Here is a 176491-nt window from a genome sequence, read left to right on the forward strand (position 1 = left end):
GTCACGCTGGCGAAGGGACGCAGCGCTGCGGCGCGCTGCGGTATCCATGGCGAGTGCTCGTAGATGCCGTGCAGGCGCTCGGCGAAAGTGGGGACGTCGCAGCTATTCAGTTCGGAGAGTGTAGTCATCGTTATATCCATCCTTGGAGCGTCGATGATATATCTGCCGGTATAGGCGGGCTATATGCCGCCGCCTATGACCCTTATCATTTCAGCAGAGCTTTCGCGGCCTCGCTGACCTGGTCGCGCAGCCATTTGTGCTCGGGCGCGGCGTGCACCCGCTCGTGCCACAGCTGGTAGAAGCGCATCGGCGGGAACTTGATCGGCACCGTGTAGGTTTTCAGCGGCAGCGTCTTTTCATGGAAGCGGATGAACTGGCGCCCGGTGGTCAGCACCAGGTCGGTCTGCGTCAGCATATAGGGGATCAGGCCGAAATAGGCCGATTCCACCACCACGTTGCGGCGCATGTTCTGGCGCTCCAGGAAGGCGTCGATCACGCCGTGGTAGCCGGGCAGCAGCTGCGAGGGCGCCACGTGCGGCAGCGACAGATAGTCCTCGGCCGTCATGGCCTCGCTGGGTGTGCGCTTGGCGTAGGGCGCGCCGGCGTGCATGGCGCAGATGATGGGGTCCTCGAACAGCTTGGACATGTGCAGGTGCTCGGGCGGTTCGTCCCAGTTGGCGATCACCAGGTCCAGGTCGCCGTCCGACAGCAGGCGCACGTAGTCCACTCCCGGCCCCAGGCCATGGATCACGATGCGGCTGAGCGGCGAGCCGCGCCGCAGCGCCGACACCACGTTGGGCAGGAACTGCGTGTCCAGGTAGTCCGGCGCGGCGATGTGGAAGGTGCGCGCTTCCTCCTGCGGCACGAAGGGCGTCTTCTTGATGAACAGGTTCTCCGTTTCATCGAGGATGCGCTTGGCGGGCTTGAGCAGGCTTTCGCCATGCTGGGTCGGCACCATGCCGCGCGCGCCGCGCACCAGCAGCGGGTCGCCGGTCAGTTCGCGCAGCTTGCGCAGGGAGGCGGAGATCGAGGGCTGCGGCTGATTCAGCTTGAGCGCAACGCGCGATACATTCTTCTCCACCAGTAGCAGGTAGAGGATGCGGATCAGGTGCAGATCGAGATTTTTGGGCAGGCTGGACATAGGCTGGCTTTATATCAGATCGGATATGAGAAATATACGATATATTTCATGGCGCTGGGACGAAAACCGTTTATCTTCTGTAAATTGCCGCTACTTCATTCTTGAGGAATCCATGGAAGTTTTCGCCTATCTGATCCCGTATGGCCTTGAGTGGCTGAACCTGATCGTGCGCTGGCTGCACATCATTACCGGCATCGCCTGGATAGGCGCTTCGTTCTACTTCGTCTGGCTGGACAATTCGATCCGCCCACCAGCCGCCGGTTCGGAGCTGGCGAAGAAGGGCGTCTCGGGCGAGTTGTGGGCGGTGCACGGCGGCGGATTCTACAACCCGCAAAAGTACCTGGTGGCGCCGGCTGAACTGCCCAAGGAACTGCACTGGTTCAAATGGGAAGCTTACACCACATGGCTGTCCGGCTTCGCGCTGCTGACCATCGCCTACTATTTCAACGCGCAGGCCATGATGGTGGACAAAGCCGTGGCGGACCTGGGCAGCCTGCAGGCCGTGGGCCTGGGCATTGCCTCGCTGGTGGTTGGCTGGACCGTGTACGACCTGCTGTGCCGTTCGCCGCTGGGCAAGCATGACTTCTGGTTCGGCGTGGTGGTGTTCGCGCTGCTGGTGGCGGCGTCGTACGTGCTGACGCATTTCCTCAGCGGCCGCGCGGCCTACATCCACGTGGGCGCCATGATAGGCACCATCATGGTGGCCAATGTGCTGATGCTGATTATTCCTGGCCAGCGCAAGATGGTGTCGGCCATGGCGGCCGGCGGCCTGCCGGATCCGGTGCACGGCCAGCGCGCCAAGCAGCGCAGCGTGCATAACAACTACTTCACCTTGCCGGTGCTGTTCATCATGATCAGCAATCACTACGCCATGACCTACCGCCACGAGCATGCATGGCTGGTGCTGGCGGCCATCATGGTAGCCGGCGTGTTCATCCGCCACTTCTTCAACCTGCGCCACAAGGGCCGATTGGAGTGGCGCTACCCGGCCATCGGCGTGGCCATCCTGCTTGCCGTGGCGGTGGCGATTGCACCGCCGCCGCCGGCAGCGCGGGCTGCCGCCGCGGCGGGCCCCGCGCCGGCATCGCAGTTCGCCAAGGTGCAAGCCATCATGGCGCAGCGCTGCGTGTCCTGCCACGCGGCCGCGCCCACGCAGCCCGGCTTTGCTGCCGCGCCGGCCGGCGTGATGCTGGAGAACGAAGCCGAGATCCGCCAGAACGCGGAGAAAATCTACAAACAGGCGGTGCAGCTGAAAGCCATGCCGCTGGCGAACCTGACCAATATGACCGACGACGAACGCGCCCAGCTGGCCGCATGGTTCGAGTCCGGCGCAAAATAAAGGACCAACATGAGCAAGCAAGAGCAACTGATCCAGTGGATCGACGCCCACTTCGACGAAGAGGTGGCCTTCCTGCAGCAAGTGCTGCGCGTGCCCACCGATACTCCGCCCGGCAACAACGCGCCGCACGCGGACATGATCGCCGAGGCGGTGCGGGCCCACGGCTGGGAGGCCGAGAAGCACGCCGTGCCCGAGCAGGTGGTGCGCGACTACGGCATGGAGACCATCACCAACCTGATCGTGCGACGCCCTTACGCCGACGGCGGCCCCACGGTTGCGCTGAACGCCCACGGCGACGTGGTGCCGCCCGGCGAGGGCTGGACCTATCCGCCCTACGGCGGCGTAATCGACAATGGCTACATCTACGGCCGTGCGGCCGCCGTGTCGAAATGCGACTTCGCCACCTATATCTTCGCCGCGCGCGCGCTGGAAGCGCTGGGCGTGCCGCTGAAGGGCAAGCTGGAACTGCACTTCACCTACGACGAGGAGTTCGGCGGCCTGCTGGGGCCGGGCTGGCTGCTGGAGCAAAAGCTCACCCGGCCGGACTTCGTCATCGCAGCGGGCTTCAGCTACAACATCGTCACCGCGCACAACGCCTGCCTGCAATTTGAGATCACCGTGCACGGCAAGTCCGGCCACGGCGCCATGCCGGAAACCGGCCACGATGCACTGCAGGCCGCGACGAAGATCCTGAACGCGCTGTACGGCCAGGTGGCCGAGCTGAAGAAGGTCAAATCCAGGGTGCCCGGCATCGACAGCCCCACCATGCTGGTGGGCCGCATCGACGGCGGCACCAACACCAACGTGGTGCCCGGCAAGGTGGTGATGAAGATGGACCGCCGCATGATACCGGAAGAAGACCCGGTGGCCGTGGAGGCGCAGGTGCGCGCGCTGATCGAAGATGCGGTGCGCGGCGAGCCCGGCATCCGCATCGAGATCAAGCGCCTGCTGCTGTCGCACGCCTTGCGCCCGCAGCCTGGTTCCGAACAGCTGGTGGCCAACATCCAGAAGAACGCCAAGGCCATCCTCGGCGAGGACATCCCCGCCGTCGGCACTCCCCTGTATGCGGACGCGCGCCTGTACGGCGAGCAGGGCATCCCGGCGGTGCTGTACGGCGCCGGTCCGCGCACCGTGCCGGAATCGAACGCCAAGAAGGCCGACGAACGGCTTGCATTGGATGATTTGCGCAAAGCGACTAAAATCGTCGCATTGACGCTGGCCGACTTCCTGGCCTGAACAAGGAGCTGCAATGTTTGAAAAGAAGATGATGGCGGGCTGGGGGGACATGGACTTCAACAGCCACATGCGCAATACCGCCTTCCTGGACAAGGCGGGCGACGTGCGCATGCTGTTCCTGTCGGAGCACGGCTTCAGCATGAGCGAATTCAAACGCCAGAACATCGGCCCGGTGGTGATGAAGGACGATATCGCCTACTTCAAGGAAGTGATGCTGCTGGAATCGATCACCGTCACGCTTGCCCTGGCCGGCATGTCACAGGACGGCAGCCGCTGGCTGCTGCGCAGCGACGTCTATCGCGGCGACGGCAAGCTGGCCGCGCGCATCACCAGCGCCGGCGGCTGGCTGGACCTGGTGGCGCGCAAGCTGATCGTGCCGCCGCCGGCGCTGCTGGCCACCTGGCAGATCCTTGAGAAAACCGAGGACTTCACCGAGCTGCCCAGCAGCGTGGCGCGCTGACCTGCCCTGAATACTAGCGGAACACCGGCCGGAAGAACGAGCGCTCGTAGCTGATGAAGCACTTGGTCTGCTTGTAGTAGTTCACCGCCGCGATGCATTCCTCGTCGCGTGCGGCGGCGATGCGGTACTGCTCGTAGGCTGCCAGCGATGCGAACGAGAACGATGCCAGCGCCACGTCGCTGGCGCCTTCGCTGGGCATCAGGTAGCCGTGGTGCGTTCCGCCGAGCTTCTCCACCAGCGGGATCCACAAGCGGGCATAGTGTTCAAATTCCGGGAGCTTGTCTGCGTCGATGATGTAGCGCAGGTGGCAGGTGATCATTGTTAGTTCCTGAATAATATTGTGGACCACCAATGTATATCAATTTCGTGCGCCGCAGTCCGCAATGGTTGGCGTTATGGCTGATCCGGTTGTATCAACGCCACCTTTCTCCGCGCAAGGGCTTCGTCTGCGCGTTCCGGGTGCACACTGGGCGCGACGGCTGTTCAGCCTACGGCCTGCGCGTGATCGCGCGCTTCGGGTTGCGGCGCGGCCTGGCACTGCTGGATAGACGCCTGAGCGATTGCGGCCAACAGCACCGTTTGCACGCGCCGCCGCGCGCCCCCGCGCGTTCCGCCCTGCGGCGTCAGGCGGGCTTCTGCGACCTGCCGTCCTGTGACCTGCCGTCTTGCGACGTCCCTTCGGGCGGCGGGGCAGTGTGCCGTGTGTTCGATCCGGTGCTGGAGGCGCTCAATACATTTTTCAGCTGTGCCGATGTTTGCAATGGTTGCGACTGCCGCCGCGATCCTTACCGGGTGAGCCAGTCGGTCAAGGACAAATACAAGCGCAATCGGCCCGTGCCGCCCGACAGCTAGCGCGGGGCGAGCTGAATTTTGCTATTGTTTCGCCATCGAGAACGCTGCAGCGAAAGGAAACATGAAGACGAAGATTTTGCGTGCCGTGCTGGCGGCGGGCGCTGCCCTTGCGGCGGGCGCCGCTCCTGCATCTGCGGCTGCCGCGCCATCCGGCGCGTGTGATTTTGCCGAGCTGCTGCGGCTCCCGCTGGTATCGAACCGGCAGACGCCCTTGCTGGGCGTTGGCGGCGCGGTCAATGGCCAGCCGGTGCAGTTCCTGCTCGATACCGGCGCGGCCCAGACCTTCCTGCTGGACGCGCAAACCAGGCAACTGGACCTGCCCAAGCTGCAGGTGGGCGACGTGGTGTTCGGCGTAGGTGGCCGGACGTCGAAATTCACGGTGGAGGCCAGGGAGGTGGCGATAGGGCCGGTGCGCATGCGCAAGGTGGCGGTGCCGGTGATCGAGGGACTGGAGAAGCTGCCGTTCCAGGCCATCGCCGGCGCCAACTTCCTGCTGCGCGGAGAATTCGAACTGGCCGTGCGCGACGGTTACGTCAAATTCTTCAGCGCCAAGGACTGCGGCGATACCCATATCGCCTACTGGGACAGCGAAGCCATGAGCGTGCCGCTGGTGGCCATGGCGCGCGGCGGGCGGCCCTTGGTAGAGGTTGAGCTGAACGGCAAGAAGACGCTGGCGCTGATCGATACCGGCGCAGGCGGCTCGACGGTGAGCAGGGGTTTCGCTGAAAGCCTCGGTGTCGGCCGCAACGGCGCGGACGGATTCAAGGTGACCGGCATCGGCAGCGCCGCCCGGGATGCCTGGAGCGCGACGTTCGAGTCCTTCCGCATCGGCGACGAGACGGTGCAAAAGCCGGTGCTGGCAATCGTCGACGGAGCTGAAACCGGCGAGTCGCAGCACGGGATGATACTGGGACTGGATTTCCTGCGCGCGCACCGCCTGCTGTTTTCGCCTACACAGAAGCGCGTGTACTTCTCCTATCTGGGCCTGCCCGTGTTCTACAACAAGTAAGCGCCTCTTCCCTCGCCTGGAATCTGCAGGCTGCTTGCACTTCCTCAAGGCGACCGCACGCGGCCGGACCGTAGACTGGGCGCATGCCGAACACTGCGCCGCCCGCCCGCTACGATCTGCCCTGGAAGCTGGCGATGACCCATGCCTTTCAGGCTTTCATGGCCTTCTTTTTTGCTGACTTGTGCTCCCGGATCGACTGGTCCAGGCGGCCGCGTTTCCGCGACAAGGAATTGGCCGGAATCGGTTTCGGCGACGCGCCGGACGGCATGGTGGCCGACAACCTGGTTGAGGTGTGCCTGTGCGACGGCAGCGTGCAGTGGGTGCTGATCCATGTCGAGGTTCAGGCGCAACGCGACGCATCGCTGGCGCGGCGCGTACTGGACTACAACTACCGTATCTTCAAGGAGTACGGGCGGCCCGTGGCCAGCCTGGTGCTGCTTGCCGACGATGATCCGGGCTGGCAACCGCACGCCTTTCATAATCACGTACTGGGTACGGTAATGGGCATCTCCTTCAGCACCGCCAAGCTGCTGGACTATGCTGCTCAGACTGATGCATTGCTGGCCTCGCATAATCCCTTTGCCTGGGTCACGCTGGCGCATTTGCGCACGCAGCAGAGCCGCCACGACCCGGAACAGCTTTACGCTGCCAAATGGCAGCTGACCAAGCTCCTGTACCAGCATGGCTGGCGCAAACGGCGCATAATTGTTTTGTTCAGAGTGATCAATTGGATGATGGCCTTGCCGGCGCCTCATCAGGAGCGGTACTGGCAGGCTGTCCTTGAGCTGGAGAAGGAGCGCAACATGGAATGGATCACGCCGCTGGAGCAGTCGTTCGTGGACAAGGGGTGGAAGAAGGGCCTGGAGCAAGGCCTGGAGCAAGGCCTGGAGCAAGGCTTGGAGCAAGGCTTGGAGAAAGGCATGGAGCGCGGTCTGGAGAAAGGCCTGGAAGAAGGCCTTCAACAGGGCCGCAAGGAGGGTGCGGCAGCGTTGCTGGAACGGCAGCTGGCGCGGCGTTTCGGGCCGTTGCCGCAGGCCGTCCGGAGCAAGCTTGCCCAGGCCGGCGCCGAGCAACTGGCAAGCTGGAGCGACGCGCTGCTGGAGGCGCGTACGCTGCAGGAGGTGTTCGAACAAGATCCGGGCGCTGCCGGCGCGCCCTGAGGCCTGCGGATAGCAAAAGGCCGGGACATGGTCCCGGCCTTTTGCTTTACTGCTTCAGTGTGCGTTCAAACAGCTGGTAGATGCGGCGGTACTGGTCGTACCAGCTTTCCGGCTGCACGTAGGCGTGGCGCTCCAGCGGGTAGCTGGCCAGTTCCCAGTTGTCCTTCTTCAGTTCGATGAAGCGCTGCGCCATGCGCACCGAGTCCTGGTAGAACACGTTATCGTCCACCATGCCGTGCGCGATCAGCAGGTTGCCCTTCAGCTTGTCCGCATATTCGATCGGCGACGACACCTTGTACGCTTCCGGGTCCAGCTCCGGCGTGTTCAGGATGTTGGCGGTGTACTCGTGGTTGTAGGTGGTCCAGTCGGTGACCGGGCGCAGCGCGGCACCGGACTTGAATTTCCCGGGCTCGCGCAGCAGCGCCATGAAGGTCATGAAGCCGCCGTAGCTGCCGCCGTAGATGCCAACGTTGGCCGCGTCGCCCTGGTGGTTGGCCACCATCCAGTTCAAGCCGTCCACGTAGTCATCCAGTTCCGGGTGGCCCATCTGGCGGTAGATGGCGGTGCGCCAGTCGCGGCCATAGCCTTTCGAGGCGCGGTAATCCATGTCCAGCACGATGTAGCCTTTTTCCACCAGCAGGTTGTGGAACATCTGCTCGCGGAAATAGACCGGGAAGCGCTTGGTGGTGTTCTGCAGATAACCGGCGCCGTGCACGAACATCACCACCGGATATTTTTTGCCCGCTTCCAGCCTGGCTGGGCGGTACAGCTTGGACCAGATCGGGCCGGCGCCGTGCGTGGACGGTACGGCCACCAGTTCCGGCTGCACCCAGTTGCGCGCCTTGTAGTCCGGCGTGCGCGTATCGGTCAGCCTGGCTGTGGCGCCAACGCCGTTCGCGGCGAGTGCGACCGTGGCAATCTGCGCCGGCATATAGGCTGACGAGTAGTGCACCAGCAGCTTGCGCTGGTCCGGCGACACGGCATACTGCTCCACGCCGCCATCGAGCGCGGTCACTTCGCGCACCGCCGCGTCCTTGGCGTTGACGGAGCACACCTCGTACTCGCCCGGCGTCTTTCGGTTGCACAGCACGAAGGCGGTGCCGCCGTCGGCCGACCAGGTCACGCGCGTGGCTTCCCACTTGCCCTGCGTGAGCGCGCGCTGCTTGCCGTCCGCGCCCAAGGTGTACAGGTGCGAGTAGCCGCTTTCCTCGGACAGGAACCACAGCGTGGCATTGTCCGGCAGCCAGCCGAATTCGTTGTAGCTGCCGTTCACCCAGGCCGTGTCGCTGATGCGGTGCAGCGGCTTGAGCGCGGCGGCCGGCAGGTCGATGGCGGCGATCCAGCGGTCCTTGTTGTCCACCGCGCGCAGCATCACGGCCACTTTGGCGCCGTTGTCGGTCCAGCTGATGCCGCCGTCGGTCTCGTCGTCCAGGCGCAGTGCCCGGTTGCCTTTCTGCGCGGGCAGCTTCTGCGCTTCGCGCATGGCGGCCAGCGGGTCGGCGGCTATGCCGGGCAGGGCGTCGAATGTGATGTCCCGCACTTCGCGCGTCTTCAGGTCCACCAGCTTGAGCGACTGCGCCTTGGGCATGTCGCGGCCGACGCGGGTGCGCTGGTCGTCCGCTTCCTCGTATCCCGATTCGGTCACGTAGCGCGGCATCTTGCCGATGCGGCCCTTCTCGCCCTTGGGCGAGGTGGCGATCACCAGGTAGCGGCCGTCCGGCGACAGCGAAGTGGCGTCGATCACCACCTTGTCGCCCAGGTAGATCGGCTGCGGGCCGCGCGTGGCGTCGGCCGCGCGCTCGGCGTCGCCGCGCTCGCGCAGCGCGTCCTTGTCGTCCTTCTGGCGCTTCAGGGTGGCGATCAGCCGCAGCTGCATGTCGCGCAAGGAATCGGCATCGGGCGCGGCGGCCGGGTCTTTCGCGGTGCGCGGCAGCGCCACCGGCGACACCAGCCGCTCGGCGCGGTTCCAGCTGAACCAGTCGTGGCCCACGCGGTACTGCACGCTGCGGCCGTCGGCCGAGTATTGCGCGGCCACCGGCGCCGGCGTGGCGCCTTTGCTGATCTGTGTCAGCGCGCCGGATTTCAGGTCGCGCTCGAACAGGTCGCCGTTGCGCAGCATCAGCGCGCGGCTGCGCTCGCGGTTGTACTGCACGCTGGCGCTGTCCAGGTTGGCCAGCTCGCTGTCGGTGACTTTGCGCGGCGGCTGGTCGGCGCGCAAGGCGGCCTGGGCACCCGCCTGGAAGGTGTCGCGCAGCGGCGAACCGGTGCGCTTCTGTTTGTAGTACACCTGCTTGGCGTCCCAGCTCCACCAGGCCGTTTCCACCGGGGTGCCCAGCCAGTCCGGGTGGGACATGGCCTGGTCCAGCGTGATGGGGGACGGCGTCGGGGACTGGGCCGCGGCCGGGATCGCCGGCGCTGCGCACAGGGCCGCGCCAAGCGCGGTAAGGGCTAAAATTCGCATCGTTTCTTGTGGGAATGGGCAAAGTCGAGCGGGCATTCTAGCGCAACTGCCTGGGGCCTAATGTATAAGCATGTATCAGCATGCTAGCCAGCGGAGGCCTTAACTAAAGGCTAACGGCGAAAATGTTACGCTGCCGCAGCAATTGTGTAAGCTGGTCCGGTTAGCTTCGTTTCCACGGAGATACAACATGACCAAGCAAACGGTGCAGCGCGCGGCGGCAGCCCTGGTGTTGCTCGCAGGATTGGGCCTGGCCGCATGGTGGTGGCAGGGAGGCGGCCCGTCCGGCAGGGCCGTGCCGCTGGAACCGCTGATTCTGGCCACCAACACCAGCTATGTTGCCATGTGCCCCATCCTGGCGGCGCAGCAGCAGGGCTATTTTGCGCGCCATGGCATTGCTGCCCGGATCCAGCCGCATACCAGCGGCAAGGCGGCGCTGCAGGCCGCGCTTGACGGCCAGGCCAACCTTGGCACTGTGGCCGATATCCCCATCATGTTTGCCGTCATGGAGCACGTGCCGGTGGCGGTGGTGGCGACCTTTTTCCGCGCCGAGCGCGACCACGGCATCGTCGGCCGCAAGGACCTGGGCGTGACCTCGCCCCCCAGCCTGAAAGGCAAGCGCGTCGGCGTCACGCTGGGCACTTCCAACCACTTCGTACTCAATGCCTTCCTCAACCGCCAGCACCTGGCTGCCGGCGAAGTCACCATGGTCAATATGAAGCCGGAGGAATTCGGCGCCGCCCTGCTGCGCGGCGACGTGGACGCGGTGTCGGGCTGGGAACCGTACCTGGACGCGGTGCTCAAGCAGCTCGGCCCGAACGGCGTGATGTTCGACGCCGAGGACCTGTACGAGATCCCCTACAACATCGCCGGCACCCGCGACTATGTGCGCAGCCATCCGGACACCATCAAGAAGCTGCTGCGCGCGCTGATCGAAGGCAACCGCTACTGCGCCGAGCATCCGCAGGCGGCGCAGGAGATGACCGGCGCCGTGCTCAAGGGCGGCAGCGAAAAATGGCGCGAGCTGTGGCCCACCTACCACTTCTCGGTCGGCCTGGACCAGGCGCTGCTGGTGGCGCTGGAAGACCAGTCCCGCTGGGCCATGGCAAACCGCCTGGCGGCCCGGGGCGCGGTGCCCAACTTCCTTACCGCCCTGGACTACCAGCCCCTCAAGGCAGTGGCGCCGGCTGCCGTGACGGTCATTCACTAAGGGGACGACGTGAAACTGGCGACGCGTTTTCAGCTGATGGGCTGGTTCTCGGCGGCCATCGTGGCCACCATCGTGGTGGTGCTGCTGGCCACTGCGCAGCGCGTGCAGCAGGAGCTGGACAAGAACGAGGCGGCCGGCGAGATGCTGCACGCGGTGACGGCGCTGCGCTACCTGACGCTGGAGTTCGTATTGCGTCACGAGCAGCGCGCCGAGGCGCAGTGGCAGCTGCGCAGCGATTCGCTGGCCAAGCTGATGACGCAGGCCGACGAATTCGACGGCCGCGAGGAGGCCGCGCTGCTGGCCGGCCTGCAGCGCACCCACGCCAGCCTGGAACGCCTGTTCGGCACCCTGTCGGCGCAGCCGAACAAGCCGCCGCTGGGCACGCCCGAGCGCGCGGTGGCGGACGAATTCGAATCGCGCCTGGCGGGCCAGATCGGCAACAAGATGCAGACCATGATCGCCGACGTGCTGCGCCTGTCGGCGCTGAGCCGGCAGGCCCTGCTCGCCGCGCAGCACCGCGCCAACCTGGCGGTGGGCATCTTCGGGGGACTGGCGCTGCTGGCGGTGGCCGGCACCACCTTTGTCGGCTACCGCAGCGTGGCGCGGCCGCTGGCGCGGCTGCGCGAAGGCACGGCGCAGGTGGGCGCCGGCGACCTGGACTTCAAGCTCAACGTGGCCACCCGCGACGAGATCGGCGACCTGGCGCGCGCCTTCGACGGCATGACCGACCGGCTGCAGCAGACCACGGTGTCGCGCGACGCGCTGGCCGGCCTGAACGCCGCGCTGCAGGCAGAAATCGGCGTGCGCCAGCAGGCCGAGCAGCGCACCACGGCGCAACTGCAGCGCCTCAACCTGCTGCACCAGATCACGCGCTCGATCGGCGAGCGGCAGGACTTGCGCAGCATCTTCCAGGTGGTGGTGCGCTCGCTGGAGGACCAGCTGCCGATCGACTTCGGCTGCATCTGCCTGGTGGACCATGCCAGCGACCGGCTGCTGGTCAGCTGCGTCGGCCTGCAGGGCGCGGCGCTGGCCATGGCCATGCCGGTGACCGAGCGCAGCCACATCGACATCGACGAGAATGGCCTGTCGCGCTGCGTGCGCGGCGCCCTGGTGTACGAGGCCGACATCGCCGACGTCGATTTCCCCTTCCCGCAGCGCCTGGCCGGCGGCGGCCTGCGCGCACTGGTGCTGGCGCCGCTGCTGGTGGAGAGCCACGTGTTCGGTGTGCTGGTGGCGGCGCGCCGCACACCGCACAGCTTCTCCAGCGGCGAATGCGAGTTCCTGCGCCAGCTCAGCGAGCACGTGGCGCTGGCTTCCAAGCAGAGCGAACTGTACGCGGCGCTGCAGGCGGCCTACGACGAGATGCGCATGACGCAGCAGGCGTCGCTGCAGCAAGAACGCTTGCGCGCGCTGGGCCAGATGGCCAGCGGCATCGCGCACGACATCAACAACGCCATCTCGCCGGTGGTGCTGTACACCGAATCGCTGCTGGAGACTGAAGCAGGGCTGAGCGCGCACGCGCGCTCCTGCCTGGAAGTGATCAAGCGCGCCATCGACGACGTGGCGGCCACGGTGGCGCGCATGCGCGAGTTCTACCGCCTGCGCGAGCCGCAGGCCAGCCTGGCACCGCTGGACCCCAACCTGCTGCTCAAGCAGGTGGCCGACCTGACGCGCGCGCGCTGGAACGACATGCCGCAGCAGCGCGGCATCACGATACGGCTGGCGCTGGAGCCGGCCCCCGGGCTGCCCTCCATCCTGGGCGTGGAAGGCGAGATCCGCGAAGCGCTGACCAACCTGGTGTTCAACGCGGTGGATGCCATGCCGGAAGGCGGGCAGCTGACCCTGCGCACCCGGCTGGAAGGCGGGCGCGTCTGCATCGAAGTGGGCGACAGCGGCGTGGGCATGGACGAGGACACGCGGCGCCGCTGCCTGGAGCCCTTCTTCACCACCAAGGGCGAGCGCGGCACCGGCCTGGGACTGGCCATGGTGTACGGCATGGTGGAACGCCACGGCGCCCAGATCGACATCCTCACCGCGCCCGGGCAGGGCAGCACCATGCGCCTGAGCTTCCCGCTGCCGGAAACGTCGTCGAAGGCGGCGCCCGCGCTGCCGGCCGCGCCGCTGCGGCACAGCATACGCATCCTGGCGGTGGACGACGATCCGCTGGTGCTCAAGTCCATGCGCGACATCCTGCAGCGCGACGGCCACGTGGTGACCGGGGCCGACGGCGGCCAGGCCGGCATCGACTCCTTCCGCGCGGCGCTGGGGCGCGGCGAACCCTATGCGCTGGTGGTGACGGACTTGGGCATGCCATACGTGGACGGGCGCAAGGTGGCGCAGGCCATCAAGGAAATGTCGCCGGCCACGCCGGTGATCCTGTTGACGGGCTGGGGCCAGCGCATCGTGGCCGAGGGCGACCTGCCGGTACACGTGGACCGCGTGCTGGGCAAGCCGCCCAAGCTGAGCGAGCTGCGCGAAGCGCTGGTGGCCTGCTGCGGCGCGGAGGCCTGAGATGATGCCGGCCATGGTGCGCATCCTGGTGGTAGACGACGAGCTGGCGCAAATGCGCGCGCTGTGCGATACGCTGGGCCAGCGCGGCTACCAGACCGTGGGCTGCGGCTCCGGCGAGGAAGCCTTGCGGCTGATGCAGGCGGCCGAGCTGCGGGCGGCGCAGGCGGCCCTGGCGCGCGATGAGGGCGCGGCGCACAACGATGGGGACAACGGAGAGGGCTATGGCGACGACGAGGCGGACGACGGCGTGCGCTTCCACCTGCTGCTGTCGGACCTGATGATGCCCGGCCTGGACGGCATCGCTCTGGTGCAGGCGGCGCGCGCGGTCGACCCCGACCTGGCCTGCATCATCATGACCGGCGAGGGCAGCATAGGCTCGGCGGTGCAGGCCATGCAGGTGGGCGCGCTGGACTACATCCTCAAGCCGTTTCGCGTGTCGGCCGTGCTGCCGGTGATTGCGCGGGCGCTGGAGACGCGCAAGCTGCGCATCATGAACGCCAGCCTGGAACGGCGCCTGCGCGAGCACGCGGTGCAGCTGGTGCGCATCAATGAGGAGCTGCAGGTGGCGCGCCTGCAGGCCGACCGCGCCAACCAGGCCAAGTCCGCCTTCCTCTCGAACATGAGCCACGAGCTGCGCACGCCGCTCAACGCCATCCTGGGATTCTCGCAGATCCTGGCGTCCGACCACTTGCCCTCGTCCGCGGCGCAGAAGAAGCAGTTCGCCGGCAACATCCTGCAGGCCTCGCGCCACCTGCTGCGGCTGATCAACGACATTCTCGACCTGGCCAAGGTGGAGTCCGGCGCGCTGACCCTGGACGCCGAGCCGGTGGCGCTGTCGCAGGTGCTGCAGGAATGCCGCACCCTGGTGGACCCGCTGGCGCGGGTGCGCGGCGTGGAGCTGCGCCTGGCGGTGGCCGACAACGCCAGCGTGACGGCCGACCGCGTGCGCCTCAAGCAGGTGCTGATCAACCTCCTGTCGAACGCCATCAAGTACAACCGCGACCACGGCACCGTCAGCGTGCACTGTGCGGAGATGGACCAGGAGCGCCTGCGCGTGTCGGTGCAGGACACCGGCGCCGGCCTGGACGAAGCGCAGCTGGCCGCCATGTTCCAGCCCTTCAACCGGCTGGGGCAGGAGGGCGGCACACAGGAGGGCACCGGACTGGGGCTGGTGATGACGCGCCACCTGGTGGAGAAGATGGGCGGCGAAATCGGCGTGGTCAGCACGCCCGGCATGGGCAGCACCTTCTGGGTGGCGCTGCCGGGCTGCCTGGTGTAGCCGGCCTAGAAATATTCCGGGTAGTTTTTCGCCAGCGAGGCTTCGAAATCGTTCACGGAGCGGAAATTCACAAAACCCGGTGCCAGCTGGCGCCCGATGTCCCAGCAGCGCCACGCTTGCGGCGTGTCGTAGCTGAGCAGCAGCGCGTCGCCGAGATCCTTGTAGACACTAGCCATGTGCGGATTGGCCTGCAGCGCTTCGATGAACAGGCCGATGGCGGTCTTGCGGTCGCCCAGCGCAAGGTGGTGGTTGGCTTCGAACACCTTGAGCACGTACGGCCGTTCGGTCTTTGTGCGCAGCTCGCGCAGCGTGGCGATGGCGGCCTGCAGCTTGGCCTTCTCGCGGACCTGGACGGCGCCGCCCAGGAGGCGGTAATCGGGATCGTTCTGGATGATGGCGAGCTGTTCCGGCGTGGCGCGACCGGGGAACTCGCCGTTCACGAAGGTCTGTTCACTGGTGATCAGCATCGCCTCCATGCCGCGCTTGTCGGCGAAGGCCTGCAATCGGTCGGCGGCGAGCTTGCGCTGCTTGGCTTGCGCACCGAACTGGCCGCCGCCGGCCTGGTCCAGCAGCTGCTCCAGCGCTGGCTGCGCCGCCATGCGTTTGCTGTAGCCGCTCAAGTCATAGGCCGCCGCTTGCGCGGGCGCTTCGGCTACGCCGCTGATGGCCAGGGTGCGTTCGCTGTCGCCCCAGATGGTGCGGTGATGGAACGCCAGCCTGGCCGGAATGCTGGCCTGCTGCTCCAGCTGCCGCAGCACCAGCGGATGGCCGCCGAACTGGTAGCGCAGGAATTGCGCGAAGCGCGCGGCGTCCGCCGCGCCGACGGCGGTGCCCTGCGTGGAGGCGCGCAGCAGTTCCGCGCCGGCCACGCTGTAGCGCGCGGCGCCGTCGCTCTCGGCGCGTTCCAGCCTGGGCTCGGCCGGCGCGGCTGCTGCCGTCCCTTGCTCCGCAAGTGCCGCTGGTGCCGGCAGCACGGACAGCGCGTGCTGGTCGTCCACCGGCGTGCCCACCTGCGCGGCGGTTTTCGCGGCGGCCAGCATCTGGCTGATGAAGGCGCGGTTGCGCAACTCCGCGGTGCGGAAGCCCACCGTGTCGTAGAGTGAATAGTCGGTGTAGCTGCGCGCGGCGCGGTCGATTTCAATGCGGCGGCGCTTGGCGAAGTCGTAGATCTGGATCTGCTTCTCGGTCTGCACGCTGAGGTAGCTGTCGCCCAGCACTACCTGCATGTCGCTGCTGGAGGAGGACGGCGTATTCTGACTGTTGGCGCCTGGCGTGTTCACGGTGTCCGCGTGCACGCGGAAGGTGAGCGCCGCGTGGGCGGCGCTGTGCAGCAGCAGGAGCGAGGCGAGGCAAAAAGCGCGGCATGTCATGGGCGGCAATCCGGAGTGGAGTTGCCACTATTGTAACGTTAAATCCGGGCCGGTAGCGGTTAGGAATTTGGCCTGCAGCTCAGGCCTGCAACCACAGCGCGATCTCCTTGTTGCGGCGGTTGACCAGGCCCGGCACCACGCGGTCGTGGTCGCGGTTCCAGCGCGCCAGCTGGGCCGGCACCTCGTCCAGCCGGCCGGCGTTCAGGCGCTTGAGCAGGGTGCTGTTGAGGAAGGCCTCGTTGCCGACGTTGAAGGCGAAGGACACCAGCGCGTCAAACTGGTTCTGCGTCAGCGGCACCGTCACGGCGCCGTTCACGCAGCGCTGCACCGGTTCCAGGTCCTGCTCCAGCAGGGCTTCGCAGTCGGCGGCGCTGATGCCGTCGCGGTAGGCGAGCGGCTGGCCGCGCAGCCACAGCTTGCCGGAACTGCGCTCGGACGGCGTGAGCAGGTGGCCGATGCCGATGGTGGGCGCGCCGCCCGAATCGAGGTAGACGCGCGGGATGACGCCTTCCCATTCCCTGAACAGAATCTTGCCTTGGTCTCCGATTTCCATGATGGCCTCCTTTACTTTCTTGGACAAGGAATAGCCGGCTTAGTTCAACAGTCCGTGGCTGGGTTTATATACAGTATAATTCCGGCATCGCATTAAGATACCGCACCGTGGCTCCGACTTCCCAGCAAGGCTTCATCCTGACCCGCCATTGGCGCGACACCCGCGACGGCACCGAGATCGAGTTCTGGCTGGCGACGGACGACGGGCCGCGCAAGGTGAGGCTGGACGCGCAAACCTCGGTCGCCTTCGCCGAGGCCGGCCAGCGGCCGGCCATCGAAGCCCAGCTGGCGCTGGAAGGCAGGTCAGGCCAGCGCGCGGACGTGCGCGAGCTGCCGCTCAAGACCTTCAGCCGGCAGCCCGTGGTGGGCGTCTACACCAGCCACTACAAGCAGTTGACGGCGCTGGAGCGCACGCTGCGCGAGCGCGGCATCAAGCTGTACGAAGCCGACATCCGCCCGCCCGAGCGCTACCTGATGGAGCGCTTCATCACCGCCTCCGTACAGGTCGAGGGCGGCGAGCAGCACGGCCACACCATCACCGGCTGCAAGCTCAAGCCCGCGCCGGATTACCGCCCCGCGCTGAAGATGGTGTCGCTCGACATCGAGACCAGCGCCTATGAAGACCTGTATTCGATCGCCCTGGAAGGCTGCGGCCAGCGTCAGGTCTACATGCTGGGCGCGGCGCCCGCCGATGCGCCGGCCATGAACTTCAGTCTCGAATACTGCGCCACGCCGCGCCAGCTCATTGAGAAGCTGAATGCCTGGTTTCAGCGCCACGACCCCGACGTGATCATCGGCTGGAGCCTGGTGCAGTTCGACTTGCGCGTGCTGCAAAAGAACGCCGACAAGCACAAGGTGCCGCTGCTGCTGGGCCGCGAGGGCAAGCAGATCGATTGGCGCAAGCACCAGGCCAAGCAGGAATACGTATTTGCCTCGCTGGCCGGCCGCATCGCGCTGGACGGCATCGAAGCCTTGCGCGCTGCCTCGTGGAGTTTTCCGTCCTTCAGCCTGGAAAACGTGGCGCAAACCATGCTGGGCGAAGGCAAGGACATCGGCGACGCTTACGACAAGATGGCCGAAATCGAGCGCCGCTTCCGCGAGGACAAGCCAGCCCTGGCCCTGTACAACCTGAAGGACTGCGAGCTGGTGACGCGCATTTTCGACAAGGCGCGCCTGATGGCCTTCATCCTGGAGCGCTCGCACGTGACCGGACTGCAGGCCGACCACTTCGGCGGCTCCATTGCCGCCTTCAGCCACCACTACCTGCCACGCATGCACCGCGAAGGCTATGTGGCACCCAGCGTGGGCGACATCGAAGTAGGCCCCTCGCCTGGGGGCTTCGTGATGGACTCCAAGCCCGGCCTGTACGACTCGGTGGTGGTGCTCGACTACAAGAGCCTGTACCCGTCCATCATCCGCACCTTCATGGTTGATCCGGTGGGCCTGATCGAAGGCGCGGCTGCTGCGCCCGAAGAGGGCATACCCGGCTTCCGCGGCGCCGTGTTCTCGCGCACCCAGCACTGCCTGCCAGCCATCGTCAACACCCTGTCGGCCGGTCGCGACGAAGCCAAGCGGCAGAAGAACGAAGCGCTGTCGCAGGCGCTCAAGCTGCTGATGAACTCCTTCTGCGGCGTGCTCGGTTCGCCCGACTGCCGCTTCTTCAATCCCAAGCTGGTGTCCTCGGTCACGCTGCGCGGGCACGAGATGATGAAGCTCACGCGCGAACTGGTGGAGCAGGCCGGCTATGACGTGATCTACGGCGACACGGACTCCATCTTCATCTGGCTCAAGAAGGAATATGCGGACGCCGAAGCCATCGCCATCGGCCAGGGGCTGGTGGACCGGATCAACGCCTGGTGGAAGGAAAAGCTCAAGCGCGAGCTGGGGCTGGACAGCCAGCTGGAAATCGAATTCGACACGCACTATCGCAAGTTCTTCATGCCCACCATACGCGGCACCGAGATGGGCAGCAAGAAGCGCTACGCGGGCCTGAGCGCCAACGGCAAGGGCGAAGAGGAAGTGATCTACCGCGGCCTGGAAGTGGCGCGCAGCGACTGGACGCCGCTGGCGCACGAATTCCAGAAGGGCCTGTTCAACCGCATCTTCCGCAACCAGCCGTACCAGGACTACGTGCGCGAGTACGTGCGCAAGACCGTCTCGGGCGAGTTCGACGAACTGCTGGTGTACCGCAAGCGCCTGCGGCACCGGCTGGACGAATACCAGGTGAACGTGCCGCCGCAGGTACGCGCCGCGCGCCTGGCGGACGACTACAACAAGTCCCTGCAGCGGCCGCTGCGCTACCAGAACGGCGGCTGGATCAGCTACCTGATGACCACCAGCGGCGCCGAGCCGCTGGAAGCGGTCAAGTCCAGCATCGATTACGAGCACTACCTGAGCAAGCAGCTGCAACCCATCGCCGACGCTATACTGCTGCCCATGAACGATAGTTTCGCCGGCCTCACCACCTCGCAGGGCAATCTGTTTTAGCGGCTTATTTTTTAGCTGCGTATTTTAGGGAGCTTCATGATCACGCTTTACCATTGCATGAGCGCGCGTTCCTTCCGTCCCCTGTGGATGCTGGAAGAGCTGGGTTTGCCGTACCAGCTGAAGATGCTGTCGTTTCCGCCGCGCGTGTTCGACAAGGGCTACCTGGACATCAATCCCCTGGGCACCGTGCCGGCGCTGTTCGACGGCGCCATCCGCATGACCGAGTCGGCCGCCATCTGCCAGTACCTGGCCACACGGGCAGGCGCGCGGGCAAGTGACGCGGCACTCGACGTGGCGCCGGACGACGCGGCTTACGCGGCCTACCTGAACTACCTGCACTTCGGCGAAGCCACGCTGACCTTCCCGCAGACGCTGCTGCTGCGCTACGCGCATTTCGAGCCGCCCGAGCGGCGCAGCGCGCAGGTGGTGGAGGATTACACCAAGTGGTTCCTGGCCCGCCTGCGCACGCTGGAGCCGTTGCTGGAACAGCAGGACTACCTGGCGGCCCAGCGCTTCACGGCGGCCGACGTATCCGTGGGCTATGCCCTGCTGCTGGCGCAGCACCTCGGACTGGCGGCCCGCTTCACGCCCGCCGTGCAGGCCTATTGGCAGCGCCTCCAGGCGCGTGTAGGGTATCAGCGCGCCATGGTTGCGCAGGAGGCGGCGGCGCTTGCCCAGGGCGTGCCGACGGTCGCCGCGCCGGACCTGCGCGCCTGAGCCGGCGCCCCGCCGTCATCGCTCCTCGACGATGGCCACGCCCCACGGTTCCAGCTTGAGCGTATCGCCCTCGCGCGCAAGCGCCTGGGCCGGGGCCAGCAGCGACACGCCATCCTTCCACCGGTACGTGACCTCGGCCGGGCTGGCGGAGTAGTTCAGGTAGTAGTGCACCCGCTTGCCCAGCTGGTTGGTGCCGCTCTTGCTGATCAAGGGGAATCTCAGATCGCTGTCCGGCGCCACGCCGGCCTTGGCCACACGGTCGGCCAGGATGGCGGCGATCATGGCGCTGGACGGCATGAAGCCCACGTAGCTGACCAGGCCCTTGCCGTAATCGTTCTCGGTGAGCGCGGCGTACTTGCCCCAGGCCGCGTGGTCGTAACGCGCCAGCACGCGCGCGCTGCCGGGTGTCAGCATTTCCATCCAGCTGTTCGCCTCATTGTCCTTGCCGCTCACCGCATAGCCGTGCCCGGCCAGCGGCACGCCGTGCGGGATGGTGAACTGGTCGTAGCGGATGCCGGCCGCCTCGGCGATCAGGCCGGGCTGGCTGCCGTGCCGCACTTTCACGTTCTGGTCCGAAAAGCCGCTGCGGAAGGTGTACAGCACGTGGCCGCCGTTGCGCGCGTAGGCGTTGAGTTTCTCCAGCAGGCTGTCGGGGGCCGCGTACAGCGCCGGCACGATGATGAGCTTGTAACGCTCGAAGGGGCCGCTGCCGGGATCGAGCAGGTCCACGCCCACGTTCATGTTGTACAGGCCGTCGTAGAACGGCCGCAGGATGTCGTTGTACTTCAAGCCGTGCGGGAAATGGTTGAGGGCAGTCTGGGCTTCGTTGCTGAACAGGATGGCCACCTCGTTGTCCTTGCGCAGATTCACCAGGTGCCGGCCGATACGGGCGAACTCGGCGCCGATGGTCTTGGCTTCCAGGTAGGGCGCGTTCGGCTCGAAGTCGTGGCTGAGCAAGCCTTTCCAGTAAGTCTCGAAGGAATTGTGGATCGAGTGCCAGTGCCAGTAGGACACCATGTTGGCGCCGGAAGCCAGGTGGCTGTAGGCCTGCAGCCGCAGCTGGCCCTGGTAGGGCGTCCAGTCCGGGAAGCCCTGGGCCTGGGTCTCCATCACGTAGTAGTTTTTGCCCCCTTTCATGGAGCGCGTGAGGTCGCCGCCGAAGGAGATTTCCAGGCCGGTCAGCTTGTCCTGCGTGGGGTGGTAGATGTCCACCCCGGCCACGTCCAGCGCGGCGGCGGCGGCGAAGTGGTCCACCTCGGTCTGGATGCCGTAGCTATGGCCCTTCCAGTCCAGGTCGAAATTGTGGGTGATGAACTGGCCGGGGCGCTTGTACTCGCGCACGATGCGCGCCTGCCAGGCCAGGTAGTCGGTCACCAGCTTGCGCTGGAACTTCGCGAACTCCGCGGACAGGCTGGCGTTGATGCTGCCGTCGGTGGACGGGAAGTCCTCCCAGCGGTTGATGCGGTTGCTCCAGTAGTCCAGACCGAAGGCCTGGTTCAGCGCCGCCAGCGTGCCGAACTTCTGCTTGCAGTATGCAACGAACAGCTTTTGCACGTTCGGACCGGAGGTGTTGTAGGGCTTGGTTTCATTGTCCACCTGGTAGCCGATCACGGCGGGGTGGTCCTTCACGTGCGCCAGCATCTTGCGCATGGCGCGCTCGGCGGCCTGCCTGAAGTGGACGTTGGTGATGTCCATGTTCTGGCGCGGGCCGTACCTGGCGCGCCCGGCCGGCGTGGTGACCAGGATGTCCGGGTGTTGCCTGGCCAGCCAGGTCGGGATGGCGTAAGTGGGCGTCCCGATGATGACGCCGATGCCCGCTGCGTGCATGGCCGCCAGCACCCGGTCCAGGTGCGTAAAGTCGAACACGCCCGGGCTGGTTTCCATGGTGCCCCAGGTGGACTCGCCGATGCGCACCGTGTTGATGCCGGCCGCCTGCATCATGGCCACGTCCTGGGCCAGGCGCTCCTGCGGCATGTATTCATCGTAGTAGGCCACGCCGTACATGAGTTTCGTGTCCGGCGTGGTGTGCGCCTGCGCGGGGAGGGCAGCGGCCAGGCACAGCAGGAGAGCGGGGAGTTTCATGGCGTCTTCATGGTTGTCATTGTGAAGCCATTATCCCGGCCTGCAAACCGGCAGACCAATAGCGTTTTTCGCTGGAGTGATATCGATAACGATATAGCTGGGCAAACGCGCCGTGTGCCATTTGCAGCAGGATCAAGTACCATGGGATTATTCTTACCCCACCACAGCGTAGACGAGGCCCATCATGAGTCCAGAGCACGACCGACGAGAGCAAGCCAAGGCAACTTCCGAAACCGCAGGGTGGCATTCACTGGAATACGTGGTGCGCCAGGCGCTGGAGGTACAGCGCGACATCGGCACCCCCGCCGCGGAAGACTTCCTGAAGAGCATAGGCATCAACCATGGCGTGATCGCGCGCGTGCTCGGTCCGGAGGGCAAGGTGCGTGCTTCCGACCAGCTGGGCCTGGCGCCCACGCTGGACGTGGCGGACCTGCCGGTATCGAAACCGCGCTCTTATTTCCGGCGCGGCCTGATCTGAGGCCTGAGCTGAGCCCTGATCTGAGCCCTGAGCTGGCCGTTACTGCACGCGCACGAAGCGTGCCGCCGAGGGCACGCCCCTCTCGCTGATGAGGAACAGCATGTAGTAGCCGGGCGGCAGCAGGGCTTTTGACGCGGGCACCGTAATTCTGACCTCGCGCCCCTTCTGCACATGCGCGAGCCGCACCAGGCGCTGGTGCATATCGTTGGCATGGGTAACCGCGCCCGGCGCCACCAGCGTGGCCCCGACAATCTTCTTGCCGTCGTCGATGAAGAAGGCATAGCTGCCGCCGGCAGCCACCGTCGACGGCCCGTCCTGAATCTTCGGCCTGGCCCCGCGGAACAGATAGGGGGGCGAATAGACCTGCGCGCGGTGCAGGCTGGCCTGGGCCGGGTCGCGGTCGTCTTCCGACAGCAGTACCGTCGCGTCCGGCAGCAGGATGGCGCTGGAGTGGTAGGCGGCCGGGATGCTGTTGGGCGCCATGCTCACCCACAGCCCGGTCGTATCCTCGGCAGATTTGTTGTACAGCTCGCTTTCCAGCAGCGGACTGCCATAGGTGCCGCCGCTGCTGTTGCCGCCCACCGTGAACAGCGTGCCGTCCGGCAGGATAACGGTGTTGGCATTGTGGCGCGCCTGCAGCCAGCGAGGATACGGCTTCCATCCCGCGCCTGGATTCATGCCGTCCAGCCATTCGTTATTGGTTCCGACCACGCTATTGTTGGCGCCGCCGGCCACCATCACCAGCTGCTTCGCCGGCGTGCGCGCGGCATCGGTCACGCTGATGCCGTTGCCAAAGTTGTAGTGCGATGCCAGCATGGGCGGCACCGCGCTCACCGGCCACGTTCCACTGGCTTGCGGCGTGAACAGCACCGTGTTGTTCCAGGGCGGGCCGGCTTGCAGCACCTGTCCCGACGGCATCAGGAACTGCAAGGGATAGAGGCCGGAGGCATTGTGGATGGCAACCGTACTCATGGTGCCGGTGCCGTCCGGATCGGCGGCGGGCGTGAAGATTTCGATGGCCTGGTTGATGGCTTCGGACCCGGTCTCGTCATAGCCGCTGGCGATAGCCACGCGGTTGTCCGCCAGCTTGGTGACGGTGGGATACCAGCGGCCGTTGGCCATGTCCGGCTGCCGCGTCCAGGTCTGGGACAGGGGATGGAAGGTGTAGCTCGATAGCGCGCCTTGAAAGCCGGTCTGTCCGGCCGGCGCGCTGGGGTCCGGATAGCGCAGGTTGCCGCCGGCTACAAACACCCTGCCGTCGGCCAGGATGGTCTGGCCGCCGCACCAGATATTTTCCGGCGGCGTGACAGCGGTGCCCGCGCGCGTGACCGGGTCCCACACCATGGCCACGCCGGTATTGCTGGAGCCGGCCGTGCTGGAGTTCGCCGGATCGTAGGACCAGAACAGCACCTTCCCGGTGTGCAGCAGCACCGACGTGATGCCCGCGACGGGAATGCCAAACGGCGCACTCCAGCTGCCGACGTCGGCGGGCGCACCGCTCACGGCGGCTGCCGGCGTTGCATCGGCCAACTGCGCGCCGGGTCCGGCCTGGAGCGCCTGGCATCGATAGCCGCGCGCATCGGCGTGGTCGTTCGCATGCATGGCGCCGAGCAAAGCGGTTTCCCGCTGCCTGAGCGCGGCTTCGGCAGCCTCGCCCAGGCAGCCTGCATTCCCCTGCACCGGCGCGGCCGCCGCTGCGGTATGGAGCGCCGCGCCGAACAGCGCCATGGCCCATGCTGCCAGGCACGGCAGCATCCGCTTCCACATCGTTAACTTTTTCATATCCCGGCCCTCCTTCCAAACAAGGTAGGCGATGCCGGACGCATTTCAAGCGGCGTACCGTAACATCGAAGATGGGCAACGCGTCGGCCGCTTCTTTCCGCCGCGGGCTGATCTGAACTACAATCGGCGTGATGGTCAGCCCAGACCCAGCCTTCACGCCACGAGTTCCGATTGATCGAGCAAGCCGCCGCAAAAAAATCCAGAAAAGCGCCGACAGCCGATGCCTTGCTGGATGCCGCCTGCCGCATCGTTCTCAGCGAAGGCCTGGCCGGCCTGACGCTGCGCCCGCTGGCTGACACGCTGGGTGTATCGGTAACGGTGCTCACCACACACTACGGCGCGCGCGCCGACATCATCGCCGCCATCTGCAGCGCCGCCTGCGCGCAGGACGCGCTGCAGGCAGAGCGCTGGCGCACCACGCTGGCAGCCCTGCGCAGCATGCCGCCAGCCATGGCCGCCGACCTGGCGGAAGCCATCCTGGAAGAGCAGGCCACGCAGCAGCGCGCGGTGTCCCTGCTGTACCTGGAACTCCTGCACGCATGCACGTGGGACCCGTCCCTGCAGCCCGCGTTTGCCGCGTGGCGCGCGCAGCAGCGCGCGTTCTGGGACGAGTTTGCGCACCGGGCTGGATTGGCGCCTGCCTTGCTGGCATGCGGATGGTGGCATGGCTACGTGGTCGCCGAACTGGCCTACAGCATGGCGCTGGACGCGCAGCCGGCCTACCGCATGCTGCGCCGCCTGTGCCTGCAGCGCCTGTTCCACGGCGGCGCCGCATCGTCTCCGGACGCGGCGGACGCCACTCTGTTCGCCTTGCTGTTCGAGCAGATGCAGCCCGGTGCGGAAGGCAGTGCGGCCCGGCCGGGTTCCGCGCGCACACCCGAATGGGCTGCGCGGGCCGCGCGGGCTTGCGGCATACGGCTGGCGGCGCAGGGCGTCGGCGGGCTGACGCACCGGGCCATCGCGGCCGAGATCGGGGTGCCGCATACCACGCTGAGCTACCGCTTTCCCACACAGCACGAGCTGGTAATGGCGGGCCTGGAATCTATCGCCGCGCACATCCTGACGGCGGTGAATGCGGACAGCCTGGCGGATTTGCAGCGGCTGCGTACGGAAGGCGATGGCCAGAAGCTCGACCTGGCGCGCGCGAATTTCGCCATGGCCATCGCGGCGGCACGCATGCCCGGGCTGGCTGCCTACACGGCGGGCATGCGCAGCCGGCGCGGCAACAACCTGGTAAAAGTCTTCGGGAAATACATGCCTGCGGCAGGCGGCATCGATGCGCTGTGCGCGCAGGTGGTGTCGATGGGACTGACCGGCTTGACCAACACCGAGCCACCCGGCGAGGCGTCCGAGCTATCGGTCGCCTCGGCCTTCGCGGCAGCTGCGGACTGGCTGCGCGAGTCGGGACAGCCTTACTCCGGATAAGCCCACAGATCGACCGGCGCGGCGGCGCCGGAAGCGAGCAGGCGGAATCCCGCTGGCGCGTAGTCGCTGTCGACCACCAGGAAGCCGTCCGACTGCGCCGGCAGGTCGCCGCAGCCGGAAGCCGTCAACGACAGCTTGAGCGCATACGGCAGCGAGCTCGCCGTCAGTTTGCCGGACAGCTTGCAGCTGCTGTTGCCGGCCACGATATCGCCGTTCGCGTTCACGGAAAACGCCGCCACGCCGCCCGCCGCCAGGCGCACCGCGTAACTCCTGGCGATGGCCGCCACATTGATCACGTTCGAAGGAATGGCGCTGCTGTTGAGCAGCTCCAGCGACGCGTCCTTGGTGGCGGCAGGCATGGCCTGCCACGTGCCGTTGCCTTCGCGGCTGTACACGGCCGTGGCCTGCTGCGCGCTATTGCTGAGAACCAGCAGGCGGCTGCCGTCCGCTGCGGCGTAGTATTTGCCTGCGCTCGGGTTTGTGGCATCGCCGGCGCTGACGGCATAGGTTCCGGCAGCCAGCTCGGTCACTTTCACGGTGGGCGGCAGCACCGCTTCCGGCGTGTCGCTGCTGCAGGCGCTGAGCAGCAGTGGCGAGACCAGTGCCAGGGCCGCGCGGCGCGGGATAGGGAAAAAAGGCTTCATGGCGCGGCTCACTGGGCAAAGAGGTCGCGCAGACGCAGGCGCAGCCACTGCTGGGCGGCAGGGCGCTGTTCGTAGCCCACCTGCATGGCGGTCACCGCCACTTTGGTCTTGTACACCAGCGCTTCATCCTCGGCCTGCTCGGCAGTGGGCGTACCCGGCGCCGAACCGGACAAGCCCCACGGCGCCGCGCTGCTGAACTTCAGGTTGTAGGTGTCGTAGCTGCCCTGGCGCGTAAAGGCCCAACTGGCGTTCGCTGCGGGCGTGTCCGGGAAGTTCACGTTGAGCGCCACGCCGGCAGGCAGCAGCGGGCCGGTGCCGGCCTTGGCTTGCAGGGTGGTAAGCAGCCTGGTGGTCAGTTGCGCGACAGTGCGCGAGACCGGGCTGGCCAGCGTGTTGTTGTCGGTACTGTTGGTGCCCGCGCTCAGCGCGATGGCGGGAAGGCCACGGCCTGCGGCGAACTGCGCATTGCCGATGGTGCCGGAGTTGATCACCAGCTTGCCCACGTTCTGGCCTTCGTTGGGACCGGACAGCACCAGGTCCGGTGCCTTGCCCCAGCGCGCAGGGGCCAGCACGTCCAGGCCGTACATCAGGGACATCACCGGGGTGCCGTGCACGTAGTTGAAATCGCCGCCGGTGTAGCCTGTCTTGGTGAACGGTCCCACTGCTGGCGCGCCGACCGGTGCGGCGCCGTTGTGGCAGCCTTTTTCCGCTTCGATCTGGGTCTTGTCGTTGTCGGGCACGATGGTGGTGGTGCTGTACATGACGATGGCGGAGCTGCGGCCGCTTTGCGGCGAGCAGGGCACCGACACGATGACCGAATGGCCGGCGGACTTCAGTTCGTCGTACAGCGCCTTCAGGTTGCTGGTGAGGCCGTCATCGTTGGTCAGCACGATGTTCAGCGCGAAGGCGGGACTGGCGCACAAGGCCAGTCCGGCGCTCATGATCAAGCGGTGGTTCATGGATTTATCTCAGCCTGGGAGTGAATGGAGGCTGTGATCTTATCGGCCGTTTATGACATGGTAATGACGGATGTACGATCAGCAAGGCGCAATTTAAGCTATAAAAACACGAATGTACGAATTTCAGAACGTGCCGCGATCATCCATGCGGCACCGCTTGCGAGGCAATGCTATGCTCGTCCTGCACAAAGAGTCCGCGCCGCGAGCGCCACCCTGACACAGGCATCATGGAGCCGCATTTGCATCTGTCGACCGCTGCCATTCCCGATTATCGAGCGCTGTTCGAGGCCACGCCGTCGCCATACCTCGTCCTGGCCACGGACTTCAAGATCGTTTCCGCGAATAAAGCCTATCTGCGGGCGACCGGAACGGTGCACGACGACATCATCGGCCGCGACGTGTTTGACGTGTTTCCGGACAATCCGGACGACCCCGCCGCCAGCGGCGTGGCCGCCTTGCGCGCCTCGCTGTTGCGGGTGCTGCACTCCGGGCAGCCCGACGCGATGGCAATGCAAAAATACGACATTCCCGTCACCAGCCGGGACGGCATGCGTTTCGAAGAGCGCCACTGGAGCCCCGTCAACACGCCGGTGTTCGACGCGGAAGGCGAGCTGAGCCACATCATCCACTGCGTGGAAGACGTGACCGAGTTCGTCAAGGCCCGGGAGCGCAGCGCCCGCATGGCAGCGGAAATGGACGAGCAGGCGCAGCAGATCTCGATCGCCAACCGGCGCCTGCGGCAGGTCAACGAAACGCTGGAAGAGCGGGTTGCCGTGCGTACCGAAGAGCGGCGCCTGACTGAACAGAAACTGCGCGCCAGCGAGCAGCGCTACCGCTCGCTGTTCGAGTCGATCGACGAAGGCTTTTGCATTGTTGAAGTGCTGTGGGACGGGGACGGCCGTCCATGCGACTACCGCTTTTGCGAACTCAACCCCAGCTTCCAGCACCAGACCGGCCTGGTCGACGCGGTGGGCAAGCGCATGCGCGAGCTGGCGCCGGACCACGAAGCCCACTGGTTCGAGGTCTACGGACGGGTTGCCGCCACCGGCGTGCCGGTGCGTTTCGAGAACGAGGCCAAGGCGCTGGACCGCTGGTACGACGTGTTTGCGTTCCGGATCGAAGAGGAAGACGGCGCCAGGGTGGCCATCCTGTTCAAGGACATCACCGCGCAAAAGCGCATGACGGAGAGCCTGCGCCGCAGCGAGCAGTCCGCCATCGAAGCGGCTTCCCTGGCGGACTCCGAACGCAACAAGCTGAGCGCACTGCTGCAGGCCGCCCCGGTGGGCATCGTGGTGAGCGATGCGGCGGGCGGCATGCTGCTGGCTAACGCGGCCCATCGCCAGCTGTGGGGCGAACAGCAGCCGCACCCTAGCAGCGTCGACACCTTCGGCGCCTGGAAAGGCTGGTGGGCCGACCACTCGGCGCGGCACGGCAGGCGTTTGGAGCCCGGGGAATGGACCACCGCGCGCATCCTGGCGGGCGAAGAGCATCCGCGCGACATCGTCACCATTGAATCGTTCGATGTGCCGCCGGTGCAGCGCACCGTCCTGATCACCGGCGCGCCGGTGCGGGACGGCCAGGGCAGGATCGTGGGCGCCGTGGTGGCGCAGATGGACATCAGCGACCGCATCCGTGCGGAGGACGCGTTGCGCCAGGCGGACCGCCGGAAAGACGAATTCCTCGCCATGCTGGCGCACGAATTGCGCAACCCGCTGGCACCCATCTCGGCGGCGGCCGACTTGCTGGCGCTGGGCAAGGCCGGGGAGGACCGCATCCGGCAGACCAGCGGCATCATCGCGCGCCAGGTCAAGCACATGACCGGGCTGGTCGACGACCTGCTGGATGTGTCGCGCGTGACGCGCGGCCTGGTCACGCTCGACAAGACCCGGCTGGATGCGCGGCGCATCCTGGCCGATGCGGTTGAGCAAGTGCGGCCGCTGATCGAAACGCGCCGCCACCGCCTGGCCGTGCACACGCCGCCGGAAGACGCTTTCCTGGACGGCGATGCCAAGCGGCTGGTGCAGGTGGTCACCAACCTGCTCAACAATGCGGCCAAGTACACGCCCGAAGGCGGCGACATCGCGCTTGGCATGGCGGTGGAGGGCGGCAGCATCCGCATCAGCGTGGCGGACAACGGCATCGGCATGGCGCCCGAACTGCAGCCCACCGTGTTTGAGCTGTTCACCCAGGCCACGCGCACGTCGGACCGGGCGCAGGGCGGGCTGGGCATCGGGCTGGCGCTGGTGAAACGGCTGGTGGAGCTGCACGGCGGCAGCATTGCCGTCCACAGCGACGGCATCGGCAAGGGCAGCGTGTTCGAGGTGTGGCTGCCCCGCCGCGCGGACCAGGAAGCGCCGCCACTGCTCCAGCCGCACGCGCTACCGGCGGGTGCTCCCGCCGAAGCGCTCAAGGTGCTGGTGGTCGACGACAATGCCGACGCGGCGAAAATGCTGGGCATCCTGATCGAGGAGCTGGGGCACCAGGCCTTTGTCGAGCTGCACCCGCGCGCCGCCATCGAGCGCGCGCACAAGGAGGCGCCGGATTTCTGCCTGCTCGACATCGGCCTGCCGGACATGGATGGCTTCGCGCTGGCGCGGCTGTTGAGAAGCCGGCCGGAGACCGCGAACGCGGTGCTGATCGCCGTGAGCGGCTACGGCCAGCCGGAAGACCGCGAGGCCGCCTTCAGCGCGGGCTTCGACCACTATTTCGCCAAGCCGATCGAATGCGCGCGGCTGGCCGGCCTGCTGCATCACTGAGCGCGCGGGGCTTTGATGCCGCGTTTCTCGAACACTTCGCGCGCGGCGCTGATGCCATTCAGTGCGCTGGGAAAACCGGCATAGACCGCCATCTGCGTGATGATCTCGATGATCTCTTCCGGCTTGCAGCCCACGTTGAGCGCGCCCTCGATGTGGACCTTGAGCTGCGGCTGCGCATTGCCCAGCGCGGTGAGCGCAGAGACGGTGGCCAGCTCCCTGGTGCACAGCGATACGCCGGGCCGGGAAAACACATCGCCATAGGCAAAGTCCACGATCCAGTTGCCCAGTTCGGGGGACATGTCGCGCAGGGAATCGACCACCCGCCTGCCTTCGTTGCCGGTGATCTTGGCGATGGTCGCCATGCCGCGCGCACGGCGCTCGGTATTGTCCGCCGGCGCGGCGGGTGCCGCTGAAACCGTTCCCGCAAACAGGCATGCCGTTGAAATCAGTAGGCGTTTTAGTGTCATCGTTTCGCTCCTTTAGCGTTGTCGTGTGAGATGAAACAGTCATCCCGCAGACAGGCTAAAGCTTCGAGTGCGCTCTAAGTCAAGCGGAAACGCTCCCGGCACTAATCAGCCCTTGCTGGACGATCAGCCGGCGACCCTGATGACGACTTTGCCGAAGGGGCCGCGCGCGAGGTGCTCGAATGCCTGGACCGCCTCGCTGAAGGCATATACTTTGTCAATGACCGGCTTGATGCCATGCTGTTCGAGGAAGGGATTCATGCGGTCGAACGAGGTCCTTGGCGCTACCGCGATGCCGCGTATCGTGGTCTGCCGGAAGATCAGCGGCATCAGTTGCAGCTGCGCCGTCTGGCCGGTCAGGAAGCCGACTTGCGCAATGACGCCGGCGGCCTTGGTCGCCAGCACTGATTTGTTCAGCCCGTCGCCGCCGGCGACGTCGATCGTCACGTCCACGCCCTTGCCGGCGGTGAGCCTCAGCACTTCCTGTTCCCAGTCCGGATGCGTGCGGTAGTTGACGCCGTCGCTCACTCCCAGCGCCTTCACCTTGGCCAGGTTGGCATCGCTGCTCGACGTGGCGATCACGCGGGCGCCATGGGCCGCGGCGATCTGGGCTGCGAAGATCGAGACGCCGCCGGTGCCCTGCACCAGCACAGTCTGGCCAGGCTGCAGGTGGCCGACGTCCATGAGCGCGTACCAGGCGGTGAGTGCGGCGATCGGCAGGGTTGATGCCTCTTCGTCGCTCATTCCGCCCGGGGCACGGACAGCGCTGTCCTCATGGATGATCATGAATTCCGCGAGGCCGCCGGGCAGCGGCATGCCGAAGCAGTACGCCGGCTCGTCCGGGCCCGGTTCGCCGTCGATCCAGCGGGAATAGAGGTGCGAGTTGACGCGGTCGCCGACCTGAAAGCGGGTCACGCCGGCGCCAACTGCGACGACCGTACCGGCAGCATCGGATACCGGAATCAGGTTCTTCGGCACCAGGTGTGGCTCGTATATCCCGTCGACGATCGCCTTGTCGCGGAAGTTCAGGGACACGGCCCCCACCTTGATCAGCAACTCGCCGGCCAGGGGTATCGGCGTAGGCACTTCGCCCGGTACCAGGTTAGCCAGGCCAAAGTCTTTCAGCATCCATGCTTTCATTATGTTCTCCAGTGGGTGATGTGTGGAGCAAGGCGCCCCGACTGGTATCCAGTGTAATTCGGTCCGTTGAGTGGAGTAAGTAGTTATAATTCCAGGCATTCAATCCTCATATTCCAGAATCGAGCGCGGATGGAAGACCGTTTTTCAGGCATCAGGGAGTTTGTTGCCGCTGTCGACGCTGGCAGCCTGACGGCGGCAGCCAGCCTGCTGGGGGTCACCGGTTCGGCCGTGGGGAAGAGCATTTCGCGTCTGGAGGCGCGCCTCGGCGTGCAGCTGCTGCACCGCACGACCAGGCGCATTGACCTGACCACCGAGGGCGAGGCTTACTTGGCCAGCTGCCGGCGCGTGCTGGAAGAACTGGTGCAGACCGAGTCCTTCCTGAGCACCGGCCACCAGCATCCAATCGGCCGGCTGCGCGTCGACCTGCCGACCACCTTTGGCCGACGGCATGTGATGCCGGCCTTGCTCGCGCTGTGCGCGCGCCACGAGAAACTGGATATGTCGGTGACCCTGCGCGACCGCGCGGTCGACATGGTGGGAGAGGGCATCGACCTGGCTGTGCGGATCGGCGCTTTAGGCGACTATCCGGATCTTGTCGCGCGCCGCCTGGGAGAGCAGACCCTGGTGATCTGCGCGGCGCCGGATTACCTGGCGCGCCGCGGCACGCCGCTGACCCATGCGGACTTGTACCGCCACGACTGCCTGGTCGGCTGGCGGCGCGGCAACCGGCCGACGTGGCTGCTGAAAAACGCCCAAGGCGAGAGCGCAGCGCACGAGGTGCCGATGCGCCATGAATTCTTCGACGGCGACGCATTGGAAAGCGCCTGCCTCGCCGGTTGCGGACTGGCGCAGCTGCCGACGTGGCTCGCCGGCGACGCGCTGCGCCGCGGCGCGCTGGTCGAGGTGCTTGCCGATCTGACGGGCGGCGCGATGCCGATCCACGTGGTGTGGCAGAAGACCTGGCACCTGCAGCCGAAAGTGCGCGTGACGGTCGATGAACTGGTGCGCCTGGCGGCGGGCGCGCCGCATGCCTTCAATCGGGGCGGGATGTGATCGCGGAGCTTGAGGCACCAGCGCGCCGGCCACTCATTAGAGCGAAAAATTAAAGCTGAGGAAATCGGTCTCCAGTTCCCAGCCGTTCGACTTGTACAGCTGCTGCGCGCTCTCGTTGGTGACCGCCGTCGACAGCGCCAGCCCCACCGCGCCGTACTCCCTGGCCACCAGCTTGGCCTGCTCCAGCAGTGCCGCGCCCACGCCCTTGCCGCGCGCCTGCGGCGACACGAACAAATCGTTGAGGATGAATTTCTTGCGCATCGATACGGAGGAGTAGGTCGGGTAGAGCTGCGTGAACCCGACGCTGGCGCCGGACTCGTCCCTGGCCAGCAGGATCACCGACTGCTGGTGCACCAGCCGTTCGGACAGGAAGCGTCGCGCGGCTTCGGGATCGGACTGCTTGCCGTAGAAAACGCGGTACTGGTCAAACAGTGCCGCCGCTTCGTGGACGTTGAAGATATTTGCTATTTCAATATTCATTACTCGCTCCGTGTTGTCATCGAACGTTTGCGCCCAGTCTTTGGGATAGGCGATCTGCAATCAGGCGAATGGCATTCCCGGCCGCCAGCTCCGACTCCGGGGTGATTTCCTGGGACAGCATGCTGACTGCCACCCCCGCCACCGCACGCGCCCCGGTCGAATCGAAGACCGGCGCGCCAAAGCAATGCATGCCCTCACGCACTTCGCCATCGTCGACGGAGAAGCCACGGATACGCACTTCGCGCATTTCATCGAGGAATGCAGCGAGATCCGGAGTTCCCGCCGGCGTTAGCGGCGCCGGCCAGCCGTCCGAATACAGCGCCCTGATTTCCTGTTCAGGCACAGTGCTCAGCATGGCCTTGCCGGTCGCGGTGTAGGGCGCGGGCAAGCGCATGCCGATGCGGAACGTAACACCGAGCGGCCGATTTCCGTTACGGCACGCGACATAGATCACGCTGCCGCCATCGAGCACGGACAGCGTGATGGTCTCTTGCGGCAGCACATTGACTTCATTCCAGACCGAGAAAAATTCTTGCGTCACGTCGCTACGGGACAGGAACGCGTTCGCCCAAGTCATCACGTGCGGCCCGAATGACATCTGGCCTGTGTCGAGGCGGTTCAGCAGGCGTAGATGAACCAGCGTATTGCACAGCGTGTGCAGCGTGCTCTTTGGCAGATCAACGGTACGCGCCAGCTCCGCCAGCGAAATCGGCGCTGTGCTCTGGGCGAATACATCAAGGATTTGCGCCGCTTTCATCACTGCGGGCGCCAGATTCTTGGCCGCCTGTGGCGTATCGAGGGCCTCGGACGAACTGGTGAAGTTTGACGCCCCGGGAACCGGACTGGAAGACATATGAGATCACTTTGCTGAACAAAGACGCCAGGCGCGGGAACGCTGGCAGTTGAAAATACGTGCGATTTTCGCACGACCGCACGAAAAATAGTGATTGACCGCCCGGAAAACGTCTTCTATGATTCAGTCATCCTGAATACAGAACAACATCCCGCATACGGGACAACGGAGACGAAATGAAACTGAAGGATTCAAGCTTGTTCCGCGAGCGAGCCTATCTCGGCGGTCAATGGATCGACGCCGACGATGGCAAAACGCTGGCGGTGTGCAACCCTGCAACAGGGGAGTTGCTGGCCGATGTGGCAGCGGTAGGCGCGGCGGAGGCGCAGCGCGCTGTCGCGCATGCCGTAACGGCGCAGAAGCAATGGCAGTGCCTGAGTGGCAAGGAGCGGGCGGAATTGCTGCGGGCCTGGTTCAACGCCATCCTGGCCAATATTGACGATCTAGCGCTCATCATGACGCTTGAGCAGGGCAAGCCGCTGAGCGAGGCCAGGGGCGAGATCCAGTACGCGGCGTCGTTCGTTGAATGGTATGCGGAAGAGGCCAAGCGCATCGCCGGTGAAATCCTGCCCCATCCGGAGAGAAACCACCAGATTTCCGTACTGAAGCAGCCGGTGGGAGTCTGTGCAGCAATCACCCCCTGGAACTTCCCGGCGGCGATGATCACCCGTAAAGTCGCGCCTGCCCTGGCAGCGGGCTGTGCAATGATTGTCAAGCCCGCTGAGTTGACGCCGCTGTCGGCGCTCGCGCTGGCCGCGCTGGCCGAACGGGCCGGCATTCCGGGCAGCGTGCTGCAAGTGCTGGTGGGCGACTCGCGGGCCATCGGTGGCGTGATGACCGCCAGCCCCGACGTGCGCAAGCTCTCGTTTACCGGCTCCACCGAGGTCGGCCGCGTGCTGATGGCCCAGTCGGCGCCGACCATCAAGCGCCTGTCGCTTGAACTTGGCGGCAATGCGCCGTTTATTGTGTTTGACGATGCGGACATTGAACGGGCCGTGGACGGCGCCATCAAGGCGAAGTTCCGCAACAGTGGCCAGACCTGCGTGTGCGTCAACCGTTTCCTGGTGCAGGACGCCGTCTACGACCAATTCACGATGGCGCTTGCCAGCCGGGTGCGCATGCTCAAGGTGGGCAATGGCCTGGAAGCGGACGTGGCGCAGGGGCCGCTGATTGACAGCCGGGCGCTGGCCAAGGTGGAAGCGCTGATCGGCGACGCCCTGGAAGGTGGCGCCACGGTGCTGGCGGGCGGCGCGCGGCATGCCGCCGGCGGCACCTTCTTCCAGCCGACAGTGCTGGCGGACGTTACGCCGGCAATGCGGCTCGCGAGGGAAGAGATATTCGGACCGGTCGCTGCGGTATTCCGCTTTAGTACCGAAGCCGAAGCCATCCGGATGGCCAACGACACCGAGTTCGGTCTGGCCGCTTACTTCTACACCAACGACCTCGGCCGTCGCCGCCGCGTTGCCGAAGCGCTGGAATGCGGCATGGTAGGGATTAACACCGGCGTCATTTCCAATGAGGTCGCGCCGTTTGGCGGAGTCAAGCAATCGGGCCTGGGACGTGAAGGTTCCCATTTCGGCATCGACGAATACCTCGAGATCAAATACCTGTGCGAACAGGTCTAGTGCTGACTGGAAGAGACATGACAAGCTTCGAATTTCAAACTGTCCCGCGCTTTATTATTGAGTTTGGCGGCGCCCGCCGGCTCGGCGCCATCTTGCGGGAACGCTATCCGCTGCGCCGTCTGTGCCTGGTCACCGATGCTTTCCTTCACAACAGCGGCCTGCTCACCCCGGCACTGGCCAGCTTGCGGGAGCAAGGCTGGGAAGTCTGCGTGATCGACGACGTGGTGGCCGACCCGCCGGAAGCGGTGGTGGCGGCGGCGGCCGCCCGCGCCCGTGCGGCCGGCGCGGAGATCATTGTGGGCCTGGGCGGCGGATCATCATTGGACGTGGCAAAACTCATTGCGGTCCTGGCGGCATCCGGCCAGCCGCTTGACGATATGTACGGCGTGGGCAAGGTGACAGGGCCGCGGCTGCCGCTGGTGCAAATTCCTACCACCGCCGGCACCGGCTCCGAAGTGACGCCGATTTCCATCGTCACTACCGGCGAAACCACCAAGGCCGGCATCGTGTCGCCGCATCTGTACGCCGACCTTGCCATTCTCGACGCCGAGCTCACCGTCGGTCTGCCGGCCAGGATCACGGCAGCCACCGGCATGGATGCGATGGTGCATGCGATCGAGGCGTACACCAGCCGGGTCCGTAAAAATCCGATGTCGGACATGCTGGCAATGCAGGCAATCAAAATCATGGCGGACAATTTGCTGCCTGCATGCCGGGATGGCAACAACCATCGTGCGCGTGAAGGCATGCTGCTGGGCGCCATGCTGGCAGGCCAGGCCTTCGCCAATGCGCCGGTCGCTGCCGTGCATGCGCTGGCTTATCCGCTGGGCGGGATATTCCATGTTCCACACGGTGCCTCCAACGTGCTGGTCCTGCCGCATGTGCTGCGTTTCAACCTGCCGGCTGCGCACGCGCTCTATGCCGAGCTTGCTGATGTGGCGGTGCCGGGTTGCAAGGGCAGCACCGAAGCGCGCGCGCTGGCGCTCGTCCAGTACCTGGAGGGGCTTGCCGAGGCAACCCAGATGGTGACCACCCTGCGCCAGGTTGGCGTCAAGGTAACCGATCTGCCCCGGCTGGCGAACAGCGCCATGCTGCAAACCCGCCTGCTCGCCAACAATCCGCGTGAGGTGACGGAAAGCGCCGCCCTGGCCATTTATCAAGCGGCTTTCTGACCGCCCAATACGCCCTCGCGGGCATCCATCGACACTACTGGAGGAGCGATGACAGACGTCATCTTGGAGACGCGCAACCTGACGAAACAGTTCAGGGGATTCACGGCCGTCAATGCAGTCAACCTGAAGGTCCAGCGTGGCCATATCCATGCCTTGATCGGCCCGAACGGCGCCGGCAAGACCACCTGTTTTAATTTGCTGACGAAATTCCTGACGCCGACTTCCGGCGCCATCCTGTACAACGGCCAGGACATCACGGGCTTGAGGCCGGAGCGCATCGCCGATCGCGGCGTGATCCGGTCCTTCCAGATTTCTGCCGTCTTCCCGCATCTGACCGTGCTGGAAAACGTGCGTATCGGATTGCAGCGCGCGCTGGGGACGTCCTTCCATTTCTGGAAGAGCGAGGCCACGCTCTACAAGCTCAACGAGCGTGCCCGCGAGCTGCTGGCAACGGTCGACCTGGAGCGCTTCGCCGATACGGTCACGGTGGATCTGCCCTATGGCCGCAAGCGCGCGCTGGAAATTGCCACCACCCTGGCCATGGAACCGGAGCTGATGCTGCTGGACGAGCCGACGCAGGGCATGGGCCACGAAGACGTGCACCGCGTGACCGAATTGATCAAGAGGGTTTCCGCCAACCGCACCATTTTAATGGTGGAGCACAACATGAGCGTGGTGTCTGGCATCTGCGACAAGATCTCGGTCTTGCAGCGCGGAGCCCTGCTGGCCGAGGGAAGCTATGACGAAGTGTCGAACAACCCCCAGGTGATGGAAGCCTATATGGGCACCAGCGCGGTGGCATTGGAAGGAGCGCATTGATGGGCACGCCTGCATTGGAAATCCGAAAGCTGCAAGCGTGGTACGGCGAATCCCACATTTTGCATAACGTCAATCTGGTGGTGCAGCCGGGCGAAGTGGTGACACTGCTGGGCCGCAACGGCGCCGGGCGCACCACCACGCTACGGGCCATCATGGGACTGACCGGTGAGCGCACGGGCTCGATCAAGGTGAACGGCGTCGAGTCGATCGGCCTGCCCACACACAAGGTGGCGCATCTCGGCATCGGCTACTGCCCGGAGGAGCGCGGCATTTTCGCTTCGCTCTCGACGGAAGAGAACCTGCTGCTGCCGCCCGCTGTTTCCAGGACGGAGCGCGGCATGCCGATCGAAGAAATCTACGCCATGTTCCCCAACTTGCAGGAGCGCCGCCATAGCCAGGGCACGCGCTTGTCCGGCGGTGAGCAGCAGATGCTGGCGGTGGGGCGCATTCTTCGCACGGGCGCCAAGCTGCTGTTGCTGGACGAGATTTCCGAAGGGCTCGCGCCGGTGATTGTGCAGGCGCTGGCGCGCATGATCATCGCGCTCAAGGCCAAGGGCTACACCATCGTGATGGTGGAGCAGAACTTCCGCTTTGCCGCGCCGCTGGCGGACCGGTTCTATGTGATGGAGCACGGCGAGATCGTCGAGTCCTTTGCCTCGTCAGAACTGCAATCGAAGATGCCGATTCTTAACGAACTGCTGGGCGTATAAGCCGCAGAGCAGCACACAACAATAAACAGGAGATGATATGAAACGCAATGTGAAAGTGATGTCGCTGGCGGTCAGCGCGGCCTTGGCAGCGATGGTTGGCATCGCCCAGGCGCAAATCTCGCAGGACGTCATCAAGATCGGGCTGATTACCGATATGTCCGGTGTCTATGCCGACATCGACGGCGCCGGCGGCGTGGAGGCCGTAAAAATGGCCATCGCCGACTTCGGCGGCGCGCTGGCCGGCAAGAAAATTGAGTTTGTGGTGGCGGACCACCAGAACAAGGCCGATATCGCAGCCTCCAAAGCGCGCGAGTGGTTTGACAAGGATGGCGTGGACATGCTGATCGGCGGCACCAACTCCGGCACCAACCTCGCCATGGCCAAGGTCGCCGCTGAAAAGAAGAAGGTCTACATCGCCATTGGCGGCGCCACGGCCCGCCTGACCAATGAAGAGTGCACGCCTTATACCGTGCATTACGCCTACGATACGGTTGCCTTGGCAAAGGGGACCGGTTCAGCCATCGTCAAGCAAGGCGGCAAGGAATGGTTCTTCCTTACCGCGGACTATGCCTTCGGCGCGTCGCTGGAGAAGAGTACTTCCGATGTCGTCAACGCCAACGGCGGCAAGATACTCGGTAGCGTCAAGCATCCGCTATCGGCATCGGATTTTTCATCCTTCCTGCTGCAGGCACAGTCGTCGAAGGCCAAGATCCTGGGGCTGGCCAATGCCGGCGGCGACACCATTAATTCGATCAAGGCCGCCAACGAATTCGGCATCAACAAGTCCATGAAGCTGGCCGGCCTGCTGATGTTTATCAACGATGTGCACTCGCTCGGCCTGGACCTGACGCAAGGCATGTACCTGACCGATGGCTGGTACTGGGATCTGAACGACGGCACCCGCAAGTGGTCCAAGCGCTACTTCGACAAAATGAAGAAGATGCCGTCGCTGCTGCAGGCGGCGGATTACTCGGCCACCGCGCATTACCTCAACGCGGTCAAGGCGGCCGGCACCGATAACCCGGACAAGGTCATGGCGCAGATGAAGAAGACGCCGATCAGCGACTTCTTTACCAGCAACGGCGTCATCCGCGGCGATGGCCGGATGGTGCATGACATGTACCTGATGGAAGTCAAGAAGAAGTCCGAGTCGAAATATCCATGGGATTACTACAAGGTGGTGCAAACCATTCCGGGGGAGCAGGCCTTCGGCACCAAAGCTGAAAGCAAGTGCGCTCTGTGGAAGTGATGCGCAATTGATGGGCTTGCCCCTGCCTGCTGCCTGCCTGCCGGGAGTCAACGTCGTGCTGTCCCTCCCTTATCGAAACCGTTATTGAAACCGTTTATGGAAATCTTTGGTATTCCCCTGCAAGCGATGTTGAGCCAGCTGCTGCTGGGCCTGGTCAACGGCTCGTTCTACGCCATGCTGTCGCTGGGTCTGGCGGTCATTTTCGGCCTGCTCAACGTGATCAATTTTGCCCATGGCGCGCTGTACATGATGGGTGCCTTCCTCGCATGGATGGGCCTGACTCACTTCGGCCTGAGCTACTGGGCGATGCTGGTCGTCGCACCGCTGCTGGTCGGTGCTTTCGGCATCGCCGTAGAAAAAACCATGCTGCGCTGGCTGTACAAGCTGGACCATCTGTACGGTCTGTTGCTGACCTTTGGCATCACGCTGCTGCTGGAGGGCTTGTTCCGCTCGTTCTACGGCGTGTCCGGCCAGCCGTTCTCCGTACCGGCGGCGCTGGCCGGGGCCACCGATCTGGGTTTTATGCGCTTGCCGAATTACCGTGCCTGGGTAGTGGTTGCGTCGCTGCTTGTATGCGTGAGCACCTGGTTCGTGATTGAACGAACCAAGCTCGGCGCCTACCTGCGCGCCGGCACGGAAAACCCCAAGCTGGTGGAAGCGTTTGGCGTCAACGTGCCCCTGATGGTGACCTTGACCTACGGCTTTGGCGTGGCGCTGGCTGCGCTGGCCGGCGTGCTGGCCGCGCCGGTGATCCAGGTCTCGCCCCTGATGGGATCGAACCTGATCATTACCGTGTTCGCGGTGGTGGTGATCGGCGGCATGGGGTCGATCATGGGATCGATTGTCACCGGACTCGGGCTAGGTGTGCTGGAGGGCCTGACCCGGGTGTTCTATCCGGAACTGTCGGCAACCGTGGTCTTCATTGTGATGGCTGTCGTCCTGGTCATCCGTCCAGCCGGCCTGTTCGGTAAAGAAAAGTAAGAGGAAATGAAATGAACCAGAGAATTGGATATATGGCGGCGCTTGCCGCAGCCTTGGCGCTGCCGTTCTTCGTCTACCCGGTGTTCCTGATGAAGTTGCTGTGCTTTGCCTTGTTCGCCTGCGCGTTCAACCTGCTGATCGGCTTTACCGGCTTGCTGTCCTTTGGCCACGCGGCGTTCTTTGGCGGTGCCGGCTACGTTGCTGGGCACATGCTGAAGGTCTGGGGCCTGCCGTTCGAGCTCAGCATCCTCGCCGGCATGGCCGTGGCCGCCGCGCTTGGCCTGCTGATGGGCAGCCTGGCGATCCGGCGCCAGGGCATCTACTTCACCATGATTACGCTGGCCCTGGCGCAGATGCTGTTCTTCCTGTTCGTGCAGATGCCCTTCACCGGCGGCGAGGACGGCTTGCAGGGCGTACCGCGCGGCAGGCTGCTGGGGATGCTGGACCTGGGCAACGACATGACGATGTACTACGTGGTCCTGGCGATTTTCGTCGCGGGTTTTGCCCTCATTTTGCGCACTGTGCATTCGCCTTTCGGCCAGGTGCTCAAGGCGGTCAAGGAAAACGAACCACGCGCGGTCTCGCTCGGTTACGACGTCGACAAGTACAAGTTGATGGCGTTTGTCTTGTCGGCGGCGCTGGCCGGCTTGGCCGGCGCCACCAAGACAGTGGTGCTGGGCTTCGGGACGCTGACGGATGTGCACTGGTCGATGTCGGGCCTGGTAGTGCTGATGACGCTGGTCGGAGGCCTGGGCACGCTGACCGGTCCCGTGGTGGGCGCCTTGGTGATCATTTTGCTGGAGAACAAGCTGGCTGACGTCGGCAGCGTGCTGGCGTCCTTGACCGGGATTGAATGGTTCAACACCCTCGGCGAGTCGGTCACCATCGTCACGGGACTCATCTTCATCACCTGTGTGCTGGCTTTCCGGCGCGGCATCGTCGGCGAACTGCTGGCCTTGCCCCGCAAGCGTACCGGCGCCAAGGTGTCGCCGGCGATCGCAATCGCTGATACCTAAGGAGACTACTATGTACTGGATTAATACCGCCATCAGCACCTCCGCGCTTGCGCTGTTCATGGCCGCATCCGCGCATGCCTACGACGGGCTGGTGGAAAAAAAGGTTTTCTCGCTGCCTGCTTACACCACCGTCGGGGGCAAGGTGATCAGGAACGTGCGCGTCGGCTGGGAGAGCTACGGCGCGCTGAACGCCGCGCGCGACAACGTTATCCTGGTGCCGCATTTTTATTCGGCCAACTCCCACGTGGCGGGAAAATATAAAGCGGAAGACAAGCTGCCGGGCTATTGGGACAGCATTATCGGCGCCGGCAAGCCGATCGATACCGATAAATATTTCGTCGTCAGTGTGGACTCGCTGGTCAACCTGAATTCCAAGGATGGCATCACGGTCACGACCGGCCCCGCCAGCATCAATCCCGACACGGGCAAGCCCTACGGCTTGTCGTTTCCGGTGGTGACCATTCCCGACTTCGTGCGGGTGCAAAAGGCGCTGCTCGATACGCTCGGCGTGCGCAAGGTGCAGGCGTCGATTGGCGTTTCCATGGGCGGTCTGCAGTCGTACGAGTGGGCAGCCAGGTTTCCCGAGATGGTGGAACGCGTCATTGCCGTCGATGCCACCACCAGCCAGAGCGGCTACGCCATTGCCGCCCTTGAGAACTGGAGCGGACCGATACGGGTAGACCAGCATTGGAACAATGGCGACTACTACGGCGGTCCTGAACCGTTGAATGGCGTTGCCCAGGCCTTTTTCAATGTCGTGGTCGGCGCGCGCCACCCGGAGTATATGGCCGCCGCATTCGGCCACAAGTGGGCGGTGGAAGGGAAAGATCCGCTGGACGATTACCGTAATACCTTCCTGAGCGAGAAGGCCTTGAAAGATGCCGGCATGGCGCGCGCCAGGGGCACTACCGACGCCAATCATATGCTGTACATGACCAAGGCAAATCAGCTCTTCATTGCCGGCACTCCCGGCAGTGCAGTCGATCCCGGGCTGAAGAAAATTCGCGCCAGGACGCTGATCGTGCAAGCGCGCACGGATCTGCTGTTTCCGCCTGCCGGCGCTAAAGCGGAAGCGGCGAAGCTGAAGGCCAACGGCACGCCGGCAGACTATGTGGAAATCGATGCACCGGGCGGCCACCTGGCCGGCATTACCGATATCACCCAGGCCGGAGAGGCGATCCGCGCCTTTCTGGCGAACTAGCGAAAGGAGGCCGAGCCACACATCGCTCCCTGTCACGGCTGCAAAAATCGCAAATTGAGAGACATTGTATTGGAGAGTCCCATGTTGAAGTTGTTGAAAAACCTGGCGTTGGGTGGCCTTGTTGGCTTGTGCGCTACGACAGCATTTGCCGCTCCGGAAAAGGCAACGGCGGCGGAAGCAGTCGCGCTCGTAAAAAGAGCAGTCGCGTTCTACAAGGCGAATGGAAAGGAAAAGGCGATCGCGGTTTTTAACGATCCGAAAGGTGAATTTGTCCAGAAAGAACTGTACGTGTTCGTGTACAGCATGACGAACGAGGGCATGCAGATAGCGCACGGCGCCAACCCTAAAATCGTCAACAAGTACCTGTTCGAGCTCCGCGACGGCGACGGCAAGGAATTTATCAAGGAAATGTATGCGATCGCAAAGACCAAAGGGTCCGGCTGGGTCGACTACAAGTGGCCCAATCCCATCACCAAGGATCTGGACGCAAAAACCACCTACATCGAACGGGTCGATGACGTGTTTATCGCCGCCGGCATCTACAAGAAATAAAGCAGCCTCACGCCCTGGACGCATCCAGGATGCATGTCGACTGATCTGCACAGGGCCGTAGACAAGAGCCCGGATCGGTGCACGAAGCCGTATGTCCTTACGCTTCTGAACGACCAACAACTCACGGAGACAAACAATGAAGACCAGGATTTTCCACGCCCTGCGCGTGGCTGGCGCCTTGTGCGCGTCGGTTTTATGCGGTGCGGTGACGGCCCAGAGCAATTTCACCGCAAGCTACACCGGTGCCGGCTATGGCGCCAGCACCTGTAACAGCAGCTACAACATTTCAGGCATGGAGCCTGGCGCAGCGGGCAAGTATCCCGTGTTTGTGTATATGGTTGGCACGTACGAAACCTACAACAATGCGTCGGCGACCGAAGCGGTCAAGCGCATGGCCGCGAAGGGCTATGTTGCGGCAACCATCGAATATGCGAGCAGCACGTTTGGAACGTGTTCAAACATCGGCGCCAAAGCCAGTTGCGCCTTCAATCCCGATAGCGCGGCAAGCGCAATAAGCCAGCTTTGCACGCGCGGCAAGGCAGACTGTTCCAAGGGTATCGTGGTGGGCGGCTTCAGCCAGGGCGCTATTATGGCTATCCTGGCGAAAAACTACGATTCCCGGGTCCAGGCAGCGTATGCCATCGGCGCGGGAGTGCAATACACAAACTACGATCTCCGTGCATGCGTTGCCAACGGCAATCGCAGCCTGCCGAGCGACCGCCTGCTCGCTGTCAATGGCGAGAAGGACAGCTTCAACGGAGGCAACGCAGCGGCGGCGCGCAGCCAATTGCAGGAAGTGACCGGCATGAATTGCGGTTCGACCGCGTATGGCTGCCAGGCAGCGAACAATAGCGGCTGGCTGATCGTGAAGAATTCACAAGTCTCAGATCTCTCTGCCGACCATTGCTATATGCGCCTTTCGGGCGATTGCTACGGCAGTGGACTTTCGCTCGACGCTGGCTGGAAAAGCGGAACCCAAAACTGGCAGCTCGAAAACAATTTGAACTGGCTCACCGGGTTCACCACGAAGTAACGGTTCGACTGCCGGCGTGCCAGCCGCACCTGCACAGTGCGGGACGCCTCTCATGTGTGTTCAAAACTCCCGGCTTGCGGGCCAGGCCTGGGTGACGCGCCGGCTTACTGCACAACTCTGCTGACCACAGTGCCGCGTTCAATAGCTGATTGACGCGGATGCCGCTCGCCCGTTTTTTAATTTTTGCCGACCACGTCGGCAGGACGGTGCACGTCTGTAGGGATAGAAAACAAGAAATCGCTGTATTCAATGTGTCAAAAAAGGAGATGAAAAATGAAGAAATCAGTTATGTTGCCGGTCTTGTTGGGCGTAAGCGGGCTTGCATCCGCCCAGTCGGCATTGACAGTGTATGGATCCATCGATGGCGGCGTCCGGTACGCGACAAATGCCGACGCTGAGGGCAATGGCAAACTCACGATGACGTCGAACGGAACGTCGATGTCGAACCGCCTCGGCTTCAAGGGGGTGGAAGATCTCGGCGGCGGCTATAACGCGCACTTCGCGCTGGAAAGCGGCTTCATCAACGGCACCGGCGCACTTGATGTACCGAACACGCTTTTCAACCGCACGGCGACCGTGGGTATTGGCGGTGCCTTTGGCAGTATCGATGTGGGACGCCAATACACTGTCGCGTCCAGGACCATCGCAGTCTACGAACCGTTTGCATTCCGCTTCCCGCTGAGTACCTATGCCGTGGCGGCCTCCGCCGGTTTTCGATTCAACAATGATATTCAGTACAGTGGCACGCTCGGGCCGGTAACGGTAAGGGCCGAGTATGCGCCTGGCGAGCAGGCGGGAAGCGTAAATAACGGCACAGCGAAAGCCATCGGCGCCAGCTACAGCCTGGGCAGCGTCGCGTTTGGCGGCGCATATACCAGGCGCACGCTCCCGGTTGCTGCCGCGTATCGGGAAAACAGCCACTTCACCTTAGGTGCGGCATACAACGGGGGGCCGTTGCGCCTTGCCGTGGGGTACGCAGATGAAAAGCAGGAGACGGGGGCGTTGGACAATACCTCCAGGTATTCATGGCTTGGCGGTGAATACCTCATCACGCCGTTTGTGAAGGTAGGCAGCGCGTACTACTGGAACAAGACCGAAACGGCTGGCACGGCCGGCAAGCGGGATACGCTGATCTTGACGTCCTATTACACGCTGTCAAAACGCTCCAGCCTGTATGCCGAAATCGACCGTACGAATTTTGATGGGAAGCTGGCCATGTCTGCTGCGCAAACGCGGCAAACCGGGGTTTCCATCGGTGTGAACCATTTGTTCTAAAAGCGGACGAGCCTGGCTGCGGAACGCTCGCCGTTCCGCGCGAGGGCGGATCTGGCAGCACTGGTCGGGGTGAGAGGATTCGAACCTCCGGCCTCTACGTCCCGAACGTAGCGCTCTACCGGGCTAAGCTACACCCCGACGGTGTAGGCTTAAATTACACCAGAAAATGACGCAATTGGCAACTATGCCGCTTCGTCATTGCTGGTCACTTCTTTCGTGCAAGCGTGGTTTTTTCGTCCAAGCGCATCGATCTTTCAAATCGCAAATATGTTTTTGATAGAATGATCCGGCAGTGTGCTTGCCTGGCTTGAGGTTCCCCAACCCTGAGAAAGAACCATTGAACGCTCTCTTAGACAACACCGGCGGCCGTAACTATCCGGCCGCCATCGCTATCGCCGCCGCCGTGATGGCGCTGTTCTGGCCGAACGGCGGCTGGTACGGCATCCTCGGCGCGCTGGCTTTCCTTGCCGCCGGCGCCTACGCCTGGCTCCAGCTTGGCAGCGGAGGCGGTGCCGATGCCCGCGCCGATGTGCAGGACTACCTGGACGGCCGCCAGCACTTCGCCGAGGAAGTCACCCCGGTCTGGTGCCGCCACATCGAATCCTCGCGCAGCCAGATGGAAGAGGCTGTCGCTGAACTGGCTACCCGTTTCTCCACCATCGTCGACAAGCTGGACGACACGCTGCGCCTGTCCAGCGCCGCAGCCGACAGCCAGGACGGCGCCTCCCTGAGCCAGGTGTTCGCCAACAGCGAGCGCCAGCTGGGCGACGTGGTGGCCACCATGAAGTCGGCGCTGGCGTCCAAGCACGCCATGCTGACCCGCATCCGCGAGCTGGAACAATTCACGCGCGAGCTGCGCGACATGGCCGAGGGCGTAGCCAGCATCGCCGCGCAGACCAATCTGCTGGCGCTGAACGCGGCCATCGAGGCGGCGCGCGCCGGACCGGCCGGGCGCGGCTTCGCGGTGGTGGCGCAGGAGGTGCGCAACCTGTCCAACCGCTCGGCCGAAACCGGGCGCAGCATCAGCGACCGCGTCGGCAAGATCAGCGTGGCCATCGTCACCGCCTGCAAGGCCGCCACCGAGTCCAGCGCGGCCGAGGACCAGGCCATGCAGTCGTCCGAAGGCACCATCGATGCCGTGCTGCGCGAGTTCCGCAACCTGACCGACGCCATGGCGCAGTCGTCCGAACTGCTCAAGCAGGAGAGCGTCAGTATCAAGGGGGAAGTGGGCGAGGCGCTGGTGCAGCTGCAGTTCCAGGACCGCGTCAGCCAGGTGCTGGGCCACGTGAGTCACAATATCGGGCTACTGCCGAGTTTGCTTGACGAGAACCGCCAGCACTATCAGCATGGGTCTGCGCTGGAGGCGCCGCAAGCCTCCGCGCTGCTGGGCGAGCTGGAAAAAACCTACGCCATGGCGGAGGAGCATGCGGTGCACCGGGGCGAGCAGAAGGTGATTGCCGCGCCGTCGGACGAAGTGACATTTTTCTAGGGAAGCACTATGGCAAAAACCATCATGGTCATCGACGATTCGGCCTCCTTGCGGCAAGTGGTCGGCATCGCGCTCAAGGGCGCAGGCTACGACGTGATCGAGGCGCGCGACGGCATGGACGCGCTGTCCAAGCTCACCGGGCAAAAGGTCAACCTCGTGGTGTGCGACGTCAACATGCCCAATATGGACGGGATTACCTTCGTCAAGGAAATCAAGCAGCTGCCCAACTATAAGTTCACGCCGGTGATCATGCTGACCACGGAATCGCAGGAAGCCAAGAAACGCGAAGGCCAGGCGGCCGGCGCCAAGGCCTGGGTGGTCAAGCCCTTCAAGCCGGAAGTGCTGCTGGGCGCGGTGCAGAAGCTGGTGCTGCCGTGAGCACCGGCCGGGTCGCCATTGACGGCGAGCTGAACATCTACCGGGCTGCCGACATGAAGACCCTGCTGCTGGGCGAGCTGCAGCGCAGCACCAGCCTGGAAGTGGACCTGGCCGGCGTGACCGAGATGGACAGCGCGGGACTGCAGGTGCTGATGCTGGCCAAGCAGGTGGCGCGCGCCGAGCAGCGCGAGCTGCGCCTCACCGGCCACAGCCCGGCCGTGCTGGAGGTGTTCGAGCTGCTGGACCTCGGTGCCTGGTTCGGGGACGCCCTGCTGATCGAACCGCGCAAGGGTCATTAGAAGATCACCAAGCACTACCCTCAGTGGAGGCAACACGATGGACCTGGACCTGGCGCTGCAAACCTTCATCCTGGAAAGCCGGGAGCTGCTGGAAGACATGGAAAACGCGCTGCTCAACGCCGGCCAGTCCGGCGGCAGCGACGAGGCCGTGCACGCCATCTTCCGCGCCGCCCACACCATCAAGGGCTCGGCCGGGCTGTTCAGCCTGGACCACATCGTGGCCTTCACCCACGTGGTGGAAAGCCTGCTGGACGAGGTGCGGGACGGCAAGCTGTCGCTCACCGACGAGCTGATCGTGCTGCTGCTGTCGTGCTGCGACCACTTGTCCGGCATGATCACCGCACTCGAAGCGGGCCAGACCGAGGCCGACGCGGCCATGCTGGCCGAGGGCAAGCCCCTGCTCGCGCAGCTGCGCGTGCAGATGGGCCAGCCCGCCGAGGGCGACAGCCATGCGGAGGGCGGGGCGCTGGTGGCAGGCGAGCATCCCGGCGTGGAGCGCATGGGCGAGCCGGGCGGCGCCAGCGACGCCTGGCACCTGTCGCTGCGCTTCGGCCCCGACGTGCTGCGCGACGGCATGGACCCGCTGTCCTTCATCCGCTACCTGGGCCAGATCGGCCGCATCGTCGGCATCGTGACCATGGCCGACGCGATTCCCGCCGCCGAGCAGATGGACCCGGAAACCTGCTACCTCGGCTTTGAGATCTCCCTGGAAACCGAGGCCGACAAGACCGCCATCGAAGGCGTGTTCGAGTTCGTGCAGGATTCCTGCACCCTGCAGATCCTGCCGCCGCGCAGCCGGGTGGAAGAGTACGTGCGCCTGATCCGCGAACTGCCCGAGCAGAAGGCCTTGCTGGGCGAGATCCTGGTGCGCTGCGGCTGCATCACCCAGCGCGAGCTGGACGCGGCGCTGCAGGTGCAGGCCGCCGCCGGCCAGTCGCCGGCCGCCGCGCCGCCGCTGGGCGCCATCCTGGTGGGGCAGGGCACCGCCGAGCCCGTGATGGTGGAGGCCGCGCTGACCAAGCAGAAGCAGGCGGCCGAGCCCAAGCCCACCGAGAGCCGCTCGATCCGCGTGGACGCCGACAAGCTGGACCTGCTGATCAACCTGGTGGGCGAACTCATCATCGTGGGCGCGTCGGCCAACCTGATTGCGCGCCAGGTGCGCAACAGCGAACTGCTGGAGTGCACCTCCATGCTGAGCGACCTGGTGGAGCAGGTGCGCGACTCGGCGCTGCAGCTGCGCATGGTGAAGATCGGCGCCACCTTCAACCGCTTCCAGCGCGTGGTGCACGACGTGGCGCGCGAGATCGGCAAGGACATCGGCCTGGCCGTGAGCGGCGAGGACACCGAACTGGACAAAACCGTGGTGGAGAAGATCGGCGACCCGCTGACCCACCTGGTGCGCAACGCCATCGACCACGGCATCGAGCCGGCCGAGGTGCGCGCCGAGCGCGGCAAGCCCCTGCGCGGCACGGTGCGCCTGAACGCCTTCCACGACTCGGGCAGCATCGTCATCGAGGTGTCCGACGACGGCGGCGGGCTGGACCGGGAACGCATCCTGGCCAAGGCCATCGAGCGCGGCCTGATCGAGCCGGACCGCAAGCTGAGCGACCAGGAAATCTACGGCCTGATCTTCGAGCCCGGCTTCTCCACGGCGGCCGCCATCACCAACCTGTCCGGGCGCGGCGTGGGCATGGACGTGGTGAAGAAAAACATCACCGCCCTGCGCGGCACGGTCACGGTGGACAGCGCGCCCGGCCTGGGCACCACCGTCACCGTGCGTTTGCCGCTCACCCTGGCGATTATCGACGGCTTCCTGGTGGGCCTGGGCACGGCCACCTTCGTGGTGCCGCTGGACATGATAGACGAGTGCATCGAGTTCGCCGCCGAGCCCGGGCACGACTACACCAATCTGCGCGGCCAGGTGCTGCCCTTTATCCGGCTGCGCTCGCTGTTCGGCGTCACCACGCCGCCGCCGCGGCGCGAAAGCATCGTCGTGGTCAAGCACGCCGGCCAGCGCATCGGCCTGGTGGTGGACGCGCTGCACGGCGAATTCCAGACCGTGATCAAGCCGCTGGGCCGCATGTTCAGCCAGCTGCGCTGCATCAGCGGCTCCACCATACTGGGCAGCGGGGAAGTGGCGCTGATCCTGGACGTGCCGGCCATCGTCGGCCGTGGCGGGGGCGGCGGCGGCGCCGACCTGCCGCAGCTGGCTGCCTGACCAATTTCACAAGGAGTTTCCCATGACAGCAATGGTGCAAGCGGGCCGCAGTGCGGCGCCGGCCCTGGCGCAGGAGTCGGCCCAGTTCCTCACCTTCATGCTGGGCGGCGAAGTGTTCGCCATCGGCATCCTGGCCATCAAGGAAATCATCGAATACGACGGCCTGACCACCGTGCCGCTGATGCCCGAGTGTGTGCGCGGCGTGATCAACCTGCGCGGCGCCGTGGTGCCGGTGATGGACCTGGCGGCGCGCTTCGGCCGCCCGCCCACCCAGATCGGCAAGCGCACCGCCATCGTCATTGTCGAGATCGACGCGGACGGCGAGCAGCAGGTGGTGGGCGTGATGGTGGACGCGGTCAACGCCGTGATCGACATTCCGCCGTCCGACATCGAGCCGGCGCCGCAGTTCGGCGCCCGCATCCGCGCCGAGTTCATTGCCGGCATGGGCAAGGTCAACGGCAAGTTCGTGATCCTGCTCAACACCGACCAGGTGCTGTCGGTAACGGAGCTGGAAGCGATGGCGCACATGGGCGGCGCGCCCGCCGCAGCCTGACCCGAGGGGCACGCGATAGCCGCCCAGGGCGGCGCATGGAGGAGACCTTATGCTCAATACGATGACGGTGCGGGCCAAGCTGATCACCCTGATCGGCGTCAGCCTGCTGGCGCTGCTGATCGTGATGCTGATCGGCATACGCGGCATGCAGCACGGCGGCGAGATGCTGGACGACGTGGGCCGCAACAAGCTGCCCTCGGTGCTCAACCTGCAAATCGTCAACGAAGGCCAGACCGCGTTGCGCTCGTCCAGCCGGGCGATCGACGCGCTGGCCGGCTACCCCGAGCAGTTCGGCGAAATCGAACGCAACCTGCGCAGCAAGCAGGAATACTGGGGCCGGGTCGACAAGGCCTGGAAGACCTACGAACGCCTGCCGCAGGACGCCGAGGAAGCGGCCTTGTGGCAGCAGTTCGTCAAGGAATGGGACCTGTGGAAGGCCGCCGAGCAGCGCTTCGACCAGGTGGCGGGCGACCTGGTGCGGGCCACCGGCGCCGAGCAGCGCAAGGCCGGCTTCGCCACGCTGCACCAGGACTTGATTGCACTGCGGCCGCTCTACGCCAATGCGGAAAACGCGCTGGCCAAGGTGATCGAGCTGAACGAGCGCGCCGCCACGGCAGCGGTGGCGGCCGCCGAAATGTCCTCCAGCCGCGCCCTGTACCTGATGTACGGCACCGCGGCCGTGGCGCTGCTGGTGCTTTCGGCGCTGGGCTGGATCATCTTGCGCGGCATCCTGCGCCAGCTGGGCGGCGAACCGGCTTACGCGGCCGGCATCGTGCATGAAGTGGCGCAGGGCAATTTCGCGGTGGACGTGCGGCTGGCGCCGGGCGACAACAGCAGCCTGCTGCATTCAATGAAGCAGATGGTGGACAAGCTGCTGGAGCAAATCGGCGGCGAGCCGGCGTACGCGGCACGCATTGTCAACGAAGTGGCGCGCGGCGATTTGACGGTGCAGGTCGAGCTGCGTCCCGGCGACAAGGCCAGCCTGCTGTACGCCATGAAAACCATGGTCGACAAGCTGGCCTCGGTGCTTACCGAAGTGAGCAGCGGCGCCCAGGCGCTGGCCAGCGCCTCCGAAGAGATCAGCGCCACCGCCCAGTCGCTGTCGCAGGCCGCCAGCGAGCAGGCCGCCGGCGTGGAGGAAACCAGCGCCTCGGTGGAGGAAATGACTGCCTCGATCGCGCAGAACACCGAGAACGCCAAGGTCACCGACAGCATGGCCGGGCAGGCCTCCACCCAGGCTGCCGAAGGCGGCTCGGCCGTGAAATCCACGGTGGAAGCGATGACGCAGATCGCCAAGAAAATCGGCATCATCGACGACATCGCCTACCAGACCAACCTGCTGGCGCTGAACGCCGCCATCGAAGCGGCGCGCGCCGGCGAGCACGGCAAAGGTTTCGCGGTGGTGGCCGCCGAAGTGCGCAAGCTGGCCGAGCGTTCGCAGGTGGCGGCGCAGGAAATCAGCGAAGTGGCCGGCAGCAGCGTGGAGCTGGCGCAAAAGGCCGGCAAGCTCCTCGACGAGATGGTGCCCAGCATCAAGAAGACTTCCGACCTGGTGCAAGAGATCACGGCTGCGTCCGAAGAGCAATCGAGCGGCGTGGCGCAGATCAACTCCGCCATCGGCCAGCTCAGCCAGACCACCCAGCAGAACGCCTCCAGTTCCGAGGAACTGGCCGCCACTGCCGAGGAGATGAGCGGGCAGGCCGAACAGCTGCAGCAGGCGGTCGCGTTCTTCCGCGTGGAAGGGAGCGAGCGGCGGCCGCCCGCGCGGCGCGCCAGCGCCCCCGTGCGCGGCCGCGTGCCTGCCGCGGGCGCCCGGCCGCTGGCGATGGAAACCGAGCCGGAAGAAAGCAACTTCGTCCGTTATTAAGGAAGGCGGCAGCGCTTGCGCGCCGGCGCCGTATCGCCTAGCATGGCCGCCTCACCGACACGGAGGAAGCGGCCATGGCCATCACCATCTACCACAACAACGCCTGCAGCAACTCGCGCGGCGCGCTGGCGCTGATACGCGAAAGCGGCATCGAGCCCGAGATCATCGACTACCTGAACGCGCCGCCCACGCGCGAGCGCCTGCAAGAGCTGATTACCCGGGCCGGACTGACCGTGCGCGGCGCCATGCGCGACAAGGGCGAGCTGTACGACCAGCTCGGCCTGGCCGACGCCAGCCTGAGCGACGCCGCCCTGCTGGACGCCATGATGGCCCACCCCGCGCTGATCAACCGCCCCTTCGTGGTCACCCCCAAGGGCGTGCGCCTGTGCCGCCCCCCGGCCCTGGTCCACGAAATCCTGTAAACCAAAATGGGGTCAGGGTTAATTATTCGGGAAACATTTCCCGAATAATTAACCCTGACTCCATTTTTTGTTGCTTTAGCTTAGCTGAGCTTAGTGGGTGCGGTCGACGGCGAAGCGGGCCAGTTGCAGCAGGGCGTCTTTGTAGACGCTGGCGGGCAGGCCGGCGACGGCGGCGGCGGCGCGCTCGGCGGCCACTTCGGCGGCGCGGCGGGTGTAGTCCAGCGCGCCGCTGCCGGTGATGGCGGCCAGGATGGTGTCGAAGTGCTGTTCGTCGCCGTTTTCAATGCAGGAACGGACCAGCTGGCGCTGCGCTTCGGTGCCGTGGCTCATCAGCCAGATCAGCGGCAGGGTGGGCTTGCCTTCGCGCAGGTCGTCGCCGACGTTCTTGCCGATTTCGGCAGCGTCGCCGGCGTAGTCGAGCACGTCGTCGATCAGCTGGAAGGCGGTGCCCAGCGAGCGGCCGTATTCGCCGGCTGCGGCGATCTGCTCGTCATTGGCGCCGGAAATCAGGGCGCCCAGCTCGGCGGCCGCTTCGAACAGTTTGGCGGTCTTGGAGCGGATCACTTGCAGGTAGCGCTCTTCGCTCACGTCGGGGTCGTGCATGTTGAGCAGCTGCAGCACTTCACCTTCGGCGATCACGTTGGTGGCGTCCGACAGGATCTGCATCACGCGCATGCTGTCCAGCGACACCATCATCTGGAAGGCGCGCGAGTACAGGAAGTCGCCCACCAGCACCGAGGCGGCGTTGCCGAACAGGGCGTTGGCGGTGGCGCGCCCGCGCCGCAGCGACGATTCGTCCACCACGTCGTCGTGCAGCAGGGTGGCGGTGTGGATGAACTCGACCACCGCCGCCAATTCGTGGTGCGCCACGCCTTTGTAGGCGTAGGCGTTGGCCACCAGCAGCACGAGTACGGGACGGATGCGCTTGCCGCCGGCGCTGATGATATATTCCGCAATCTGGTTAACCAGCGGCACTTCCGAGTGCAGGCGCTGGCGGATCACCGTGTTCACCGCGTCCATATCGGCGGCGATGGTCTGGGTGATGGTGTTGGAGTTGGCGTGTTGGGTAGCGGCAGACAAGGCAAACCTGCAAGGGTGAGTGAAGTGCCGCGATTATACGACATGCCCCGGCTGTGGTGTCGATTGCCACAGGGGATGTCGGCTTGGCAATCTTGCCGCGCGCCCCGTCCGGCAATATTGCCGACATACCATGCTGGCCGGGAATTTGGAATACTCTTTGACGCAAATTTTCAGTTTGTGTATAATCGCAGGTTCTCCCCGTTCCACACTGTTGTTCTGCGGTACGCAGCGGAGGATTCTTTTAACATTTGATGAGGTTTCAAATCATGTACGCGGTCATAAAAACCGGTGGCAAACAGTATAAAGTTGTCGCTGGCGAAAAACTCAAAGTAGAACAGATACCTGCTGACATTGGTTCCGAACTCACCATCGATCAAGTACTCGCAGTAGGCGAAGGCGAAGCCATCAAGTTTGGCACGCCACTCGTCGCGGGTGCAACGGTTCAGGTGAAAGTAGTTTCCCAAGGTCGTCACGACAAGGTCAAGATCTTCAAGATGCGTCGTCGTAAGCACTACCAGAAGCATCAGGGCCATCGCCAGAACTACACCGAAATCCAGATCGTTTCGATCAACGGCTAATCGTCGTCTTCAATACAGCTAATTTAGGAGCTAATAAATGGCACACAAAAAAGGCGGCGGCACTACCCGCAACGGCCGTGACTCAGAATCAAAGCGCCTCGGCGTTAAAGTGTACGGCGGCCAATCGATCAATGCTGGCGGCATCATCATTCGTCAACGCGGCACCCCAGTGCGCGCCGGCGAAGGCGTTGGCACCGGCAAGGACCACACCCTGTTCGCCCTGGTGGACGGCAAGGTGAAGTTCGTTGTCAAAGGCCCGAACTCGCACCAGTTCGTGACCGTAGTAGCAGCGTAATTCCGCGCTACAACGCAAAGTAAGGCGCAAGCCTTCAATCGAAAGGCTCTGCCAACGGTAGAGCCTTTTTAGTTTTATGGCGGCACATTATGAAGTTTATCGACGAAGCACGAATTGAAGTCATCGCCGGCAACGGCGGCAACGGCTGCGCCTCTTTCTGCCGGGAGAAGTTCCGCCCATTCGGCGGCCCTGACGGCGGCGACGGCGGCAAAGGCGGTTCCATCTGGGCCGTGGCCGACCGCAACGTCAACACCCTGGTCGACTACCGCTATTCGAAAATGCACCGCGCCAAGGATGGCGAATCGGGCCGCGGTTCGGATTGCTACGGCAAGGGCGCCGATGACATCTACCTGCGCATGCCGGTGGGCACCCTGATCATCGACGAAGTCAACGGCGACATCATCGCCGACATGACCGAACACGGCCAGACCGAACTGCTGGCGCTGGGCGGCGAAGGCGGCTGGGGCAACATCCACTTCAAGACGTCGACCAACCGTGCGCCGCGCCAGAAGACCGAAGGCAAGGAAGGTGCGCGCCGCGAGCTGCGCCTGGAATTGAAAGTGCTGGCCGACGTCGGCCTGCTGGGCATGCCGAACGCCGGCAAGTCCACCTTCATCACGGCCGTGTCCAACGCCAAGCCGAAAATCGCCGATTACCCGTTCACGACGCTGCACCCCAACCTGGGCGTGGTGCGCGTGTCGCATGAAAAATCCTTCGTCATCGCCGACATTCCCGGCCTGATCGAAGGCGCCGCCGAAGGCGCCGGCCTGGGCCACCAGTTCCTGCGCCACCTGTCGCGCACCGGCCTGCTGCTGCACATCGTGGACCTGGCCCCGTTCGAGGACACCGTCGACCCGGTCAAGGAAGCCAAGGCCCTGGTCAAGGAGCTCAAGAAGTACGACGAGGCGCTGGTGGACAAGCCGCGCTGGCTGGTGCTGAACAAGGTGGACGTGATCCCGGAAGCCGAACGCGCCAAGAAGGTCAAGGACTTCGTCAAGAAGTTCGGCTTCAAGGGCCCGGTGTTCGAGATTTCCGCGCTGAGCCACGAGGGCACGCAGGAACTGGTGAACGCCATCTACAAGCACCTGGAACAAGTGAAGCACAGCGAACAGCGTGCCGAGGAAACCCAGATGACGGAAGAGGCGCGCGGCATTTCCTCGATCGATCCGGACGATCCCCGTTTCAAGATCCTTGATTAAGTTTCAGTAACTCGCAATAACTCTGCAACAACGGCATAATCAGCTATTCGCTGATTTGCATTCCCTACAACAGTGCCGGCCCGCCACCATGGGCTGGCGCTGTCTGCGGCAAGGCAGGGCAACCCGCCCTTCGAAAATCAAGCAAGCAAGGCACGGCTTGGCAGCGCAGCGCAGCGCAGCGCGCGCCGGGACTATCGAGTTGATTGAAATGAGAACCGCCGCACCATGAATTCCGTCATACAGAAATCCACCCGCATCATCATCAAGGTTGGCTCGTCGCTGGTCACCAACGACGGCCGCGGCCTGGACCACGCCGCCATCGCGCGCTGGGCTGCGCAGATCGCCGCCTTGCGGGCGCTGGGCAAGGAAGTGGTGCTGGTGAGCTCGGGCGCCATCGCCGAGGGCATGCTGCGCCTGGGCTTCGAGGCCCGCCCCACCGACATCCACGAACTGCAGGCCTGCGCCGCCGTGGGCCAGATGGGCCTGGCGCAGATCTATGAAACCAGCTTCCGCGCCCACCAGCTGGGCACGGCGCAGGTGCTGCTCACGCACGCCGACCTGGCCGACCGCGAACGCTACCTGAATGCGCGCTCCACCCTGACCACCTTGCTGCGGCTGGGCATCGTGCCCATCATCAACGAGAACGACACGGTGGTGACAGACGAGATCAAGTTCGGCGACAACGACACGCTGGGCGCGCTGGTGGCCAACCTGATCGAGGCCGACGCGCTGATCATCCTGACCGACCAGCGCGGCCTGTTCAGCGCCGACCCGCGCAAGGACCCGGCGGCCTACCTGATCGCACAGGGCCGCGCGGGCGATCCGGCGCTGGAGGCAATGGCGGGTGGCGCCGGCTCGTCGCTGGGACGCGGCGGCATGCTGACCAAGATCCTGGCGGCCAAGCGCGCAGCGAAGTCGGGCGCGCACACGGTGATCGCGTTCGGGCGCGAGGAGAGCGTGCTGACGCGGCTGGCGGGCGGCGAGGCGATCGGCACCGAGCTGTCGGCGCAGACCGGGCACCTGACGGCGCGCAAGCAGTGGATGGCGGACCACTTGCACACTGCCGGCCAGGTGGTGCTGGACGCGGGCGCGGTGCAGAAACTGAGCAAGGAAGGCAAGTCGCTGCTGCCGATCGGCGTGATCGAGGTGAAGGGCGAGTTCGGACGCGGCGCGGTGATTACCTGCGTGGCCGAGGATGGCAGCGCGGTGGCGCGCGGCTTGTCGAACTACAGCAGCGCGGAGGCGCGCAAGATCAAGCGCAAGCCGTCGGCCGAGATCGAGTCCGTGCTGGGCTACCTCGAAGGCCATGAGCTGATTCACCGGGATAATATGGTCTTGCTGTGAAACGGCGGGTTACGCGCTGCGCGCTAACCCGCCCTACGGCGCCACAATTTCACGGTGCCACGGTTCGTCGTGGTTCGTCACGGCTCGTAGGGCGGGTTAGGCGGAACGCCGTAACCCGCCAAAGCGCCGCCGCTATACCCCGTCCGGAATCGGCGTCTTGGCCTTGTATTCGCACAGGTCGGCGATGATGCAGTTCCAGCACTGGGGCTTGCGCGCCACGCAGGTGTAGCGCCCGTGCAGGATCAGCCAGTGGTGCGCGTCCAGCAGAAATTCCTTCGGCACGAACTTCATCAGTTTTTCTTCGACCACATCCACGTTCTTGCCCGGCGCGATGCCGGTGCGGTTGGAGACGCGGAAGATGTGCGTGTCCACCGCCATGGCGATCTCGCCGAACGCCGTGTTGAGCACCACGTTGGCGGTCTTGCGCCCCACGCCGGGCAGCTCCACCAGTTCTTCGCGCGTGCGCGGCACTTCGCCGCCGTGCTTGTCCAGCAAGATCCGGCAGGTGGCCAGCACGTTCTTGGCCTTGGTCTTGTACAGGCCGATGGTCTTGATGTAGTCGGTCAACTCGTCCAGGCCCAGGTCCAGCATGGCTTGCGGCGTGTTGGCCACCGGGTACAGCCGCCGCGTGGCCTTGTTCACGCCCACGTCGGTGGCTTGCGCCGACAGCAGCACGGCAATCAGCAGCTCGAACGGCGTGCTGTATTCCAGCTCGGTCTTGGGGGAGGGATTGGCCGCGCGCAGGCGGCTGAAGATTTCGTGGCGCTTAGTAGCGTTCATTCGCTGCGTTCATTCGTTGCGTTCATTCGCTGGATTTACTCTGGTTTTTCGTTCTTCGCCGCCTCGGCCTTCAGGCGCGCGCGTTCCATGGCCGCTGCGATGATGGCGCGCTTGCGCTCCTTTTCCGCCTCGCCGGCCGCCGTGGCCGGGTCCAGCGCGTCCACCGCCTTCATCTTCTCCACCGCCTTGGCCGCCAGGCGCGCGTCGTTTTCCTCGCGCTCGCGGCGCAGGCGCAGGGTGCGGAAGTCGTGCCGCTCGCGCGCGGCGTCGGCGTCGGCCTGCGACCAGGCCTGCCAGCCGGTCGCTTCCGTGACGGGAAACATGACGATGCAGTCCACCGGGCAGGGATTCACGCACAGGTCGCAGCCGGTGCACAGGTCAGGCACCACGGTGTGCATCTGCTTGGCCGCGCCGACGATGGCGTCCACCGGGCAGGCCTGGATGCACAAGGTGCAGCCTATGCAGAGCGATTCGTCGATGTAGGCCACGGCGCGCGGGCGCTCCAGGCCGTTGACCGGGTTGAGCGGGATGACGGGGTAGCCGGTCACGGCGGACAGGCGCGCGATGCCTTCGGCGCCGCCGGGCGGGCACTGGTTGATGCCGGCCGCGCCGGCGGCGATCGCTTCGGCGTAGGGGCGGCAGCCGTGGTAGCCGCACTTGGTGCACTGCGTTTGCGGCAGGGCGTCTTCGATGCGGTCGGCGAGGGAGGGGGGCGCAGCGTCTGGCACGGCAATGTCGGTGGCGATGAATATGCCATTATATCTGCGCGCGGCGCGGAATAAAAAATCCCCGGGCTGGCCGGGGATCGCTGTGCTGCGCTTTATCCGTGCTTGCGGATGAATTCGCTGATCTTGGGACAGACCACCTCGCGCCAGCGGCGGCCGGAGAAGATGCCGTAGTGGCCGGCGCCCGGCGCCACGAAGTCCTGCTGCATGTCGGCCGGGATGTTGGCGCACAGCTCGTGCGCGGCCTGGGTCTGGCCGGCGCCGGAGATGTCATCCAGCTCGCCCTCCACGGTAAACAGCGCCACCGTGGTGATGTCCTGCGGACGCACCAGCTGGCCGCCCACTTTCCACGTGCCCTGCGGCAGCGAGAAGTCCTGGAACACGGTCTTGATGGTGTCCAGGTAGTATTCGGCCGGCATGTCCAGCACGGCGTTGTACTCGTCGTAGAACTTGCGGTGGCTTTCCGCCGGCTCGTCGTCGCCCGTCACCAGGTGCATATAGAACTCGCGGTGGCTCTGCGCGTGGCGGCCCGGGTTCATGGCGATGAAGCCGGCGTGCTGCAGGAAGCCGGGGTAGACCTTGCGGCCGAAGCCGGGGTAGTTCGGCGGCACCGAGTAGATCACGGTGTTTTCAAACCACGAGAATTTTTTCTCGGTGGCCAGGTTGTTCACTGCCGTGGGCGACTTGCGCGGGTCGATCGGGCCGCCCATCATGGTCATGGTCTTCGGCAGTTTCGGATCCTTGGCGGTGGCCATCAGCGAAATGGCGGCCAGCACCGGCACGGTCGGCTGGCAGACGGAAATCACGTGCAGGTCCGGGCCCAGGTGGCGGATGAATTCCTGCACGTAGAAGATGTAGTCGTCCAGGTGGAACGGGCCGGCCGACAGCGGCACCATGCGCGCGTCGGTCCAGTCGGTGATGTAGACGTCCTGCTCGTGCAGCAGGGCCGACACGGTGTCGCGCAGCAGCGTGGAATGGTGGCCGGACAGCGGCGCCACCAGCAGCACGGTGGGGTGCTTGAGGGCGCGGGTTTCCTTGTCGCTCAGGTCTTTCTTGAAGTGGATCAGGCGGCAGAAGGGTTTGTTGATCACCACGTGTTCGACGATGCGGGTTTCCTTGCCGTTGACGGTAACGCTATCAATGCCAAACGCCGGTTTTTCGTATTCTTTGCCCAAACGGTACATCAGCTCGTATCCCGCTGCGATCCGCTGGGAAAACGGCGTGTGCGCCAGCGGAGAGACCGGGTTGCTGAACAGTTTCGATGACGCGTCAGCCCATTGCATCAAAGGGGTCAGGAACGTGCGTTGCATTTCGTGCAGTTGGTAAAGCATAAATATTCCTGGTAACGATGGGAAATCATGAACCCATTATAGGATATTTGAACATGACGTAAAGCATTTCGCCGTAACTGGGGGCAAGGCGGACAGTGAACGGCGCCGCTCATGTCCATCACAATAATACGGCACCGGAAACAAAAAAAGCAGCGTTTCCGCTGCTTTTCTGTAGGACAGGTCTGAGTCTCAGCGCACCAGCAGGTGCAGCTTGTCCTGAACGTCCTTGAACTGCTCGGCCTCAGGCAACGCGGCCTTGGTCTTGGTGATGGATGGCCAGTGCGTCAGTTCGGCGTTAATTTTGATGAACTGTACCTGGTCGGCCGGCACGTCTTCCTCGGCGAAAATGGCGTTCACTGGGCATTCGGCAACGCAGACTGCGCAATCGATGCACTCGTCCGGATCGATAACCAGGAAGTTCGGGCCTTCGCGGAAGCAATCTACCGGGCAAACATCGACGCAGTCGGTGTAACGGCAGCTGATGCAAGATTCGGTAACTACGTGGGTCATGACAGTCCTATCTATGTTGGTCGGCTACAGCAAAGCACTGTATTTTAAGGTAATTCGCGCGCCGCCACAATTCGCGGCGGGTTTTAAGCTTAGATACTATGCGCATAAGCAAATGCGCTTCCCGCACGCCGGCACGCTGCCAGAGCGGGGAAGGCACCTCGGCCACTCAGCCATCGCAGCCAACTCAACCACCACTGCGCGCGGCGTAGCCCTGGCACCAGCGGGCCAGCTCGGCGCGCTCCTGCTCCAGCGCGTCCTCCAGCTCGAAATACTGGGCATGGTTCATGGTACCGCAGCAGGCGCGCCGGTCCTGCGGCGCGCCGGGCCGGTCTTCCACATCGGGCGCCAGTTCGGCCGGCCCGCCGTCCGCGCCGGCCTGCGGCTGCGCCACCACGACTTCGCGCAGCGAGAAGCGGTTGCGGATGAAGTTCAGGTACGCGGCGGGCTTGCCGTCCGCGGCGGCGATGCGCAGCATCTGGTTGACCACGTGGGCATAGTTGGCCGCATGGTCGGGCGCGGCCATGAGCGCGCGCAGCACCAGGCCGCACAGGTAGTCGCCCACCCGGTGCAGCAGCGCGGCGTCGTCTTCCAGTCCCGGGTGGCGCTCGTGGGCGAACATGTCGGCCAGGATGTCGTAGACAGCGCCGGTGAAGACCTGGGAGATGGCGTGCACCTCGTTGCCGGCCTCGGACAGCTTGAGGTCGTTGTCGGCATTGCGCAGGCCGTTGGGGCGGCCCAGCGCCATGCCGAACTGTTCGGCCATGTCGGCCAGGAAGGTCTTGTCGTGCAGGTCGGCCTTGGTCTGGGCGATCACGGCCTCGGTCTGGTCCAGCTGCGACAGGGTGAGAAAGATGGCGGTGAGGTCGCCGAACGATTCGTGCAGCCCCCCGGTTTGCGGCGGGTTGTTGTTCAGCAGCCAGCGCGGCTTCAGGCCGTCCAGCACGGCGTGCCCGGTTTCGTGCGCCACGATGTCGAAGGAGCGGCAGGTGTACATGCGCTCGTCCGTGCCGCTGGGCACGAAGTCGCCGAACTTCAGGGCGCGCTCGTCGCGGCTGTAGTAGGCGTTCATCACGTCCGGCAGGCCGTGCGGGAAGATCTGCAGCGGCTTGGTGTCGCTGGCGCTGTTCCATTGCCAGGGCAGCGGCGCCGATTCGCCGCCGGCGGCCAGCGCGCGCTGGTACATGGTCAGCGTCTGGCGCACCACGGCGAAGGTGTGCACGGCGTCGAACTGGTCGGTGTTGGGCTGCATGATGAAGTCGCCGAAGGCGTTCGGGCTGACCGGCTGGATCCCCGGCGCGCCGCTGACGATGCGCGCGTCGCGCGGGCCTTCCAGGATCACCCCCGGCAGGAAGGTCTTGCGGGTGCCCATTTCCGTCACGGACGGGTCTTGTTTCCAGATCAGCACGCGCGAGCCGGCGGGGTAGGCGGACGCCGCCCGGCCGTTCACGCTGCGGCAGGGGCGCCCGGGCTGCATGGTGGCCTGGGCCGCCTTGCGGTGCACGCGGTAGGGCGCGGACGGGGTGGGTACGTAGCTGACCGGCAGCCTGTTGGGCGGGGTCAGCAGGGTTTCGATGACGTCGGATTCCATATTCCCTCCAGTTCGAGCCGGCGGCGGCCGGATGCCGCGCCGATTCCAGAGTGTGGGCCCGGGCGCGCCGCCGGCATTTGCGATTGCGCAAAGCCGCTGCGGCTGGCGCCACCACTGCCGCGCTGACGTACAATGCCCGCTGGCATCGGCAATTGCACCAGCGATTGCACCAGCGATTGCACCAGCGATCGCACCAGAGATCGCACCAGCAACCGCACCACTGAGGAGACAGCGTGGCACCCGGCATTATCGAAATCATCGGCGCGGCCCTGTTCGGCATCGCCATCGTGCATACTTTTTCCACCAAGCTGTTCGAGCGGCTGGCGCACGCGCGCCCGGCGCACGCCGGCCTGTGGCATTTGCTGGGCGAGGTGGAAGTGGTGTTCGGTTTCTGGGCGCTGGTGCTGATGCTGTGCATCTCGGTATTGCTGGGCAAGGACGGTGCCACCGGTTACCTGGATGGGCGCGATTTCACTGAACCGCTGTTCGTGTTCGTCATCATGGTGATCGCGGCCACCCGTCCCATCCTGCAGACCACGGCCGCCGCGGCCGGCCTGCTGGCGCGCGCGCTGCCGCTGCCGGGCAGCATGGGGGCCTACATTGTGATCCTGGCGGTGGTGCCGCTGCTGGGCTCTTTCATCACCGAGCCGGCCGCCATGACCCTGGGCGCGCTGATCCTGGCGCGCCGCATTTTTGCGGCCGGCATCTCGCCGCGCCTGCAGTACGCCACCCTGGGCGTGCTGTTCGTGAACGTGTCCATCGGCGGCACGCTGACGCCGTTTGCCGCGCCGCCGGTGCTGATGGTGGCGGCCAAGTGGAACTGGGACATGGCCTTCATGCTCAGCCACATCGGCTGGAAGGCTGCCGTGGCGGTGGCCTTCAACGCGGTGGCGGCGGCGCTGCTGTTCTCGCGCGAGCTGGCCCGCCTGGACGATCCCAGCGATGGCATCGGTCCCGGCGAGGTGAAGGAAACCCCGGTGCCGCTGCCGCTGGTGCTGATCCACGTGCTGTTCCTGGCCGGCGTGGTGGTGTTTTCGCACCACAGCGCGGTATTCATGGGCCTGTTCCTGTTCTTCCTGGGCGTGGCCCACGCCTACGAGCGCCACCAGGACCGCCTGATGCTGCGCGAGGGCCTGATGGTGGCCTTCTTCCTGGCCGGGCTGGTGGTGCTGGGCGGGCAGCAGCAGTGGTGGCTGCAGAGCGCGCTGATGAGCATGAGCAGCGACGCCGTGTATTACGGCGCCACCGCGCTCACGGCCGTCACCGACAATGCCGCGCTCACTTACCTGGGCTCGCTGGTGGAAGGCCTGAGCGATGACTTCAAGTACGCGCTGGTGACCGGGGCCGTGACCGGCGGCGGGCTGACGGTGATCGCCAACGCGCCCAATCCGGCCGGCATGGCGCTGCTCAAGCGCTACTTCGCCGACGGCTGCGTCAGCCCGCTGGGCCTGTTCCTGGGCGCCTTGCCGCCCACCATTACCGCCATCGCCGCCTTCCGGCTGCTGTAAAATAGCGCCCGCCCCAGATCAAGGAGAGGACATTCGTGGCAGACATCAATATCGTTCAGGAGCACAGCCTGACCCCCAAGAAGGCCCGCGACGCGGCGCAAAAGGTTGCTGAGAAGCTGGCCGAGGAATTCGACCTGGCCTATGAATGGGACGGCGACGTGCTGCGCTTCGAGCGCAGCGGCGTCAACGGCACGCTGACCCTGAGCAAGCACAAGGCGGAGATGTTCATCAAGCTGGGTTTCCTGTTCGGCGCCTTCGCCCCCGTCATCCAGAGCAAAGCGGCCGAGAAGATGGCCAAGATCTTCGGCGCCGGCAAGGCCGCCTGAGTTAAAAAGCCCGCTGCGAGCGGGCTTTTTACTGGGCGGTTGGCGGTATGCCAGGCGTGCCTTACGCGTCCTTCAGTTCTTCGATCAGGTCGATGTACTGCTGCCGGGCGTCGTCCTGCGAGGTGCCCTTCAGCGCGGCCCAGGCGTCGTACTTGGCGCGGCCCACCATGTCGGTGAAGCCAGGACGCGTACCTTCCACGTCGCCGGCCGAGCCCTGCTTGAACAGCGCGTAGATCTTCAGCAGGGTCATATTGTCCGGACGCTCCGGAAGGTTTTTGGAATCGGCCATCGCTTGGTCGAATTGTTCTTGCAGACTCATAAACTCTCCTAGAGTAATATCACTAAAGTAACTTTGCGCACGTCCGTGCCGGAAGCCACATAATACAAAAATTATGCTGCGCCGGTGCGCCTGGCCCAAAACTATAGAGGAGAAACTCAAATATGCTGTCTCAAGCCTTGTCGGCGCTGGGCCGGAGAAAAATGTCCACGGTCGATACCGCCTGGCTGCGCATGGACTCCGAGGGCAACCAGATGATGATCGTCGGCGTGGCCATGATGGCCGAGCCGATCGGCGTGGCCGGCCTGAAGGAGGCGCTGCAGACGCGCTTCCTGGCCTACCGCCGCTTCCGCAGCCGCGTGGTGACCGACCTGGCCGGCTCCTGGTGGGAAGAGGACGACGTGGACCTGGACGACCACGTGGTGCACACCCGCCTGGACGACGAGCATGGCGCCAGCAACAAGCCCGCGCTGCAGCGCATGGTGGGCCTGCTGTCGCAGCAGCCGCTGGACCCGGCGCGCCCGCTGTGGCAGATGCACCTGGTGGAGAACTGCATCGGCGAGGACGGCAAGGTGCGCCAGGCGCTGGTGGTGCGCATCCACCACTGCATCGCCGACGGCATTGCGCTGGTGGGCGTGTTCATGTCCATGTTCGGCCAGCACCCGGACCAGCAGCCGGTGCAGCCGCCGCCGGCCGCCGTGGCCGAAGCCGAGGCCAATCCCTGGGAGCAGATCCTCAACCCCATCACCGCCGCCGGCGTGAAGACCATCGGCCTGTCGTCGTCGGTACTGCTGAAGTCCATGGGCATGTGGGCCGACCTGGACAAGCTTGCCGGCCGGCTGGCGGCAGTCGGCCAGACCGCCGCCCAGCTGACCACGGACGCCGTCAAGCTCACCACCATGGCTGACGACAGCAGCACCCGCCTGAAGGGCAAGCCGAACGGCAAGAAGCACGTGTCCTGGAGCGAGCCGCTGCCGCTGGACGAGATCAAGGCGGTCAGCAAGGTCCACGGCTGCTCGGTGAACGACGTGCTGATGGCCAGCGTGGCCGGCGCCATCCGCGCCTACCTGAAGGACTGCGGCGACGCCGTGGCGGACGACTGCGAGGTGCGGGTGATGGTGCCGGTGAACCTGCGCAAGGCCAGCCGCCAGCAGCGCCTGGGCAATGCCTTCGGCCTGGTGCCGCTGGTGCTGCCGGTGGGGATGGCCGATCCGGTGGCGCGCCTGGCGGAGGTGCAGCGCCGCATGACGGAGCTCAAGGGCAGCTATACGGCGCTGGTGGCCATGTCGGTGCTGGGCGTGCTGGGCGCCTCGCCCAGGCAGGTGCAGAACGAGATCCAGAACTACTTCGCGCGCAAGGCCACCGCCGTGATGAGCAATGTGCCGGGGCCGCAGGCGCCGCTCTACCTGGCCGGCAGCCGGCTGGACCAGATCATGTTCTGGGTGCCGCAGTCGGGCGACATCGGGGTGGGGGTGTCGATCTTGTCCTACAACGGCGGGGTGCAGTTCGGCATCGTGACCGACGACGCGCTGGTGCAAGACCCGGACAACATCATCCGCCGTTTCGCTCCCGAGTTCGAGAAGCTGGTGCTGCTGGCGCTGATGGATGGCTGCGCCTAAAAAAAATGGCCGGGCTTAGCCCGGCCGGTAACCCAATCACCGATGTGATTACTTCTTCTTGGTTGGGTTCACTGCCGCTTTCAGGGTCGCGCCAGCGGAGAATTTCGGGGTCTTGGACGCAGCGATCTTGATCGCTTCGCCGGTGGCAGGATTGCGGCCTTTGCGTGCTGCGCGCTTGGCGACGGAGAAGGTGCCGAAGCCGGTGATGCCGACCGTGTCGCCCTTTTTCAGACGCTCGGTAACGATGGCAATCAGAGTGTTCACTGCATCGTTGGCCGCTGCGCCCGACATTTCGGTACGCTTAGCAAATTCAGCAATCAGTTCGCCTTTTTTCATTACTACCTCCTTGGTTAATAGAGCGCGCAGATTAGCACAGAATTATTGCCTGGGGTAAGAATCTGCTGACAGAATTTTTAAAGTAAGCCTTACTGGCGTTGGCTTGCGCCGATTTCGCGCCAGGCCGGCTACCCCTGCCTCGCCTCTGGGGGTATGATCGGAAGCTAGCGAGGAACCGTAATATGAGCTTTTCCGACGACATCCTGATGGCTTACGCCAATGGCGAACTGGACCAGGCAACCCGGCGTGCCGTGGAGGCGGCCGTGCTGCGCGACGCCGCCCTGGCGCAGCGCCTGGCGCACTGCCAGGCGGCCCGGCAGCGCCTGGCCGGCCCGCGCCGCGGCGCCACCGTGGTGCAGCTGGCGGCCGTGCGCGCCACCCGCGCCGCCACCCAGCAGGCCGCGCGCAAGGCGCGCCGCGGCTGGCGCTGGTCGTGGCTGGAATGGGGCGCGGTGGCGGGCGTGCTGGCGCTGGGCGTGGTGATCGGCAAGTTCGCCCTGGGCGGCTGGCAGCCGGATCCGCAAGCCTTGCCCAGCGTGGCCTGGCGCGACGGCGCGCTGGTGGCGCAGGGCCGGCTGGCGCTGGCGCTGGAGCAGGCGCCGTCGGGCGCGGGCGGGGTGTATGGCGGCAGCGTGCGCATCGTGGCCAGCTTCGTGGCGGCGGACGGGGCGTATTGCCGCGGCTTTACCACCGGCGGCGTGCCGGGTGTGCAGGAACTGGCCGGACTGGCCTGCAAAAGCGGGGGAGTGTGGAAATTGCCGGCGCTGGTGCAGAACCAGGCGGCGGGCGCCAGGCCGGCGCGCGCGGAATTGCCGGCGGCGGTACAGGCGGTGGCAGAGCAGCGCAGCAACGGGGCCTTGCTGGACGCGGCGGCCGAGCAGGAGGCCATGCAGCGCGCGTGGCTGCGGTGAGGGGCGCGCCGTGGCGGCGCCGGCGGATTACGGCGCGTTGCGCCTAATCCGCCCTACGGGACCCGAGCAGGATCGGGGCGGGTACGGCGGGTGGGCGGGTAGGGCGGGTAGGGCGGGTTAGCGCGCAGCGCGTAACCCGCCGCTGCAGCGCGTAACCCGCCGCTGCAGCGCATCAGCCGCCGAGGAACATCAAACGCCCAGCAGTTCCACTTCAAAGATCAAGGTGGCGTTCGGCGGGATCACGCCGCCGGCGCCGCGTGCGCCGTAGCCCAGGTCGGCCGGGATGGTCAGCACGCGGGTGCCGCCGATCTTCATGCCTTGCACGCCTTCGTCCCAGCCGCGGATCACCATGCCGGCGCCCAGCGCGAACTCGAACGGATCGTTGCGGTCCTTGCTCGAATCGAACTTGGCACCCTTGCTGCCGTCGTCGTTGCGCAGCCAGCCGGTGTAGTGCACGGTAACGTTCTGGCCGGCTTTTGCCTCGGCGCCTTCGCCGACGACCGTATCGTCGTATTGCAGGCCGGATGGAGTGGTAATAGTGGACATAATGTTCCTTTTGTTTGTTAGGTTAGCCATTTATTGTAGTCTGTGCCGCGCATCGGCGCTATTCCCCAGCATAATTGTCGCCAATTACCCTTACACGGCTGCGGTTTGCACTTAGAATAGTGTTTTGCTCTTCAGAAGCGATTCACGTCATGTTCCGCAGTCTCCGCCGCATCGTCCTTTCCAGTGTCTGCCTGGTTGCCGCCCTCAGTTCGGCGCACGCGAACGTGGTAGTCGTGCTCAATTCGCGCGACGCCACGGTCCAATTGCTGGACCAGTCCAGCTACAAGACCCTGTCCACTTTCCCTGTCGGCAAAGAGCCGCACCACCTGATGGCCACGCCGGACAACAAGTCCCTGATCGTGGCCAGCTCGGTGGGCAATGAGCTGGTGTTCCTGGACCCGAAAACCGGCCAGGTGCAGCGCACCATCAAGGACATCCTCGACCCGTACCAGATCGGCTTCTCGCCGGACCAGAAATGGTTCGTGGTGACCTCGCTGCGCCTGGACCGCGTCGACATCTACAAGTTCGACGGCAAGACGTTTACGCTGTCCAAGCGCCTGCCGCTGCCCAAGCTGCCCAGCCACATCGCCTTCGACGCGGCCAGCAGCGTGGCCTTCATCACGCAGCAGGGCAGTGACCAGATCAGCTGCATCGACCTGAAGACCCAGCAGATCAAGTGGACCATACCGGTCGGTAAGCTGCCGGCCGGGATCGCCATGACGCCGGACGACAAGCACCTCCTGGTCGGCATCATGGGCAGCGACTACGTGGAAGTGATCGACTGGAAGACCCAGAAGACGGTCAAGAAGATCAAGGCCGGCAACGGCACCCACAACTTCCGCGCGCTGGGCGACAACCGCATGACCTACGTGTCGAACCGCGTGTCGAACACCATCAACATCATCGACCAGAAGACGCTGGAGAACGTCGGCACCATCAACGTGCCGGGCGGCCCGGACTGCATGGAAATCACCGACGATAAGAAAACCATGTGGGTGACGCTGCGCTGGATCAAGAAGGTGGCGGTGGTGGACCTGGCCACGCGCAAGGTGGTCAAGCTGATCCCGGTCGGCCGCTCGCCGCACGGCGTATTCTTTGCCAATTCCTCGCCGCGCGTTTGAGTACGCCATGAGCAGCCCGCTGCTGACGGGCGGCGCTGCCGCCTTTGCTGTCCTGGCCGCGCTGGCTGCCCCGGCGCTCGCCGCCGCACCGGCAAGCCCGGCATCCCCGGCCTGCCAGGGCACCATCTACCTCACCTTCGACACCGGCAGCCAGTCGCAGGCCGAGCTGATCGCGCAGACCCTGAACAAACACCAGGTCAAGGCCACCTTCTTCCTTGCCAACGAGAAAACCGTGCGCGGCGACTATTCGCTGGACCCGTCCTGGGCGCCGTTCTGGCGCGCGCGCGCGGCCGAGGGCCACGCCTTCGGCTCGCACACCTTCGACCATGTGTACTGGCAAAAGGACGCGCCGGACGGCCGCCTGCAGGTCAAGCCGCAGTTCGGCGCGGCCGCAGGCAAGGTGCAGAACTGGACCCCGGCCCAGTACTGCGAAGAGATCAGGCGCGTCGACAGCCGCTTCCACGAACTGACCGGCAAGCACCTGGACCCGATCTGGCGCGCCCCCGGCGGCAAGACCTCGCCGCGCAGCCTGGCGGCAGGCGCCGCCTGCGGCTACGCCCACGTGGGCTGGGCCAAGGCCGGCTTCTCGGGCGACGAGCTCTCCAGCAGCGCCTGGCCGAATGCGGTATTGTTGGAGAAATCCCTGCGCGAGCTGCGCGGGGGCGACATCTTCATGGCCCACATGGGTATCTGGTCGCGCAAGGATCCCTGGGCGCCGGCCAACCTGGAACCGCTGATCGCGGGCCTGAAGCAGAAGGGCTATTGCTTCGCCACGCTGCGCGAGCACCCGGACTATTCACCTCGATTCAAGCATTGAAAAGTACCATCCAAGCATGATCCAACTGTTAAGCGACTGGCTAGGCGCCGCCCAGGGCTGGCTGTTCGAAACCGTGATCCAGCCCATCCTGTTTTACGGCGGCCTGGGCGACATTACCGAGGAAGCCTTCGAAGGCACCGAGTGGCTGCTGATCGGCCTGGCCGAGCTTGTGCTGCTGTTCCTGGTGCTGCGGCCCATGGAGGCGCTGATCCCGGTGCACAAATTCACCGACCCGCGCGCGCGCTGGAACGACTTTATTTACACCGTGCTGCACCGCCTCGGCCTGTTCACGGTGGTGATCTTCTTCACGCTGGACCCGCTGCTGGACCAGCTGAACGCGCTGCTGCGCCTGGAGGACGTGCGTCCCTTCAACCTGGAAAACCTGTTCCCGGACATCAGCCCGCTGTGGAGCTTTGTACTGTATCTGCTGGTGCTGGACTTCGTCGATTACTGGTATCACCGCGCCTCGCACCACTTCAACTGGTGGTGGGGCCTGCACAGCCTGCACCACAGCCAGATGAATATGAACCTGTGGAGCGACGACCGCAACCACCTGCTGGACGACCTGCTGCGCGACGTGGTCATGGGCCTGGTGGCCATCGCCATCGGCGTGCCGCCGGCGCAGTACGTGCTGCTGGTGTCGCTGTCACGCATCATCCAGAGCCTGCAGCACGCCAATGTGCGCGTGCATTTCGGCGCCATCGGCGAGCGCCTGCTGGTGTCGCCGCGCTACCACCGCATGCACCACGCCATCGGCGTGGGCCACGAGTCGAAAGGCAAGGGCACCCTGGGCGGCTGCAATTTCGCCGTGCTGTTCCCGGTCTGGGACATGCTGTTCCGCACCGCGAACTTCACCCCCGAATTCGTCCAGACCGGCATCCGCGACCAGCTGCCGCAGACCGCGCCGGACGGCAGCGTGGCGCCCGGCCGCGAGTATGGGCGCGGCTTCTGGCAGCAGCAGTGGCTGGGCCTGAAGCGCATGGTGCACAATTTTGGCAAGGAGCCGACGCAATGAGGAGTGTACTCAACGCCTACGGGCGCGCGCTGCTGTCCCAGCTGCACGGCAAGATGCTGGTGCTGAGCATCGTGCCCTTCCTGCTGTCGGTGGCGCTGTGGGCGGTGCTGCTGTATTTCTGCCTGCAGCCCATGGTCGATTATGTGCACGCCGCCTTCATCGAGCACGACCTGTTCGGCAGCAGCACCCACTGGCTCAACAACCTGGGCCTGGGCGTGCTGAAGACGGTGGTGCCGCCGCTGATCGCCATGCTGACCCTGCTGCCGCTGATGATACTGACCGCGCTGATCTTCATCGGCGTGGCCGCCATGCCCTTCGTGGTGCGCCACGTGGGCGGGCGCCATTACCCGCAGCTGGAGAAAAAGCGCGGCGGCAGCATCGCCGGCAGCGTGGCGGCCGCGCTGGGCGGCTTCGCCATCTTCGTGCTGGCCTGGTTCGTGGCGCTGCCGCTGTACCTGTTCCCGCCGGCCGCGCTGGTGGTGCAGGTGCTGCTGTGGGGCTGGCTGACGCAGCGCGTGATGACCTACGACGCGCTGGCCGACTACGCCAGCGCCGAGGAGCGTGCCGTGCTGCGGCGCGCGCACCGCTGGCAGCTGATGGCCATCGGCGTGGTGTCCGGCGTGGCCGGCGCCATCCCGGGCGTGGTGTGGGTGGGCGGCGCCACCATCGCGGTGGTGTTCTTCCCCTTCCTGGCGGCTGCGTCGATCTGGCTGTACATACTGATATTTATCTTCACCGGCTTGTGGTTTGAGTATTATTGTCTGGAGGCGCTGCAGCAGCAGCGCGCGGTGACTTTGCAATCCGACCAAACTGAATAGGGCAGGGCTATGGCTATTGGACTTATCATCATCGGCGACGAAATCCTGTCGGGCAAACGCGTCGACCAGCATTTCCCCAAAGTGGTGCAGCTGCTGGCTGCGCGCGGCTTGCAGCTGGGCTGGGCCGAATACCTGGGCGACGATCCGGCGCGCATCACGGCCGCGCTCAAGCGCAGCTTCGCCAGCGGCGACATCGTGTTCTCCTGCGGCGGCATCGGCGCCACGCCGGACGACCACACGCGCCAGGCCGCGGCCGATGCGCTGGGCCTGCCGCTGGTGCTGCACGAGCAGGGCAAGCAGAACATCCAGCAGCGCATCCTGCAGATGGGGCGCGAGGCGGGCCAGGCGGTGGACCTCGATTCGGAGGAGAACCTGCACCGCCTGAAGATGGCTGAATTCCCGGACGGCGCGGCGCTGGTGCCCAACCCCTACAACAACGTGGCCGGCTTCGCCATCCGCAACCATTACTTCGTGCCGGGCTTCCCGGTGATGGCCTGGCCCATGATCGAATGGGTGCTCGACACCCATTACGCGGACCTGTTCAACCGCGAGCCGCGCGCCGAGCACGGCACGCTGGTGTATGAGGCGGCCGAGTCGGCCCTCACGCCGCTGATGGTGGCGCTGGAGGCGCAATACCCGCGCATCAAGGTGTTCAGCCTGCCCAGCGTGGGCGATGCCAACACGCGCCGGCACATCGAGCTGGGCGTGAAGGGCGAGCCCGGCCAGGCGGCCGAAGCATACGCGCAAATGTGCGCCGAGCTGGACCGCCTGAAGGTGGAATACGTGCGCTTGTAAGACGCAGGATGACAGCGCTGTGACTGCCGTGTTACAGCTCAGCCGCAGCTCAGCTGTATACGTTGTTTTTTTGCGAAAAAGCCTGATCGCAGATCAAATAATCAGCGTACCGGCCTGTGCGTGCGTTGCCGATGTGGTGCAATGGATAGCAAGAGCAGGTACCACTGAATCACCACGGCAAAGCAAGATTAAGCAATATCATGGCAAGCAACCCAGGCAATCGACGTTTCCGCAGGCCCCTCATCGTTGCGCGCGCAGTGCGCAAATTGCGTGCAGGCGCAACAGTCTTCGGACTGAGCCGCCGCAGCCGCCTGCGGGTGGTGCCGCCGCCGCAGACCGCCGTGCTGCTGCACGCGCAGGCTGCCGGCCCGGACCCGGCCGAACCGGCCAAGCCCCGCAGCAAGCGCCCGCGCAACGCCTTGATCCTGTTGCTGCTGGCGCTGCTGTCGCTGGCAGTGTGGTGGGCGCTGCAGGAAATGCGCACCTCCTCGCTGCAGGCCAGGTTCTTCTCCGAGCTGGCCGGCAAGGTCAGCTACAAGGTCGAGCCCGGCCCCAGCAAGGCCATCCGTTTCCCGCACGACAGCCCCTACGACGAGCGGCTGGGCTACGCCAACCTGCCCGACTACCTGGGCAAGCTGAAAACGCGCGACTATGAAGTGGCCGCGCAGGCGCGCTTCTCGCCCAAGATGATCGAGCTGTCCGACATGGGCATCTTCGCCACCTACCGCGAGAAGACCCGCACCGGCCTGCACATCGTGGACTGCCGCGCCGAGCCGCTGTTTACCGCCAGCTACCCGGAGCGCATCTACCCCGGCTTCAAGGAAACCCCCACCGCGCTGGTGCAAAGCCTGCTGTTCATCGAGAACCGCGAGCTGCTCGACAACACCTACCCGAAGCGCAACCCGGCCGTGGAATGGGACCGCCTGAGCAAGGCGGTGCTGGAGAAGTCCGTCAGCGCCGTGGCGGGCGGCCACCGCGCCGCCGGCGGCAGCACGCTGGCCACCCAGATTGAAAAATACCGCCACTCGCCAGAAGGCCGCACCGGCTCGATGAAGGACAAGCTGCAGCAGATGATCTCGGCCACCCTGCGCGCCTACCAGCACGGCCCGGACACCACCGCCGTGCGGCGCCAGATCGTGGTGGACTATCTGAACACGGTGCCGCTGTCGGCCAAGCCGGGCTACGGCGAGGTGAACGGCATCGGCGACGGCATGTGGGTCTGGTACGGCCGCGACTTCAATGAAATCAACCGCCTGCTGAGCGGCAAGATGGACCAGCCGGGCAGCGCGCTGGCCTTCAAGGAAGCCCTCAGCCTGCTGATCGCGCAGCGCCGCCCGAGCTACTACCTGGGCGCTGGCGACGCCGACCTGGAAACCCTGGCCAACAGCCATCTGCGCGTGCTGGCGCAGGCCGGCATCATCACGCCGGAACTGCGCGACGCGGCGCTCAAGGTGCGCCTGCATCCGGCCGCCGGCAATGGCCTGGCGGCGGCGCCGGACATGTCCTTCGTCGAGCGCAAGGCCTCCAACTCGGTGCGCAACCACCTGGCCAACCTGCTGGGCGACAACCGCATGTACAACCTGGACCGGCTGGACCTGAACGTGGTCAGCACGCTGGACGCGCAGGCGCAGCGCGCCGTGACGCAGGTGCTGCGCGACCTGCGCGACCCGGAGATGGCCAAGGCCGCCGGCCTGACCGGCAAGGGCATGCTGGGCAACGGCGACCCGGCCAACGTGGTGTACAGCTTCACCCTGCTGGAAAAAGGCGAGGGCAGCAACTACCTGCGCCTGCAGACCGACAACTTCGACCAGCCGCTGGACATCAACGAAGGCGCCAAGCTGGACCTGGGCTCCACCGCCAAGCTGCGCACCCTGGTGACCTACCTGGACATCATCGACCAGCTGCACAAGCGCTACAAGGACATGAGCCCGGATGCACTGCGCAAGGTCACGCTGGCGCCGCAGGACCGCCTGAGCCAGTGGGCGGTGGCCTACTTCCTGGAACACCCTGCGGACAAGCGCGACCTGCCGTCCATGCTGGCCGAAGCCATGGAGCGCAAATACTCCGGCAACCCGGGCGAGGGCTTCTTCACCGGCGGCGGCGTACACACTTTCGGCAACTTCTCGAAAGAGGACGACAGCCGCATCCTGACCGTGCGCGAAGCGCTGCGCCGCTCCACCAACCTGGTGTTCGTGCGCCTGATGCGCGACGTGGTGAAGTACTACATGTTCCAGGCGCCCGGCTCCTCGGCCTCGCTGCTGGCCGACGCCGACGACCCGCGCCGCGCCGAATACCTGGCCCGCTTCGCCGACAAGGAAGGCAAGGAATTCCTGTACCGCTTCTATTCCAAGTACCGCGGCAAGCCGAAGGCGGAACTGGACAAGATCCTGGTGGCCAGCATCCGCCCGACCCCGGTGCGGCTGGCCAATATCCACCGCACCCTGTTCCCGAACGCCACGGTGGAGCAGTTCAGCGCCTACCTGAACGACAACCTGCCGTCGCAGAACGAGATCCAGGACGACCGCGCGGCCAAGATGTACGAGCAGTACGCGATGGACAAGTGGTCGCTGGCCGACCGCGGCTACCTGGCCAATGTGCACCCGCTGGAGCTGTGGCTGGTGGCCTACCTGCGCAACAACGAGGGCGCCACCATGGCGCAGGCAGTGGCGGCCAGCGAGAAGGAGCGCCAGGAGGTGTACCAGTGGCTGTTCAAGACGCACCGCAAGCACGCGCAGGACAAGCGCATCGCCGGCCTGGTGGAGATGGAGAGCTTCATGGCCATCCACCGCCAGTGGAAGAAGATGGGCTATCCCTTCGAGTCGCTGGTGCCGTCCTACGCCACCACGCTGGGCGCCTCGGCCGACCGGCCTTCCGCGCTGGCCGAGATGATGGGCATTATCATCAACGGCGGCGTGCGCCAGAGCAGCCAGCGCATCACCTCGCTGCACTTCGCCTCCGGCACGCCGTACGAGACCCTGGTCAAGCGCGGCAAGCCGACCAGCAATGAACAGGTGCTCTCGCCCGAAGTGGCGCGCGCGGCGGCGGACGCGATCCGCGAAGTGGTGTCGGACGGCACCGCCAAGCGCGTCAAGGCTGCTTTCGTGAAGGCCGACGGCTCCATCATCCCGGTGGGCGGCAAGACCGGCACCGGCGACCAGCGCTTCGAAGTGTACGGCGGCGGCGGGCGGCTGATTGAATCGCGCTTCGTGAACCGCTCGGCCACCTTCGTGTTCAACATCGGCGAGCGCTTCTTCGGCAGCATGACGGCGTATGTGCACGGGCCGGAATCGAAGAACTACGATTTCACCAGCGCGCTGCCGGTGCAGCTGCTGGTGGTGCTGGCGCCCAGCCTGATGCCGCTGATCGAACCGAACGCGCCGCCCAGGGCCGGCGTGCTGGCGGCGGTGCACAGTCCGGATGCCGCAGGCGCCAAGCCCGCGCTGGCGCCTGCCGCAGCGGCTCCGGCCGCCAGGCCGCCGCTGCGCGCCTGCGGAGGCTGATGGCCGGGCCGGCGGAATCGGCGGGTTACAGCGTTCCGCCTAACCCGCCCTACGGTATCCCGGCACTTCGTAGGGCGGGTTAGGCGCGCAGCGCCGTAACCCGCCGAAGCGCCGAAGCCGCCGAACCCGCCACCCCGCGCGGCGCTTGCATGTTTGGCCATTTGTTGGCATGGTGTCACCCCATGAAACCCATGCGCCACCACATGACCAAAGTGACCAAGATCCTCAACTTCTCGCGCTTCTCCCTGCGCGACCTGATCGTCGCATCCGGTCCCACCATCCTCGCCATCGCCGCCGTCTGCGTGCTGGCCTACGTGCTGGTCGATCCCGCGCCGCCGCGCGTGGTCACCCTCTCCACCGGCCAGGAAAACGGCGCCTATGAGGCTTTCGGCAAGAAATACGCCGAACTGCTGGGCAAGCACGGCATCAAGGTGGTGCTGAAGCCGTCCATGGGCTCCTACGAGAACCTGCAGCGCCTGGCCGCCGGCGAGGCCGACATCGCCTTCCTGCAAAGCGGCACCACCAGCCAGGACGAAGCCGAGCGGCGCAACCTGGTGTCGCTGGGCAGCCTGTTCACCGAGCCGCTGTGGCTGTTCCTGCGCGACGACGTCAAGGCCAAGGACCTCACGCAATTGAAGGGCTTGCGCATCAACTTCGGTCCGGAAGGCAGCGGCGCGCCGCGCCTGTTCAAGCAGGTGCTGGAGGCGAACGGCCTGGAGGCGACCGACCTGAAGGTCAGCTCGCTGGCCAACACGCCCGCCACCGTGGAGCTGCTGGAAAAGCGCATCGACGGCCTGGTGTTCAGCTCCGCGCCGGACGCGCCCCTGATCCAGATGCTGCTCATCACCCCCGGCATCAAGCTGTTCGACTTCACCCAGGCCGAGGCCTACACGCGGCGCCTGCCTTTCCTGACCCACGTGGTGCTGCCGCGCGGGATCGTGGACCTGGGGCGCGACCTGCCCGCCAAGGACTACCACCTGATCGCCCCGACCGCCACCCTGGTGGCGCGCGACGACCTGCACCCGGCGCTGGTGGACCTGCTGGTGCAGGCGGCCAGCACCATCCACGGCGGCGCCGGCTGGTTCCAGCAGCAGGGCCAGTTCCCGTCGCCCAAGTACAGCGAGATCCCGGTGGCGCACGAGGCGGCCAAGTTCTACAAGGACGGGCCGCCCTTCCTGCAGCGCTACATGAGCTTCTGGCTGGCCAACTTCTTCGACCGCATGTGGGTGGTGGTGGTGGCGCTGGGCGCGCTGATCCTGCCGCTGTCGAAAGTGATCCCGCCGCTGTACGTATGGCGCATCCGATCGCGCGTGTTCCGCTGGTACGGCCAGCTGCGCAGCGTGGAGCAGGCGCTGGCCGCCGCGCCCGAGGACAAGCGCGACCAGGTCTGCGCCGAGCAGATGGCGCAGCTCAACGACATCGAGGAGAAGGTCAACCAGATCTCCATCCCGCTGTCGTTTGCCGACGACCTGTACGGCCTGCGCAGCCATATCAACCTGGTGCGGCAGCGCATCCTGGCCAGCCACGATGGCGCATGATCGCTAAGTAATATTACTTAATTGTTACAGCGGCGCGACAGAGCGCTTGCATTTGCTTTGACTTTCCATTTTTGGCCCGGTGATACTAAGGAGGCATAAGAAAAATTCAACTACACCAGGAGTAGCAATGCAGAGAAATCACGTCCTCGCAGTAGCCATCGCCTCGCTGTTCGCCTCCGGCCACGCCGCCGCGCAAACTGCCCCAGCTTCCTCCGACAACGCCGCCACCGTGGTCGTCACCGGCACCCGGGTTGCCAACCGCACCGCGCTCGATACCGCCTCCCCGGTCGACATCATCGGCGCCGACGCCATCAAGAACACCGGCGTGCCCGAGATCGCGCAAGCGCTGTCGGTGGCCCTGCCTTCGCTGAACTTCCCGCGTCCCGGCCTGGCCGACGGCACCGACACCGTGCGCCCCGCCACCCTGCGCGGCCTGGCGCCGGACCAGACCCTGGTGCTGGTGAACTCCAAGCGCCGCCACACCTCCTCGCTGGTGAACCTGAACGGCACCATCGGCCGCGGCTCGTCCTCGGTGGACATGAACACCATCCCGGTGGCGATGCTGAAAAATATCGAAGTGCTGCGCGACGGCGCCTCGGCCCAATACGGCTCGGACGCCATCGCCGGCGTGGTCAACCTGCGCCTGCGCACCGACAAGACCGGCGGCGAATTCACCGCCACCTATGGCCAGCGCCGCACCGAATACGACTTCGTCGCCGGCGCGCTGCCCGCCGGCGCCACCTGGGGTACCGAGACCTCGCGCAAGCGCAACGACGGCGGCACCGCCACCGTCAGCGGCTGGAAGGGCCTGGCGCTGGGCGACAGCGGCTACCTCACCATCGCGGCCGAATACAAGGACCAGGAGCACACCGAGCGCAGCGGCTACGACGTGCGCCAGCAATACCCGCTGGTGAACGGCGCCTTCGACCCGCGCGAAAAGACCATCAACCGCTTCAACGCCTGGTACGGCGAGCCTGAGCTGAAGCAGTCCACCGTGTTCGCCAACGCCGGCTACGCGCTGGAGGGCGGCGCCAAGCTGTACGGCTGGACCAGCTACCAGAAGCGCGAAGCGCGTTCGGCCGGCTTCTTCCGCCGCGCCCTGCAGGACCAGAACATCATCGCGGTCTACCCGGACGGCTTCCTGCCCATCATCGCGCCGGACGTGGACGACTACAGCGCCACGGGCGGCGTGACCTGGCAAGCCGGCGCGTGGGACATGGACGCCTCGATTGGCTACGGCAAGAACAAGATGCAGTACACCATCGAGAACACGCTGAACCGCTCCATCGGCCCCTCCAGCAAGACCCAGTTCGACGCGGGCGGCTTCTGGTACGACCAGCTGACCTTGAACCTGTCCGGCGTGCGCCAGGTCGAGGTGGGCCTGGCTTCGCCGCTGAACGTGGCGGTGGGCGCCGAAGCGCGCCGCGAAGGGTATAAACTGTTTGCCGGCGAGCCGGACTCGTGGCGCTACGGCGGCCAGGTGCTGGCCAACGGCACGCCTGCCGCGCCGGGCGCCCAGGTGTTCCCTGGCTTCCGTCCGGCCGACGCCTCGGACAATTCGCGCAAGGCCTACAGCGCCTACGTGGACCTGGAGGCCAACCTGACCAAGCAGTTCCTCGGTTCGGTGGCCATCCGCGGCGAACACTTCTCCGACTTCGGTAACAGCGTGTCGGGCAAGCTGGCCGGCCGCTACGACTTCGTGCCCGAGTTCGCGCTGCGCGGCTCGGTGCAGAACGGCTTCCGCGCGCCGTCGCCGCAGCAGCAGTTCTTCACGTCGACCTCGACCAACTTCATCAACGGCGTGCCGTTCGAGATCACCACCTTCAAGCCTAGCCACCCGGCCGCCATCGCGCTGGGCGCCAAGCCGCTGGACGCCGAGAAATCGGTCAACTTCTCGCTCGGTTCGGTGATGCGCTTCGGCGCGGTGAGCGTGACGGCGGACGCCTTCCACATCAAGATCAAGGACCGCATCGTGCTGTCCGAGAACCTGACCGCGGCCAATGTGCGCGACTTCCTCACCAAGCAAGGCTTCATCGGCGTGGGCGGCGGACGCTTCTTCATCAACGGCGTGGACACCACCACCAAGGGCATCGACGTGGTCACCAGCTGGCCGGTGCAGACCAACGGCTACGGCAAGCTCGACTTCACCGTGGCCGGCAACTACACCAAGACCGACGTCACCAAGGTGCCGGTCACGGCGCAGCTGGCCGCGCTGTCGCCGGCGCCGGTGCTGTTCGACCGCGTCAACGTGCTGACCTTCACGGACGGCACGCCGAAGACCAAGTTCATCGGCAGCAGCACCTGGTCCCACGGACCGTTCGGCCTGACCGCGCGCGCCACGCGCTACGGCAAGATCCTGGCGCCGGGCACAGCGGCCAACCTGGACTTCTGGCTGAGCGCCAAGACGCTGGTGGACCTGGAAGGGCGCTATGCCATCACCAAGAAGCTGCAACTGGCGGTGGGCGCGGACAACTTGTTCGACCAGTACCCTGACGCCTACCCGGCCAATCTGAACACGACCGGCAACGCCCCGTACTCGAACTACTCCCCGTTCGGCCGCTCGGGACGCTACGTGTACGCCCGCCTGAACTACACGCTGTAGTGTAGTTGCGGCTCGGCGGCTCGGCGGGTTACGCACTGCGTGCTAACCCGCCCTACGTGCCGCGCCCCCTCGAAAATGGGGTCAGGGTTAATTTTCGAGGAAATGTTTCCTCGAAAATTAACCCTGACCCCATTTTTGGTATATCGGCATGTCCGTAGGGCGGGTTAGGCGTGCAACGCCGTAACCCGCCGTAACCGCAGCCGCCGCAGCCGCCTACGCGCCCAGCCAGGGCAGGCCGGCCTTGCACCAGCCGCCCACCTGCTTGCGGTGGCCTTCTGCGTCCTTGTCTCCCTCAAACCCTTCCAGGATGTCGTAGCACTGCGTGTAGCCGTGCTCGGTGGCCAGCTTGGCCGCGTGGCGCGAGCGCACGCCGGAACGGCACAGGAACAGCAGTACTTCGTCCTTGTTCGCCACCGCGGCCAGTTGCTCGATGAATTGGGGGTTGGGCACGCCGCCAGGATACGTGCTCCATTGCACTGCACCATGCTGGGACGCCGGAATGGCCACCCGGCCCACCCAGTCGCGCTCGGCATTGGTGCGCACATCGATCAGTTTGACCCCGCTGTCCGCACTCAGCAGCGTGTGCGCTTCGGCCGGCGTCACGGCGCCGGCATAGGGCAGGGCGGCGTCGCGGCTGCGCGCCCGGGCGAGGATCTCGGTAATAGTGCTCATGGCGATTTTTTCCCAATCGGCTGTCAATATTGCGTTTATTATAGTGCCCGATCGTCCACGGAAGTTTTTTGCACCAAGCTGATGCATTTTTTCGAATCGTCAATATTTCGCACCGAAAGCGTGCAAAATTTACGGTTTGCACCAACAAGGTGCGTGTTTGATTATGCGCAAAAGTAGTGCAAGAGGGTAAATCTTCTGGCACGCTTCCTGCTTAATAGATTGACGAGTTTCAAGCTGCACGCAACAGCGTGGGCTGCCCCACTTTTTCACTAGGAGAGACGCATGGCACTGACCGCCGCAGAAGTATTGAAAATGGTACAAGATAACGAAGTGAAATTCGTTGATTTCCGCTTTGCTGACACCCGCGGCAAAGAACAGCACGTCACCGTGCCTGTATCGCACTTCGATATCGACAAGTTCGAATCCGGTCACGCCTTCGACGGCTCCTCGATCGCCGGCTGGAAGGGCATCGAAGCATCCGACATGATCCTGCTGCCTGATCCGGCTACCGCGAACATCGACCCGTTCATGGAAGAGACCACCCTGTTCATGCAGTGCGACGTGATCGAACCGTCGGACGGCAAAGGTTACGACCGCGACCCACGCTCCATCGCCAAGCGCGCTGAAGCCTACCTGAAATCGTCCGGCCTGGGCGACACCGCCTACTTCGGTCCCGAGCCAGAGTTCTTCATCTTCGATTCCGTCAAATGGAAAATCGACATGTCGGGCGCCAAGGTGCAGATCGACTCCGACGAAGCTTCCTGGTCGACCGACAAGGACATCGAAGGCGGCAACAGCGGCCACCGTCCTACCGTCAAGGGCGGCTACTTCCCAGTGCCACCAGTGGACTCCTTCCAGGACATGCGTTCGGAAATGTGCCTGATCCTGGAATCGCTGGGCATCCCGGTTGAAGTGCACCACCACGAAGTGGCCGGCGCCGGCCAGAACGAAATCGGCACCAAGTTCTCGACCCTGGTCGAGCGCGCCGACTGGACCCAGAACCTGAAATACGTGGTCTGGAACGTGGCCCACAGCTATGGCAAAACCGCCACCTTCATGCCGAAGCCTATCGTTGGCGACAACGGTTCGGGCATGCACGTGCACCAGTCGATCTGGAAAGACGGCAAGAACCTGTTCGCCGGCGACGGCTATGCCGGCCTGTCCGACTTCGCGCTGTACTACATCGGCGGCATCATCAAGCACGCCAAGGCGCTGAACGCCATCACCAACCCAGGCACCAACTCGTACAAGCGCCTGGTGCCAGGCTACGAGGCGCCAGTGAAACTGGCTTACTCGGCACGCAACCGTTCGGCTTCGATCCGTATCCCGCACGTGGCCAATCCTAAGGGCCGCCGCATCGAAACCCGCTTCCCTGACCCACTGGCAAACCCATACCTGTGCTTCGCAGCACTGATGATGGCCGGCCTGGACGGCGTGCAGAACAAGATCCATCCGGGCGAAGCCGCATCGAAAGACCTGTACCATCTGCCACCGGAAGAAGACGCGCTGATCCCGACCGTCTGCGCTTCGCTGGAAGAGGCTCTGGATCACCTGAACAAGGACCGCGAGTTCCTGACCCGCGGCGGCGTGTTCACCGATTCGATGATCGATGCCTACATCGAACTGAAGATGACCGAAGTGACCCGCATGCGCATGACCACGCACCCGGTCGAATTCGACATGTACTACTCGCTGTAATCAGCGGCAGTGCCGGCCCCCGGGCCGGCCTGCAACCAGACGCGAGGACAGCAGCTGCTCTCCTCGCGTTTTTTTTACCGGATGTTGTATAGTCGGGGCATGACTACCTGGAATTTCGCACCTTTCGTTTTGTTGTTCGCCACCAGCGCAGCCTTGGCCCAGGGACAGATTTTCCTGTGCGTGGACGCCAGCGGCCACAAGGAACTGACCGACAGCCGCAAGCACGCCTCCTGCAGGGCGCTGGACATCCCGGGCGCGATCCCGGCGCCGGCGCGGCGCGCGGAGAGCGCGCGGCCGAGGGCGCCGGCGGCCAGCCCGGCCGCCACGCCGGACAGCTTCCCGCGCGTCGACAGCAGCGAGCAGAAGGCGCGCGACGCCGACCGCCGCGCGATCCTGATGGAGGAGCTCAACGGCGAGCAGGCCAAGCTCAATGAACTGCGCAAGGAGTTCAACAACGGCGAGCCGGAGCGGCGCGGGGACGAGCGCAATTACGCGAAATACCAGGAGCGCGTGGCCAGCCTGAAGGACAGCATCAGCCGGTCCGAAAAGAACGTGGAAGCGCTCAAGCGCGAGATCCAGAACATCCGCTGAGATCCTGCCGCAGGGCGCATCCGCAAGCATCCCAAGGGGAGGCACATGAGCATAGTCACCAATATCGCCCGCGCGGCGGCCGCCATGGCGCGCCCGCAATCGCTGGCCGGGCTGGAGCTGCTGGCCTCGGCCGTGATCCTGCTGGACGCGGACGGCCTGATCACCTACGTCAACGCGGCCGCCGAGAATCTGCTGGAGAGCTCGGTCAAGGCCTTGTCGCGCCAGAAGTTCGCGGGCCTGTTTACCAATCCCGACGAGCTGGTGAACATCATCGCGCAGGCGCGCGAGCACACGTTTTCCGACCTGCGCCAGGACCTGACGCTGGAGCGCGCCGGCAAGGAGCCGCTGCAGGTGCACAGCATCGTCTCGGCGCTGGAAGACCCGCAAGGCGCCATCCTGATCGAGCTGCGCGAGAACGTGCAGCAGCTTAAGCTGGACCGCGAGGAGCGCATCCTGGACCAGAGCCAGGTCAACAAGGAGCTGATCCGCAACCTGGCGCACGAAATCAAGAACCCGCTGGGCGGCATCCGCGGCGCGGCGCAGCTGCTGGAGATGGAGCTGCCGCCGCTGCACCTGGCCGAGCTGCGCGAGTACACCCAGGTCATCATCAAGGAGGCCGACCGCCTGCAGACCCTGGTGGACCGCCTGCTGGCGCCGCACCGCCGCCCGCACATCGTGGGCGACGTCAACATCCACGAAGTGTGCGAGCGCGTGCGCAGCCTGATCCTGGCCGAGTTCCCGTCCGGCCTGGCGATCCGGCGCGACTATGACGCCTCCATCCCCGAGTTCCGGGGCGACAAGGAACAGCTGATCCAGACCGTGCTCAACATTGCGCACAACGCCGCGCAGGCGCTCTCGCAGCGCATCGAGCAGGGCGACGCGGAGCTGGTGCTGAAGACGCGGGTGGCGCGCCAGGTGACCCTGGCCAAGGTCCGCTACAACCTGGCATTAGACTTGCATATCATTGACAATGGACCGGGTATCGCACCCCAGATCCGCGACCGCATTTTCTACCCGCTGGTGTCGGGACGGGAAGGCGGCAGCGGTTTGGGGCTGACCTTGGCGCAGACCTTTGTGCAGCAGCACATGGGCGTGATCGAGTGCGAGAGCCGGCCTGGATATACGGACTTCAGGATCTTGCTGCCCCTGCCATAAGCGGGCGCGGCCCGATGCCGGGTCCGGGTCCCTTGATTGACGATCCATCCGCGGGATACAAAGAACACATGAAGCCAATCTGGATAGTTGACGACGACGAATCGATCCGCTGGGTACTGGAAAAAGCCTTGGCCAGGGAAAGCCTGGCCACCAAGAGTTTTGCCAACGCGCGCGACGCAATCGCCGCGCTGGAGCATGAAACGCCGCAGGTGCTGGTGTCCGACATCCGCATGCCGGGCGACTCCGGCCTGGACTTGCTGCAGCTGGTCAAGTCGCGCCATCCCGGCCTGCCGGTCATCATCATCACCGCCTTCTCCGACCTGGATTCGGCGGTGGCGGCCTTCCAGGGCGGCGCCTTCGAATACCTGGCCAAGCCTTTCGACATCGACAAGGCCGTCGAGCTGATCCGGCGCGCGCTGGACGAGAGCCTGCGCGAGACCAGCGTGGAATCGGGGCCGGCCGAAACGCCCGAGATCCTGGGCCAGGCGCCCGCCATGCAGGAAGTGTTCCGCGCCATCGGCCGCCTGTCGCAGTCCAATGTCACGGTGCTCATCACCGGCGAGTCCGGCACCGGCAAGGAACTGGTGGCGCGCGCGCTGCACAAGCACAGCCCGCGCGCGGCCCAGCCTTTCATTGCGCTCAACACGGCCGCCATTCCCAAGGACTTGCTGGAATCGGAACTGTTCGGCCATGAGCGCGGCGCCTTCACCGGCGCCCAGACCACGCGGCGCGGCCGCTTCGAGCAGGCCGAGAACGGCACCCTGTTCCTGGACGAGATCGGCGACATGCCCTTCGATCTGCAGACGCGCTTGCTGCGCGTGCTGTCGGACGGCCATTTCTACCGCGTCGGCGGGCACCAGCCCATGAAGGCCAATGTGCGCGTGATTACTGCAACGCACCAGAACCTGGAGCAGCGCGTGCGCGACGGCCTGTTCCGCGAAGACTTGTACCACCGCCTGAACGTGATCCGCCTGCGCTTGCCCAGTTTGAGGGAGCGGCGCGAGGATATCCCCATTTTGGTGCGGCACTTCCTGGTGCAGAGCGCCAAGCAGCTGGGGGTGGAAGCCAAGCGCATGAGCGACGCGGCGCTGGTTTTCCTGTGCAGCCTGGACTTGCCGGGCAATGTGCGCCAGCTGGAAAACCTGTGCAACTGGATCACCGTGATGGCGCCCGGCCAGACCGTGGAGGTGAAGGACTTGCCGCTGGAGCTGACCCAGGAGCAGGGCGGGCGGCCGTATGAGGGCGGGGGCGGGGCGGCCGCGTCCGCGATCCTGGCGCCGGCCGGCGGCCACGAGCAGGGCGGGCCGCAGCACGGCGCGGCGCAGCAGGGCGGCTTGCAGCACCATGGCACGGTGCTGCCGGTGGCCGAGGCTGGCGCGCTGAACGGCGCGCATGCGGCGGGCGGCGCCGACAGCTGGCTCAGCCTGCTGGAACTGCAGGCGGCGGGCATGCTGGCCAGCGGCCAGCAGGAAGTGATGGACGTGCTGGGGCGCCAGTTCGAGTCGGCGCTGATACGCACCGCGCTCAAGTACACGCATGGCCGCAAGAACGACGCGGCGGTGCGCCTGGGCATAGGCCGCAACACCATCACGCGCAAGATCGCCGAACTGGGGATAGACGGCGCCAAGGACGATTAGCGGCGCTCACGTGGCCATGCCGAAGGCGGCCATGCTAAGCTTCCGGCTTTATAGCGGAAGCGGTTCACCATGCTGATCAATTGTGTTGCCTACCAGGACGGCCGCAAGCTGGCCGACGTCGCCGTGGAAGACATCAGCGACTACGTCGCGCGCGGCGACTGCTTCGTCTGGGTGGCGCTGCGCGAAGGCGACGCGGCCGAGCTGGCCGTGATGCAGGAGGAGTTCGGCCTGCACGAGCTGGCAGTGGAAGACGCCAGCCGCGGCCACCAGCGCCCCAAGATCGAAGAATACGGCGACTCGCTGTTCGTGGTGGTCAAGACCATCGAGGCGAGCCCGGACGGCAACGAGCTGGTGGTGGGCGAGGTGGACGTGTTCGTCGGCCCCAACTACGTGCTGTCGAACCGCCAGAACGCCAGCCAGGACCTGCTGGGCGTGCGCGCCCGCGCCGAGCGCGAGCCGCACCTGCTCAAGCAGGGCCCGGCCTTCGTGCTGTACGCCGTGATGGACGCGGTGGTGGACCGCTATTTCCCCATTGCCGACGCCATGGAAACCGAACTGGAACAGATCGAGGAGCGCATCTTCGTGCAGAGCGCCCAGCGCGACAACATCGAGCGCCTGTACGCGCTCAAGCGCAAGGCGCTGACCCTGCGCCACGCCGTGGCGCCGCTGCTGGACGCGGTGGGCAAACTGCACGGCGGCCGCGTGCCGGCCGTGTGCGCCGACACCCAGGAATACTTCCGCGACGTGCACGACCACCTGCTGCGCATCAGCGGCACCCTCGATTCCATCCGCGACACCATCAGCACGGCGATCCAGGTGCACTTGTCGATGGTGGCCATCGACGAGGGCGAGGTGAACAAGAAGTTGGCCGCCTACGCCGCCATTTTCGCGGTGATGACGGCGTTCGCCGGCATCTGGGGCATGAATTTCAAGTACATGCCCGAGCTCGATTCGCCCTACGGCTACCCGGCCGCGCTGCTGCTCATGGTCAGCGTTTGTTGTTATTTGTACAGAAGATTCCGCAAAGCGGGCTGGCTGTAACGAAACTGATTGTCACTACGCAGCCGAGCCATTAGTATCTTTTCGGTAGTAACCCGATAGTCTAAAATTTCCTAACGGTAACGTTCGGCTGGTGCTGTACGCCTTGAGAAAAGGTGCGGCAGATAAAGTTCCTTTGCCTTATTGTTAATCAGAATATCCTTATTCATTTAATTGACGCTGACCGTACAAAATACGGTTTTGGCCTAATTGAAGAAACGCCGGTGAATTACGCTTTTAGCGAAACGATATTCGCATAAGCTAATGCGAAGTTTGTCCGGTGCTGCGCCGCAGCGATTATCTCCCCAGTTCACAATTCCCCTGCTGCGGCGTCCCCGATTTTACGCTTCCCCCTATGAGAAATGCGCCACGCGGGTGCGGCAATGCACCATGCGGGTGCGCTCCAGCGAGCGTGAAATATATATCGTCCGATAACGATGTCGCAAAAATACATCAATACAATTCGATAGTTGACACTCCAAATCGCGCCGTGTTTTGATTGCTGCTTGCTAAAAACATCAAAACTGAATTTGGCAAATTTTCGCAACAGCGAAAGATTGAGTGGTACCGCCGCAAACAGCCGACCGGGAATCGGCTGCTATAAATCGAACGGCCGCCTTACCGGGCGGCTTTTAATTGGGAAAAACCACATGTTAAGAAAAACTGTATTGGTAAGAGCGCTGACAATCGCTTTCGGTGCTGCCGCCATGGGCGCAATAGTGGTACCGGCAGCAATGGCGCAGTCGAACGCGGCCGGTAATATTTTCGGCCGCGTCGATGCGCCAGCCGGCGCCTCTATCGTCATGCTGAACACCGACAATGGCGCCAAGCGCACGATTACGCCGGATGCCAGCGGGCGCTACAACGCGACTGCCATGTCGCCGGGTCACTACAAAGTCGAACTGGTTCGCGACGGCAAAGCCGTCGAGACCCGAGAAGTCGACGTGATCGTCGGCCAGGGTGTCGATGCTTCCTTCCTGGGCGCCATACAAGCCGTGCAAGTGACCGGCGCGCGTACCCGGATCGACGTATCGAACTCGAACAACGGCGCCACCTTCACCGCCAAGGAGCTGGCGCGCCTGCCGATTCCGCAGACCGTGGACGCCATCATCCAGCTGGCGCCGAACACCACCCGCGCCGACTCGCGCTACGCTGCAGGCGCCTCGTTCGGCGGCGGCGGCGCTTCGGAGAATGCTTACTACATCAACGGTTTCCCCGTCACCAACCCGCTGACCCAGCTGGGCGGCTCGGAACTGCCCTTCGGCGCGATCGCGCAGGCGCAGATTCTGACCGGCGGCTTCGGTGCGGAATTCGGCCGTTCCGTGGGCGGCGTGGTCAACATCACCACCAAGAGCGGCAAGAACACCTGGGAAGCCGGCGCAACGGCCCAGTTCGAGCCGAATTCGCTGCGCTCGGAAAACAAGGACATTTATTATCCGGTCAACGGCGCCGCCACCGACGGCCAGATCTACCGCCGCCTGTCGGAAAACACCGTGACCCGCCGCACTGTGGGCGGCTACGTTGGCGGTCCCATCATCAAGGACACCCTGTTCATGTTTGCTGCCGTCGAGCGCAAAAAGGACACCCTGGGCGGCATCAACCGCCAAGCCGCCTCGACCGGCCTGCCAAGCAGCCCTTCGCTGGGCACCACCGGCTGGGAAGACCGCCAGGACACCATGGACCGCTACCTGGGCAAATTCGACTGGAACATCAGCGACAACCATCGCCTGGAATTGACCTTGCTGGGTGATAACAACAAGGAAGACCGCCAGCTGTCCGGCTACAACTACACCAACGGCCGCCTCTACAACCAGGTGTCGTCCGAGCATTACCGCAACAACTCGAACTTCACGCCGGTTGGCGCCGATTCGCAGATCTTGCGCTACACCGGCACCTTGACGGACAACCTGACCGTCACCGCGCTGTTTGGCAAGAGCAAGACCAAGGTTGAAAACCGCTATGACGGCGACCTGAGCGGCCAGTTCCAGATCAACGCCGCCGCCCGCGCCCAGGTGCCTGGCCTGAACTACAAGACCAGCCAGATCCTGACCGGCACCATTTTCCCCGACGGCGCCAAGAACGAAACCCAGTCCGGCCGCATGGACCTGGAATACAAGCTGGACGCCCACACCATCCGCGCCGGCTTCGACAACAACAAGCTGAAGTCCATCAACGCGGGCGACGTCAATGCCGGCGGCGGTATCTGGTTCTACGACCGCACCACCACGCCGAACTCGCCGATCAGCCTGAGCGGCCAGCGCGTGACCGTGGCGAACTTCGGCGGCTTCGGCAAGGACGGCTACTTCGTCAGCCGCCGCCTGTTCGATACCGCCACCAATGCTTATTCCGACCAGGATGCGCAATACCTGGAAGACCGCTGGCAGGTGAACAAGGACGTGCTGGTGACCGTGGGCCTGCGCAACGAAGGCTTCAAGAACAAGAACGGCGACGGCGAAACCTTCCTGGAAGTGAAGAACATGGTGTCGCCACGTTTGGCTGCGGCTTGGGACGTGAACGGCGACTCGTCGTTCAAGGTGTTCGGCAGCGCCGGCCGCTACGCGCTGCAGATCCCGACCCACCTGGCAGTGCGCGGCGCCAGCCGCTCGCTCAACACCCGCGAGTACTTCACCTACACCGGCACCGACGCCAACGGCAATCCAACCGGCCTGAAGCAGATGACCAAGCCGCTCTCGACCAACAACGAGTACGGTCAGGCGAAGGACGTCAACACCCTGACGGCCGTCGACATCAAGCCGACTTACCAGGATGAGCTGACCGTGGGCTTCGAGAAGGCCCTGACGGCTTCGCTGAACGTGGGCGCGAAAGCGACCTTCCGCAAGCTGAAGCAAACCATTGACGATTACTGCGACGACCGTGCCGTGCTGACCTGGGCTGAACGCAACAAGGTCAATACCGACAATTTCGCCGGCCTGGGCTGCGTGACCTTCAATCCGGGTAGCGACAACACCTTCCGCGTCGACTTCAACGGCGACAAGAAGTACACCGACGTGCACCTGACCGCCGCCGAGCTGGGCTTTGAGAAGGCCAAGCGCAACTACGTCGCGCTGGACCTGTTCGCCGAGCATCCGCTGCGCAACGGCTGGTATGGCCGCGTGAATTACACCTGGTCGCGCAGCAAGGGCAACACCGAAGGCCAGACCCGCTCGGACAATGCACAGACCGACGTGGCAGCCACCTCCACCTGGGATACCCAGGAGTTGATGTACGGCGCGAACGGCCTGCTGCCGAACGACCGCAAGCATCAGGTCAAGGCGTTCGGCTTCTATGAAGTCAGCCCTGAATGGAGCGTGGGCGGCAACTTCCTGGCCGCTTCGGGCCGTCCGCGCAGCTGCTTCGGCAACTACCCGGACCTGCCGGGCGACGCGCCTGACTACGGTTCGGTGTACTTCTGGTGCGGCAAAACCGCTGCTCCGCGCGGCACCTTCGGCAATCTGCCTTGGGACATCCGCCTGGACGCCAACCTGTCTTACCGTCCGGCCGTCTTCCCTGGCCTGATGTTCAAGGTGGACGTGTTCAACGTGGCCAACAAGCAGATCGCCCAGAACGTGGACGAGACCTACAACCTGACCGGCACCGACATCAGCCCGACCTACCAGCGCGTGATCAGCTACACCGCGCCGCGTTCGGCCAGGCTGACCGTGGAATACAACTACAAGTTCTAATCCCGGTTTGTTGCTGCAAGCTGAAACCGCCGGCTTTGCCGGCGGTTTTTTTATGTCCGGCCGTGAAGACTCGATGTACAATCAATAATAACCAGAGCCCACGCGAGGCCGCCATGATCGACGACGAAATGGAGTTTGACGACGATGCGCCGGCGGCGTCGGCTGCGCCCGCGCCGTGGCAGGTGCTGATCGTCGACGACGACGAGTCGGTGCACCAGGTGACCCAGCTGGTCATGGGCGACTTCGTGTTCGACGGCCGCCCGCTGCGCTTTACCCACTGCTATTCCGCCGCCGAGGCGCGGGCCGTACTGGGCGGCGCCACGCCATCCCCTGCGCAGTTCGCGCTGATCCTGCTGGACGTGGTGATGGAAACCGACCACGCCGGCCTGGACCTGGTGCGCCACATTCGCGAGGAACTGGGCGACAGCCAGGTGCGCATCGTGCTGCGCACCGGCCAGCCGGGCCAGGCGCCGCAGGCCTATGTGCTGAAAACCTACGACATCAACGATTACCGCGAAAAAACCGACCTCACGCACGCCAAACTGAGCACGGTGTTCTATTCGGCCCTGCGCGGCTACCGCGACCTGATGCGCCTGGAGCGCGCACGGTGTGGCCTGCGGCGCTCGATCGACGCCATTGCCCACGTGGGCGATTCGGACAATCTGCGCACGTTCTGCTCGGCGGTGCTGGAGCAGGCCAGCGCGCTGCTGGGGCATGACGGCGAGGGCGTGTGCGCCAGCCGGCGCCTGGAGGACGCGCGCGCGGCCCCTGGCGCCATCGATGCCTACGCAGCCGCGCCGCAGGGCGATCGGCTGCGGGTGCTGGCGGTCACGCCGGCCTACGCCGGCCTGCCGTCCGACGAAACGCTGGCCCACTTGCCGGCGCCGGTGGCGGCGGCCTTCGCGCGCTGCATGCGCGAGCGGCGCGACCACCACGGCGACCATTACTACGCCTGCTACCACCGCACGGTCGAAGGCAACGAAAGCCTGCTGTACATGGCTTTCTCCGACCCGGTGGGCGAGGCCGAGCGCGAATTGCTGGCGCTGTTCTCGGCCAATGTCGCCATCACCTACGAGAAGCTGCTGCAGCGCGAGGAGAGCGCCGCCACGCAGCAGGCCACGGTGGCCATCCTGGGCGGCGCGCTGGAGCGGCGCGCGCCGGACAGCGGCGAGCACGTGGAGCGCGTGGGCCTGATTGCCGCCATGCTGGCCGAGGCGGCGCAGCTGGCGCCGGCGGCCGTGCGCCAGTTGCGCCAGGCCGCCCCGCTGCACGACGTGGGCCACAGCGGGGTGCCGGACGCGGTGCTGAACCAGCCCGGCCCGCTGGACGGCGCGCAGTGGGCGCAGATGCGGCAGCACAGCGAGGTCGGTCGCGCCATGCTGCAGCGCTCGGCCCAGCCGGTGCTGCAGCTGGCGGCGGCTATCGCCTACGAGCACCATGAGCGCTGGGACGGCAGCGGCTACCCGCGCGGCCTGGCCGGCGAGCAGATCAGCCTGGCGGGGCGCATCACCGCGCTGGCCGATTTCGTCGACGCCATGGTCAGTCCGCGCTGCTACCGGCCGGCCTGGCCGCTGGCGCACGCACTGGAGCAGGTGCGCGCCGAAAGCGGCAAGCGTTTCGATCCGGCGCTGGCCGCGCTGCTGCTGCAGCGCAGCGCCGACCTGCAGCAGCTGTACCAGCGCAGTCCGCCTTCCTAGCGGTCCCCTTATGAATGCCTTGCCCGGAGTGTTGCCATGACCGCCAGTTCCCCCGCGCTGTTCGACGAGCACGATGGCCGCCTGCTGGCCGAGGCCGCGCTGCGCTCGATCACCGCGTCCACCTCGCGCCTGCGCGGCGAGGAATTCCTCCGCACGCTGGTGCGGGACCTGGCCCGGGCGCTGGACGTCACCTATGTGATCGCCGGCCGCGTGGTGCAGCTGGCGGACGGGGAGGGCATCCGCACCCTGGCGGTGTGGGGCGGGACGGACTTCCTGCCCAATATGGAATACAGCCTGCGGCACACGCCCTGCCAGGACGTGACCGACCAGACCATGTGCTTCCACGCCTGCGGCATCCAGGCCGACTACCCCAGGGACACGCTGCTGGTGGACATGCGCGCCGAAAGCTACGTCGGCATGCCCATGATCGACACCGAGGGCAAAACCCTGGGCATCCTGTCGGCCATTGACACCAAGCCCATCGACGAGAACAAGCGCCTGCTGGCGCTGTCGCTGCTGTCCATTTTCGCTGCGCGCTGCGCGGCCGAGCTGCAGCACCAGGACCGCGAGGAGCTGCTCGAACACAAGGTGCAGAAGCGCACCGAGGCGCTGCGCGCGGCCCAGGCCAGCATGGTGGAGCAGGAGAAGATGGCGGCGCTGGGCGCGCTGGTGGCGGGCGTGGCGCACGAGGTGAACACGCCGATCGGGGTGGCGGTGACGGCCGCTTCCGGCATGAGCGCCTATGCCGCGGAGATGGTGGACGCGCTGAGCGCGCCCAAGGTGAGCCGCTCGGACATGGTGGCGCTGGCCGAAAGGCTGAGGGGCGCAGCCGGCCTGATCGAGCAGAACCTGGCGCGCGCGGCGGAATTGATCGGCAATTTCAAGCAGCTGGCGGTGGACCAGGGCACCGAGCACGTCACCGAACTGTGCCTGCGCGACCATGTGCTGGGCGTGGTGTCGGCGCACAGCCCTGAGCTGCGCAAGGGCACCATCGAGGTGAAAGTGGACATCGACCCGGCGCTGCAGGCGCGCCTGCCGGCGGGCAAGCTGTCGCAGGTGCTGTCGAACCTGCTGATGAATTCAGCCAAGCATGGCTACCCGGACGGCGGGCCGGGGGAGGTGGTGATTGCCGCCCGCGTGGAGCGGACCGAGGGGCGCGACTGGGTGCTGATCGACTTCTGCGACGATGGCGTGGGCATGCCGGCAGCCGTGCGCGAACGGGTGTTCGAGCCCTTCTTCACCACCAAGCGCGGGCAGGGCGGCTCCGGCCTGGGCATGCACATTGTCTACACCATCGTGCACCAGATGGGCGGGCAGGTCAGCGTGGACGCGGAAGTGCAGCGCGGCTGCCGCTTCCACGTTCGGCTGCCCTTGGCGGGTTACGGCTCCGCCTGACCCGCCCTACGTTACTGCCGTGCCGACGGACTGCGTGCCGACGGACTGCGTGCCGACGGACTGCGTGCCGTAGGGCGGGTTAGGCGCGCAGCGCCGTAACCCGCCAAGCATGCGCAACCTGCTCAGTCCTTGGCCGCCATCGACAGCGCCACCGCCTCGGCCACCTTGATGCCGTCCACGCCAGCCGACAGGATGCCGCCGGCGTAGCCCGCGCCTTCGCCGGCTGGGAACAGGCCGCGCGTGTTCAGGCTTTGCAGGTCGTCGTCGCGGCGCTTGATGCGGATCGGCGAGGAGGTGCGCGTTTCCAGGCCGGTCAGCACCGCGTCGTGCTTGAAGTAGCCCTTGACCTGCTTGTCGAAAGCCGGGAAGGCTTCGCGCAGCGCCGTCACGGCGTACTCCGGCAGGATCGTGGCCAGGTCGGTGAGGTGCACCTGCGGTTTATAGGACGGCACCACGGCGCCGAACTCGGTGGACGGGCGGCCGGCCACGAAATCGCCCATCAGCTGGCCCGGCGCGCTGTAGTTGCTGCCGCCCAGTTCATAGGCTTTCTCTTCCAGGCGGCGCTGGAACTCGATACCGGCCAGCGGGTGGCCCGGATAGTCTTCCGGCGAAATGCTCACCACGATGGCGCTGTTGGCGTTGCGCTCGGCGCGCGAATACTGGCTCATGCCGTTGGTAACCACGCGGCCCGGCTCGGACGCGGCGGCCACCACGGTGCCGCCCGGGCACATGCAGAAGCTGTACACGGCGCGGCCGTTGGAGGCATGGTGCACCAGCTTGTAGTCGGCCGCGCCCAGGATGGGGTGGCCGGCGTTGGGGCCGAAGCGGCAGGCGTCGATCATGGACTGCGGATGCTCGACGCGGAAGCCGATCGAGAACGGCTTGGCTTCGATGAACACGCCGCGCTCATACAGCATTTCAAAGGTGTCGCGCGCGCTGTGGCCGATGGCCAGCACCACGTGTTCGGTCGGCAGGCGCTCGCCCGTGCTCAGCACCAGGCCGCGCACCTGGCGCTGGCCGTCGGCTTCGTCGATCTCGATGTCGGTCACTTTCGCCTCGAAGCGGATCTCGCCGCCCAGCGCCACGATTTCCTGGCGCATCGCTTCCACCATCTTGACCAGGCGGAAGGTGCCGATGTGCGGCTTGCTGACGTAGATGATTTCCTCCGGCGCGCCGGCCTTGACGAATTCGGTGAGCACCTTGCGGCCGTAGTGCTTGGGGTCCTTGATCTGGCTGTACAGCTTGCCGTCCGAGAAGGTGCCCGCGCCGCCCTCGCCGAACTGCACGTTCGATTCCGGGTTCAGCTCGCGCTTGCGCCAGAAGCCGAAGGTGTCCTTGGTGCGCTCGCGCACGGTCTTGCCGCGTTCCAGGATGATGGGTTTCAGGCCCATCTGGGCCAGGATCAGCGCGGCGAACAGCCCACACGGGCCCATGCCGATGACCACCGGGCGCGGCTGGGCACCGCTGGCGTTCACATTCTGCGCCACATACTTGTAGCGGGTGTCGGGCGAGGGCATCAGGTGGCTGTCGCGCGCGTTGGCTTTCAGGACGGCGTCGTCGTCGGTGGTTTCCACGTCCAGCGAATAGATCAGCACGATGGCGGACTTCTTGCGCGCGTCGTAGCTGCGCTTGTACACGGTATAGCCGGTGAGCTGGGCCGGCGCGATGCCGAGGCGGGTCAGGACGGCGGCGGTCAGTTGTTCAGGGGTATGGTCGAGCGGGAGCTTTACTTCATTCAGTCTGAGCATGGCGGTTCCTGTGCTTGTAGTTATCAAGCAGGTCGATTGGAAAAAAACGCGCGCGCGGCGCGCGCAACCGGCGATGATAGCACGCGCTCCCGCAGCGGTCCAGCACTAGTGCTCGCACCACTATGGTGCTGTTGTAAATCGACAATATTATTTAGTATATATCCGAATGTTACAATCTTTACGAATTGCTATCGCTATACTCCGAGACGGACCCTGCTGTCGGAGTGCAGCCGGGCCGATCAAATGGCTGGGGAAGCGCCTCATGAGGGCGCCGCCAGCCTTTCCTCGACTGGAGAAAACGTGAAGAAAAAGTTGATAGTGCAGGCAATAGCACTGATGGGCACCGTGGGCTGGAGCGACATCGCCCTGGCGCAACTGCAAACCGGCGCAGCGGCCGACGCGCCGATCGAACGCGTGATTGTGACCGGCTCCAACCTGAAGCGCACTTCCACGGAAAACCCGTCCGTGGTGCAGGTTATTTCGAAGAAGGAAATCGAGCAGTCCGGCGCGGTGAGCGTGGCTGACCTGATGGCCAAGGTACCGGCACTGGGCTCGTCCAACCAGGTCGACTCGCGCGATGGCGGCTTCTCCAAGGGCCTGGCTACTGCATCGCTGCGCAACCTGGGCTCGGCTTCCACCCTGGTGCTGATCAACGGCCGCCGCATGTCGCCGGCCGCCTATGCCGATCCGAACGCCGGCCAGTCCACCCAGTACGACCTGAACTCCATCCCGCTGTCGGCGCTGGAACGCGTCGAGATCCTGAAAGACGGCGGTTCGGCCGTGTACGGCTCCGACGCGATTGCCGGCGTGATCAACTTCATCACCAAGAGCAACTTCAAGGGCGGCGACATCACCGCCCAGCATAGCCAGGATGGCCACGGCAACTTCGGCCGGAACGGCATCAGCGGCGCCTATGGCTTCGGCGACCTGGAAGCGGACCGCTTCAACGCCTTCGTTGCCTTCGACTTCTCCAAGCGCGACCGCACCCCGATTGCCGAGGCGCGCGCCGTGCACGCCGACCAGTCCATGGCCATGGACGGCCGCTTGAGCAATTACTACAGCAGCGTCAGCCAGTATCCCGTGTTCTTCAAGGAGGCGCGCCTGGGGAGCGGTTCCTTCAACCGCTATGTGTCGGCCGACCTGAGCTGCAACCCGGCCGACATCCGCACCGGCTCCACCGCGCTGGTGCCGATGCTGGCATCGGACGTCATGATCGGCAACAAGTTCTGCAACTACGACGGCTGGCAGTATGAAGACGCGCAAGGCAAGAGCGAGAGCTCGAACGTGCTGGCACGCGGCGAATTCAAGATCAACGAGAGCACCCGCGCCTTCGCCGAAGCGTCGTACAGCAAGTCGGAACTGGAATACGCGGGCGTGTCTCGCACGCTGTCGCGCAACAAGACCACCGTGTTTCCGAAAGACGGTCCTGGCATCAGCTTCCAGCCTATCCTGGGCGTGAACCATCCGGACAACCCGACCCGCGGCACCGCCGGCGCTGTACCGGTGGCGGTGAACTACCGCTTCACCGACGCCAAAGGCGGCAGCTCGAACGAAAACACCTCGACCCGCCTGCTGGCCGGCCTGAAGGGCAGCAACTTCAACTGGGACTGGGATACCGGCCTGTTGTACAACGAGTCCAAGCGCCACCAGGTGTCGAACGGCTTCTTGTACCTGCCTATCGTGCAGCGCCTGGTGACCGATAACGTGCCGTTGAAAACCATCGCCAGCACTCCCGGCGTGACGGTGGACTCGCCGCTGGACGGCAAGGCCAGCATCACGCAGTGGGACATCAAGGGTAGCACCGAGCTGGGCCAGCTGGCCGGCGGCGCCATCGGCTTGGCCGTGGGCGCCGAGGTCAAGCAGGAAAAAATGAGCATCGTGCCAGACGCGCGTACCGTCAACGGCCAGATCATCGGCCTGGCCAACCAGTATTCGCAAGCCAAGCGCGACGTGCGCTCGGTGTTCTCCGAGGTGCGCCTGCCGGTGCTCAAATCGGTCGACGTGGAACTGGCCGGCCGGTACGACAAATATGACGGCTTCTCCGGCAGCTTCACGCCGAAAGCGGGCGTCAAGTGGACCGTGAGCCCGACCCTGGCGGTGCGCGGCACCTACTCGGAAGGCTTCCGCGCACCATCGCTGACCCAGATGGTGGACGGTGGCACCCAGTACTTCCTGAACAACTTCGAGGACAAGCTGCGCTGCGGCAAGCAAGGCGCCGACGCGACCGATTGCCTGAAGAGCCTGTCGGGCGTGGCGGCATCGAACAAGGACCTGGTGCCGGAAGAATCGAAGAGCTTCACGGCTGGCGTGATCTTCTCGCCAGCTAGCAACTTCGACATCCTGTTCGACTACTACAACATCCGCAAGGAAAAGGAAACCGACCTGATGTCGGCGGTGGCCGTGATCCAGGATCCTAGCCTGGCTTACCGCGTCAAGCGCGACCAGAACCAGGGCACCTGGCTGACCGATCCAGCGACCGGCAAGCTGATTCCGAACTCCGGCCCGTTGATCAGCATCGAAACGCCGTACATCAATGCTGGCGGTACCCGTACCAGCGGCATCGACCTCGAACTGGCGCTGCGCAACAACCTGGGCGCCTACGGCAAGCTGGCCAGCCGCCTGAACGCGACCTACACGCTGAGCTACAAGAAGGCTCAGGCCGACGGCGATCCGATGATCGACCTGGTCGGTACCAACGGCGCGATCTACAACGACACCACCAGCGTGGGTGAAATCCCGCGCCTGCGCGCGTCGCTGTCGTCGACCTGGAGCATCCAGCAGCACAACCTGACGGCCACCGCGAACTATATCTCGTCGATTTCGATGATGGCGGTGTACAGCGTGCAGGAAGACGGCAAGGTTGGCCGTTACGAAGAGCCGTACTGCGAATATGGCCGCGCCAACCGCAACCCGGACTACGCCAAGTTCTACCCGGAGTGCAAAGTGAAGTCGATGGCAACGCTGGACCTGGCCTACGCCTACACCGGCTTCCGCAACACCGTGCTGAGCTTCAACGTCGCCAACCTGTTCGACAAGAAGGCGCCGTATGATCCGTCGTACGCCACCGCTGGCTACAACCCGGCACTGCACAGCGCGCGCGGCCGCTTCTTCACGGTTAAAGCGAACTATAAGTTCTAATTGCCAGCGAGGCGGTAGTATTCGCCTCTAAGCTTCCAATGCCGCCCGGGCTTGACTGGGCGGCATTTTTTTTAGGAGATACGGAGGTCGCCAAGTGTGCATGGATGGGCGAAGCGCCTTGTTGCGTCGCCGCTGCTTCCCGGCTTGATGCTGCTGCTGGCGGCCGGTCTCGCGGTCATGGCCCTGGTCGCGGTGTTCCGCTGATGGAAAAGACTACATGCCGCCCCAGCTGGCATTCAATGCGGCCAGGGCAGCCAGGGCAGCCGTTTCGGTGCGCAGGATGCGCGGGCCCATGGACAGGGGCAGGGCGCCCTGGGCCACGGCCAGGTTTTCCTCGTCGTCGGAGAAGCCGCCCTCGGGGCCGATCATGATGGTCAGCGCCTGCGGCGGCTGGTGGCGGGCCCAGTCGGCCAGCGACTGGCTGGCGCGCGGGGTCAGGATCACGCGGCGGTGCATGTCCTGCTGCGCGATCCAGTCCTTGAACTCGTCCACGGGCGCCAGCTGGGCCAGGCGGTTGCGGCCGCTCTGCTCGCTGGCCGAGACGATCACGCCTTGCCAATGAGCGAACTTTTTTTCCGCGCGGTCGCCTGACAGCTTGACCACGCAGCGGCGCGCCGCCAGCGGCTGGAAGGCGGCGGCGCCCAGTTCCACGGCTTTTTCAATGATCCAGTCCATCTTGGACGCTTCCGGCAGCGCCTGCGCCACCGTGACCGCGTAGGGCAGCTCGGCGTCGCGCGCGGTGTGGGCCTTGATTTCAGCGCTGGCGCGGCGCTTTTCCACCGTTTGCAGCACCGCCGTGTACTCGCCGCCCTCGCCGTTGAACACGGTGATGGCCTCGCCCGGCGCCAGGCGCACCACGTGCACGTGGTGGGCCACCGCTTCCGGCAGGTCGATGATCAGGCCGATGGCAAGCGGCTGCGGGCAGTAGAAACGGGGCATGCGGGGGCCTTGATGAGTGCTGTTGGATGCGTAATTTTAATGGGCGGCCCCCCGCTCTGGTAAAATACTTGGTTCAAGCAAGCACGCTTTAGCTAATTTCAAACCTTCCGCAATCACCACGATGACTACTACGCTCCCAACCACTCAAATGGCCAACGCGATCCGCGCGCTGGCAATGGACGCTGTGCAGAAGGCCAATTCCGGCCACCCAGGCATGCCGATGGGCATGGCTGAAATCGCAGTAGCGCTGTGGAGCGGTCATCACCGCCACAACCCCGCCAATCCGAAATGGCTGAACCGCGACCGCTTCCTGCTGTCGAACGGCCACGGCTCCATGCTGCACTACGCGCTGCTGCACCTGGCAGGCTACGCCGTGACCATGGACGACATCCGCTCCTTCCGCCAGATGCACTCGAAAACCCCGGGCCACCCGGAAGTGGACATCACGCCGGGCGTGGAAACCACCACCGGCCCGCTGGGCCAGGGCATCGCCAACGCGGTCGGCATGGCGCTGGCCGAGTACCTGCTTGCGGCCGAGTTCAACAAGCCGGGCCTGGACGTAGTGGACCACTATACCTACGCGTTCGTGGGCGATGGCTGCCTGATGGAAGGCATTTCGCACGAAGTGTGCTCGCTGGCTGGCACCCTGGGCCTGAAAAAACTGATCGCGCTGTACGACGACAACGGCATCTCGATCGACGGCAAGGTCGAAGGCTGGTTCACCGATGACACGCCGAAACGCTTCGAAGCCTACGGCTGGAACGTGATCCGCGCCGTGGACGGCCATGACGTGGCCGCCGTGGACGCCGCCATCGCCGCCGCGAAAAAATCCGACAAGCCTACCCTGATCTGCTGCAAGACCGTGATCGGCAAGGGTTCGCCCAACCTGCAAGGTGGCGACAAGGTGCACGGCGCCGCGCTGGGCGACAAGGAAATCGCCGCCGTACGCGAATACATCGGCTGGACCCCGGCCCCGTTCGAGATCCCTGCCGACGTGTACTCCGCATGGGACGCGAAAGCCGCCGGCGCGCAGCACGAAGCCGAATGGACCGCGAAGTTCACCGAATATAGCGCCAAGTTCCCTGCAGAAGCCGCCGAACTGGCACGCCGCATGGCGGGCGACCTGCCTGCCAACTTCGACGCCACGCTGGCTGCCGCCATCGCCGCCTGCGTCGAGAAGAAAGAAACCATCGCGACCCGCAAGGCCAGCCAGAACGCGATCCAGGCGCTGGCTCCCGTGCTGCCTGAATTCCTGGGCGGCTCGGCCGACCTGACCGGCTCCAACCTGACCAACTGGAAAGAGTCCGTCAACCTGCGTTCGGGCAAGACCGGCAACCACATCAACTATGGCGTGCGCGAGTTCGGCATGAGCGCCATCATGAACGGCGTGGCCTTGCACGGCGGCTACATCCCCTTCGGCGCCACTTTCCTGACCTTCTCGGATTACAGCCGCAACGCGCTGCGCATGGCTGCGCTGATGAAGCAGCGTTCGCTGTTCGTGTTCACCCACGACTCGATCGGCCTGGGCGAAGACGGCCCGACCCACCAGTCCGTGGAACACGTGTCCTCGCTGCGCCTGATCCCTGGCCTGGACAACTGGCGTCCGGCCGATACCGTCGAGTCGATGGTGGCGTGGGGCGAAGCGGTCAAGCGCAAGAACGGTCCGTCGACCCTGATCTTCTCGCGCCAGAACCTGCCTTACCTGGAGCGCAGCGACGCCGTGGTGGCCAATATCGCCAAGGGCGGCTATGTGCTGAACGACGTGGCCGACGCCAAGGTCATCCTGATCGCCACCGGTTCCGAGGTGGAGCTGGCCGTCAACGCCGCCAGCGCGCTGGCTGCCGAAGGCATCGCCGCACGCGTGGTGTCCATGCCGTCGACCGACGTGTTCGACCGCCAGGACGCCGCCTACAAGGCCAGCGTGCTGACCAAGGGCGTGCCGCGCGTGGCCATCGAAGCCGGCGTGACCGATTTCTGGTACAAGTATGTGGGCCTGGAAGGCGCCGTGGTCGGTATCGACACCTTCGGCGAATCCGCTCCTGCGCCTGTGCTGTTCAAGCATTTCGGCTTCACGGTGGAAAACGTCGTGGCCAAGGTTAAATCTGTTCTGGTTGCATAATCCCCTTTTTTTTACATCAGGAGCTTAGTATGACGATCAAAGTAGCAATCAATGGCTATGGCCGTATCGGCCGTAATGTACTGCGTGCTTTCTACGAAGGCGGCAAAAAGCAAGACATCCAGATCGTTGCCATTAACGACCTGGGCGATGCCAAGTCGAACGCGCACCTGTCCCGCTACGATACCGCGCACGGCAAGTTCCCCGGCACCGTGACGGTGGACGGCGACAACATGATCGTCAACGGCGACGTGATCCGCGTGTTCGCACAGCGCAATCCGGCTGAAATCCCATGGGGCGACCTGGGCGTGGACGTGGTGCTGGAGTGCACCGGCTTCTTCACCACCAAGGAAAAGGCTTCGGCCCACCTGAAGGGCGGCGCCAAGAAAGTCATCATCTCGGCACCGGGCGGCAAGGACGTGGACGCGACCATCGTGTACGGTGTGAACCAGCACGTGCTGAAGTCCACCGACACCGTGATCTCGAACGCTTCCTGCACCACCAACTGCCTGGCCCCGCTGGTCAAGCCGCTGAACGACGCCATCGGCGTGGAAAACGGCCTGATGACCACCGTGCACGCCTACACCAACGACCAGGTGCTGTCCGACGTGATGCATGAAGACCTGCGCCGCGCCCGTTCGGCCACCATGTCCATGATCCCGACCAAGACCGGCGCCGCCGCTGCGGTTGGCCTGGTGCTGCCTGAGCTGAACGGCAAGCTGGACGGTTTCGCGATCCGTGTGCCGACCATCAATGTGTCGCTGGTGGACCTGTCCTTCATCGCCTCGCGCGACACCACCGTGGACGAAGTGAACGCGCTGATGAAGGCTGCCTCCGAAGGCGCGCTGAAGGAAGTGCTGACCTACCAGACCGAACCGCTGGTATCGATTGACTTCAACCACAACCCGGCTTCGTCGAACTTCGATTCGACGCTGACCAAGGTGTCGGGCCGCCTGGTGAAGGTATCGTCGTGGTACGACAACGAGTGGGGCTTCAGCAACCGCATGCTGGACACCACCGTGGCACTGATGAGCGCCAAGTAATCGCAGGCACGGCGGGTTACGGCGTTCCGCCTAACCCGCCCTACGTGTTTGCGGCATCTTCGTAGGGCGCGTTAGCGCCAACGGCGCGTAACCCGCCAACCGCAAGCGTAAAAAAACCCCCCATCAGCCTGAACGCGCTTTAGATCGCGCTCAGTGCAGATGGGGGGTTTTTACTTGCTGCCGATTAGAAGTTGTAGGTGGCGCGCAGGTAGTAGGTGCGGCCTTTCGGATCGGTGAAGCGCGGATCGTAGCCAGCCTGGAAGGTCTCGGTCTGGTAGGACAGCGGCGGGGTACGGTCGAACAGGTTGCGCACGCCGAAGGTGACCGACAGGTTCTTCAGGATGGCTGCCGTGGCGTAGCCGTCCCAGGTGGTGTAGGACGCGACGCGGTATTCAGGATCCTGGTCGATATAGCCGGACTTGGAGTGCGCGGCAATGCCGGCGCCCCAGATGCCCTTGGTCCAATTCACATTGGCGTTGTTCTGCCAGCGGAAGATCGGGCCGATGCCGGAGTACACGCCCACGTTCTGGTGCCACTCGCCGCCATCGCTGTTCTGGTACTCATACTTGTGCACGTAGGTGCTGTTCAGCGAGAAGGTGGTGTTGCCGTAGTCGGCACTGCGCCAGCGGTAGTTCACGCTGATGTCCAGGCCGTCGGTGTTCACGCCGCCCAGGTTCTGGGTGCGCAGGTCGACATAGCCGCAGGTCAGCGGGTTGGGGCACTGCGAGCCGTCGGTGGCCAGGTTGCCGGCCGGGGTGCGGTGGTACAGCGAAGCGTACTTGGCAGGATCGCCGAACACGTCATCCTGGTTCAGCTGGCCGATCTGGTGTTCCAGTTGCAGCTTCCAGAAGTCTAGGCCCAGCGACAGGTTGTTGACCGGCTCGATCACGATGCCCAGCGCGTAGTTCTTCGATTCTTCCGGCGCCAGGGCCTTGTTGCCGCCCGTCAGGGTCTGGAACTGCTGCTGGCAGTTGGCCGCGGCCGGTTTGCCCGGCAGCGGGGTGCCGCCTGGGCAGTTGACCGGATCGTCGTACTGGTTGGAGTTGGTGTAGGTCTGGGCCGAGTTGATCTCGTACAGCGACGGCGCGCGGAAACCGGTCGAGTAGGAGCCGCGCAGCAGCACGGTCTTGGTCGGCTGGTAGCGGAAGCCGAACTTCGGATTGGTGGTGCTGCCGAAGTCGTTGTATTTGTCGTAACGCACGGCGGCAGTCACGTCCAGGTCCTTCAGCAGGGCCAGGTTCAGCTCGGCGTACGCGGCGCTGACCTTGCGCGAACCTTCGTTCAGCGTGTTCGGGTCGATACCGGTGGAAGCCACCACTTTTTCAGCGTATTCAGTGTTGGCCGCGCTGTGGAATTCCTGCTTGTCGAACTGGCCGCCGATGGCCAGCGCGCTTTGGCGGCCGGCGCCGAACCAGTCGCCGACCTCGCGGCTGGCGCGCACGTCGAAGCCCTTCATGGTGCCCTTGGCGTTCTGGATGTTGCCGTTCAGGGCAGCGCTGTCGATCAGCGCGGCGCCGGCGGCGGTCTGTTCGCCGAAGGGGTTGATGACGCCTTCCAGCACGCCCTTGGTGATGATGCCGCCGTCGCTGTAGCCGATCAGGTTGCTGGCCACCTTGTTCTTGTTGTAGGTGAAAGCAGCGCCGTAGTCCCAGCCTGCGATCGAACCCTGCAGCGAGGCGACGAAGCGCTGCTGCTGGTTGACGTCGTCGCCGGCGCGCGAGCCGTTCGGCAGGTCGCGCCATTTCACGTGCACGAAGCCGGGCAGCACGCCGGCCGGGGTGTTGTCTTCGGTGTAAGTCGAGCTCAGCGGCACGTTCGGGGTGATGGCGCCGGGGTTGCCTGGGTAGAAGGGATTCAGCGAGCCGTCCGGACGCACGCGGTTCTGGAACAGGCCGCCGTATGGCACCGGCGCGATTTCGCTGCCGATGCGGCTCTTGGTGATCAAGTATTCCAGGCCCAGTTCATGGTTTTCCGCCAGCTTGATGGTGCCCTTGATCAGGCCGGTGTTGCGCTCGCTCTTCGGAACATAGTCGACGAAGGAGGAGGTGGTCATCTGGCAGCCGCTGCCGGTGGCGTCCGGAATCAGGTTGGGCGCGCTGGTGCAGTTGGGGGCGGCAGGGTTGCCGCTGTTGCCGTCCTGGTAATAGTTGGCCGGGCTGGTGGTGGGCGACAGGCCGCCCGGGTAGCGCTTGTTGAAGTCGCGCTCGGTGCCCATGATGCGGCGCTGCACCTGGTGGTCGCCCATGGCGAAGATATTGAAGCCGTCGGTGTCCAGATTGCCGTAGCCAACGCCGATATTCGCGCTATTCGAACCGCCGCCGCGCTTTTGCGGGGAATCGACGCCGCCGGTAACGGTTACGCCGGTAAAGTCTTTACGGGTAATAAAGTTGATTACGCCGCCCACTGCATCGGAGCCGTACAGCGAGGATGCGCCGTCGCGCAATACTTCGACGCGCTCCAGCGCGGCGAATGGAATCATATTCAAATCGGGCGCCGAGCTATCCAGCGCATTATTGGCCAGGCGGCGGCCATTCAACAGCACCAGAGTCTTATTGGCGCCGATACCGCGCAAATCCGCAAAGGATGCGCCGCCCGTGCTCAAACCGACAACCTGGCTGGTGCCCTGGTTGGTTTGCACCGAGCTCAAATTGGCCATTACTTGTTCGATGGTGGTAATACCCTGTTTTTTCAGGTCTTCCATTTTAACCACAGTTACCGGCACGGCGGTTTCCGCGTCTATACGCTTAATGGCGGAGCCGGTAATTTCAACGCGCTGGATAGGCGCGGCTGCGGGGGCATTTTGTGCGAGGGCAGGCTGGGCCAGCATGCCGAGGCCGGCGATGGCCACGCCGCCCGAGAATACGACGCGCAGGGAGCGGGCCAGGGCTTTTTCTATCAACATAGTCATGTTCCTTATTAGAGTGTCTGGTGCATTAGCAATCCTTCTGGGATTGCTAATCGGGCTATAAGACACTGGCGGCAAATGCGTGTCAAACGTGCGCGTGTAACGCGATTGAAACAAAGCAACTCTTGACAGCGCGGCTCAGCGCGCGAAATGCCTATAAGTGTTTCCCTTAGAGCTCGCTAGCCCGGGGTTTTGGCGAATTCGGGCTTTATTTCCGTTTGTATCGTGGGATTATGGATGTGCGGACAATGTTGCAAGTCTGCCACAGTACCGCCGCGGCGTCTGGCCGGACTTCGTGCCAGCTTCTGGCGTGATCAAGCCAGAACCAGGCGCGCCGGGCGAAAAAAACGCCGCAGAATGCGGCGTTGGCATGGATGAGATCGCCTCGCGGCGGTGGGCTTATTTGTAGATGCCGGACCCGACCAGCAAGTCGCCCGCGCGTTCCACGTAACCGGATTTCGCCTCGACCGCCTTGGTGACAGGATTCGGCCATTTGAAATCAACCCAGCCGCTGCCTTTTTCCTTGGCCACTTTTACCATTTCCTGGATCATGGCCTTGCCCTCATTATCTTTCATGTCCAGCAGATTTTTACCGACCAGCTTGGGATTCACGCCGTGCGCCACCGCCACGCCGTTCAGGTCGTAGACGTATATATATAGATCGCGGTCGTGGAAATCCTTGTTGGCGGGATCGGAAATGGCGGCGAGCGCTTTTTCCTTGCCGTCCGATTTAATCAGCGCCACGGCTTTTTTAACCATGGCCACCGCTTCGTTGGCCGATCCTTTTTCCGTCGCATACGCGGGCAAGGCAAGCAAACCCAGGCTGATTGCAATACCACCTAAAAACATCTTCATCTGTCTCTCCTTTTGGAATGGGACTGCCGGTAACGCTTATTCTAATATTTCCTTCCATAACTGGATAACATGCGCCGCATGGCCGGCCACCCGCGCCGGGTCCACGCGGGCATTTTCCTGGCCCTGCAAACGCATCTGGTGCTGCAATTTGCGGAAAGCGCGGTAGGCGTCGGCCACGCTGGCCGCCAAAGCCGGGTCGATCAAGCCGAGCTCACCGCACATTTTCAGTAAGGCAATATTACCCACATTTCCCGTCAGTTGGGAATAGGTGGCTGCGTGCTGCAGCACCAGATATTGGACGATGAATTCGATGTCGATCATGCCGCCGGCGTCCTGTTTTAAATCGAACAGTTCCGAGCGGTTGGGGCGGGCGTCGGCCATCTTCTTGCGCATGGCGTGCACTTCGCGTTTCAATTCGCCGTCCAGCGGCCGTGCGCGCCGCAATACCTGGCAGCGGATCTGCTCGAAGCGCTGGCCGATTTCCGCGTCGCCGGCGCAGAAGCGGGCCCGGGTCAGGGCCTGGTGCTCCCAGATCCAGGCCGAATTGTGCTGGTAGCGTTCAAAGGCTTGCACGCTGGACACCAGCATGCCGCTGGCGCCGTCCGGCCGCAGCGCGATGTCGACGTCGAACAGCTGGCCGGCCGAGGTGTGCGAGGTCATCCAGGTGATGAAGCGCTGCGCCAGCTTGGCGTACTGGGCCGGGGCATCCTGGTCCTCGTCGTCGAACAGGAAGATCACGTCCAGGTCGGAGATGTAGCCCAGTTCCTTGCCACCCAGCTTGCCGTACGCAATGACGGCGAAGCGCGGCACCTCGCGGTGGCGGGTGGCCACGGTCTGCCACACCGCCTGCACGGTGGCGGCCACGATCACGTCGGCCAGCGCCGACAGGTGGTCGGCCAGCTTTTCCACGGTCAGGTCGCCGGCCAGGTCCTGCGCCAGCAGGTGGAACAGCTGGGCGTGGTGGACTTCGCGCAGGATGTCCATCTGGCGTTCGGTATCGCCGGCTGCGGCGGCCAGCTGGCCGTCCAGCTCGGCGGCCAGGGCGGCCGCGTCGAACACGGCGTTGCGGATACGGTCGTCGAGCAGCTCGTCCAGCAGGATGGGGTGCTTGGTGAGGAATTTGGCGGCCCAGCCGCTGGCGTGCATCATGCGGATCACGCGTTCCAGCGTGTGCGGGTACTCGGTCAGCAGGGACAGGTAGGCCGAGCGGCGCGCGATGGCTTCCAGGAAGTCGAGCAGGCTGCCCAGGGTCACCAGCTGGCTGCCGATGCTGGACTGCTCTGCGGTGCGGGCGATCAGCGGCAGCGCCGCGTTCACCAGCGACACCAGGCGGTTGCGGCTGGCTTCCGGCAGCGATTGCAGGCGCGGCGCCTGCCAGGTGGCCACCAGGCGCTGGGCGGCGCCGGCCGGGTCGTCGTAGCCCAGCGCGGCGAAGCGCGCCTGGATCGCTTCCAGGTTGTCCGGGTCGGCGCATTCGTTGCTGGTGGCGGGGTCGATGTCGGCATCTTGGGCGCCGTTCTGCGCTTTTTCGGCGAACATGGCGTCGAACTGCTCGGCCACGAAGCTGCGGTGGGCCTCGATGCGCGCCAGCAGGGTGGCCACGTCCGGCAGGCCCATCATCTGCGCCACGATCAACTGGTCGGCCTCGTTGGGCGGCAGGGTGTGGGTCTGGGCGTCGTCCAGGTACTGCAGGCGGTGCTCCAGGTTGCGCAGGAAGGTGTAGGAAGCGAGCAGTTGCAGCACGATGTCGTTGGTCAGCAAGCCCTTTTCGGGCAGGATGCGCAGGGTGGTGCGGGTGGAACGGTCGCGCAGGGCGGCGTCGCGCCCGCCGCGTATCAGCTGGAACACCTGGGCCAGGAATTCGATCTCGCGGATGCCGCCGCGTCCCAGCTTGACGTTGTTGCTGCGGTCCGGGTGCAGCCGTTCCTGGCGGTTGACCTCGGCGCGGATCTGGGCGTGCATATTGCGGATGGCTTCGATCACGCCGAAGTCCAGGTAGCGGCGGAACACGAAGGGGCGCACGATGGCGTCCAGCGCGGCAATGTCGGCCGGCTTGCCGGTGACGGCGCGCGCCTTGACCCAGGCGTAGCGTTCCCATTCGCGGCCCTGCACGATCAGGTACTGCTCCACCATGCTGAGGCTGGCGGCCAGCGGGCCGGAGCCGCCGTTCGGGCGCAGCGCCATGTCGACCCGGAAGGTGTAGCCGTCCTCGGTGATCTCGGCCAGCGCGGCAATGAGCTTCTTGCCCAGGCGGACGAAGAATTCGTGGTTGGACAGGGTGCGCTGGCCGGGGCCGGCCGCGGTGTCGCCGTCTTCCGGGTAGACGAAGATCAGGTCGATGTCGGACGACACGTTGAGCTCGCCGCCGCCCTGTTTGCCCATGGCCAGCACCATCAGTTCCTGGGTCTCGCCGCTGTCGTGGCCGACGGGCTGGCCGTGCAGGGCCACCATGTCCGCGTGCAGGGCCGCCGTGTGCTGCTGGATGGCGAAGTCGGCAAAGCGGGTCATGGCGGTGACCACTTCGTGCAGGTCGGCGCGGCCGGCCAGGTCGCGCTGGATCAGGCTGCACACCAGCAGGTTGCGCAGGCGCCGCATGGCGCGCGGCAGCGGCAGCGGCTCGCCTTGTCCCGTGTCGGCTTCGCGCGCCAGCGCCTCGGCAAAATCGAGGTCGGCAACTGACGTGCGCGCCAGCGCATCCACCCTGGCGGCGCGGCCCGGATCGGCGCCGACCCAGCGCTGGTAATAACGGGAGGCGGAGGTCAGGGCGGGTGCGGTCATAGGCGGTAAGTAACTTAGTGTTGCAACGTAATAAACAGAGCGTGAGGACAGCAGCCTATGCGGTAAAATGACCGGGCAGGCTCCTTTAGGGCTGGAAACGATTTTAGCGATTTATTTGATGCCGGGCCTGAATTATTAGCTTATTGATGCAAAAACCGCCGGAGGAGACCGTGACAGGCAGCGTGCCCCTGGCCGTGCGCTGGCAAAGGCTGCGTTCGGCCTATCGCGTCTGCAACCTGGCCACCCACCATGTGCTCGGCTTCACTGTCAAGCTGGCTCTGCTGGTGTACTTTGCCTTCGCCATCCTGCTGCTGGCGCTGCGCTACCTGGTGCTGCCCCACATCGACCACTACAAGGGCGACATCGAACGCCTGGCCAGCCGCGCGCTGGGCAACCCGGTCACCATCGAACGCATCTACGCCTCCTGGTCCGGCCTGAACCCCACCCTGTTCCTGGGCGACGTGGTGCTGCGCGACCCGCAGGGCCGCGAAGTGCTGGCGCTGCCCAGCGTCTCGGCCACCCTGTCGTGGTGGAGCGTGGCGGCGGCCGACGTGCGCTTCGAATCGCTGGAACTGATACGCCCCAAGCTGGACGTGCGGCGCGAGGCGGACGGCAAGCTGTACGCGGCCGGCGTGTATATCGACCTGAACCAGAAGGGCGACGGCAAGGGCGCGGACTGGCTGCTGGCCCAGCGCGAGATCGTCATCCGCGAAGGCCAGCTGGACTGGACCGACAAGCTGCGCGGCGCGCCCCAGGTGAGCCTGGCCGATATGCGCCTGGTGCTGCGCAACAAGTGGCGCCGCCACCAGTTCGGCATGACCGCCACCCCGTCCGCCGAGCTGGGCGGTCCGCTGGACGTGCGCGCCGACTTTATCCATCCGGCGTTCGCCACCCGCAAGTCCGATGTGCGCCTGTGGCAGGGCGAGCTGTACGCGGACGTGCGCCAAGCCGACCTGGCCGCCTGGAAGCAGCATCTCAGCTATCCTTTCGACCTGCGTTCCGGCATGGGCTCGGTGCGCGCCTGGGTGCGCCTGGACCACGCCAAGCTGGCCGGCTTCACGGCCGACGTGAGCCTGGCCGATGTAACGGCCCAGCTGGGCAAGGACTTGCAGCCGCTGGACCTGGTGGACGTGCGCGGCCGCGTCTCGGCGCGCGAGGAAATTCCGGCCGGCCTGCAGAGCGGCCAGCCCGCGTTCGGCGTGTTGGGCCACAGCGTGACACTAAACAATTTTTCGCTGCGCACGCGTGACGGCCTGGCGCTGCCGCCCACCGAGCTGTCCGAGCGCTACGTGGCGGCCACGGCCAAGGCGCCGGCGCGCATGGAGCTCCAGGCCAGCGTGCTGGACCTGGAAACCCTGGCTGCGCTGGCCGGCCGCCTGCCGCTCAGCGACAGCCAGCGCGCCATGCTGGAAGACGTGGCGCCTACCGGCCGCCTGCGCAATGTGGCCGCGTCCTGGTACGGCAGCTATCCGGCGCTGCTGTCCTACCATGTGAAGGCGCAGCTGGACGGCCTGGGCCTGCGCCCGCGCCCGGCGCGCCTGCCGCAACCGAAGAACGGCAAGACCCCGGCGGTGCGCGGCATGCCGGCGCTGCCCGGCTTCGAGCACCTGAGCGGCACCCTGGAGGCGAGCGAGAAGGGCGGCAATTTCACCCTGGACGCGGACCAGCTGGTGCTGCAGATGCCGGACCATTTCGCCGAGGCCTCGATGCCATTCGAGAAGCTGCGCGGCCAGATGAGCTGGTCGTTCGAGGGCAGCGAAAGCAAAGAGCGCGGCGGCGAGCGCGGCGGCGAGCAGCTCAGGGTCGAACTGCAGAACCTGGAATTCACGCAGCAGGGCCTGACGGGCTCGCTGTCCGGCAGCCACGTGGTGCCGCTGGACGGCAAGAGCGCCGGCGTGGCCGATTTCACCGGCAAGCTGAGCGGCTTCGACCTGAAAAAGATCGGCCGCTACCTGCCGCTGCAAACCCCGGAGCACCTGCACCGCTGGCTGACCGGCGCGCTGGAGGACGGCATGGCCGACGACGTGACCCTGCGCCTGCGCGGCGACCTGGCGCACTTCCCCTTCAGGAGCAGCGGCGCGGTGCCCACCGCCGCCGAGCGCGCCAAGGGCGAGTTCCGCGTGGCCGGGCGCCTGACGAACGGCAAGCTCAACTATGACCCCGGCGTCTACGCCAAGGACGGCAAGTCGCCGTTGTGGCCGCAGGCCGAGAAGATCAAGGGCGGCTTCGTGTTCGAGGGCACGCGCATGGAAATCCGCGGCGATACGGCCACCACCGGCGGCGTGGCGCTAAGCGGCGTGAAAGCCGTGATTGCCGACCTGTCATCGCACGACAGCGTGCTGGAGATCGACGGCAACGCGGCCGGCCCGATGCAGGAGTTCCTGCACTACGTGGCGGCCAGTCCGGTGCTGGAATGGATCGGCCACTTCACCGATGAGACGCAAGCGAGCGGCAATGCGAAACTGGCACTCAAGCTGCAGCTGCCGCTGAATCACATGCACGACGCGAAAGTGCAGGGCGCGCTGCAGCTGGGCGGCAACGACATCGTGCTGTGGCACGACATGCCGGTGGTGGCCGGCTCCACCGGCAAGATCGAATTCAATGAAAAAGGCGTCAACCTGAACAACCTGGCGGGCAGCTTCATCGGCGGCCCGGTGGCCATTACCGGCGGCAGCCAGCGCGACGGCAGCATCCAGGTGCGCCTGGGCGGCACCGTCACGGCGGACGGCTTGCGCAAGACCTGGCCGTCGCCGCAGATGCAGCGCGTGGCCAGCCACTTCAGCGGCGGCACGCGCTATACCGGCCTGGTGGTGGCGCGCGACCATCATTACTCGGTGACGGTTGATTCCACCTTGGCCGGCCTGGGCCTGGACTTCCCGGCGCCGCTGGCCAAGGGCGCGGCGGACACGCTGCCGCTGCATTTCGTGCTGAACGGCGCGGCCGCCAACGAGGCCGGCCTGATGCGCGACGAGATCCGCGTGGCGCTGGGCGCCGGCATGTCGGCTGCCTACCAGCGGCAGCGCCAGGGCAAGGAGCCGTGGAAACTGGTGCGCGGCGGCATCGGCGTGAATGTGCCGGCACCGGAACCGGACAGCGGCATGATGATGCAGGCCAACGTGAAATCGCTGAACGTGGACCAGTGGCTGGCGCTGGGCGACGCCATCGTGGGCAAGGACACGCCAGCGAGCGCTGCCGGCGCCGCCGGCGTGCCAGCAGCCGGCGGCGGCGTCGACGTGGCGCAGTACGTGGTGGCCGACACCATGGCCGCGCGGGCCGGCGAGCTGGTGATCGGCGAGCGCAAGCTGGACAACGTGGTGGTGGGCGTGAGCCATCAGAAGAACGTCTGGCAGGCCAATATCGATTCGCGCCAGGTGAATGGCTACGTCACCTGGAACGAGTCGCCCACCGGGCAGGGCGTGGGCAAGGTGACGGCGCGCCTGTCCTCGCTCATCATTCCGGAATCGCAGGCCAACGAAGTCAAGGATCTGCTGGAAAACAAGGCGACCCAGCCCGCCATCCCTGCGCTGGACGTGGTGGCCGAGCGCTTCGAACTGTTCAACAAGCCGCTGGGCCGGCTGGAACTGCAGGCGCACAACGCCCTGATCGCCGCTGCGCGCGAGTGGCGCGTGTCCAAGCTGTCGCTGGCCAATGCGGACGGCGAGCTGAACGGCACCGGGCGCTGGGTGGTCAAGGACGGGCAGCCGCAGACCAGCCTGAATTTCGACCTGGAGATCGCCAACGCCGGCAGGCTGCTGGACCGCTTCGGCTTTGCCGACACCCTGCGCAACGGCAAGGGCAAGCTCAGCGGCGACATTTCCTGGAAGGGCTTGCCGTACGCGCTGGACATCCCCAGCCTGTCTGGCCAGATCAGCATGAACGTGGAAAAAGGCCAGTTCCTCAAGCAGGACCCCGGCGCGGCCAAGCTGCTGGGCGTGCTCAGCCTGCAGGCGCTGCCGCGCATGCTCAAGCTGGACTTCCACGACGTGTTTTCGGAAGGGCTGGCGTTCGACGGCATCAGCGCCAACGCCGCCATCAACCGCGGTATCGTGAAGACCGATAACTTGAAAATGCACGGCGTGGCCGCTACTGTACTGATGGACGGCACGGTGGATATCGCCAACGAATCGACCAATCTGCGCGTGGTGGTGATGCCGGAGGTTAATCTCGGCACGGCGCCGCTGGTGTACGCGCTGGCGGTCAACCCCGTCATCGGCCTGGGCAGCTACCTGGCCCAGCTGTTCCTGGCGCAGCCGATGATGCGGGCGCTGACATATGAAATGCAAGTGACGGGGCCATGGAAGGCGCCCGTCATCACCAAGCTGGACTCGGCGCGCGCCGAGGCGGCCAAGGATGCCGCCAAGGCCAAACAATAAGGATTCCACCATGAACACTGTCGCAGCGATACAGATGATCTCCTCGCCCTCGGTGGGCGAAAACCTGGCCACCGCGCGGCGCCTGATCGCGCAGGCGGCCGATACCGGCGCCAAGCTGGTGCTGCTGCCCGAATACTGGGCCATCATGGGCTTGAGCGAGAACGACAAGGTGGCCGTGGCCGAACCGCTGGGCAAGGGCCAGATCCAGGACTTCATGAGCGAGATGGCGCGCCAGCACAGCATCTGGCTGCTGGGCGGCACCTTGCCGCTGGCGTCGGATGACCCGGCCAGGGTGGTCAACACCACCCTGGTGTACGACGACCAGGGCCGCCACGTAGGCCGCTACGACAAGATTCACCTGTTCGGTTTCACCAAGGGCACGGAATCCTACGACGAGGCGCGCACCATCGTGCCCGGCAGCAGCGTCGGCACGGTGGACACGCCGGTGGGCAAGGTCGGCATGTCGGTCTGCTACGACCTGCGCTTCCCCGAGCTGTTCCGCGCCATGGGGCCGGTGTCGCTGATCGTGGTGCCGGCGGCGTTCACCTACACCACCGGCCAGGCGCACTGGGAAATCCTGCTGCGCGCGCGCGCCATTGAAAACCAGTGCTATGTGCTGGCGGCGGCGCAGGGCGGCACGCACCAGAACGGCCGCCGCACTTGGGGGCACAGCATGCTGGTCGATCCCTGGGGCGCGGTGAAAACGGTGCTGGCCGAGGGCGAGGGCGTGGTGCACGGCGAGGTCGATGCCGTGTTCATGGGCAGCGTGCGGGAGAGCTTGCCGGCGCTGAAGCATCGCACCATGTGAGGAGGCGGCAGCGCGTCCGGTGGCGGATTACGCGCTGCGCGCTAATCCGCCCTACAATGGCAGCATATTTGCGACATATTTTATTAGGCATACACCATGATCCCATTCGAACCCAATCTGTCCACCCTGGCCGTCGCGCGCGATCTGTTGCTGACGCCGTTCGGCCTGGATGAAGCGAAGCTGCTCAAAACGCTGGGCAGCATGTTTACCCACAAGGTCGATTATGCCGACCTGTATTTCCAGTTCACCAAGAACGAGGGCTGGAGCCTGGAAGAGGGCATCGTCAAGACCGGCAGCTTCTCGATCGACCAGGGCGTGGGCGTGCGCGCCATCTCCGGCGACAAGACCGCCTTTGCCTACTCGGACGACATTTCCGAACGCGCGCTGATGGAAGCGGCGGCGGCAACCCGCACCATCGGCCGCGCCGGCGCCGGCAAGGTCAAGGTGGCCAGCGGCATGCAGCAGGTGGGCGGCCGCTCGCTGTACCTGCCGCATGATCCGCTGACCTCGCTGGACGCGACCGCCAAGGTCAAGCTGCTGGAGCGCCTGGAGAAAATGGCGCGCGCCAAGGATCCGCGCGTGGTGCAGGTGATGGCCGGCCTGGCCGGCGAATACGACGTGGTGCTGGTGGTGCGCAGCGACGGCGTACTGGCGGCCGACATCCGCCCGCTGGTGCGCGTGTCGCTGACCGTGATTGCCGAACAGGACGGCCGCCGCGAGGTGGGTTCGTCCGGCGGCGGCGGCCGCTACGACTACGCTTACTTCAGCGACGAGCTGCTGGAACAGTACGCGGACGAGGCCGTGAAGTCGGCCATCGTCAACCTGGACGCGCGCCCGGCGCCGGCCGGTCCGATGACCGTGGTGCTGGGACCGGGCTGGCCCGGCATCCTGCTGCACGAGGCGATAGGCCACGGCCTGGAGGGCGATTTCAACCGCAAGGGTTCGTCCACCTTCTCGGGCCGCATCGGCGAGCGCGTGGCGGCCAAGGGCGTGACCGTGGTGGACGACGGCACCCTGAAGGACCGCCGCGGTTCGCTCAACATTGACGACGAGGGCAATCCGAGCCAGTGCACCACGCTGATCGAGGACGGCATCCTGAAGGGCTATATCCAGGACACCATGAACGCGCGCCTGATGAAGATGCCGGTGACCGGCAATGCGCGCCGCGAATCGTTCGCCCACCTGCCGATGCCGCGCATGACCAACACCTATATGCTGGGCGGCGACAAGGACCCGGGCGAGATCCTGGCGTCGGTGAAGAACGGCCTGTACGCGGTGAATTTCGGCGGCGGCCAGGTCGACATCACCAACGGCAAGTTCGTGTTTTCGGCCAGCGAGGCCTATATGATCGAAGACGGCAAGATCACCTACCCGGTCAAGGGCGCCACGCTGATCGGCAACGGTCCGGACGTGCTGAACCGCGTGTCCATGATCGGCAACGACATGAAGCTTGATTCGGGCGTGGGCGTGTGCGGCAAGGAAGGCCAGAGCGTGCCGGTGGGCGTGGGCCAGCCCACCTTGCGCCTGGACGGCGTGACAGTCGGCGGCACGGCCTAGGCCGGCGGTGCGGCGGGTTACGGTGCTGCGCACCTAACCCGCCCTACGGGCACACGGGGCCGTCACGACCGCCATGCCCGTGATCGGCACACGGCCCACCAGGAACCGCCACGCCGATGATCGGCACACGGCCCGCCACGAACCGCCACGCCAATGATCGGCACACGGCCCGCCACGAACCGCCATGCCCGTGATCGGCACACGGTCCGTCACGAACCGCCACGCCCTTGATCGCCCTACGGTGCGCCATGGACCGTAGGGCGGGTTAGGCGCAGCCGTAACCCGCCAGCGCCGTCAGAACTGATAGCGCATCCCCACATTGAAATAACGCCCCAGCGCCCCGCTATAGTCCAGCGGGTTGTACGACACCGCGCCATACGTCAGCGGATCAAGCGGCGGGATCTTGTCGAACAGGTTCTGGATCGACGCCGTCACCTCCATCTTCGGGCTCACTTTCCAGCGCGCCGTCAGGTCGATGGTGGTGAACGAGGCCAGCTTGCAGCCGTTCGGCGCGTCGTTGCCGTTGGCAAAATGCGTGGCGCAGCCATCCGGGTCGTCCTTGAACAGCGTGTTATCCATCTTGCCCCGGTAATTGGCGGTGGCCGTCACGCGGAACGCTTCGCGCTCCCAGGTGGCGCTCAAATTAACCCGGTCGTCCGGGGTGCCGATGCAGTTGGTCACGTCGCAGTTGCCGTGGGTGCCGGCGAAGTCGCGCTGCGAGCCGTCGGTTTCCGTACGCAGCCATTTGAACAAATGGGTCCACTTGGCATCGGCCGCCAGCGTGCCCCAGCCCCCCATCGAGAAGGTCTTGCGCACGTCCAGGTCGGCGCCGCGCACCTTGGTGTTGCTGGAGTTGACGTAGCGCGCCAGCACCGCCGTGATGGCGCCGGGATCGCCCGGCACGGTGGCGGTGGACGGGTCGCGCGCGATGTGGCCGGCGGCGATGGCGGCGTCGGTCTGCTCCTGGTTGATCTCGTTCTTGCGCTTGATCTGCCAGAAGTCCAGCGACACGCTGGTGCGCGGCATCGGGTCCCACACCACGCCGGCGCTGAAGCTCTTTGAGCGCTCCGGCGACAGGGCCGGGTTGGGCGAGGTGATCACCGCGATGGACGCGGGGTTGCAGGCCACCTGCACGCCGAGCGCACAGCGTGCCGGGTCTTCCGCCGTGGAGAATGCGGCCAGGCCGCCCACGCCGTTCTCGGCCGCGCTGGGGGCGCGGAAGCCGCGCGCGAAAGTGCCGCGCAGCGCGAAGGCATTAGTCGGGGTCCACTTCAAGCCCGCTTTCGGCGTGTAGGAATTGCCGACGTCGGAGAAGTGGTCGTAGCGCAGCGCGGCCGACGCTTCCAGCGTCTTGTGCAGCGGCGCCAGCAGCTCGGTGTAGATGGCGCTGGCGGTGCGCTTGCCGCGGTAGGCCGAGTAGCCCAGGCCGATGATGTTGCCGAGCTCGGTGCCCTGGGTCGGCTCCAGTTCGGTCGATTCGCGCCGGTATTCCGCGCCCAGCGCCACGCCCATGGCGCCGCCCGGCAGCCGGCCGAACTCGCGGCTGGCCTTGACGTCGATCTGGTTGATGCGGGTTTCCGCGTCGTTGGCAATGGTGGGCGAGAGCGCGCCGTACAGCGCAGCGGAGTTCAGGCCGGCGTTCTCGCCGATGCGCCAGTAGCTGCCGGCGGGCAGCGCGGCATATGCGGCGCTGCGCGCGCGCGCCGCAGCCACGTTGGCCGCGCTCGGGTCGAGCAGGGCGAAGGCCACGTCGCGCTGCAGGTAGCCGGTGCGGGTGTTGCCCACTTCGTTCTGCGAGAACAGCCAGGCCGCGTCGATGTCCCACTGCTGCCAGCTGCCCTTGGCGCCGGCCACGAAGCGGGTGAAGTCGGACTTCACGTGGCTCACGCGCGGCCCCACGTCGGCGGCCAGGTAGCGCAGCCGCGCGGCGCGGCCGAAGTAAGGGTTGTCCGGATGGCCGGCGCCCAGCTGCACGGCGGCGTTGCTGACCGGGCCGCCCGGGTAGCCGACCGAGGCGCTCACCGTGGAGGGCGTGGTGGCGGCGGTGGAGGTGCTGTGATAGAAGTTCAGCTCGCTATACGCCAGCCAGGCCGGGTTGATCTGGTAGCTCAGGCGCGCGAAAGCATTGGCGGTTTCCTGTTCCGGCTGGATCTCGCTGTAGAGCTGCTGGGCGTCGATCAGGCAGCCGCCGCCGGGGTCGCCCTGCGGGTGGCTGGTGAAGTTGGCGCAGGCCGCGCCGGGGAAAAAACGCGTGAAACCCACGCCGGCCGGGTTGCCTCGGTTGTAGTAGTCCAGCGTGGTGGGGTTGCGCACGTTGCCGTTGATGGCGCTGCCGGCGTTGTTGGTGCTGAGGATGGCACCGGTGCCGCCCAGCGATTCCTGGGCCGAGAAGCCGTAGTCGCGCAGGTCGCTGCGGCCGATGTAGCGCCGGCCGGCGCGCGCGCTGTTGGCGATGGCGCCCTTGCGGCCGTATTCCAGGCTGCCCATGAAGTTGTAGCGGTCGGTGTCCAAGTTGCCCACGCCGTGGGTGATGGCGACGCGCGTGTCGTGGCCGTCGTGCTCATCCGAGATGCCCTGGCTGGCGCGCACGGTGGTGCCGCGGAAGTCGCGCCGCAGGATCACGTTGACCACGCCGGCGATGGCGTCCGAGCCGTAGATGGCGGAGGCGCCGTCTTTCAGGATTTCCACCCGTTCGACCGCTTCGGACGGGATCACGTTCAGGTCGGCAAACACCTTCTGGCCGTCGTCGGCCAGGCCGTAGGGCGCCACGCGGCGGCCGTTGATCAGCACCAGGGTGGAGGCGGCGCCCAGCCCGCGCAGCGAAATGCCGGAGGCGCCGGAAGCGAAGCCGCCGCCGAAGGTCATCGGCACCGAGCCCTGGTTGTCCACCGCCAGGGTCTGCATCAGTTCGGCCACCGTGGTCTTGCCGTATTTTTCAATGTCGGCGCGGTTCAGTGTTTGCACCGGCGATGCGGTTTCGGCTTGCGCGCGGCGGATGTTGGAGCCGGTGATTTCCACCCGCTGCAAGGGCTGCTGGGCAGCCTCCTGGGCGTAGGCCTGGCCCAGCAAGGCGGGCAGTACCAGCAGGCCGGGGAAGATCGGTTTTTTCATTTCGTCACTCCAAAGAGGTAAGCAGGATTGTGCAGTCTTGCCTCCTTTGCCTGCGGCGATTCTGATCTGCGTCAAGGGTCGATGCGGATCGTGCCCAATTGTGGTGCGTGCGCCACGGGCACGCATGATCAGGCGACTTGACAAATCGCTTGCCAAAAGTTGTAACTTGTTGCTATAGTCGTTGCAACCTTTTAGGATTTCTTCCATGCAGCGTTGCGTTTTCTTTACCGGCCACTTTTACTTTAGCAATTCCAACCCAAAGGCGGTGGAGTAGCGGCCGGTTCACGTAACAACGAGATCCCAGCAGACCCAGACAAACCGCCAGCGATGGCGGTTTTTTTTTAGCCCACGATTTTTCAGCCTTAGACTTCAGGAGATACCATGCAACGCACCGACGACCTGCGCATCCGCGAAATGAAGGAACTGGTCCCGCCTTCCCACCTGATCCGCGAGTTCGCCGTCAGCGAGGCCGCCAGCACGACCGCCGCCAATGCGCGCGTGGCCTTGCATCGTATCCTGCACGGCCAGGACGACCGCCTGATGGTGGTGATCGGCCCGTGCTCGATCCACGATCCGAAAGCGGCCATGGAGTACGCGCGCCGCCTGGCGCCGCTGCGCGAGAAGCTGGGCGCGGACCTGGAAATCGTGATGCGGGTGTACTTCGAGAAGCCGCGCACCACGGTGGGCTGGAAAGGCATGATCAACGACCCCTACATGGACAACAGCTTCCGCATCAACGACGGCCTGCGCATGGCGCGCGAGCTGCTGCGCGACATCAACGAGCTGGGCCTGCCGGCCGGCACCGAATACCTGGACGTGATCAGCCCGCAGTACATCGCCGACCTGATCAGCTGGGGCGCGATCGGCGCGCGCACCACCGAGTCGCAGGTGCACCGCGAGCTCGCTTCCGGCCTGTCGTGCCCGGTGGGCTTCAAGAACGGCACCGACGGCAACGTCAAGATCGCCGTGGAAGCCATCAAGGCCGCCTCGCAGCCGCACCACTTCCTGTCGGTGACCAAGGGCGGCCACTCGGCCATCGTGTCCACCAACGGCAATGAGGACTGCCACATCATCCTGCGCGGCGGCAAGGCGCCCAACTACGACGCGGCCAGCGTGGACGAAGCCTGCAAGGCCATCGCCGCGCAGGGCCTGGCGGCGCGCCTGATGATCGATGCCTCGCACGCCAACAGCTCGAAGAAGCCGGAGAACCAGATCCCGGTCTGCGCCGACATCGCCGGCCAGATCGCCGGCGGCGACGCCCGCATCGTGGGCGTGATGGTGGAGTCGCACCTGGTGGCGGGGCGCCAGGACCTGGTGCAGGGCAAGGAGCTGACCTACGGCCAGTCCATCACCGACGGCTGCATCGACTGGGACAGCAGCGTGCAGGTGCTGGAAGGCCTGGCGGCGGCGGTGCGCCAGCGCCGCCTGCAGAACACCGACTGATTAGGAAGTCAGCACCCATTAAAAAACCCCCGCCGTATCGCTACGGCGGGGGTTTTTTTTAGCTGGGAACTATCAGCTGGGTATTACTTGAAGGTGTAGCCTGCCGACACATACACAAAGCGGCCGCGTGGGTCGTATTGGTTGATGTCGTAGCCGGCCTGGAACTGGTTCGACACTGGCACGAACACGCCAGGCTGCTTGTCGAACAGGTTGCGCACGCCTGCGCTCAGCACCAGCGATTTCCAGCCTTTCCACGTCACGTTGGTGTCGTAGGTGGTCATGGCGCCGATGAAGTTGCGCTGGCCGTCGCCCTGGCGGAAGCCGGTTTCATAGCCGGAAGCGAAGTTCTGGGTCAGCGAGATTGCCAGAGGGCCCTGGGTCCAGGTGCCGCTCAGGGCGTGACGCCAGCGCAGTACCACGCCGCCGTCCTGCGCGCCCAGCACTGGGTCGCCGTTCTTGTCTACCAGGGTGCCAACTTTGTGCGACAGGGTGCCGCCTGGGCTGGTCTGGTCGAACTTGTCCATGTAGGTACCGTTCAACGTGGTGTCGAAGCGGCCGAACGCGGTGTTCTGGCGGAACTGGGCGAACACGTCGAAGCCTTCGACGGTGGCGTTGCCGGTGTTGGCCAGGGTGGTGTAGACCAGGTCAACATCGTTGCCCTGCAGTTTCACCAGGTTGGCGTATGCCGAGTCGCCGCGGCGGAAGCCGGACACCACTTCCTGTGCCGATGGGGTGGCCAGGATGTCGGACACCTTGATCTTGAACCAGTCCACGCCGAAGGTGAAGCTGTCGGCTGGCGACAGGACGATACCGATCGAACGCTGCTGCGATTCCTCAGGCTTCAGGTTAGGGTTACCGCCGGACACGGCGTTAACTTGCAGCTGGGACTGGCCGGTTGCCGGATCGTTGAAGGTCTCCGACGAGCCGGTGGTCTGTGGCTGCCACAGGTCGCTCAGGGTAGGGGCGCGGAAGCCCGAACCTGCCGACGCGCGGACCAGCACCGACTTCAGTGGCTGCCAGCGGCCGTTCACTTTGTAGTTGTTGGTGCTGCCGACGTCGTTGTAGTCGTCGCGGCGCAGCGCCAGGCCCAGGTCCAGGGTCTTGGTCAGCGGCAGGCTGCCTTCGGCGAACACCGAGTTGATGGTGCGCGAGCGGTTCACAGGAGGCACGCTGCCGCCCAGGCCGGCGATGTCGCCGGTTTCCAGCGCAGGGCTAGGGGTGGTGTGGAACTTGTCCTTGCGCGACTGGGCGCCCACGGCGTACTGCGCGGTCAGGCCCATGAATTGCGGCAGTTCGCCGGCGATCTTGGCGTCGAAGGTGTTGCTGGTCGATTTGCCGGTCAGCGTGTCGCCCGAGTACTGGGCGGTCTTCAGCTTGTCAGCCAGGGCGCCGGTCTGCACCGCACCTGGAGCCCATGGGTTCCAGTTGTTGGCAGGATCGTTGATGATCTTGGCGTAAGCGACTTGCGAGAAGTAGCCGGCCGGTACGGTGCCGTGGATCTTGCTTTCGTTGGTGGCAACGGCAACTTCGTAGTCCTGGCCCCATACGGTGCCTTTCGAACCCAGTACCAGGCGCGATTGCTTGGCTTCGTCGACGCTGGTGCGGTTGCCGAAGTCGAACACGCGGCTGGTGATGGCCAGCGGCTTGCCGATCAGGCTGGTGAAGCCGTATTTGTTCAGGTATGGCACGGCGATCGACTGGTACACCGGGTTGCTTGGGTACAGCAGCAGGGCTGGGTGTACGCCTTGCTTGGCGAACTCGCCGTCGGTTTCCAGGAAGGAGCGGCGCACCGGGCTGCCCTGGAAGCTCTGCGTCACGGTGGACTCGGAGTACAGTGCGTCGGCGAACAGCTCGTGGTTGGCGTTGATCTTGAACGCGCCGTTGGCGGTCAGGTTTTTCAGTTCGCGCTGGGGAATCAGGCCAACGAAGGCGGCACTGTCGAAGGCGCAATATGGCGTGTTCTTCGAGGTGTTGGTCGCGTTCTTGTACATCAGGATGGAATCGCACTTGCCCTGGTCGGCCAGCGGGTTGCCATAACCGGTGCCTGGGGAGTTGCCGAAACCGGTTACGCGGTCGTTCGGGTAAGCGCCAGGAATGATGGCGCCTTCGATGTTGCCCTGGCCGGTTGCGCCGGAAGCGTAGTACGGCAGGTTGTTGCCGGAGGCCGAGTAGGAACGGTCGGTCGCTTTCAGCAGTTTTTCTTTTTCGTACGACGCCGACACCACGACCGAGTAGCCGTCGGTGCTCAGGTCGCCCAGGCCGCCGGTGATCGATGCCTTGGAGTTCTTGCCGCCGCCGCTTTCGGTTGGGGAACCGTAGCCTGCGGTGACTTCCACGCCCTTGAAGGACTTGGACAGGATGAAGTTGACCACGCCGGCCACTGCGTCCGAACCGTACACGCCCGATGCGCCATCTTTCAGCACTTCGACGCGCTCGATGGCGGCCAGCGGGATGACGTTGACGTTGACGGCTGCGCCGCCACCGCCGGCGAAGGCTGCCAGGCGGCGACCGTTCACCAGCACCAGGGTGCGCTCATCGCCCAGGCCGCGCAGGGAGATCGAGGACATGCCGTAGGTGGAGCTGCCGGCGCCGGTCGAGTTCTGGGTCGAACCGGAGGAGGACAGGGCGGAGATCGAGGTCAGCAGTTCTTGCGTACTGGTGGCGCCGGTGCGGGAGATTTCCGCCTTCGTCATCACCTGCACTGGCAGTGCGGTTTCGGCATCCACGCGCTTGAGCGAGGAACCGGTGATTTCAACGCGCTGGATGGTGTCCGGTGCGGATTGGGCCTGGGCGGCATGCATGCCCAGCACCAGACCACCGGCGCAAATCAGGCGTACCGAACGGGACAAAACAGTTTCCTTCATCATTTAACTACTCCCAAGATGTACTACTTAATGAAACGGCGTCTACGGCCGAGTTGAAAGATTTTTTATCTTTTCGCCTTGCAGGCGGCTCGCCATTGATAAACGGCAAAGGTTAGCCAGTGGCTCATGTAATCATCTAGACAACGTGGTGTCAACGTGAAAAATTTGTGGTTTTCCGTGATTTTCCCGTTTTTCGCACGGCAGCCCTGTTGGCGCCAATCGCGGCAGAAGTCCGGTGATACCGCTACATACTGGGAAAAATCGCAGATTTTGTTACCAACTTTGCGGAGTTTGTAAAAACAGGTAAAGAAGGGGAAAGGCGGCGTTTCACGTTTTCCGGCGAATAGTAAATAATGTAACCGGGCAAGAAATTGTCACTTTTTTGCTACAAAACGATACGTAGTGCTACAAAGTGAAACCGCCGGCTGAAGCCGGCGGCGGGGTTGGCGGGGCGCTTAGAAGGTGTAGCTGCCGCGCAGATAGATGGCGCGGCCGACTGCGTCGGTGTAGCGCGGGTCATAGCCCTTCTGGAACAGCGTGCCCTGGTTGGAGAACGGCGGCTCCTTGTCCAGCAGGTTCTTCACGCCGGCGGTCAGGGTGACGCCCTTGATGCCGGTGTAGCTGGCGGTCAGGTTCCACAGGCTGTAGGACGGCACGTGGTTCAGGTACTGGTCTTCGATGTCCAGGTTCTGGTCTTCGTAGCCGGTCTTGAAGGACTGCGCCAGGGTGGCGCTCCACACGCCCATGCGCCAGTTCAGCGACGCATTGTGTTTCCAGCGGAATACCGGATTGTTGGCGGCGTAACGGCCCACGTTCTGCGTGTAGGGCCCGTCGCGCTCGTCCTGGTATTCATACTTGTGGACATAAGTGCCGTCCAGCGTGAAGGTGAACGCGCCGTAGGCGCTGCTGCCCGAACGCAGGGTCAGCGCCACGTCGATGCCGTCAGTGTTGACGCGGCCCAGGTTTTCCTTCAGGTCCAGAATGGCGAACGGCGAGCCGTCCGGATTGCGCAGGAAGCGGTCCTTGTACTTGGCGTAGTTGCCGTAGATAACTTCCTCAGGCAGGGCGTTGATCTTGTCCTTCAGCTTGATGTTCCAGTAGTCCAGCGCCAGCGTGGCCTGCGGGATAGGCTCGATGACGATGCCGGCCGCGAAGGTGCGCGACTCTTCCGGGCTCAGGGCCGGATTGCCGCCTTGCAGCTTGAACTGCTGCAGATCGCAGTCGCGCAGCGGATTGGTGATCGGATTGGACGATGGCACGCCGCCCGGGCACAGCACCGGATCGTTGTAGGAGTTGTTGGTGTCGTTCTTCGACTGCGGCGCGTTTTTCTCGAACAGCGTCGGGGCGCGGAAGCCGGTCGAGGCCGAACCGCGCAGCAGCACTTGCTTGGTCGGCTGGTAGCGTACGCCCAGCTTGGGATTGGTGGTGTTGCCGGCGTCGCTGTAATCGTCGAAACGGGTAGCGAACTGCACTTCCAGATCCTTGATCAGCGGCAGGTTCACTTCGGCAAACACGGCCTTGATGGTGCGCGAACCGGAGGTCGATTGCGAACCCGACAGGCCCGAGCTGGCCGCTTGGCCGGCGATGTCGCGGTTGACGAAGAAGTCCGCTTCCTCGCGGCGCAGTTCGCCGCCGAAGGCCACAGCGGCCTTGCCGCCCGCCATGTCCCATAGCTCGCGGCTGGCTTTGAAGTCGATGCCGGTGTTGCGGGTTTTGCCGTCCTGCACCTTGCCGCGCAGCGCAGTGCTGGCCAGGTAGGCTTTGCCTGCCGCATCCTGCAGGCCGAAGGGGTTCAGGATGCCGTTCAGCACGCCTGCCGCGAAGGATTCGTCGCGCACATAGCCGCCGGTGAACCATTCAGCCGAACGGCTTTCGGACAGCGTGAAGCCGGTCTTGTAGTCCCAGCCCGCCAGCAAGCCCTCCACGCCGATGCTGAGGCGGTCCGCCGCGCCCAGCGAATTGATTTCGCGCTGGCCCGCTTCGGTGGGGCGCCAGTTGACCGACAGCGGCTGGCCGGAGAGGCCGGGCATGGCGGGCACGCCGCCGCCCGGGTTGCCCGGATAGTATTTGCTGGTTTTCGGCAGGATCAGGCCGGTTTGCGGCGGCGGCGCGGTGTGCGACAGCACGTCGTTCTCGGCGTGCAGGTATTCGATGCTGGCCAGATGGTCGTTGTTGATCTTGAAGCTGGCCTTGCCGAAGAAGGCGGTTTGCTTTTGCGCCGGCAGGTCGTCGATCAGGCGGGTGTAATCCTGGCGGCAGGTGCCGCCGCCGCCGATCGGCAGCGAGTAGGGCTGGTCGCAGCCGGCCGCGCGGCCGGGGTTGCCGGTCACGTTGGAGCCGGGATCGAAGAAGTTGCCGGGGAAAGTGGTGCCGGACGTCAGGTTCAGGCCGCGCGAGGGGATCACGCCGGTCTTGGAGAACTCGCGCTGCTGGGAGGTCAGGATGTCGAGCTTGTGGTAGTCGAACACGCCGAACACGTTGTAGCCGTCGGTTTCCAGGTTGCCGAAGCCGGAGGAAATATTGACGCGTTTTTCATCGGCGCCCGGGGCGCGCGGCAGCAGCGCTTCGGCGGTGATGGTGGTGGCTTGCACCGAACGCTTGGTGATGAAGTTGATCACGCCGCCGATGGCGTCGGTGCCGTAAATGGCCGAGGCGCCGTCGCGCAGCACTTCCACGCGTTCGAGCGCGGTGACGGGGATGATGTTCAGGTCGACGCTGGCGCCGTCGTAGGGGTGGTTGGCGATGCGGCGCCCGTTCAGCAGCACCAGGGTCTTGTCGCTGCCCAGGCCGCGCAAGTCGGCGCTGGACTGGCCGCCGGTGGGCAGGCCGGAGCTGTTGCCGCCGACCACGTTGCCGGAACTGAAGCTGGAGCTGTTGGAAGGAATCCGGTCCAGCACCTCCTGGGCCGTGGTCAAGCCTTGCTTGACGAAGTCTTCCGCCTTGAACACCGTCAGCGGATTGGCTGTTTCCGATACCAGCCGCTTGATCGAGGAACCGGTCACTTCCACGCGCTGCATGGGCTGGCTGCTGTCCTGCGCCAGCGTGGCCTGGCTTGCCAGGCCCAGGGTCAAGCCCAGGCCGGTGGCGCACAGCAGGCGTACCGAGCGCGCAATTGTCGTTTCTTTCATCATTGCCCAAAACTCCCAAAAGAACATCGTTGTACATGTCGTGGGCCGGGCGCCGGATAGGCGCGATGGCCCCTCGTATGGCAATTCCGCCTGGAGAATTGTTAATCTTCAGGCAGGCAGATGTAACCACCGGTTGCTGGCCATGTCAATAATGAAAGATTGCGTGTCAGGTTAATACAACGGCTTGCAAGTCAGTCTGGGCAATAACGCTGTTTTATGCAGGCAAATAAAAAGGGCGATGCCGGCGCATCGCCCTTAACCAGAAGTTAGCTGGAGTTTGCGGTCAAATCGCCGCTGTTGCGCTTAGAACTTGTAAGAACCGCTGACGTAGAACTGGCGGCCCAGGGCGCTGGAGTAGGACGGGTTGTAGCCGACCTGGTGCGAACCCGTGTTGCGCAGTGTGAACGGCGGCGTACGGTCGAACAGGTTGATGATGCCGGCCGTGAGCTCCACATTCTTCAGCGGGCGGTAGGCCGACTGCAGGTCGAAGGTGGTGTAGCTCGGCACTTCCAGGGTGATGCCGTAGCACTCGCCCGGCGAACCGGCCACGATGACTGCGCAGTCGTCTTCCGACTGCGGCTTGTCGGTGTAGCCGTTGCGGTAGTTGGCCGCCAGCGTGTGGGTGAACCTGGCCGTCTCGTACGAAGTGGTGGCGCGCACCACGTGGCGGAAGCTGACCTTGTCGTTCGAACCGTAGCGGTTCAAGCTGGTTTCCCACTGGTCGTCCGTGCCGGGCGTGGTGTAGCGCGACTTGAGCAGCCAGGTGCCGGCCAGGCGGCTGGTCAGCTTGCCGTCGAACAGCTTCATCTTGTGCGTGAAGTCGTAGTCGACACCCTGGTTCTCCACCTTGCCGATATTAATCGGCAGCAGCTTGATGGCCAGCACGTCCTTGCCGGTCGAGCCGATGTGCTTGGTGGTGAACAGGCTGGCATATTTCGCTGGATTGGCGAAGATCAGGCCTTCGGACACCGAGGTCACCTGGTCGCGGATTTCCACGTTCCACAGGTCGATGGCCATCGACAGGCTGTCGAGCGGCTCGAACACGAAGCCGACGCTCCACTGCTTGGACTTCTCCGGTTTCAGGTCCGGATTGCCGCCCTGGAAGGCTTCGAACTGCTGGCGCTGCACGCCGTTGCAGTAGGACGCCAGCGGGTGGCCGCCCATGCCGGTGGCGGCGGTCAGCGGGCACTGGTAGTTGCCGCCGGTGACGCCCCAGTCTTCCAGCGGGCCGGCGATTTCCGTCATGCTGGCGGCGCGGAAGCCGGTGCCTGCCGCTGCGCGCAGCATCAGATTCCTGGCGGCCGAGTACTTGGTGCTCACTTTCCAGGTGGCGGCGTTTTCCTTGCTGCCCACTTCCTTGCCGGTCAGGTTGTTGTCGATGGCGCCGATCTGGTCGTAGCGCACCGAGGCGGTCGCTTCCAGCTTTTTCGTGAACGGCATCACCAGCTCGGCGTAGGCGCCGGCATTGTTGCGCTCGTAGTTGCTGTCGACCTGGGCGTTGTCGAACAGGATCTGGGCCTGCTTGGCCACGTCGGCCTGGTCTATCTTGAAGGCGGTGTTGCGGAAGTCCGCACCCACGCCCAGCATGGCGGCGCCGCCGGCCAACTTGAACACTTCGCGCGATGCGCGCGCGTCGATGCCCTTCATTTCCACGGTCTGCGTGTTGTAGGTGCCGGAGAAGCCCGTGCCCAGCAGCGCATCGCGCATGGATTGCGGCATTTCGCCCTGGGCATAGCCGAAGGGATCGATGGTGCCGGCATCCAGTGCGGCCTGGAACTTGTCGGCCAGCGGGAAGCCGCCAACGTATTTCTGGGTTTGCTTGTTCTTCGAGTAGGTCACCGCCGAGTTGATGTCCCAGCCGAATGCCTGGCCGTCCACGCCGGCCACCAGGTGGGTAGCCTTGGTGCCGTAGTCGTAGATGCGGTTGCCCATTTCATACAGGCGGTACTTTGCCACCACCGAGGTGGCGCCGGCATTCTGCGCCGGGGTCAGGTAAGGCTGGATGTACTTGTTGTACAGCGCGGAGCCCTTGGTGATGGAGAAATCGGCCGGGTAGGGTGCGATGCTGGCGACGATTTTCGCTTCTGTGTAGGCGAAGTCGAAGAAGCCCTTGAAGCCGGTGTTGCCCAGCTTCAGGCTGCCCGAGCTGAAGATCGAGTCGCGCTGTGATTCGGGGTTGATCTCGATGGTGGAAGGCGAATCGTAGAAGCAGTTGCCGTCGCCGTAGAAGTCCAGGTTGCTGGTGGCGCACTTGCCGCCGTGGGACAGCGCGTACGGGTTCAGGTTGACGCTCTTCTCGACCGTCGTGCCGGTCTTCGGATCGATGGTGTCGTAGCTGACGGCGGCATTGGCCGGCAGCGCGCGCGAGGAGCCGTTGATGAACTGCAGCGCCTTGCCGGTTTTCGGGTCGGTGAAGTTGACGATGCCGGTGCGGGCGAAGCTGCGCTGCGAGGCTTTCAGCTGCTTTTGCTGGTCGTGGCTGGCCGAGACGAACACGCTGTAGCCGTCATCCTCGTAGTCGCCGAAGCCCTTGCTGATGCTGATGGAATTGCTCTTGCCGCCGGATTTTTCCGGGCTGTTGTACTTGGCATTCACTTCCCACGGGGAAGCGCCTTTTTTCAGGATGAAGTTCACCACGCCGGCGATGGCGTCGGCGCCGTACAGGGCCGAGGCGCCGTCGGTCAGCACTTCCACGCGCTCGATAGCCGACAGCGGGATGGAGTTCAGGTCGATGGTGGTGCCGGAGTTGGACGGCGCCACGCGGCGGCCGTTCAGCAGCACCAGGGTGTAGGCCGCGCCGATGTCATGGATGGAGGCGGTGGTGACGCCGCCGCCGCCGCCGCCCACCGAGTCGGCCGCCACGGAGAAGCCCTGCATGGCGGGTAGTTGCTGAATGAAGTCGGTGACGGTGCTGACGCCGGTCTTCTTGATGTCTTTCTGGCTGAAGGACTGCACCGGCAGCGACGCTTCGGCGGCGATGCGCTTGATGCTGGAGCCGGTAATTTCCACGCGCTGCATGGACTCTTGCGGGGCTTGCTGCGCCATGGCGCCGTGCATGCCGAGTGCCAGGCCGCCTGCAAACATCACGCGCAGGGAGCGGGACAGGACTGTTTCTTTGATCATTACTTTAAGGCTTTCTCTTGATGCGATGGGGAGGAATCTACTTGCTGTTTTTGCAGGTCCCTGTAATTCTCACTAAAAATCACAGGGGCAGTATGAAACCATCAATTGCGCAGTCTTGTCAATTTTTGTTCGGCGTTTTCTCGGAATCCGGAGTATTTCTGCTAACTCCATGTTGAATTGGCAAAACTATCTGTATAGACTTGTCAAAAGAAAAAAGGGGCGGTGCTTGCGCACCGCCCCTCAGGCAGATTCAGCTAATCAGGCGATTAGAAGAACTTGTAGTTCAGGCCCACTTTGACGTAGCGGCCGATGGCGCCGGTGGCGTCCATCGGGTTATAGCTCAGGCCGCCGTAGGTCAGCGGGTCCAGCGGCGCGATCTTGTCCAGCACGTTGTTCATCGACGCGAACAAGGTCAGCTGCTTGCTGAAGTTGTAGCGGGTCGACAGGTCCAAGGTGGTGAACGAAGCGATTTCGCAGTTGGTGGTGCCAGGCTGGCCGTTGGCCAGGTTGGAGGCGCAGGTATTGCCTTCGAACAGGATGTTCTTCATCTTGGCGCGATAGTTCACGATGCCGTTGAAGTTCCAGTCGCCGATGTCCCAGGTGCCGGTCAGGTTGATCTTGTCCTTGGGCGTACCGGCGCAGTTCGAGGTGTCGCAGTTGCCGTGGGTGCCAGCGAACTGGTACACGGTGGTGGCGGACTCATGACGCTTCCAGGAAGCCACGTGGGTCCAGGTCAGGCCGACTTGCGCCTTGCCCCAGGCGCCCAGGCGCAGGCGCTGCTTGATGTCCACGTCCACGCCGCTGATTTCGGTGAAGCTCGAATTGCGGTATGGCGCCTGGGTCAGCACCAGCGTGCCCGAATTCGGGATCACCTGGCCGTTCTGGACCAGGTTGTTGTCGTTGCGGATAGCGGTCGGCAGGGCGGCAGCTTCGTTGTACGGCAGCGGGTTGATCTCGTCGGAACGCTTGATCTTCCAGCCGTCCACGGTGATGCCGGTATCGGCCAGCACGTCCCACACCAGGCCTACGGTCATGCCTTTGGAGGTTTCAGGACGCAGCTTGGCATCGCCCACTTTCACGGCTGCGACAGGGATGGCGCAGTCGGTCGAGGTGGCGCCGCCGACGGCTGGCTTGCCGCCTGGGCAGCGGACCGGATCGGACACGGTGGAGGTGCCGGTCGACTGCGACGAGGCGCTGCCTTCGGCTGGGCCTGGGGCGCGGAAGCCTTCGGTGTAGGTGCCGCGCAGTGCGAAGCTCTTCATCGGGGTCCACTTGATGCCGGCTTTCGGCGTGGTCGAGTTGAAGTTGTCGTATTTGTCGTAACGCACGGCGGCGCTCAGTTCCACCGTCTTGATGACCGGTGCCAGGATCTCGGCGTAGATAGCCGATACCTTGGTGTCGCCGAAGGCGGCCACGTAGCTCGAATTGATGGAACCGTCTTCCGAACCCTTCAGCGAAGGATTGGACAGTTTTTCCTGGCGGTGCTCGGCGCCGATTGCCAGGCCCATGTTGCCGCCCGGCAGAGCCCACAGCTCACGCGAGGCCTTGAAGTCGATCACGTCCAGCTTGGTGGTCGAATCGGAGGTGGCGTTGGTCACCATGGCAGCGTACAGCGAAGCCGGGTTCTTGTTGGCCTGCGCGCCGATGTAGTACGGGAAGAATGGCGATTTCGGATCGCCCAGCGCGGCAGCCACTACCTTCATGTTCAGCATATTGCTGTAGTCCAGGTGCAGCTTGGACTCGGAATGGGTGTAGCCGGTGTCGTAGTCCCAGCCCATGGCCGAACCCTTGACGCCCACCACGAAGCGGCTGAACTCGTTGTTGGCCGAGCGGGTGCTTGGGCCCACGTCGAACGCGCTGTAGCGGATGCGGACCGGCGCGCCGTACGGGTTCTGTGGATGGCTGGCCGACATGATGTTCAGGTTGCCATAGTTGATGAAGCCCAGCGGGTTGGCGGCGTTCGGCGGGAAGGCCACGGTCGGGGTCACCGACGGCGGGATCATCGTGAACGCGGTGTCGCGCTTGGAGTAGCCGGCTTCGACATAGGCTTGCATGTCGTCGTTGACTTGCCATGTGCCGCGGCCGTACAGGTTGACCGACTCGATTTCCGGCTGCATGTCGCGGAACTGGTCGTTATGCCACAGGCAGCCGCCGTTGGCGCCGGTCTGGTCGACGGTCTTGCTCAGGCTGGAGCAGCCTGGCAGGCTGGTGTAGGCGGTGGTGACCGGGTTGCGGATCGAACCGGCCGGGCTAGGCTGGGCGCTGTTCACGCCGGCGATGTAGCCGCTGGCGAACTGGGTGCCAACCGGGAAGCCGTATGGACGCAGGTCGCCGTGGCCGATGTGGCCGCGGTCGGCGCGGTCGCTGTTCTTCAGGCGGTCGGACTGGTTGTATTCGGCGTTCAGGACGATGTTGTACTTGTCGTTGTCCAGGTTGCCTTTGCCGAACGAAACGGAAGCCTTGTTCTGCTTGGCGTCGCTGTAGCGCGAAGTGCCCACGTCGCCTTTTACCTGCAGGCCTTCGAAGTCCTTGCGCAGGATGATGTTGACCACGCCGGCGATCGCGTCGGCGCCGTAGGTCGACGAAGCGCCGTCCTTCAGGATCTCGATGCGCTCGACGATCTGCATCGGCACGGTGGACAGGTCGGTGAAGCTCTTCTGGCCGTCATCGGCACGGGCGAAAGGCGCCATGCGGCGGCCGTTCAGCAGCACCAGGGTGGAGGTGGCGCCCAGGCCACGCAGGGAGATGGCGGTGGAACCGGCGGCAAAACCGTTGCCGAAGCCGGTCGGCAGGGAGCCAGCGCCGTCCACGGTCAGCGTCTGCAGGTACTCGGCCACGGTGGCCTTGCCCGACTTCAGCAGCTCTTCGCGGCCGATCAGCTGGATAGGGGACGCCGTTTCGGCAGTGGCACGCTTGATGCTCGAGCCGGTAATCTCAACGCGCTGGACATTCGCGTTGGCATCTTGGGCCATCGCCGGTGTTGCCAGCAGACCTGCTGCAACCACGCTGCCCGAGAATATCAGGCGCACGGAACGTGCCATAACTGTTTCCATCATCATGCTAAAAACCTCCAACTAATGTAGTGATAAACGAGGCGGCCGCATTGACTTTTTGTTACACCAATCTTCGCGCACGGTTCGCCCGTTCCCAGTTGAGCAAACGTCTAGGCATTTGCTCAAGTGACCGATGAAATCACCCCGGCCTGCACAGTGTCAAGAAGGGTTTCCCTGACGAATACACGCTAAAGCTTAGCGTTCTGCCTATTAAATGCGCGATCTCTCCGCTAATTGCTCTCTATGTCTTCCTTCGGGTTCGTTCGCTGGGCTATCCGGATTGTGTCGGGGTTCGTAGGATTGCTTCACGAAGGGGTGGGAATTCGTTACTTTTTGGCGACAAAAGACGTAAAAAAGGGCGGTGATCGCTCACCGCCCTTTTCCGGAACTTACCTCAAATAGTCGGCTTATTTGAAGGTGTAGCTCGCGCCAACTTTGAAGTAGCGGCCGATGGCGCCGGAAGCGTCCATCGGGTTGAAGCTCATGCCGCCGTAGGTCAGCGGATCCAGCGGTGCGATCTTGTCGAACAGGTTGGCGATCGACGCGGTCAGCTGCAGGTTCTTGCTGAAGTTGTAACGGGTGGACAGGTCCATGGTGGTGAACGAAGCCAGCTTGCAGCCGCCAGGCGCTGCGGTGCCGTCAGCAAACTTGGAGGCGCACACGTCGCCTTCAAACTTGATGTTCTTCATGCTGTCGCGGTAGTTCACGTTGGACGCGAAGTTCCAGGCGCCGATGTCCCACGAAGCGGACAGGGTGGCCTTGTTCTTCGGCGTACCGGCGCAGTTCGACGTGTCGCAGTTGCCGTGGGTGCCAGCGAACTGGTACTGCACGGTGTCGGACTCGGCGCGCAGCCAGGACGAGATATGGGTCAGGTTCAGGCCGATGACAGCCTTGCCCCAGGCGCCCAGGCGCAGGCGCTGTTTGACGTCCAGATCCACGCCGGTGACTTCGGTGTAGCTCGAATTGCGGTACGCGCCCGACACCACCAGCAGCGAGCCGGAGTTCGGGATGACCTGGCCGGCGGCATTGCGCAGGTTATTGTCGTTGCGCACGGCGGTCGGCGACTGCGCCGCTTCAGCGTAGGAAACCGGGTTGATCTCGTTGGAACGCTTGATCTTGAACGCGTCGATGGCAATGCTGTTGCCTTCGAACGGATCCCATACCATGCCCAGGGTGTAGCCTTTGGATTCTTCAGGCTGCAGGTTCGGGTTGCCGACCTTGATCGAGCTGACGGTGATCGAGCAGTCGGTCAGGGAAGCGCCGGCTGCCGGCGTGCCGCCAGGGCAGCGGATCGGGTCGCGCACCGGAGCGCTGCCGACGGCCTGGCTCAGGGAGTTCGACTCGGCCGCGCTAGGCGCGCGGAAGCCTTCGGTGTACGTACCGCGTACCGCGAAGTTCTTGGCCGGGGTCCATTTCGCGCCCAGTTTCGGGGTGGTCGAGTTGAACTGGTCGTAGTGGTCGTAACGCAGGGCAGCGGTCAGTTCCACGGTCTTCAGCACCGGCGCCAGTACCTCGGCGTAGACGGCCGACACGTTGTTCTTGCCGAACGCGGCGGTGTAGCTGGAGTTGATGGAGCCGTCGGCGGTGCCGGACAGCGACGGGTTGCTCAGCGTTTCGCGGCGGTGTTCGCCGCCGATGGCCAGACCCATGTTGCCGCCTGGCAGGGCCCACAGTTCACGCGAGGCCTTGAAGTCGGCGATCAGCAGCTTGGTGCTGGAATCGGAGGTGGCGTTGGTCACCAGGGCCGAGTACAGCGAAGCCGGGTTCTTGCCGGCTTGCGCGCCGATGTAGTAAGGGAACAGCGACGATTTCGGATCGCCCAGCGCAGACTGCAGCGCCTTCATGTTGAGCATATTGCTCCAGTCCAGGTTCAGCTTGGACTGCGAGAAGGTGAAGCCGGTTTCATAGTCCCAGCCCTTGACGGTGCCTTTCAGGCCAGCCACGAAGCGGGTGAACTCGTTGGTGTTCTTGCGGGTGCTTGGGCCCACGTCGAAGGCCGAGTAGCGCACGCGTACCGGCACGCCGTACGGGTTCTGCGGGTGGTTGGCAGCCATCAGGATGGTGTTGCCGTAGTTGATCAGCTGGTTGGCGCCGCCGTTCGCGCCCGGGAACACCACGGTCGACGAGGTCGCCGGCGGGGTCAGGGTGAAGGCAGTGTCGCGCTCCGAGTAGCCGGCTTCAAAGAAAGCCTGGTGGTCGGCGTTGATCTGGAAGGTGCCGCGCGAGTACAGGTTGATGGACTCGATTTCCGGGTTCATCGAGCGGAACTTGTCCTGGTGCCACAGGCAGCCGCCGTTCGGGTCTTGCGGGGTGACGCTGGAGAACTGGTCGCAGCCCGGCAGGGAGACGTACTGGCCGGTTTTCGGGTTCAGCAGCGCGCCGGTAGGCGACGGCGAGGAAGCGCCGTTGGTGATGTAGCCGCCGGCGTACTGGGTGCCGACGCCATAGCCCCATGGGCGGATGTCGCCGTGGCCGATCCAGGCGCGGCTGCCGCGGTCGGAAGCCTGCAGGCCGTCGGTGTGGCTGTATTCGGCGTTGAAGACGATGTTGTACTTGTCGTCGTCCAGGTTGCCCTTGCCGGCGGTCAGCGAGACCTTGCCCTGCTTGGCGTCCGAGTAGCGCGAAGCGCCGGTGTCGCCCTTGATCTGCAGGCCTTCGAAGTCCTTTTTCAGGATGATGTTGACCACGCCCGCGATGGCGTCCGCGCCGTACAGCGAGGAAGCGCCGTCTTTCAGCACTTCGATGCGCTCGACGATCTGCATCGGGATGGTGGACAGGTCGGTGAAGCTCTTCTGGCCGTCATCGGCACGCGCGAAAGGCGCCATGCGGCGGCCGTTCAGCAGCACCAGGGTGGAGGTCGCGCCCAGGCCGCGCAGCGAGATGCCGGTGGCGCCAGCGGCGAAGCCGGAGCCGAAGCCGGTAGGCAGAGAGCCGGCGCCGTCTGCGGACAGGGTCTGCAGGTACTCGGCCACGGTGGCCTTGCCCGACTTCATCATGTCGTCGCTGGTCAGGACCTGGATAGGCGACGCGGTTTCCGCGGTCGCGCGTTTGATGCTCGAGCCCGTGATTTCCACGCGCTGGACGTTAGCGTCTTGTGCAAAAGCCTGTTGGGCCAAGAAGCCCGCCGCCACCACGCTGCCCGAGAAGATCAGGCGCACCGAGCGGGATAAAACCGTTTCCATCATCATTACAAACAACTCCCAAGAAAAGTATCGTTTGGCGGCACCCAACGCATAGCCAAGCTGAGCCGCATTTTCGCCACTTCGGGGTCAGACCCCGAAAGTGGGCGAAATGCGGCTCAGCTCGCTAGACGAATTAGTTGCACACCAACAATTCTCTCCAAAAATCACATATTGTTTTCGGAGAGGGATCGCATCAGAACATTGTCAGATAAGAATTGTCAATGAAAAGCGTGCGCTGCGATGTGTGAAAACAACAGTGGATTTATTTGCTGACAAGTAAGATGTTGCGCTGCGCGCGCTGCTGGCAAGAAGGTGTAACGTTGTTTTCGTGGTGCGGTATGTTGCGGTGCAGCATATATTTTTCTTGCGCGCCGGGCTGCGGTAAGGATGATGGTGGGGGAGCGGGTGCTCCTATAACTCTAAGGAATACCTGATTAATGCTTGCCTATATTCTGCGCCGCCTGTGGCAGATGCTGCCCACCATGCTGGGCGTGGTGCTGCTGGTGTTTATCCTGTTCAACTGGGTGGGCGGCGATCCGGCCTATATCCTGGCCGGCAAGATGCCCAGCGCAGAGGGCATTGCCAACATCCGCCGCCAGCTCGGCGTGGACCAGCCTTACCACGTCCAGCTCGGCATCTTCCTCAAGCAGATCGTCACCTTCGACTTCGGCCAGAGCTGGGCCACCGGCGAGGCCGTGTCCAGCATCATCACCACGCGGCTGGGGCCGTCGCTCACGGTGCTGGTGCCGCTCACCATCCTGGAAACGCTGATCGGCATCGCGCTGGCGCTGGTGGTCGCCTTCGTGCGCGGTTCCCTGCTGGACCGCGCGGTCATGATCGCCTGCACGGTCGGCATGTCGATTTCCATCCTGGTCTACATCATCGTGTTCCAGTACGGCCTGGCCTACCAGCTCGGCTGGTTCCCGGTGCAGGGCTGGGGCAACAGCTTCTGGGAGAACCTGCTGCGTTATTCCACCTTGCCCATCCTGATCGGCCTGGCGGTGACGATCGCGCCCACGCTGCGGCTGTACCGCAGCTTCGTGCTGGACGAGGTCAGCCAGGACTATGTGCGCACCGCGCGCGCCAAGGGGCTGGGGGAAGGGCGCGTGATGTGGGTGCACGTGTTGCGCAACGCCGCCATCCCCATCATCACGCACGTGATGGCCAACCTGCCCGCGCTGCTGATCGGCGCCTTCCTGCTGGAGCGCTTCTTCGGCATCCCGGGCATCGGGCGTGAAGTGATCCTGGCGGTGGAGCGCAGCGACTTCCCTGTCATCAAGGCCATTACCGTCTACGTGGCCGCCGCCACCATGGTGTTCAACCTGCTGACCGACCTGCTGTACCAGGCCGTCGATCCGCGGATCCAGCTGAAATAAGGAAGTGCAGATGCAGACCAAGATGCTGACTAAGCACGCCGCCCCCGGATTGTGGACGCTCGCCTGGCGCCGCTTGCGTGCCGACCGGGTGGCCATGCTGGCCCTGGCTGTCGCCGGCGCTTTCCTGCTGCTGCTGACGCTCTCGGCGAGCGGCCTGATCGTCTCCGACTGGGAAGAAGAAGTCGGAATCAACTACGCCCCGCCATCCTTCCTCGCCAGCGAAGCAGGCTCCGTCGGGCGGGTAGGGCGGGTTAGCGCCAGCGTAACCCGCCATGAGCCGCCCCCGCCCAACGAATTCGACCCCCTCGCCGCCGATCTGGAAGCCCTGCGCGCCGAACTCCCTGCCGCCGCCCTGGCCCCGCCCGAGCGCCGTCCCACGCTGCCCTTCGGCGCCGACAAATGGGGCCACGATGTCATCAAGAAAACCATCAAGGGCGGCGAAACCTCCATCGTGGTGGGCCTGGTCGCGGCCCTGGTCGCGGTTGGCCTCGGCACCCTGTTTGGCGCCGTGTCCGGCTTCTACGGCGGCCTGGTGGACGACTTCTTCAACTGGTTCTACAGCATTTTCACCGCCATCCCATCCATCCTCATGATCCTCACCGTGGCGGCCGTGCTACAGCAAAAAGGCGTGATGACCATCGTACTCATCCTGGGCCTGACCGGCTGGACCGGCCCCTTCCGCCTGATCCGCGCCGAGTACATCAAGCACAAGGCGCGCGAATACGTGATGGCGGCCGACGCCATCGGCGCCTCCAGCTGGCGCAAGATGTTCTCGCACATCTTCCCCAACGTCAGCCACGTGGCGCTGGTGCAGATGTCCATCCTGGTAGTGGGCTTCATCAAGGCCGAAGTCATCCTCAGCTTCCTCGGCTTCGGCGTGCCGGTGGGCGTGGTCAGCTGGGGTTCCATGCTGAACGAGGCGCAGAACGAACTCATCCTGGGCAAGTGGTGGCAGCTGACGGCGGCCGCCACCGCGATGGCGCTGCTGGTTACCGCCTTTTCCCTGTTCACCGACGCCCTGCGCGACGCCCTCGACCCCAAGGTGAAGTAATGGAGAACATGGACCACAGCCCTGATTTGCTTGAAGTGCGCGACCTGCGCGTACGCTTCCGCATTGACAAGAGCAACACCTTCGAGGCCGTGAAAGGCATCAGCTTTGCCGTGCCGCGCAACAGCACCGTTGCGCTGGTGGGCGAGTCGGGCAGCGGCAAGTCGGTCAGTTCGCTGGCCGTGATGGGCCTGCTGCCGCCGGACACCACGCTGATCGATCCCGCCGGCAGCATCCTGTTCCAGGGGCGGGACGTGCTCAAGCTCTCCCTCGCCGAGCGGCGCCGCCTGTGCGGCAAGGACATCTCGATGATCTTCCAGGAACCGATGTCCTCGCTGAATCCGGTGTTCACGGTGGGCTACCAGATCGGCGAAGTGCTGCGCCTGCATATGGGCATGGGCAAGCGGGAGGCAAGGGCGCGCACGCTGGCGCTGCTGGACGAGGTGGGCATTCCCGACCCGGCGCAAAAGATCGACGCCTATCCCAGCCAGATGTCCGGCGGCCAGCAGCAGCGCGTGATGATCGCCATGGCCATCGCCTGCGAGCCGCAGCTGCTGATTGCCGACGAACCGACCACCGCGCTGGACGTGACCATCCAGAAGCAGATCATGGAACTGATCGCCAGCCTGCAGAAGAAGCGCGGCATGTCGGTGCTGTTCATTACCCATGACCTGGCGCTGGTGGGCGAAATCGCCGACCGCGTGATTGTCATGCGCCACGGCGAAGTGCGCGAGAGCGGTCCCACCCGCCAGATTTTCGGCAGTCCGCAGGACAGCTACACCAGGGCGCTGCTGCACTGCCGCCCGTCGCTGGACGCGCGCCCGTGGCGCCTGCCGGTGATCAATGACTACATGGAAGGCAAGGCGGGCGCCGGCGCGGCGTCCCGCCAGCGCGTGCGCGGCAGCGACCCGGACGACGAGCACGTGCTGGTGGTGGACAAGCTCAGCAAGAGCTTCTACTTCCGCGAAGGCCTGTTCGGCAAGCGCGAATTCCAGGCGGTGAAGAACGTCTCGTTCAAGCTGGCGCGCGGCAAGACGCTGGGCGTGGTGGGCGAATCCGGTTCCGGCAAGACCACGGTCGGCCTGACCCTGCTGCGCCTGCACCGGGCCACCGGCGGCACCGCCATGTTCGAAGGCAAGGACCTGATCGCCATGCCGGCCAGCGAATACATGGCTTACAAGCGCCGCATCCAGATCATCTTCCAGAACCCGTACGCTTCGCTCAATCCGCGCTTTACGGTGGGCCAGATCCTGCTGGAGCCGATGAAGCTGCATAACATCGGCGCAAGCGAGCGCGAGCGTGTGGAAAACGCCTACCGGCTATTGGAAAAAGTGGGCTTGCCCGCCCATGCTTTCCACCGCTACCCGCACGAATTTTCGGGCGGCCAGCGGCAGCGCATCGCCATCGCGCGCTGCCTGACCATGCAGCCGGAAATCCTGGTGTGCGACGAGTCGGTCTCGGCGCTGGACGTATCGGTGCAGGCGCAAGTGCTCAACCTGCTGCAGGACTTGCAGGACGAGTTCGGCCTGTCCTACATCTTCATCTCGCACGATTTGTCGGTGGTGAAATACATTGCCGACCAGGTGCTGGTGATGCACAAGGGGGAGGTGGTGGAGCTGGCCGATTCGGATGCGCTGTACCGGAATCCCACCCATCCCTATACCCGCTCGCTGCTTGGGGCGATCCCGCGTCACGATTTCGGATAAGATAGCACCACCATGGCGAACTTACTCTCATTGCTGCAGGAATACGGTGTGTTCATCGTGTTTGCGATCGTGCTGATCGAACAGATGGGCTTGCCTATCCCCGCCTTCCCGCTGCTGATCGTTTCCGGCGCCCTGGCCGCGAACGGCGAGCTGCACTGGGGGGCGGTGCTGGCCGCCGCGCTGCTGGCCTGCTCGGTGAGCGACTTCTTCTGGTTCCGCGCCGGGCGCCGCTACGGCAAGCGCATTCTCAAGCTGCTGTGCCGTATTTCGCTGTCGCCGGACTACTGCGTCAGCCAGACCGAAGACAATTTCCGCCGCTGGGGCCCGAAGTCCCTGCTGGTAGCAAAGTTCATTCCGGGTTTCAACACCATCGCGCCACCGATGTCGGGCGCCATGGGCACGTCCTATCCGCGCTTCCTGGGCTTCAGCGTGCCGGGCGGGCTGATCTGGTGCGGCACCGGCATCGGCATCGGCGCCTATTTTCACCAGAGCATAGACGACGTGCTGGACATCCTGGCCACCATGGGCAGCACTGCGCTGAGCGTGCTGGGCGCCTTGCTGCTGCTGTTCATCCTGTACAAATACGTGGAGCGCAAGCGCTTCCAGCAGGCCGTGCAAATGGAGCGCATCACGGTGGACGAGCTCAAGCAGCTGCTGGTCGATGGCCACGCGCCGGTGATGGTGGACGCGCGCAGCGTCACCGCGCAGATGCTGGAGCCGGCCGTGCCCGGCGCGCTGCTGGTCAATGGCGACCCGCTGGGCGTGATCGCCGCGCTGCCGAAGGACCGCCACATCATCGTCTACTGCAGCTGCCCGAACGATGTCACTGCCGCACACGTCGCCAAACAGATGCACGCCAAGGGCTACAGCTATGCGCGTCCGCTGCACGGCGGCCTGGACGCCTGGAACAATGCCTTTGCGCACGAGCTGCGCCGCCCGCGCGAGGGCGAGGCTTCCGCCGAGTCCGCCATCACGGCGTCTCACGGCTGACATCGCCACACCCGGCGCCCTGGCGCCGTCTAAAAAACCCTGGTTTCGGCCGGGGTTTTTTGCTTTGGCGGGGTAGTCATACTACGTTACGTTTATCGCAGAACGTTAGTTTTTGTACTCAACGAATTTGAAAATGTACTAAAACTACAAAGAAGGCTTGCGCGGCTGCTGGGATTTCCATTAAGCTAAGGCCTCAACTATTTTTTCGCCATCATGACTGCCCAGCCTACTTCCACTCAGCAATCCGGCTTCCCCGGCGGCCCGCGTTTATTGGCGGACGTGGGCGGCACCAATGCCCGTTTTGCGCTGGAAACGGCTCCCGGCAGCATCGTCCACATCAACGTGCTGGCGTGCGCCGACTATCCCACCTTGGCCGACGCGCTGCGCGCCTACCTGGCGCTGCCCGGAGTGGCCGCTGTGGCCGCCGAGGCCGGCGCCGGCATCCGCCATGGGGCCATCGCCATCGCCAACCCGGTGACGGGCGACTTCGTGCGCATGACCAATCATCATTGGGCGTTTTCGATCGAGGCGCTGCGCAGCGAGTGCGGTTTCGACGTGCTGGCAGTGGTGAACGATTTCACGGCCCTGGCCAGTTCCCTGCCTTTCCTGTCGGACGGGCAGAAGCGCCAGGTGGGCGGCGGCACGGCGCAGGCCGGTGCACCGCTGGGCCTGATCGGCGCCGGCACCGGCCTGGGCGTCTCCGGCCTGATACCGGCCAAATCCGGCGGCAAGGACGGCGGCTGGACTGCGCTGCTGAGCGAGGGTGGCCATGTCAGCTTCTCGCCGGTGAATCCGACCGAAGTCGCCATCCTGCAATATGCGTGGACCGAGTTCGAGCACGTTTCTGCCGAGCGGTTCATGTCCGGCGTAGGTATCGAGCTGATCTACCGCGCGCTGTGCCACCACCGCGGCGTGGCCGCCGAGCCGCTGGCGGTGCCGGAAATCGTGCGCCGTGCGCTGGACGGCAGCTGCGCGCTGTGCGACGACGTGGTGGAAACCTTCTGCTGCATGCTGGGCACCGTGGCCGGCAACCTGGGCGTCACGCTCGGCGCCCAGGGCGGCATCTATATAGGCGGCGGCATCGTGCCGCGCCTGGGCGCGCGCTTCGACCGTTCCGGTTTCCGCGCCCGCTACGAACAGAAGGGCCGCTTCGGCCCTTACCTGGCCCGCATCCCCACTTTTGTCATTACCGCCGAGTATCCGGCGTTCGTGGGCGTCTCGGCGATTCTGAGCGACAGGCTTTCTCAGGCGTAATTCTTGTTCCAGTTGACTGGACAAATTATCCGTTTCGTAGTTTTATCAGGTACAATTGCGTTCCATCCCCATCGGTAGTGCCCCTGTCCAGCGCGCATAGGCCCGGGCGCACATCTTGCATTTATTTGCAAACACAAGATAGCTATGAATACAGTTGAGGCGAAAACAGTCCTCGAAACCGCTTTGCTATGCGCGCATGAGCCTCTGGCTCTCCACAGCTTGAAAAAGCTGTTTGTCGAACTGGATGATCAGGGCCGGCCACGCAACGACGGCCTGGCCGCCGACAAGATCAAGGAAATACTGGAACAATTGCGGCTGGAGTGGGATGGCCGCGGCGTGCAGCTGGTGAGCCTGGCCAGTGGCTGGCGCTTCCAGAGCAGGCCGGAATTGAAGCTGTATCTCGACCGGCTGAGTCCTGAAAAGCCGCAGAAATACTCGCGTGCGACACTGGAAACGCTGGCCATTATTGCCTACCGCCAGCCGGTGACGCGCGGCGATATCGAGGAAATTCGCGGCGTGGCCGTGAATTCGCAGACCATCAAAATGCTGGAAGACCGCGGCTGGGTCGATGTGGTCGGCTACCGCGACGTGCTGGGAAGGCCAGCCCTGCTGGGCACGACCAAGCACTTTTTGGATGATTTGGGACTCAATTCGCTGTCCCAGCTGCCGCCGTTGCAGCAAATCAGCGATATGCGAGGTGGCGCGCCCGATATGGAAGCGCTGGAAGCAGCCCTGCAGGAGAACTTTGACAAAGCGGCGCAACACGCCGCGCCGCCCATCAATGAGGCACCGACTCACGCCCTTGCGCCAGAAACGACGGTTGATGCTGAGCCCAACCAAGAAATGAATAATGAACAACACTGATACCCAAGAGACTGTTGCCGGCGCTCCTGCCGCCGACGCGGCTGCCAAGCCTAAGCGCCGCACCAAAGCCCAGATCGAAGCCGACAACGCCGCGCTGCCCGCTGGCGAGACGCCCAAGCCGAAACGCAAGACCAAGGCCGATGCCGCCGCTGGCGATGCCACCGCTGCTGCAGGCGATGCCGCCGAACCCGTGAAAAAGCCGCGCGCCAAGCCGGTCAAGGCCGCCGCTGACATTGCCGATGCAGGCGCAGCGTCAGCCGCCGCTGGCGTCACCGCCGCCGCCGCCGCGCCAGCTGCTTCCGGCGATGCCGCTCCAGCCCGTGCGCCGCGCGCCAAAAAGCCGAAAGCAGACGCGCCGGCAGCCGCCGCGCCTGCCGTCGAAGCCGGCGCCCCGGCCACCGCAGTCGCTGCCGGCGGCGACGCCGATGCTGCCCAGAGCGCCAAGCAAGACAAAACCGACCGCCGCCCACGCGGCCCGCGCCAGATGCGCGAACTGCGCGCCGTGCGCGAAGCCACCCGCCCGGCCCCGGCCCCGGCCGCTGATGCCGAAGCCGGCCACGCCGCCCCGGCCGCAGCCGGCTCGGTAGGCGCGGAAGGCGAGGGTGCTGCCGCTGCAGGCCAGGCGCAAGGCCAGGGCCCGCGCCAGGACCGTGGTCCGCGTACCGAAGGCCGCAACAAGAACAAGAAGAAGGGCAAGCAGCGCGGCCAGGGTGGCCAGGGCGCGCAAGCCGGCCAGGGCGGCCAGCCCGGCGCCAAGCTGAGCGAGGCCGACGCCGCCTTTGCCTACGCCACCTCCGACGCCTACGACCGTGAAGACGGCAAGGGCCGCGCGCCGGCCAAGGCCGTGCGCCGCGACCTGACCGCCGAGGACGACGCGCCCAAGCTGCACAAGGTGCTGGCCGAAGCCGGCCTCGGTTCGCGCCGCGACATGGAAGACCTGATCGTGGCCGGCCGCGTATCGGTAAACGGCGAACCGGCCCATATCGGCCAGCGCATCCTGCCGACCGATGCCGTGCGCATCAACGGCAAGCTGATCCAGCGCAAGGTGAGCAAGAAGCCGCCGCGCGTGCTGGTGTACCACAAGCCGGCCGGCGAAATCGTGTCGCACGACGATCCGGACGGCCGTCCATCGGTGTTCGACCGCCTGCCGACCATGAAAGCCGGCAAATGGCTGGCCATCGGCCGCCTCGACTTCAACACCGAAGGCTTGCTGCTGTTTACCACTTCCGGCGACCTGGCTAACCGCCTGATGCACCCGCGCTACAACATCGACCGTGAATACGCGGTCCGTACGCTGGGCACGCTGGAAGAGGGCATGCGCCAGAAACTGCTGGCCGGCGTGGAGCTGGAAGACGGCATGGCCAACTTCTCCAAGATCGCCGACGGCGGCGGCGAAGGCATCAACCGCTGGTACCGCGTGGTCATCAGCGAAGGCCGCAACCGCGAAGTGCGCCGCATGTTCGAAGCCATCGGCCTGACCGTGTCGCGCCTGATCCGTACCCGCTACGGCGCCATGACCTTGCCGAGCGACCTGAAGCGCGGCCGCTGGGAAGAGATGGAAGAAAACACCGTGCGCGACCTGCTGGCCGCGTATGGCGTAGAGAAGAAGCAGCCGGGCGAAGCTGCCCAGGGCGGCCAGGGCGGACAGAAACGTGCGCCAGGCGCACCGGGCGCGCAGGGCGGCCGGGGCCAGGGCCCGGCGCAAGCCCAGGGCGGCCAGCGCGGCAACCAGAAGGGCCGCCGCGACCGCGACGAGCACGATGATGGCGAGCCGAACGGCAACCGCATGGACGTCAGCAACAAGAACGCCGACCCCTTCCCGCAAGCACCGCGCGGCCAGGGGCGTGGCCAGGGCGCGTATTTCGGCGCCGGCCAGGGCGGCGGTTTCGGCCGTCCCGGCGGCGCGGGCGGCTCCGGCCGTCCCGGCTCCGGACGTCCGGGCGGTCCCGGCGGCGCGCAGGGCGGCCTCGGCCGTGGCCAGGGCGGCCAGGGCGCCGGCGCAGGCGGCAAGGCGCCGAAAGGCCCGCGCCAGCCGGACCCGCTGCAGACCACGTTCGGCTTCGCCAACGCCGGCGGCCAGCGCCGCGGCAACCCGCATCCGCGTGGCGGCGCGTCCGACCACGGCATGCCGCGCCGCCGCAAGGGCTGAACCGGCTAGCGGCCTGAGCCGCATTTTCGCCACTGTCGGGGTCTGACCCCGAAGCGGGGCGAAATGCGGCTCAGCCCGGCTGTTTGTGCGCGGCCGGCGGGGTTTTTTGGCGGATTTGATTGTTGTTTGCGCGTCCACTGTGGTATGTGGCATTGCAGCGAAGTCAATTGGCGGTTATAATGACCAGCCTAGAAAAGTGATACGCAGGTTTTATGCTGAGTGTGCTTTCATCTGGATTGGAATACAAGAAGATGGGCAATTGCCCATTTTTTTTTTGGTGAACCGTTTTTAGCGGAGAAATTTTTTTGCAACTGCCGGAACTAATTGAAAAGACCGTCGCCGGTCTGGGCTACGAGCTGGTTGATGTCGAACGGGCCGAGCGCGGACTGCTGCGCGTCTATATCGATTTCAGCGCGGCGGATGCGGCCGAAAAAGGCCCGATCACGGTCGAAGACTGCGCCACGGTCAGCCACCAGCTGAGCCATGTGCTGACGGTCGAGAACGTCAACTACGAGCGGCTGGAGATTTCGTCGCCCGGCCTGGATCGGCCGCTGCGCAAATTGGAAGATTTCACCCGCTTCGCAGGTTGCGAAGCCATCGTCAAGCTGAAGGTCGCCATGCCAGGCACTTCCAACCGCAAGTCCTTCGAGGGCGTGCTGCAGGAACCGCAGGGCGATCAGCTGGCGTTGGAGTTTGAAGGTAAAGATGGTCCGGCGCTGTTGGAGTTTACGCTCGCCGATATGGATAAGGCACGCTTGGTGCCGCAGGTGGATTTTAAGGGACGCAAAGCATGAGTCGCGAAGTTTTGTTATTGGTGGACGCGCTGGCGCGTGAGAAAAACGTCGACAAGGACGTGGTCTTTGGTGCGCTCGAGTTTGCGCTGGCGCAAGCCACGAAGAAGCGCTACGAAGGCGAGGTCGACATCCGCGTTTCGATCGACCGCGATTCGGGCGAGTTTGAATCCTTCCGCCGCTGGCACGTGGTGCCCGACGAAGCCGGCCTGCAGCTGCCCGACCAGGAAGTGCTGCTGTTCGAAGCCAAGGAACAGATCCCGGACATCGAAGTGGACGACCACATCGAAGAGCCGATCGAATCCGTGGAATTCGGCCGCCGCTTCGCGCAGGACACCAAGCAAGTGGTGCTGCAGCGCGTGCGCGATGCCGAGCGCGAACAGATCCTGGCCGACTTCCTCGAGCGCGGCGACTCGCTCGTGACCGGCACCATCAAGCGCATGGAGCGCGGCGATGCCATCGTGGAATCGGGCAAGATCGAAGCGCGCCTGCCGCGCGACCAGATGATCCCGAAGGAAAACCTGCGCATCGGCGACCGCGTGCGTGCCTTCATCCTGCGCGTGGACCGCAATATGCGCGGCCCGCAGGTGATCCTGTCGCGCACCGCGCCGGACTTCATCATGAAGCTGTTCGAACTGGAAGTGCCGGAAATCGAACAGGGCATGCTGGAAATTAAATCGGCCGCCCGCGATGCCGGCGTGCGCGCCAAGATTGCCGTCTACACGGCCGACAAGCGCATCGACCCGATCGGCACCTGCGTTGGCATGCGCGGTTCGCGCGTGCAGGCTGTTACCGGCGAGCTGGGCGGCGAACGCGTGGACATCGTGCTGTGGTCGGAAGATCCGGCCCAGTTCGTCATCGGCGCGCTGGCCCCGGCCAACGTGTCGTCCATCATGGTGGACGAAGAGAAGCACGCCATGGACGTGGTGGTGGACGAGGAAAACCTGGCCATCGCCATCGGCCGTTCGGGCCAGAACGTGCGCCTGGCCGCCGAGCTGACCGGCTGGAAGATCAACATCATGACGGCCGAGGAATCGGCCGACAAGGCAGCCCAGGAAACCGCCGCGATCCGCGCGCTGTTCATGGAAAAACTGGACGTCGACCAGGAAGTGGCCGACATCCTGGTGGAAGAAGGCTTTGCCAGCCTGGAAGAAATTGCTTACGTGCCGATCTCCGAAATGCTGGAAATCGATGCGTTTGACGAAGATACCGTCAATGAATTGCGGACCCGCGCACGCGATGCGCTGGTGACCGAGGCGATCGCCTCGGAAGAAGGTCTGGAAGGCATGGACGAGGCGCTGGTTGGTCTGGAAGGCATGGACCGTATCACCGCCGGCAAGCTGGGTCTGGCTGGTATCAAGACCGTAGAAGCTTTTGCCGCACTGGCTTACGACGAATTTGGCGCCATCCTGGCCCTGTCCGCCGACCGTGCCCGTGCACTGATTGCAAGTGAATTTGAAGATGTGACCGACGATGAGATGAAGTTGGTTGACTCGAAGTACGACGACCGCGCCAAGGCCCTGCAAGCCAAAGCCTGGTCGGCGGCCGAATCCGCAAAGGCATAATTTGAGTATCTTTATCATCTCCGCGACACATAGAAAAGAGGACTGAATGGCGAGTAACAACGTAGCCCAATTTGCCACCGAACTGAAGATGCCTGCAGATTTGCTGCTGACGCAGCTGCGTTCTGCTGGCGTCGAAAAGAGTTCGACGTCAGATCCATTGTCGAAAGATGATAAGGATAAGTTGCTGGAACACCTGCGCCGTACCCATGGCGCAGGCGCGGACACGGAAAAGAAAAAGATCACGCTGACCCGCAAGGAAACCACCGAGATCAAGCAGGCTGACGCCACTGGCAAATCCCGCACCATCCAGGTAGCGGTCAAGAAAGTACGCACCTTCGTCCAGCGCGACGACGTGGTGGCCCCGCCTGCTGCGCCTGCCGCACCGGTGGTGGACGCCGCCGAAGTGGCGCGCCGCGAGGAAGATGCCCGCAAACAGGCCGAGCTGATCGCCCGCCAGGAAGCGGAACTGCGCGAGAAGCAGGAACGCCTGGCCAAGCTGGAGTCGGAAAAGGCTGAGCAGGCCAAGGCCGCCGCCGAAGCGGAAGCCGAAGCCAAGAAAGCCGCCGACGCGGAAGCGAAGAAAGCCGCCGCTGCCGCCAAGGCCGCCGCCGACAAGCCCGCCGCCGCTGCTGCGCCGGTAGTCGACGCTGCCGCCGAAGCGAAGAAGGCCGCTGCCGCTGAAGAAGCGAAGAAAGCCGCCGAGCAAGCCAACAAGGAAGCCGCCGAACGCGCTGCCGCCACCGAGCGCGCACGCAAGGCCGTGGCCGATGAAGTGGCGCAGATCAAGGCCATGATGAACGCGCCGCGCCGCGCCATCAAGGCACCCGAGCCGACCCCGGCACCGGTGCCGGTCAAGGCCAAGACCGCCGAAGGCACGCTGCACAAGCCTGCGGACAAGAAGCCGGCCACCGACAAGCCGGGCGACAAGAAGCCTGCCGCCGGCGACAAGAAATCCATCAAGTCGGCCAATGTGTCGTCGACCTGGCAGGATGACGCCAAGAAGCGCGGCGCACCTGGCGGCGGTGCCGGCAAGGGCCGCGGCGGCAATTCCGGCGGTTCGGCCGGTGGCCGCGACGGCTGGCGCAGTGGTGGCCGTGGCGGCCGCCGTGGCGGTTCGCACGCGGATGACCGCGAGACCAACTTCCAGGCGCCGACCGAAGCCATCGTCAAAGACGTGCACGTGCCGGAAACCATCACCGTGGCCGAACTGGCGCACAAGATGTCCGTCAAGGCATCCGAGGTCATCAAGCAGCTGATGAAGCTGGGCCAGATGTGCACCATCAACCAGGTGCTGGATCAGGAAACCGCGATGATCCTGGTGGAGGAAATGGGCCACAAAGCCCACGCCGCCGCCGAGGACGATCCGGAAGCGCTGCTGGCGGACCAGGGTGAGCACGCTCACTTCGAAGCCACCTCGCGCGCGCCTGTCGTGACCGTCATGGGCCACGTCGACCACGGCAAGACCTCGCTGCTGGATTACATCCGCCGCGCCAAAGTCGCGTCGGGCGAAGCCGGCGGCATTACGCAGCACATCGGCGCTTACCACGTCGAGACGCCGCGCGGCATCATCACCTTCCTGGATACCCCGGGCCACGAAGCCTTTACGGCCATGCGTGCCCGCGGTGCCAAGGCAACCGACATCGTCATCCTGGTGGTGGCGGCGGACGACGGCGTGATGCCGCAAACGAAGGAAGCGATCGCCCACGCGAAAGCTGCAGGCGTACCGCTGGTGGTGGCGATCAACAAGATCGACAAACCGGGCGGCAACCTGGAGCGCGTGACGCAGGAACTGATCTCGGAACAAGTGGTGCCGGAAGAATACGGCGGCGATTCGCCGTTCGTGCCGGTGTCGGCCAAGACCGGCCAGGGCATCGACGACCTGCTGGAGCAAGTGCTGCTGCAGGCCGAAGTGCTGGAACTCAAAGCACCGGTCGACGCGCCAGCGCGCGGCCTGGTGGTGGAAGCCCGCCTGGACAAGGGCAAGGGCCCGGTTGCCACCATCCTGGTGCAGTCCGGTACGCTGAAGCGCGGCGACGTCGTGCTGGCCGGTTCCTCGTATGGCCGCGTGCGCGCCATGCTGGACGAGAACGGCAAGTCCGTGGCCGAAGCCGGTCCATCGATTCCGGTCGAGATCCAGGGCCTGACCGAAGTGCCGGCCGCCGGTGAAGAAGTCATGGTCATGGCGGACGAGCGCAAGGCCCGCGAGATCGGCCTGTTCCGTCAAGGTAAGTTCCGCGACGTGAAGCTGGCCAAGCAGCAGGCTGCCAAGCTGGAGAACATGTTCGAACAGATGGCCGAAGGCGAAGTGAAGAACCTGCCGCTGATCGTCAAGACCGACGTGCAGGGTTCGCAGGAAGCGCTGGTTTCCTCGCTGCAGAAGCTGTCGACCTCCGAAGTGCGCGTACAGGTTGTGCACGCAGCGGTGGGCGGCATCACGGAATCGGACGTCAACCTGGCGGTGGCCTCGAAAGCGGTCATCATCGGCTTCAACGCCCGTGCCGATGCACAGGCGCGCAAGCTGGCCGAGTCGAACGGCGTGGACATCCGCTACTACAACATCATCTACGACGCGATCGAAGAGGTGAAAGCAGCACTGTCCGGCATGCTGGCGCCGGAGCGCCGCGAGCAGGTCACCGGCCAGGTGGAAGTGCGCCAGGTTATCCTGGTGTCCAAGGTCGGCGCGATTGCGGGCTGCCTGGTTACCGATGGCGTGGTCAAGCGTTCGTCTTCCGTCCGCCTGCTGCGCAACAACATCGTGCTGTGGACCGGCGAGATCGATTCGCTCAAGCGCTTCAAGGACGACGCGAAAGAAGTCCGCGCTGGTCTGGAATGCGGCTTGTCGCTGAAGAACTACAACGACATCCAGGTTGGCGACACCCTGGAAGTGTTCGAAGTGCAGGAAATCGCCCGTACGCTGTAATAGCGGTTCGGCGCACTGGCGGGTCAGTGGAACCGGGGCGAGCCCCGGTTTCATTGGCCCGCCAATTTTTTTAGGTAAGACATCATGGCAAAACATAGCAAAACCATCCCCGCGCGCGGCCTGCGCGTCGCAGACCAGATCCAGAAGGACCTGTCCGAGCTGATCGCCTTCGAGCTGAAAGACCCGCGCGTGGGCATGATCACCCTGTCCGAAGTCCAGCTCACGCCGGATTACGCGCACGCCAAGATCTACTTCACCATGCTGAAGGACGATCCGGAAACCGTGAAGAACACGCTGGCCGGCCTGAACGCGGCCTCCGGCTACCTGCGCAACATGCTGGGCAAGCGCCTGCACATCCACACGCTGCCGGCGCTGCACTTCCACCACGACATGTCCGCCTCGCGCGGCATGGAGCTGTCGGCCCTGATCGACCAGGCCAACGCCACCCGTTCGCTGGACGACGAAGAAGGTTCGGACAAGCCTGAATGAACCAAGCCAAAGTAAAACGCGTGCGCGACATCGTCGATGGCGTGCTGCTGCTGGACAAGCCGGTCGGCTTGTCCTCCAACGACGCGCTGATCAAGACCAAGCGCATGCTGAACGCGAAGAAGGCGGGCCACACCGGCACGCTGGACCCGTTCGCCACCGGCCTGCTGCCGCTGTGCTTCGGCGAGGCCACCAAGTTCTCGCAGGACTTGCTGGAAGCGGACAAGACCTATCTGACCACCGTGCACCTGGGCCAGCGCACCGACACCGGCGACACCGAAGGCCAGGTGATCGAGACGCACGAGGTGAACGTGACGCGCGAGCAGATCGAGGCCGTGCTGGAACGCTTCCGCGGCCCCATCGAGCAGGTGCCGCCGATGTACTCGGCCCTCAAGCGCGACGGCAAGCCGTTGTATGAATACGCGCGCGCCGGCGTGACGCTGGAGCGCGACGCGCGGCCGGTCACGATCCACAAGCTGGAGTTCATCAGCTACGAGGCGCCGTTCCTGAAGCTCGAAGTCAGGTGCAGCAAGGGCACCTACATCCGCGTGCTGGGCGAGGACATCGGCGCGGCCCTGGGCTGCGGCGCGCACTTGAACGCGCTGCGCCGCATCCAGGTCGGCGCGCTGACGATGGACAATATCGTCACGCTGGAAGAGGTGGCAGCGCATGCCGCGCCGCTGGCGCTGCTGGCACCGGTGGACGCGCTGTTGTCGTCCTTCCCGCCGGTGCAGCTGACCCAGGACCTGGCCAAGCGCTTCCTGAACGGCCAGCGCCTGCCGCTCGGCAAAGAACCGGCCGTCACGCCGCCCAAGCTGGAGCAGGTGCCCGGCCGCGTGCGCGTCTACCTGGGCGAGAAGCTGTTGGGCACCGCCCAGCTGGGCGAGTACGACATACTGGCCCCGGAACGCCTGATCGCCGTCGGAAGCTAGCCTCCGGCAAGCCGCTGTCGGAATTCTTTACATAATAGTGTAAAGATTGCAAGCCGGGCCGGATCTTGCCTGCGTGACAAGGCCTGGCTCGAATTGTGCTTCAGTTGGGAAACTCACACTCTGGGATCCCAAATGAAAAACTCTCCATTTAAAACGGCATGCGCCGTGATGCTGGCCGCCCTGGCATGCACGGGTGGCGCGCAAGCGGCCACCATAGGCGCGGGCGGTTTCACCGCGCCGACGCTGATCGATTTCGAGTCCGCCACGGCCGGCGCCATCGGCAGCCAGTACAGTGCGCAGGGCATCACCTTCGTCAACTTCAACCGCGACGTCTATGCTACTTCGCCGGCGCCCGCCAGCTGGGTGGCGCTGAAGTTCTTTGAGAACGCGCCGTCCATCAATGGCGAAGTGCTGTTCAGCTCCGCCGTCACCCGTTTCGGGTTTGATGCGAGCACCAATCCCGAGGACGACACCACCTTGCTGGCCTACCTGGGCAACACGCTGGTCGGCAGCGCCTTCTTCGATACCTTCGGCGATGGCGAGGACGGCAGCTTCATCGGTATCGAGTTCTTTACTGGCTTCGACCGCGTGGTGGTCCAGGTCGGTACCGCCGTCAACGGCGCCATTGCCATCGACAATGTGCGTTTTGAAAACGCCGCGGCGCAGGTGCCAGAACCGGCCACCGCCGGCCTGATGGCCATCAGCCTGCTGGCGTTGGCTGCCGCCCGGCGCCGCAAGCGCTGAGCCAGCTGCCCGGGCAGGACGTGGCCCGGGCATGCGGGGCGGGTGACGCAAACAGGCCCCACCAACAAAGCGCCAGCAAAGGTTTTTTATTGCGCTGCACTACGTGCTATACTAGTGGGTTCCAGTGGCCGCATTTACACGCATTGAGACGATGCGCCGCTTCCGTGCCCCTCGTACGTACCGTATGCGCCTTGTACGCCGTCGTACGCACCCGCAGTTTTTCTGTACTTATAACGACTATGTCTAATACTAAACGCGCCATCCGCAATATCGCCATCATCGCCCACGTTGACCACGGCAAAACCACCCTCGTGGACCAGCTGCTCAAGCAGTCCGGCACCTTCCGTGAAAACCAGGCGGTCGACACCCGCGTGATGGACTCGAATGACCTCGAAAAAGAGCGCGGCATTACGATTCTGTCGAAAAACTGCGCCGTCGAATACGAAGGCACCCACATCAACATCGTCGACACCCCAGGCCACGCCGACTTCGGCGGCGAAGTCGAGCGCGTGCTGTCGATGGTGGACTCGGTTCTGCTGCTGATCGATGCGCAAGAAGGCCCGATGCCTCAGACCCGCTTCGTGACCCGCAAGGCACTGGCCCTGGGCCTGAAGCCTATCGTCGTGGTGAACAAGGTTGACCGTCCGGGCGCGCGCCCTGAGTGGGCCATCAACCAGACCTTCGAACTGTTCGACAAGCTGGGTGCAACCGACGAACAGCTGGACTTCCCTGTCGTGTACGCATCGGGCCTGAACGGCTACGCCGGCCTGACCGAAGACGTGCGCGGCGGCGACATGAAGCCGCTGTTCGACGCCATCCTGGAACACGTGCCGGTGCGCGACGACAATCCGGACGGCCCGCTGCAGATGCAAATCACCTCGCTGGACTACTCGTCCTACGTGGGCAAGATCGGTATCGGCCGCGTGTCCCGTGGCCGCGTCAAGGCTGGCCAGGACGTCGTGTTCCTGAACGGTCCCGGCACCACCCCGCAAAAGGGCCGCATCAACCAGGTGCTGAACTTCAAGGGCCTGGAGCGCGTGCTGGTTGACGAAGCCGTTGCCGGCGACATCATCCTGATCAACGGTATCGAAGACATCGGCATCGGCTCGACCGTGTGCGCACCGGACACCCCGGACGCGCTGCCGATGCTGACCGTCGACGAGCCGACCCTGACCATGAACTTCATGGTCAACAACTCGCCGCTGGCCGGCCGCGAAGGCAAGTTCGTCACCTCGCGCCAGCTGCGCGACCGCCTGGACAAGGAACTGAAAGCCAACGTGGCACTGCGCGTTGCGCCGACCGACGACGACACCGTGTTCGAAGTGTCGGGCCGCGGCGAACTGCACCTGACCATCCTGATCGAAAACATGCGCCGCGAAGGTTTCGAGCTGGCCGTGTCGCGTCCGCGCGTGGTGTTCAAGATGGTTGATGGCGTGCGCCACGAGCCGTTTGAACAGCTGAGCGTTGACGTGGAAGAAGTCAACCAGGGCGGCGTGATGGAAGAACTGGGCCGCCGCCGTGGCGACCTGCAGAACATGGAATCGGACGGCAAGGGCCGTGTGCGCCTGGAATACCGCATCCCTGCGCGTGGCCTGATCGGCTTCCAGGGCGAATTCATGACCCTGACCCGCGGCACCGGCCTGATGAGCCACGTGTTCGACGCTTACGGCCCAGTCGACAACACCAAGGGTGAGCTGGGCGGCCGCCGCAACGGCGTGCTGATCTCGCAGGACGACGGCGCCGCCGTGGCCTACGCCATCTGGAAACTGCAGGATCGCGGCCGCATGTTCGTGGTCCACAACGACCCGGTGTACGAAGGCATGATCATCGGTATCCACTCGCGCGACAACGACCTGGTGGTCAACCCGATCAAGGGCAAGCAGCTGACCAACGTGCGTTCGTCGGGTACCGACGAAGCCGTGCGCCTGGTGCCGCCTATCCAGATGTCGCTGGAATACGCAGTTGAATTCATCGACGACGACGAACTGGTGGAAATCACCCCGAAATCGATCCGTCTGCGCAAGCGCTTCCTGAAAGAGCACGAGCGTAAAAAAGCGTCCCGCGAAGCGTAATAGCTTAGTTGTCCGGAAAACCGCCGCACCCGCAAGGGGCGGCGGTTTTTTGTTTTTGCGGCGCACCATGGCGGGCCCAATTGCTTGTTGTTTTTCTATTGCTGATATACTGAATTACAGTCCGGAAGCTCAATTGTGCAGCGCACACAGCAAAAGGGGAATTCAGCGTGAACGATAGAACCTATGTATTCCAGCCGGCCTGGCCCGGCACGCCCTTCGACATCGCCAAGCAGGCCGGCGAGTACTGGATCGACGCCTGGCAGCGCTCAGTGCTATTCATGGATGTGCTGCGCCAGCGCGGCGACGATCATGCGGAAAGCGTGGCCCAGGCCGCGCCCCATGTCCTGAACTTTGAATTCGACGTGGTGCTGGACGGGCGCGACCTGGAACGCCCGGTCAACTACGGCCTGCTGAAGATACGCCCGCCGGACGGCGTGGAAGTGGACGCCAGCCGCCGGCCCTTTATCGTGTTCGACCCGCGCGCCGGGCATGGTCCCGGCATTGGCGGCATGAAGCACGACAGCGAAATCGGCGTGGTGCTGCGCGCCGGCCATCCCTGCTATTTCGTGGGCTTCCTGCCGCAGCCGGTGCACGGCCAGACCATCGAGGACGTGTGCCGCGCCGAAGCGCGCTTCATCGCCAAGGTGGCCGAGCTGCACCCGGACGCGGACGGCAAGCCCGCCCTGATCGGCAACTGCCAGGCCGGCTGGCAGATCATGATGACGGCCGCCCTCAATCCCGACCTGCCCGGGCCGCTGGTGCTGGCCGGCGCGCCGCTGTCCTACTGGAACGGCGTGCACGGCAAGAACCCCTTGCGCTACCTGGGCGGCCTGCTGGGCGGCACCTGGCTGACCGCCTTGTCCGGCGACCTGGGCAACGGCGTGTTCGACGGCGCCCACCTGGTCAGCAATTTCGAGAGCATGAACCCGGCCAACACCTGGTGGAAAAAAGAGTACAAGGTGTATGCGCAGGTCGACAGCGAAGCGCAGCGCTTCCTGGAGTTCGAGAAATGGTGGGGCAACCCGGTGCTGCTGAACGCGCCCGAGATGCAGTACATCGCCGACAACCTGTTCGTCGGCAACCGCCTCAGCTCCGGCTCCATCCACGACTCCACCGGCCGCCGCATCGACCTGCGCAACGTGAAGTCGCCCATCGTGGTGTTCTGTTCCTGGGGCGACGACATCACGCCGCCGCACCAGGCGCTGGGCTGGGTGCTGGACATGTACCAGGACGACGAAGCGCTGGCCATGAGCGGCCAGACCATCATCTACGCCATGCACGAAACCATCGGCCACCTCGGCATCTTCGTCTCGGCCACGGTGGCCAACAAGGAGCATGAGGAATTCACCTCCGCCATGGACCTGATCGACGTGCTGCCGCCCGGCCTGTACGAAGCGGTGTTCCTGGAAAAGACGCCGGACACGCTGAACGCGGCCCTGGCCACCGGCAACTACGTGATGCGCTTCGAGCGCCGCTTCCTGGACGATCTGCGCGCCCTGGGCGGCAACGACGCCGAGGACGAGCGCCGCTTCGCCGCCGTGGCGCGGGTGTCGGACGTGAACGTGGGCCTGTACCGCACCTTCGTCAGCCCGCTGCTGCGCGGGGTGATGAACGACCAGAGCGCGGACATGCTGCGCCAGCTGCACCCCTACCGCCTGCGCTACCGCGTCTACTCCAGCAAGAACCCGCTGCTGCACGGCATAGACAAGCTGGCCGATCGGGTGCGCGCCGAGCGCCGTCCCGCCGCGCCGGACAACATTTTCCTCGCCATGCAGGAAGCGTTCTCGCGCCAGATCGTGGCGGCGCTGGACCAGTACCGCGACATGCGCGATGCCGCCGTGGAGCGCTATTTCATGAACCTGTACGGCTCGCCCGTGCTGCAGGCGCTGGTGGGCTTGCGCGCGGACAGCCAGCGCGTGCGCCAGCTGGGACGCGACATTGCGCGCGAAACCGTGGCCGCGTCGGCGCGCGCCAAGCTGGTGGAGCAGGCCGCCGTCGGCGGCACGGTGGAAGCCATCGTGCGCGCACTGCTGTACGTGTTCCGCGCGCCCGAGCTGCGCGCGGCCGACGAGCGGGCCTATGCCACGCTGCGCGAGCTGCGCGCACATTCGCGCGCCGGGCAGCTGATGACGCTGACGCACTTCAAGGAGCTGGTGCAGCAGCAGGCGCAGATCCTGTCCTGGGACGAGGCGGCCGGCTTCGCCGCGCTGCCGGCCCTGCTGCCGCCCGAGCAGGATGAACGCGCGCGTGCGCTGGACGTGGTGCGCCAGGTGGCCAGCGCCGCCGGCGCGCTGAGCGGCGAAGCTGCCGAGCGCATGGAGCGCGTGGCCAGGGTGTTCGGCACCCCGGCCGGCGCGGCGCTGAACGTGGCCGCCGCCGCTGCGGCCACTCCGCCGGCCGCCAGGCTGGCGCACAAGGAGCAACTGTGAGCGCTGGCGCGGCCGGCGGCCGCCAGCACCTGCATTACGACCGCCTGATAGCCGCCGCGCAAGCGGTGATGGCGCCGGTGGTGGCGGTGGCCCACCCCTGCGACCGCAACGCCCTCGAATCCGCGCTGGACGCCGCGCGGCTGGGACTGATGGCGCCCATCCTGGTGGGCCCGGAAGCGCGCATCCGCGCGGCCGCCGCCGAGGCGGACCTGGACATTTCCAGCCTGGCCATCGTCGCCACGGAGCACAGCCACGCCTCGGCGCAGCGCGCCGTGCAGCTGGTGCGCGAAGGCCACGCGGCCGCGCTGATGAAGGGCAGCCTGCACACCGATGAACTGATGGGCGCCGTGGTGCAGCCGGACACCGGCCTGCGCACGGCGCGCCGCCTGAGCCACTGCTTCATCATGGACGTGCCGGGCTTCGCCGAGCCGCTGATCGTCACCGATGCCGCCGTCAACATCGCGCCCACCCTGGCCGACAAGGTGGACATCGCGCAGAACGCCATCGACCTGGCGCACATCCTGGGCTTCGACGAGGTGCGCGTGGCCATCCTGTCCGCAGTGGAAACGGTCAACCCGAAAATCCCGTCCACCATCGAAGCGGCGGCGCTGTGCAAGATGGCGGACCGGGGCCAGATCACCGGCGCGCTGCTGGACGGCCCGCTGGCGCTGGACAATGCGGTGAGCATGGACGCCGCACGGGTCAAGCACCTGGTTTCGCCGGTGGCAGGGCGCGCCAACGTGCTGCTGGTGCCGGACCTGGAGACAGGCAATGTGCTGGCCAAGAGCCTGACCTTCATGGCCGGCGCGGACGCGGCGGGCATCGTGCTGGGCGCGCGCGTGCCGGTGATACTGACCAGCCGCGCGGACTCGGTGCAGGCGCGCCTTGCGTCGTGCGCGGTGGCGGGGCTGATCGCGCACAGCAAGCTGGCCGGCGCCAAGCTGCTGGGGAGCTGACGCGATGCCGGGCATGCGCGCGGACGATGCGGTCATCGTCATCAATGCCGGTTCGTCCAGCATCAAGTTCTCGATGTACGCAGGCCAGGACTTGCAGCTGCGGGCCAGGGGCAAGATAGAAAACCTGTACGCGGGCCAGACCCGCTTCACAGCCCAGGACGGGGCTGGCCAGCCTTCGGCCGAGCACGTGTGGCCGGGCGAGCCGCTGGCGCACGACGCGGCCATGCGCTACCTGGTGGAGTACGCGCAGGGCCATCTGCAAGGGCACCGCGTGGTGGCGATCGGCCACCGCATCGTGCACGGCGGGACGGACTTCAGCGGGCCGGTGAAGCTGGACGCGGAAACCGTGGCGCGGCTGGAGAAACTGGTGCCGCTGGCGCCGCTGCACCAGCCGCACAACCTGGCGCCGGTGCGCAGCATAGCCGCGCTGGCGCCGCAGGTGCTGCAGGTGGGCTGCTTCGACACCGCCTTCCACACCAGGCAGCCGGCGCTGGCGCAAGCCTTTGCGCTGCCGCGCGAGATTACCGAGCGCGGCGTGCGGCGCTACGGTTTCCACGGCCTGTCCTACGAGTACATCGCCAGCGTGCTGCCGGCGCTGGATCTGGCGCTAGCAGCGCCGGCAGCACCGGCCGAGACGCAGGGTGTCGCCGTGCCTTTGCTGCTGGGCGGCGTGCCTTCATCGGCGGGCCGATTCGCCTCGCAACTGGCCGGCGGGCGCGTGGTGGCGGCGCACCTGGGCAACGGCGCCAGCATGTGCGCCATGCGCGGCGGGCGCAGCGTGGCCAGCACCATGGGCTTCACCGCCATCGACGGCCTGCCGATGGGCACGCGCTGCGGCAGCGTCGATCCCGGCGTGGTGCTGTACCTGATGGACGAGCTGCAGATGGGGCAGGGCGACATCCAGCGCCTGCTGTACCAGCAATCCGGCCTGCTCGGCGTCTCCGGCATTTCCTCGGACATGCGCACGCTGGAACAAAGCGGCGACCCGCGCGCCCGGCTGGCCATCGACCTGATGGTATACCGCATCGGCCGCGAACTCGGCTCGCTGGCCGCCGCGCTGGGCGGCCTGGATGGCGTCGTATTCTCGGGCGGCATAGGCGAGAACAGCGCCGCGCTGCGCAGCGCCGTCTGCCGCGACGCGGCCTGGCTGGGCGTGCGGCTCGACGAGGAGGCCAATATGGCCGGTGCCGCCCGTGCCCCGTCGCCCGGCGGCGCCTTCCGCATCAGCGCGGCAGGCAGCGCGGTGCCGGTGTGGGTGGTGCCGGCCAACGAGGAACTGATGATTGCGCGGCATGCGCAGTCGCTGCTGGGAGGCATGGCATGAACGTGGAAACGGTTTATCCTATTTTGTCCGGGCGCCGCGCGCTGGTGGTCGGCGTGGCCAACGAACACTCCATCGCCTACGGCTGCGCCAAGGTGTTCCGCGAACTGGGCGCGGAGCTGGCGCTGACCTTTCTTAACAACAAAGCCAAGCCCTACGTCGATCCGATTGCCGAGGAACTGGACGCCGCACTGCTGCTGCCGCTGGACGTGTCCCAGCCCGGCCAGCTGGAGGCGGTGTTCGCCGCCATCGGCGAGCGCTGGGGCAGCCTGGACATCCTGGTGCATTCCATCGCCTACGCGCCCAAGGCCGATCTGCAGGGCGGCCTGCTGGACTGCTCGCTGGACGGCTTCCTGCAGGCCATGGACGTGTCCTGCCACTCCTTCGTGCGCATGGCCAAGCTGGCCGCGCCGCTGATGACGGAAGGCGGCAGCATGTTCGCCATGAGCTACCACGGCGCCGACAAGGTGGTCCCCAACTACAACGTGATGGGGCCGGTGAAAGCGGCGCTGGAAGCGTCGTGCCGCTACCTGGCGCACGAGCTGGGGCCGCAGGGCATCCGCGTGCACGCCATCTCCCCGGGGCCGCTGCAAACCCGCGCCGCCGGCGGCCTGAAAGACTTCGACCTGCTGCTGGCGGACGCCGTGGCGCGCGCGCCGATCGGCGAGCTGGTGGACATTTTCGACGTCGGCAGCACTTGCGCCTACCTGGCGTCCCCGTACGCGAAACGCCTGACCGGCAGCACCGTCTACGTCGATGGCGGCCTGAACATCATTGCCTGAGCGGGGCGCGGCCGGCGCCGGCCGCGGCCCGCTCAGTGTCCGCCCGGCCTTAGGCCTGGCCGGCGCGCTGCCTGCGGCGCGCGACAAAGCCCAGCAGGCCCATGCCGCCCAGGAGCATGCCGTAGGTGGACGGCTCCGGCACCGCCGTGATGCTCACGTTGTCGATGGCCACGTCGAAGTTGGTGAAGCCGTAGCCGTAGCCGGGCTTCAGGGTGGTGAAGACGATCTCGTCCACGCTGGACAGCACGCTGGCGAAGCTGCGCCCACCCGGCAATACGGGCATGCCGCTGGCGTCTTCGGCGCCGTAGCCGCCCCAGCCGCTTGGCAGCAGCGACGAGGAGGTGTCGTCTATGGTCACGGAGAAGTGGCGCCAGTCGCTATTGCTGGCGTCCAGGGTGCCCAGATCGAACCACACGCTGGTGTAGGGCAGGTTGGCCGGCTTGTTGTCGTAGTCGCGCAGCTCCACCACCAGGCTGCGTGTGACTTCCTGCCCGAAGTACTGGATCGACATGGCCGACACGTCCAGCCCCAGCGTCACGCTGCGCGACTTGGTGTAGTCGCCCAGGAAGGCCGCGTTGCTGCTGTTGCGCCAGTCGATGCCGAAGTTCTCCATGGTGGTGCGGTAGGCGGGCGCGTCCTTGCCCAGGCTGGTGTCGATGCCGGAGCCGCCGTTGCCGTCGGCCGGCTGCATACCAACCCAGCCCTGTTCGCCTTTCGAAAAGTCCACCGTGGCGCTGGAGGGCGCCGCGCTGGCCGACGCGGCCACTGCGCTAGCCAGGACCAGCAGGAGTGCGGGCAGTGCTTTCTTCTGTGTCATAACCATTCCTTTGTTAGTTGATGGGATAAGACCGACAGTTACACCCGGCCGGGGTTGCCGAAGCATCAAACTTAAGAAATGCTTAACCGGGTGTAAGCCGAATGTAGGGGAGGGAAGAAGGGCCTGTCAAAGCGCGGACGAGTAACAATTGTAAGAAATTTGTAACCAAGTTTCCGGTCGATCAGGGCCTCTTCCTGCTGGAAACTTGTAACAGATGGTGGCAATACCGGGGGCAACGGGAGTTCGCCTATGAAAAGCGGGCGCCCCGCGCGCGGTTTCCGCGCCTGCGGGCAAATCGGCGGCAGTGACTTGCATGCATCAAAGTTTTTTGTAACCGCACCGTGCCGATGTTTTATTTATGAGACAAATCCCTGCCGGGCGCGGCTGCTTCTTCCGCTGTATAATGACGGCCCCCTCCCGATTCCCCGACTGTTGCCGACATGACCACCATCACCGCTCCGACCGCCGACACCACCGCTGCCCGCAATTTGCCGAGCCGCCGCCTGTCCGTCGCGCCGATGATGGACTGGACCGACCGCCACTGCCGCGTGTTCCACCGCGAGATCACCAGGCACACCTGGCTGTACACGGAAATGGTGACCACGGGCGCCCTGGTCTATGGCGACGTGGAGCGGCATTTGCGCTTCAACGAGGAAGAGCATCCGGTGGCCCTGCAACTGGGCGGCAGCGATCCGGCCGACCTGGCCACCAGCGCGAAGCTGGGCGAGAAGTGGGGCTACGACGAGATCAACCTCAACTGCGGTTGCCCTTCCGAGCGCGTGCAGAAGGGCGCGTTCGGCGCCTGCCTGATGGCCGAGCCGCAACTGGTGGCCGACTGTGTGAAGGCCATGCGCGACGCCGTCTCCATCGACGTGACGGTCAAGCACCGCATCGGCATCGACGACAGCGAAAGCTACGATTTCGTGCGCGACTTCGTCGGCACGGTGGCAGAAGCCGGCTGCAGCACCTTCATCGTGCACGCCCGCAATGCCATCCTGAAGGGCCTGTCGCCCAAGGAAAACCGCGAAATCCCGCCGCTCAAGTACGAGTACGCCTACCGCCTCAAGCGCGACTTCCCGCAGTTCGAAATCCTGATCAACGGCGGCATCAAGACCGAGGCCGAGATAGACGAGCACCTGCTGCACGTGGACGGCGTGATGCTGGGCCGCGAGGCCTACCACAACCCCTTCCTGATGGCGTCCTTCGACCAGCGCTACTACGGCGACACGGCCGCGCCCAAGACGCGCGAACAGGTGCTGGCCGCCATGGTGCCGTACATCCAGGCGCAGCTGGCAAAAGAGGGCGGCCGCGGCCTCAAGCTGAACAGCATCACGCGCCACATGCTGGGTTTGATGCAAGGCCTGCCCGGCGCCCGCCTGTTCCGCCAGACCCTGTCCGACTCCAAAAAACTCGCCCTCGGCGACGCCAACCTTCTGCTGGAAGCCGCAGCCCGCCTGTCTCTGCCGGCCTGACCTCTCTCTTTTGCCCAAAGCAAAATTTGCGTTTTGCCTCTTTCTCCGCAGAAAGTTAGGTTGCGTATTTTGCAGGCAGTTTTTGCTTGCTTTGAGGCAAAACCTGCACCTATAATTTCAGAATATACACACATAGTCACTGAGGCTATACGCCTCGCACGTGGCGTCTTGCGCTGAAAAACCACACATTGTAACGATCCGTAGAGCAATTTTTGCATTCGCAGTCATTGTTTGCTACTGTCATTACTTGCGCAGCGGCAAGGGAAATTATGGGTGTTTTCTTGTGCAGGGCGGGTGCGTACCTGGGTACAACTTATCAATAGTGTCACTTACAAAGAGCCGAAATGAATTTAGCAAAAATGAAAGTGGGGACGCGCCTGGGCCTCGGGTTTGCGTTGGTGCTGCTCTTCCTGATCGCCGTGACCGGCGTCGGCATCGTGCGCATGGCGCAGATCCAGGACCGCCTGGACCACGTCGTCAGCTTCAATAACGTGGTGACCCGCCTCGTGATCGACATGCGCAACAACGTCAACGAGCGCGTCAGCTCGCTGCGCACCCTGACCCTGATGAGCGACCCGGCCGATATGGAACCGGAAATGAAGCGCATCAAGGAACTGTCCGACAAGTACGCCGCCGCGCAGAAGAAACTGGAAGCCCAGTTCGCGCTGGAAGCCACGCCGGAAGAGAAGACCCTGATGGCCGCCATCAAGGAACACGAAGGCGCCACCATGCCGGCCATCGCCAAGGCGTCCGAGCTGTGGCTGTCGAACCAGGCTGAAGCGGCCACCAAGGTGATGATCAAGGAAATCCGTCCGCCGCAGAAGAAGTGGATGGAGTCGCTGGACCAGCTGGGTGCCCTGGAAGACAAGCTGAACGCGCAAGTGCAGGTGGACGCGGCCGAAGGTTTCCAGAGCGCGCGCACTTTCATGATCTTCATGGGCGTGCTGGCCGTGGTGATCAGCGTGGGCGCGGCCATCATCATTACCCGCGGCCTGCTCAAGCAGCTGGGCGGCGAGCCTGACTACACGGCAGCCATTGCCGGCAGCATCGCCAACGGCGACCTGTCCGTCTCGATCAACACCAGCTCGACCGACAAGGACAGCCTGCTGGTGGAAATGAAGGAAATGCGCGACAGCCTGGTCGGCATCGTGGGCCAGGTGCGCACCGGCACCGAGACCATCGGCACCGCCTCGCGCGAAATCGCCGCCGGCAATATCGACCTGTCGTCGCGTACCGAAATGCAAGCGTCGTCGCTGGAGAAAACCGCGTCGGCCATGGAAGAACTGACTTCCACCGTGAAGCAGAACGCAGACAACGCCCGCCAGGCCAACCAGCTGGCAGCCAACGCGTCCGACGTGGCACGCAAGGGCGGCGAAGTGGTGTCGCAAGTAGTGGACACGATGAGCTCGATCAACGAATCGGCCAACAAGATTGTCGACATCATCGGCGTGATCGATGGCATCGCCTTCCAGACCAACATCCTGGCGCTGAATGCTGCGGTTGAAGCAGCCCGTGCCGGCGAGCAGGGCCGCGGCTTCGCCGTGGTGGCGTCCGAAGTGCGCAACCTGGCCCAGCGTTCGGCCGGCGCCGCCAAGGAAATCAAGACCCTGATCGGCGACTCGGTGGAGAAAGTCGAGCGCGGCTCCAAGCTGGTCGGCCAGGCCGGCGTGACCATGGACGAAGTGGTGGATTCGGTGCGCCGCGTGACCGACATCATGGGCGAAATCGCTTCCGCCAGCCAGGAACAGAGCGCCGGCATCGAGCAGGTGAACCAGTCCATCATCGAGATGGACAGCATGACCCAGCAGAACGCTGCGCTGGTGGAAGAAGCCGCCGCCGCCGCGCAAAGCCTGCAGGACCAGGCTGGCGAACTGGCCCGCGTGGTATCGATCTTCAAGCTGTCGGAACACGAAGAGCGCGAGCCGCGCGTGGCTGCGCCGGCTTACACCGCCCCTGTGGCGGTGGCCAAGCCCGCCGCCCGTGCGCCGGTGAAGAAAGCCGCCGTGGCAGCGCCTGCCGCCAAGCCGAAGAAGATCGCTGCCGCCGCCACCGCCGGCGACGAGTGGGAAGAATTCTAAGTACGCAGCAAGATGGCCGCGTCTGGAGCGGCCGTCGAACAGTTTTTTAAACTTTTTGGAATTACGAAAAATCATGACCAAGCATTCGATCAGTTTCATCGCCGCCGCTCTGCTGAGCACCTCCGCTTTCGCCGCTGAAGTGCCAGCCGTGTTTGATGCCAAGAATTGCAAAGCCGAATATCCGAAAGCTTCCCTGCTGAACGAAGAGCAGGGCGCGGTATCGATGGCCTTCCTGGTGTCGCCAGCGGGCGAAGTGCTGGACTCGAAAGTGGAAAAGTCGAGCGGCTTCAAAAACCTGGACAAGGCAGCTGTCAAAGCCATCAGCGCCTGCAAATTCAAGCCCGGCACCAAGGATGGCGCCGTGGCACAAACCTGGACCAAAGTGGACTACGTCTGGAAGCTGTAATTCCAGCCTCGCCTTGATCCGGAAACTTAAATAAAAGCACTTGGGGAAATCAGATGTCTACTAAACAGCGTTGGGTGAGTGTTATCGCGGCAGTGCTCGTATCGGGCAGCGCCTTTGCAGCGGAAGTGCCGGCCAGTTTCGACGGCAAGAACTGCAAGGCCGAGTATCCGAAGGCATCCCTGATGAATGAGGAGCAGGGCACCGTGTCGATGTCCTTCCAGGTGTCGGCCGGCGGCGACGTGCTCGACTCCAAGGTCGACAAGTCGAGCGGCTTCAAGAATCTGGACAAGGCAGCCATCAAGGCGCTGAGCGCCTGCAAATTCAAGCCGGGCACCAAGGACGGCAAGCCGGACACCACCTGGACCAAGGTGGACTACGCCTGGAAACTGGATTAATCACAGTTGCGTTCTGCGCCGGCTTGCCTGAGCCGGCGCGATCTTGAACCGGTGCTTGCGCCGGTTTTTTTTTCGCTTAAACCTGCGCATGTAACAGGCTGTAAAAGTGCGGCAGGAAAAGCCGAATGTTCTTATAGTGGAAGCCTGGAACAGGAGTCCCACATGAAAACCATGATTGCCCTGGCCGCCGTAGCGGCCCTGACCGGCTGCGCGACGCAGCCATCGACCGTTTACTACCCCAAGCCGGCCAACCCCTACGAGTGGCACACCGTGTCCGTCACGCCGGTGCAGCGCGGCGCAGCCAGCGGCGCGCCTGTGGAATACACCTCGGAGCCGGTAGCCCAGCAGCAGCCGCGCGTGGTGTACACCACCGAGCCGCTGTACGCGCCGGCGCCGGTATATGTGGCGCCGCCCGTGTACGCACCGGCACCGGCGTATTACTACCCGCCGGTGACGATAGGACTGGATTTTGTGTTCGGTAACTGGGGACACCGCCATCGCGGCTACGGCCGCCGCCGTTAAGGACTGCAGCGCGGCAGCGCGCTGCGCCGGGGGCGGCAGCGCGGTGGAATTGGGGGAGGCTTAGTGCACGAAGAAGAAGGACGCTTCGTGCAGCACGTCGGCCGACAGCAGCAGCCAGGTGGAAACGCTGGCCAGCCCCATCAGCAGGGTACCGATAGTAAGTGGGCAGATGCGTGACATGGCGGGCTCCGGGTTGGTGTTTGCTATGACACCATCTTATGCATTAATAATGCATATCGGCATCAGCGGAGTGTCCATGCCGTTGTAGGACAATGGCTCGTGCTATTTTTTCCAGTGCACAATCGCGCCTTCAGGGGCGGTGTCGAGCGCATTCGACTGCGCCAGCCACTGCTGCAGGCGCTCGGGCTGCTTGATGCTGATGCCCAGGCCATCAATGATGCCCACCTGTTCCAGCATGCGCGCATCGATCTTGGCCTTGGATACGGTGGGCGCGCGCATGACCATGCGGTCGTACGCCTTGCGCGCCTTGTTTTCCCACTTGTGCAGGCTGCTCTCATCAAAGCGGTTGGCTTCGAAGTACACCGTCAGCGAACCGTCCGGGTTGCCGAAGCCGACAATGCCGGCACCCTTGCGGATGGTGGTGGTATTGGCCAGGTCGAACTCGTCGGTGGGCACGAACACGCCAGCGCGGCCGTCGATGTCGGGATGGCCGGCGGGGGTGTCCTTGCTGTAAGTCGAAACAGCGGACAGGATTTTTTCTTCGGACATGGTGAGCCAGGGAAGTGTGAGCTAAGAAGACTGCGTAGGCACCCATTGTAGCGTTAAACTAATGCCTTAGGGAAAGTCTACGGATGAGGCGGCGCAAAAAAAATACCGCCACAAGTGGCGGCATCCAAGCCGGCGCATCCTCGCGGAGTGCGGCGGCGAAATTCCCGTAGGGGAACGTTATTCGGTGCTTGGTATTGATGGAAACGAAAGCTAAGTTTCTTTTTGCTATGAAGCCAGCATAGCACCGGCCAGGCGGCAGCGGCAGCAAAAACCTGCGCGCACTGCCATTTTTTTAAGCGCCCGTTGTATTTCCGCCGCAACCGCGCCGGCCCTCCGCGCGGCGGCCGCCGGCGGCAATGATTGCATGCCGATTGTCAACTGCGTGTATGATGCGGGTTGCATGTTTTTCTTGCAATGCCAAACACCAGAATGATGACCAACGTATCCTCCCCACCCGCCGCGCCGCGCCGTCCCGCCTTTTTGGACGGGGGCGGGGAATGTGGCGAGCGCCTGCGCAACTTCGACTGGGCCGGCTCTCGCATGGGGCCGCCCGAGTCGTGGCCGCCCTGCCTGCAGACGGTGCTGCGCACGGTGCTCGCCTCGCGCTTCCCGATGGCGATCCACTGGGGGAGTGAACTGCTGACGTTTTACAATGATGCTTTCGCGCAAGTGCTCGGCAGCAAGCATCCGGGCCACCTGGGACGTCCCGCCAAAGACTGGTGGCGCGAGATGTGGGACCAGATGGCGCCCATCGTCGAGCACGTGCTGACCGGTGAAACCTATTATGTGGAAAACGCCAGCTATGCGCCCGAGCGCGGCCATAGCCATCGCGAAACCTACTTCACCCACTGCCATAGCCCGATCTGGAACGAAGACAACCAGGTCGAGGGCGTGCTGCTGGTGCTCACCGAGTCCACCCGCGAAGTGCTGGCCGAGCGCGCCTTCGTGGCGCTCAACCGGCGCCAGGCCTTCCAGCTCGACATGGCGGACTGCCTGCGCGGCATGTCCGCCGTCACCGACATCACGGCGGCTGCCACCGAGCTGCTGGGCAATTACCTGCACGTGTCGCGCGTGTTCTACACCGAGATCAACGAAGCCAGCCGCACGGCCTTCGTGCAGGGCCAGTGGGGCGCCGCCGACTTGCCGCTGCTGCCCGGCAGCGCGCGGCTGGATGACTACAGCCCGGAAATCATCGGCATCCTCAACGAGGGCAAGGCCTTCGTGGTGAACGACGTGCGCACCGACCGCCGCACCCAGGCTTATGCCGAGGCCTATCTGGCGCTGGGCACGGGCGCCATCGTGGTGGTGCCGCTGCTGCAGGACGGCCGCGTGACGTGCGCGCTGAACCTGTCGCACCGCGCGCCGCGCGCCTGGTCGCGAGAAGACATCGCTATCACACAGGACGTGGTGCAGCGCACCTGGGAAGCCGTGGAGCGCGCGCGCGCCGTGGCCGCGCTGCGCTCCGAGCACGAGCACAGCAAGCGGGCCCAGACCGCGCTGCGCGATGCCGACAAGCGCAAGGACGAGTTCCTGGCCATGCTGGCGCACGAGCTGCGTAACCCGCTGGCGCCGATCGGCACGGCGGCCGAGCTGCTGCGCCACTTCCAGTTCGACGAAGCCACGGTCAAGCGCACCAGTGAAGTGATCTCGCGCCAGGTCAAGCACATGACCGGACTGATCGACGACCTGCTGGACGTCTCCCGCGTGACGCGCGGCATGGTCACGCTGCAGAAGGAAACCTTGGACCTGCGCGACGTGCTGGGTTACGCGGCCGAACAGGCCCGCCCGCTGATGGAAGCGCGCCGCCACCGCTTTGCCGTGCAGCTGCCGGAGGAAGCCATCCATGTGCTGGGCGACAAAAAGCGCCTGGTGCAGGTGATCGCCAACCTGCTCAACAACGCCGCCAAGTACACGCCGGAAGATGGCTTTGTCGAGCTGCGCCTGAGCCTGCGCGGCGACAGCGCCACGGTCACCGTGCGCGACAACGGCGTGGGCATGCTGCCGGAGCTGCTGGCGCGCGCCTTCGAGCTGTTCGCGCAGGACGAGCGCACACTGGACCGCTCGCAGGGCGGCATGGGCCTGGGCCTGGCGCTGGTGCAGCGCCTGGCGGAGGCGCACCACGGCAGCGTGGCCGCGCACAGCGACGGTATCGGCAAGGGCAGCACCTTCATCCTGCGCCTGCCGGTGGCCCAGCCGCAGGCGCCGTCCGGTCCGGACGCCGCCGGCGCGGCCGCCGCGCCCGCTACGCGCAGTCTGCGCTTGCTGGTGGTGGACGACAACGTGGACGCGGCCGAAACGCTGGGCATGCTCATGGCCGAAGCCGGCCACCAGGTGACGGTGGAGCACAGCTCGCGCATTGCACTGGACCGCGCGCGCGAGATCCGCCCGGACATCTGCCTGCTCGACATCGGCCTGCCCGACATCGACGGCAACGAGCTGGCGCGCCGCCTGCGGCTGCAGCCGGAAACGGCCGGTGCGGTGCTGATTGCGGTGACGGGCTACGGCCAGGAACGCGACCGCAACGAATCCTACGCGGCCGGCTTCGACTACCACTTCGTCAAGCCGGTGGATATGCCACGCCTGCAGGCGCTGATGGCGCGTATCGCCGGATAAAAAAAAGCTGCACCGGCATGGCTGACGGTGCAGCGAATAGTCCCCTCAACTGTGCCGGCGAAACCGCGTGCCGAGCAATTTCACTGTACCGTATTGCAGAGCTAACGCGGCGTTTACCGGGCGCCCACGTCGATTGCGTCAAACAACGTGCAGTTAAGCTGTGCAAGCCCTAGGCAGGGCCGCGCCGATGTGCTTGTGCGCGCGCCACCAGGCCGAAGCCATCCTCCTCGAACAATGACCAGTTAGCGTGGTACGCTAGCGATGGACTTGATCTTGGGACTATGCATGGTGTTAAGGATGTGCTTGCTTGTCGGCGCCTTGCTGGCGCTGCCTGTGCTGCCCGCGCGCGGCGAGGAAACGCCCACGCGCCTGCGCTTGTGCTCGATGGACGTGGACTACCCGCCATACGCGCTGGTGGACGGCAGCGGCCACCTGCAATACATGCTGGCGCAGGCGGCGCGCGGCCTGGGGCTGGAGGTGGAGCGCCGCGTGGCGCCACGGCGCCGCTGCGCGGAAGAACTGAAGTTCGGCCTGGTGGATGCGATGATGGGCGCCTATTCGCCCGAGCGCGCCGTCTACGCGGCATTCCCGATGGCCGGAACGCAGGCGGACGAAAGCAAGTCGCTGGCCACGCCGCGCTACTTTGTCTACCGCCGCAAGGGCACGCCGCTGCAATGGGACGGCCGGCGCCTGGCGGGGCTGGGCGAGGGCAGGATAGGCGTCGAATCGGGCTTCAGCTTCATCATCGAGCGCCTGCAGCAGCTGGAGCTGGCCTACGACGACGGCTCCAAGACGCTGGAGCTCAATTTCGCCAAGCTGGCGGCAGGGCGGCTGGAAGGCGTGGTCGCCATGGAGGCCGAAGCGGAAGCGCTGATCGCGCGGCGCTATGCCGGCCTGCTGGAGCGCGCCGGCAAGCCCTTCGAGCAAACCCCGCTCTACCTGATGCTGTCGCGCCAGTTCCACGCCCGCCACCCGGCCTATTCGGCCCGCCTATGGCAGGCCCTGCAAGATTTCCGCACCAGCAGCGACTACCGCCAGTACCAGCAATCCTACCCGTGAAAAGAAAAAAACCCAGTCGATGACTGGGCTTTTTACCGTAATTCTGTGGGGTGACCGATGGGGCTCGAACCCACGACAACAGGAATCACAATCCTGGACTCTACCAACTGAGCTACGGCCACCACTGATTTACTTCGCCTGAAGCACTGTTTGCGCGTCAGGTGCCGAATTATACTAGGCCATCCGGCATCTTGCAAAGGCCTAAGGCGCTTTTTTTAGAAAAACGCCGAATTGCCTAGATTTTAAGCGATTCCACGTCCACCGTCATTTTCAGCAGGGTGGCGAAGGCCGGCCCCAGCGCCGCCGCGCCGCCGGTGGTGTAGCCGTGCAGCAGCGGCGGATGGCCAACGCTGCCCGGCCGCTGCAGGCCGCCGCTCTCCAGCAGCCGCGCCAGCTGGCGCGCCACCGCGTCGCCGGTGTCGATCAGGGTCACGTCCGCGCCGCCGGCCTGCGCCACCGCGCGCGCGATCGCTTCCTGCACAAACGGGTAGTGCGTGCAGCCCAGCACCAACGTATCCGCCCCTTGCACCACCAGCGGCGCGACGTAGCGCTCCAGCATGGCGCGCGTGGCGTCCGTATCCAGCTCGCCCTGTTCGATCAGGTCCACCAGGCCCACGCAAGGCTGCAGCAGGAACTGCGCCTGCGTGGCGCCGGCGATCTGGTCGCGCAGCTGCAGGAACTTTTCGCCCGACAGCGTGCGCTGCGTGGCCAGCACGCCCACCTTGCCGTTGCGCGTGGCGGCTGCGCCAGGCTTGAGGCCAGGCTCCACGCCTACCACGGGCAGCGCCGGATGGTGCGCGCGGATCGCTTTGATGGCAGCCACGGTGGCCGTGTTGCAGGCCACCACCAGCGCTTTCACGCCGCGCCCCACCAGGAAGGCCGCCACTGCCAGCGAACGCTCCACCACCACCGCCTCCGTCTTGTCGCCATATGGCGCAAAGCCGGAGTCGGCGAAGTAGATCAGGTGCTCCTGCGGCAGCTGTGCGCGGATATGGCGCAGCACCGACAGGCCGCCCACGCCGGAATCGAAAATGCCGATGGGCGCGTCGGCCGGCGTGGGGAAGGGCGGCGAGTGCATCACGGGATTACTTCACCACGACAGGCACGTTCAGTGCCTCGATCTTGGCGGCCCATTCCTTCGGACCGGTGTTGTGCACCGAAGTGCCGCCAGCGTCCACGGCCACGGTGACCGGCATGTCTTCCACCTCGAATTCGTAGATGGCTTCCATGCCCATGTCTTCAAAGCCCAGCACCTTGGCCGACTTGATGGCTTTCGACACCAGGTAGGCCGAGCCGCCCACGGCCATCAGGTAGGCCGACTTGTGCTTCTTGATCGACTCGATGGCGGCCGGGCCGCGTTCGGCCTTGCCGATCATGGCGATCAGGCCGGTCTGCTCCAGCATCATGTCGGTGAACTTGTCCATGCGGGTAGCGGTGGTCGGGCCGGCAGGGCCCACCACTTCGTCGCGCACCGGATCGACCGGGCCCACGTAGTAGATGACGCGGTTCTTGAAGTCCACCGGCAGCTGCTCGCCTTTGGCCAGCATGTCCTGGATGCGCTTGTGCGCGGCGTCGCGGCCGGTCAGCATCTTGCCGTTCAGGAGCAGGGTCTGGCCCGGCTTCCACGAAGCCACTTCTTCCTTGGTCAAGGTGTCCAGGTTGACGCGCTTGGACTTCTCGGTGTCCGGGGTCCAGCTCACGTCCGGCCAGTCCGACAGCTTCGGCGGCTCGATGTAGGATGGGCCCGAGCCGTCCAGCACAAAGTGCGCGTGGCGCGTGGCGGCGCAGTTCGGGATCATGGCGACCGGCTTCGATGCGGCGTGGGTCGGGTACATATTGATCTTCACGTCCAGCACCGTGGTCAGGCCGCCCAGGCCCTGCGCGCCGATGCCCAGCGCGTTGATCTTGTCGCACAGTTCAATGCGCAGCTCTTCGGTCTTGTTGCGCGGGCCGCGTTGCTTCAGCTCGTACATGTCGATGTCTTCCATCAGCGACTCTTTCGCCATCAGCATCGCCTTCTCGGCGGAGCCGCCGATGCCGATGCCCAGCATGCCCGGCGGGCACCAGCCGGCGCCCATCAGCGGCACGGTCTTCAGCACCCAGTCGATCAGCGAATCGGAAGGGTTCAGCATCACGAACTTGGTCTTGTTCTCGGAGCCGCCGCCCTTGGCAGCCACGCTCACGTCGACGGTATTGCCTTCCACCAGTTCCATGTGCACCACGGCCGGCGTGTTGTCCTTGGTGTTCTTGCGCTCGAAGTGCGGGTCGGCCACGATGGAGGCGCGCAGCTTGTTGTCGGCGAAGTTGTACGCGCGGCGCACGCCTTCGTTGATGGCATCGGTGACGGTGCCGGAGAAGCCTTCGAAGCGCACGCCCATGCCGATCTTCAGGAACACATTGACGATGCCGGTATCCTGGCAGATCGGGCGCTTGCCCTCTGCGCACATGCGCGAGTTGGTCAGGATTTGCGCGATCGCGTCCTTCGCCGCCGGGCTTTGCTCGGCTTCATAAGCGCGCGCCAGGTGCTGGATGTAGTCAGCCGGATGGTAATAGCTGATGTACTGCAGCGCCGCTGCGATGGATTCGATCAGATCGTCTTGCTTTATGATGGTCATGGTGTTCTCGCTGGAGGATGAAAACTTTTTAGTGCTGCTTGTTGAGTGCTTGCGTGCGTGTCATCAGGTTATCGGTGTAGGCGATAGCGATGGTGGACAGCAGAAATACGACGTGAATCACGGTTTGCGCGGCGATCACGTCCATCTTGTACGAGCTGGCGTTGATGAAGGTCTTCAGCAGGTGGATGGACGAGATGCCGACGATGGCCATGGCCAGCTTGGTCTTCAGCACCGACGCGTTCACGTGCGACAGCCACTCCGGCTGGTCCGGATGGCCTTCCAGGTGCATGCGTGAGACGAAGGTCTCGTAGCCGCCCACGATCACCATGATCAGCAGGTTGGAAATCATCACCACGTCGATCAGGCCGAGCACCACCAGCATGATGGTGGTTTCATTGAGCTTGCTCGGCACCGCCGCTCCCGGCACGGCTACGGCCTGGAAAATGTGCTCCAGCGCCGCCTCGTTGCCGAGCGCCGCGCCGATCAGGTCCTTCAGTTCGACCCAGAAATGAAACACGTAGACGCACTGCGCCAGGATCAAGCCCAGGTACAGCGGCAGCTGCAGCCAGCGCGACATGAAAATAAAGGCAGGCAGTGGCGACAGTTTGTTCGGTTGCGTGTTACGCGGTGGTTCCATCATTAAGGCTTGCTCCGGTAGGCTGCGTTTGAATTGCCGACATTTTACACTCGCTCAACGCTGTCGGCACCGGCGCAGGCTGAACTGCCGTAGAATTATCCGAAAGGCCAAGTTGTCAATTTCGCTCAAATGGCTATGTAAGGCATCCGTAAGCGGCAGCGCTTAAGGTGTTTGCAAACAATTACCACAATGGAGACCTAGCATGAGTACGCAGACTACAGAACAACAGGGCCCACAGGAATCGCGCGTGTTCGCCCCCTCGGCGGCATTCGCGGCGCAGGCCACCGTGTCCGGCATGGACGCCTACCAGGCGCTGTGCGCCGAGGCGGCGCAGGACTACGACGGGTTCTGGGCCCGCCTGGCGCGCGAGAACATCGACTGGAAAGTGCCGTTCACCCGCACCCTGAACGAAGACGACGCGCCATTCTACAAATGGTTCGAAGACGGCAAGCTCAACGTGTCCTACAACTGCCTGGACCGCAACCTTGAAAACGGCAACGCCGACAAGACCGCCATCATCTTCGAGGCCGACGACGGCGCCGTCACCCACGTCACCTACAAGGAACTGCACGAAAAAGTGTGCAAGTTCGCCAACGGCCTGAAATCGCGCGGCATCAAGAAGGGCGACCGCGTCATCATCTACATGAGCATGTCGGTCGAAGGCGTGGCCGCCATGCAGGCCTGCGCGCGCATCGGCGCCACCCACTCCGTGGTGTTCGGCGGCTTCTCCGCCAAGTCCCTTCAGGAGCGCATCATCGACGCCGGCGCGGTGGCAGTGATCACCGCCGACGAACAGCAGCGCGGCGGCAAGCGGCTGCCGCTGAAATCCATCGTCGACGAAGCGCTGGCCATGGGCGGCTGCGACACCATCAAGGACGTCATCGTCTACCAGCGCACCGGCGGCGACGTGACGCACGTGGCAGGCCGCGACATCTGGCTGCACGACCTGGTGCAAGGCCAGTCCGCCGTATGCGAACCGGAGTGGGTGGACGCGGAGCACCCGCTGTTCATCCTCTACACTTCCGGCTCCACCGGCACGCCGAAAGGCGTGCAGCATTCGAGCGGCGGCTACCTGCTGTGGGCCGCGCTGACGATGAAGTGGACCTTCGACATCAAGCCATCCGACGTGTACTGGTGCACCGCCGACATCGGCTGGGTAACGGGCCACAGCTACATCGCCTACGGCCCGACGGCAGTGGGCGCCACGCAGATCATCTTCGAAGGCATTCCGACCTATCCGAACGCCGGCCGTTTCTGGGAGACCGTAGCCAAGCACAAGGTCAGCATCTTCTACACCGCACCGACCGCCATCCGTTCGCTGATCAAGGCCGCCGACGTCGACCCGAAAGTGCACCCCAAGAACTACGACCTGTCCTCGCTGCGCCTGCTCGGCACGGTTGGCGAGCCGATCAATCCAGAGGCATGGGTTTGGTACTACAAAAACATCGGCAACGAAAAGTGCCCGATCGTTGACACCTTCTGGCAGACCGAGACCGGCGGCCACATGATCACGCCACTGCCGGGCGCCACGCCCATGGTGCCGGGTTCCTGCACGCTGCCGCTGCCGGGCATCATGACCGCCATCGTTGACGAAGCCGGGCAAGACGTGCCGAACGGGCAGGGCGGCATCCTGGTGGTTAAGCGCCCATGGCCGTCGATGATACGCACCATCTGGAACAACCCCGAACGCTTCAAGAGCAGCTACTTCCCCGAAGAGCTGGGCGGCAAATACTACTTGGCAGGCGACGGCGCCATCCGCAACAAGGACACCGGCTACTTCACCATCACCGGCCGCATCGACGACGTGCTGAACGTGTCGGGCCACCGCATGGGCACGATGGAAATCGAATCCGCGCTGGTAGCGAACCCGCTGGTGGCCGAAGCTGCGGTGGTCGGCAAGCCGGACGACACCACGGGCGAATCGATCTGCGCGTTTGTGGTGCTCAAGCAAGCGCGTCCGACTGGCGAAGAAGCCAAGCGTCTCGCGCTGGAGCTGCGCAACTGGGTCGGCAAAGAGATCGGCCCGATCGCCAAGCCCAAGGAAATCCGCTTCGGCGACAACCTGCCCAAGACGCGCAGCGGCAAGATCATGCGGCGTTTATTGCGCGTGCTGGCCAAGGGCGAGCAGATCACGCAAGACGTTTCCACGCTGGAAAATCCGGCCATTCTGGAGCAGCTCAAAGAAGCGTCTTAAGCGGGCTGAAGGGGCGGCGCAAAAAACATTGGTACTTTCAAGAATCTTTGCTACAATGTGCGCCTCTTGCAGCGATGCGAGAGAACTGGAGAGGTGGATGAGTGGTTGAAGTCGCACGCCTGGAAAGCGTGTATAGGTTCATAGCCTATCGGGGGTTCGAATCCCCCTCTCTCCGCCAGAATAAAAAAGAAGGCCGTCCGCGAGGACGGCCTTTTTTTATTCTGGCGAAGAGAAGCAAGGCCCCTGCGGGCCTTGCGCGGGGGATTCGAAGGGCTTCCCCTGCAGGGGAAGCCCGCTCCGAATCGCCCAACTGCTTCCCGCTGYGMGGGAAGCGCCGCGCGCCGAGGGCGCGCGCTCGTATCCCCATTTCAGGTCTTTGGCGGCTCGAAGTCCGCTCCCCTGATTTGGGATTGCAATACAATACATCCAGCCTGATTTTCCGAGTCATCAAGATGAAAATATGTGCTCTCCCGGGCCTCGGCCCAAAATCACAGACAATGCTTGCTGTGGCAGGCATCGAATCAATCGAGACACTCAAGCGCCTTGGCTCAGTGCGAGCTTATGCCATGGTAAAGCGTGCCGGATGTGCGCCGAGCCTGAATCTGCTATGGGGGCTTGAAAGTGCTGTGTCCGGATTGCCCTGGCAGGAAGTAGCTAAAAGCCATCGCACCAGCCTATTGCTTGCTCTTGAAGAAATCGAATCCAAGCGTAAGGCAGGACACCGCACCGAAAGCGACGAGTAGCAGTCCCGCGTCCCCCGGCGCCGTTTATGCAAGGTGAATCGGTGCAAATGATTCCCCAAACAGATCGGGCTCATAACCCGCGGCCTGGAAAAGATGCGCGCAAGACTCATCGATCGCAGCGCGCAGCTTTACCTGATCCACGCCCAGCACAACGCCACCGCGTTTGCGCACGCGCCCGCCG

General features: G+C 64.6%; 131 protein-coding genes and 3 tRNA genes (1 of these 134 only partly in view). 92 read left to right on the top strand and 42 right to left on the bottom strand.

Annotated elements, in window-relative coordinates; genetic code table 11:
- Both ASC94_RS19840 and ASC94_RS19845 read right to left on the bottom strand, forming a co-directional pair.
- Positions 1-128, bottom strand: the 5' end (the start) of a protein-coding gene (locus tag ASC94_RS19840; protein WP_056399216.1) for an allantoate amidohydrolase. Its footprint begins 1630 nt before the window's first position; 128 of the gene's 1758 nt are visible here — the first part of the coding sequence; it begins with the start codon at positions 126-128; the stop codon falls past the left edge of the window.
- A 77-nt stretch (positions 129-205) separates the two neighbouring features.
- The gene (locus ASC94_RS19845; protein ID WP_056399218.1) at positions 206-1141 is read right to left on the bottom strand and encodes a LysR substrate-binding domain-containing protein; all 936 of its coding nucleotides are present in this window, start codon (positions 1139-1141) and stop codon (positions 206-208) included.
- Between the two features lie 112 nt (positions 1142-1253).
- Between ASC94_RS19845 and ASC94_RS19850 the strand changes: the two genes are divergently transcribed.
- From ASC94_RS19850 to ASC94_RS19860, 3 genes are read left to right on the top strand one after another with little or no spacing between them, the layout of a single operon-like run.
- Positions 1254-2480 (top strand): urate hydroxylase PuuD, encoded by a 1227-nt coding sequence (locus tag ASC94_RS19850; protein ID WP_056399220.1) that lies wholly within the window; start codon positions 1254-1256, stop codon positions 2478-2480.
- Positions 2481-2489: 9 nt separating this feature from the next.
- Positions 2490-3716 (top strand): M20/M25/M40 family metallo-hydrolase, encoded by a 1227-nt coding sequence (locus ASC94_RS19855; protein ID WP_056399229.1) that lies wholly within the window; start codon positions 2490-2492, stop codon positions 3714-3716.
- A 13-nt stretch (positions 3717-3729) separates the two neighbouring features.
- The gene (locus ASC94_RS19860) at positions 3730-4176 is read left to right on the top strand and encodes a thioesterase family protein (protein WP_056399232.1); all 447 of its coding nucleotides are present in this window, start codon (positions 3730-3732) and stop codon (positions 4174-4176) included.
- A gap of 13 nt (positions 4177-4189) precedes the next feature.
- On the opposite strand, the gene ASC94_RS19865 is transcribed toward ASC94_RS19860, so the two are convergent.
- A complete protein-coding gene (locus ASC94_RS19865) occupies positions 4190-4495 on the bottom strand; it encodes an NIPSNAP family protein (protein WP_056399235.1) in 306 nt (101 codons plus the stop codon).
- Positions 4496-4527: 32 nt separating this feature from the next.
- On the opposite strand from ASC94_RS19865, the gene yidD reads away from it, so the two are divergent.
- From yidD to ASC94_RS19875, 3 genes are all read left to right on the top strand, one after another.
- Entirely contained in the window at positions 4528-5028 is a 501-nt protein-coding gene (yidD, locus tag ASC94_RS32005; protein ID WP_082616684.1) for a membrane protein insertion efficiency factor YidD, read from the top strand.
- 61 nt (positions 5029-5089) lie between these two features.
- A complete protein-coding gene (locus ASC94_RS19870) occupies positions 5090-6037 on the top strand; it encodes a retroviral-like aspartic protease family protein (RefSeq protein ID WP_056399238.1) in 948 nt (315 codons plus the stop codon).
- Positions 6038-6120: 83 nt separating this feature from the next.
- On the top strand, positions 6121-7197 hold the full coding sequence (locus ASC94_RS19875; protein WP_056399241.1) for a DUF4351 domain-containing protein: 1077 nt from the start codon (positions 6121-6123) through the stop codon (positions 7195-7197).
- A 46-nt stretch (positions 7198-7243) separates the two neighbouring features.
- Here ASC94_RS19875 and ASC94_RS19880 read toward each other — a convergent pair whose 3' ends face one another.
- Entirely contained in the window at positions 7244-9658 is a 2415-nt protein-coding gene (locus tag ASC94_RS19880; RefSeq protein WP_056399244.1) for a prolyl oligopeptidase family serine peptidase, read from the bottom strand.
- Positions 9659-9845: 187 nt separating this feature from the next.
- On the opposite strand from ASC94_RS19880, the gene ASC94_RS19885 reads away from it, so the two are divergent.
- Genes ASC94_RS19885 through ASC94_RS19895 form a run of 3 tightly spaced genes read left to right on the top strand, consistent with a single transcriptional unit; the run spans position 9846 to position 14655 of the window.
- A complete protein-coding gene (locus tag ASC94_RS19885) occupies positions 9846-10865 on the top strand; it encodes an ABC transporter substrate-binding protein (RefSeq protein ID WP_056399247.1) in 1020 nt (339 codons plus the stop codon).
- Positions 10866-10874: 9 nt separating this feature from the next.
- Positions 10875-13376, top strand: a complete 2502-nt coding sequence (locus ASC94_RS19890) for an ATP-binding protein (RefSeq protein WP_056399248.1) — start codon at positions 10875-10877, stop codon at positions 13374-13376.
- A gap of 1 nt (position 13377) precedes the next feature.
- On the top strand, positions 13378-14655 hold the full coding sequence (locus ASC94_RS19895; protein ID WP_056399249.1) for an ATP-binding protein: 1278 nt from the start codon (positions 13378-13380) through the stop codon (positions 14653-14655).
- Between the two features lie 5 nt (positions 14656-14660).
- Here ASC94_RS19895 and ASC94_RS19900 read toward each other — a convergent pair whose 3' ends face one another.
- Both ASC94_RS19900 and ASC94_RS19905 read right to left on the bottom strand, forming a co-directional pair.
- Entirely contained in the window at positions 14661-16025 is a 1365-nt protein-coding gene (locus ASC94_RS19900; RefSeq protein ID WP_056399253.1) for a lipopolysaccharide assembly protein LapB, read from the bottom strand.
- Positions 16026-16104: 79 nt separating this feature from the next.
- Positions 16105-16578, bottom strand: a complete 474-nt coding sequence (locus ASC94_RS19905) for a lysozyme (protein WP_157201525.1) — start codon at positions 16576-16578, stop codon at positions 16105-16107.
- 107 nt (positions 16579-16685) lie between these two features.
- On the opposite strand from ASC94_RS19905, the gene ASC94_RS19910 reads away from it, so the two are divergent.
- Both ASC94_RS19910 and ASC94_RS19915 read left to right on the top strand, forming a co-directional pair.
- The gene (locus ASC94_RS19910) at positions 16686-19064 is read left to right on the top strand and encodes a DNA polymerase II (protein WP_056399258.1); all 2379 of its coding nucleotides are present in this window, start codon (positions 16686-16688) and stop codon (positions 19062-19064) included.
- 36 nt (positions 19065-19100) lie between these two features.
- Entirely contained in the window at positions 19101-19781 is a 681-nt protein-coding gene (locus ASC94_RS19915) for a glutathione S-transferase family protein (RefSeq protein ID WP_056399260.1), read from the top strand.
- Positions 19782-19796: 15 nt separating this feature from the next.
- Here the strand turns inward: ASC94_RS19915 and ASC94_RS19920 are convergent, their stop codons facing one another.
- Positions 19797-21863, bottom strand: coding sequence for a beta-galactosidase (locus tag ASC94_RS19920; protein WP_082616686.1), 2067 nt, complete (start codon positions 21861-21863; stop codon positions 19797-19799).
- A gap of 184 nt (positions 21864-22047) precedes the next feature.
- Between ASC94_RS19920 and ASC94_RS19925 the strand changes: the two genes are divergently transcribed.
- Entirely contained in the window at positions 22048-22341 is a 294-nt protein-coding gene (locus tag ASC94_RS19925) for a hypothetical protein (RefSeq protein ID WP_056399263.1), read from the top strand.
- A 39-nt stretch (positions 22342-22380) separates the two neighbouring features.
- Here ASC94_RS19925 and ASC94_RS19930 read toward each other — a convergent pair whose 3' ends face one another.
- Positions 22381-24123: a galactose oxidase-like domain-containing protein gene (locus ASC94_RS19930; protein ID WP_229417343.1), complete on the bottom strand. Its 1743-nt coding sequence runs from the start codon at positions 24121-24123 to the stop codon at positions 22381-22383.
- A 225-nt stretch (positions 24124-24348) separates the two neighbouring features.
- Between ASC94_RS19930 and ASC94_RS19935 the strand changes: the two genes are divergently transcribed.
- Positions 24349-25548, top strand: a complete 1200-nt coding sequence (locus ASC94_RS19935; RefSeq protein WP_056399267.1) for a TetR family transcriptional regulator — start codon at positions 24349-24351, stop codon at positions 25546-25548.
- Here the strand turns inward: ASC94_RS19935 and ASC94_RS19940 are convergent.
- Positions 25536-26192, bottom strand: a complete 657-nt coding sequence (locus ASC94_RS19940; protein ID WP_157201526.1) for a hypothetical protein — start codon at positions 26190-26192, stop codon at positions 25536-25538. The genes ASC94_RS19935 and ASC94_RS19940 overlap by 13 nt on opposite strands.
- Positions 26193-26200: 8 nt before the next feature.
- Positions 26201-27151, bottom strand: coding sequence for a 5'/3'-nucleotidase SurE (locus ASC94_RS19945; RefSeq protein WP_056399272.1), 951 nt, complete (start codon positions 27149-27151; stop codon positions 26201-26203).
- Between the two features lie 239 nt (positions 27152-27390).
- Here ASC94_RS19945 and ASC94_RS19950 point away from each other — a divergent pair, with 239 nt between their 5' ends.
- Positions 27391-29907: an ATP-binding protein gene (locus ASC94_RS19950; RefSeq protein ID WP_162251443.1), complete on the top strand. Its 2517-nt coding sequence runs from the start codon at positions 27391-27393 to the stop codon at positions 29905-29907.
- Here the strand turns inward: ASC94_RS19950 and ASC94_RS19955 are convergent.
- Together ASC94_RS19955 and ASC94_RS19960 are read right to left on the bottom strand one after the other, a co-directional pair.
- Positions 29901-30374: a carboxymuconolactone decarboxylase family protein gene (locus ASC94_RS19955; RefSeq protein WP_082616688.1), complete on the bottom strand. Its 474-nt coding sequence runs from the start codon at positions 30372-30374 to the stop codon at positions 29901-29903. The genes ASC94_RS19950 and ASC94_RS19955 overlap by 7 nt on opposite strands.
- 123 nt (positions 30375-30497) lie before the next feature.
- Positions 30498-31511: an NAD(P)-dependent alcohol dehydrogenase gene (locus ASC94_RS19960; protein ID WP_056399284.1), complete on the bottom strand. Its 1014-nt coding sequence runs from the start codon at positions 31509-31511 to the stop codon at positions 30498-30500.
- A 129-nt stretch (positions 31512-31640) separates the two neighbouring features.
- Between ASC94_RS19960 and ASC94_RS19965 the strand changes: the two genes are divergently transcribed.
- Positions 31641-32564, top strand: a complete 924-nt coding sequence (locus ASC94_RS19965) for a LysR substrate-binding domain-containing protein (protein ID WP_056399288.1) — start codon at positions 31641-31643, stop codon at positions 32562-32564.
- A gap of 36 nt (positions 32565-32600) precedes the next feature.
- On the opposite strand, the gene ASC94_RS19970 is transcribed toward ASC94_RS19965, so the two are convergent.
- Together ASC94_RS19970 and ASC94_RS19975 are read right to left on the bottom strand one after the other, a co-directional pair.
- A complete protein-coding gene (locus ASC94_RS19970; RefSeq protein WP_056399291.1) occupies positions 32601-33044 on the bottom strand; it encodes a GNAT family N-acetyltransferase in 444 nt (147 codons plus the stop codon).
- 16 nt (positions 33045-33060) lie between these two features.
- Positions 33061-33897: an IclR family transcriptional regulator gene (locus ASC94_RS19975; RefSeq protein ID WP_082616689.1), complete on the bottom strand. Its 837-nt coding sequence runs from the start codon at positions 33895-33897 to the stop codon at positions 33061-33063.
- 176 nt (positions 33898-34073) lie between these two features.
- On the opposite strand from ASC94_RS19975, the gene ASC94_RS19980 reads away from it, so the two are divergent.
- The 11 genes from ASC94_RS19980 (at position 34074) to ASC94_RS20030 (ending at position 45530) form a co-directional block, all read left to right on the top strand.
- Positions 34074-35522: an NAD-dependent succinate-semialdehyde dehydrogenase gene (locus ASC94_RS19980; protein ID WP_056399293.1), complete on the top strand. Its 1449-nt coding sequence runs from the start codon at positions 34074-34076 to the stop codon at positions 35520-35522.
- Between the two features lie 17 nt (positions 35523-35539).
- Positions 35540-36694 (top strand): iron-containing alcohol dehydrogenase, encoded by a 1155-nt coding sequence (locus ASC94_RS19985; RefSeq protein ID WP_056399295.1) that lies wholly within the window; start codon positions 35540-35542, stop codon positions 36692-36694.
- Positions 36695-36742: 48 nt separating this feature from the next.
- Entirely contained in the window at positions 36743-37513 is a 771-nt protein-coding gene (locus ASC94_RS19990; protein WP_056399298.1) for an ABC transporter ATP-binding protein, read from the top strand.
- A complete protein-coding gene (locus ASC94_RS19995) occupies positions 37513-38223 on the top strand; it encodes an ABC transporter ATP-binding protein (protein WP_056399301.1) in 711 nt (236 codons plus the stop codon). Before ASC94_RS19990 ends, ASC94_RS19995 begins: the two co-directional genes overlap by 1 nt.
- Positions 38224-38260: 37 nt before the next feature.
- Complete coding sequence (locus tag ASC94_RS20000; protein WP_200955790.1) at positions 38261-39472, top strand: ABC transporter substrate-binding protein; 1212 nt, start codon at positions 38261-38263, stop codon at positions 39470-39472.
- Positions 39473-39568: 96 nt separating this feature from the next.
- Complete coding sequence (locus ASC94_RS20005) at positions 39569-40453, top strand: branched-chain amino acid ABC transporter permease (RefSeq protein WP_056399304.1); 885 nt, start codon at positions 39569-39571, stop codon at positions 40451-40453.
- An 11-nt stretch (positions 40454-40464) separates the two neighbouring features.
- Positions 40465-41469 carry a branched-chain amino acid ABC transporter permease gene (locus ASC94_RS20010; RefSeq protein WP_056399315.1) on the top strand — a complete coding sequence of 335 codons (1005 nt, stop codon included), beginning with the start codon at positions 40465-40467 and terminating at the stop codon, positions 41467-41469.
- Positions 41470-41479: 10 nt separating this feature from the next.
- Positions 41480-42670 carry a homoserine O-acetyltransferase gene (locus ASC94_RS20015; protein ID WP_056399318.1) on the top strand — a complete coding sequence of 397 codons (1191 nt, stop codon included), beginning with the start codon at positions 41480-41482 and terminating at the stop codon, positions 42668-42670.
- Between the two features lie 81 nt (positions 42671-42751).
- Positions 42752-43222: a cache domain-containing protein gene (locus ASC94_RS20020; RefSeq protein WP_056399320.1), complete on the top strand. Its 471-nt coding sequence runs from the start codon at positions 42752-42754 to the stop codon at positions 43220-43222.
- Between the two features lie 136 nt (positions 43223-43358).
- A complete protein-coding gene (locus ASC94_RS20025) occupies positions 43359-44255 on the top strand; it encodes a S9 family peptidase (RefSeq protein ID WP_056399322.1) in 897 nt (298 codons plus the stop codon).
- Between the two features lie 273 nt (positions 44256-44528).
- Positions 44529-45530, top strand: a complete 1002-nt coding sequence (locus ASC94_RS20030) for a porin (protein WP_082616690.1) — start codon at positions 44529-44531, stop codon at positions 45528-45530.
- Between the two features lie 61 nt (positions 45531-45591).
- Here ASC94_RS20030 and ASC94_RS20035 read toward each other — a convergent pair.
- Positions 45592-45668, bottom strand: a tRNA-Pro gene (locus ASC94_RS20035).
- Between the two features lie 199 nt (positions 45669-45867).
- Here ASC94_RS20035 and ASC94_RS33825 point away from each other — a divergent pair.
- The 7 genes from ASC94_RS33825 (at position 45868) to arsC (ending at position 52756) form a co-directional block, all read left to right on the top strand.
- Positions 45868-47019, top strand: a complete 1152-nt coding sequence (locus ASC94_RS33825; protein WP_056399333.1) for a methyl-accepting chemotaxis protein — start codon at positions 45868-45870, stop codon at positions 47017-47019.
- Positions 47020-47028: 9 nt separating this feature from the next.
- Complete coding sequence (locus ASC94_RS20045) at positions 47029-47397, top strand: response regulator (RefSeq protein ID WP_056399336.1); 369 nt, start codon at positions 47029-47031, stop codon at positions 47395-47397.
- Positions 47394-47696: a lipid asymmetry maintenance protein MlaB gene (locus ASC94_RS20050; RefSeq protein ID WP_056399343.1), complete on the top strand. Its 303-nt coding sequence runs from the start codon at positions 47394-47396 to the stop codon at positions 47694-47696. Before ASC94_RS20045 ends, ASC94_RS20050 begins: the two co-directional genes overlap by 4 nt.
- A 37-nt stretch (positions 47697-47733) precedes the next feature.
- Positions 47734-49914, top strand: coding sequence for a chemotaxis protein CheA (locus tag ASC94_RS20055; RefSeq protein WP_056399345.1), 2181 nt, complete (start codon positions 47734-47736; stop codon positions 49912-49914).
- A 22-nt stretch (positions 49915-49936) separates the two neighbouring features.
- Positions 49937-50467 carry a chemotaxis protein CheW gene (locus ASC94_RS20060; RefSeq protein ID WP_056399760.1) on the top strand — a complete coding sequence of 177 codons (531 nt, stop codon included), beginning with the start codon at positions 49937-49939 and terminating at the stop codon, positions 50465-50467.
- 49 nt (positions 50468-50516) lie between these two features.
- On the top strand, positions 50517-52334 hold the full coding sequence (locus tag ASC94_RS20065; RefSeq protein WP_056399346.1) for a methyl-accepting chemotaxis protein: 1818 nt from the start codon (positions 50517-50519) through the stop codon (positions 52332-52334).
- 74 nt (positions 52335-52408) lie between these two features.
- A complete protein-coding gene (gene arsC / locus ASC94_RS20070; RefSeq protein WP_056399347.1) occupies positions 52409-52756 on the top strand; it encodes an arsenate reductase (glutaredoxin) in 348 nt (115 codons plus the stop codon).
- Positions 52757-52846: 90 nt separating this feature from the next.
- Here the strand turns inward: arsC and ispB are convergent, their stop codons facing one another.
- Entirely contained in the window at positions 52847-53836 is a 990-nt protein-coding gene (ispB, locus tag ASC94_RS20075; protein ID WP_056399356.1) for an octaprenyl diphosphate synthase, read from the bottom strand.
- Positions 53837-54102: 266 nt separating this feature from the next.
- Here ispB and rplU point away from each other — a divergent pair, with 266 nt between their 5' ends.
- The 4 genes from rplU to proB all read left to right on the top strand — a co-directional run bounded on the left by rplU (position 54103) and on the right by proB (position 57252).
- Positions 54103-54414, top strand: coding sequence for a 50S ribosomal protein L21 (gene rplU, locus ASC94_RS32010; protein WP_057153473.1), 312 nt, complete (start codon positions 54103-54105; stop codon positions 54412-54414).
- Between the two features lie 37 nt (positions 54415-54451).
- Entirely contained in the window at positions 54452-54709 is a 258-nt protein-coding gene (gene rpmA / locus ASC94_RS20085) for a 50S ribosomal protein L27 (protein WP_056399363.1), read from the top strand.
- 89 nt (positions 54710-54798) lie between these two features.
- Complete coding sequence (gene obgE / locus ASC94_RS20090) at positions 54799-55908, top strand: GTPase ObgE (RefSeq protein ID WP_056399369.1); 1110 nt, start codon at positions 54799-54801, stop codon at positions 55906-55908.
- A 225-nt stretch (positions 55909-56133) separates the two neighbouring features.
- On the top strand, positions 56134-57252 hold the full coding sequence (gene proB, locus ASC94_RS20095; protein ID WP_056399373.1) for a glutamate 5-kinase: 1119 nt from the start codon (positions 56134-56136) through the stop codon (positions 57250-57252).
- A gap of 132 nt (positions 57253-57384) precedes the next feature.
- Here proB and nth read toward each other — a convergent pair whose 3' ends face one another.
- From nth to ASC94_RS20120, 5 genes are all read right to left on the bottom strand, one after another.
- On the bottom strand, positions 57385-58032 hold the full coding sequence (gene nth, locus ASC94_RS20100; protein ID WP_056399376.1) for an endonuclease III: 648 nt from the start codon (positions 58030-58032) through the stop codon (positions 57385-57387).
- 35 nt (positions 58033-58067) lie between these two features.
- Positions 58068-58760, bottom strand: coding sequence for an electron transport complex subunit RsxB (rsxB, locus tag ASC94_RS20105; RefSeq protein ID WP_229417344.1), 693 nt, complete (start codon positions 58758-58760; stop codon positions 58068-58070).
- A gap of 92 nt (positions 58761-58852) precedes the next feature.
- Positions 58853-60088, bottom strand: coding sequence for a polyhydroxyalkanoate depolymerase (locus ASC94_RS20110; protein WP_056399379.1), 1236 nt, complete (start codon positions 60086-60088; stop codon positions 58853-58855).
- Between the two features lie 189 nt (positions 60089-60277).
- Complete coding sequence (gene fdxA / locus ASC94_RS20115; RefSeq protein WP_056399381.1) at positions 60278-60598, bottom strand: ferredoxin FdxA; 321 nt, start codon at positions 60596-60598, stop codon at positions 60278-60280.
- Positions 60599-60782: 184 nt separating this feature from the next.
- Positions 60783-62186 (bottom strand): hypothetical protein, encoded by a 1404-nt coding sequence (locus ASC94_RS20120; protein ID WP_056399384.1) that lies wholly within the window; start codon positions 62184-62186, stop codon positions 60783-60785.
- Between the two features lie 233 nt (positions 62187-62419).
- Here ASC94_RS20120 and ASC94_RS20125 point away from each other — a divergent pair, with 233 nt between their 5' ends.
- Together ASC94_RS20125 and ASC94_RS20130 are read left to right on the top strand one after the other, a co-directional pair.
- Entirely contained in the window at positions 62420-63694 is a 1275-nt protein-coding gene (locus tag ASC94_RS20125) for a putative Na+/H+ antiporter (RefSeq protein WP_056399387.1), read from the top strand.
- A 35-nt stretch (positions 63695-63729) separates the two neighbouring features.
- A complete protein-coding gene (locus ASC94_RS20130; RefSeq protein WP_056399390.1) occupies positions 63730-64020 on the top strand; it encodes a polyhydroxyalkanoic acid system family protein in 291 nt (96 codons plus the stop codon).
- Positions 64021-64081: 61 nt separating this feature from the next.
- Here ASC94_RS20130 and ASC94_RS20135 read toward each other — a convergent pair whose 3' ends face one another.
- Positions 64082-64339, bottom strand: a complete 258-nt coding sequence (locus tag ASC94_RS20135; protein WP_056399393.1) for an acyl-CoA-binding protein — start codon at positions 64337-64339, stop codon at positions 64082-64084.
- A gap of 122 nt (positions 64340-64461) precedes the next feature.
- Here ASC94_RS20135 and ASC94_RS20140 point away from each other — a divergent pair, with 122 nt between their 5' ends.
- Positions 64462-65916, top strand: a complete 1455-nt coding sequence (locus tag ASC94_RS20140) for a wax ester/triacylglycerol synthase family O-acyltransferase (RefSeq protein ID WP_267875120.1) — start codon at positions 64462-64464, stop codon at positions 65914-65916.
- A 48-nt stretch (positions 65917-65964) separates the two neighbouring features.
- On the opposite strand, the gene ASC94_RS20145 is transcribed toward ASC94_RS20140, so the two are convergent.
- Positions 65965-66252, bottom strand: coding sequence for an HU family DNA-binding protein (locus ASC94_RS20145; RefSeq protein WP_050409188.1), 288 nt, complete (start codon positions 66250-66252; stop codon positions 65965-65967).
- Between the two features lie 182 nt (positions 66253-66434).
- Here ASC94_RS20145 and ASC94_RS20150 point away from each other — a divergent pair, with 182 nt between their 5' ends.
- The gene (locus ASC94_RS20150) at positions 66435-67163 is read left to right on the top strand and encodes a hypothetical protein (RefSeq protein ID WP_056399396.1); all 729 of its coding nucleotides are present in this window, start codon (positions 66435-66437) and stop codon (positions 67161-67163) included.
- Between the two features lie 189 nt (positions 67164-67352).
- Here the strand turns inward: ASC94_RS20150 and ASC94_RS20155 are convergent, their stop codons facing one another.
- A complete protein-coding gene (locus tag ASC94_RS20155; RefSeq protein ID WP_056399400.1) occupies positions 67353-67709 on the bottom strand; it encodes an FKBP-type peptidyl-prolyl cis-trans isomerase in 357 nt (118 codons plus the stop codon).
- A gap of 149 nt (positions 67710-67858) precedes the next feature.
- On the opposite strand from ASC94_RS20155, the gene ASC94_RS20160 reads away from it, so the two are divergent.
- From ASC94_RS20160 to ASC94_RS20195, 8 genes are all read left to right on the top strand, one after another.
- Entirely contained in the window at positions 67859-68830 is a 972-nt protein-coding gene (locus ASC94_RS20160) for a cytochrome D1 domain-containing protein (protein ID WP_056399404.1), read from the top strand.
- A gap of 7 nt (positions 68831-68837) precedes the next feature.
- Positions 68838-69647 carry a polysaccharide deacetylase family protein gene (locus tag ASC94_RS20165; protein ID WP_056399406.1) on the top strand — a complete coding sequence of 270 codons (810 nt, stop codon included), beginning with the start codon at positions 68838-68840 and terminating at the stop codon, positions 69645-69647.
- A gap of 16 nt (positions 69648-69663) precedes the next feature.
- The gene (locus ASC94_RS20170) at positions 69664-70662 is read left to right on the top strand and encodes a sterol desaturase family protein (protein ID WP_056399408.1); all 999 of its coding nucleotides are present in this window, start codon (positions 69664-69666) and stop codon (positions 70660-70662) included.
- Positions 70659-71480, top strand: coding sequence for an EI24 domain-containing protein (locus ASC94_RS20175; RefSeq protein WP_056399414.1), 822 nt, complete (start codon positions 70659-70661; stop codon positions 71478-71480). The genes ASC94_RS20170 and ASC94_RS20175 overlap by 4 nt, the downstream gene beginning before the upstream one ends.
- A 9-nt stretch (positions 71481-71489) precedes the next feature.
- Complete coding sequence (locus ASC94_RS20180; RefSeq protein ID WP_056399417.1) at positions 71490-72275, top strand: molybdopterin-binding protein; 786 nt, start codon at positions 71490-71492, stop codon at positions 72273-72275.
- 419 nt (positions 72276-72694) lie between these two features.
- A complete protein-coding gene (locus ASC94_RS20185; protein ID WP_373888129.1) occupies positions 72695-75775 on the top strand; it encodes a transglycosylase domain-containing protein in 3081 nt (1026 codons plus the stop codon).
- 182 nt (positions 75776-75957) lie between these two features.
- On the top strand, positions 75958-77313 hold the full coding sequence (locus ASC94_RS20190; RefSeq protein WP_373888124.1) for a TAXI family TRAP transporter solute-binding subunit: 1356 nt from the start codon (positions 75958-75960) through the stop codon (positions 77311-77313).
- Positions 77314-77440: 127 nt separating this feature from the next.
- On the top strand, positions 77441-79915 hold the full coding sequence (locus tag ASC94_RS20195; protein WP_056399425.1) for a TonB-dependent siderophore receptor: 2475 nt from the start codon (positions 77441-77443) through the stop codon (positions 79913-79915).
- A 213-nt stretch (positions 79916-80128) separates the two neighbouring features.
- Here the strand turns inward: ASC94_RS20195 and ASC94_RS20200 are convergent, their stop codons facing one another.
- Positions 80129-80587 carry a rhodanese-like domain-containing protein gene (locus tag ASC94_RS20200; RefSeq protein WP_056399434.1) on the bottom strand — a complete coding sequence of 153 codons (459 nt, stop codon included), beginning with the start codon at positions 80585-80587 and terminating at the stop codon, positions 80129-80131.
- Positions 80588-80869: 282 nt separating this feature from the next.
- Here ASC94_RS20200 and glnA point away from each other — a divergent pair, with 282 nt between their 5' ends.
- From glnA to ASC94_RS20240, 8 genes are all read left to right on the top strand, one after another.
- A complete protein-coding gene (gene glnA, locus ASC94_RS20205) occupies positions 80870-82285 on the top strand; it encodes a type I glutamate--ammonia ligase (RefSeq protein ID WP_028833743.1) in 1416 nt (471 codons plus the stop codon).
- 99 nt (positions 82286-82384) lie between these two features.
- Positions 82385-82876: a DUF4124 domain-containing protein gene (locus tag ASC94_RS20210; protein WP_056399436.1), complete on the top strand. Its 492-nt coding sequence runs from the start codon at positions 82385-82387 to the stop codon at positions 82874-82876.
- A gap of 45 nt (positions 82877-82921) precedes the next feature.
- Positions 82922-84031: a nitrogen regulation protein NR(II) gene (gene glnL / locus ASC94_RS20215; protein ID WP_056399440.1), complete on the top strand. Its 1110-nt coding sequence runs from the start codon at positions 82922-82924 to the stop codon at positions 84029-84031.
- Positions 84032-84099: 68 nt separating this feature from the next.
- Positions 84100-85668 carry a nitrogen regulation protein NR(I) gene (ntrC, locus tag ASC94_RS20220; RefSeq protein WP_056399442.1) on the top strand — a complete coding sequence of 523 codons (1569 nt, stop codon included), beginning with the start codon at positions 84100-84102 and terminating at the stop codon, positions 85666-85668.
- A 69-nt stretch (positions 85669-85737) separates the two neighbouring features.
- The gene (corA, locus tag ASC94_RS20225) at positions 85738-86709 is read left to right on the top strand and encodes a magnesium/cobalt transporter CorA (RefSeq protein ID WP_056399446.1); all 972 of its coding nucleotides are present in this window, start codon (positions 85738-85740) and stop codon (positions 86707-86709) included.
- Between the two features lie 704 nt (positions 86710-87413).
- Positions 87414-90389 (top strand): TonB-dependent receptor, encoded by a 2976-nt coding sequence (locus ASC94_RS20230; RefSeq protein ID WP_229417345.1) that lies wholly within the window; start codon positions 87414-87416, stop codon positions 90387-90389.
- A 113-nt stretch (positions 90390-90502) separates the two neighbouring features.
- Complete coding sequence (locus ASC94_RS20235) at positions 90503-92086, top strand: response regulator (RefSeq protein ID WP_056399453.1); 1584 nt, start codon at positions 90503-90505, stop codon at positions 92084-92086.
- A gap of 36 nt (positions 92087-92122) precedes the next feature.
- Entirely contained in the window at positions 92123-93481 is a 1359-nt protein-coding gene (locus tag ASC94_RS20240) for a GAF domain-containing sensor histidine kinase (protein WP_056399457.1), read from the top strand.
- A 122-nt stretch (positions 93482-93603) separates the two neighbouring features.
- Here the strand turns inward: ASC94_RS20240 and ASC94_RS20245 are convergent, their stop codons facing one another.
- Positions 93604-95229 (bottom strand): NAD(P)/FAD-dependent oxidoreductase, encoded by a 1626-nt coding sequence (locus tag ASC94_RS20245; protein ID WP_056399463.1) that lies wholly within the window; start codon positions 95227-95229, stop codon positions 93604-93606.
- Between the two features lie 300 nt (positions 95230-95529).
- On the opposite strand from ASC94_RS20245, the gene ASC94_RS20250 reads away from it, so the two are divergent.
- Entirely contained in the window at positions 95530-98367 is a 2838-nt protein-coding gene (locus ASC94_RS20250) for a TonB-dependent receptor (RefSeq protein ID WP_162251444.1), read from the top strand.
- 213 nt (positions 98368-98580) lie between these two features.
- On the opposite strand, the gene ASC94_RS20255 is transcribed toward ASC94_RS20250, so the two are convergent.
- Complete coding sequence (locus ASC94_RS20255; protein ID WP_056399478.1) at positions 98581-99306, bottom strand: 16S rRNA (uracil(1498)-N(3))-methyltransferase; 726 nt, start codon at positions 99304-99306, stop codon at positions 98581-98583.
- A gap of 121 nt (positions 99307-99427) precedes the next feature.
- On the opposite strand from ASC94_RS20255, the gene tkt reads away from it, so the two are divergent.
- Both tkt and gap read left to right on the top strand, forming a co-directional pair.
- A complete protein-coding gene (tkt, locus tag ASC94_RS20260; RefSeq protein WP_056399479.1) occupies positions 99428-101425 on the top strand; it encodes a transketolase in 1998 nt (665 codons plus the stop codon).
- Between the two features lie 29 nt (positions 101426-101454).
- A complete protein-coding gene (gene gap / locus ASC94_RS20265) occupies positions 101455-102465 on the top strand; it encodes a type I glyceraldehyde-3-phosphate dehydrogenase (protein WP_056399481.1) in 1011 nt (336 codons plus the stop codon).
- Positions 102466-102649: 184 nt separating this feature from the next.
- On the opposite strand, the gene ASC94_RS20270 is transcribed toward gap, so the two are convergent.
- From ASC94_RS20270 to glnE, 3 genes are all read right to left on the bottom strand, one after another.
- Complete coding sequence (locus tag ASC94_RS20270) at positions 102650-105367, bottom strand: TonB-dependent receptor (protein WP_056399483.1); 2718 nt, start codon at positions 105365-105367, stop codon at positions 102650-102652.
- A 402-nt stretch (positions 105368-105769) separates the two neighbouring features.
- A complete protein-coding gene (locus tag ASC94_RS20275; RefSeq protein WP_056399485.1) occupies positions 105770-106225 on the bottom strand; it encodes a cache domain-containing protein in 456 nt (151 codons plus the stop codon).
- Positions 106226-106261: 36 nt separating this feature from the next.
- Positions 106262-109003, bottom strand: coding sequence for a bifunctional [glutamate--ammonia ligase]-adenylyl-L-tyrosine phosphorylase/[glutamate--ammonia-ligase] adenylyltransferase (glnE, locus tag ASC94_RS20280; RefSeq protein ID WP_056399487.1), 2742 nt, complete (start codon positions 109001-109003; stop codon positions 106262-106264).
- A 146-nt stretch (positions 109004-109149) separates the two neighbouring features.
- Here glnE and ASC94_RS20285 point away from each other — a divergent pair, with 146 nt between their 5' ends.
- The 3 genes from ASC94_RS20285 to tldD all read left to right on the top strand — a co-directional run bounded on the left by ASC94_RS20285 (position 109150) and on the right by tldD (position 115741).
- On the top strand, positions 109150-113376 hold the full coding sequence (locus ASC94_RS20285; protein ID WP_056399490.1) for a YhdP family protein: 4227 nt from the start codon (positions 109150-109152) through the stop codon (positions 113374-113376).
- Positions 113377-113386: 10 nt separating this feature from the next.
- Positions 113387-114184, top strand: coding sequence for a carbon-nitrogen hydrolase family protein (locus ASC94_RS20290; protein ID WP_157201527.1), 798 nt, complete (start codon positions 113387-113389; stop codon positions 114182-114184).
- Positions 114185-114280: 96 nt separating this feature from the next.
- The gene (tldD, locus tag ASC94_RS20295) at positions 114281-115741 is read left to right on the top strand and encodes a metalloprotease TldD (RefSeq protein WP_056399497.1); all 1461 of its coding nucleotides are present in this window, start codon (positions 114281-114283) and stop codon (positions 115739-115741) included.
- A 294-nt stretch (positions 115742-116035) separates the two neighbouring features.
- On the opposite strand, the gene ASC94_RS20300 is transcribed toward tldD, so the two are convergent.
- Entirely contained in the window at positions 116036-118852 is a 2817-nt protein-coding gene (locus ASC94_RS20300) for a TonB-dependent receptor (RefSeq protein ID WP_056399505.1), read from the bottom strand.
- Between the two features lie 381 nt (positions 118853-119233).
- On the opposite strand from ASC94_RS20300, the gene aroG reads away from it, so the two are divergent.
- A complete protein-coding gene (gene aroG, locus ASC94_RS20305) occupies positions 119234-120295 on the top strand; it encodes a 3-deoxy-7-phosphoheptulonate synthase AroG (RefSeq protein ID WP_056399507.1) in 1062 nt (353 codons plus the stop codon).
- Between the two features lie 83 nt (positions 120296-120378).
- Here the strand turns inward: aroG and ASC94_RS20310 are convergent, their stop codons facing one another.
- The 5 genes from ASC94_RS20310 to ASC94_RS20330 all read right to left on the bottom strand — a co-directional run bounded on the left by ASC94_RS20310 (position 120379) and on the right by ASC94_RS20330 (position 135651).
- Positions 120379-123162: a TonB-dependent receptor domain-containing protein gene (locus ASC94_RS20310; protein WP_056399508.1), complete on the bottom strand. Its 2784-nt coding sequence runs from the start codon at positions 123160-123162 to the stop codon at positions 120379-120381.
- A 452-nt stretch (positions 123163-123614) separates the two neighbouring features.
- A complete protein-coding gene (locus ASC94_RS20315; RefSeq protein WP_056399509.1) occupies positions 123615-126290 on the bottom strand; it encodes a TonB-dependent receptor in 2676 nt (891 codons plus the stop codon).
- 300 nt (positions 126291-126590) lie between these two features.
- Entirely contained in the window at positions 126591-129410 is a 2820-nt protein-coding gene (locus ASC94_RS20320; protein ID WP_056399510.1) for a TonB-dependent receptor, read from the bottom strand.
- Between the two features lie 266 nt (positions 129411-129676).
- Positions 129677-132451 carry a TonB-dependent receptor gene (locus ASC94_RS20325; protein WP_056399513.1) on the bottom strand — a complete coding sequence of 925 codons (2775 nt, stop codon included), beginning with the start codon at positions 132449-132451 and terminating at the stop codon, positions 129677-129679.
- A 419-nt stretch (positions 132452-132870) separates the two neighbouring features.
- The gene (locus tag ASC94_RS20330; protein WP_229417346.1) at positions 132871-135651 is read right to left on the bottom strand and encodes a TonB-dependent receptor; all 2781 of its coding nucleotides are present in this window, start codon (positions 135649-135651) and stop codon (positions 132871-132873) included.
- 431 nt (positions 135652-136082) lie between these two features.
- Between ASC94_RS20330 and ASC94_RS20335 the strand changes: the two genes are divergently transcribed.
- The 18 genes from ASC94_RS20335 (at position 136083) to fabI (ending at position 160030) form a co-directional block, all read left to right on the top strand.
- Positions 136083-137021 carry an ABC transporter permease gene (locus ASC94_RS20335; RefSeq protein ID WP_056399519.1) on the top strand — a complete coding sequence of 313 codons (939 nt, stop codon included), beginning with the start codon at positions 136083-136085 and terminating at the stop codon, positions 137019-137021.
- Between the two features lie 22 nt (positions 137022-137043).
- Positions 137044-138072 carry an ABC transporter permease gene (locus ASC94_RS20340; protein ID WP_056399781.1) on the top strand — a complete coding sequence of 343 codons (1029 nt, stop codon included), beginning with the start codon at positions 137044-137046 and terminating at the stop codon, positions 138070-138072.
- 8 nt (positions 138073-138080) lie between these two features.
- Entirely contained in the window at positions 138081-139775 is a 1695-nt protein-coding gene (locus ASC94_RS20345; RefSeq protein WP_200955791.1) for an ABC transporter ATP-binding protein, read from the top strand.
- A 12-nt stretch (positions 139776-139787) separates the two neighbouring features.
- Entirely contained in the window at positions 139788-140765 is a 978-nt protein-coding gene (locus ASC94_RS20350) for a VTT domain-containing protein (protein ID WP_056399527.1), read from the top strand.
- A 213-nt stretch (positions 140766-140978) separates the two neighbouring features.
- Positions 140979-142019, top strand: a complete 1041-nt coding sequence (locus ASC94_RS20355; protein ID WP_056399531.1) for a glucokinase — start codon at positions 140979-140981, stop codon at positions 142017-142019.
- Between the two features lie 144 nt (positions 142020-142163).
- On the top strand, positions 142164-142883 hold the full coding sequence (gene scpB, locus ASC94_RS20360) for an SMC-Scp complex subunit ScpB (RefSeq protein ID WP_056399534.1): 720 nt from the start codon (positions 142164-142166) through the stop codon (positions 142881-142883).
- On the top strand, positions 142870-145032 hold the full coding sequence (locus ASC94_RS20365; protein WP_056399537.1) for a pseudouridine synthase: 2163 nt from the start codon (positions 142870-142872) through the stop codon (positions 145030-145032). The genes scpB and ASC94_RS20365 overlap by 14 nt, the downstream gene beginning before the upstream one ends.
- 305 nt (positions 145033-145337) lie before the next feature.
- Positions 145338-145826, top strand: coding sequence for a ribosome maturation factor RimP (gene rimP, locus ASC94_RS20370; protein ID WP_056399542.1), 489 nt, complete (start codon positions 145338-145340; stop codon positions 145824-145826).
- Positions 145823-147388: a transcription termination factor NusA gene (gene nusA / locus ASC94_RS20375; protein WP_056399544.1), complete on the top strand. Its 1566-nt coding sequence runs from the start codon at positions 145823-145825 to the stop codon at positions 147386-147388. Before rimP ends, nusA begins: the two co-directional genes overlap by 4 nt.
- A 46-nt stretch (positions 147389-147434) precedes the next feature.
- Positions 147435-150308: a translation initiation factor IF-2 gene (gene infB / locus ASC94_RS20380; RefSeq protein ID WP_056399551.1), complete on the top strand. Its 2874-nt coding sequence runs from the start codon at positions 147435-147437 to the stop codon at positions 150306-150308.
- A gap of 84 nt (positions 150309-150392) precedes the next feature.
- Positions 150393-150797 (top strand): 30S ribosome-binding factor RbfA, encoded by a 405-nt coding sequence (gene rbfA / locus ASC94_RS20385; protein WP_056399554.1) that lies wholly within the window; start codon positions 150393-150395, stop codon positions 150795-150797.
- Complete coding sequence (gene truB, locus ASC94_RS20390) at positions 150794-151726, top strand: tRNA pseudouridine(55) synthase TruB (RefSeq protein ID WP_056399562.1); 933 nt, start codon at positions 150794-150796, stop codon at positions 151724-151726. The genes rbfA and truB overlap by 4 nt, the downstream gene beginning before the upstream one ends.
- A gap of 132 nt (positions 151727-151858) precedes the next feature.
- The gene (locus tag ASC94_RS20395; RefSeq protein ID WP_082616696.1) at positions 151859-152470 is read left to right on the top strand and encodes a PEP-CTERM sorting domain-containing protein; all 612 of its coding nucleotides are present in this window, start codon (positions 151859-151861) and stop codon (positions 152468-152470) included.
- A gap of 239 nt (positions 152471-152709) precedes the next feature.
- Positions 152710-154542, top strand: coding sequence for a translational GTPase TypA (gene typA / locus ASC94_RS20400; protein ID WP_056399567.1), 1833 nt, complete (start codon positions 152710-152712; stop codon positions 154540-154542).
- A gap of 167 nt (positions 154543-154709) precedes the next feature.
- On the top strand, positions 154710-156971 hold the full coding sequence (locus ASC94_RS20405) for a DUF3141 domain-containing protein (protein ID WP_082616697.1): 2262 nt from the start codon (positions 154710-154712) through the stop codon (positions 156969-156971).
- Between the two features lie 68 nt (positions 156972-157039).
- Positions 157040-157927: a phosphate acetyltransferase gene (locus tag ASC94_RS20410; RefSeq protein ID WP_056399787.1), complete on the top strand. Its 888-nt coding sequence runs from the start codon at positions 157040-157042 to the stop codon at positions 157925-157927.
- Between the two features lie 13 nt (positions 157928-157940).
- Positions 157941-159251, top strand: coding sequence for an acetate/propionate family kinase (locus ASC94_RS20415; RefSeq protein WP_056399790.1), 1311 nt, complete (start codon positions 157941-157943; stop codon positions 159249-159251).
- Positions 159248-160030, top strand: coding sequence for an enoyl-ACP reductase FabI (gene fabI, locus ASC94_RS20420; RefSeq protein WP_056399570.1), 783 nt, complete (start codon positions 159248-159250; stop codon positions 160028-160030). The genes ASC94_RS20415 and fabI overlap by 4 nt, the downstream gene beginning before the upstream one ends.
- A gap of 49 nt (positions 160031-160079) precedes the next feature.
- Here fabI and ASC94_RS20425 read toward each other — a convergent pair whose 3' ends face one another.
- Entirely contained in the window at positions 160080-160847 is a 768-nt protein-coding gene (locus ASC94_RS20425) for a PEP-CTERM sorting domain-containing protein (RefSeq protein WP_056399571.1), read from the bottom strand.
- Between the two features lie 440 nt (positions 160848-161287).
- Here ASC94_RS20425 and dusA point away from each other — a divergent pair, with 440 nt between their 5' ends.
- The 5 genes from dusA (at position 161288) to ASC94_RS20450 (ending at position 165720) form a co-directional block, all read left to right on the top strand.
- Positions 161288-162319 (top strand): tRNA dihydrouridine(20/20a) synthase DusA, encoded by a 1032-nt coding sequence (gene dusA, locus ASC94_RS20430; protein WP_056399572.1) that lies wholly within the window; start codon positions 161288-161290, stop codon positions 162317-162319.
- A gap of 344 nt (positions 162320-162663) precedes the next feature.
- A complete protein-coding gene (locus ASC94_RS20435; protein WP_229417347.1) occupies positions 162664-164397 on the top strand; it encodes a methyl-accepting chemotaxis protein in 1734 nt (577 codons plus the stop codon).
- Positions 164398-164470: 73 nt separating this feature from the next.
- Positions 164471-164803, top strand: a complete 333-nt coding sequence (locus ASC94_RS20440) for an energy transducer TonB (protein ID WP_056399579.1) — start codon at positions 164471-164473, stop codon at positions 164801-164803.
- Positions 164804-164856: 53 nt separating this feature from the next.
- Positions 164857-165198: an energy transducer TonB gene (locus tag ASC94_RS20445; RefSeq protein WP_056399582.1), complete on the top strand. Its 342-nt coding sequence runs from the start codon at positions 164857-164859 to the stop codon at positions 165196-165198.
- A gap of 162 nt (positions 165199-165360) precedes the next feature.
- A complete protein-coding gene (locus ASC94_RS20450) occupies positions 165361-165720 on the top strand; it encodes a hypothetical protein (RefSeq protein ID WP_056399584.1) in 360 nt (119 codons plus the stop codon).
- 282 nt (positions 165721-166002) lie between these two features.
- On the opposite strand, the gene ASC94_RS20455 is transcribed toward ASC94_RS20450, so the two are convergent.
- Positions 166003-166449 (bottom strand): hypothetical protein, encoded by a 447-nt coding sequence (locus ASC94_RS20455; protein WP_056399587.1) that lies wholly within the window; start codon positions 166447-166449, stop codon positions 166003-166005.
- A 429-nt stretch (positions 166450-166878) separates the two neighbouring features.
- Here ASC94_RS20455 and ASC94_RS20460 point away from each other — a divergent pair, with 429 nt between their 5' ends.
- Both ASC94_RS20460 and ASC94_RS20465 read left to right on the top strand, forming a co-directional pair.
- Positions 166879-169062: an ATP-binding protein gene (locus ASC94_RS20460; protein WP_229417348.1), complete on the top strand. Its 2184-nt coding sequence runs from the start codon at positions 166879-166881 to the stop codon at positions 169060-169062.
- Positions 169063-169359: 297 nt separating this feature from the next.
- Positions 169360-170121, top strand: a complete 762-nt coding sequence (locus ASC94_RS20465; protein ID WP_157201528.1) for an ABC transporter substrate-binding protein — start codon at positions 169360-169362, stop codon at positions 170119-170121.
- Between the two features lie 46 nt (positions 170122-170167).
- On the opposite strand, the gene ASC94_RS20470 is transcribed toward ASC94_RS20465, so the two are convergent.
- From ASC94_RS20470 to ASC94_RS20485, 4 genes are all read right to left on the bottom strand, one after another.
- Positions 170168-170243, bottom strand: a tRNA-His gene (locus tag ASC94_RS20470).
- A 113-nt stretch (positions 170244-170356) separates the two neighbouring features.
- Positions 170357-171199 carry a glutamate racemase gene (murI, locus tag ASC94_RS20475; protein WP_056399596.1) on the bottom strand — a complete coding sequence of 281 codons (843 nt, stop codon included), beginning with the start codon at positions 171197-171199 and terminating at the stop codon, positions 170357-170359.
- A gap of 7 nt (positions 171200-171206) precedes the next feature.
- Positions 171207-172736, bottom strand: coding sequence for a fumarate hydratase (locus ASC94_RS20480; protein WP_056399599.1), 1530 nt, complete (start codon positions 172734-172736; stop codon positions 171207-171209).
- Positions 172737-172764: 28 nt separating this feature from the next.
- Positions 172765-173376: a YqhA family protein gene (locus tag ASC94_RS20485; protein WP_056399602.1), complete on the bottom strand. Its 612-nt coding sequence runs from the start codon at positions 173374-173376 to the stop codon at positions 172765-172767.
- A gap of 199 nt (positions 173377-173575) precedes the next feature.
- Between ASC94_RS20485 and acs the strand changes: the two genes are divergently transcribed.
- The 3 genes from acs to ASC94_RS32015 all read left to right on the top strand — a co-directional run bounded on the left by acs (position 173576) and on the right by ASC94_RS32015 (position 176310).
- On the top strand, positions 173576-175567 hold the full coding sequence (gene acs, locus ASC94_RS20490; protein WP_056399604.1) for an acetate--CoA ligase: 1992 nt from the start codon (positions 173576-173578) through the stop codon (positions 175565-175567).
- An 87-nt stretch (positions 175568-175654) separates the two neighbouring features.
- A tRNA-Ser gene (locus ASC94_RS20495) sits at positions 175655-175745 on the top strand.
- A 232-nt stretch (positions 175746-175977) separates the two neighbouring features.
- A complete protein-coding gene (locus ASC94_RS32015) occupies positions 175978-176310 on the top strand; it encodes a TfoX/Sxy family protein (protein WP_200955792.1) in 333 nt (110 codons plus the stop codon).
- The last annotated feature ends 181 nt before the right edge of the window (positions 176311-176491 follow it).

Origin of the sequence: Massilia sp. Root418, assembly GCF_001425265.1 — a bacterium.
Taxonomy (GTDB): Bacteria; Pseudomonadota; Gammaproteobacteria; order Burkholderiales; family Burkholderiaceae_D; genus Rugamonas.

What these genes read in the sequence shown, in the direction of transcription:
- ASC94_RS19845 (WP_056399218.1), bottom strand. Translation starts at nt 1,141, where the DNA reads ATGTCCAGCCTGCCCAAAAATCTCGATCTGCACCTGATCCGCATCCTC.
- ASC94_RS19850 (WP_056399220.1), top strand. Translation starts at nt 1,254, where the DNA reads ATGGAAGTTTTCGCCTATCTGATCCCGTATGGCCTTGAGTGGCTGAAC.
- ASC94_RS19855 (WP_056399229.1), top strand. Translation starts at nt 2,490, where the DNA reads ATGAGCAAGCAAGAGCAACTGATCCAGTGGATCGACGCCCACTTCGAC.
- ASC94_RS19860 (WP_056399232.1), top strand. Translation starts at nt 3,730, where the DNA reads ATGTTTGAAAAGAAGATGATGGCGGGCTGGGGGGACATGGACTTCAAC.
- ASC94_RS19865 (WP_056399235.1), bottom strand. Translation starts at nt 4,495, where the DNA reads ATGATCACCTGCCACCTGCGCTACATCATCGACGCAGACAAGCTCCCG.
- yidD (WP_082616684.1), top strand. Translation starts at nt 4,528, where the DNA reads ATGTATATCAATTTCGTGCGCCGCAGTCCGCAATGGTTGGCGTTATGG.
- ASC94_RS19870 (WP_056399238.1), top strand. Translation starts at nt 5,090, where the DNA reads ATGAAGACGAAGATTTTGCGTGCCGTGCTGGCGGCGGGCGCTGCCCTT.
- ASC94_RS19875 (WP_056399241.1), top strand. Translation starts at nt 6,121, where the DNA reads ATGCCGAACACTGCGCCGCCCGCCCGCTACGATCTGCCCTGGAAGCTG.
- ASC94_RS19880 (WP_056399244.1), bottom strand. Translation starts at nt 9,658, where the DNA reads ATGCGAATTTTAGCCCTTACCGCGCTTGGCGCGGCCCTGTGCGCAGCG.
- ASC94_RS19885 (WP_056399247.1), top strand. Translation starts at nt 9,846, where the DNA reads ATGACCAAGCAAACGGTGCAGCGCGCGGCGGCAGCCCTGGTGTTGCTC.
- ASC94_RS19895 (WP_056399249.1), top strand. Translation starts at nt 13,378, where the DNA reads ATGATGCCGGCCATGGTGCGCATCCTGGTGGTAGACGACGAGCTGGCG.
- ASC94_RS19900 (WP_056399253.1), bottom strand. Translation starts at nt 16,025, where the DNA reads ATGACATGCCGCGCTTTTTGCCTCGCCTCGCTCCTGCTGCTGCACAGC.
- ASC94_RS19905 (WP_157201525.1), bottom strand. Translation starts at nt 16,578, where the DNA reads ATGGAAATCGGAGACCAAGGCAAGATTCTGTTCAGGGAATGGGAAGGC.
- ASC94_RS19915 (WP_056399260.1), top strand. Translation starts at nt 19,101, where the DNA reads ATGATCACGCTTTACCATTGCATGAGCGCGCGTTCCTTCCGTCCCCTG.
- ASC94_RS19920 (WP_082616686.1), bottom strand. Translation starts at nt 21,863, where the DNA reads ATGAAACTCCCCGCTCTCCTGCTGTGCCTGGCCGCTGCCCTCCCCGCG.
- ASC94_RS19925 (WP_056399263.1), top strand. Translation starts at nt 22,048, where the DNA reads ATGAGTCCAGAGCACGACCGACGAGAGCAAGCCAAGGCAACTTCCGAA.
- ASC94_RS19930 (WP_229417343.1), bottom strand. Translation starts at nt 24,123, where the DNA reads ATGAAAAAGTTAACGATGTGGAAGCGGATGCTGCCGTGCCTGGCAGCA.
- ASC94_RS19940 (WP_157201526.1), bottom strand. Translation starts at nt 26,192, where the DNA reads ATGAAGCCTTTTTTCCCTATCCCGCGCCGCGCGGCCCTGGCACTGGTC.
- ASC94_RS19945 (WP_056399272.1), bottom strand. Translation starts at nt 27,151, where the DNA reads ATGAACCACCGCTTGATCATGAGCGCCGGACTGGCCTTGTGCGCCAGT.
- ASC94_RS19955 (WP_082616688.1), bottom strand. Translation starts at nt 30,374, where the DNA reads ATGACACTAAAACGCCTACTGATTTCAACGGCATGCCTGTTTGCGGGA.
- ASC94_RS19960 (WP_056399284.1), bottom strand. Translation starts at nt 31,511, where the DNA reads ATGAAAGCATGGATGCTGAAAGACTTTGGCCTGGCTAACCTGGTACCG.
- ASC94_RS19965 (WP_056399288.1), top strand. Translation starts at nt 31,641, where the DNA reads ATGGAAGACCGTTTTTCAGGCATCAGGGAGTTTGTTGCCGCTGTCGAC.
- ASC94_RS19970 (WP_056399291.1), bottom strand. Translation starts at nt 33,044, where the DNA reads ATGAATATTGAAATAGCAAATATCTTCAACGTCCACGAAGCGGCGGCA.
- ASC94_RS19975 (WP_082616689.1), bottom strand. Translation starts at nt 33,897, where the DNA reads ATGTCTTCCAGTCCGGTTCCCGGGGCGTCAAACTTCACCAGTTCGTCC.
- ASC94_RS19980 (WP_056399293.1), top strand. Translation starts at nt 34,074, where the DNA reads ATGAAACTGAAGGATTCAAGCTTGTTCCGCGAGCGAGCCTATCTCGGC.
- ASC94_RS19985 (WP_056399295.1), top strand. Translation starts at nt 35,540, where the DNA reads ATGACAAGCTTCGAATTTCAAACTGTCCCGCGCTTTATTATTGAGTTT.
- ASC94_RS19990 (WP_056399298.1), top strand. Translation starts at nt 36,743, where the DNA reads ATGACAGACGTCATCTTGGAGACGCGCAACCTGACGAAACAGTTCAGG.
- ASC94_RS19995 (WP_056399301.1), top strand. Translation starts at nt 37,513, where the DNA reads ATGGGCACGCCTGCATTGGAAATCCGAAAGCTGCAAGCGTGGTACGGC.
- ASC94_RS20000 (WP_200955790.1), top strand. Translation starts at nt 38,261, where the DNA reads ATGAAACGCAATGTGAAAGTGATGTCGCTGGCGGTCAGCGCGGCCTTG.
- ASC94_RS20005 (WP_056399304.1), top strand. Translation starts at nt 39,569, where the DNA reads ATGGAAATCTTTGGTATTCCCCTGCAAGCGATGTTGAGCCAGCTGCTG.
- ASC94_RS20010 (WP_056399315.1), top strand. Translation starts at nt 40,465, where the DNA reads ATGAACCAGAGAATTGGATATATGGCGGCGCTTGCCGCAGCCTTGGCG.
- ASC94_RS20015 (WP_056399318.1), top strand. Translation starts at nt 41,480, where the DNA reads ATGTACTGGATTAATACCGCCATCAGCACCTCCGCGCTTGCGCTGTTC.
- ASC94_RS20020 (WP_056399320.1), top strand. Translation starts at nt 42,752, where the DNA reads ATGTTGAAGTTGTTGAAAAACCTGGCGTTGGGTGGCCTTGTTGGCTTG.
- ASC94_RS20025 (WP_056399322.1), top strand. Translation starts at nt 43,359, where the DNA reads ATGAAGACCAGGATTTTCCACGCCCTGCGCGTGGCTGGCGCCTTGTGC.
- ASC94_RS20030 (WP_082616690.1), top strand. Translation starts at nt 44,529, where the DNA reads ATGAAGAAATCAGTTATGTTGCCGGTCTTGTTGGGCGTAAGCGGGCTT.
- ASC94_RS20045 (WP_056399336.1), top strand. Translation starts at nt 47,029, where the DNA reads ATGGCAAAAACCATCATGGTCATCGACGATTCGGCCTCCTTGCGGCAA.
- ASC94_RS20055 (WP_056399345.1), top strand. Translation starts at nt 47,734, where the DNA reads ATGGACCTGGACCTGGCGCTGCAAACCTTCATCCTGGAAAGCCGGGAG.
- ASC94_RS20060 (WP_056399760.1), top strand. Translation starts at nt 49,937, where the DNA reads ATGACAGCAATGGTGCAAGCGGGCCGCAGTGCGGCGCCGGCCCTGGCG.
- ASC94_RS20065 (WP_056399346.1), top strand. Translation starts at nt 50,517, where the DNA reads ATGCTCAATACGATGACGGTGCGGGCCAAGCTGATCACCCTGATCGGC.
- arsC (WP_056399347.1), top strand. Translation starts at nt 52,409, where the DNA reads ATGGCCATCACCATCTACCACAACAACGCCTGCAGCAACTCGCGCGGC.
- rplU (WP_057153473.1), top strand. Translation starts at nt 54,103, where the DNA reads ATGTACGCGGTCATAAAAACCGGTGGCAAACAGTATAAAGTTGTCGCT.
- rpmA (WP_056399363.1), top strand. Translation starts at nt 54,452, where the DNA reads ATGGCACACAAAAAAGGCGGCGGCACTACCCGCAACGGCCGTGACTCA.
- obgE (WP_056399369.1), top strand. Translation starts at nt 54,799, where the DNA reads ATGAAGTTTATCGACGAAGCACGAATTGAAGTCATCGCCGGCAACGGC.
- proB (WP_056399373.1), top strand. Translation starts at nt 56,134, where the DNA reads ATGAATTCCGTCATACAGAAATCCACCCGCATCATCATCAAGGTTGGC.
- nth (WP_056399376.1), bottom strand. Translation starts at nt 58,032, where the DNA reads ATGAACGCTACTAAGCGCCACGAAATCTTCAGCCGCCTGCGCGCGGCC.
- ASC94_RS20110 (WP_056399379.1), bottom strand. Translation starts at nt 60,088, where the DNA reads ATGCTTTACCAACTGCACGAAATGCAACGCACGTTCCTGACCCCTTTG.
- fdxA (WP_056399381.1), bottom strand. Translation starts at nt 60,598, where the DNA reads ATGACCCACGTAGTTACCGAATCTTGCATCAGCTGCCGTTACACCGAC.
- ASC94_RS20120 (WP_056399384.1), bottom strand. Translation starts at nt 62,186, where the DNA reads ATGGAATCCGACGTCATCGAAACCCTGCTGACCCCGCCCAACAGGCTG.
- ASC94_RS20135 (WP_056399393.1), bottom strand. Translation starts at nt 64,339, where the DNA reads ATGAGTCTGCAAGAACAATTCGACCAAGCGATGGCCGATTCCAAAAAC.
- ASC94_RS20140 (WP_267875120.1), top strand. Translation starts at nt 64,462, where the DNA reads ATGCTGTCTCAAGCCTTGTCGGCGCTGGGCCGGAGAAAAATGTCCACG.
- ASC94_RS20145 (WP_050409188.1), bottom strand. Translation starts at nt 66,252, where the DNA reads ATGAAAAAAGGCGAACTGATTGCTGAATTTGCTAAGCGTACCGAAATG.
- ASC94_RS20150 (WP_056399396.1), top strand. Translation starts at nt 66,435, where the DNA reads ATGAGCTTTTCCGACGACATCCTGATGGCTTACGCCAATGGCGAACTG.
- ASC94_RS20155 (WP_056399400.1), bottom strand. Translation starts at nt 67,709, where the DNA reads ATGTCCACTATTACCACTCCATCCGGCCTGCAATACGACGATACGGTC.
- ASC94_RS20160 (WP_056399404.1), top strand. Translation starts at nt 67,859, where the DNA reads ATGTTCCGCAGTCTCCGCCGCATCGTCCTTTCCAGTGTCTGCCTGGTT.
- ASC94_RS20165 (WP_056399406.1), top strand. Translation starts at nt 68,838, where the DNA reads ATGAGCAGCCCGCTGCTGACGGGCGGCGCTGCCGCCTTTGCTGTCCTG.
- ASC94_RS20170 (WP_056399408.1), top strand. Translation starts at nt 69,664, where the DNA reads ATGATCCAACTGTTAAGCGACTGGCTAGGCGCCGCCCAGGGCTGGCTG.
- ASC94_RS20175 (WP_056399414.1), top strand. Translation starts at nt 70,659, where the DNA reads ATGAGGAGTGTACTCAACGCCTACGGGCGCGCGCTGCTGTCCCAGCTG.
- ASC94_RS20180 (WP_056399417.1), top strand. Translation starts at nt 71,490, where the DNA reads ATGGCTATTGGACTTATCATCATCGGCGACGAAATCCTGTCGGGCAAA.
- ASC94_RS20190 (WP_373888124.1), top strand. Translation starts at nt 75,958, where the DNA reads ATGAAACCCATGCGCCACCACATGACCAAAGTGACCAAGATCCTCAAC.
- ASC94_RS20195 (WP_056399425.1), top strand. Translation starts at nt 77,441, where the DNA reads ATGCAGAGAAATCACGTCCTCGCAGTAGCCATCGCCTCGCTGTTCGCC.
- ASC94_RS20200 (WP_056399434.1), bottom strand. Translation starts at nt 80,587, where the DNA reads ATGAGCACTATTACCGAGATCCTCGCCCGGGCGCGCAGCCGCGACGCC.
- glnA (WP_028833743.1), top strand. Translation starts at nt 80,870, where the DNA reads ATGGCACTGACCGCCGCAGAAGTATTGAAAATGGTACAAGATAACGAA.
- ASC94_RS20210 (WP_056399436.1), top strand. Translation starts at nt 82,385, where the DNA reads ATGACTACCTGGAATTTCGCACCTTTCGTTTTGTTGTTCGCCACCAGC.
- glnL (WP_056399440.1), top strand. Translation starts at nt 82,922, where the DNA reads ATGAGCATAGTCACCAATATCGCCCGCGCGGCGGCCGCCATGGCGCGC.
- ntrC (WP_056399442.1), top strand. Translation starts at nt 84,100, where the DNA reads ATGAAGCCAATCTGGATAGTTGACGACGACGAATCGATCCGCTGGGTA.
- corA (WP_056399446.1), top strand. Translation starts at nt 85,738, where the DNA reads ATGCTGATCAATTGTGTTGCCTACCAGGACGGCCGCAAGCTGGCCGAC.
- ASC94_RS20230 (WP_229417345.1), top strand. Translation starts at nt 87,414, where the DNA reads ATGGGCGCAATAGTGGTACCGGCAGCAATGGCGCAGTCGAACGCGGCC.
- ASC94_RS20235 (WP_056399453.1), top strand. Translation starts at nt 90,503, where the DNA reads ATGATCGACGACGAAATGGAGTTTGACGACGATGCGCCGGCGGCGTCG.
- ASC94_RS20240 (WP_056399457.1), top strand. Translation starts at nt 92,123, where the DNA reads ATGACCGCCAGTTCCCCCGCGCTGTTCGACGAGCACGATGGCCGCCTG.
- ASC94_RS20245 (WP_056399463.1), bottom strand. Translation starts at nt 95,229, where the DNA reads ATGCTCAGACTGAATGAAGTAAAGCTCCCGCTCGACCATACCCCTGAA.
- ASC94_RS20255 (WP_056399478.1), bottom strand. Translation starts at nt 99,306, where the DNA reads ATGCCCCGTTTCTACTGCCCGCAGCCGCTTGCCATCGGCCTGATCATC.
- tkt (WP_056399479.1), top strand. Translation starts at nt 99,428, where the DNA reads ATGACTACTACGCTCCCAACCACTCAAATGGCCAACGCGATCCGCGCG.
- gap (WP_056399481.1), top strand. Translation starts at nt 101,455, where the DNA reads ATGACGATCAAAGTAGCAATCAATGGCTATGGCCGTATCGGCCGTAAT.
- ASC94_RS20270 (WP_056399483.1), bottom strand. Translation starts at nt 105,367, where the DNA reads ATGTTGATAGAAAAAGCCCTGGCCCGCTCCCTGCGCGTCGTATTCTCG.
- ASC94_RS20275 (WP_056399485.1), bottom strand. Translation starts at nt 106,225, where the DNA reads ATGAAGATGTTTTTAGGTGGTATTGCAATCAGCCTGGGTTTGCTTGCC.
- glnE (WP_056399487.1), bottom strand. Translation starts at nt 109,003, where the DNA reads ATGACCGCACCCGCCCTGACCTCCGCCTCCCGTTATTACCAGCGCTGG.
- ASC94_RS20285 (WP_056399490.1), top strand. Translation starts at nt 109,150, where the DNA reads ATGCAAAAACCGCCGGAGGAGACCGTGACAGGCAGCGTGCCCCTGGCC.
- ASC94_RS20290 (WP_157201527.1), top strand. Translation starts at nt 113,387, where the DNA reads ATGAACACTGTCGCAGCGATACAGATGATCTCCTCGCCCTCGGTGGGC.
- tldD (WP_056399497.1), top strand. Translation starts at nt 114,281, where the DNA reads ATGATCCCATTCGAACCCAATCTGTCCACCCTGGCCGTCGCGCGCGAT.
- ASC94_RS20300 (WP_056399505.1), bottom strand. Translation starts at nt 118,852, where the DNA reads ATGAAAAAACCGATCTTCCCCGGCCTGCTGGTACTGCCCGCCTTGCTG.
- aroG (WP_056399507.1), top strand. Translation starts at nt 119,234, where the DNA reads ATGCAACGCACCGACGACCTGCGCATCCGCGAAATGAAGGAACTGGTC.
- ASC94_RS20310 (WP_056399508.1), bottom strand. Translation starts at nt 123,162, where the DNA reads ATGATGAAGGAAACTGTTTTGTCCCGTTCGGTACGCCTGATTTGCGCC.
- ASC94_RS20315 (WP_056399509.1), bottom strand. Translation starts at nt 126,290, where the DNA reads ATGATGAAAGAAACGACAATTGCGCGCTCGGTACGCCTGCTGTGCGCC.
- ASC94_RS20320 (WP_056399510.1), bottom strand. Translation starts at nt 129,410, where the DNA reads ATGATCAAAGAAACAGTCCTGTCCCGCTCCCTGCGCGTGATGTTTGCA.
- ASC94_RS20325 (WP_056399513.1), bottom strand. Translation starts at nt 132,451, where the DNA reads ATGGCACGTTCCGTGCGCCTGATATTCTCGGGCAGCGTGGTTGCAGCA.
- ASC94_RS20330 (WP_229417346.1), bottom strand. Translation starts at nt 135,651, where the DNA reads ATGATGATGGAAACGGTTTTATCCCGCTCGGTGCGCCTGATCTTCTCG.
- ASC94_RS20335 (WP_056399519.1), top strand. Translation starts at nt 136,083, where the DNA reads ATGCTTGCCTATATTCTGCGCCGCCTGTGGCAGATGCTGCCCACCATG.
- ASC94_RS20340 (WP_056399781.1), top strand. Translation starts at nt 137,044, where the DNA reads ATGCTGACTAAGCACGCCGCCCCCGGATTGTGGACGCTCGCCTGGCGC.
- ASC94_RS20345 (WP_200955791.1), top strand. Translation starts at nt 138,081, where the DNA reads ATGGACCACAGCCCTGATTTGCTTGAAGTGCGCGACCTGCGCGTACGC.
- ASC94_RS20350 (WP_056399527.1), top strand. Translation starts at nt 139,788, where the DNA reads ATGGCGAACTTACTCTCATTGCTGCAGGAATACGGTGTGTTCATCGTG.
- ASC94_RS20355 (WP_056399531.1), top strand. Translation starts at nt 140,979, where the DNA reads ATGACTGCCCAGCCTACTTCCACTCAGCAATCCGGCTTCCCCGGCGGC.
- scpB (WP_056399534.1), top strand. Translation starts at nt 142,164, where the DNA reads ATGAATACAGTTGAGGCGAAAACAGTCCTCGAAACCGCTTTGCTATGC.
- ASC94_RS20365 (WP_056399537.1), top strand. Translation starts at nt 142,870, where the DNA reads ATGAACAACACTGATACCCAAGAGACTGTTGCCGGCGCTCCTGCCGCC.
- nusA (WP_056399544.1), top strand. Translation starts at nt 145,823, where the DNA reads ATGAGTCGCGAAGTTTTGTTATTGGTGGACGCGCTGGCGCGTGAGAAA.
- infB (WP_056399551.1), top strand. Translation starts at nt 147,435, where the DNA reads ATGGCGAGTAACAACGTAGCCCAATTTGCCACCGAACTGAAGATGCCT.
- rbfA (WP_056399554.1), top strand. Translation starts at nt 150,393, where the DNA reads ATGGCAAAACATAGCAAAACCATCCCCGCGCGCGGCCTGCGCGTCGCA.
- truB (WP_056399562.1), top strand. Translation starts at nt 150,794, where the DNA reads ATGAACCAAGCCAAAGTAAAACGCGTGCGCGACATCGTCGATGGCGTG.
- ASC94_RS20395 (WP_082616696.1), top strand. Translation starts at nt 151,859, where the DNA reads ATGAAAAACTCTCCATTTAAAACGGCATGCGCCGTGATGCTGGCCGCC.
- typA (WP_056399567.1), top strand. Translation starts at nt 152,710, where the DNA reads ATGTCTAATACTAAACGCGCCATCCGCAATATCGCCATCATCGCCCAC.
- ASC94_RS20410 (WP_056399787.1), top strand. Translation starts at nt 157,040, where the DNA reads ATGGCGCCGGTGGTGGCGGTGGCCCACCCCTGCGACCGCAACGCCCTC.
- ASC94_RS20415 (WP_056399790.1), top strand. Translation starts at nt 157,941, where the DNA reads ATGCGCGCGGACGATGCGGTCATCGTCATCAATGCCGGTTCGTCCAGC.
- fabI (WP_056399570.1), top strand. Translation starts at nt 159,248, where the DNA reads ATGAACGTGGAAACGGTTTATCCTATTTTGTCCGGGCGCCGCGCGCTG.
- ASC94_RS20425 (WP_056399571.1), bottom strand. Translation starts at nt 160,847, where the DNA reads ATGACACAGAAGAAAGCACTGCCCGCACTCCTGCTGGTCCTGGCTAGC.
- dusA (WP_056399572.1), top strand. Translation starts at nt 161,288, where the DNA reads ATGACCACCATCACCGCTCCGACCGCCGACACCACCGCTGCCCGCAAT.
- ASC94_RS20435 (WP_229417347.1), top strand. Translation starts at nt 162,664, where the DNA reads ATGAATTTAGCAAAAATGAAAGTGGGGACGCGCCTGGGCCTCGGGTTT.
- ASC94_RS20440 (WP_056399579.1), top strand. Translation starts at nt 164,471, where the DNA reads ATGACCAAGCATTCGATCAGTTTCATCGCCGCCGCTCTGCTGAGCACC.
- ASC94_RS20445 (WP_056399582.1), top strand. Translation starts at nt 164,857, where the DNA reads ATGTCTACTAAACAGCGTTGGGTGAGTGTTATCGCGGCAGTGCTCGTA.
- ASC94_RS20450 (WP_056399584.1), top strand. Translation starts at nt 165,361, where the DNA reads ATGAAAACCATGATTGCCCTGGCCGCCGTAGCGGCCCTGACCGGCTGC.
- ASC94_RS20455 (WP_056399587.1), bottom strand. Translation starts at nt 166,449, where the DNA reads ATGTCCGAAGAAAAAATCCTGTCCGCTGTTTCGACTTACAGCAAGGAC.
- ASC94_RS20460 (WP_229417348.1), top strand. Translation starts at nt 166,879, where the DNA reads ATGATGACCAACGTATCCTCCCCACCCGCCGCGCCGCGCCGTCCCGCC.
- ASC94_RS20465 (WP_157201528.1), top strand. Translation starts at nt 169,360, where the DNA reads ATGTGCTTGCTTGTCGGCGCCTTGCTGGCGCTGCCTGTGCTGCCCGCG.
- murI (WP_056399596.1), bottom strand. Translation starts at nt 171,199, where the DNA reads ATGCACTCGCCGCCCTTCCCCACGCCGGCCGACGCGCCCATCGGCATT.
- ASC94_RS20480 (WP_056399599.1), bottom strand. Translation starts at nt 172,736, where the DNA reads ATGACCATCATAAAGCAAGACGATCTGATCGAATCCATCGCAGCGGCG.
- ASC94_RS20485 (WP_056399602.1), bottom strand. Translation starts at nt 173,376, where the DNA reads ATGATGGAACCACCGCGTAACACGCAACCGAACAAACTGTCGCCACTG.
- acs (WP_056399604.1), top strand. Translation starts at nt 173,576, where the DNA reads ATGAGTACGCAGACTACAGAACAACAGGGCCCACAGGAATCGCGCGTG.